At 66.9% G+C, this 229,662-nt stretch carries 202 protein-coding genes, 2 tRNA genes and 2 pseudogenes (2 of these 206 cut by a window edge); 135 read left to right on the forward strand and 71 right to left on the reverse strand.

The genetic code is table 11. The features are described 5' to 3' along the window. Positions 1-723, forward strand: partial view of a carbohydrate ABC transporter permease gene (locus tag ACTHQV_RS00525; RefSeq protein WP_440487837.1) — the 3' portion only. It extends 129 nt beyond the left edge of the window; only the last 723 of its 852 coding nucleotides appear in the window; the start codon falls outside the window, past its left edge; it ends in the stop codon at positions 721-723. Here ACTHQV_RS00525 and ACTHQV_RS00530 read toward each other — a convergent pair. Further along, entirely contained in the window at positions 684-1,793 is a 1,110-nt protein-coding gene (locus ACTHQV_RS00530) for an ABC transporter ATP-binding protein (protein WP_440487838.1), read from the reverse strand. The two genes, ACTHQV_RS00525 and ACTHQV_RS00530, sit on opposite strands and share 40 nt — an antisense overlap. 242 nt (positions 1,794-2,035) lie before the next feature. Beyond that, entirely contained in the window at positions 2,036-2,764 is a 729-nt protein-coding gene (locus tag ACTHQV_RS00535) for a hypothetical protein (protein WP_440487839.1), read from the reverse strand. Positions 2,765-3,018: 254 nt separating this feature from the next. Between ACTHQV_RS00535 and ACTHQV_RS00540 the strand changes: the two genes are divergently transcribed. From ACTHQV_RS00540 to ACTHQV_RS00560, 5 genes are all read left to right on the forward strand, one after another. After that, positions 3,019-3,453, forward strand: a complete 435-nt coding sequence (locus ACTHQV_RS00540; RefSeq protein ID WP_440487840.1) for a DUF3576 domain-containing protein — start codon at positions 3,019-3,021, stop codon at positions 3,451-3,453. A gap of 11 nt (positions 3,454-3,464) precedes the next feature. Continuing rightward, positions 3,465-5,972, forward strand: coding sequence for a leucine--tRNA ligase (gene leuS / locus ACTHQV_RS00545; RefSeq protein ID WP_440487841.1), 2,508 nt, complete (start codon positions 3,465-3,467; stop codon positions 5,970-5,972). Then, the gene (gene lptE, locus ACTHQV_RS00550) at positions 5,969-6,454 is read left to right on the forward strand and encodes an LPS assembly lipoprotein LptE (protein ID WP_440487842.1); all 486 of its coding nucleotides are present in this window, start codon (positions 5,969-5,971) and stop codon (positions 6,452-6,454) included. The genes leuS and lptE overlap by 4 nt, the downstream gene beginning before the upstream one ends. Further along, positions 6,451-7,455 carry a DNA polymerase III subunit delta gene (gene holA, locus ACTHQV_RS00555; protein ID WP_440487844.1) on the forward strand — a complete coding sequence of 335 codons (1,005 nt, stop codon included), beginning with the start codon at positions 6,451-6,453 and terminating at the stop codon, positions 7,453-7,455. Before lptE ends, holA begins: the two co-directional genes overlap by 4 nt. A gap of 85 nt (positions 7,456-7,540) precedes the next feature. Further along, positions 7,541-7,627 (forward strand) — tRNA-Leu (locus tag ACTHQV_RS00560). Between the two features lie 40 nt (positions 7,628-7,667). On the opposite strand, the gene ACTHQV_RS00565 is transcribed toward ACTHQV_RS00560, so the two are convergent. The 7 genes and pseudogenes from ACTHQV_RS00565 to ACTHQV_RS00595 form a co-directional block, all read right to left on the reverse strand. Then, positions 7,668-9,173, reverse strand: coding sequence for a hypothetical protein (locus ACTHQV_RS00565; protein ID WP_440487845.1), 1,506 nt, complete (start codon positions 9,171-9,173; stop codon positions 7,668-7,670). Next, positions 9,170-10,875 (reverse strand): annotated as a pseudogene (locus ACTHQV_RS00570) (Hsp70 family protein). Before ACTHQV_RS00570 ends, ACTHQV_RS00565 begins: the two are co-directional and overlap by 4 nt. Before the next feature lie 92 nt (positions 10,876-10,967). After that, complete coding sequence (locus ACTHQV_RS00575) at positions 10,968-12,293, reverse strand: NAD(P)/FAD-dependent oxidoreductase (protein WP_440487846.1); 1,326 nt, start codon at positions 12,291-12,293, stop codon at positions 10,968-10,970. 33 nt (positions 12,294-12,326) lie between these two features. Beyond that, complete coding sequence (locus ACTHQV_RS00580; RefSeq protein ID WP_440487847.1) at positions 12,327-13,529, reverse strand: DUF1624 domain-containing protein; 1,203 nt, start codon at positions 13,527-13,529, stop codon at positions 12,327-12,329. A gap of 23 nt (positions 13,530-13,552) precedes the next feature. After that, positions 13,553-13,951: a RidA family protein gene (locus ACTHQV_RS00585; protein ID WP_440487848.1), complete on the reverse strand. Its 399-nt coding sequence runs from the start codon at positions 13,949-13,951 to the stop codon at positions 13,553-13,555. A gap of 1 nt (position 13,952) precedes the next feature. Next, on the reverse strand, positions 13,953-15,101 hold the full coding sequence (locus tag ACTHQV_RS00590) for a DSD1 family PLP-dependent enzyme (RefSeq protein ID WP_440487849.1): 1,149 nt from the start codon (positions 15,099-15,101) through the stop codon (positions 13,953-13,955). Beyond that, a complete protein-coding gene (locus ACTHQV_RS00595) occupies positions 15,098-16,525 on the reverse strand; it encodes an aldehyde dehydrogenase family protein (protein WP_440488296.1) in 1,428 nt (475 codons plus the stop codon). The genes ACTHQV_RS00590 and ACTHQV_RS00595 overlap by 4 nt, the downstream gene beginning before the upstream one ends. Before the next feature lie 367 nt (positions 16,526-16,892). On the opposite strand from ACTHQV_RS00595, the gene ACTHQV_RS00600 reads away from it, so the two are divergent. Both ACTHQV_RS00600 and ACTHQV_RS00605 read left to right on the forward strand, forming a co-directional pair. Further along, on the forward strand, positions 16,893-17,555 hold the full coding sequence (locus ACTHQV_RS00600) for a haloacid dehalogenase type II (protein ID WP_440487850.1): 663 nt from the start codon (positions 16,893-16,895) through the stop codon (positions 17,553-17,555). Positions 17,556-17,557: 2 nt separating this feature from the next. Further along, positions 17,558-18,256, forward strand: a complete 699-nt coding sequence (locus ACTHQV_RS00605; RefSeq protein WP_440487851.1) for a cupin domain-containing protein — start codon at positions 17,558-17,560, stop codon at positions 18,254-18,256. 71 nt (positions 18,257-18,327) lie between these two features. Here the strand turns inward: ACTHQV_RS00605 and ACTHQV_RS00610 are convergent, their stop codons facing one another. From ACTHQV_RS00610 to ACTHQV_RS00630, 5 genes are read right to left on the reverse strand one after another with little or no spacing between them, the layout of a single operon-like run. Continuing rightward, complete coding sequence (locus ACTHQV_RS00610; RefSeq protein ID WP_440487852.1) at positions 18,328-20,118, reverse strand: ABC transporter ATP-binding protein; 1,791 nt, start codon at positions 20,116-20,118, stop codon at positions 18,328-18,330. After that, positions 20,115-20,903: an ABC transporter permease gene (locus ACTHQV_RS00615; RefSeq protein ID WP_440487853.1), complete on the reverse strand. Its 789-nt coding sequence runs from the start codon at positions 20,901-20,903 to the stop codon at positions 20,115-20,117. Before ACTHQV_RS00615 ends, ACTHQV_RS00610 begins: the two co-directional genes overlap by 4 nt. A gap of 5 nt (positions 20,904-20,908) precedes the next feature. After that, on the reverse strand, positions 20,909-21,868 hold the full coding sequence (locus ACTHQV_RS00620; protein ID WP_440487854.1) for an ABC transporter permease: 960 nt from the start codon (positions 21,866-21,868) through the stop codon (positions 20,909-20,911). Beyond that, positions 21,865-23,391: an ABC transporter substrate-binding protein gene (locus tag ACTHQV_RS00625; RefSeq protein ID WP_440487855.1), complete on the reverse strand. Its 1,527-nt coding sequence runs from the start codon at positions 23,389-23,391 to the stop codon at positions 21,865-21,867. The genes ACTHQV_RS00620 and ACTHQV_RS00625 overlap by 4 nt, the downstream gene beginning before the upstream one ends. After that, positions 23,388-24,668, reverse strand: a complete 1,281-nt coding sequence (locus ACTHQV_RS00630) for an NAD(P)/FAD-dependent oxidoreductase (RefSeq protein WP_440487856.1) — start codon at positions 24,666-24,668, stop codon at positions 23,388-23,390. Before ACTHQV_RS00630 ends, ACTHQV_RS00625 begins: the two co-directional genes overlap by 4 nt. Positions 24,669-24,967: 299 nt before the next feature. Here ACTHQV_RS00630 and ACTHQV_RS00635 point away from each other — a divergent pair, with 299 nt between their 5' ends. The 10 genes from ACTHQV_RS00635 (at position 24,968) to copD (ending at position 36,387) form a co-directional block, all read left to right on the forward strand. Beyond that, complete coding sequence (locus tag ACTHQV_RS00635) at positions 24,968-25,873, forward strand: GNAT family N-acetyltransferase (RefSeq protein WP_440487857.1); 906 nt, start codon at positions 24,968-24,970, stop codon at positions 25,871-25,873. Positions 25,874-25,914: 41 nt separating this feature from the next. Continuing rightward, a complete protein-coding gene (locus tag ACTHQV_RS00640; protein ID WP_440488297.1) occupies positions 25,915-27,339 on the forward strand; it encodes an NAD-dependent succinate-semialdehyde dehydrogenase in 1,425 nt (474 codons plus the stop codon). Beyond that, positions 27,336-28,403, forward strand: a complete 1,068-nt coding sequence (locus ACTHQV_RS00645; RefSeq protein ID WP_440487858.1) for a tartrate dehydrogenase — start codon at positions 27,336-27,338, stop codon at positions 28,401-28,403. The genes ACTHQV_RS00640 and ACTHQV_RS00645 overlap by 4 nt, the downstream gene beginning before the upstream one ends. A 147-nt stretch (positions 28,404-28,550) precedes the next feature. Next, complete coding sequence (locus tag ACTHQV_RS00650) at positions 28,551-29,927, forward strand: aminotransferase class III-fold pyridoxal phosphate-dependent enzyme (protein ID WP_440487860.1); 1,377 nt, start codon at positions 28,551-28,553, stop codon at positions 29,925-29,927. 38 nt (positions 29,928-29,965) lie between these two features. Further along, entirely contained in the window at positions 29,966-30,460 is a 495-nt protein-coding gene (locus ACTHQV_RS00655) for an Lrp/AsnC family transcriptional regulator (protein ID WP_242116998.1), read from the forward strand. A 17-nt stretch (positions 30,461-30,477) separates the two neighbouring features. After that, complete coding sequence (locus ACTHQV_RS00660) at positions 30,478-31,632, forward strand: M20 aminoacylase family protein (protein ID WP_440487862.1); 1,155 nt, start codon at positions 30,478-30,480, stop codon at positions 31,630-31,632. Positions 31,633-32,112: 480 nt separating this feature from the next. Further along, a complete protein-coding gene (locus ACTHQV_RS00665) occupies positions 32,113-34,305 on the forward strand; it encodes a TonB-dependent siderophore receptor (protein ID WP_440487863.1) in 2,193 nt (730 codons plus the stop codon). 40 nt (positions 34,306-34,345) lie between these two features. Beyond that, positions 34,346-35,092 (forward strand): DUF4198 domain-containing protein, encoded by a 747-nt coding sequence (locus ACTHQV_RS00670; RefSeq protein WP_440487864.1) that lies wholly within the window; start codon positions 34,346-34,348, stop codon positions 35,090-35,092. 78 nt (positions 35,093-35,170) lie between these two features. Beyond that, positions 35,171-35,536 carry a copper homeostasis periplasmic binding protein CopC gene (copC, locus tag ACTHQV_RS00675; RefSeq protein WP_440487865.1) on the forward strand — a complete coding sequence of 122 codons (366 nt, stop codon included), beginning with the start codon at positions 35,171-35,173 and terminating at the stop codon, positions 35,534-35,536. Between the two features lie 2 nt (positions 35,537-35,538). Further along, positions 35,539-36,387: a copper homeostasis membrane protein CopD gene (copD, locus tag ACTHQV_RS00680; protein ID WP_440487866.1), complete on the forward strand. Its 849-nt coding sequence runs from the start codon at positions 35,539-35,541 to the stop codon at positions 36,385-36,387. Here the strand turns inward: copD and ACTHQV_RS00685 are convergent. Continuing rightward, positions 36,384-38,726, reverse strand: a complete 2,343-nt coding sequence (locus tag ACTHQV_RS00685) for a beta-L-arabinofuranosidase domain-containing protein (protein ID WP_440487868.1) — start codon at positions 38,724-38,726, stop codon at positions 36,384-36,386. The genes copD and ACTHQV_RS00685 overlap by 4 nt on opposite strands. Before the next feature lie 394 nt (positions 38,727-39,120). On the opposite strand from ACTHQV_RS00685, the gene ACTHQV_RS00690 reads away from it, so the two are divergent. The 7 genes and pseudogenes from ACTHQV_RS00690 (at position 39,121) to ACTHQV_RS00720 (ending at position 51,001) form a co-directional block, all read left to right on the forward strand. Next, positions 39,121-41,973, forward strand: coding sequence for a TonB-dependent receptor (locus ACTHQV_RS00690; protein WP_440487869.1), 2,853 nt, complete (start codon positions 39,121-39,123; stop codon positions 41,971-41,973). A gap of 47 nt (positions 41,974-42,020) precedes the next feature. Beyond that, positions 42,021-43,109: an arabinan endo-1,5-alpha-L-arabinosidase gene (locus ACTHQV_RS00695; protein ID WP_440487870.1), complete on the forward strand. Its 1,089-nt coding sequence runs from the start codon at positions 42,021-42,023 to the stop codon at positions 43,107-43,109. Position 43,110: 1 nt separating this feature from the next. Continuing rightward, complete coding sequence (locus tag ACTHQV_RS00700; protein ID WP_440487871.1) at positions 43,111-44,118, forward strand: arabinan endo-1,5-alpha-L-arabinosidase; 1,008 nt, start codon at positions 43,111-43,113, stop codon at positions 44,116-44,118. Between the two features lie 14 nt (positions 44,119-44,132). Beyond that, a pseudogene (locus ACTHQV_RS00705) lies at positions 44,133-45,179 on the forward strand (glycoside hydrolase family 43 protein); the annotation flags it as partial. A gap of 237 nt (positions 45,180-45,416) precedes the next feature. Beyond that, the gene (locus tag ACTHQV_RS00710) at positions 45,417-48,155 is read left to right on the forward strand and encodes a TonB-dependent receptor (RefSeq protein WP_440487872.1); all 2,739 of its coding nucleotides are present in this window, start codon (positions 45,417-45,419) and stop codon (positions 48,153-48,155) included. A 37-nt stretch (positions 48,156-48,192) separates the two neighbouring features. After that, positions 48,193-49,998 carry a methyl-accepting chemotaxis protein gene (locus tag ACTHQV_RS00715; RefSeq protein WP_440487873.1) on the forward strand — a complete coding sequence of 602 codons (1,806 nt, stop codon included), beginning with the start codon at positions 48,193-48,195 and terminating at the stop codon, positions 49,996-49,998. A gap of 4 nt (positions 49,999-50,002) precedes the next feature. Next, entirely contained in the window at positions 50,003-51,001 is a 999-nt protein-coding gene (locus ACTHQV_RS00720; protein WP_440487874.1) for a DUF2332 domain-containing protein, read from the forward strand. Here ACTHQV_RS00720 and ACTHQV_RS00725 read toward each other — a convergent pair. Beyond that, the gene (locus tag ACTHQV_RS00725; RefSeq protein ID WP_440487875.1) at positions 50,998-52,719 is read right to left on the reverse strand and encodes an acyl-CoA dehydrogenase; all 1,722 of its coding nucleotides are present in this window, start codon (positions 52,717-52,719) and stop codon (positions 50,998-51,000) included. The two genes, ACTHQV_RS00720 and ACTHQV_RS00725, sit on opposite strands and share 4 nt — an antisense overlap. A gap of 46 nt (positions 52,720-52,765) precedes the next feature. On the opposite strand from ACTHQV_RS00725, the gene ACTHQV_RS00730 reads away from it, so the two are divergent. The 8 genes from ACTHQV_RS00730 to ACTHQV_RS00765 all read left to right on the forward strand — a co-directional run bounded on the left by ACTHQV_RS00730 (position 52,766) and on the right by ACTHQV_RS00765 (position 68,009). Next, the gene (locus ACTHQV_RS00730; protein ID WP_440487876.1) at positions 52,766-53,722 is read left to right on the forward strand and encodes an L-threonylcarbamoyladenylate synthase; all 957 of its coding nucleotides are present in this window, start codon (positions 52,766-52,768) and stop codon (positions 53,720-53,722) included. A gap of 113 nt (positions 53,723-53,835) precedes the next feature. Further along, positions 53,836-55,293: a methyl-accepting chemotaxis protein gene (locus ACTHQV_RS00735; protein WP_440487877.1), complete on the forward strand. Its 1,458-nt coding sequence runs from the start codon at positions 53,836-53,838 to the stop codon at positions 55,291-55,293. 156 nt (positions 55,294-55,449) lie between these two features. Continuing rightward, entirely contained in the window at positions 55,450-57,933 is a 2,484-nt protein-coding gene (locus ACTHQV_RS00740) for a circularly permuted type 2 ATP-grasp protein (RefSeq protein WP_440487879.1), read from the forward strand. Then, a complete protein-coding gene (locus ACTHQV_RS00745; protein ID WP_440488298.1) occupies positions 57,933-58,817 on the forward strand; it encodes a transglutaminase family protein in 885 nt (294 codons plus the stop codon). The genes ACTHQV_RS00740 and ACTHQV_RS00745 overlap by 1 nt, the downstream gene beginning before the upstream one ends. Positions 58,818-59,013: 196 nt before the next feature. Further along, positions 59,014-59,793, forward strand: coding sequence for an ImuA family protein (locus ACTHQV_RS00750; RefSeq protein WP_440487880.1), 780 nt, complete (start codon positions 59,014-59,016; stop codon positions 59,791-59,793). Then, on the forward strand, positions 59,690-61,234 hold the full coding sequence (locus ACTHQV_RS00755; RefSeq protein ID WP_440487881.1) for a Y-family DNA polymerase: 1,545 nt from the start codon (positions 59,690-59,692) through the stop codon (positions 61,232-61,234). The genes ACTHQV_RS00750 and ACTHQV_RS00755 overlap by 104 nt, the downstream gene beginning before the upstream one ends. Positions 61,235-61,497: 263 nt before the next feature. Further along, positions 61,498-64,716 carry an error-prone DNA polymerase gene (locus ACTHQV_RS00760; protein ID WP_440487882.1) on the forward strand — a complete coding sequence of 1,073 codons (3,219 nt, stop codon included), beginning with the start codon at positions 61,498-61,500 and terminating at the stop codon, positions 64,714-64,716. Between the two features lie 44 nt (positions 64,717-64,760). Further along, entirely contained in the window at positions 64,761-68,009 is a 3,249-nt protein-coding gene (locus ACTHQV_RS00765) for a PAS-domain containing protein (protein ID WP_440487883.1), read from the forward strand. A gap of 1,144 nt (positions 68,010-69,153) precedes the next feature. Here the strand turns inward: ACTHQV_RS00765 and ACTHQV_RS00770 are convergent. Both ACTHQV_RS00770 and acs read right to left on the reverse strand, forming a co-directional pair. Next, positions 69,154-69,771, reverse strand: coding sequence for a LuxR C-terminal-related transcriptional regulator (locus ACTHQV_RS00770; protein ID WP_440487884.1), 618 nt, complete (start codon positions 69,769-69,771; stop codon positions 69,154-69,156). Between the two features lie 263 nt (positions 69,772-70,034). Then, complete coding sequence (gene acs / locus ACTHQV_RS00775) at positions 70,035-71,969, reverse strand: acetate--CoA ligase (protein ID WP_440487885.1); 1,935 nt, start codon at positions 71,967-71,969, stop codon at positions 70,035-70,037. 162 nt (positions 71,970-72,131) lie between these two features. Here acs and ACTHQV_RS00780 point away from each other — a divergent pair, with 162 nt between their 5' ends. After that, the gene (locus tag ACTHQV_RS00780) at positions 72,132-73,793 is read left to right on the forward strand and encodes an MFS transporter (protein WP_440487886.1); all 1,662 of its coding nucleotides are present in this window, start codon (positions 72,132-72,134) and stop codon (positions 73,791-73,793) included. A gap of 243 nt (positions 73,794-74,036) precedes the next feature. On the opposite strand, the gene ACTHQV_RS00785 is transcribed toward ACTHQV_RS00780, so the two are convergent. Together ACTHQV_RS00785 and ACTHQV_RS00790 are read right to left on the reverse strand one after the other, a co-directional pair. Further along, the gene (locus tag ACTHQV_RS00785; RefSeq protein WP_440487887.1) at positions 74,037-74,225 is read right to left on the reverse strand and encodes a YbdD/YjiX family protein; all 189 of its coding nucleotides are present in this window, start codon (positions 74,223-74,225) and stop codon (positions 74,037-74,039) included. Next, the gene (locus tag ACTHQV_RS00790; protein WP_440487889.1) at positions 74,209-76,290 is read right to left on the reverse strand and encodes a carbon starvation CstA family protein; all 2,082 of its coding nucleotides are present in this window, start codon (positions 76,288-76,290) and stop codon (positions 74,209-74,211) included. The genes ACTHQV_RS00785 and ACTHQV_RS00790 overlap by 17 nt, the downstream gene beginning before the upstream one ends. A gap of 239 nt (positions 76,291-76,529) precedes the next feature. Here ACTHQV_RS00790 and ACTHQV_RS00795 point away from each other — a divergent pair, with 239 nt between their 5' ends. Then, a complete protein-coding gene (locus ACTHQV_RS00795; RefSeq protein WP_440487890.1) occupies positions 76,530-77,018 on the forward strand; it encodes a low molecular weight protein-tyrosine-phosphatase in 489 nt (162 codons plus the stop codon). A gap of 115 nt (positions 77,019-77,133) precedes the next feature. Here ACTHQV_RS00795 and ACTHQV_RS00800 read toward each other — a convergent pair whose 3' ends face one another. The 4 genes from ACTHQV_RS00800 to ACTHQV_RS00815 are packed head-to-tail and all read right to left on the reverse strand — an operon-like array spanning position 77,134 to position 79,841. Continuing rightward, on the reverse strand, positions 77,134-77,757 hold the full coding sequence (locus tag ACTHQV_RS00800) for a DUF1190 domain-containing protein (RefSeq protein ID WP_440487891.1): 624 nt from the start codon (positions 77,755-77,757) through the stop codon (positions 77,134-77,136). 13 nt (positions 77,758-77,770) lie between these two features. Continuing rightward, positions 77,771-78,184, reverse strand: coding sequence for a DUF350 domain-containing protein (locus tag ACTHQV_RS00805; RefSeq protein WP_440487892.1), 414 nt, complete (start codon positions 78,182-78,184; stop codon positions 77,771-77,773). Between the two features lie 17 nt (positions 78,185-78,201). Then, positions 78,202-78,840 carry a DUF2491 family protein gene (locus ACTHQV_RS00810; protein WP_345877708.1) on the reverse strand — a complete coding sequence of 213 codons (639 nt, stop codon included), beginning with the start codon at positions 78,838-78,840 and terminating at the stop codon, positions 78,202-78,204. Further along, entirely contained in the window at positions 78,837-79,841 is a 1,005-nt protein-coding gene (locus ACTHQV_RS00815; protein ID WP_440487893.1) for an ion channel, read from the reverse strand. Before ACTHQV_RS00815 ends, ACTHQV_RS00810 begins: the two co-directional genes overlap by 4 nt. 98 nt (positions 79,842-79,939) lie before the next feature. On the opposite strand from ACTHQV_RS00815, the gene ACTHQV_RS00820 reads away from it, so the two are divergent. The 3 genes from ACTHQV_RS00820 to ACTHQV_RS00830 are packed head-to-tail and all read left to right on the forward strand — an operon-like array spanning position 79,940 to position 82,287. Continuing rightward, complete coding sequence (locus ACTHQV_RS00820; protein ID WP_056459411.1) at positions 79,940-80,371, forward strand: YjfI family protein; 432 nt, start codon at positions 79,940-79,942, stop codon at positions 80,369-80,371. 12 nt (positions 80,372-80,383) lie between these two features. After that, a complete protein-coding gene (locus tag ACTHQV_RS00825; protein WP_440487894.1) occupies positions 80,384-81,124 on the forward strand; it encodes a PspA/IM30 family protein in 741 nt (246 codons plus the stop codon). Then, on the forward strand, positions 81,124-82,287 hold the full coding sequence (locus tag ACTHQV_RS00830) for a glutathionylspermidine synthase family protein (RefSeq protein WP_440487895.1): 1,164 nt from the start codon (positions 81,124-81,126) through the stop codon (positions 82,285-82,287). Before ACTHQV_RS00825 ends, ACTHQV_RS00830 begins: the two co-directional genes overlap by 1 nt. Before the next feature lie 174 nt (positions 82,288-82,461). Here the strand turns inward: ACTHQV_RS00830 and ACTHQV_RS00835 are convergent, their stop codons facing one another. Further along, positions 82,462-82,803: a DUF167 domain-containing protein gene (locus tag ACTHQV_RS00835; RefSeq protein WP_440487896.1), complete on the reverse strand. Its 342-nt coding sequence runs from the start codon at positions 82,801-82,803 to the stop codon at positions 82,462-82,464. 45 nt (positions 82,804-82,848) lie between these two features. On the opposite strand from ACTHQV_RS00835, the gene ACTHQV_RS00840 reads away from it, so the two are divergent. The 4 genes from ACTHQV_RS00840 (at position 82,849) to ACTHQV_RS00855 (ending at position 90,713) form a co-directional block, all read left to right on the forward strand. Next, positions 82,849-84,519 (forward strand): MFS transporter, encoded by a 1,671-nt coding sequence (locus ACTHQV_RS00840; RefSeq protein WP_440487897.1) that lies wholly within the window; start codon positions 82,849-82,851, stop codon positions 84,517-84,519. 102 nt (positions 84,520-84,621) lie between these two features. Next, positions 84,622-88,017, forward strand: a complete 3,396-nt coding sequence (locus ACTHQV_RS00845) for an acyl-[ACP]--phospholipid O-acyltransferase (protein WP_440487899.1) — start codon at positions 84,622-84,624, stop codon at positions 88,015-88,017. A gap of 192 nt (positions 88,018-88,209) precedes the next feature. Then, positions 88,210-89,703 (forward strand): permease, encoded by a 1,494-nt coding sequence (locus ACTHQV_RS00850; RefSeq protein ID WP_440487900.1) that lies wholly within the window; start codon positions 88,210-88,212, stop codon positions 89,701-89,703. Further along, complete coding sequence (locus ACTHQV_RS00855) at positions 89,700-90,713, forward strand: serine hydrolase domain-containing protein (RefSeq protein ID WP_440487901.1); 1,014 nt, start codon at positions 89,700-89,702, stop codon at positions 90,711-90,713. The genes ACTHQV_RS00850 and ACTHQV_RS00855 overlap by 4 nt, the downstream gene beginning before the upstream one ends. Before the next feature lie 330 nt (positions 90,714-91,043). Here ACTHQV_RS00855 and ACTHQV_RS00860 read toward each other — a convergent pair whose 3' ends face one another. The 6 genes from ACTHQV_RS00860 to ACTHQV_RS00885 form a co-directional block, all read right to left on the reverse strand. Then, positions 91,044-91,928 carry a LysR family transcriptional regulator gene (locus tag ACTHQV_RS00860; protein WP_440487902.1) on the reverse strand — a complete coding sequence of 295 codons (885 nt, stop codon included), beginning with the start codon at positions 91,926-91,928 and terminating at the stop codon, positions 91,044-91,046. Beyond that, positions 91,925-93,163, reverse strand: coding sequence for a dicarboxylate/amino acid:cation symporter (locus ACTHQV_RS00865; RefSeq protein WP_440487903.1), 1,239 nt, complete (start codon positions 93,161-93,163; stop codon positions 91,925-91,927). The genes ACTHQV_RS00860 and ACTHQV_RS00865 overlap by 4 nt, the downstream gene beginning before the upstream one ends. Continuing rightward, entirely contained in the window at positions 93,163-94,149 is a 987-nt protein-coding gene (gene dgcA / locus ACTHQV_RS00870; protein WP_440487904.1) for an N-acetyl-D-Glu racemase DgcA, read from the reverse strand. The genes ACTHQV_RS00865 and dgcA overlap by 1 nt, the downstream gene beginning before the upstream one ends. Beyond that, positions 94,107-95,144, reverse strand: a complete 1,038-nt coding sequence (gene dgcN, locus ACTHQV_RS00875; RefSeq protein ID WP_440487905.1) for an N-acetyltransferase DgcN — start codon at positions 95,142-95,144, stop codon at positions 94,107-94,109. The genes dgcA and dgcN overlap by 43 nt, the downstream gene beginning before the upstream one ends. 197 nt (positions 95,145-95,341) lie before the next feature. Then, positions 95,342-96,925: an N-acyl-D-amino-acid deacylase family protein gene (locus ACTHQV_RS00880; RefSeq protein ID WP_440487906.1), complete on the reverse strand. Its 1,584-nt coding sequence runs from the start codon at positions 96,923-96,925 to the stop codon at positions 95,342-95,344. Beyond that, positions 96,922-99,231 (reverse strand): penicillin acylase family protein, encoded by a 2,310-nt coding sequence (locus tag ACTHQV_RS00885; RefSeq protein WP_440487907.1) that lies wholly within the window; start codon positions 99,229-99,231, stop codon positions 96,922-96,924. Before ACTHQV_RS00885 ends, ACTHQV_RS00880 begins: the two co-directional genes overlap by 4 nt. 314 nt (positions 99,232-99,545) lie before the next feature. On the opposite strand from ACTHQV_RS00885, the gene ACTHQV_RS00890 reads away from it, so the two are divergent. Further along, positions 99,546-102,587 (forward strand): TonB-dependent receptor plug domain-containing protein, encoded by a 3,042-nt coding sequence (locus tag ACTHQV_RS00890; protein WP_440487908.1) that lies wholly within the window; start codon positions 99,546-99,548, stop codon positions 102,585-102,587. Between the two features lie 132 nt (positions 102,588-102,719). Continuing rightward, positions 102,720-105,749 (forward strand): ligand-binding sensor domain-containing diguanylate cyclase, encoded by a 3,030-nt coding sequence (locus ACTHQV_RS00895; protein ID WP_440487909.1) that lies wholly within the window; start codon positions 102,720-102,722, stop codon positions 105,747-105,749. Here the strand turns inward: ACTHQV_RS00895 and ACTHQV_RS00900 are convergent. The 3 genes from ACTHQV_RS00900 to ACTHQV_RS00910 all read right to left on the reverse strand — a co-directional run bounded on the left by ACTHQV_RS00900 (position 105,746) and on the right by ACTHQV_RS00910 (position 108,466). Continuing rightward, positions 105,746-106,174 (reverse strand): hypothetical protein, encoded by a 429-nt coding sequence (locus ACTHQV_RS00900; RefSeq protein WP_440487910.1) that lies wholly within the window; start codon positions 106,172-106,174, stop codon positions 105,746-105,748. The two genes, ACTHQV_RS00895 and ACTHQV_RS00900, sit on opposite strands and share 4 nt — an antisense overlap. Positions 106,175-106,247: 73 nt before the next feature. Then, positions 106,248-107,747 (reverse strand): flavin-containing monooxygenase, encoded by a 1,500-nt coding sequence (locus ACTHQV_RS00905; protein ID WP_440487911.1) that lies wholly within the window; start codon positions 107,745-107,747, stop codon positions 106,248-106,250. A gap of 38 nt (positions 107,748-107,785) precedes the next feature. Beyond that, complete coding sequence (locus ACTHQV_RS00910) at positions 107,786-108,466, reverse strand: DUF4197 domain-containing protein (RefSeq protein ID WP_440487912.1); 681 nt, start codon at positions 108,464-108,466, stop codon at positions 107,786-107,788. 157 nt (positions 108,467-108,623) lie between these two features. Between ACTHQV_RS00910 and ACTHQV_RS00915 the strand changes: the two genes are divergently transcribed. From ACTHQV_RS00915 to ACTHQV_RS00940, 6 genes are all read left to right on the forward strand, one after another. After that, positions 108,624-109,577, forward strand: a complete 954-nt coding sequence (locus tag ACTHQV_RS00915; protein ID WP_440487913.1) for a DnaJ C-terminal domain-containing protein — start codon at positions 108,624-108,626, stop codon at positions 109,575-109,577. Between the two features lie 31 nt (positions 109,578-109,608). After that, positions 109,609-110,550: a YihY/virulence factor BrkB family protein gene (locus tag ACTHQV_RS00920; protein ID WP_440487914.1), complete on the forward strand. Its 942-nt coding sequence runs from the start codon at positions 109,609-109,611 to the stop codon at positions 110,548-110,550. After that, complete coding sequence (fabI, locus tag ACTHQV_RS00925; RefSeq protein WP_440487915.1) at positions 110,547-111,350, forward strand: enoyl-ACP reductase FabI; 804 nt, start codon at positions 110,547-110,549, stop codon at positions 111,348-111,350. Before ACTHQV_RS00920 ends, fabI begins: the two co-directional genes overlap by 4 nt. A gap of 5 nt (positions 111,351-111,355) precedes the next feature. Further along, positions 111,356-111,871: a GNAT family N-acetyltransferase gene (locus ACTHQV_RS00930; protein ID WP_440487916.1), complete on the forward strand. Its 516-nt coding sequence runs from the start codon at positions 111,356-111,358 to the stop codon at positions 111,869-111,871. Next, positions 111,868-112,935: a chorismate synthase gene (gene aroC / locus ACTHQV_RS00935; RefSeq protein WP_440487917.1), complete on the forward strand. Its 1,068-nt coding sequence runs from the start codon at positions 111,868-111,870 to the stop codon at positions 112,933-112,935. The genes ACTHQV_RS00930 and aroC overlap by 4 nt, the downstream gene beginning before the upstream one ends. Positions 112,936-113,062: 127 nt before the next feature. Beyond that, complete coding sequence (locus tag ACTHQV_RS00940; protein ID WP_440487918.1) at positions 113,063-113,371, forward strand: hypothetical protein; 309 nt, start codon at positions 113,063-113,065, stop codon at positions 113,369-113,371. A 203-nt stretch (positions 113,372-113,574) separates the two neighbouring features. On the opposite strand, the gene ACTHQV_RS00945 is transcribed toward ACTHQV_RS00940, so the two are convergent. Together ACTHQV_RS00945 and ACTHQV_RS00950 are read right to left on the reverse strand one after the other, a co-directional pair. Next, complete coding sequence (locus tag ACTHQV_RS00945; RefSeq protein ID WP_440487919.1) at positions 113,575-114,864, reverse strand: adenylosuccinate synthase; 1,290 nt, start codon at positions 114,862-114,864, stop codon at positions 113,575-113,577. A 38-nt stretch (positions 114,865-114,902) separates the two neighbouring features. Then, on the reverse strand, positions 114,903-115,349 hold the full coding sequence (locus ACTHQV_RS00950) for a hemerythrin domain-containing protein (protein ID WP_440487920.1): 447 nt from the start codon (positions 115,347-115,349) through the stop codon (positions 114,903-114,905). 138 nt (positions 115,350-115,487) lie between these two features. On the opposite strand from ACTHQV_RS00950, the gene ACTHQV_RS00955 reads away from it, so the two are divergent. Continuing rightward, positions 115,488-116,489 carry a fumarylacetoacetate hydrolase family protein gene (locus tag ACTHQV_RS00955; protein ID WP_440487921.1) on the forward strand — a complete coding sequence of 334 codons (1,002 nt, stop codon included), beginning with the start codon at positions 115,488-115,490 and terminating at the stop codon, positions 116,487-116,489. Positions 116,490-116,562: 73 nt separating this feature from the next. Further along, the gene (treF, locus tag ACTHQV_RS00960) at positions 116,563-118,056 is read left to right on the forward strand and encodes an alpha,alpha-trehalase TreF (protein ID WP_440487922.1); all 1,494 of its coding nucleotides are present in this window, start codon (positions 116,563-116,565) and stop codon (positions 118,054-118,056) included. Positions 118,057-118,275: 219 nt separating this feature from the next. On the opposite strand, the gene ACTHQV_RS00965 is transcribed toward treF, so the two are convergent. Beyond that, the gene (locus tag ACTHQV_RS00965; RefSeq protein ID WP_440487923.1) at positions 118,276-119,547 is read right to left on the reverse strand and encodes an Hsp70 family protein; all 1,272 of its coding nucleotides are present in this window, start codon (positions 119,545-119,547) and stop codon (positions 118,276-118,278) included. A gap of 256 nt (positions 119,548-119,803) precedes the next feature. Beyond that, positions 119,804-120,424, reverse strand: a complete 621-nt coding sequence (locus ACTHQV_RS00970) for a hypothetical protein (RefSeq protein WP_440487924.1) — start codon at positions 120,422-120,424, stop codon at positions 119,804-119,806. A gap of 253 nt (positions 120,425-120,677) precedes the next feature. Here ACTHQV_RS00970 and ACTHQV_RS00975 point away from each other — a divergent pair, with 253 nt between their 5' ends. Next, the gene (locus ACTHQV_RS00975) at positions 120,678-121,343 is read left to right on the forward strand and encodes a response regulator transcription factor (protein ID WP_440487925.1); all 666 of its coding nucleotides are present in this window, start codon (positions 120,678-120,680) and stop codon (positions 121,341-121,343) included. Next, entirely contained in the window at positions 121,340-122,692 is a 1,353-nt protein-coding gene (locus tag ACTHQV_RS00980; protein WP_440487926.1) for a sensor histidine kinase, read from the forward strand. Before ACTHQV_RS00975 ends, ACTHQV_RS00980 begins: the two co-directional genes overlap by 4 nt. On the opposite strand, the gene ACTHQV_RS00985 is transcribed toward ACTHQV_RS00980, so the two are convergent. After that, complete coding sequence (locus tag ACTHQV_RS00985; protein WP_440487927.1) at positions 122,661-124,607, reverse strand: energy transducer TonB; 1,947 nt, start codon at positions 124,605-124,607, stop codon at positions 122,661-122,663. The genes ACTHQV_RS00980 and ACTHQV_RS00985 overlap by 32 nt on opposite strands. Before the next feature lie 94 nt (positions 124,608-124,701). Between ACTHQV_RS00985 and ACTHQV_RS00990 the strand changes: the two genes are divergently transcribed. Next, entirely contained in the window at positions 124,702-125,097 is a 396-nt protein-coding gene (locus ACTHQV_RS00990) for a TlpA family protein disulfide reductase (protein WP_440487929.1), read from the forward strand. Between the two features lie 21 nt (positions 125,098-125,118). On the opposite strand, the gene ACTHQV_RS00995 is transcribed toward ACTHQV_RS00990, so the two are convergent. Continuing rightward, positions 125,119-125,595, reverse strand: a complete 477-nt coding sequence (locus tag ACTHQV_RS00995; protein WP_440487930.1) for a DUF6702 family protein — start codon at positions 125,593-125,595, stop codon at positions 125,119-125,121. Then, positions 125,592-127,982, reverse strand: a complete 2,391-nt coding sequence (locus tag ACTHQV_RS01000; RefSeq protein WP_440487931.1) for a M1 family metallopeptidase — start codon at positions 127,980-127,982, stop codon at positions 125,592-125,594. Before ACTHQV_RS01000 ends, ACTHQV_RS00995 begins: the two co-directional genes overlap by 4 nt. Before the next feature lie 173 nt (positions 127,983-128,155). Here ACTHQV_RS01000 and ACTHQV_RS01005 point away from each other — a divergent pair, with 173 nt between their 5' ends. From ACTHQV_RS01005 to ACTHQV_RS01020, 4 genes are read left to right on the forward strand one after another with little or no spacing between them, the layout of a single operon-like run. After that, positions 128,156-129,115: a glycoside hydrolase family 43 protein gene (locus ACTHQV_RS01005; protein ID WP_440487932.1), complete on the forward strand. Its 960-nt coding sequence runs from the start codon at positions 128,156-128,158 to the stop codon at positions 129,113-129,115. Beyond that, positions 129,112-131,211 carry an ATP-binding protein gene (locus tag ACTHQV_RS01010; RefSeq protein ID WP_440487933.1) on the forward strand — a complete coding sequence of 700 codons (2,100 nt, stop codon included), beginning with the start codon at positions 129,112-129,114 and terminating at the stop codon, positions 131,209-131,211. The genes ACTHQV_RS01005 and ACTHQV_RS01010 overlap by 4 nt, the downstream gene beginning before the upstream one ends. Before the next feature lie 11 nt (positions 131,212-131,222). Then, a complete protein-coding gene (gene gloA, locus ACTHQV_RS01015) occupies positions 131,223-131,744 on the forward strand; it encodes a lactoylglutathione lyase (RefSeq protein ID WP_440487934.1) in 522 nt (173 codons plus the stop codon). Then, on the forward strand, positions 131,741-132,748 hold the full coding sequence (locus tag ACTHQV_RS01020; RefSeq protein ID WP_440487935.1) for a zinc-dependent alcohol dehydrogenase family protein: 1,008 nt from the start codon (positions 131,741-131,743) through the stop codon (positions 132,746-132,748). The genes gloA and ACTHQV_RS01020 overlap by 4 nt, the downstream gene beginning before the upstream one ends. A gap of 349 nt (positions 132,749-133,097) precedes the next feature. On the opposite strand, the gene ACTHQV_RS01025 is transcribed toward ACTHQV_RS01020, so the two are convergent. The 6 genes from ACTHQV_RS01025 to ACTHQV_RS01050 form a co-directional block, all read right to left on the reverse strand. Then, complete coding sequence (locus ACTHQV_RS01025; protein WP_440487936.1) at positions 133,098-133,733, reverse strand: carbonic anhydrase; 636 nt, start codon at positions 133,731-133,733, stop codon at positions 133,098-133,100. Beyond that, entirely contained in the window at positions 133,730-135,319 is a 1,590-nt protein-coding gene (locus ACTHQV_RS01030; RefSeq protein ID WP_440487937.1) for a SulP family inorganic anion transporter, read from the reverse strand. Before ACTHQV_RS01030 ends, ACTHQV_RS01025 begins: the two co-directional genes overlap by 4 nt. Before the next feature lie 126 nt (positions 135,320-135,445). Next, positions 135,446-136,141, reverse strand: a complete 696-nt coding sequence (locus tag ACTHQV_RS01035; protein ID WP_440487938.1) for a carbonic anhydrase — start codon at positions 136,139-136,141, stop codon at positions 135,446-135,448. Between the two features lie 100 nt (positions 136,142-136,241). After that, positions 136,242-137,588, reverse strand: coding sequence for an ATP-binding protein (locus ACTHQV_RS01040; RefSeq protein ID WP_440487939.1), 1,347 nt, complete (start codon positions 137,586-137,588; stop codon positions 136,242-136,244). 1 nt (position 137,589) lies between these two features. Then, positions 137,590-138,300 (reverse strand): response regulator, encoded by a 711-nt coding sequence (locus tag ACTHQV_RS01045; RefSeq protein ID WP_056456369.1) that lies wholly within the window; start codon positions 138,298-138,300, stop codon positions 137,590-137,592. Between the two features lie 203 nt (positions 138,301-138,503). Further along, positions 138,504-140,276 carry a M14 family metallopeptidase gene (locus ACTHQV_RS01050; RefSeq protein ID WP_440487940.1) on the reverse strand — a complete coding sequence of 591 codons (1,773 nt, stop codon included), beginning with the start codon at positions 140,274-140,276 and terminating at the stop codon, positions 138,504-138,506. Positions 140,277-140,495: 219 nt separating this feature from the next. Here ACTHQV_RS01050 and ACTHQV_RS01055 point away from each other — a divergent pair, with 219 nt between their 5' ends. From ACTHQV_RS01055 to ACTHQV_RS01070, 4 genes are read left to right on the forward strand one after another with little or no spacing between them, the layout of a single operon-like run. Next, entirely contained in the window at positions 140,496-142,067 is a 1,572-nt protein-coding gene (locus tag ACTHQV_RS01055) for an MFS transporter (RefSeq protein WP_440487941.1), read from the forward strand. Beyond that, positions 142,064-143,212 (forward strand): HlyD family secretion protein, encoded by a 1,149-nt coding sequence (locus ACTHQV_RS01060; protein WP_440487942.1) that lies wholly within the window; start codon positions 142,064-142,066, stop codon positions 143,210-143,212. Before ACTHQV_RS01055 ends, ACTHQV_RS01060 begins: the two co-directional genes overlap by 4 nt. After that, positions 143,209-144,576 carry an efflux transporter outer membrane subunit gene (locus ACTHQV_RS01065; RefSeq protein ID WP_440487943.1) on the forward strand — a complete coding sequence of 456 codons (1,368 nt, stop codon included), beginning with the start codon at positions 143,209-143,211 and terminating at the stop codon, positions 144,574-144,576. The genes ACTHQV_RS01060 and ACTHQV_RS01065 overlap by 4 nt, the downstream gene beginning before the upstream one ends. Beyond that, positions 144,573-145,082, forward strand: coding sequence for a GNAT family N-acetyltransferase (locus ACTHQV_RS01070; protein ID WP_440487944.1), 510 nt, complete (start codon positions 144,573-144,575; stop codon positions 145,080-145,082). Before ACTHQV_RS01065 ends, ACTHQV_RS01070 begins: the two co-directional genes overlap by 4 nt. Before the next feature lie 77 nt (positions 145,083-145,159). On the opposite strand, the gene ACTHQV_RS01075 is transcribed toward ACTHQV_RS01070, so the two are convergent. Then, positions 145,160-145,888: a TetR/AcrR family transcriptional regulator gene (locus tag ACTHQV_RS01075; RefSeq protein ID WP_440487945.1), complete on the reverse strand. Its 729-nt coding sequence runs from the start codon at positions 145,886-145,888 to the stop codon at positions 145,160-145,162. A gap of 49 nt (positions 145,889-145,937) precedes the next feature. On the opposite strand from ACTHQV_RS01075, the gene ACTHQV_RS01080 reads away from it, so the two are divergent. The 5 genes from ACTHQV_RS01080 (at position 145,938) to ACTHQV_RS01100 (ending at position 152,471) form a co-directional block, all read left to right on the forward strand. After that, positions 145,938-147,140 carry an efflux RND transporter periplasmic adaptor subunit gene (locus tag ACTHQV_RS01080; protein WP_440487946.1) on the forward strand — a complete coding sequence of 401 codons (1,203 nt, stop codon included), beginning with the start codon at positions 145,938-145,940 and terminating at the stop codon, positions 147,138-147,140. A 6-nt stretch (positions 147,141-147,146) separates the two neighbouring features. Continuing rightward, positions 147,147-150,356, forward strand: a complete 3,210-nt coding sequence (locus ACTHQV_RS01085) for an efflux RND transporter permease subunit (RefSeq protein WP_440487948.1) — start codon at positions 147,147-147,149, stop codon at positions 150,354-150,356. Positions 150,357-150,358: 2 nt separating this feature from the next. Beyond that, the gene (locus ACTHQV_RS01090) at positions 150,359-151,822 is read left to right on the forward strand and encodes an efflux transporter outer membrane subunit (protein ID WP_440487949.1); all 1,464 of its coding nucleotides are present in this window, start codon (positions 150,359-150,361) and stop codon (positions 151,820-151,822) included. Between the two features lie 63 nt (positions 151,823-151,885). After that, a complete protein-coding gene (locus ACTHQV_RS01095) occupies positions 151,886-152,149 on the forward strand; it encodes a hypothetical protein (protein ID WP_440487950.1) in 264 nt (87 codons plus the stop codon). A gap of 136 nt (positions 152,150-152,285) precedes the next feature. After that, positions 152,286-152,471, forward strand: coding sequence for a hypothetical protein (locus tag ACTHQV_RS01100; protein ID WP_440487951.1), 186 nt, complete (start codon positions 152,286-152,288; stop codon positions 152,469-152,471). 641 nt (positions 152,472-153,112) lie between these two features. On the opposite strand, the gene ACTHQV_RS01105 is transcribed toward ACTHQV_RS01100, so the two are convergent. From ACTHQV_RS01105 to cyoA, 9 genes are all read right to left on the reverse strand, one after another. After that, positions 153,113-153,481: a hypothetical protein gene (locus ACTHQV_RS01105; RefSeq protein WP_440487952.1), complete on the reverse strand. Its 369-nt coding sequence runs from the start codon at positions 153,479-153,481 to the stop codon at positions 153,113-153,115. Positions 153,482-153,492: 11 nt separating this feature from the next. After that, entirely contained in the window at positions 153,493-154,992 is a 1,500-nt protein-coding gene (locus ACTHQV_RS01110) for a L,D-transpeptidase family protein (protein WP_440487953.1), read from the reverse strand. A gap of 118 nt (positions 154,993-155,110) precedes the next feature. Next, positions 155,111-155,641: a response regulator transcription factor gene (locus ACTHQV_RS01115; protein ID WP_440487954.1), complete on the reverse strand. Its 531-nt coding sequence runs from the start codon at positions 155,639-155,641 to the stop codon at positions 155,111-155,113. Beyond that, entirely contained in the window at positions 155,638-156,933 is a 1,296-nt protein-coding gene (locus ACTHQV_RS01120) for an ATP-binding protein (RefSeq protein ID WP_440488299.1), read from the reverse strand. The genes ACTHQV_RS01115 and ACTHQV_RS01120 overlap by 4 nt, the downstream gene beginning before the upstream one ends. Positions 156,934-156,943: 10 nt before the next feature. Continuing rightward, positions 156,944-157,624, reverse strand: coding sequence for an SURF1 family protein (locus tag ACTHQV_RS01125; protein ID WP_440487955.1), 681 nt, complete (start codon positions 157,622-157,624; stop codon positions 156,944-156,946). Positions 157,625-157,638: 14 nt separating this feature from the next. Further along, positions 157,639-158,028, reverse strand: a complete 390-nt coding sequence (gene cyoD / locus ACTHQV_RS01130; RefSeq protein ID WP_440487956.1) for a cytochrome o ubiquinol oxidase subunit IV — start codon at positions 158,026-158,028, stop codon at positions 157,639-157,641. Then, the gene (cyoC, locus tag ACTHQV_RS01135) at positions 158,028-158,657 is read right to left on the reverse strand and encodes a cytochrome o ubiquinol oxidase subunit III (RefSeq protein ID WP_440487958.1); all 630 of its coding nucleotides are present in this window, start codon (positions 158,655-158,657) and stop codon (positions 158,028-158,030) included. Before cyoC ends, cyoD begins: the two co-directional genes overlap by 1 nt. A gap of 5 nt (positions 158,658-158,662) precedes the next feature. Continuing rightward, entirely contained in the window at positions 158,663-160,663 is a 2,001-nt protein-coding gene (cyoB, locus tag ACTHQV_RS01140; protein WP_440487959.1) for a cytochrome o ubiquinol oxidase subunit I, read from the reverse strand. Between the two features lie 8 nt (positions 160,664-160,671). Further along, positions 160,672-161,823, reverse strand: coding sequence for a ubiquinol oxidase subunit II (gene cyoA, locus ACTHQV_RS01145; RefSeq protein WP_440487960.1), 1,152 nt, complete (start codon positions 161,821-161,823; stop codon positions 160,672-160,674). A gap of 132 nt (positions 161,824-161,955) precedes the next feature. Here cyoA and ACTHQV_RS01150 point away from each other — a divergent pair, with 132 nt between their 5' ends. The 4 genes from ACTHQV_RS01150 to ACTHQV_RS01165 are packed head-to-tail and all read left to right on the forward strand — an operon-like array spanning position 161,956 to position 166,001. After that, positions 161,956-163,296: an MFS transporter gene (locus ACTHQV_RS01150; protein WP_440487961.1), complete on the forward strand. Its 1,341-nt coding sequence runs from the start codon at positions 161,956-161,958 to the stop codon at positions 163,294-163,296. Between the two features lie 5 nt (positions 163,297-163,301). Then, a complete protein-coding gene (locus tag ACTHQV_RS01155; protein WP_440487962.1) occupies positions 163,302-164,516 on the forward strand; it encodes a hypothetical protein in 1,215 nt (404 codons plus the stop codon). A 37-nt stretch (positions 164,517-164,553) separates the two neighbouring features. Then, positions 164,554-165,267: an NUDIX hydrolase gene (locus ACTHQV_RS01160; RefSeq protein WP_440487963.1), complete on the forward strand. Its 714-nt coding sequence runs from the start codon at positions 164,554-164,556 to the stop codon at positions 165,265-165,267. Next, positions 165,264-166,001, forward strand: a complete 738-nt coding sequence (locus ACTHQV_RS01165) for an extensin-like domain-containing protein (protein ID WP_440487964.1) — start codon at positions 165,264-165,266, stop codon at positions 165,999-166,001. The genes ACTHQV_RS01160 and ACTHQV_RS01165 overlap by 4 nt, the downstream gene beginning before the upstream one ends. A 13-nt stretch (positions 166,002-166,014) precedes the next feature. Here ACTHQV_RS01165 and ACTHQV_RS01170 read toward each other — a convergent pair whose 3' ends face one another. Then, entirely contained in the window at positions 166,015-166,566 is a 552-nt protein-coding gene (locus ACTHQV_RS01170) for a hypothetical protein (protein WP_056395575.1), read from the reverse strand. A gap of 347 nt (positions 166,567-166,913) precedes the next feature. On the opposite strand from ACTHQV_RS01170, the gene ACTHQV_RS01175 reads away from it, so the two are divergent. Next, positions 166,914-167,489 carry a CHAP domain-containing protein gene (locus tag ACTHQV_RS01175; RefSeq protein ID WP_440487965.1) on the forward strand — a complete coding sequence of 192 codons (576 nt, stop codon included), beginning with the start codon at positions 166,914-166,916 and terminating at the stop codon, positions 167,487-167,489. A 10-nt stretch (positions 167,490-167,499) separates the two neighbouring features. Here ACTHQV_RS01175 and msrB read toward each other — a convergent pair whose 3' ends face one another. After that, the gene (gene msrB / locus ACTHQV_RS01180; protein ID WP_440487966.1) at positions 167,500-167,985 is read right to left on the reverse strand and encodes a peptide-methionine (R)-S-oxide reductase MsrB; all 486 of its coding nucleotides are present in this window, start codon (positions 167,983-167,985) and stop codon (positions 167,500-167,502) included. A 178-nt stretch (positions 167,986-168,163) separates the two neighbouring features. Between msrB and ACTHQV_RS01185 the strand changes: the two genes are divergently transcribed. The 4 genes from ACTHQV_RS01185 (at position 168,164) to ACTHQV_RS01200 (ending at position 173,518) form a co-directional block, all read left to right on the forward strand. Next, a complete protein-coding gene (locus ACTHQV_RS01185; RefSeq protein ID WP_440487968.1) occupies positions 168,164-169,840 on the forward strand; it encodes a DEAD/DEAH box helicase in 1,677 nt (558 codons plus the stop codon). A 493-nt stretch (positions 169,841-170,333) separates the two neighbouring features. Continuing rightward, entirely contained in the window at positions 170,334-172,037 is a 1,704-nt protein-coding gene (rpsA, locus tag ACTHQV_RS01190) for a 30S ribosomal protein S1 (protein ID WP_440487969.1), read from the forward strand. A gap of 164 nt (positions 172,038-172,201) precedes the next feature. Next, entirely contained in the window at positions 172,202-172,480 is a 279-nt protein-coding gene (locus tag ACTHQV_RS01195) for an integration host factor subunit beta (protein ID WP_440487971.1), read from the forward strand. A gap of 99 nt (positions 172,481-172,579) precedes the next feature. Next, a complete protein-coding gene (locus tag ACTHQV_RS01200) occupies positions 172,580-173,518 on the forward strand; it encodes a right-handed parallel beta-helix repeat-containing protein (protein ID WP_440487972.1) in 939 nt (312 codons plus the stop codon). An 18-nt stretch (positions 173,519-173,536) separates the two neighbouring features. Here the strand turns inward: ACTHQV_RS01200 and ACTHQV_RS01205 are convergent, their stop codons facing one another. Both ACTHQV_RS01205 and ACTHQV_RS01210 read right to left on the reverse strand, forming a co-directional pair. Next, on the reverse strand, positions 173,537-173,983 hold the full coding sequence (locus ACTHQV_RS01205) for a hypothetical protein (RefSeq protein WP_440487973.1): 447 nt from the start codon (positions 173,981-173,983) through the stop codon (positions 173,537-173,539). Between the two features lie 20 nt (positions 173,984-174,003). Further along, entirely contained in the window at positions 174,004-175,668 is a 1,665-nt protein-coding gene (locus ACTHQV_RS01210; protein ID WP_440487974.1) for an alkaline phosphatase family protein, read from the reverse strand. Positions 175,669-175,720: 52 nt separating this feature from the next. Between ACTHQV_RS01210 and ACTHQV_RS01215 the strand changes: the two genes are divergently transcribed. The 4 genes from ACTHQV_RS01215 to ACTHQV_RS01230 all read left to right on the forward strand — a co-directional run bounded on the left by ACTHQV_RS01215 (position 175,721) and on the right by ACTHQV_RS01230 (position 181,024). After that, complete coding sequence (locus ACTHQV_RS01215; RefSeq protein WP_440487975.1) at positions 175,721-177,739, forward strand: protein-disulfide reductase DsbD family protein; 2,019 nt, start codon at positions 175,721-175,723, stop codon at positions 177,737-177,739. A gap of 78 nt (positions 177,740-177,817) precedes the next feature. Then, entirely contained in the window at positions 177,818-179,299 is a 1,482-nt protein-coding gene (locus ACTHQV_RS01220; RefSeq protein WP_440487976.1) for a circularly permuted type 2 ATP-grasp protein, read from the forward strand. A gap of 7 nt (positions 179,300-179,306) precedes the next feature. Further along, complete coding sequence (locus tag ACTHQV_RS01225; protein WP_440488300.1) at positions 179,307-180,239, forward strand: alpha-E domain-containing protein; 933 nt, start codon at positions 179,307-179,309, stop codon at positions 180,237-180,239. Further along, positions 180,239-181,024, forward strand: a complete 786-nt coding sequence (locus ACTHQV_RS01230; protein ID WP_440487977.1) for a transglutaminase family protein — start codon at positions 180,239-180,241, stop codon at positions 181,022-181,024. The genes ACTHQV_RS01225 and ACTHQV_RS01230 overlap by 1 nt, the downstream gene beginning before the upstream one ends. Before the next feature lie 135 nt (positions 181,025-181,159). Here the strand turns inward: ACTHQV_RS01230 and pyk are convergent, their stop codons facing one another. Continuing rightward, complete coding sequence (gene pyk, locus ACTHQV_RS01235) at positions 181,160-182,626, reverse strand: pyruvate kinase (protein WP_440487978.1); 1,467 nt, start codon at positions 182,624-182,626, stop codon at positions 181,160-181,162. Positions 182,627-182,698: 72 nt separating this feature from the next. On the opposite strand from pyk, the gene ACTHQV_RS01240 reads away from it, so the two are divergent. The 7 genes from ACTHQV_RS01240 to ruvB all read left to right on the forward strand — a co-directional run bounded on the left by ACTHQV_RS01240 (position 182,699) and on the right by ruvB (position 187,268). After that, positions 182,699-183,064 carry a DUF1244 domain-containing protein gene (locus ACTHQV_RS01240; RefSeq protein WP_440487980.1) on the forward strand — a complete coding sequence of 122 codons (366 nt, stop codon included), beginning with the start codon at positions 182,699-182,701 and terminating at the stop codon, positions 183,062-183,064. 68 nt (positions 183,065-183,132) lie between these two features. Then, complete coding sequence (locus tag ACTHQV_RS01245) at positions 183,133-183,369, forward strand: DUF2312 domain-containing protein (protein WP_110152188.1); 237 nt, start codon at positions 183,133-183,135, stop codon at positions 183,367-183,369. 23 nt (positions 183,370-183,392) lie between these two features. Beyond that, positions 183,393-183,926 (forward strand): DUF1003 domain-containing protein, encoded by a 534-nt coding sequence (locus tag ACTHQV_RS01250; RefSeq protein WP_440487981.1) that lies wholly within the window; start codon positions 183,393-183,395, stop codon positions 183,924-183,926. Positions 183,927-183,954: 28 nt separating this feature from the next. Next, positions 183,955-184,698, forward strand: a complete 744-nt coding sequence (locus ACTHQV_RS01255; RefSeq protein ID WP_440487982.1) for a YebC/PmpR family DNA-binding transcriptional regulator — start codon at positions 183,955-183,957, stop codon at positions 184,696-184,698. A 136-nt stretch (positions 184,699-184,834) separates the two neighbouring features. Next, a complete protein-coding gene (gene ruvC / locus ACTHQV_RS01260) occupies positions 184,835-185,350 on the forward strand; it encodes a crossover junction endodeoxyribonuclease RuvC (RefSeq protein ID WP_440487983.1) in 516 nt (171 codons plus the stop codon). Between the two features lie 117 nt (positions 185,351-185,467). After that, positions 185,468-186,070, forward strand: a complete 603-nt coding sequence (gene ruvA, locus ACTHQV_RS01265) for a Holliday junction branch migration protein RuvA (RefSeq protein ID WP_440487984.1) — start codon at positions 185,468-185,470, stop codon at positions 186,068-186,070. 178 nt (positions 186,071-186,248) lie between these two features. Beyond that, the gene (ruvB, locus tag ACTHQV_RS01270) at positions 186,249-187,268 is read left to right on the forward strand and encodes a Holliday junction branch migration DNA helicase RuvB (protein ID WP_440487985.1); all 1,020 of its coding nucleotides are present in this window, start codon (positions 186,249-186,251) and stop codon (positions 187,266-187,268) included. A 4-nt stretch (positions 187,269-187,272) separates the two neighbouring features. Here ruvB and ACTHQV_RS01275 read toward each other — a convergent pair whose 3' ends face one another. Beyond that, the gene (locus ACTHQV_RS01275; protein ID WP_440487986.1) at positions 187,273-187,677 is read right to left on the reverse strand and encodes a hypothetical protein; all 405 of its coding nucleotides are present in this window, start codon (positions 187,675-187,677) and stop codon (positions 187,273-187,275) included. 120 nt (positions 187,678-187,797) lie between these two features. On the opposite strand from ACTHQV_RS01275, the gene ybgC reads away from it, so the two are divergent. The 6 genes from ybgC (at position 187,798) to pal (ending at position 192,301) form a co-directional block, all read left to right on the forward strand. Continuing rightward, on the forward strand, positions 187,798-188,256 hold the full coding sequence (gene ybgC, locus ACTHQV_RS01280; RefSeq protein WP_440487987.1) for a tol-pal system-associated acyl-CoA thioesterase: 459 nt from the start codon (positions 187,798-187,800) through the stop codon (positions 188,254-188,256). Then, positions 188,256-188,945, forward strand: a complete 690-nt coding sequence (gene tolQ / locus ACTHQV_RS01285; RefSeq protein WP_440488301.1) for a protein TolQ — start codon at positions 188,256-188,258, stop codon at positions 188,943-188,945. The genes ybgC and tolQ overlap by 1 nt, the downstream gene beginning before the upstream one ends. 3 nt (positions 188,946-188,948) lie before the next feature. After that, positions 188,949-189,380 (forward strand): protein TolR, encoded by a 432-nt coding sequence (gene tolR / locus ACTHQV_RS01290; protein ID WP_242116003.1) that lies wholly within the window; start codon positions 188,949-188,951, stop codon positions 189,378-189,380. A gap of 4 nt (positions 189,381-189,384) precedes the next feature. After that, complete coding sequence (locus ACTHQV_RS01295; RefSeq protein WP_440487988.1) at positions 189,385-190,365, forward strand: cell envelope biogenesis protein TolA; 981 nt, start codon at positions 189,385-189,387, stop codon at positions 190,363-190,365. A 13-nt stretch (positions 190,366-190,378) separates the two neighbouring features. Further along, positions 190,379-191,701 carry a Tol-Pal system beta propeller repeat protein TolB gene (gene tolB / locus ACTHQV_RS01300; RefSeq protein WP_440487990.1) on the forward strand — a complete coding sequence of 441 codons (1,323 nt, stop codon included), beginning with the start codon at positions 190,379-190,381 and terminating at the stop codon, positions 191,699-191,701. Between the two features lie 72 nt (positions 191,702-191,773). Then, positions 191,774-192,301: a peptidoglycan-associated lipoprotein Pal gene (pal, locus tag ACTHQV_RS01305; RefSeq protein ID WP_440487992.1), complete on the forward strand. Its 528-nt coding sequence runs from the start codon at positions 191,774-191,776 to the stop codon at positions 192,299-192,301. 43 nt (positions 192,302-192,344) lie between these two features. On the opposite strand, the gene ACTHQV_RS01310 is transcribed toward pal, so the two are convergent. The 3 genes from ACTHQV_RS01310 to ACTHQV_RS01320 all read right to left on the reverse strand — a co-directional run bounded on the left by ACTHQV_RS01310 (position 192,345) and on the right by ACTHQV_RS01320 (position 196,013). Next, positions 192,345-193,226, reverse strand: coding sequence for a diguanylate cyclase (locus ACTHQV_RS01310; RefSeq protein WP_440487994.1), 882 nt, complete (start codon positions 193,224-193,226; stop codon positions 192,345-192,347). 158 nt (positions 193,227-193,384) lie between these two features. Further along, positions 193,385-195,703 carry an ATP-dependent Clp protease ATP-binding subunit ClpA gene (clpA, locus tag ACTHQV_RS01315; protein ID WP_440487995.1) on the reverse strand — a complete coding sequence of 773 codons (2,319 nt, stop codon included), beginning with the start codon at positions 195,701-195,703 and terminating at the stop codon, positions 193,385-193,387. A gap of 112 nt (positions 195,704-195,815) precedes the next feature. Further along, entirely contained in the window at positions 195,816-196,013 is a 198-nt protein-coding gene (locus ACTHQV_RS01320) for a DUF1192 domain-containing protein (protein WP_345876527.1), read from the reverse strand. Positions 196,014-196,078: 65 nt separating this feature from the next. Between ACTHQV_RS01320 and ACTHQV_RS01325 the strand changes: the two genes are divergently transcribed. From ACTHQV_RS01325 to ACTHQV_RS01340, 4 genes are all read left to right on the forward strand, one after another. After that, positions 196,079-197,086: an NAD(P)H-quinone oxidoreductase gene (locus ACTHQV_RS01325; protein WP_440487996.1), complete on the forward strand. Its 1,008-nt coding sequence runs from the start codon at positions 196,079-196,081 to the stop codon at positions 197,084-197,086. 132 nt (positions 197,087-197,218) lie between these two features. Then, positions 197,219-197,881, forward strand: coding sequence for a DUF1013 domain-containing protein (locus ACTHQV_RS01330; RefSeq protein ID WP_440488302.1), 663 nt, complete (start codon positions 197,219-197,221; stop codon positions 197,879-197,881). A 111-nt stretch (positions 197,882-197,992) separates the two neighbouring features. Then, positions 197,993-198,871: a dienelactone hydrolase family protein gene (locus ACTHQV_RS01335; protein ID WP_440487997.1), complete on the forward strand. Its 879-nt coding sequence runs from the start codon at positions 197,993-197,995 to the stop codon at positions 198,869-198,871. A gap of 41 nt (positions 198,872-198,912) precedes the next feature. Next, positions 198,913-199,536 (forward strand): glutathione S-transferase family protein, encoded by a 624-nt coding sequence (locus tag ACTHQV_RS01340; protein WP_440487998.1) that lies wholly within the window; start codon positions 198,913-198,915, stop codon positions 199,534-199,536. A 25-nt stretch (positions 199,537-199,561) separates the two neighbouring features. On the opposite strand, the gene ACTHQV_RS01345 is transcribed toward ACTHQV_RS01340, so the two are convergent. Next, positions 199,562-200,209 carry a peptidylprolyl isomerase gene (locus ACTHQV_RS01345; RefSeq protein WP_440487999.1) on the reverse strand — a complete coding sequence of 216 codons (648 nt, stop codon included), beginning with the start codon at positions 200,207-200,209 and terminating at the stop codon, positions 199,562-199,564. 103 nt (positions 200,210-200,312) lie between these two features. On the opposite strand from ACTHQV_RS01345, the gene ACTHQV_RS01350 reads away from it, so the two are divergent. The 35 genes from ACTHQV_RS01350 to guaA all read left to right on the forward strand — a co-directional run bounded on the left by ACTHQV_RS01350 (position 200,313) and on the right by guaA (position 225,427). Then, positions 200,313-200,744 carry an MAPEG family protein gene (locus ACTHQV_RS01350; RefSeq protein ID WP_440488000.1) on the forward strand — a complete coding sequence of 144 codons (432 nt, stop codon included), beginning with the start codon at positions 200,313-200,315 and terminating at the stop codon, positions 200,742-200,744. A gap of 64 nt (positions 200,745-200,808) precedes the next feature. Next, on the forward strand, positions 200,809-201,081 hold the full coding sequence (locus ACTHQV_RS01355) for a hypothetical protein (RefSeq protein ID WP_440488001.1): 273 nt from the start codon (positions 200,809-200,811) through the stop codon (positions 201,079-201,081). Positions 201,082-201,356: 275 nt separating this feature from the next. Further along, a complete protein-coding gene (rpsL, locus tag ACTHQV_RS01360) occupies positions 201,357-201,728 on the forward strand; it encodes a 30S ribosomal protein S12 (RefSeq protein WP_066689749.1) in 372 nt (123 codons plus the stop codon). A 97-nt stretch (positions 201,729-201,825) separates the two neighbouring features. After that, the gene (gene rpsG / locus ACTHQV_RS01365; protein WP_055763657.1) at positions 201,826-202,296 is read left to right on the forward strand and encodes a 30S ribosomal protein S7; all 471 of its coding nucleotides are present in this window, start codon (positions 201,826-201,828) and stop codon (positions 202,294-202,296) included. A gap of 95 nt (positions 202,297-202,391) precedes the next feature. Next, positions 202,392-204,485, forward strand: coding sequence for an elongation factor G (gene fusA / locus ACTHQV_RS01370; protein WP_440488002.1), 2,094 nt, complete (start codon positions 202,392-202,394; stop codon positions 204,483-204,485). Positions 204,486-204,687: 202 nt separating this feature from the next. After that, entirely contained in the window at positions 204,688-205,881 is a 1,194-nt protein-coding gene (gene tuf, locus ACTHQV_RS01375) for an elongation factor Tu (RefSeq protein ID WP_345876535.1), read from the forward strand. Positions 205,882-206,034: 153 nt separating this feature from the next. Then, positions 206,035-206,343, forward strand: a complete 309-nt coding sequence (gene rpsJ / locus ACTHQV_RS01380; RefSeq protein ID WP_033921125.1) for a 30S ribosomal protein S10 — start codon at positions 206,035-206,037, stop codon at positions 206,341-206,343. Between the two features lie 324 nt (positions 206,344-206,667). Then, a complete protein-coding gene (gene rplC / locus ACTHQV_RS01385) occupies positions 206,668-207,393 on the forward strand; it encodes a 50S ribosomal protein L3 (protein WP_440488003.1) in 726 nt (241 codons plus the stop codon). 2 nt (positions 207,394-207,395) lie between these two features. Beyond that, positions 207,396-208,022 (forward strand): 50S ribosomal protein L4, encoded by a 627-nt coding sequence (gene rplD, locus ACTHQV_RS01390; protein ID WP_440488004.1) that lies wholly within the window; start codon positions 207,396-207,398, stop codon positions 208,020-208,022. Further along, the gene (locus ACTHQV_RS01395; RefSeq protein ID WP_056456264.1) at positions 208,015-208,332 is read left to right on the forward strand and encodes a 50S ribosomal protein L23; all 318 of its coding nucleotides are present in this window, start codon (positions 208,015-208,017) and stop codon (positions 208,330-208,332) included. The genes rplD and ACTHQV_RS01395 overlap by 8 nt, the downstream gene beginning before the upstream one ends. Position 208,333: 1 nt before the next feature. Then, positions 208,334-209,182 (forward strand): 50S ribosomal protein L2, encoded by an 849-nt coding sequence (gene rplB, locus ACTHQV_RS01400; protein WP_440488005.1) that lies wholly within the window; start codon positions 208,334-208,336, stop codon positions 209,180-209,182. A gap of 3 nt (positions 209,183-209,185) precedes the next feature. Then, positions 209,186-209,464, forward strand: a complete 279-nt coding sequence (gene rpsS / locus ACTHQV_RS01405; protein WP_440488006.1) for a 30S ribosomal protein S19 — start codon at positions 209,186-209,188, stop codon at positions 209,462-209,464. Then, positions 209,464-209,841 carry a 50S ribosomal protein L22 gene (rplV, locus tag ACTHQV_RS01410; protein ID WP_056456260.1) on the forward strand — a complete coding sequence of 126 codons (378 nt, stop codon included), beginning with the start codon at positions 209,464-209,466 and terminating at the stop codon, positions 209,839-209,841. The genes rpsS and rplV overlap by 1 nt, the downstream gene beginning before the upstream one ends. Further along, complete coding sequence (rpsC, locus tag ACTHQV_RS01415; protein ID WP_242192907.1) at positions 209,841-210,551, forward strand: 30S ribosomal protein S3; 711 nt, start codon at positions 209,841-209,843, stop codon at positions 210,549-210,551. Before rplV ends, rpsC begins: the two co-directional genes overlap by 1 nt. A 12-nt stretch (positions 210,552-210,563) precedes the next feature. After that, positions 210,564-210,995, forward strand: coding sequence for a 50S ribosomal protein L16 (gene rplP / locus ACTHQV_RS01420; RefSeq protein WP_055790394.1), 432 nt, complete (start codon positions 210,564-210,566; stop codon positions 210,993-210,995). Between the two features lie 2 nt (positions 210,996-210,997). Next, entirely contained in the window at positions 210,998-211,201 is a 204-nt protein-coding gene (rpmC, locus tag ACTHQV_RS01425) for a 50S ribosomal protein L29 (protein ID WP_056456258.1), read from the forward strand. An 11-nt stretch (positions 211,202-211,212) separates the two neighbouring features. Continuing rightward, a complete protein-coding gene (gene rpsQ, locus ACTHQV_RS01430) occupies positions 211,213-211,485 on the forward strand; it encodes a 30S ribosomal protein S17 (RefSeq protein WP_055763313.1) in 273 nt (90 codons plus the stop codon). A gap of 212 nt (positions 211,486-211,697) precedes the next feature. Continuing rightward, the gene (gene rplN, locus ACTHQV_RS01435; RefSeq protein ID WP_055996097.1) at positions 211,698-212,066 is read left to right on the forward strand and encodes a 50S ribosomal protein L14; all 369 of its coding nucleotides are present in this window, start codon (positions 211,698-211,700) and stop codon (positions 212,064-212,066) included. Beyond that, positions 212,066-212,380 (forward strand): 50S ribosomal protein L24, encoded by a 315-nt coding sequence (gene rplX / locus ACTHQV_RS01440; protein ID WP_440488007.1) that lies wholly within the window; start codon positions 212,066-212,068, stop codon positions 212,378-212,380. The genes rplN and rplX overlap by 1 nt, the downstream gene beginning before the upstream one ends. Further along, complete coding sequence (gene rplE, locus ACTHQV_RS01445; RefSeq protein ID WP_345876540.1) at positions 212,373-212,957, forward strand: 50S ribosomal protein L5; 585 nt, start codon at positions 212,373-212,375, stop codon at positions 212,955-212,957. Before rplX ends, rplE begins: the two co-directional genes overlap by 8 nt. A gap of 59 nt (positions 212,958-213,016) precedes the next feature. Beyond that, positions 213,017-213,322 carry a 30S ribosomal protein S14 gene (gene rpsN / locus ACTHQV_RS01450; protein ID WP_055756896.1) on the forward strand — a complete coding sequence of 102 codons (306 nt, stop codon included), beginning with the start codon at positions 213,017-213,019 and terminating at the stop codon, positions 213,320-213,322. 11 nt (positions 213,323-213,333) lie between these two features. Next, on the forward strand, positions 213,334-213,729 hold the full coding sequence (rpsH, locus tag ACTHQV_RS01455; protein ID WP_033921102.1) for a 30S ribosomal protein S8: 396 nt from the start codon (positions 213,334-213,336) through the stop codon (positions 213,727-213,729). Further along, the gene (rplF, locus tag ACTHQV_RS01460) at positions 213,729-214,262 is read left to right on the forward strand and encodes a 50S ribosomal protein L6 (RefSeq protein WP_440488008.1); all 534 of its coding nucleotides are present in this window, start codon (positions 213,729-213,731) and stop codon (positions 214,260-214,262) included. The genes rpsH and rplF overlap by 1 nt, the downstream gene beginning before the upstream one ends. Next, the gene (rplR, locus tag ACTHQV_RS01465) at positions 214,262-214,618 is read left to right on the forward strand and encodes a 50S ribosomal protein L18 (RefSeq protein ID WP_440488009.1); all 357 of its coding nucleotides are present in this window, start codon (positions 214,262-214,264) and stop codon (positions 214,616-214,618) included. Before rplF ends, rplR begins: the two co-directional genes overlap by 1 nt. Before the next feature lie 3 nt (positions 214,619-214,621). Next, positions 214,622-215,344 carry a 30S ribosomal protein S5 gene (gene rpsE, locus ACTHQV_RS01470; RefSeq protein WP_440488010.1) on the forward strand — a complete coding sequence of 241 codons (723 nt, stop codon included), beginning with the start codon at positions 214,622-214,624 and terminating at the stop codon, positions 215,342-215,344. A 6-nt stretch (positions 215,345-215,350) separates the two neighbouring features. Next, complete coding sequence (rpmD, locus tag ACTHQV_RS01475; protein ID WP_440488011.1) at positions 215,351-215,527, forward strand: 50S ribosomal protein L30; 177 nt, start codon at positions 215,351-215,353, stop codon at positions 215,525-215,527. A 97-nt stretch (positions 215,528-215,624) separates the two neighbouring features. Beyond that, positions 215,625-216,155: a 50S ribosomal protein L15 gene (gene rplO / locus ACTHQV_RS01480; protein ID WP_242116027.1), complete on the forward strand. Its 531-nt coding sequence runs from the start codon at positions 215,625-215,627 to the stop codon at positions 216,153-216,155. A gap of 239 nt (positions 216,156-216,394) precedes the next feature. After that, positions 216,395-217,762, forward strand: a complete 1,368-nt coding sequence (gene secY / locus ACTHQV_RS01485; RefSeq protein WP_242116028.1) for a preprotein translocase subunit SecY — start codon at positions 216,395-216,397, stop codon at positions 217,760-217,762. A gap of 25 nt (positions 217,763-217,787) precedes the next feature. Further along, a complete protein-coding gene (locus ACTHQV_RS01490) occupies positions 217,788-218,432 on the forward strand; it encodes an adenylate kinase (protein ID WP_440488012.1) in 645 nt (214 codons plus the stop codon). A gap of 347 nt (positions 218,433-218,779) precedes the next feature. After that, positions 218,780-219,148, forward strand: a complete 369-nt coding sequence (gene rpsM / locus ACTHQV_RS01495; RefSeq protein ID WP_440488013.1) for a 30S ribosomal protein S13 — start codon at positions 218,780-218,782, stop codon at positions 219,146-219,148. A gap of 107 nt (positions 219,149-219,255) precedes the next feature. Beyond that, positions 219,256-219,645 carry a 30S ribosomal protein S11 gene (gene rpsK / locus ACTHQV_RS01500; protein WP_055763349.1) on the forward strand — a complete coding sequence of 130 codons (390 nt, stop codon included), beginning with the start codon at positions 219,256-219,258 and terminating at the stop codon, positions 219,643-219,645. Between the two features lie 93 nt (positions 219,646-219,738). Beyond that, positions 219,739-220,803, forward strand: a complete 1,065-nt coding sequence (locus tag ACTHQV_RS01505) for a DNA-directed RNA polymerase subunit alpha (RefSeq protein ID WP_056456241.1) — start codon at positions 219,739-219,741, stop codon at positions 220,801-220,803. A 272-nt stretch (positions 220,804-221,075) separates the two neighbouring features. After that, positions 221,076-221,498, forward strand: a complete 423-nt coding sequence (gene rplQ / locus ACTHQV_RS01510; RefSeq protein ID WP_440488014.1) for a 50S ribosomal protein L17 — start codon at positions 221,076-221,078, stop codon at positions 221,496-221,498. A gap of 201 nt (positions 221,499-221,699) precedes the next feature. After that, positions 221,700-223,787, forward strand: a complete 2,088-nt coding sequence (locus ACTHQV_RS01515) for a prolyl oligopeptidase family serine peptidase (RefSeq protein ID WP_440488015.1) — start codon at positions 221,700-221,702, stop codon at positions 223,785-223,787. Positions 223,788-223,870: 83 nt separating this feature from the next. Continuing rightward, complete coding sequence (guaA, locus tag ACTHQV_RS01520; protein ID WP_440488016.1) at positions 223,871-225,427, forward strand: glutamine-hydrolyzing GMP synthase; 1,557 nt, start codon at positions 223,871-223,873, stop codon at positions 225,425-225,427. A gap of 88 nt (positions 225,428-225,515) precedes the next feature. Here the strand turns inward: guaA and ACTHQV_RS01525 are convergent, their stop codons facing one another. The 4 genes from ACTHQV_RS01525 to ACTHQV_RS01540 all read right to left on the reverse strand — a co-directional run bounded on the left by ACTHQV_RS01525 (position 225,516) and on the right by ACTHQV_RS01540 (position 227,048). Then, positions 225,516-225,809 (reverse strand): serine O-acetyltransferase, encoded by a 294-nt coding sequence (locus ACTHQV_RS01525; RefSeq protein ID WP_440488017.1) that lies wholly within the window; start codon positions 225,807-225,809, stop codon positions 225,516-225,518. After that, positions 225,803-226,432, reverse strand: coding sequence for a serine O-acetyltransferase (locus ACTHQV_RS01530; RefSeq protein WP_440488018.1), 630 nt, complete (start codon positions 226,430-226,432; stop codon positions 225,803-225,805). The genes ACTHQV_RS01525 and ACTHQV_RS01530 overlap by 7 nt, the downstream gene beginning before the upstream one ends. A gap of 113 nt (positions 226,433-226,545) precedes the next feature. Continuing rightward, complete coding sequence (locus ACTHQV_RS01535) at positions 226,546-226,776, reverse strand: hypothetical protein (protein ID WP_440488019.1); 231 nt, start codon at positions 226,774-226,776, stop codon at positions 226,546-226,548. A gap of 196 nt (positions 226,777-226,972) precedes the next feature. Continuing rightward, positions 226,973-227,048, reverse strand: a tRNA-Ala gene (locus ACTHQV_RS01540). A 214-nt stretch (positions 227,049-227,262) separates the two neighbouring features. Here ACTHQV_RS01540 and ACTHQV_RS01545 point away from each other — a divergent pair. Both ACTHQV_RS01545 and ACTHQV_RS01550 read left to right on the forward strand, forming a co-directional pair. Beyond that, positions 227,263-228,576, forward strand: coding sequence for a DUF2171 domain-containing protein (locus tag ACTHQV_RS01545; protein ID WP_440488020.1), 1,314 nt, complete (start codon positions 227,263-227,265; stop codon positions 228,574-228,576). Positions 228,577-228,681: 105 nt separating this feature from the next. Further along, a protein-coding gene (locus ACTHQV_RS01550; protein WP_440488021.1) for an NADP-dependent oxidoreductase crosses the window boundary here: on the forward strand, positions 228,682-229,662 show its 5' portion. It continues 9 nt past the right edge of the window; the window shows 981 of its 990 coding nt (coding positions 1-981); the start codon lies at positions 228,682-228,684; its stop codon lies off the right edge, out of view.

The raw sequence follows: 229,662 nt of genomic DNA on the forward strand, positions 1-229,662 counted from the left end.
CCGATCCCGCTATGGCCATCGCGCTGGTCGCTCGAGAATTATCACGAACTGTTGGTCCGGCGGCAGATCGATGGGGCGTGGTTCGATTATCGCATCCTCCCGGCGCTGAAGAACAGCATCGGCATCGCCATGCTCGCGACGCTGTTCGGGCTGCTGCTGACCGTGCCGGCGGGCTATGCCTTTGCCAAGCTGCGCTTTCGCGGTCGCGAACGGCTGCTGAAACTGTTGATCGCCGCGCTTGTCGTGCCGGGGCAGGTGGCGATGTTGCCGTTGTTCCTGATCTTCCGCCACCTGGGGCTGGTCAACAGCTATGCCGGGGTGATCCTGCCGGGGCTGGCCGGGATTTTCGGCGTGCTGTTCGTGCGACAGGCGACGCTGGCCATCCCCGACGAACTGATCGATGCGGCGCGGATGGACGGGGCCAGCGAAATGCGCATCTTCCGCACGATCGTCCTGCCGCTGCTGACGCCGGTGGTGGTGACGCTGGCGCTGTTCACCTTCCTCGCCAGCTGGAACGACTTCATGTGGCCGCTGGTGATCCTTGCCGACCAGCAGCGCTACACCCTGCCGGTAGCGGTCGCGGCGATCGCCCGCGAACATGCTGCCGACGGCGAATTGATGATGGCGGCATCGGTGGTGACGACGATGCCGGTGCTGCTGATCTTCCTGCTGTTGCAGCGCTATTATCTGACCGGGCTGCTCGGCGGCGGGGTCAAGGGATAGGCGCGGCCATCGGCGGCGAAGACATGCGCGTCGTGTGGCGCGATCGAGAAATGCAGTACCTCGCCCAGCGTCACCGACCGGTCGCCGGGCAGCTGGGCGACGATCGTGTCGACATCGCCGCGCGCACCCAGATGCGCGAACGACAGCGGCCCCAGCCGTTCGAACAGCTCGACTGCGCCGGCGAACGGACCGTCTTCGTCGGGGACCAGATGTTCGGGCCGGACGCCCAGCGTCACGGCGGTACCGACATCGTCGACGCTCGCCTGTGCCGCGGTCGTGACCAACGCGCCGTCGGACAGGCGCAGCGTCGTGCCGGTCGGCGTCACCGCCGCCAGCATTGCCGGCAACAGGTTCATGCCCGGCGATCCGATCGCGGCGGCGACGGCGATGCTGGCCGGGCGGCGATAGACGTCGATCGGGGCGCCGACCTGTTCGATCCGCCCCGCACTCATCACGACGATGCGGTTGGCGAGCGTCATCGCCTCGAGCTGGTCGTGCGTCACATAGATCATTGTCGCGCCAAGTTGTTGATGCAGGCGTGCGAATTCGTGCCGCATCCGCGCGCGCAGCGACGTGTCGAGATTGGAGAGCGGTTCGTCGAGCAACAGCACCTGCGGCCGGCGGACGATCGCGCGGGCGATCGACACGCGCTGCCGCTGACCTCCCGACAGCGCGCGCGGGCGACGGTCGAGCAGGTCGGTCAGATCGAGCATCGCCGCCGCTTCGGCCACGCGCTCGGCAATCTCGCGCTTGAGCAGGCCGGCGACCTTCAGCGGAAAGGCGATGTTCCCCGCGACGGTCAGATGCGGGTAGAGGGCATAGGACTGGAACACCATCGCTACGCCGCGTTCGGCAGGCGGCACGTCGGTGACGTCGCGCCCGCCGATCAGGATGCGACCTTCGCTGGCACTCTCAAGCCCGGCGATCATCCGCAGCAGCGTCGATTTGCCGCAGCCCGATGGGCCCACCAGCACGACGAATTCGCCATCGGCGATTTGCAGATCGCTGGGGGACAGAGCGATCGTTTCGCCGAAGCGCTTGCCAAGTCCTGCAATGTCGACCGCCGCCATGTCGTCTCCCATGTATCGCAATGGCTTACGCGCATCGGCGGGCGGTGCAACGATTGGTGCGGTAGCGGCGGTTGGAAAGTCCCGGCATGGGGCGGGCAGAATCCTCCCCGGCACGGGGAGGGGGACCAGCGAAGCTGGTGGAGGGGGCGTGCCCCTGTCGCCACGGCATCGTTTGCCGACGCCCCCCTCCACCATGCTGCGCATGGTCCCCTCCCCGCAGGCGGGGAGGAGCTTAAATTAGCTTAGAAGCGGAACGCCGTTCCCACATAGATCGCTTGGCTGTCGCGGCGGTCGGGGGCGATGCGTAGCATGCGTTCGCGCTCCGAGCGGTAGCGGACACCGGCGGTGACATCGAGGTTGCGGGTCAGCTTGTACGATCCGCCCATGTCGAGCGAATAGCCCGACGGATCGGCGATCAGCGCAGGCTGATCGGCGAGCGGACGATCGCTGCTCGCGCCGACGCGGCCGGTGAACTTGCGGCCCGAATAGCTGACGCCGACGCCCATCTGTTCGCGGCTGCCCGGCTGCCCGGCAAGGTCGAGACGGGTCATGTCGCCCGACACCGCCAGCCGCTTCCAGCCGACCGACATGCCAAGATTATAGGCGACCGGATTGAGCGTCTGTACCGGCGCCGCCGCGGCGACGCGATCGGGCAGGCGGTTCGGCTGGATCGTGCGGCTGCGCACCGCGACCTTGACCGAACGGTTGCCGATCACCGCCCCTTCGGACGGCGTGAACTGAAAACCTGGCGCGTTGAGCGCGGTGCGCGACAGCGCGGCGGCGAGCCGCGGATCGGCCGAGGCCGGGGTGAACGAACCGAAAGCGACCAGCGGCATCGATTCGGGATTGAGCCGCTTCAGGACGCGCGGTGCGCGTTGTTCCTGCGCGAACAGCGCAGGGGACGCACCGAGACCGGCGGCGATGATCGCCCCCAATCCTATGCCAGTCCAGATCCTGCTGCCCGTCATCATGTCACTCACTCCCCGCCAATGGCGCTACCACGATTCGGTTGCGCGGCACCACCGGCTCCGGTCGCTTTCCGGCGACCTGTTGCATCGAACCCACATATTTGTCCGACCAGACTCGAACCTGCATCAATTCGGGGCCGCAATCGATCGCGTTCGCCCGGTTCCGCGCCCGATCACCAACCCGCTTGCCGCGTCCGCGCCACCTCCTATAGAAGCGGCGCGAACTGCCTTAATGGCCTGTAGTCAAGGAACCGCTCATGAACCGCCCGCTGCTGATCGCGTTGCTGGCAACTTTTGCCCTGCCGATGGCCGCGTGCAGCGGCGGCAAGGGGCGCGTCGCCGGCGACCTCGCCGCGTCGAAGGTCACGACGATCGGCGTCAACAGCTATCTGTGGCGCGCCAGCCTCGACACGCTGTCGTTCATGCCGCTGACCCAGACCGATTCGAACGGCGGCGTCATCGTCACCGACTGGTACGTCAATCCGGCGACGCCGACCGAGCGGACCAAGGTGACGGTCACGATCCTCGACCAGGACTTGCGCGCCGATGCACTGCGCGTCGCGGCGCTGCGCCAGATCAATCGCGGCGGCCAGTGGGTCGAGGCGCCGGTCGAGGCGGCAACGGTGCAGAAGCTGGAAGACATCATCCTGACGCGGGCGCGCGACCTGCGCCGCGGGGCGGTTGCGGGCTGAGCGACGCGTCGATGACCCCCCGTTTCTCGCCCGCCGAGGCCGATGCACGCTGGCAGGCGGCATGGGACGATGCCCGCACCTTCGTCGCCGACGATGCGTCGACCAAGCCGAAGCGCTATGTCCTCGAGATGTTCCCCTATCCATCGGGGCGCATCCATATGGGCCATGTCCGCAACTATACGATGGGCGACGTGCTCGCCCGGTTCCTGCGGATGACCGGTCATGAAGTGCTCCACCCAATGGGGTGGGACGCGTTCGGCATGCCCGCCGAAAATGCGGCGATGGAGAAGAAGGTCCATCCGGGCCAGTGGACCTATGCCAATATCGCGGCGATGAAGGCGCAGTTGAAGCGGCTCGGCCTCGCCTTCGATTGGAGCCGCGAGTTCGCGACCTGCGATCCCGAATATTATGGCCATGAGCAGGCGCTGTTCCTCGAACTGCTGAAGGGCGGGCTGGTCTATCGCAAGGAGTCGGCGGTCAACTGGGACCCGGTCGACATGACCGTGCTGGCCAACGAACAGGTGATCGACGGGCGCGGCTGGCGGTCGGGCGCGCTGGTCGAGAAGCGCAAGTTGAGCCAGTGGTTCCTCAAGATCACCGACTTCGCCGACGATCTGCTCGCCGGGTTGGGAACGCTCGACCAGTGGCCTGACAAGGTCCGACTGATGCAGGAAAACTGGATCGGCAAGTCGGAAGGGCTGCAATTCGCCTTCGCACCGGTCGCACCGTTCGACCAGTCGATCGAAGTCTATTCGACCCGGCCCGACACGATCTTCGGTGCGAGCTTCGTGGCGATCGCCGCCGATCATCCGATCGCGCGGGCGCTTGCCGAGGGCAACGCCGAAGCCGCTGCGTTCATCGAGCTGTGCAAGCAGGGCGGGACCACCGCCGCCGAGCTGGAAACCGCCGAAAAGCTGGGGTTCGACACCGGTTATCGGATGCAGCATCCGTTCGATGTCTCGATCGAACTGCCGGTCTATATCGCCAATTTCGTGCTGATGGATTACGGCACCGGCGCGGTGATGGGCGTGCCGGCGCATGACCAGCGCGACCTTGATTTCGCGCGGAAATACGGATTGCAGGTCCGCCGCGTCGTTGCCGATGGCGAGAATACCGATCCGGTATTCGAAGGGACCGAAGCCTATACCGGTCCGGGCCGTTTGGTGAATTCCGACTTCCTGAACGACCTCGATGTTGCCGCTGCCAAGCGCGCGGTGATCGACCGTGCGGAGGCGGGTGGCTGGGGCAAGGGCACGACCGTCTGGCGTCTGCGCGACTGGGGGGTGAGCCGCCAGCGTTACTGGGGCACGCCGATCCCGATCGTCCATTGCGACGCGTGCGGCGTGGTGCCCGTGCCGACCTCGGACTTGCCGGTCAAGCTGCCCGAGGACGTGTCGTTCGACATTCCCGGCAATCCGCTCGACCGCCATCCGACGTGGAAGCATGTCGATTGCCCCTCGTGCGGCGCTCCGGCGCGGCGCGAGACCGACACGCTCGACACCTTCGTCGATTCGTCGTGGTACTTCATCCGCTTCGCCAGCCAGCCCGACGACAAACCGTTCGACCGCGCCGTCGCGGAAAGCTGGCTGCCGGTCGGGCAATATATCGGCGGGGTCGAGCACGCGATCCTGCATCTGCTCTACGCCCGCTTCTGGACGCGGGCGCTCAACCATGTCGGGTTGATCGACCTGAAGGAGCCGTTCGCGGGGCTGTTCACGCAAGGCATGGTCACCCACGAGACGTACAAGTCGGCGGACGGCCGCTGGCTGGCGCCTGACGAAACCGAGATCGGTGAAGGCACCCGCTTCGTGAAGGGGACGAATGAACTCGTCACCGTCGGCCGCATCGAGAAAATGTCGAAGTCGAAGAAGAATACGGTCGATCCCGAACCGATTCTCGATCGCTACGGCGCCGATGCTGCGCGCTGGTTCATGCTGTCCGACAGCCCGCCCGAACGCGACCTGCCGTGGAGCGAGGCCGGGATCGAGGGCGCCGAACGCTTCGTCAAGCGGGTGTGGAAACTGGTTGCGGGCCATCAGGCGGGGGGCACCAGCCCGGAAGCACTGACTCGCGCCGTCCACCGCACCATCGCCGGCGTCGCCGACGACATCACCGCGCTTCAGTTCAACAAGGCGGTGGCCAAGCTCTACACGCTGCTGGGCGAAGCGGAGAAGGCGAAGGGCATGTCGGATGCCGATATGGACGCGCTGCTGCTGCTGGTTAGCCCGATGATCCCTCATCTGGCGGAAGAAGCCTGGTCGCAGCTTGGCCGCAGCGGGTTGATCGCCGATGCGCCATGGCCGGTGGTCGATCCGGCGATGCTGGTCGAGGCTGAGGCGACGATCGCGGTGCAGGTCAACGGCAAGCTGCGCGACACGATCGTCCTGCCCAAGGGCATTGCCAAGGAAGACGCCGAAGCGGCGGCGTTGGCGAGCGAGAAGATCGTCCGCGCGCTGGAGGGCAAGGCTCCGCGCAAGGTCATCGTCGTGCCCGACCGGCTCGTGAACATCGTCGCATGATCCGCGCCGCCGTCCTCGCCGCCGCGTTGCTGCTGGGCGGGTGCGGCCTGCGCCCGCTCTATGTCGGCGGCGAAGGCGGCGTGGTGCGTCAGACGCTGTCGGGGGTCGAAGTCGCACCGATCGCCGGGCAGAATGGCTGGCTGGTCGCCAATGCGCTCCGCGACCGTCTGCGCGCCGAGGGGCCGGCGCGTTACCGGCTCGAGATCAAGCTCGACGACGACATTACCGGTCTGGGCGTGCGGCGCGACGATTCGATCACGCGCGAGCGGCGGACGTTGCGCGCGCGCTATCAACTGATCGACCTTGCCAATGGTGCGGTGACGCTCGACGCGACCGCCGGATCGGATGCCGGGATCGACGTGGTCCGTTCCGAATATGCGACGATCGCCGCCGAGCGCACCGCGCTCGAACGGCTGTCGCTGATCGTCGCCGACCAGATCGTGACGCGGATCGCCATTACCCTGCCCAAGTCAGGTTCGTGAAGCTCCGCCCCGAGCAGGTCGCGGCCAAGCTCGACCGGCCCGGCCCCGATATCCGGCTCTACCTGTTCCATGGACCGGACACGGCAGGCGCGCTGGCATTGGCCGCGCGACTGGCGAAAGGGGTGGGCGAGGGGGCCGAGCGTGTCGACATGGACGGCGCCATGCTGAAGGCGCGTCCCGGCCTGCTCGCGGACGAAGCCGCATCGATGTCGCTGTTCGGCGACGCCCGCTGCATCCGTGTCACGGGCATGGGCGAGGAATCGGTCGAGGCAGTGACGCTGCTGCTCGCCGCCGAACGTGCCGGCAATCCGGTCGCCGCGATCGCCCCGACGGTCAAGGGCACTTCGAAGCTGGTGAAGCTGGTCACCGCGTCGCTCAACGCCGTGGCGGTCGCCTGCTACGTGCCCGATGCGGCGCAGGCGGCGAAGCTGGCCGTGACGATGGCGCGCGATCAGGGGCTGCGGCTGCTGGGCGACGTACCCGACCGGCTGGCGGCGGTGACGGCGGGCGACCGGGCGGTGCTGGCCAGCGAGATCGAGAAGCTGGCGCTATACCTCGACGCCGCACCCGACCGGCTGCGCGATGCCGATGGCGAGGCGTTCGACGCGATCGGTGCCTCGATCGCCGATGCCGAACTGGGTGGGATCGTCAGCGCGATGATCGCCGGCGACGCAGCGGCAGCGGCCTTGCCCGAAATGCCCGGCGGCGCGATTCCGGTGCTGCGCGCGGTCGCCCGGCGGCTGTTGTCGCTCGCCGAAATGCGTGCGGAGATCGACGACGGCGAGAGCGTCGACCGGGTGATGGAGCGCCACCGCGTGTTCTTCAAGGAACAGGCAGCGACCGCGACCGCGCTGCGCCGCTGGGACGCGGCCCGGCTCGCCCGCGCGCTCGAACGCGTCCGCGATGCCGAGCGCGCGGCGCTGTCGGGCAGCGGTCTGGGCGAGGTGATGACCGCCGCCGAGGCGATCGCCATCGCCCGCGCGGCGGCGCGCGGCCAATAATCCATAAAAGCATTTGCACGACCGGGATGGCGCTGCTAGGGGCACGCTCCTGCCAGCCAAGGGGCCAGCCCCAAGGTGTTCACGTGCGGTCGTGGCGGAACTGGTAGACGCGCAACGTTGAGGTCGTTGTGGCCGAAAGGCCGTGGAAGTTCGAGTCTTCTCGACCGCACCATTCTCCCCCGGCAGTGGCCGGGGGGAGAGTTACCTTCCAATCAGTTCGATGGGTTCGGCGTTGCCGGACTGACCTTCGGTTGCATCGCGCGTAGCAACTTCATACCGGCCTTCCCTTCGGTCAGCGCCGCTTCCCGCAATGCAATTTCCATGCGGCATATGTCGGCATGTTCGCCCTTGTTCGACAGCGCCTCGACCAGGCGGTTTTCGGACAGGCCGCTACGACGCAACATGTCCTCGACGATCGCACCCGGAATTTCGAACCGGCCGCTGAATGTCGTCGGTCGTTCATCCGATGCCAGAATGACCCGGTGGATCAGCGCGGTCTGTCGTTCGCTGGTTGCGGCGGTCAGCAACTTGTCCCCCGCCGGAAACTGGAAGTCGTTGCATTGGATCGGATCGGTGGCGGCGAAGGCCGTTTTGGCGTCGATCTCGAATTGGGCGATTTCGCGCAGCAGCGCTTCGGGTGCGTTGGCAAGGCCCGACCGGAGGCGCCGCTGTGACAGATCGATCAAGGCTTCTTCTGCACGGCGCTTGTCGGACCCGATGTTCATCGCGTCGCTGGTCGAGCGAATGGCGTCGGCGAGACCCGGATTGACCGCCCTGACCTGCATAAGGCCCATACCGGTCAGGTCGCGAGCGATCTGGTTGGGTTCGGCGACGTAGTTGATCCGGGGTGGCTGGTCGGGAAGAATATTGGGCTGAGGGCTATAAGAAAAGGCGATGCGTAGCCCGGCCACGATCACGAAGATGACGAGCCACACCGACCAGCCGGTAAAGGTGCTGGTGGCGCTGTCGACATCCGCCACTCGCCGCGGCTCCAGCCAGCTTTCGACCATTGGAAAACGATCGCGGATCAGCGACAGGATTTCCTTGCGCGGTCCGTTCGGGTTCCACAGCGGCGCTCGGCGATCGTCGCTGCGATTGAGTTCGACCCAGGCGCGGTGCAGCCGGTGCGCGGGATCGGCGACCAGTTTCGTGAAACGGATCGCCCCGATGCGTTCGACGATCGCCCGCGCTTCCGCCGACAGCGCGTAATCGTCGCGGCGGTCGATCCATCCGAACGTCGCCGCCGCCGGCTCGAGCAACGGGTCGGAGCGAGGGATGCCGGCCGACAACGTCTCGGCGAACCAGCGTTCGGCACTCGCGGCGAAATCGACCTGTTCGAGCCGGGGATCGGCAAGCAGCGCCAGCCCGTGATGCTCGATCGCCGCCAGTTCCTCCGGCGTCGGCGGCGCGGCGTGGCCGGGGAACAGCAAGGCTTCGAACGCGTGGAAATGTCCGTTGATCGCATCGTGAAAGGCGGCGATCTCCGGGTCGGGCTCCAACTTTACCGGTTCGGGCGGCGCGGGCGCCGGATCGAACGCCGGCTCCACGTCGGCCTCCACGCCCGCCAACGCCGCATCCCGCGCCGCCCGCAGTGCCGCGAAGCCGACCGGATCGGCGTCGACATCCATCGCCTTCAGCCGGGCGGCATAGGCCTTGCGGATGGCGCTGCGGTCGGTCGTCGGGTCGATGTCGAGCGTCGCCCAGATGCCATGCCTCACAGGAAGCGCTCGCCTTCGATCTGGTCGAGCGCCGCGCCGAACGCCTCGCGGGCCTGGGCGATGATGCGGTCGTCCTGCGTCGCCAGCGCGGTTTCGAACTGGCCGAGCATATGGCCGATCGCGGCGCGGGTATCGCCGAGGAAGGATTCATACGCCCGCCGCGCCCGTGCCAGCATCGCCGCGTTGACTGCATCGTCGCGCGGATGGACCTTCAGCGCCGCCAGCGCGGCGCGACGCTTCGCCAGTTCGGCGGGGTCGGGTGCGTCCTCGTCGTCGACGATCACCAGGTTGCGGGTCAGCCCGGTCTCCGGCACGCTGACGTCGATTTCGAGCAGCCCCGACGTGTCGTAGCTGAACCGGCATTCAACCGTGACCTCACCCGCGCGGCGCGGGGGGACGGGCACGGTGATCTCGCCCAGCTTGACGTTGCCCGATACGTCGCGCGCCTCGCCCTGATACACGCCGAACTGCACCTTGCTCTGCTGGTTCGACAGCGTCGAGAAGGTCGAGACGCGGCTGATCGGCACCGCCGAATTGCGTTCGATGATCGGCGAGAACAGCCCGGTGCGAAACCCGCCGCGCCCGTCGGGTTCGCTGGTATCGACGCCCAGTGTGAACGGGCAGACATCGGTCAGCCGGATTTCGTCCAACCCGGCATCGCGCGCTAGCAGCCCGGCCTGTACCGCCGCGCCCATCGCCACTGCATGATCGGGATGGACGGTGGTCGCTGGAAACCGCCCGAACATCCGCGTGACCGCGCGGCGCACGATCGGCATCCGCGTGGCCCCCCGACCAGCACGACTTCGGACAGGGTGGCAGCGGCGATGTTGCTGTCGCGCAACGAGCGCAGTACGGGTTCGCGGATGCGCTGAAGCAGGCCGCCGGCGGCTTCCTCGAACGCACTGGCGCTCACCGGCACGGTCAGCGCGGTATCGCCGATAGTGACGCTGAAGTCGGCGCCGTCCTGCTCGCTCAGCGCCCGGCGGCAGCGTTCGGCGGCTTGCGTCAACAGGCCGGTGGCGCGGTCGGGCGGCAGCTTCGCCAGCAACCCCTGCGGATCGAGCGTCGTGCGGGCCAGCGCGATCAGGCAGTCGTTGAAATCGTCGCCACCCAGCCGGTTGTCGCCGGCCGAAGCGCGCACCTCGATCACCCCGTCGAACATCTCGACGATCGACACGTCGAACGTTCCGCCCCCCAGGTCGAAGACGAGGAACGGTTCGTGATCGGCCCGGTCGGCGATGCCGAACGCGAGCGCGGCGGCGGTCGGTTCGTTGATGAGCCGCCGGATCGGCAGCCCGGCCAGTTCGCCCGCTCGCCGCGTCGCCTTGCGCTGACGATCGTTGAAATAGGCAGGGACGGTCACGACCGCTTCGGTGACCGTTTCGCCGGTAAACGCCTCGGCATCGCGCTTCAGGCTGGCGAGGACCAGTGCCGACAGCGCCTCGGCATCAAAGTCGCGCCGGGCCAGCTTCACCGTTTCGCGCGTGCCGATGCGCCGCTTGAAACTGGTGACGGTGCGGTCGGGATGGGTCGCCATCCGGTCGCGCGCCGCCTGCCCGACCAGCACCGCATCGTCGTCGCCGATGCTGACGGCGGACGGGGTCAGGTAATCGCCCAGCGCATTGGGGACCATCACCGGCGCATCGCCCCGCCAGATCGCGCACGCGCTGTTGGTCGTCCCCAGATCGATGCCGACGATCATGCCTGTCCCCCTTGGTATACGCCGACAGGGTGTAGCGCGTCGGCTTCGTCAGGCAACGGGGGGGCGATCCTCCCTTGGGACGATCGGTGCGATCAGAATTCGGCGACCTTGCCCCATGCCGACTGTTCGAACCGGTCGGGATGATAGGGTTTGGGGTCGACGATCGGTTCGGCGCCGCTGACGATATCGGCGATCAGATGCCCCGCGCCCGGCCCGATGCCGAAGCCATGGCCGCTGAACCCCGAAGCAAGGACGAGACCCGGCAGGCTCGCCATCTCGCCGATGCCGGGGACGCCATCGGGGGTGCTGTCGACATAGCCGGCCCAGGCGCCGGTCACCGCCCGCTCGGCCATTTTGGGCATCAGGGCGAGTGCGCGGGCATGGGTGCGCTTGACCGCCGCCGCGTCGGGGGTCGGGTCGAGGATGCGCATCCGTTCCATCGGCGTTGGCCGGTCGAGCTTCCAACGCTTCACCGTCTCATGGCCCGACTGCACGCCTTCCAGCCCGCCGGGCGACAGCTTGCGCCAGCGCCGTAGGAACATCGGCAGGAACTGGGTCGAAAAGCGCAGGAATTGCGGCGTCGGATCAACCTTGCCGCTGCCGCTGATCGACAGGGTATAGCCGCCGTCGCCGCGCTTGGTCATCGAGATGAATTCGCTGTGCATCGCCGGCGGGAAGATTTCCTCGCCCGGCCCGACCGACATCACGGTCTGGCGGATCGTCGCTTGCGGGAAGCGGATGCCATATTGGTAGCAGAAGGAAGACGCCCAGGCGCCGGCTGAGAGCACCGCAATTTTCGTGCGGATCACGCCTTTCTCGGTAACGACGCCCGACAGCCTACCGCCCTCGGTCTCCAGCCCGCGTACCGCGCAATCCTGATGCACCGTACCGCCCAGCGCCAGGATCGCGCGGGCGACGGCGGGTGCGGCCTTTGACGGGTCGGCGGTGCCGTCAGTGGGGGAGAAGACGCCGCCCTTCCAGCCCTTGTTGCTGAACCGGCCGCGTTCGGTCGCTTCGGCGGCGGACAGCATGTTGGTGGTGACCCCGGCGGTCTTCGCGAAGTCGCGCCAGCGCGCCCAGCCGGCGATCTCGGCCTCGTTATCGCTCAGATACAACAGGCCGCAGCGGCTGAACCCGGTATCCTCGCCGGTATCGGCGGCGAACTGTTCCCACAGGTCGAGCGCCTTGGTCGCCATCGGCAGTTCGCGTGCGTCGCGGTTCTGTTGGCGGCACCAGCCCCAGTTGCGGCTCGATTGTTCGGCGCCGATCCGCCCCTTTTCGACGAGCGCGACCTTCAGCCCGCGTTTGGCGAGATAATAAGCGGTGAAGCTGCCGATGATGCCCCCGCCGATGACCACGACATCGGCGGTTTCGGGCAGATCGGGGGTCGAATCGACCAACGTCAGCGGTGCGGGCATGCGGAAAGGCTCCAATCGATCGGGGCAGGGCGCTCAGAGATATTTGAGCCAGCGAATGTCCTTGCGGCGCTTCTTCAGGTTCGAGAACCAGCGCGTGGGGATATAGAGCGGCACGATCAGCGCCAGCCACATCAGCCAGATCCAGCCGAGTGAGGGCAGGCCGAACACCTCGCCATGGTTCGCGCCCCAGATCGACAGCGCGATCAGGTACAGGGTGCGCAGCACATAAAGGTGAAGCAGATAGAAGAACATCGGCGCACCGCCCAGCACCGCCAGCCAGCCGGTGACCCGCGCATCGGCGATCCGATCGAACAGCGCGAGCAGCAGCAGGCCGAAGCCGAGCGTCGCCAGCACATAGAGCAGCGACGGCGGATATTTGGTGAGCGCGAGGAAGCTCATCACCGTGCGTAGCGGCGATCCCGGCACCACGAACCACGGCGTGTCGCCATAGACATTGGCAAGGCGCAGCACGACGAAGCCGGCGAGCATGGCGAGGCCGGTCAGCACCAGCCGCCGCTGCCGCGTGGCGACGTCCACCCGCGCGAACCATGGTCCGATCGTCCAGCCGAGACAGATGACCCCGATCCACGGCAGCAAAGGATAGCTGAACCGGATCGGCAGGCCGCCGAGCGTGATCGTGCCGCGTTCGTGCAGCAGCGACCAAAGAGCGTAGAAGGGATGTTCGGGCGGCAGCACGATCGGATCGAACAGATTGTGCCCGGCGACGATCGCCACGCCGATCGCGGCGATAGCGGCATGCGGAAGGCGGATCAGCCCGGCGAGCACGATCATGCTGAGCCCGATCGCCCAGATGACCTGCAGATAGACGATCGTCGGCGGGAATTCCGCGCGCCACTGGAAATTGACGACGGTCAGTTCGAGCAGGACGAGGAACAGGCCGCGCTTGAGCAGGAAGGCGGTCGTCTCCGCCTTGCTGTGCTTCTGCGCATAGAGATAGGCGCCGAGACCGGTCAGCGCGACGAAGACGGGTGCGCAGATCTGGCTGGTCAGGCGGCTGAAGAAACTGTCGGGCGAAACCGTCAGCGCATCGACCGGATCGCCGATCGGCACCCACAGGAAAAAGCCCTCGCGCACATGGTCGAGCAGCATCAGCACCATCACGAAGCCGCGCAGCGCATCGATGCTGATGAGCCGCGCCGCGGCCACGGGCTTCGCCGCCGCCGGGAGCGGGGCGGTTCGCCCGGAAAAGGCGCGGTCGGTCGGGATGCTCGCCATGGGAAACTCCACCGATGAAAGGGTCAGTCGCGCGGTAGCAGCGCGACCGCGTCGATTTCGACCAGAAAGCCGTAATGCAGTTCGGGCACCGGCACGACGGTACGCGCCGGACGTGCCTGCCCCAATTTTTCGGCATAGATGCCGTTAAAGCGCGGCCAGTTGTCGACGCCGACGATATAGGCGGTGACGCGCGCGAGGTTGGCGGGGCTGCCCCCGGCGGCGGTCAGGATCGCCAACATATTGTCGATCGCCTGCGCCGCCTGTGCCTCGAACGGCAGGTCGTCGAGCTTCGACCCGTCCGCGCGGATCGGCAGCTGGCCGGAGATGTACAGGTGATCGCCCGCACGCACTGCCTGCGCATAATGGCCGGCGGGGGCGGGGGCGTCGGCAGTCAGCACCGGACGGATCGTCACATCCGTCATTTCACCACCCCCCGAAGCGCGACCAGGTCGCCGCAATCGCCGGATCGGCGCCATGAACGACATGATAGGCGGGATGCTGCGCGCCGGTCGAACAGGCATGGTTGGGCAGCACCCGCACCCGGTCGCCGATGGCGAGCGGCGGCAGCGTGCCGTCCGATCCCGGGCGCACGGTGATGATGCCATGTTCCTGATTGGCATCGGCGAGGATCAGGTCGGGGTAGGGCGTGCCGTCCGGGGCGCAGACCATGCCATAGCCCTGATCGACCGGCTGCCTAGCGGTGCCGCGGTCGCGCGACATCGCCATCCAGCCGGCATCGATCAGGATCCAGCCCTTTTCCTTCTGGAAACCGATCACCGTGCCCAGCACCGACAGCGCGATATCGTCAATCGCGCATACGCCGATGCCGTGCATGACCAGATCGAAGAACACGAACACGCCCGCGCGCACCTCGGTCACGCCGGTCAGATCGGTGGCGAAATGTGCGGTGGGGGTCGATCCGACGCTGACCACCGGACACGGCAGACCGGCATCCTTGAGCGTCGTCGCCGCATCGACCACGCTCTTGCGCTCGACCTCGGCATAGCGGCGCAGTTCGTCCGGGGTGCGTGCGGCATAGCTGCCGCCGGCATGGGTCATCACCCCGCGCAGCTCGCCACCTTCGACCAGCGCCCGACCGATCGCCAGCAGCGCGTCGCGGTCGCCTGGCAGCACGCCCGAACGGTGGCCGTCGCAGTCGATCTCGATCAGCGCCGGGATGGCGGTGCCCGCCGCGCGCGACGCCGCCGCCACCGCCTGTGCCTGTTCGACGGTGTCGAGCACCACCGCGATATCGACGCCGCGCGCCCGCAGCGCCAGCACGCGGGGCAGCTTGTCAGGCGGGATCCCGACCGCATAGATCAGGTCGCGCACGCCCGCATCGGCGAACTGCTCGGCCTCCTTCAGCGTCGATACCGTCGCCGGTCCCTCTGGGCCGTCCATCAGCCGCTGGGCGACCTCGACCGACTTGCCGGTCTTCAGATGTGGGCGCAGCGTCACCCCCAGCGGCGCCAGATGCGCGCGCAACCGGGCGATGTTGCGGTCCATCCGGTCGGCATCGAGGATGAGGCACGGCGTTTCTACCGATGCCAGCGTTGCCGGTTCGCTGCTCATGCCAGGATCGCCTTCGTTTCCAGATATTCCTCGAAGCCATGGACGCCATATTCGCGGCCATTGCCCGATTGCTTGTAGCCGCCGAACGGCGCGTGCGCGGTCCATTTCGGCGAATTGATATGGACCTGTCCCGCGCGGATGCGCCGCGCGACCGCCTGTGCCCGCGCCGGATCGCCCGACTGGACATGCGCGCCCAGGCCATAGACGGTGTCGTTGGCCAGCGCGACGGCGTCCGCTTCGTCGGCATAGGGCAGGATGCACAGCACCGGCCCGAAAATCTCCTCACGCGCGATCCGCATGGTCCGGGTCACCCCCGAAAAGATCGTCGGACGGACATAATAGCCGCGATTGAGATCGGCGGGGCGGCCGGGACCGCCGCAGACCAGCGTCGCCCCCTCGGCCATGCCCGCCTCGATCATCGCCTGCACGCGCGCGTACTGCGCGGCGTTGGCGATCGGGCCCATCGTCGTCGCTTCGTCGGTCGGCGGGCCGACGCGCCACTCGCTGGCCGCCTGCGCGGCCAATGCCTCGACCTCGGCCAGCCGGGCGGCGGGGATCAGTATCCGTGTCGGCGCGCTGCACGACTGGCCGACGTTGCGCATGCCGGCCATGACGGCACGCGGCACGGCGGCGGCGAAATCGGCATCGTCGAGGAACAGGTTGGGCGACTTGCCGCCCAGTTCCTGCACCACACGCTTGACGGTCACCGCCGCCGCCTGCGCCACCAGCACGCCCGCACGGGTCGATCCGGTGATCGAGATCATCGCGACATCGGGATGTGCCGACAGCGCCGCCCCGACCGCTTCGCCGGTGCCGTTGACCAGATTGAACACGCCCGCCGGCAGCCCGGCATCGTGCACCACCTCGGCGAACAGCAGCGCGCTGTAGGGTGACAACTCGCTAGGTTTCAGCACCACCGGGCAACCGGCGGCGATGGCCGGCGCGACCTTTGCCATGATCTGGTACAGCGGCCAGTTCCATGGCGTGATGAGCGCGCACACGCCGATCGCTTCCTTGACGACCGTAAAGCCGTCATCCGGGCGTTCGAACCGATAGGTGCGCAGCACGTCGATCTGCGCGCGGACATGGCCGATGGCAAAGGGCACCTGCGACGCGCGGGCAAAGCCGATCGCCGCGCCCATTTCCAGCGCGATCGCCTGCACGAAAGCCTCGGCGCGTTCCTCCATCAGCGTCGCGATCCGCTCCAGCAGTGCGATCCGCTCCGCGACGGGCAATACTGCAAAGGCATCGAACGCCCGCAGTGCCGCCGCCACCGCCCGGTCGACATCGGCGGCCGAGCCGGCGGCGATCGTGCCGATCTGCGTCTCGGTCGCCGGATCGATCACGGCGATGCGCGGCGCGTCGCCGACCGGATAGCACCAGCCGCCATCGATGTAGAATTGTCCCGACCTGTCGCCCGTCATGTCCATCCCGTCCAGTTGTCCGTCGCCCGGTGCGGGCGGCAGGACCAGAGGCCGTCTCATATCCGCGACTCTAGGAGCAAGTCCGCGGCAGACGCTTTCGAAAACGGTGCGCAAAACGGCATTCCGACAGCGGGCAGGCGGCATCGCCAGCCATATCCGCTCGTGTCACGCGATTTTCTGCCGCAGCGATGCCCATGGATTGCGCTCCTGCCCGACGCCGGCAGCGTACAGGCTCGGCATTTTATGCCGGACGATCGGCAACGTCGTTCGCTTCGCGGCATCCGGTCGGGCAAAACAAGCAATTCTGCCGCACTGTCGCCGCCAATATCGCGACCGTTCTTCACTGGCTTTGCAAAAGGGGGCCGACGTGCTTCGTCCTAAATATATCACGTTCGATTGCTATGGCACGCTGATCTATTTCGAGATGGCGCCGGTCGCCCGCCGCATCTACGCCGATCGCGTCGCCGAAGCCGATCTGCAGCGCTTCACCGACGACTTCTCCGCCTATCGCCTCGACGAAGTGCTCGGCGCATGGAAGCCGTATCGCGACGTAGTGGAGGGCGCGCTGCGCCGGACCTGCAAGCGCTGGAACATCGAATATCGCGACAGCGATACGGCCGACGTCTATGCCGCCGTGCCGACCTGGGGCCCGCACCCCGACGTCGTCGAACCGCTCAAGCGCGTCGCAGCCGAATATCCGCTGGTCATCCTGTCGAATTCGATGGTCGACCTGATCCCGCCCAATGTCGAAAAGCTGGAGGCGCCGTTCCACGCCGTCTACACCGCCGAGGAGGCGCAGGCGTACAAGCCGCGGATGCAGGCGTTCGAATATATGTTCGACCAGCTCGGCTGCGGACCCGAGGACGTGCTCCACGTCTCGTCCAGCTTCCGCTACGACCTGATGACCGCCTATGACATGGGCATCAAGGACAAGGCGTTCGTCAATCGCGGCCACGAACCGCTCAACGCCTATTATCAGGTCAACGAAATCCCGAGCATCGCCGGCTTGCCGGGGCTGGTCGGGCTGTGAGCGTGGCGAGCAGGGTCCGTTCGTTCGTCGACCTGCGCGCCTTTGCCGATATGGCACAGGCGCCCGCCACAGGCGACTATAGCACGGCGCGGGCGGCATTGCCGCTCGCGGACGGGCCGTGCAGCGTCGACTTGGTGGTGCTTGATGGCGGGGCGGGCTCGGTCGCCGGGCTGCCGGGCGACGAATTCGTGATCGTGGTCGAAGGATCGCTGCGCATCGGCACGACGACGCTGGTCGCCGGGCGCAGCGCGGTCATCCCGTCCGGCGTCGCGTTCGACTGGCAGGCGGCACCGGCCACCCGCGCGCTGGCGATGCGCTATGCGATCGAAACGCCCGCCACCGATACGATAGTGCCGATCGACGAGGATGCGGCGCTGACCCCGTCCAACCCGCCGCTCGCCGAGCTGCTGGTCGGGCCGACGCCGTCGTGTCGCAACTATACCGACTATTTGTCGAACGACGGCGTGTTCATCTGCGGGACGTGGGATTCGACACCCTATCACCGCGTCGCGATGCGCTATCGCCATCATGAGCTGATGCATCTGCTCGAAGGCAGCGTCACCTTCGTCGACGAGGCCGGTGCCAGCGCCACCTTCGCGACCGGCGACATCTTTCTGGTCGAACATGGCGCAACGTGTTCGTGGGACAGCCGCGAACAGGTGAAGAAGGTCTATGCGATCTGGCGGCCGGCGGTGGCTTGATCCGACGTTGACGTCACCGTGCCCCCGCCTGTGCGGGGGCACGCTCGTTCACCGGGAAGGGAAGGCGCGGCCTATTCCCCCGCCAGCTTCTCGATCGAGCGGTGGCAGAAGACGCGGCGGTCGTCCTCGATTAGCATCGGCGGCATCATGGTCGCGCAGGCATCGATCGCCAGCGGACAGCGCGGCAGGAAGCTGCATCCGACCGCGCGCATCCGCGCACCGCCGGTCGTGTTCGCATCGCGTGCGGGCGTTTCTTCCAGCCAGCCGGGCCGCAATTCGGGCACCGATGCGGTCAGCAGCCGGGTATAGGGATGGTGCGCGCCGTGGCGCAGGCCGCGCTGTGCCACGTTTTCGGCAACCCGGCCCGCATACAGCACCAGCACATCGTCGCTGATCGCGCGCACGATCTCGAGGTCGTGGGTGATGAACATATAGGCGAGGCCGAGTTCGCGCCGGAGGTCGATCAGCAGGTCGAGCACCGCTTCGGCGACCACCGGGTCGAGCGCCGAGGTCACTTCGTCGCACAGCAGCAGCTCGGGCCGGGCGGCAAGGGCTCGCGCCAGGTTCACGCGCTGTTTCTGCCCGCCCGACAATTCGCCCGGCAACCGGTCGGCCAATGCCGCAGGCAGGCGAACGAGGTCGAGCAGCCGCGCGACCTCCGCCTTTGCCGATCGGCGATCCATGCCGTGATAGAAGGCGAGGGGCCGCGCGATCGCCGCGCCGACGCTGACCGCCGGGTTGAGCGCGGTGTCGGCGCTCTGGAACACCATCTGCACCCGCCGCAGTTCGTCGCGCGAGCGGCGACGGACGACCGGCGCCAACGGCTGGCCGTCGAGCAGGATGCGGCCGGCGGTCGGCGCGTGCAGCCCGGCGACGACGCGCGCCAGCGTACTCTTTCCGCAGCCTGATTCACCGATCACGCCCAGCACCTGTCCGCGCCGGATCGACACGTCGATGCCGTCGAGGATCTTCACGCGCGGACTGCCGTCATGGTTGACGCCGCCATAGCCGGCGACGACGCCCCACAGGTCGAGCAGCGGCTTCTCCTCGATCACCGGTGCTGTGGCCGGCGCGCGCGGGGCGGCGGCGGCGACCAGCGCGCGGCTATAGTCATGCGTCGGTGCGAACAATATCTGGTCGGTGGTGCCGAGTTCCTGCACCTCGCCACCGCGCAACACTGCGATCCGGTCGGCGATCTGCGCGACCACCGACAAATCGTGGGTGACATAGACGGCGGTGGTGCCGAGATCGCGAACCGCGTCCTTGAATGCCTTCAATACCTCGATCTGCGTCGTCACGTCCAATGCGGTCGTCGGTTCGTCGAAGATCACCAGCTTCGGATCGGTGATGAGCGCCATCGCCGCCATCAGCCGCTGCAACTGCCCGCCCGACACCTGGTGCGGATAGCGTTCGCCGACTCCTTCCGGGTCGGGCAGGGCGAGGCGGCGGAACAGGTCCTTCGCCTTTGCCTCGGCCGCGGCGCGGTCGAGCGTGCCGTGGATCAGCGCCGGTTCGATCACCTGCGCCATGATCGTCAGCGACGGGTTGAACGCGGCGGCGGCGCTCTGCGCGACATAGGCGACGGTGCGCCCGCGCACCGCCCGCAGTTCCTCGGCACTCGCCCCGTCGAGCCGTTGGCCGGCGACCTCGATCGTGCCGCCGGCGATGCGACAGCCGGGGCGGGCATAGCCGAGCAGCGACAGCGCGATCGTCGTCTTGCCCGACCCCGATTCGCCGATCAGCGCCAACACCTCGCCCGGCGCCACCCACAGGGTGCAGTCGGGGACGATCACGATCTCGCGCCCGTCCTCGCCAGTGGCGGTGATGCGCAGATGCTCGATACGCGCCAGCGGAGCGGTCATCGCCGCCGCCGTCCGGGAAGGGAGTCGATCAACAAATTCATCCCGATGGTGAGGGAGGCGATCGCCACCGCCGGAAACAGCACGGCGGGCGCGCCGAAGCCCAATCCGGCGATATTCTCGCGGACCAGCGCGCCGAGGTCGGCTTCGGGCGGCTGGACGCCGAGGCCGAGGAACGACAGGCCGCTAAGCAGCAGCACGACGAACACGAAGCGCAGTCCGAAATCGGCGGCGAGCGGCCCGGTGACGTTGGGCAGCACCTCACGCACGACGATATAGGGCAGGCGTTCGCCACGCGCCCGCGCGGCCGACACGAAATCGAGCGCCATGACCCCCAGCGCCAGCGAGCGCGCGGTGCGGAATGCGCCGGGGGTGTAGATCACCGCCAGCGTCCCGATCAGCACCGGGATCGACGCGCCGGTCGCGGCGATCACGACGAGGGCGAACATCAGGCTGGGGATGGCGATGACGATGTCGAACAGCCGCGACAACAGCATGTCGACCCATCCGCCCGCCGCCGCCGCCAAACCCAGCAGCACGCCGGTCACGACGGCGATCGCGGTCGCGACAAAGGCGATGAAAACCGTATAGCGCGCGCCGTAGAGCACCCGGCTGAGCATGTCGCGGCCGAGGTAGTCAGTGCCGAGCGGCGCCATACGGCTGATAGGACCGAATACGTCGAGGTCGATGATCTCGCCCACGCCATGTGGGGCGAACGCCGGGCCGGTCAGTGCCACCACCACCCATAGCAGCACGAGCGCGAGGCCGATCCGGCCGCTGGTCGCCATACCCCTCACCGGTGGCGCAGCCGCGGATTGGCGAGGATCGCGACGACGTCGGCGGTCGTCACCAGCACCAGATAGGCGATGCAGAAGATGATCGCGACGGTCTGCACTAGCGGCAGGTCGCGGGTCGCCACCGCATCGACCATCAGCCGCGCGACACCCGGATAGTTGAAGATGATTTCGACCACGATGACGCCCCCCAGCAGCGTCGACAGGCTAAGCGCGATCGCATTGGCGATCGGCCCGATGGCGTTGGGCAGCGCATGGCGCAGCACCACGCGGGCGGGCGAACAGCCTTTCAGCCGCGCCGCCTCCGCATAGGACGTGTCGAGCGCGTCGATCACCGCCGCGCGCGTCATCCGCACCATCTGCGCCATCACGAAACAGGCGAGGCTGAACACCGGCAGTGCGAAGACGCGGAGCAAATCCCAGGTCGAATGAATGTCGCGCGTCGACGACAGCGCCGGCAGCCAGCGCAGCGTCACCGCGAACAGCATTACTGCCAACGTCGCGATCAGGAATTCGGGCACCGAGACGATGCCGATCGTCGCAATGCTGATCGTACGGTCGAACGCCGTGCCGCGCTTCACCGCCGCGACGATGCCGAGCAGCAGCGCGAACGGCACCGACACCAACGCCGTCAGCCCGGCCAGCGTCAGCGAATTGCGCAGCCGCGCGGCGATCATCTCCCACACCGGCAGCCCGGTGATGAGCGAACGCCCCGGATTGCCGGTCAGCACGCCCGTAGCCCAGTCGAGATAGCGCTCCCACGCCGGCTGATCGAGATTCATCGCGGCGCGCAGCCCCGCCAGCGCCTCGGGCGTGGCGCTCTGGCCGAGGATCGCCTCGGCCACGTCACCCTCCATCAGCTGCGCGATGCCGAACACCGCCAGCGACACGAACAGCAGCGTGACGAGCGACGCACCGATCCGGCGCAGGATCAGCGAGGCGAGCGGCGAGAGCGTCACTTGCCCTCCAGCCAGACATGGGCGGCGAAGTCATAGCCCATCAATCCCCCCTGCGGCATCGGCCGCAGCCCCTTTACGCGCGGGCTGAACGCATCGAGCGAACTGATGAACAGCGGGATGCCGATACCGGCCTGGTCGTGGACCAGATGCTGCATCTCACCATAGAGCGACTTGCGGCGTGCCTCGTCGGTTTCGCCGCGCGCGGCGTCGAGCAACCGGTCGAACCGCGCATTCTTCCACGCGCTTTCGTTCCACAGCGCGTTCGAGGCGAAGAACTGCGTGAAGATGATGTCGGCGGTCGGGCGCGGGTTGGTGTTGCCGAAGCCCAGCGGCACCTTCATCCAGCTGTTGGTCCAGTATCCGTCCGACGGTACGCGACGAATGTCGAAGCCGATCCCGGCGCGCTGCCCGGCATCCTGGATCAGCACCGCCATGTCGTCCGATTTGTCGGCGGCGGTCGAGGTGACGATCGGCATCCGCGCGCCGATCATACCCGCGCGTTTGAAATGGAACCGCGCGCGTTCGGGATCGAACGGGCGCTGCGGAACGCTCGGATCGTAATAGGGGTTACTCGGCGCGATCGGCTGGTCGTTGGCGATCGTTGCATAGCCGCGAAAGATCGCGCTGCGCATCGTCTCGCGATCGAGCAGCAGCTTCATGCCGGCCACGAAATCGGGATTATCGCCCGGCGGCCGGTCCATCCGCATGATGAGATCGGTATAGCCGCTCGACTTGGTTTCGAGCAGGCCGAAGCCCGCGTCGCGCATATGGCGGGCGATGCGCGGATTGATCGCGTTGATGAGGTCGACATCGCCCGACAGCAGCGCGTTGATCCGGGCGCTGTCGTCGGAGATCGCGAACAGCTCGCATTCGCCCAGCCGGATCGGACCACGCCAATATTCGTCATAGCGGGCGGTCAGCGATCGGATGCCGGGCTGGAACTCGATCATCCGCATCGGCCCGGTGCCGACCGGCTTGCTGAAGTCGCGCGTCCCGTCGCGGACGATCTGGAACTGCGCGATGCCCAGGATCGTCGGCAGGTCAGCATTGGCGCTGTTCAGCACGATCCGCACCCGGTCGGGCCCGTCGGCGCGGACCGATGCGAACTGATCGGCGAACACCTTCGCCTTCGATCCGACGGCGGGATCGAGATGGCGGCGCAGCGAATAGAGCACGTCGGCGACGGTCAGCGGCGATCCGTCATGGAAGCGCACGCCCTTGCGCAGGCGGATCGACCAGTCGCGCGCATCGCCGGTCTCGATCGCCTCGGCCAGCGCCGGTTGCGGCTTGAAATACTGGTCGAGCTTGGTCAGCCCGTCATAGACCATCGCGCAGCGACAGAAATCGGTGATGACCGTCTGCCGCGCCGGGTCCATCGTGTCGGCGGTCGACGACACCGCGACCGCGACACGCAGCCGCCCGCCGACCGGCTCGGGCCGCGCCGGTTCGAACCCGCATGCGCCGAGCCCGAGCGACAGCCCGCCGCCGCCTATCAGGCGGATCGCACCCCGCCGGCCGATCAATGCCGCCAGTCCTGATAACGGTAATAGGCACCGACCGCCGGCAGGAACCATGGCGGCCCGAAATGGCCCGGCACCGCCGGCCATGCGATCTCGTGAAACGGATTTTCGTCCGCCGCGCTCGCGCCGCCCAGGATGCGGGCCATCGCCTCGCCCATCACCACCGAAATCTGCGTGCCATGGCCGCTATAGCCCATCGCGTAATGGATGCCGTCGCGGACACCGGCCCGCGGCAGGCGATCGGCGGTCAGGTCGACGATCCCGCCCCAGGTATGGGAGATCTTCGTATCGGCCAGCTGCGGAAAGATGCGGCGCATGCCTGCTTCGAGGATCGCGCCGCTACGCGCGTCGCTGCGCGGGCTCGACAGGGCGAAGCGCGCGCGACCGCCGAAGATCAACCGGTCGTCGGCGGTCAGGCGGAAATAATTGCCGACATTGCGCGTGGTCGTGCCGTTGCGCCGCCGCGGCATGATTGCGCGCGCCAGGTCGCCCAATGGTTCGGTCGCGACGATGAAGCTGCCGATCGGCACGATCCGCCGCCGCAGCCAGCGGAAGGGGCCTGCCATCGACGCGCCGGTCGCCAGCAACACCGCATCGGCCTCGATCGTGCCGCGCTTCGTCGTCAGCCGGTGACGGCCACCCGGAATGCGATCGATACCCGTCAGCGCCGCGTCTGCGTACAGCTTCGCGCCATGGCGGGCGGCGGCATCGGCCAGCCCGGTGGCGAAGCGGCCCATGTGCAGCGATCCGCTGCGCGGGAACAGCAGGCCGCCATGAAAGGCATCGGACCCGATCTCTTGGGCCAGGTCGGCCTTTGCGATCAGGCGAATATCGGGTTCGACCGTCTGCGACAGCAGTTCCGCTTGGGCGGCGAGCTTCGCGACATGTTCGGGCTTGTCGGCCAGCTTCAGCTTGCCGTTGCGGGTAAAGTCGCAGGCGATGGCTTCCTCGGCCACGATTGCTTCGACCCGGTCGACGCCCTTGTCGAACGCGCGGTAGATCGCCGTCGCGCGCTCGATACCGAACCGTGCGATCAGGGCGGCGAAGTCGCCGGCGATACCGTTGTTGCACTGGCCGCCATTGCGCCCCGATGCCTCGCCCGCGATCCGCCCCGCCTCGACCACGACCACGTCGGTACCTGCCATCGCCAGCGCGCGTGCGGCGGCGAGGCCGGTGAAGCCGCCCCCCACGACCACCACCGACGCGCGCGCCGGCACCGGGCCATGTTCGGCCCGTGCGAAGCGTTCGCCGCTGTCCAGCCAATAGGATTCCAGCTTCATCGCGTGTCCCGCGTCCCCCACGGAGCGAGGCTGCTCCGACACGGCATAATCTGCTCCAACCGAGTCGGCATCGTTACACCTTAGTTGCGCCAACGACAGGTCATATGTGCCGATCACCGGCCCGACGACCGCACGGCGTACCGCCTGCGCCGCATTTCCCTGCGGTAGGGCGGCGCTACCCCCAAGGCGGCAGGATATTCCGGTGATCGGTCGATTTATGCGCGATAAGATGCCGGTCGCGTCGCGGCGCGGCACCTCCTGCGCCCTGCACCCGGCTACACCATGGCAAGAGGATAGCGATGGAACGCGAAACGATGCAGACAAGTGCCGATCCCCAGCCCGCCGAAAGCCGGACGATGCGCCTACGTGCGATGACGCAGGACGATATCGCGGGGCTGCATGCCTTGTCGAAGGCCGAACAATGGCCGCACCGTGCCGAGGATCTGGCCGACATGCTGGCGGTCGGCACCGGCACCGTTGCCGAACTGGGCGGCGAAATCGTCGGCACGACCATGTGGTGGCGCGCCGGTCCGAAGGTGGCGACGCTCGGCATGGTCATCGTGTCGCGGCGGCATCGCGGGGCGGGCATCGGCCGGATCGTGATGGAATCGGTGCTCGACCAGATTGCGGAGGCGCTGGGCGGCGACGCGACGGTCCAGTTGAACGCGACCGAGGACGGACTGCCGCTCTATCGCAAGCTGGGCTTTACCGGCATCGGCGAGATATTGCAGCATCAAGGCGCGGCATTCCAGGCGCCGTTGGTTCCGCTCGGCCCCGGCGAACGCATCCGCCCGATGGGCGAGCGCGACGGGGCGGTGGTCGATGCGCTGGTCCGCGCCGGCAGCGGGCTCGACCGGCCGAGCGTGATGACGCTGCTGCGTGAAAAGGCGCACGGCGTGGTGCTGACGCAGGGTGACGAGGTCACCGGCGCCGCGCTGTTCCGCCGGTTCGGGCGCGGCTATGTCGTCGGCCCGGTCATCGCCCCCGACATGGTGCGCGCCCAGGCGCTGATCGCGCAGTGGATCGGGTCGCGCAGCGGCGAGTTCATCCGGCTCGACATTCACGGCAATAGCGGGTTGGGACCATGGCTGGAGGAACTGGGACTGGTACGGGTCGGGCGGGTAGTGACGATGGTGAAGGGCGCCGAGCCGCCGGCGACCGCCCCCGCGACGGCGTTCGCGATCGTGAGCCAGGCGCTGTGCTGAGCGACGCCGACCTGCGCGGCACCGGGCTGCTGCTCGAAACGATGCTGATCGGCGGCGAATGGGTCGCGGCGAAGGATGGCGCGACGCTCGACGTGACCGATCCCGCGACCGGCGAGGTTATCGGCACCATCCCGGCAGCGGGGGCGGAGGACACGGAGGCGGCGATCGCTGCCGCAGCCGCCGCGCTGCCGGCATGGAAGCGGCGCACCGCCGACGACCGCGCGACGCTGCTCGAGCGCTGGCACGCGCTGATCCTCGACAATGCCGACACGCTGGCGGCGATCATGACCGCCGAACAGGGCAAGCCGCTGGCCGAGGCGAAGGGCGAGATCGGCTATGCCGCGTCGTTCGTGAAATGGTTCGCGGGCGAGGGGCGGCGGATCGCCGGCCACACCATCCCGGCGCCGACCAGCGACCGCCGCATCCTCGCGACGCGCGAACCGGTCGGGGTGTGCGCGGCGATCACCCCGTGGAATTTCCCGGCGGCGATGATCACGCGCAAGGTCGCCCCGGCGCTGGCGGCAGGCTGCACCGTCGTCATCAAGCCGTCCGAACTGACCCCGTACACCGCACTGGCGCTGTGCAAGTTGGCCGAACAGGCCGGGATTCCGGCGGGGGTCGTCAACATCGTCACCGGCCTGCCGCAGGCGATCGGCGCGGCGCTGACCGCATCGCCGGTAGTGCGCAAACTGTCCTTTACCGGATCGACCCGCGTCGGGTCGCTGCTGATGCAGCAATCGGCCGACACGCTGAAGCGCCTCAGCCTCGAACTGGGCGGCAACGCGCCGTTCATTGTGTTCGACGATGCCGATATCGATGCGGCGGTGGCGGGCGCGATGGCGTCCAAATTCCGCAACGCCGGCCAGACCTGCGTCTGCGCCAACCGCATCCTCGTGCAGGACGGCATCCACGGCCGGTTCGTCGAGAAGCTGGGCGAGGCGGTTCGCGCACTCCGCGTCGGCAATGGCCGCAGCGACGGCGTGACGATCGGCCCGCTCATCAATGCCGCGGCGACGCAGAAGGTCGCCGACCACCTGTCCGACGCGCTGGCCAAGGGCGCGCAGGTCGCCGCCGCACCCGATGGCGTCGAGGTGAATGAACGCTTCGCCCGTCCGGTGGTGCTGACCGGCGCGACCCCCGACATGCGGCTGGCATCGGAGGAAACGTTCGGACCCGTCGCGCCGATCTTCCGCTTTTCGGCCGAGCAGGAGGCGATCGACCTCGCCAACGCCACCCCGTTCGGCCTCGCCAGCTATTTCTACACCGAGGACCTGCACCGTGCGTGGCGCGTCGGCGAGGCGCTGGAGTTCGGCATGGTCGGGCTGAACACCGGCGGCCTCGCGATGGAAATGTCGCCGTTCGGCGGGATCAAGGCATCGGGCCTCGGCCGCGAGGGCGGGCGCGAAGGCATCGACGAATATCTGGAAACCAAGGCGTTCCATTGGGGGGGATTGAAGGGCCTGTGACCAATTATCGGATTGCGGTGATTCCCGGCGACGGGATCGGCAAGGAAGTCGTGCCCGAAGGTATCCGCGCGCTCGAAGCGGCGGCGGCGGCGCATGGCTTCACCGTCGAACAGCAATGGCATGATTTCGCGAGCTGCGATTATTATGTCCGCCACGGCCGGATGATGCCTGAGGATTGGAAGGCGCGGATCGGCGACGTCGACGCGATCTTCTTCGGTGCGGTCGGCTGGCCCGATACCGTGCCCGACCATATCTCGCTGTGGGATTCGCTGATCCAGTTCCGGCGCGAATATGACCAGTATGTCAATCTGCGCCCGGCGCGGCTGATGCCGGGCGTCCCGTGCCCGTTGGCCGGTCGTCAGCCGGGCGACATCGACATGATGATCGTGCGCGAGAATACCGAGGGCGAATATTCGGCGATCGGCGGGACCGCCTTTCCTGGCACCGACCGGGAAGTCGTGCTGCAGGAAACGGTGATGACCCGCATCGGCACCGACCGCATCCTGCGCTACGCCTTCGACCTCGCGCAGCAGCGTCCGGCTAGGCATCTGACCTCGGCGACCAAGTCGAACGGCATCGCCATCACCATGCCGTGGTGGGACAGCCGCGTCGCGGCGATGGCGGAGCACTATCCCGACATCCGCACTGACAAGTATCATATCGACATCCTCGCCGCGCAGTTCGTAATGAACCCCGACCGCTTCGACGTGGTCGTCGCCTCCAACCTGTTCGGCGACATCCTGTCCGATCTGGGCCCGGCCTGCACCGGCACGATCGGCATCGCGCCGTGCGGTAATATCAACCCCGACCGCAGCGTGCCGTCGCTGTTCGAACCGGTCCATGGTTCGGCCCCGGATATCGCCGGGCAGGGGATTGCCAATCCAGTCGGCCAGATCTGGTGCGCGGCGATGATGCTCGACCATTTCGGCGAACACGCTGCGGCGAAGTCGATCGTCACGGCGATCGAGACGGTATTAGCCAGCGACAAAGGTCGCACCCGCGACCTCAAGGGCATGGCAAATACCGAAGAATGCGGGAAGGCGGTCGCGGCGGCGATCGGCTGACCTGCGGCGGCGGCGCGGCAGGTTCGGCATAATCTGCCGCACATTCGCGAAGTTCGGCAGCCGGACCCCGTCCGGCAGCCCGCAGTATCACCCCGCCGCCGCAGTCCCCCCCTACACTGGACCCATCATCAGACAACAGGGCCAGGCATGTTCTCCAATTCGCTGATCGAGGCCGACCGCCGCCACCTCATTCACCCTGTCACCGCATGGCGCGGGCACGAGGCACGCGGCGCGACCGTGCTGACCGGCGGGCAGGGCATGTACCTGACCGATGGCGACGGCAACCGGCTGCTCGACGCCTTTGCCGGGCTGTGGTGCGTCAATATTGGCTATGGCCATGAAAGTGTGGTCGAGGCGGCGGCCGAACAGATGCGGCGGCTGCCCTATGCCACCGGCTATTTCTCGTTCGCCAGCGAACCCGCGATCCGGCTGGCCGAGCGGCTGGCCGGACTGTCGCCGCCGGGCCTCGACCGCGTCTATTTCTCGCTGGGCGGATCGGACGCGGTCGACTCCGCGCTGCGCTTCATCGTCAACTACTGGAATGCCAAGGGGCGCCCGACCAAGAAACAGGTGATCGCGCTCGACAAGGGCTATCATGGGTCGTCGTCCAACGGCGCGGGGATCACCGGCCTGCCCGCCTTTCACCGGCTGTTCGATCTGCCGCACGACTGGCAGCATCATATTCCGGCCGCCTATCCCTATCGCCATGCCGTCGGCAGCGATCCGCAGGCGGTGATCGACGCCAGCGTCGCCGCACTTCGAGACAAGGTCGCCGAACTGGGCGCGGACAATGTCGCCGCCTTCTTCGCCGAACCGGTCCAGGGATCGGCCGGTGTCATCGTGCCGCCGAAAGGCTGGCTGGCGGCGATGCGCGCGACCTGCACCGACCTGGGCATCCTGCTGGTAGCGGACGAGGTCATTACCGGCTTCGGCCGTACTGGTCCGCTGTTTGCTTGCGAAACCGAAGGGGTGACACCCGACCTCATGACGCTCGCCAAGGGGCTGACCGCCGGTTACGTGCCGATGGGTGCGGTGCTGATGACCGACGAAATCTATGCCGGTATCGCCGACGGACCCGACAACCACCTGCCGGTCGGGCATGGCGCGACCTATTCGGGGCATCCGGTGTCGGCGGCGGTCGCAATGGCGGTGCTCGATCTGTACGAAGGCGGCATCCTCGCCAACGGCATCGCCCGCGCGCCGCAACTGGCCGCCGGGCTGGCGACGATCGCCGATCATCCGCTGGTAGGCGATGTGCGACACGCCGGGATGCTAGCCGGCATCGAACTGGTCGCGGACAAGGCGAACAAGACGCGGTTCGACGCATCGGTCGGCCTGCCAGACAAGCTCGCACGGACCGGATACGCCAACGGCATCATCTTTCGCGCCTTTGCCGACGGCACGATCGGTCTGGCGCCGGCGATCAGTTGCGATGAAACCGATATGGCTGCATTGCTCGAACGCCTGACGCGCACGCTCGATCAGGTGGCCGACATGGCCGAGGTTCGCGTCAGCCTGCGATAGACGTTGCGGTTACGGAATGACGGGATAGAGTCGCTGCCATGACCCCTTCGCCCAAACTCGATCGGCTGGACTTTCGCATCCTTGCGCAGTTGCAGCGCAACGGGCGGATCACCAACGTCGATCTGGCCGATGCGGTCGGCCTGTCGCCGAGCCCCTGCCTGTCGCGGGTCAAGCGGCTTGAGAAGGCCGGCTATATCACCGGCTATGGCGCACATGTCGCGCTCGCCAAGCTGGGTGAGACGCTGACCGTCTTTACCGAAATTACGCTCAAGGACCATCGCACCGGCGACTTTTCGCGCTTCGAACAACGCGCGCGCAACGTTCCCGAAGTCGTCGAATGCCATCTCGTCAGCGGCGGCTACGACTATCTGGTGAAGTTCATCACCCGCAACGTGTCGCAATATCAGGAGCTGATCGAATCGATCCTCGAAAGCGATTTCGGGATCGAGAAATATTTCAGCTATATCGTACTCAAATCTCCGATCGTGAAACGCTACGACCCGATCGAGGCGCTGTTCGACGAGCGGAGCTGACCAAGGGGCGCCCGACGATGCGTATCGACGACCAGGATCTTGCCGACCTCGCAGCGCTGCGCCGCGACCTGCACGCCCATCCCGAACTGGGCTTTGCCGAACACCGCACCGCCGCGATCATTGCAGAGGCATTGCGCGCCGCCGGGCTGGAGGTGACGGCCGGGATCGGCGGTACCGGCGTGGTCGGGACGTTGCGCAACGGTCCGGGCAACGGCGCGATCGGCTTTCGCGCCGACATGGACGCGCTGCCCTTCGCCGAACAGACCGGGCTGCCCTATGCCAGCACGACGCCGGGCGTGTTCCATGGTTGCGGCCATGACGGGCATAGCGCGACGCTGATCGGCGCGGCGCGGCATCTGGCGAAGACGCGCGACTTTTCGGGTACGATCCACTTCATCTTCCAACCGGCCGAGGAAGGGCAAGGCGGGGCCGATGCGATGGTCCGCGACGGGCTGTTCGATCGTTTCCCGTGCGACCGGGTGTTCGCGCTCCACAACTGGCCCGACCTGCCGCTTGGCGCCGCCCGTACCCGGCCGGGGCCGATCATGGCCGCCGCCGACCGGTTCGAGATCGCGATTTCGGGCAAGGGCGGCCACGCCGCGATGCCGCACCAGACGCCCGACGCGATCCTTGCCGCCGCGACGCTGGTCCAGCAGCTCAACACGATCGTCGCCCGCCGTATTCCGCCGACCGAAAGCGCGGTGCTGTCGGTGACCAAGGTGCATGGCGGCGATTCGCACAATGTCATCCCGGCGACGGTGACGCTGACCGGCACGGTGCGGACCTTCTCCCCGCACGTGCAGGACCGGATCGAGGAATCGCTGCGTGCGATCTGCGACGGGGTCGCGCGGTCGAGCGAGACCGAGATCGCGGTCGACTATGTCCGCTATTATCCTGCGACCGTGAACGATGCCGAAAGCGCCGCGATCGCGCTGGCGGCGGCGCAGGCAGTGTGTGACGATGCGCAGGAGGCGCCGGCTCCGGCTTTCACCTCCGAAGACTTCGCCTTCATGCTGCGCGCCCGGCCCGGCGCCTATCTGTGGATGGGGCAGCGCGACGACACCCATGTCGCCGCGCTCCATCACCCGGCCTATGACTTCAACGACGCGGTGACGCCGATCGGCATCGCGTGGTTCGCCGAACTGGCGCGGACACAGCTTCCCGCCGGCTAAAGCGCGATGACATGATTTTGACCCATCGTGACGGAGCGAGAATGGCTGCGTGGCGAGGAGCGAGGAGGGAGCGGGGCTTTGCCCCCGTGACCGACGAGCGACGCTGCCACGCAGCCATTTTCGCCCGCCCCATGCGGTTGCGTTGGGGCGCTCGCCGGACGTCGTCAGGAAGCTTGCCCGGGCCGATAGCCCGCGCTGCGCGTCCTTCCTCGCCGGCAAACGCCCCAACGCAATCCCGATGGGTCAAAACCATGCCATCACGCTTAACGGCATGAATGGATGGGCGCGCCACGCCCAAAGCCGCATTTCGTTCCAAAGCTGTCATAGCTTCGCAACAAAATGCTTGAGACCCACCCTCATGATGCCGGTGCCGCAGAGGTGGCGACACATCGACCCGCCGGTCCTTCGGAGCCGGGACGAAGGTCGGGACGCCACCAGGTCGAGGACGACGCGATAGCCGTTTCACGCTTGGGGGTTCAAATGCGCAACCGACATCTGCTTTTCTTCAGTGCCGCCCATCTGGCGCTGCTGGCACCGGCCATGGCATCGGCCCAGGAACTCGCCGCCGCCGCCACGGCCGCCGCGACCGCACCCGAAGGGGAGGGGCAGACCGGCGAAGGCGAGATCGTCGTCGAGGGCGTCCGCCAGCAATATGTCGCCAACGTGCCGACGATCGAGGTGCCGCAGAGCATCCAGGTGCTGTCGGCGGAAACGCTGAAGGATGCCGGGATCACCCGGCTCGACAACGCGCTCGACTTCGCGACCGGCATTGCGCGGCAGAATAATTTCGGCGGCCTGTTCGACGTGTTCGCCTGCCGGGGCTTCACCGGCGACGAAAGCAGCGGCAGCAACTATCTGGTCAACGGTTTCAACGCCGCACGCGGGTACGGCGGCGGTCGCGACACGTCGAACGTGCAGCAGATTCAGGTGCTCAAGGGCCCCAATTCATCGCTGTTCGGCCGTGGTGAGCCGGGCTGTACCGTCAACATCATCACCAAGAAGCCGGGCTTCGACCTGCATGGCAGCGCGATCCTGTCGGTGGGCAGCTTCAACAATTTCCGCAGCGAAGGCGATTTCAACGTGCCGCTGTCGGACCGGGTCGCGGTGCGCGTGACCGGTGCCGCCGAATCCGCCGACAGCTTCCGCGACTTCGTGTCGAGCGAGAAGGTGACGGTCACCCCGTCGATCCTCGCCAAACTCGGGCAGGACAGCTCGATCAGCTACGAATTCGAATTCATTGATCAGAAGGTGACGTTCGACCGCGGCATCGTCGCGCCAACCGGCAATCTGAAGCTGGTGCCGCGCGAGCGTTTCTTCGGCGAACCCGACGACGGCCCGGTCCATGTCCGCGCCATGGGGCATCAGGCGCAGTTGCAGCACGACTTCAGCCCCGACTGGTCGCTGGTCCTGGGCGTCGGCTATCGCGACACCTTCTTCCGCGGCAGCTCGACCGAGGCCGAATTGGCCGCCGGTCGCCAGCGCATCTATACCGACGGCACGACGCTGTCACGCCAGCGCCGCGTGCGCGACTATTCGACCACCGACCTGACCTTCCGCGGCGAACTGAGCGGCGAATTCGCCACCGGCCCGGTTGGCCATCACATGATCATCGGCGCCGACTGGGACGATTACGAACTCGACATCGTCCAGAACCGCTATCGCCCGCCGGTCGTCGCGTCGCAACTGGCCGGCAACCTCGCGCTTGGCAACCGCATCAACATCTTCGATCCGGTCTATGGCCGCCTGCCGGTCGCGGGCGCGTTCCAAAGCTATCGCGAACGGCAATATAGCTGGGGCGGGTATCTGCAGGATCAGGTCGATGTGACCGATGCGTTCAAGGTCCGGTTCGGCGGGCGCTATGACGAGTTCGAACAGATCGTCGACGACCGCATCTCCCGCCGCCGGACCATGCAGTCGAAGACCGCGTTCAGCCCCTCGGTCGGCGCGACCTATCTCCTAAGCGACGATTTCTCGGTCTACGCGAATTACGGCCGCGGCTTCCGCCCGAACAACGGCACCGACGCGAACAACAATGCCTTCGAACCCGAACGCACCATCTCCTACGAAGCGGGCGCGAAAATGTCGCTGCTGCGCAATCGGCTGACCGGCACGCTCGCCGTCTTCAAGACGACCAAGAGCAACGTGCTAACCGCCGACCCGGTCAACGCCAATTTCTCGCTGGCGGTGGGCAAAGCGCGCTCGAAGGGCGTCGAGGCCGAACTGTCGGGCAACCTGCCTGCCGGGTTCCGCGTCCAGCTGAACTACGCCTATGTCGATGCCGAGGTTGCCGCCAACGCGCTCGACCCCAATTTTGGCTTCGGCCTGCGCGAGGGCGATCCGCTCATCAACATTCCCAAGAACAGCGGCAGCGCGCTGCTGTTCAAGGACTTCGATATCGGCAGCAGCCGTCTGACGTTGGGCGCGGGCATCAACTATGTCGGCAAGCGGCTGGGCGAGACCGGCTTCCGCTTCACCAATGGCGATTTCTACTATCTGCCCGCCTATACGCTGACCCGCGTCATGGCGTCGTACGAACCGAACGAGCGGCTGCGCGTGTCGGGCGAGGTGACGAACCTGTTCGACGAACAATATTTCCCCAGCTCCTATTCGCGACTGTGGACGCTGCCGGGCGCCCCGCGCCAGTTCATGGTCCGGGTCGGCTACTCCTACTGATCGGCTGTCTACATTTTCCTCTCATTACCAAGGAGTTGTCATGTCCGACCAACGCCTGTTTCGCGCATCGCGCTGGATCGCCGCCGGGGTGATCGCCGCGCTTGCCGCCCCGTCCTTCGCCCACGGCATCTGGTTCGCACAGCGCGCCAAACAGATCGCGCTGGTCTACGGCATCGGCGCCGACGATCTCGACATGGTCCGCCGCCTGCCGCAGGTTGAACATATCGTCGCCTACGACGCGCAGTTCCGCCCGATCGCCGCGAGTGCGCGCGTATCGGGGCCGGTGGTGCTGATCGATACCCCCGCCAAGCCGGTACTGGTCAGCGCGGTGCTGCAGAATGGCACCTGGTCGCGGCGCGGCACGGGCGAGTTCGAGAAGAAGGGCCGCGACGAGATGCCCGATGCGACCCTGTCCGAACGGACCGTCAAATATGCGGTCACGATCGAAGGTCCGCTGACCGGTCGCATCCCGGCCCTGCCGCATCAGATGCTGCAACTGGTCCCCGCCGGTCCGCTGCCTGAAGAACGTGGCGCGCCGCTCAAATATATCGCACTGTTCAACGGCAAGCCGCAGGCGGGCGTGGGGGTGATCGCCGACATGGTCAACGATCCCGACGCGAAGGAGGTCGAAACCGCCGCCGATGGCAGCGTCACCCTGCCGGTCCGCAACCAGGGGCTGAACGTGCTGCGCGCGGTGTATGCCGGGCCGAGCGACGATCCGAAGAAATACGACCGGATCGAACACACCGCCACGCTCGCCTTCACTTTGCCACACGCGCCCGAATGATCGGGTGAGGGGCGATCGCCGCGCCTGCGTACAGATCGGCGACGGCGGTGCGCCGTCCCCCTTTCGGAGCTTCCCACGATGCGTCACGTCCTGACCGGTTTCGCCGTTGCCGCCCTGCTCGCCAGCCCGGCGTTCGCCCATCCCAAGCTGGTGTCGGCGACTCCCGCCGCCGATGCCAAGGTCACGGTGGCGCCAAAGACGCTGACGCTGACCTTTTCCGAAAAGCTGGTCGCGCCGCTCTCGGGCGCGGAACTCACCATGTTGCCGATGCCCGGCATGGGCCCGCACCGCATCCCCGCAACCGCCAAGGTCGGCGATGACGGCAACTCGCTGATGCTGACGCTCGCCCGGCCGCTGCCGCGCGGCAGCTACCGTGTCGACTGGCACGTCGTGTCGACCGACACGCACCGCGTAACCGGCAGCTACACGATCACGGTCGGCTGACCTTGGGCGACGGGCCGCTGATCGTCGTGCGCGGCCTGTTGCTGGCGGTGTTGCCGGCGACGTTCGGGCTGGCATGGTTCGCGCGGCAGCGGATGGTCGCGCGCCGGGTGCTGATCGCCGCCACCATCGCCGCGCTACTGCTGTCGGCGGTCGCCTTCGTCCTGCTGGCGGCGGCAATGACCGGGGCGGGGGTCGCCGCGCTCGATCGCGACCTGCTGGTGATGCTGGTGCGCGATACGACGCCCGGTACCGCCTTCCTGATCCGCACCGCCGCCTTGCTGGCGATGCTGGTCGCGCTGATCGTACCGCAGCCGCGCTTCGCGCTCGTCACGCTGCTGGCGGCGGTGGCCGGCGCGACGCTGGCATGGAACGGTCATGGCGCGATGCATGACGGCGCGACCGGGTGGCTGCACCTCGTGCCCGACATCGTTCATCTGCTGGCGGCCGGTGCATGGCTCGGCGCGCTGGCGGTGTTCGTTACCCTTGCACTCCGCCGCGCGCCGGAGACCGCCGATACACTGGCCGGTTTCGCCGGGTTCGGCACCGTGATCGTCGCCGCGATCATGCTGACCGGCCTCGTCAACGCCTGGATGATGGTCGGCATCGACGGCATCGCCCGGCTGGGCGACAGCCTGTACGGGCAGCTGCTGCTCGCCAAGCTCGCGCTCTTCGCGCTGATGCTGGCGCTCGCCGCCGCCAACCGCTTCGTCCTGACCCCCCGCCTGACCGCCGACGGCGACCTGCGCGTGCTACGCATCAGCCTGTCGACCGAATTCGCTGCCGGCGTGCTGATCGTGCTGCTGATCGGCTGGGCCGGCACGCTCGAACCGCCGGTCTCGGCAATCTCCTAAACCGCCGTCACCGGCGCGGCATCCTCGGCGGTCAGCATCCGCACTTCGTAGATCACCGCATCGCCGGTCTTCGCGGTCAGATCGACCTTGGCATCAGGCCGTCCCTGCGCCCCGGCCGACGGGATCGGATAGTCGAGCGCCACGAACCGGTCGCTCGCCGGCCCCTTGTGCGTCGCGGTCGCCAACGGTGCGCCATCGATCGCGATGTCGACCGTGCGATCGACGTCGCGGCCCCAGATCAGCAGCCGCAGCACTGCCGGTCCGGGTCGCCGCGCCAGCGTCAGCGACAGCGTCTGTCCCGGCTTGATCCGCCGCGCCGATCGCCCGGCCCAGTTGACGACCTCGCTGCCGCCCGGCGCCACCCGGTGGTCGCGCTCGGGCTGCATCTCGCCCATATACAACGTGTCGACCGTCCGCCGGCCGAGCGCGCGCGCCTCCGCCTGTGCCCTGACGTAATCGCCACGCGCCGCCGCCCAGCGATCGGTGGTGAAGGTCGGCAGATACACCGCCGTCCGCCGATCCCATTGCGAATAGAAGGGGCGGAAGGTCAGCGCCTCGCCCAGCGCACCGGTCGCGGCGAAGCGATTGTCGCCGGCGGGCGTCAGGCTGGCGGTGATCGCGCCGTCGCTGACCAATGCCGGGCCGGTGCCGTCGAACGGCTGCGCCTCGCTGCCCATGTCGGCGGCGAGCACCAGCGGGCCATAGGTAAAGGCGATAATCGTCGGATCGTCGGGCGTCGCTTCGGCGGCCAGCGTCATCGGCAGCGTCAGTGCGACCTTGTCGCCCGTACGCCACCGCCGGTCGAGCACCGCATAGCCGTTCCGGAGCGTCGGCGTCACCGCCTGCCCGTTCAGCGCCACCACCGGGTCCTTCGCCCAACCGGGCAGGCGGATCGCAATCGCCTGCCGCCCGCGTGGTGCGCGGCGCACGGTCAGCGTCGCCGCCCCCTGCAACGGCATTGCCGTATCCAGATCGACCGCCAGCCCGCGCTCGCGCCAGTCGAGCGCAGAGGGCACGAACAGGTTCAGGTACAGCGTGTCGGCGTCTTGCCACCAGATTGAATCGGCGTGCTTGGCGTGGCTTTCCATGCCCGACCCGACACAGCACCAGAAACTGTCGTCGGGGCTGGAATAGGTCCGCCGCGCACCCGCCGCCAGCGGCATGAAATAGACGAACCGTCCGTCACGCGGCCGTTGATGCGCGAGCATGTGGTTGATCTGCACCCGCTCGTAATAATCGAACCAGCGCGCCTCGGGCTGCCAGCCATACAGATGGCGGGTGAGCTTCAGCATATTGTAGCTGTTGCACGCCTCGCACGTCGCCTCGCCCAGCCGCCTCGACAGTTGGTCGGGCTGGCCGAAATGCTCACGCTCCGAATTGCCGCCGATCACATAGCTGTGATGGCCGGTCACTCGCTGGTGAAAGAAGCGCGCTGCGGTCGCATGTGCCGGCGCGCCGGTCAGTTCGTGCAGGCGCGCAAGGCCGATCACCTTCGGAATCTGGGTATTGGCGTGCAGTCCGGCGAGCCTGTCCTGCTGCGCGGTCAGCGGGTCGAGCACCGCCTTGTGCCGAATCTTCTCCGCCATGCGCAGCCAGCGGGAATCGCCGGTCAGCGCATAGGTATCGGCATAGCTTTCGTTCAGCCCGCCATGTTCGGCCGCCAGGATGCGCTGCATCTGGTCGTCGGACAGCGGTTCGAGCACGTCCGCCAGATAGCCGGCCATGCCGAGCAGCACCGGCATCGCCCGCTTGTTGCCGGCCAGTACATGCGCGTCGATCAGCCCGGCATGCACCTTGTGCCATGTATAGAGCGGCACCCAGCCGCCGTTCAGGTCGAACCCGTTGCTGCGGATGTCGCCGCGGCGCAGTTCCTCGAACACGATCTTGCCATCGACGGTCTTGCCGCCGCGCTCGACGGTGGTGCCACCGACATAGCCGTCGCCATGTGCGACTTGGATCCGCGCCATTTCGCTAAGCGCATGGTCGAGCCGCGCGGCGATCGCCGCGTCGCCGCTATTGGCGATGGTCAGCGCGCACGCCGACAGCCAGTGGCCAAGGCTGTGGCCGGCGATCCCCTGCGCCTCCCAGCCGCCATAGACCGGCTTGGGCGCGGGCAGGCCGGCCGAGACGTAGAAATTGTGCAGCAGCCGTTCGGGATCGAGTTCGAGAAGATAGCGGCGATTGGCGGCAAAGGCGTCGGCGAAGGGGGAGGGTTGCAACGTTATAAATCGGGCCGGCACCGGTTCGACGCGACGCACGGCCGGAGTCGCGGCCAACGCCGATACGCCGAACGGCAACAGGCTGGCGCCGATCAACAGGCTCCGTCGACCAACCGACATCGTCCGATCCTGTCCGTTGCAGCACGGGGGCGGGGGCGTAACGGGGTTCGACATCGGCGGTCCTGACTGACGTTTTGGTATCGCTACCTAAATCATGGACAAATTGTCTGACTTTTCAAGATGCGTCAACCGGGGATGGCGTAATCCTGCCAATGGTATCGCTATCATTGTAACCGGACGGCTGTGCATAGCGTCGTACAGTCCGTGCGAACGCGACCGGTAGAATAGTCCGAAAAGCGGTCGAAAACTGGTCACGAGGGGTTGGCATATCGACTGCAACCGAATTGCAACAGCTCCGAGATTTTTCGCTGCTCCCCCATTGCATTCCGTGATCTTGACGATAATTGTCCGAGTATAGATAGGCTCAATCAAGGGCCGGATCGGGGAGGGTCTCATGGTCGTCAGGGCCGGGATGCTGGCGTCGGCATCCGCAATCGCTTTGTTCCTGGGTGCGCCCGCTTTTGCGCAGGCCGTGGAGCCGACCCCCGGCGTGCCCGCCGATAGCCCCGAACAGGCCGGCGACGGCACCGTTTCGCGCGATGCCACGGCGGATGAGGGCGACGAGATCGTCGTCACCGGCGTCCGTGCCTCGATCGTCGGCGCGCTCAACGTGAAGCGCAACGCGACGCAGGTCGTCGACTCGATCGTGGCCGAGGACGTCGGCAAACTGCCCGACAATAACGCGATAGAAGCGTTGCAGCGCGTCAGCGGCATTCAGGTCACCAACCGCGCCGGTGGCGAGGCGGCGGCGATCTCGATCCGCGGTCTGCCCGATGCGCTGACCACGATGAACGGCCGCAACATCTTCACCGCGTCGGGACAGGCGTTCGCGCTGGCGGACATTCCCGCCAACCTCGTCAAGCGGATCGACGTGTACAAGACGCGCGCCGCCGACCAGATCGAAACCGGCATCGCCGGACAGATCGATGTGTTCACCAGGCGGCCGTTCGACTTCAACGGCTTCGCTTTGTCGGGCGTCGCGCGCGGCATCTACAACGAACAGGCGGACAGCTTTAACCCCAACCTGTCGGGCCTCATCAGCAATCGCTGGGAAACCGGCATCGGCGATATCGGCGTGCTGGTCAGCGGCAGCTATGCCCGCACCAAATATCGCGACATGAGCGTGACGGCGGGCGCGATGGTGCCGTTCGTCACCGAAAATCCGCCGCCGGGCTTCACGCCGCTGCAGCGCGTTTTCCCCGAAACCGGTGCGTGGCAGCCGGGCACCGAGCGCGGCCTGCCGACCGCCGCCGGATCGACCTTCCTGCTCGGCGGGCGGCAGGTGCCCTATTATCTCTCGCGCGACGCGGTGTTCAGCCCCGATGTGGCGGGCACGCGCGATCGTCCGGCGGTGAACGCGGCGGTGCAATGGTCGCCGAACAGCAGCTCCACTTACACCGCCGAATTCTTCTGGAACCAGTTCCGCGCGACGACGCAGAACAGCCTGTTCTTCAGCTTCGTCGACTGGTGGGGATCGCTCGGCGCCAATCCGGCCTCGACCATCGAGCTCTATCCCGACACCAACATCATCAAGGCGCGCTCGGTCGGTGATGTGTTCGGCTTCAACAGCGGCGACTATACCCGGTCGAAGACCGACAGCTTCGTCTACGCCTTCAACGCCGATTGGAAGGTGGGCGAGACCGGCCGGATCACCGCCGACCTGTCGTACCAGAACAGCCGGTTCGACACGCAATTCCTCGCGATGCGGCTCAATCGCGTCGCGCGGCGGATCGACGTCGATTTCAACACCCGCAACGGCATTCCGGCGTATAACTTCGATAACAACGACTTGCTGGTCGATCCGACCCAATGGGATGTCGGCGAGTTCTACGACAACGCCAATCGCTCGAAAGGCGACGCCAAAACCCTGCACCTCGATGGCGAGAATAAGTGGGACGACGGCTTCCTGCGCCGAGTGAAGGCTGGCATCCGCATCGACGATCGCAACGCGGTGGATTCGGTGCGGTCGCAGGATGCGCGGGCGCTGGGGCGGAAATTCTCCGAACTCGATCCCGGTCTGCAACTGGTCAACAAGGACTTTTTCGACGGGCGCGCCAGCGTGCCGACATCGTGGCTGGTCCCGAACGGCACCTATATCTACGAGAATGTCGACGCGATCCGCCAGCTGTACAAGAGCAGTGTCGCGCCCAACTTCCTGCTGTCGGACCAGCTTCGCCTGACCGACGTGTTCGACATTAACGAAATCACGATGAGCGCTTACGCGCTGGCCGATGGGCAGTTCGACCTGTTCGGGCGGCCGTTCCATGTCCAGGCCGGCGTCCGCTATACCGATGTCGACACCAATTTCGTGTTCACCGACCGCTATAACGGCAATGTCACCCGCGCATCGAACGGCACCGCGCGGTTCCTGCCCAGCGCCACGCTGCGCTACGAGTTGACCGACAATTTCCGCATTCGCTTCAACTATGGCGAGACGTTGCGGCGTCCGGCGTTCGGCGATCTCAACCCCAATCCCAATCTGGTCGGCGACCTGACCAATATCGGGCGTGGCAGCGGCACGTCGGGCAATCCCAATTTGCGCCCGACCGTCGCCAAGAATTACGACCTGTCGGCCGAATGGTATTTCGAACGCAACAGCGCGATATATGGCACGCTGTTCCGGCGTGAGATCGACGGACTGGTCGTGCCGCTGACGTCGGTGCTGACCATTCCCAATACCGGCCTGAACACCAATGTCTTCGCCGTCACTCGTCCCGAAAATGCCTCGAACGGCGTGTTGAAGGGGATCGAGCTGGGGCTGACCTATTTCCCGACCTATCTACCCTCGCTGCTCGACGGGTTCGGTTTCCAGGGCAGTTTGACGCTGCTTGATTCGAACCAGAACATTCCGCTGACCGACAGTGCCGGCAATGTGACCGGTGAAACGCAGTCGGCCTTCTTCGGCGTGTCGGATTTGTCGTACAATGCGACGCTGGCCTATGAGAAGGGTGGCCTTGGCGCGCGCCTGTCCTATGTCTGGCGCAAGGCGTTCCTGTCGGGCAACGAGGCGCGGCTGTTCGCCAACCCGATCGGGGTGTGGCGGCGTCCCGAAAGCAGCCTCGATTTCCAGCTGACCTATGCGGTCACCGACCGGCTGGGGCTGACGCTCGATGCGGTCAACCTGACCAGCCAGACGCAGCAGAATTATTACCGGTTCGAGGATGCCGGCAATGCCGACCAGTTCAACCTCGGCACCACGCTGCTGTCGCGGACCTTCGCGGTCGGGCTGCGTTACTCGTTCGACTGACGCGCGCCGCTCGCCCGACCCAACCCAATCTGACGGAGTGACCTTTTATGATCCGGTCCACGCTTCCGCTCGCCGCCCTCGTCCTGCTCGCCGGTTGCAACGGCATTTCGGGCACCGATGCCAGCGGCAATATCTCGGCCCCCGCCGCCCCTGCGCCGACCCCGACGCCCACGCCAACCCCCACGCCGACTCCGACCCCGACGTCGGGCATGCTGGCGCTGACCGGTGACACCATGCCGGTGCATGACCCGGCGATCATCAAGGACGGCAACACCTATTTCCTGTTCGCGACCGGATCGGTGACCGATCGCGAAGGATTGCTGGCGACGCGCACCTCGACCGATCTGAAGGCGTGGACGTGGCGCGGACCTGCTTATACCGCGCTGCCGGTATGGACCGCGACGGCGGTGCCCGGCACGTCGGGCATCTGGGCACCCGATATCGTCAAGCGCGGTGGTGAATATCGCCTCTATTATTCGGTCTCGACTTTCGGCAGCAATCGATCAGCGATCGGCCTGACCGTCAACAACGCGCTGAACGTCAATGCGCCGGCGACCGGATGGGTCGACAAGGGCGCGGTGATCCAGTCGAACACCAGCGACAATTTCAACGCGATCGACCCGGCCGTCTTCACCGACGCCGATGGTCGCGAATGGATGGCGTTCGGCAGCTTCTGGACTGGGATCAAGATGGTGCGGCTCGACCCCGCCACCGGCCTGCGCCTCGCCAGCGACCAGACCATCTACCCGCTCGCCACCCGCGCCTTCCCCGGTGCGGTCGAGGCGCCGTTCGTCGTTCGCCACGGCGATTTCTACTATCTGTTCGTGTCGTTCGACAATTGCTGCCAGGGGGCCAACAGCACCTACAACACCGTCGTCGGCCGCTCGCGGACCCCGACGGGGCCGTATCTCGACAAGACCGGCAAATCGATGCTCGACGGCGGCGGATCGCTGGTGCTGGCATCGGGGCAGGGGACCGACGCGCGCTATGTCGGGCGCGGCCATGTCGCGGTGTTGCAGGAGGCGAGCGGCGATCACATCGTCTATCACGCCTATGACCGCGAACGGAACGGCGCACCCACGCTCCAGATCCAGCGGCTGACCTGGGATGCCGATGGCTGGCCGGTGGCGCAGTAGCATGGGGATCGCGCGCCCGCTGCTGTCGATTGCCGCGCTGTTGCTCGCCGGGGCGGGGGTCGCACAGACCGCCGCCCCCGAAGGCGATATCCGTCCGGTCCATGATCCGGTACTGATCCGGCAAGGCGCGACATGGCACGTTTTTTCGACCGGCATCGGTCGCGACGGGCAGGGGCTGATCGCCGAGCGCACCTCCAACGATCTGGTCCATTGGCAGGCGGGCACGCCGCCCTTCGCCAAGTTGCCCGACTGGGCGGTGCAGGCGATCCCGGGTGCGCGCAATCTGTGGGCGCCCGACATTTCGTTCGTGAACGGTCGCTATCGCCTCTATTATTCGGTCTCGACCTTCGGATCGAACCGGTCGGCGATCGGCCTCGCTACCAATGCGACGCTCGACCCGACAGTGCCCGGCTATGGCTGGCGCGACGAAGGCATGGTGCTGGGATCGGTGCCGAGCGATGCGTACAATGCGATCGACCCGTCATTCATCGTCGACAGGGGCGGCCGCCACTGGCTGTCCTTCGGCAGCTTCTGGAGCGGATTGAAGCTGGTCGAGCTGAACCCGCAGACCGGGAAGCCGCTGAACCCCGACGCCAAGCCAATGGCGCTCGCCAGCCGTCCGGTCCCGGCCGGCGCGCCCTCGATCATCGAAGCGCCCTTTATCTTCGAACGCGGCGGATATTACTGGCTGATCGCCAGCTACGACTATTGCTGCAAGGGCGTGAACAGCACCTATTACACCGTGATCGGCCGGTCGAAGACGATCACCGGCCCCTATCTGGGGAAGGATGGCAGTTCGATGCTGTCCGGCGGCGGCACCGTGCTGCTGCGCGCCGATCTGGAGGAAAAGGGCCGGTATCGCGGACCCGGCCACGCCGGCCATTACCGGGGGGACGACGGGATCGACCGCATCGTCTATCACGCCTACGACAAGGAAAATGCCGGTGCGCCGACCCTGCGGATCGCGACCCTGACATGGGGCAGCGATGGCTGGCCGAGCGCACAATGAAGGAGAGAATGCCGATGACCGACGCCCTGTCCCGCCGCTTGTTCCTAGGTGGGGCCGCCGCCGCCGGGGCCGCCAGCACGGTGCCCGGCTGGGCGCAGCGGCGCCGTGGGGGCACGACCGGCATCGTCAACCCGCTGGTCAAGAACCGCGCCGATGCGCAGGTGTTTCGCCACACCGATGGCTGGTATTATCTGACCGGGTCGGTGCCCGAATATGACCGGCTGGTGCTGCGTCGGTCGAAGACGATCGGCGGGCTGACGAACGCGCAAGAAAAGGTCCTGTGGCGGCACGAGGCGTCGGGGCCGCGATCCGGCTTCCTGTGGGCGCCCGAGCTGCACCAGATCGACGGCAAGTGGATCATGTATTTCGCCGCCGGCCCCAGCGGCGGCGGCGAGGACGTGTTCCGCATCCGCACCTACGCCGTGGTGTGCGACGGTCCCGATCCGATGATCGGCAACTGGACGGTGCTGGGTCAGCTCGAAACGCCATGGGACAGCTTCAACCTCGATTCGACCAGCTTCGTCCATCGCGGCACCCGCTATTTGGCATGGGCGCAGCGGGAGCCGGGAATCGAGACCAATTCGAACCTGTACCTCGCCCCGCTGGCCACGCCGCTGACGCTGGCCGCCAAGCCCGCGCGGCTGACCGTGCCGACGCTGCCTTGGGAGATTCGCGGCTACAAGGTCGCCGAGGCGCCGGCGCTGCTCGCGCGCAACGGGCGGCTGTTCATGACCTATTCGGCGAGCGCCACCGATGCGCGCTATTGCCTGGGCATGCTGACCGCACGCGACGATGCCGACATCATGGACCCGGCGGCATGGACCAAGTCGCCGCAGCCGGTGATGAAGACCGATCCTGCGCGCAAAATCTTCGGCCCCGGCCATAACAGCTTCACCGTCGACGAACGCGGCCGCGACATGCTGGTCTTCCATGCGCGCGATTATGAAAAGATCACCGGCGATCCGCTGTTCGATCCCAATCGGCACACCCGCGTTCAACCGGTCCGCTACAATGCGGACGGCGTGCCGCAGTTCGAACCGCCCGCCGCCAATGGTCCGCTGCGGGTCTGAACGCCCCGGCATTGAACGACCAACCGCCCGGCAACCCCGCATTGCCGGGCGGTTTTGCATGGACGAAGAATCGATCCAGAACAGCGCCCTGCCGATACACCATCTGCTCGTTCCCGGCAGGTATCGTTGCAGGAACAGCCATTTGGCGTCTGCCGCGTTAACTATCTGGTATCCGCTCCCGATCTATTGATCCCCCTGCGGCCAAGGTTGCCAGGCGGGGGAGCGTTGATGCGTAAGTTGGGAGTTTTGCTGGCGGCGACTGCTGCTGTGGTGGTGGCGGGACCGGCGGCAGCGCAGGGATTGCGCGGAGTCGTGACCACCAACGGCCAGAAACCCGATGCGAAACCGGGCGAGGAAGAGTCGGCCAACACCTCCGACATCGTCGTCACCGCGACTCGCCGTTCGCAGCGCCTGTCGAACGTGCCGATCGCGGTCAGCGCCTATAGCACCGCCGCGCTCCAGAATTCTGGCGCGACCGATATTCGCCAGATGGCGCAACTGTCGCCCTCGCTGATCGTGTCCTCGACCGGGTCCGAAGCCAATGCGGCGGCGCGCCTGCGCGGCATCGGCACCGTCGGCGACAATCCCGGCCTCGAAAGCTCGGTCGCGGTGTTCATCGACGGCGTCTATCGCAGCCGCACCGGATCGGGCCTGAACGATCTGGGCGAGGTCGAGCGGATCGAGGTGCTGCGCGGGCCGCAGGGCACGCTGTCGGGTCGCAATTCGTCGGCCGGCGCGATCAGCATCTACACCAAATATCCCTCGTTCACCTTTGGCGGCTATGGCGAGGCGAGCTACGGCAATTTCAATGCGGTGCGCCTGGCGGGCGCGCTGACCGGTCCGATCGTTGCCGACAAGCTGGCGTTCCGTGTCGACGGCGTGGTCGGCAAGCGCGACGGCTTTTACCGCGACGTCGTCAACAATACCGATTACAACGACCGCAATCGCTATTTCGTGCGCGGGCAGCTATTCTTCAAACCGGTCGACAATTTCTCGATCCGGCTGATCGGCGACTATACCCATCGCGACGAAAAATGCTGCGGCGCGGTCTATATCAACACGCAGGAAAAGGTTGATCCGACCCCGGGCGTCGCGGGCGACTATGCCTTGTCGCCGCAGAACCGGATCGTGTCGATCCTGCAAAGCCTGGGCGGGGTGCTGCCGAGCGACGGCGATCCCTATAACCGCCGCATCGCCAACACCCGCGGTCGGGCGTACGGCAACATCACCACTGATTACGGCGCGTCGGCGCGTATCGGCTGGACCTTCTCCAACCTCCAGCTCATTTCGATCAGCGCGTATCGCGAATACAAGGCGGGCGGGGCGGCCGATGTCGATTACGGCAATGTCGACATCGCCTATCGCCCCGACGACGGGAACGCGTACCGCGAATTCCACACCTTTACGCAGGAAACGCGGTTGAGCGGCGGCCTCTTCAACAACCGCCTCGACTGGATGGTCGGCGGCTATTACGCACACGAAAATCTGGCGGTGGTCGATAATATCCGCTTCGGCACCCAATATGGCGCGTTCGCGGCCTGTCGGGTGGTCGCGACGATCAACCCGCTTGCGGCATTGCGCAATCCGGCGGCGAGCGGGTGCCTGAGCACCGCCGGCCGCGCCGCACTGACCCCGGCGGTCGGCCCGCAGATCATCGGTGCGATCGACCGGCTGAGCACGCTCAACGACCTTGGTAGCGTGCGTGACGTCTATGACCAGACCAGCAGCAACTATGCGTTCTTCACGCACAATATCCTGAAGGTGACCGATACGCTCAGCCTGACCGGCGGGCTTCGCTATACCAATGAACAAAAGTCGCTGAACGCCAGCTTCGTCAACAACAACACCGTCTGCCCGACGCAGCAGGCGGCGATGGCGCCACTGCTCGGCAGCAGCAACGCGACGCTCAGGTCGCTGGCCGCCGGCATCGTGACGCTGACCTGCACCGGCAATTCCACGTCCGCACTGACCGGCGTGCCGATCCGCGACAAGCTGCGCGAAGGACAGGTGACCGGCACGACCGTGATGTCGTGGAAGCCGGTGCCGAGCACGCTACTCTATGCGTCCTACGCGCGCGGGTACAAGGCGGGCGGCTACAACCTCGACCGGTCCGACCTGTCGGCGACGGTGTTCACGACCCCGACCGCGGCGTCGGCGCGCAACCTGCGCTTCGATCCGGAAACGGTGCAGGCGCTGGAAATCGGCGTCAAATATAGCTCGGCAAAGTTCACCGCGAACCTCGCCGCGTTCCGCTCCGCTTTCCGCAATTTCCAGCTGAACACGTTCAACGGCACTAACTTCATCGTCCAGAACATCAGTTCGTGCGACCAGTCGCTGGCCGGTGCCGATCGCGACAACAACTCGGCGACCGGCCAGTGTTCGGGCAAGGTCGGCGCGGGCGTGGTGACGCAGGGGTTCGAATTCGAAGCCGGCGCCTATCCGGCGCGCGATGTCGCGTTCAACATCGGTTACACCTATGCCCACACCCAGTATCGCGATAATCTGGTCGGCAGCGAGGCGGGGGAGCCGCTGAACGCCGCACTGTTCCTGCTGCCCGGCAACCAGATGTCGAACGCGCCGCGCCATACCGTCACCAACTCGGCGGTGTGGACCCCGCCCGTCGGCCGCAACCTGAGCGCGCTCTTCTATGTCGATAGCCGCCTGACCAGCGACTATAACACCGGATCGGACCTGTTCGCCGAAAAGCGGCTTGACGGCTTTTTCCTGATGAACGCCCGCATAGGCCTGCGCGGACCCGAACAGCGCTGGGCGATCGAGTTCTGGGGACAGAATATCCTCGACACCGATTATCAGCAGGTCGCTTTTGCCGCCCCGTTCCAGGGGGCGGGCAGCGTGTCGCAGGTGACGCGCTTCGGCGCACCCGCCTTTGGCGTCGGCAATGCGGTAATCTCTTCCTACCTCGCCGAACCGCGCACCTACGGCATCACGCTGCGGTCGCGGTTCTGACGATGCCCTTCACGCCTGTTACGGACGAACTGAACCCATGAAGATTCCTCGTAAGCTGGGGCTTTCGTTCCTTGCCGTTATCGCGTCGGCAGCGGTGGTCATGCTGGTGTTCTTCACCAGCATCATGATGATCGCGCGGTCGACCGAACGGAACAATCACAGCCGCGACGTCTTTGCGAAGGCGCTGACCCTCGAAACGTCGATCCTGCGGCAGAACAGCCAGTTTCGCGGGTTCCTGGTCACTGGCGATCCGACCTATTTGAAATCCTATGACGAAGGGCGGCAGGAGTTCGACGAGACCGCAGCCGTGCTGGCGGGGATGCTGACCGTCCAGTCCGAGAAGGAACAGCTGGGGGAGGCGCGCCGTGAGACGCTGGCATGGCGGCGGAACTGGGGCGACCGGCTGATCGCGAAGGTGAAGGCGGGCGACCGCGACGGCGCGCAGGAGGAAGTGCGCGGCGCCGGGCAGAAGGTACTGGTCAGCAAGGTCGCGCTGCCGCTGCGCGCGCTGCGCGCGACCGAGACCGAGGAGATGGAGGCGAATTCGGCGGCGCAGGCGAGCGCGATCACCACTGCGCTGATCGCACTGGCGATCGGTGGCGTCGCGCTGATCGGAATCGCCATCGCGCTGTCGGTCATGCTCAGCCGCCAGATCGCCCGGCCGATCACCGCGCTGACGCAGGCGATGGCCGATTTGGCGGCCGGGCGGCACGATATCGCGGTCGACGCGGCGGGACGCGGCGACGAACTGGGCGACATGGCGCGCGCGGTGCTGGTGTTCCGCGACACGGCGGCGGCGAAGGTGGCCGACGATCGCGACCGGCTGGCGGCGATGACCGCGATCGGCGGGGGCTTGCGGAGCCTGTCGCAGGCCGATCTGACCGCACGGGTCGCCGATGTGCCCGAGGCGTTCCGCACGCTGTCGGACGACTTCAACAACGCCACCTCCAGCCTCAGCCGGGTGCTGGGCGAGGTGCGCGGCAGCGTCGATTCGATCAAGCTGAACTCGGACGAGATTTCGCAAGCGGCGATGGATCTGGCCGAACGGACCGAGCGCGAGGCGGCGGCGTTGCAGCAATCGTCGTCGGCGCTGGACGAGGTGACTCGATCGATCCGCGACGGGGCGGGGGCGGCGACCGGCGCCAGCAGCGCGATGGCCGATACCCGGACCGAGGCGGAACGCGGCGACGCGATCGTGCGGCAGGCGATCGAGGCGATGCACGGCATCGAACGCGCCAGCAACGAGATCGCCGAGATCATCAGCCTGATCGACGGCATCGCCTTCCAGACCAATTTGCTGGCGCTGAACGCCGGGGTCGAGGCGGCGCGCGCGGGCGAGGCGGGCAAGGGCTTTGCGGTGGTCGCATCCGAAGTCCGCGCACTGGCGCAGCGTTCGGCCGATGCCGCGACCGAGGTGAAGAACAAGGTCCAGTCGGCATCGACCCATGTCCAGGCCGGCGTGGAACTGGTCGGACAGACCGGGCAGGCGCTAGCCCGAATTATCGAACGGGTGGCATCGGTCGGCGGTTCGATCGACGCGATCGCGCGCCAGTCGGATCATCAGGCGACCAGCCTTGGCCAGATCAACGTCGCCATCGCCGAGATGGACGCAATGACGCAGCAGAATGCGGCGATGGTCGAACAGACCTCCGCCGCCGCGCGCCAGCTGGTATCGGAGGCGGAGGTGCTGGCCGGATCGGTCGCAACCTTTGCGATCGACGGCGGCGCGGCATCGAACGTCGCCAAGTTCACGCCGCGCAAGCAGCAGCGCCGCTGGGTCGCGCCGCCCGAACCCGCCGCGCGCCGCGCCGTCAATGCGAGTGACGACTGGGACGCGTTCTAAGAACATGCCGGGTCCATTGGGGCAGTATGCGCTGGTCGTTCGCGACCTGGGCTCGGCGTTCGTCGCGGCGGTATTGGGGGCGGGGGAGCGTCAGCTTGCCCGCGCGCCGCGTACCGCCACGCTGATCGCCGATTGGCCGGGCGATGCCGCGGCCGATGCGCTGGCGATGCGGTTCAACGGCGCGCTGCACGCACTGGCGCGGCGCGGTGACGATCCGGCGCTTGCCGCACTGTATGCGACGCGGACCGGCGATTTCGACGCGGTGATCGGCAATGCCATGGCGGCGGCGGACGGCTTCATCGCCGACTGGATGCAATTGCCGCCCCAGACCAACGAGGTCGGGCGCGCGGGCGCGATCATGGCGGCACTGATGACGCTGCGCGGGGTCCACGACCTGCCGGTCGAACTGCTCGAACTGGGGGCCAGTGCCGGGCTCAACCTGAACCTTGCGCACTATGCCTATGATCTGGGCGGGGTGCGTGCCGGACGCAGCGATTCACCGGTGCGGATCGCACCCGAATGGCGCGGGTCCGCCCCGATCGCGCGCCCGGTCGAGATCGTCGCGACGCGCGGCGTCGACCTGCGTCCGCTGGCCGCTGCCGACCCGAAGGCGCGCGAACGGCTGATGGCCTATGTCTGGGCCGACGAACCCGAACGCGCTGAGCGGCTGCGCCACGCGCTGGCGATCGCCGGCGACCTGCCGCCGCAGATCGCGTGCGACGACATCGCCCGCTGGCTACCCGCCGAACTGGCGCAGTCACCCGCGAAGGGTATCTGCCGGGTGGTGATCCACACCATGGCTCTGCAATACTGCAGCCCGGCGACGCGTGCAGCGGTGAGCGAAGCGATGGCGGCGGTCGACTATCCGCTGGCACGCATCGGCTTCGAATGGACCGAGGCGCGCGATGCGGTGCACCTGACGCTCACCACCTATCCCGATGGCGCGGTCCGGCATCTGGCGACGTGCCACGCCTATGGCCACTGGATCGACTGGCACGGTTAGCCGGCGGCGAACTGCTCCGCGCTGAGGCCGTACAGCCCGGCCGCCCCCGCCATCGCCGCCATGCCGAGACCCCGCGCCTCGGGTACGATCCGGTCGAGGTAAAAGGCAACCGCCGCCCGCTTGCGCGCCACGAAGTCGGCATCGTCGACTCCGGCCAGCGCGCGCCCCTGCCGTTCCAGCAGCCAGCCGCATACGCAGGTCGAGAGCATCGTCAGGAACGGATAGCTGCCCGCCAGCCGGTCGTCGACGCTCGCCTCCAGCATCCAGCGCGCTACCGCCTGCGTGTCGCCCAGCAGATCGCCGAGCGCGGCATGTTCGATTTCGCCGCGCATCTCAGCGAACAGCGCGTCGATCGCCGCCCCGCCATCGCCCGACAGCTTGCGCCCGACCAGATCGGCGGCCTGGATGCCGTTGGTGCCTTCGTAGATCGGCGTGATTCGCACGTCGCGATAATGCTGCGCCGCGCCGGTTTCCTCGACATAACCCATGCCGCCATGGACCTGCACGCCGATGCTCGCGACCTCGCAGCCGATATCGGTGCCATGCGCCTTGGCGAGCGGCGTCACCAGATCGAGCCGCGCCTTCGCGCCCTCGATCCCCAACGTCGCACGATCGACCTGCCCCGCCGCGTAATAGACCAATGCCCGCCCGGCCATGGTCTGCGCGGTCATGCGCAGCAGCATCCGGCGCACATCGGGATGTTCGATGATCGCGACCGGCGCACCGCCCGCCGAGGCGCGCGGCGACTGCACGCGTTCGCGGGCATAGGCGACGGCACGCTGCGTCGCCGCTTCTGCCACCTGCACCCCCTGCAAGCCGACATTGAGGCGCGCATTGTTCATCATCGTGAACATCGCGCGCATCCCCGCGCCCTCCGCGCCGATCAGTTCACCGATGCAGTCGCCATGATCGCCGAACGACAGCACGCAGGTGGGCGAGGCGTGCAGCCCCATCTTGTGTTCGATCGACACCACGCGGATGTCGTTCGGCTCGCCCGGATTGCCATCGGCGTCGAGCCGGTATTTGGGCACGAGGAACAGCGAAATCCCCTTGGTCCCCGCCGGCGCGCCGGGGGTGCGGGCTAGGACGAGGTGGACGATATTGTCGGCCATGTCGTGGTCGCCGAACGAGATGTAGATTTTCGTGCCGCGAATCCGCCAGTTGCCGTCGCCGACCGGTTCGGCCCGCGTCGTCAGCGCGCCGACGTCCGACCCGGCCTGCGGCTCGGTCAGGTTCATCGTGCCGGTCCATTCGCCGGTCGCCAGCTTCGGCAAATAACGTGCCTGCTGTTCGGCGCTGCCATGATGGGTCAGCGCCTCGATCGCGCCGACCGTCAGCGTGGGTGCAAGCGCAAAGCCCAGATTGGCGGTGCCCAGCGTTTCCAGCACCGCGGTCGCGACCGCGAACGGCATCGCCTGTCCCCCGAACTCGGCGGGCGACCCCATCGTCCCCCATCCGCCCGCGACATAGGCCTGATAGGCGGCGCGATAGCCATCGGGCATCACCACGCCGCCGGGGGTCCAGCGCGCGCCGACCGTGTCGCCGATCCGGTCGAGCGGCCGCCATTCCCCGGCGGCGAATTCGCCGATCCCGGTCAGGATCGCGTCGAGCATGTCGGGCGTCGCATCGGTGAAGCGCGGATCGGCCGCCAGCGCCTCGATCCCAGCGGCATGGGTCAGTGCGAAACGCTGTTCGGCGGTGGCGGGGGTCAGCTCCATTTGCCCTCTCTCGATCTCGTGTTTTTGCCGGTATAGCGCCCAAATCATGACCGCTCCAAACCCCCGCATCGCCACCGTCACCTTACCGTACGGCATGGCGGCGATCGACGCGGCGGCAGCGGTGATCGCGGACGGCGGCTGCGTCGCGGTGCCGACGGAGACGGTCTATGGCCTCGCCGCCGACGCCGGTGATTCGCAAGCGGTCGCCGGCATCTATGCGGCGAAGGGGCGGCCGGGGTTCAACCCGCTGATCGTCCACGTCCCGACCCTTGCGGCGGCACAGGCGCTGGCAATGTTCGACGATCATGCGTTGCGGCTGGCCGACGCATTCTGGCCGGGGCCGCTGACGCTCGTACTGCCGATGCGGGAAGGGGTGGGGATCGCCGCGCTGGTGACCGCGGGGTTGCCGACGGTCGCGATCCGGGTGCCGGCGCATGCGGCGATGCAGGCGTTGCTGGAAAGGACCGGACGGCCGCTCGCCGCGCCCTCGGCCAATGCCAGCGGATCGATCAGCCCGACCCGCGCCGGGCATGTCTTGCGCAGCCTCGATGGCCGCATCCCGTTGGTCATCGATGCCGGGCCGACGACGCGCGGCATCGAATCGACGATCATCGCCTGTATCGACGGGCAGGTCCGCGAATTGCGTCCCGGCCCGGTGACGCGATCGGCGGTCGCCGATCTGCTGGACATCGCGGTCGGCGGAGCGGGCGCGGGGATCGAGGCACCGGGGCAACTCGCCAGCCATTATGCCCCGTCGAAGCCGGTCCGGCTGGACGCGATCGACCGCCGCGACGACGAATGGTGGATCGGGTTCGGACCGGTCGCAGGTGACGATACGCTGTCGATGAGCGGCGATCCGGTCGAGGCGGCGGCGCGGCTGTTCGATGCGCTGCACGTCGCCGATGCGTCGGCTGCGGGACGCATCGCCGTCGCGCCGATCCCCGATGCCGGACTGGGCGCCGCGATCAACGACCGGCTGCGCCGGGCGGCGACGCCGGCGTGACGGAGGCCAAGAAGCCGCCAAGTTACGCGGACTTACCCGACTTGCGTGGATTTCAAGCTACGCAACATTAACCTTCGCGCGGTAGCTTCGCTTGGTACGGGAGGGTACCGATAGTGAGCGCAACCGACGAAATCGACTTCGACAAGAGACTGGCCGCCTTCGCCTATGACGAACGGAGCTACAGCGCCTTTCCGCGCGTCAAGCGCGCGATCGAGCGCCATGCGCCCGCCGCGCTGACCGCGCTCTACCGGCATATCGCGGCGACGCCATCGATCAGCGCGATGTTCCAGTCGCAGGCGCGGATGGACCATGCCCGCGACAAGCAGCTCGAACATTGGCGCAAGCTGTTTTCGGGGCCGATCAATCGCGACTATGCTGCCGCGGCATCGAATATCGGACAGGTCCATGCCCGTATCGGGCTGGCCCCGACCTGGTATATCAGCGGCTATGCGCGGATGCTGGAGCATGTCCTGCCGCGGCTGGTGCTGGGGCGGATCGGCTGGCCGTTCGGGGCGCGGGCCCGTGCGCGGGCGGTGACCGCGCTGGTCAAGGCGTCGCTGATCGACATGGACATTGCGCTTGCCGCTTACTTCGAGGCCGAACAGGCCGGGCGGCGCGCGGTCATCGAACGCTGCGGGGTGGCGTTCGAACGAATGGCGCAGGGCGACCTGACCGTGTCGTTGCAGGGCCTGCCGCGCGAATATCAGGCGTTGGCCGACAGTTTCGAAGCGATGCGCCAGCAGATGTGCGAGACGCTGGGCGCGGTCACCCGCTCGGGCGAGCAGATCCGCATCGGATCGGGCAATATCCGCCATGCGTCGGACGACTTGTCGCAGCGCACCGAGCAACAAGCGGCGAGCCTCGAAGAAACCGCGGCGGCGATGGACCAGATCGTCGGCACCGTCCGCCAGACCGCCGAAGGGGCGTCGCGCGCCGACCGCATCGTCGGTGAGGCGCGCAGCGAAGCGGAGGAATCGGGTAAGATCGTCCGCCGCGCGGTCGACGCGATGGGTGGCATCCAGCGATCGTCGGCGGAGATCAGCGAGATCATCAGTGTCATCGACGGCATCTCGTTCCAGACGAACCTTCTGGCACTGAACGCGGGTGTCGAGGCGGCGCGTGCCGGTGAGGCGGGCAAGGGCTTTGCCGTCGTCGCTTCCGAAGTTCGCGCGCTGGCGCAGCGTTCGGCCGATGCCGCCAAGGACGTGAAGACCCGCATCCTCGCCTCGTCCGAACAGGTCGATGTCGGCGTCGATCTGGTCAATGCGACGGGGCAGGCGCTGCAACGGATCATCGGCCGGATCGGCGAGATCAGCGACCTCGTCTCGGGCATCGCCACCTCGGCGGCGCAGCAATCGACGGGGTTGCAGCAGGTCAACACCGCCGTCGCCGAAATGGACAATGTGACGCAACGCAACGCCGCGATGGTCGAGGAAGCCACCGCCGCCGCCCGCGTGCTGGCGCAGGAGGCCGAGGTGCTGGCGACCGAGGTGGCGCGCTTCAAGCTCGCCGGGGCGGGGGAGAGCGGTAACGAGGTCCATCGGATGCAGCAGCGGCTGGCTGCCGCCTGATCCTCATCCGGTCAAGGTTCGAGCCCCGGCGCAAGGGTATGAACCATGACCGGGAGAGAGGGCGGGCAACGTCTCCCGATCCGTACCCACTCTCGCAAAGCGGTTGCGCCCGCGCGGTGCGCGTGCTTGGGAACGCTCGGGGATTTGGGAAGCACTATGGCCAGCCGCGCGATCAACGGACGGTATGATGCTGGCGCAGCGGGCGCGCGCTGGCTGGCGGAGTATCGGACCCGCGCTCCACAGGGCGACATGCTGTCCGCCGCCACCGATCGCGACCGCGCGGCATGGGAGGTCGCGTTCGAGGAACTGGCCGGGCTGCCCGGCAACACGCTGGCCGCCGCGCGCGAACGGGCACAGCGTCATGCCGACGATATCGGCACCGCCTACCGCGCGGCGGGCGAGAGCGAGGAACGCCGCTGGCCCTTGTCGCCGGTCCCGCTGCTGATCGGTGCCGACGAATGGCGCGCAATCGCCGAGGGGATGGCGGAGCGCGCCGATCTGTTCGAAGCGATCATCGCCGACATCCATGGCGACCAGCAACTGGTGGCGGACGGCACGTTGCCGGCGATGATGGTTACCGGGTCGCCACTGTTCCTGCGGCCAATGGTCGGCGTCGTGCCGCCGGGCGGACATCAACTCCACTTCATCGCTGCCGATCTTTGCCGGGGACCCGACGGGCGCTGGCGGGTGCTGGCCGATCATGTCCGCGTGCCGGTGGGGGCGGGCTATGCGCTCGAAAACCGGCTGGCGATGGGGCGGACGCTCGGTGGATTGCCCTCCCGGCTTAACATCGAACGCCACGCGCCCTTCTTCGCCGCAATGCGCGCCGGGATCGCCGCCGCCTGTCGCCGGGCGGAGCCGCGCATCGGGTTGCTGACGTCGGGCAAGCTGAACCCCAGCTATGCCGAACAGGCGCATCTGGCGCGGTATCTCGGCTTCCTGCTGGTCGAGGGTGCCGATCTCGCGGTGCGCGACGACCATCTCTATGTCCGCACCATCGCCGGGTTGAAGCGGATCGACGCGCTGTGGCGGCGGATCGATCCGCGGCTGATTGATCCGCTCGCGTTCGATGCCAATTCGACAATCGGTGTGCCGGGGCTGGTCGATGCGATGGCGGCGGGCAATGTCGTGATCGCCAATGCGCCGGGGGTGGGTGTGCTCGAATCGCCGGCCTTTGCCGCGTTCCTGCCGGCGCTGGGCGAAAAGCTGCTGGGACGGGCGCCGGCGCTGTCGTCGATCGGGACGTGGTGGTGCGGTCGGGGGCAGGACCGCGACCATGTGCTGGCATCGCTCGACCAGCTGGTTGTCGGCCCCGCCTTTGCCGGCACGACGCCCGAACTGGCCGGACCGGTGCTCGGCGCGACGCTCGATGCGCACGCGCGCGCGCGGCTGGCGGCGGCGATGGCATTGCGCCCGCAGGATTATGTCGGGCAGGAGGTCGCCGAATTGTCGACCATGCCGACCGTCTGCGGTGAAGGATTGCAGCCGCGCCCCTTCTCGCTGCGGGTCTTTACGGCGCGCGGGGCCGATGGGCGCTGGGTGGTGCTGCCCGGCGGGTTCGTCCGCATCGGCGACCAGCCCGATGCGCGCGCGGCGGTGATGGGCGAGGGGTCGTGGTCGGCCGACGTCATCGTCCATGGCCCCGATCCGGTCGCGCCGATATCGCTGCTCCAGCCCACCGACAGCGTCGAACTGCGCCGCAATCCGGGGACGTTGCCCAGCCGGGTCGCCGACAACATGTTCTGGCTCGGCCGCTATCTCGAACGGGGAGAGGCGCTGCTGGGCGTCATCCGTGTGCTGTTCGGCCATTCGATCTCGGCCGATACCGGCGCGGCGCTGGCCCCCGAAACCGTCGAGCGGCTGGTGACGATCATCGCCGACACCGGTGCCGCCGCTCCCCCGCCCAGCCACCGCCGCCGCGATCTGGTCGATTTCGGGCGCGAGGCGATGGAGGCGGTCGAGGGGTGGGGCAGCGTCCGTGCGATCAACCGCATGGCGACCGGCATCGGCGGCGTGTCGCGCGACCGGTTGTCGGCGGATATGGTGCGGCTGCTCGACGCGCCGCATCCGACCGGCGGCACGCTGCTCGACCGGGCGGGGACATTGCAGCGCCGCTACGCGGCACTTGCCGGGCTGTCGGCCGAACATATGGGGCGGACCGATGCGTGGCGGTTCCACGATCTCGGCCGGCGGATCGAACGGGCGATGGCGGCGACGCGCACGTTGCTGGCGGTCGATCTGCGCCGGGCGAGTGCCGAGGACCTGTCGACATTGCTCGACCTTGCCGACAGCCAGATCAGCTATCGCCAGCGCTACCTGATCGGCTTTGCCCGCGTACCGGTGATCGACCTGATCGCGCTCGACCCCGGCAATCCGCGCGGCATCGCGTTCCAGGTGGAAACGATCGTTCAACATCTGTGCAAGTTGCCGGTGTTGAACGACGCCGGGATCGCCGAACCGCAGCAACGCATCGCCGCGCGGCTGACGGCGGGGATCGCGATGGGGTCAGCCGAGCGGCTGGACCGCGGCTGGCTGCTCGAGATCAATCAGCAGTTGCAGAAGCTGTCCGATGCCATCGCCACTCGCTATTTCCTGCAAGGGGCGCAGGCGCTCCGCGAAGCCGGGTTGACCCTCGCATGATGCGCTATGCCATCCGCCACATCACCCGCTTCGATTATGAGGAAGCGGCGGGGTTCGCGCGCTGCAATTTGCGGCTGTGCCCGATCCTGTGGTCGGGACAGGAACTGGAGGACTATGCACTGCTGGTTGAACCGGGCGGGCGAACCGCGCCGGCGCGGGCGCAGGCGGGGTTGGCCAATGTCACGCGGTTGGTAGTTGATCGGCCTGAAAAGACGCTGACGATCGAGAGTCGCGCGACGGTGCGCGTCGAGCGGCCGATCCCGTTCGCATCGCCAAACGACCCGACGCTGGCCGATATCCGGGCGATGGTAGCGCAGGTGCAGGATGCCGGACCTGCCAGTCCGGTCAGCTACCTCTTCCCGTCCGCCCATGTGCCCATCGTGCCCGAGATCGCCGCATGGTGTGCCGAGGATCTGGCGGACGATCGCGGTATCCTCGACGCGGCGATCGCGCTTGCCCGACGGATCCAGCGCGACTTCGCCTTCGATCCGACCGCGACGCTGGTCGACACGCCGCCCGCCGAAGCTTTCGCCAAGCGTGGCGGGGTGTGTCAGGATTTCGCGCAGATCATGCTGTCGGGCCTGCGCGGGGCGGGGCTGCCCGCCGCCTATTGCTCGGGCTATCTGCGCACGCTGCCGCCGCCGGGGCAGGAGCGGCTGGTCGGCGCCGATGCGACCCATGCCTGGGTGCTGGTCTGGGCCGGGCCGGTGCTCGGCTGGGTCGGGGTCGATCCGACCAACGGCATCTGGATGGCGGAGGATCATGTCGTGATGGCGATCGGCCGCGACTATGCCGACATCGCGCCGATCGACGGCGTGGTGCTGGGGTCGGGCGCGCAGACGATGCAGGTGTCGGTCGACGTGGAGCCGTTGCCGGTCGGGTAGTCCGTTCACGCCAGGAAGAAGGTGGTTTCACGCGAAGGCGCGAAGGCGCGAAGGCGCGGGAAACGTTGCGCCAAGCAGAACCCCTTCGCGTCTCCGCGCCTTCGCGTGAAAACAAGCTTACTTCTTCGTCCCCATGGCGAACCCCTCCCAACCCGGATTGACGAATCCACAACGGTTGGAGGATAAAGAACAAATCATGAACGTAGAGTCGTCCACCCTGTCCGCGTTGAAGCGGCAAGTCGCCGCCATGGAGCGGCGTGTGCCGATAGGCAAGGTGGTGCGGGTCGCGACCGGGCATGGCGATATCGATGCTGCGCTGGGCGGCGGCATTGCGCGCGGGCGGCTGCACGAGATTTTCGCGGCTGAAGCGGGCGACGCCGGCAGCGCGACCGGTTTTGCGGGGATGCTGTCGATTCGACTGGGCGGCGGCATCGTGTGGCTGCGCGAGGAGGCGGCGGTGCGCGGCGGTGGGCACCTGCATGCGCCGGGACTGGTCGAGATCGGACTCGATCCGGCGCGGCTGCTGCTGGGGTTGCTGCCCGATGCGCTGTCGGTGCTGCGTGCCGCCGCCGATGTGGTGCGCTGTGCCGGAGTCGGGGTGGCGGTGATCGAACTGCACCGCGATCCGAAGGTGCTCGACCTGACCGCCAGCCGCCGCCTGGCACTTGCGGCGGAGGAAAGTGGGGTGGCGGCATTGTTGCTGCGCATCGCCGCGACCCCGGTGGCGAGCGCTGCCGACACGCGCTGGGCGGTGCGGTCCTGCGCGTCGCAACCCTTGCCCGCCAATGCGCCGGGCCATCCGACCTTCGACCTCGAATTATTGCGTCAGCGCGGCCGGGGTGCCGATGGCCGCTGGCAAGTGGAGTGGAACCGTGAGCAAGCCGTCTTCACCAGCCCGACGCCATCTGGCGCTGTGGTGGCCGTTCCTGCCCACCGACCGGCTGCTGCGCCAATCCCCCTGCGCCGTGCCGGATGACGCGCCGTTCGTATGTGTCGAGACGGTGCGCGGCGCATTGCGCATCGCATCGGTCGATCCCCAGGCACTGGACAAGGGGCTGTCCCCCGGCATGGCGCTGGCCGATGCGCGCGCGCAGCTGCCCGAACTGGCGGTGGTCGATGCCGATCCGTTCGCCGATCATGGCTGGCTGGAACGGATCGCCGATGCGTGCGACCGGTTCACGCCGCTGGTGGCGCTGGACGGCGGCGACGGCGTGACGCTCGACATTACCGGCTGTGCGCACCTGTTCGGCGGGGAGGGGGCGCTGGTCGCCGAAGTCGAGGCGCGGCTCGCCCGGTTCGGGACGATGCGCCATGCACTGGCCGACACCCCCGATGCGGCACAGGCGCTGGCCCGGTTCCAGAGTGCGCCGGCGGCGAGCGAGGCGGCGGCGATTCGGCGGCTGGGGGTCGCGGCGCTGCGGCTCGACGACGAGATTGCGGTGGCGTTGCGCCGGGCGGGCCTGCGCACCATCGGCGACTTGGCAAGCCGTCCGACCGCGCCGATCGCGGCGCGTTTCGGCGAGGAGACGGTGGCGGCATTGGCGCGGTTGCTGGGCGATGCCGATCAGCGGTTGCGGCCACGGCGAGCCTTGCCGGCCCTGTTCTTCGAACGGCGTTTCGCCGAACCGATCGTGCGCGAGGCCGATGTGCTGGCGACGATCGGCGAACTGGCGGCGGAGGCGGAGGCCGAACTGACCGCGCGCGATCGCGGCGGGCGACGCTTCGCGGTGCGGCTGTACCGCGCCGATGGTGCGCTCCGCGATCTGGCGGTCGAAAGCGGACTGCCGCTGCGCGATCCGCCGTCGATCCTGCGGCTGTTCCGCGAACGGATCGATGCGCTGGCCGATCCGATCGATCCGGGCTTCGGCTTCGACATGATACGGATGAGCGTGCCCGCGCTCGAACCCTTGGCGCCGACGCAATTGCAGCTGGAAGGCGGCGCGGTCAGCGAGGAGGCGATGGCGGCTTTGGTCGACCGGCTGACGACCCGGCTTGGTCGTGGACGCATCTGTCGCGCGGCCCCGGGGGACAGTCATCTGCCCGAACAGGGCGTGCTGACCATGCCCGCGATCGATACGCCGACCCCGACGACGTGGGACGCGCCCGAGACCGGCGAACCGCCGCTGCGCCCGATCCACCTGTTCGACCCGCCGCAGCGGATCGAGGTGATGGCCGAGGTGCCCGACGGCCCGCCGCACCGCTTTCGCTGGCGGCGGGTGCTGCACGACGTGATCCGGTTCGAGGGGCCGGAGCGGATCGCGGCCGAGTGGTGGCGGCGCGGGCAGCCCAAGGTGCGGACGCGTGATTACTATCGGGTCGAGGATGTGCGCGGGCGGCGCTACTGGATTTTCCGGCATGGGCTGTACGATCGCGAGACGCCCGACCCGCTCTGGTATGTGCATGGGGTGTTTGCGTGAGGGGCAGGGTCGTCGTGTTGGCGGAGGTGGTATCTCCGCGAACGCCGTGGCGTACCCCCGCGCAGGCGGGGGCCAGAGCCTGGCAGAGCAGCGGTCTGCGTGTGTCGCCCTGGACCCCCGCCTGCGCGGGGGTACGGCAGGTTTTGGGGGGCAGCGCAGGCACCGCGAAGGCGGGGGTTTCGCCGTGGCTGGCGTAGCGCCCTTGTCGCGCGAGATTCCAGCCTTCGCCGGAATGACGTTCGTGGCTGCGTTGGCCCCGTGAGATGGCTTTTGCCGAACTGATCGCCGCGACGCATTTTTCGTTCCTGCGTGGGGCGTCGGCGCCGTCCGACATGGTCGCGCGCGCCAACGAACTGGAGATGACCGGGATCGGCATCGCCGACCGCAATACCGTGGCAGGGGTGGTGCAGGCGTTTCTGGCGTTGAAAAAGGCGGATGCGGGACTGGTCGAGGAGGGACTGCCACCGAACGATTTCACCCTCGTCGTCGGTGCGCGGCTGGTGTTTGTCGACGGGACGCCGGACATCGTCGCCTATCCGGTCGACCGGGCGGCATGGGGGCGGCTGACGCGGTTGTTGAGCGGCGGCAATCTCAAGGCGAAGAAGGGCGACTGTCATCTCGATCTAACCGATCTGCTAAGATGGCAGGAGGGGTTGCTGCTGATCGTCACCGCCCCCGATGCGGCGCTGCTGGCGCGACTTCGCGATGCCTGTCCGGGACGAGTATGGCTGGCGGCGACGATGCCGCGCGGCGGGCGCGACCGGCGGCGGCTTGCCGGCCGGATCGCGTTGGCGCGGAGCGTCGGCGTGCCTTTGCTGGCGACCAACGATGCGCTGTATGCGACGCACGAGCAGCGGCCGTTGCACGATGTGCTGACCTGTATCCGCGAAGGCACGACGATTGCCGCCGCCGGCAAGCGGTTGGCCGCCAATGCCGAACGGCACCTCAAGGCCCCGGAAGAGATGGCGCGGCTGTTCCGCGATTGTCCCGAGGCGGTCGAGGAAAGCGTCACAATCCTCCAGCGGATCAGCTTTCGCCTGACCGATTTGAAGTACGAATATCCGCATGAGCCGGTGCCGCCGGGCTGGGAGGCGCAGGATTGGCTCGAACATCTGGCGATGACCGCCGCGCATGAACGTTATGGTCCCGATCTGCCGGTCGAGGTGCAGCGGCGGCTGGACGAAGAGTTCGCGCTGATCCGCAGCCAGGAATATGCGCACTACTTCCTGACCGTCCACGACCTGGTCCGGTTCGCGCGGTCGTGCGATCCGCCGATATTGTGCCAGGGGCGCGGGTCGGCGGCCAATTCGATCGTGTGCTTTCTGCTGGGCGTAACCTCGGTCGATCCGAGCGAGCACGACCTGCTCTTCTCGCGCTTCGTGTCCGAACAGCGGGGAGAACCGCCCGATATCGACGTCGATTTCGAACATGAACGCCGCGAGGAGGTGATCCAGTATATCTACGCCCGCTATGGCCGCGAGCGGGCGGGCATTGCCGCGACCGTGATCCACTATCGGCCACGCAGCGCGGTGGGTGAGGTCGGCAAGGTGCTGGGCCTGACCCGCGACGTGACGCAGCGGTTGGGCAGCACGGTGTGGGGCAGTTTCGCGGGGGAGATGGAGGCGCGGCGCTATACCAGCGCAGGGTTCGACATCGACAATCCGGAGATCGCGCAGCTGCGCGATCTGGTCGACCAGATCTTGAAATTTCCCCGGCATTTGTCGCAGCATGTCGGCGGGTTCGTGCTGACGCAGGGGCGGTTGGACGAGATGGTCCCGATCCATAACGGCGCGATGGAAGGCAGGACCTTCATCGAATGGGACAAGGACGATATCGACGCGCTGGGGCTGATGAAGGTCGATGTGCTGGCGCTGGGCATGCTGACCTGCATCCGCAAGGCGTTCGACCTGCTGCGGTTGCACGACCTGGGCGATCACGACCTGACCGTCGATCTCGAAGCGAACGACAAGCGCGTGTACGACATGCTGCACAAGGGCGACAGCATTGGCGTGTTCCAGGTCGAGAGCCGGGCGCAAATGAACATGCTACCGCGGCTGAAACCCACCTCGCTCTACGACCTGTCGGTACAGGTGGCGATCGTGCGGCCGGGGCCGATCGAGGGGGACATGGTGCATCCCTATCTGCGGCGGCGGGCCAGCAAGGAGGTGGTGACCTATCCCTCGCCCAAACCGCCGCACGATCCCAACGAACTCAAGACGCTGCTTGACAAGACCTATGGCGTGCCCCTGTTCCAGGAACAGGTGATGAAGCTGGCGATCGTCGCCGCCGATTTTAGTCCGGGCGAGGCGAACGAACTGCGCCGGGCGATGGCGACGTTCCGCAATCCCGGTACGATCCAGAAGCTGCGCGAAAAGCTGATCGAGGGCATGACCCGGCGTGGCTATGAGCCGGACTTTGCCGAGCGTTGTTTCCGTCAGATCGAGGGGTTTGGCAGCTATGGCTTTCCCGAAAGCCATGCGCTGTCGTTCGCGCGGCTGGTCTATGTATCGTCATGGATCAAATGCCACCACCCGGCGGTGTTCGCCTGCGCGCTGCTCAATTCGCAGCCGATGGGTTTCTACGCGCCGGCGCAGATCGTCCGTGACGCGCGCGACCATGCGGTCGAGGTGCGCGGCATCGATGTGAATGTCAGCGACTGGGATAACAAGCTGGAGGGGGAGCAACTCGCGCTGCGGCTGGGGTTTCGGCAGATGGACGGGTTTCGCGAGGGCTGGGCGGAGACGATCGCCGCGGCGCGCCCCTTTGCCAGCGTCGAGGAACTGGCGCGGCGGGCGCGACTGCCGCAACGGGCGCTGCGGTTGCTGGCCGATGCCGATGCGTTCCGGTCGATCGGCTTCGACCGGCGCGAGGCGTTGTGGGATGTGCGACGCACGCCCGATGCCGAACTGCCGCTGTTCGCCCATGCCCGCGCCGCCGAACTGGGCGCGGAGCCCGACATGGCGCTGCCCGCAATGCCCGCGGTCGAGCATGTCGTGACCGATTACCAGACGCTGCGCCTGTCGCTGCAAGGCCATCCGATGCAGTTCCTGCGCGACAGGCTCGACCGGATGGGCGTGACCAGTTGCGCCGGGATAATGAGGGCGAAGGCGGGGGCACGGGTCACCGTGGCGGGTCTGGTCCTCGTGCGGCAGCGGCCGGGCAAGGGCAATGCGATCTTCGTCACGCTGGAGGACGAGGGCGGCATCACCAATGTCGTGCTGTGGGCGCGGCTGTTCGAGGCGTATCGGCGCGAGGTGATGGGCGCGCGGTTGATGATGGTCGAGGGCGAGGTGCAGTGCAGCCGCGAAGGCATCGTCCACCTGATGGGTGCGCGGGTATGGGATCGCAGCGACCTGCTCGACATGCTGGGCGAAGCACCGCCGCCGGTGCCGTCGTCACGCGGCGACGAAGCGGTCCGCCCGGTCGCCTCGCGCCACCCGCGCGACGTGCGACTGGTGCCGAAGTCGCGCGATTTCCACTGACAGCGGGTGCCCCGCACGCCTAGTACGTCGGGCGGGAGGGTCGCATGAACGGATTGCTGCTGTTCGCGGTCGCGATCGGCTATGCCGCCTTGCTGTTCGCGGTGGCATGGGGCGCGCGTCGGCGCGGGCTGACGCCGCGCGACCGGCGGATCGTCTATACGCTGGGGCTGGCGGTCTATTGCAGCAGCTGGACGTTCAACGGCGCGGTCGGCAGCGCGGTCGCCGATGGCTGGGCATATCTGCCGATCTATCTGGGGCCGATCCTGATCTTCGTGCTGGGCGGGCGGTTGCTGGTGCGGCTGGTCGGCGCGGTGCAGGCCGATGGCGCGACGTCGATCGCCGACTTCATCGGATCGCGCTTCTCGCGTAGCCGGGGGGTGGCGGCGCTGGTCACGCTGATCGCGCTGATCGGCACCGTCCCCTATGTCGCGCTGCAATTGCGGTCGGTCGCGACCAGCTATGCTGCGCTGGCGGGCATGGCCGATGTCACCCGGCCGGTCGTCGTCACTGCGCTGGTGCTGGCGGGGTTCGCCATCGCCTTCGGACCGCGCGGCGATGCCGAGCCGCGCGCCGAATCCGGGCTGCTGGCGGCGGTCGCGATCGAATCGGTGGTCAAGCTGGCGGCGTTTGCCGGGGTGGCGTTGTTCGCGGCGCTGCTGGTGGCGCAGGCGGCCCCGGGTGCGCGCAGTGCGGGGCTGGCGCGGCTGTCGGCAGGGTTCGCGCGCGCACCGGACCTGGGCGATTTCGTCGTCACGACGCTGCTGGCCGCCGCGGCGATGCTGTGCCTGCCGCGCCAGTTTCAGGTGACAGTGGTCGCCGCGACCGAGCCGGGCGATCCGTGGCGGGCGCGATGGCCGTTCGTCGCCTATCTGACGCTGACCGCGTTGCTGGTGCTGCCGATCACCTGGGCCGCGCTGGTGCAGGGCGGGATGGCGCGGCCCGACCTGCTGGTCATCGCCATGCCGATCGCGGCGGGTGCGCCGGCGGTGGCGCTGCTCGGCTTTCTTGGCGGCTTTTCAGCGGCGACGGCGATGGTCGTGGTCGAGACGGTGGCGTTGGCGACGATGGTGTCGAACGACCTGATCGCGCCGCTGCTGCTACGCAGTCAGCGCCTCGCCGCCGCCGAACATGTCGGGCGCACGCTGCTCTGGGTCCGGCGCGGGGTGATCGCCGGGATCATCGGCGTGGCGACGGCGTGTGCGCTGCTGATCCCGACGACCCGGGGGCTGGCGGCGATCGGGCTGGTCGCGTTCGCGGCAATGGCGCAGTTCGCGCCGGCGCTGTTGCTGGCGATCGGACGCGGCGGGCGCGATCCGCTGGCGGCGAAGGCGGGGCTGACCACCGGGCTGATCGGGTGGACGGTCCTGCTGTTCGTGCCGACGCTGACCGGCGCGCCGTTGCCGGTGTCGGGGGTGCCGGGACTGGGCGCGCTGTCGGCGGCGGCGGTGGCGACGCTGGCCGCGAACCTGATCGTCCATGCGATCGTCGCCGCATCGCGCGCGCCGCGCCTGCCCTTCGCGCGCGACGAGCGGGTGCCGCCGGTGCGCGATCTGGGCGAGCTGACCCGACTGGTCGCGCGCTTCGTCGGCGAGGAGCGGGCGGTCGCGGGACTTGGCGAGGGGACGCATGTCGATGCCCGTGCGGCGCGGCGGGCCGAACGGCTGGTGGCGCAGGTGGTGGGCGTATCGTCGGCACGGCGGCTGGTCGCCTCCGCCCTGTCGGGTGAGGCGCTGGGCGCCGAAGACGTCGCGCGCATGCTGGATGCGAGCGGGCAGAGCCTGCAATTCTCGAAAGGGCTGCTCGCCGCGACGCTCGAACATATCGATCCGGGGGTCAGCGTGGTCGATGCCGAGCTGAACCTGGTCGCGTGGAATCAGCGCTATCTCGACCTGTTCGGCTTTCCGGCCGGCATGATCCGGGTCGGCGCGCCTGTTGCCGATGCGATCGCGTTCAATGCCCTGCGCGGCGATTGCGGACCCGGCGAGGTCGACGACCATGTCGCGCGGCGGCTGGCACATATGCGGCGCGGCACGCGGCACAGTTTCGAGCGGGTCCGGAACGACGGGCGGGTGCTCAAGACCGTTGGCGGGCCGATGCCGGGTGGCGGCTATGTCATGTGTTTTTCGGACATTACCGCCGAGGCGCAGGCGCTACGCGCGGTCGAGACGGCGCGGGCCGAACTGGAGGTACGGGTCGAGGCGCGAACGCGGGCGCTGTCGGATGCCAATGCCGCGCTGGCGCGGGCGACCGCTGACAAGACCCGGTTTCTCGCTGCCGCAAGCCACGACCTGTTGCAGCCGCTGCATGCCGCGCGGCTGTTCACCGCCGCGCTGGCGCGGGGGGCGGACGATCGCGCGAAGCCGCTGGTCGAGCGGATCGACCAGTCGATCGCGGCGGCGGACCAGTTGCTGCGCGCGCTGCTCGACATATCCAAGCTCGATGCCGGGGGGATCGTACCGATGTCGACGCGCTTTGCGGTGCGCGGGTTGCTGGCCGAGCTGGTCGACAGCTTTGCCGATCAGGCGCGGGCCAAGGGGCTGACGATGCAGCTGGGCACCGGCGATGCGGTAGTCGAGACCGACCGGGTGCTGCTGCGATCGATCGTGCAGAATCTGCTGGGCAATGCGGTGCGCTATACGGCGCGGGGCGGGGTGGTGATCGGGGTGCGGCGGCGGGGCGGCATGGTGCGGATCGAGGTGGTCGATAGCGGGCCGGGCATCGCCGAGACCGACCGCGCGCGGGTGTTCCGCGAGTTCGAGCGGCTGGCCAATGCCGAGGATGCTGGGCTGGGGCTGGGCCTGGCGATCGTCGCGCGGACGGCGGCGCTGCTGGGGGCGGAGGTGACGCTCGACGGCCGGGTCGGGCGGGGCAGCCGGTTCGCGGTGATGTTGCCGATCGCGGAGGGGGCGGTGGCCGCCCTGCCGGTGCGGGCGGTGGCGCGGGCGGTGCGGCCGGTCGACTGCCTGATCGTTGATGACGATGCCGGGGTGCGGCGCGGCATGGCGGCGCTGGCGGCGAGCCGGGAGCATGGCGTGCGGGTCGCAGCGACGGTCGAAGAGGCGCTGGCGCAGGTCGAGGGGGTGGCGGTGGCGTTCGTCGACCATGATCTGGGCGGAGCGGTCGATGGGTTTGCGTTGATCGGGATGTTGCGGGCGAAGGCGCCGGGGCTGCGGGCGGCGCTGGTGACGGCGGATGCCGGGTGGGCGCTGGCGGAAGCGGCGCAAACTTCGGGGGTGACGGTGTTGTTGAAGCCGTTGTCGGGGGAGGTTTTCGATGCCTGGCTGGCGGGTTAGCAGGGTGCGGAATTTGACAAAGGTGACAGTATGTAAAGGTTTCGCGAGCAGTAAGGTTGTTTTTTTGCAATGGGTTGAGCGTGAGCGATCACGCGGAAGTTGACACTTTTGCTTCGAGCGGTGCCGGTTCGGTCGCGGGTTGGGCGTCGACGATGGGAAAGAACGTCCGCAAAGATTGGCAGGCGATCCGGCTGTAGGAAAGCGTTGCGCGGGTTCGGGGTTGGACGAGCCGTCGGCGTCCATCGTCATCGGGCAATCTATTGTCGGCGGACGAAATCATAGTCGCTCTGACCCCGAGCCGATCGACATTCGGTCCGCCGCACGAGGCTTTGATCGACGGACGCCCTATCGTCACTCCCGCGCAGGCGGTAGGCCGTATGCGGAGGTCGCTGATCCGTCGGAAACGGTAGCGGCTATGGATACTCGCCTGCGCGGGAATGCTTAAGATGTTAGAGTCGCTGAATGTCCGGTCGATCCTAGCCTTTGCCGTTTGGCGATGGTTGCCTGTCGATGTCGGTCAACGCATCCCGGATCGGGTCTTAGGGAACAAGACGCATCATGATCGGCGAACTGCCGGCGCCTGTCGCAAGACGTTCTCAATCAACAGTGCACGCATGACTGCTTCCGCCCCTAGCGGACATTTACCGGCCAATTGCAAGCGAATGCAGAGAGGCAACAGGAGCGTTCCAACAGGACACGCGATCTCGTTTGCGGAGTATTACGCGGGCTGCACCTTCGCGGGTCACTGGTTGGTACGCATCTTGAAATATCTGCTCGAAAACAAGCAAGCCGGTCGCGGTCGGTACGACGTGATACGCCAATGACGCTCTGACCCCTACGTCCGTGTAGAATAGTACCGGAACCCGTGTAGCTAGGCACCGTCTCGCGGCAGCCATCCAGTGACGTTCATATTCTTCTGGAAGCCAGACGGTAGTCCCAGACCAGAACGGCTCCTTGAGTTCGCCCAGCGATACCTCGCCATATACATACCGGCGACCGGGCGCAGTTTGCCCAACGGGCACTTTCAGAAAGGATAGAGCCCGCTGATTCATCAAGTCGACTTACAGCGGCGAGCGAATATCAGCCATCCCCAATACCCTATCTTCTCCTAGCGCAACCGGTTTTCATAACCGAGTCCTCGCCGCTACCCCGACACCTCCAGTCCCAGCGCGCGGGCCGCCACTGCCGCCTGCGTGCGGTTGCCGACGTCGAGCTTGCGCAGGACGGCGGTCATGTGGACCTTTACCGTGGCTTCGGCGATGCCGAGGTCGTGGGCGATCTGTTTGTTGAGACGGCCGGCGAGGACGCCGAGCAGGACGCGCAGTTGCGTGGGGGTGAGGGTGGCGACGCGGGCGGCGATGTCGTCCTCGGGCGCGGTGTCAGGGGTCATGCGGTCGCCGGCGAGGGCGGCGGCGATGGCGGATTCGATATGGTCGAGCGGGGCGTCCTTGCCGACGAAGCCGACCGCGCCGAAACGGGCGACCTGAGCATAGGCAGCGGCACGGTCTGCGCCGGAGATGACGAGGATGGGGACGTCGGGCGCCTCGGCATGGAGTAGCGCCACGCCGCTATAGCCGATGGCGCCGGGCATGTTCAGGTCGAGCAGGATCAGCGTCAGGCTGTCCGCGTCGCGGACGGCCTGGACGGCGCGGTCGAGCGAGCCGGCTTCGATGATGTGGGCGTCGGGGCGGACCTGGGTGACGGCGAGGGTCAGCGCCTGGCGGAACAGGGGGTGGTCGTCGGCGACGAGGATGGTGGTCATGGGCGGGGGGCCTTTTCGACGTCGCGCCGGACTTGGTCGAGGTTTCTGCGAACGCCGCGCGTTCAGTTACACCCTTACCGTACCCCCGCGCAGGCGGGGGGCCAGAGCCGAGCAGAACGGCCGCTTGCGCCCGGGAGCCTGGACCCCCGCCTGCGCGGGGGTACGGTAAAGGGTTGGCGATTGAGCCCGTTCGAGCAAGTCTCGCATAGAAGGCGGGACCCCGGGTCAAGCCCGGAGTGACGGCAGGGAAGGGTGGGCGCCCCTCACGCCGGCCGGATACGCTCGGCGACCAGCGTGTCGACGACGCCCGGATCGGCGAGCGTCGAGGTGTCGCCGAGGTTCGAGGTGTCGTTCTCGGCGATCTTGCGCAGGATGCGGCGCATGATCTTGCCCGAGCGGGTTTTCGGCAGGCCGGGGGCGAATTGCAATGCGTCGGGGGTGGCGACCGGGCCGATCTCCTGCCGGACCCAGTTCCGCAGTTCGGCGCGGAGGTCATCGGACGGTTCCTCACCGGCGTTGAGCGTCACATAGGCGTAGATGCCTTGCCCCTTGATGTCGTGGGGCATGCCGACGACCGCGGCTTCGGCAACTTTTTGATGCGCGACGAGGGCGCTTTCGACCTCGGCGGTGCCCATGCGGTGGCCGCTGACGTTGATGACGTCGTCGACGCGGCCGGTGATCCAGTAATAGCCGTCGCCGTCGCGGCGCACGCCGTCGCCGGTGAAGTATCTGCCGGGATAGGTGGTGAAATAGGTCTGGAAGAAACGGTCGTGATCGCCCCACACTGTCCGCATCTGCCCCGGCCAGCTATCGGCGATGCACAGATTGCCCTCGGTCGCGCCGGACAGTTCCTTGCCCTCGGCATCGACGATCAGCGGCTGCACGCCGGGCAGGGGCTCGGTCGCACTGCCGGGTTTCAGGTCGGTGGCATAGGGGAGGGGCGAGATGAGGATGCCGCCGGTCTCGGTCTGCCACCAGGTATCGACGATCGGGCAGCGGCGGTCGCCGACGACGCGGTGATACCAGTCCCACGCCTCCGGATTGATCGGTTCGCCGACTGAGCCGAGGATGCGCAGCGACTTTCGGCTCGATTTCGTCACCCACTGGTCGCCCTCGCGCATCAGCGCGCGGATCGCAGTAGGGGCGGTGTAGAAGATGTTGACGCCCAGCCGGTCGATCGTTTCCCAGAAACGGCCATGATCGGGATAGTTGGGCACGCCGTCGAACATGACGGTGGTCGCGCCGTTCGATAACGGGCCATAGACGACATAGCTGTGCCCGGTGACCCACCCGATATCGGCGGTGCACCAGAAGATTTCGCCATCACGGTAATCGAACACGTCGCGGAAGGTGGTGTGCGCCCAGACCAGATAGCCGCCCGTCGTATGCAGCACGCCCTTGGGCTTGCCGGTCGAACCGCTGGTATAGAGGATGAACAGCGGGTCTTCGGCGTCCATCGGCTCGGCCGGGCAGTCGGGCGAGGCGTCGGGCAGCAGGTCGTGCAGCCAATGGTCGCGGCCCGCGGTCATCGGCACGTCGGCGCCGCTGCGGCGGATGACGATGACGGTGTCGACACCGGGAGCATGGGCCAGCGCCTTGTCGACATTGGCCTTGAGCGGAATGCGCTTGCCGCCGCGACAGCCTTCGTCGGCGGTGATGACCAGACGGCTGTCGCAATCGACGATGCGGTTGGCGAGGCTGTCGGGCGAAAAGCCGCCGAACACGATCGAATGGATCGCGCCGATGCGGGTGCAGGCCAGCATCGCCGCCGCTGCCTCCGCCATCATCGGCAGATAGAGGGTGACACGGTCGCCCTTCTTCACGCCCTTTGCCTTCAGCACGTTGGCGAAGCAGCAGACCTGTTGGTGGAGTTCGCGGTAGGTGACGCGGCGGGTCTCGCCCGGTTCGTCGCCTTCCCAGATGATGGCGGTCTGATCGCCGCGTTCGGCCAGATGGCGGTCGAGACAGTTGACCGAGACGTTGGTCTGCCCGTCGGCGAACCAGCGGATGCGGAAATCGGCTTCGTCGAACAAGGTGTCCTTGACCGTTTGATAGGGGCGCGACCAGTCGATGCAGCGGCCGCCCTCGCGCCAATAGGCTTCCGGGTCGGCGACCGAAGCGGCATAGCGCGCGTCATATTCGGCCTGGTCCACCCGCGCGGCATCATCGTGCGGAGCCGCGTGAATCGTCTGGGTCATATATCTCTCCTATGCCCTTGATCTGTGTTGAGGGGTACGCGCGTCAAGTCGCTTGCCCCTACGACCAAGGTCGTACTTCCCGCCATGGCCCGCGCAGATGACACTGGCGCGGCAGGGAGGTGCGGCGAACGATCGCGCCCCGCTTTACGAGAGGATGCCGCCATGGCGGGAGCAACGATGGCCGGGGCGAGCCCCAAGGGCCAGAACGAGAAACTGGTGATCGCCGCGTCGTCGCTGGGCACGGTGTTCGAATGGTATGATTTCTATCTGTACGGGCTGCTGGCGACGTACATCTCGAAACAGTTTTTTTCGGGCGTGAACGAGACGACGGGGTTCATCCTCGCATTGGGCGCGTTCGCGGCTGGTTTCGCGGTGCGGCCGTTCGGGGCGCTGGTGTTCGGGCGGATCGGCGATCTGGTCGGGCGCAAGAACACGTTCCTGGTGACGATGGGCATCATGGGCCTGTCGACCTTCGCGGTCGGGTTGCTGCCCTCCTATGCCAGTATCGGTGTCGCGGCGCCGGTGATCCTCGTCGCGCTGCGCATCCTGCAGGGGCTGGCGCTGGGCGGCGAATATGGCGGGGCGGCGACCTATGTCGCCGAACATGCGCCCGACGGGAAGCGGGGGCTGTATACCAGCTTCATCCAGACGACGGCGACGATGGGGCTGTTCGCGGCGCTGCTGGTCGTGATCGGGTTCCGCACGTTGCTGGGCGAGGAGACGTTCGGCGGGTTCGGGTGGCGGTTGCCGTTCCTCGTGTCGATCCTGCTGCTGGGCGTATCGATGTGGATCCGGCTGCAATTGTCGGAAAGCCCGGTGTTCCTGAAGATGAAGGAAGAGGGCAAGACGTCGAAGGCGCCGCTGACCGAGGCGTTCCTGCGCTGGCCGAATTTGAAGGTCGTGCTGATCGCGCTGTTCGGCGCGGCGATGGGCCAGGCGGTGGTGTGGTATACGGGGCAGTTCTACGTCCTGTTCTTCCTCGAAAAGATGATGAAGGTCGATGGCGCGACGGTGAACGTGCTGCTGGCGATTTCGCTGGCGCTCGGCACGCCGTTCTTCGTGTTCTTCGGCTGGCTGTCGGACAAGATCGGGCGGAAATGGATCATCATGGCGGGCTGCGCGCTGGCAGCACTGACCTATTTTCCGCTGTTCGGGGCGCTGACCGATGCCGCCAACCCGGCGCTTGCCGCGGCGCAGATGGCGTCGCCGGTGCGAGTCAGCGCGCATGACGCGGATTGCTCGGTGCAGTTCGATCCGATCGGGCGCAACAAGTTCGATGCGAAAAGCTGCGACATCGCCAAATCCTATCTGGCGAAGAACGGCATCAGCTATACCAATGTCGAGGCGCCGGCGGGGACCATCGCCAGCGTGAGCGTCGGCAACCGGATGCTGGTCGCGCCCGATCCTGCGCAGGTGACCGGGCCGGCGCGGGCGGCGGCGATCACCGCCTATCAGGGCGAACTGGCGGCGGCGCTGGCGGAAGCTGGCTATCCGGCCAAGGCTGATCCGGCGGCGATCAACAAGCCGCTGGTGGTGCTGATCCTGTGGTTCATGGTGATCCTGGTGACCATGGTCTATGGCCCGATCGCGGCGCTGCTGGTCGAACTATTCCCCAGCCGCATCCGCTATACGTCGATGTCGCTGCCCTATCATATCGGCAATGGCTGGTTCGGCGGGTTCCTACCGACGACGGCGTTCGCGATGGTCGCGGCGACGGGGGATATCTATTACGGGCTGTGGTATCCGGTGGTGCTGGCGGTGGTGACGCTGGTGCTGGGCGCGCTGTTCCTGCCGGAGACGTTCCGGCGGAATATCCGGGATTAGCAGACGACCGTTCAGGACAGCGTACCCCCGCGCAGGCGGGGGTCCAGGACGGCACACGCTATCGTAGCTTGGCCTGGCTCTGGACCCCCGCCTGCGCGGGGGTACGGTTGCGTTTGGGGCAGGCCCTACCCGCCCACCATGTACGTCATCCCAGCGCAGGCTGGGATCTCCCGATTGTCGGGCGGGACAGGAGCCGCGGGAGACCCCAGCCTGCGCTGGGGTGACGATTTTGGTGTAGGCCCCTCAGCAACACCTTGGCGGTGCGCCGGGGCCGGTGCCGTAGCGACGTGCGATGCGGTCGCGGTGGAATTCCTTGAGGGTCATCACCGGTTCGCCGGGATGGTGTGCCGCGCGGTGGGCGACGTAGCGGTCGTAATCGGGGACGCCGACCATCAACCGCGCGCCCTCGGCCAGCTTATGCAGGAATCGCATCGCCGACCTCCTGCGCGGTGGGGGTCGGGACCGCCTTCGCCTTGCGGATCGCGGCGATGCCGTAGGTCAGGATCGACAGCACGACGACGATGAACAGCACGCATAGCGCGGCGTCGATGCGGTCGTTGAGGATGATCCGCTGCATCTCCGCCGCCGTTTTGGCGGGGGCGAGGATCTCGCCGCGCGCCAGGGCTTCGGAAAAGACATTGGCATGGGCGAGGAAGCCGATCTTCGGATTGGCGTCGAACAGCTTCTGCCAGCCCGCGGTCAGCGTGCAGATCAGCAGCCACGCGGTCGGGACCATCGTCACCCAGGCATAGCGGTCGCGCTTCATCTTGAAGAGGAGCACGGTCGACAGGATCAGCGCGATGGCGGCCAGCATCTGGTTCGAGATGCCGAACAGCGGCCACAGCGTGTTGATGCCGCCGAGCGGATCGGTGACGCCGCTGTAGAGGAAATAGCCCCAGGCGGCGACGGCGAGCGCGGTGCCGATCAGGTTCGGGCCGAGCTTCTGCGTTTCCTTCATCGCGGGCACGAAGCTGCCTAGCAGGTCCTGGATCATGAAGCGGGCGACGCGGGTGCCGGCATCGACCGTCGTCAGGATGAACAGCGCCTCGAACAAAATCGCGAAATGGTACCAGAAGGCCATCATCGCCGGTCCGCCGATCACCTGGGACAGGATATGCGCCATGCCGACCGCCAGCGTGGGAGCTCCGCCGGCGCGCGACAGGATCGAGGATTCGCCGACGTCGCGCGCCAGCTGGTCGAGCATGTCGGGGGTGACGACGAAGCCCCAATTGGCGATCGCGCTGGCGGCCGACTGCGCGGTGGTGCCGATCAGGGCGGGCGGCGCGTTCATCGCGAAATAGACGGCGGGGTCGAGCACGCAGGCGGCGATCAGCGCCATGATCGCGACGAAGCTTTCGGTCAGCATCGCGCCATAGCCGATGACGCGCAGATCGGCCTCGCTCGCCACCATTTTCGGCGTCGTGCCGCTTGCGATCAGCGCGTGGAAGCCCGATACCGCGCCACAGGCGATGGTGATGAACAGGAACGGGAACAGCTTGCCCGAAAAGGCCGGGCCAGTGCCGTCGATGAAGCCGGTGACCGCCGGCATCTGCAGGTCGGGACGGACATAGAGGATGCCGAGCGCGAGGCCGGCGATCACCCCGATCTTGAGGAAGGTCGACAGATAGTCGCGCGGGGCGAGCAGCAGCCAGACCGGCGCGACCGAGGCGACGAAGCCATAGGCCATCAGGATCAGCGCGAGGGCGGGGCCGGAATAGGTGAACATCGGCGCGAAGACCGGCGAATGCGCCACCGGCTCGCCCCCCACGATCGCCGCCATCAGCAGGACGAAGCCGATCACCGACATTTCGGCGATCTTGCCGGGGCGCAGGAAGCGGCCGTACAGCCCCATCAGCACCGCGATCGGGATGGTGGCGAAGACGGTGAAGGTGCCCCACGGACTGCCGGTCAGCGCCTTGACCACCACCAGCGCCAGCACGGCGAGCAGGATGATCATGATCATCAGCACGCCGATCAGCGCGATCGTGCCGGGGATCAGCCCCATTTCGCTGCGGATCATGTCGCCCAGCGACCGGGCGTCGCGGCGGGTCGAGAAATAGAGGATCAGGAAATCCTGCACCGCGCCGGCGAACACGACCCCGGCGAGCAGCCAGAGCGTGCCGGGGAGATAGCCCATCTGTGCGGCGAGGACCGGACCGACCAGCGGGCCGGCACCGGCAATGGCGGCGAAATGGTGGCCGAACAACACGCCCTTATGGGTGGGGACATAGTCGAGCCCGTCGTCGCGGCGCACCGCCGGGGTCGGGCGCGAGGGATCGACGCGGAGCACGCGCGACGCGATGAACAGGCCGTAGAAGCGATAGGCGATGGCGTAGACGCACAGCGCCGCGACGACGATCCACAATGCGTTGACCGGTTCGCCCCGCATCAGCGCGATCCAGCCGAGCGCGACCGCGCCGACGATCGCCACCGCCGCCCAGCCGATCCATTCGCGTGCGGTGGTCGGTGCGATCGGTGTGGATGCTGCTGTCGCCATGCGCCTCTCCCGTGTTTGGGATACTATTGGCGCAAGGGGGCGGGGGATGCCATGGGTTTCGTCACCCCCGGCATATCCATCATTCCCCCGTTTGCTTCGAGCGCAGGTTCGAGCTTGTCGAAAACCGAAGTCGAGAAGGGGTTGCCCCAAACGACCAAGTTCTCGACGGACGCTTCTCGACAGGCTCGAAGCTGCTCGAACCGAACGGTTGAGGCAAAGAAGGACCAATGGAGATTGTGATGAAGTCCGACCGATCGTTTCTGCTCGTCTGCCTCGGCAACATCTGTCGTTCGCCGCTGGCGGAAGCGGCGTTGCGCGAGGCGGCGGCGCGGGCGGGGGTGGCGATCACCGTCGATTCGGCGGGGACCGGGGCGTGGCATGTCGGCCATCCGCCCGACCCGCGCGCGCAGGCGGTGGCGCTGGCGCATGGCATCGACATTGCCGGCTACCGGGCGCGGCAGGTCGCGGCGGCGGATTATCGGCGCTTCACCGAGATTCTCGCGCTTGATCGCGACAATCTGGCCGAGTTGCGGCGGCGGGCGCCGAAGGATGCGACCGCACGGATCGGGTTGTTGCTGGACGCGGTGCCGGGGCGGAAGGGGCAGGCGGTCGCCGATCCCTATTATGGCGATTCGGCGGGGTTCGAGGTGACGTGGGCGGATGTGTCGGCGGCGGCGGAGGCGATCGTCGCGGGTATCCAGAAAGGTGGATATGTTCGTCCTGAGTAGCCATTGAGCTGTCGAAATGGCGTATCGAAGGACTGCTGGGGTCAGATGCTTCGATACGGGTCTTCGACTGCGCTCAGCCCCTACTCAGCACGAACGGTATTGCTTCAAAATCTACTCACCCCCCGAACGAGCGCCCGCCACCCCAGCCGCCGCTGGAGCGGGCGCTCACCCGGCCGCCGAAGCCGCCGCGCGAGACGACCGAGCTGCGCGTCTGGATGCGCTGGGTCGTGACCGGCGTGGTGATCGCGTCACGGCCGACCGAATAGCGATAGCCGTTGCCGCGGCCGAGATACGCGCCCGACCCGGTGTACCAGCCGCCGTCGCGGTCGCGGCGGTCGCGGTAAAGACCGCCATAGGTGTAGCGCGACGAATTATTGTTGAGCAGCTGGCCGATCAGGAAACCGGTCAGCAGCGGGGTGAAGAAGCTCTGCCCGCCTTCGTTGCGCTGGAAGCATTGGGCCGAGCCGAACTGTTCCTCGCACAGTGCCTGGCTGTCGAAACGGGGGGCGGCCTTCGCATCCTCGTTAAATGCCTTTTGCTGGGCGGCGACGCAGGTGTCGCGGTCATATTGGCCGCTGTCGACGCATTGCTGGATCGTCTGAAAGGCGGCGACCTCGGTCGGCGGGCCGAAGCGCGCCTGTTCGTTATTGTCGTCGCAGCCGGACAGCATCGCGACCGCGCCGACGGCGGTCAGGCCGGCAGCGACCGAGCGTTTGCGGCGGGGGGGCTGGGTGGTCATCGGCAGGAGCCTCTCAATAGGTCATCGACGCGGCGTTGAGCAGGCCGAGTCCGATCGAGGTCGCCGCGCTGTAGATCGCGCTGGCGATGTTCCCCTCTTCGATCCGGGTGACCATGTCGCGCACGATCAGGCGGCGGACGATGAAGGCGGCGGCGATCTGGATCACGCCCGCCAGCAGCGCCCAGGCGGTGAATTCGACGACGCTGACCGTGACGCTCAGCGCCGAGGCGAGCGGTAGCGCGAAACCGATGATCGCACCGCCCAGCGCGATCCCCGCCGCCGGATTGTTCGCGGCGATCAGCGTGCGCTCGTCATAGGGCGTCGATATCTGGTACAGCCATTTGAAGACGGTCAGGAACACACAGGCCAGACCGAAGGCGATGACGAAATGCAGCGCCCCGTCCAGAAAATAAGCGACATCGAACATCCCGGTCCCCCTAAAGCTCAGGCGTTGAATTCGGCGGGCAGCAGCGGCAGCCCGACCATGATCTCGTGCGTCAGGTCGCCGCCCTCGGGCTGCATGGCGATGGCGAGCAGCAGTTCCTGCCCCTCGGGCGCGATGTCGCGGGCATAGAGCATGCAGGCCTGCTTGATCTGGCGGACCGGGCGGCCGGTGCGTTCGTAATAGACCGCCTCCCACAGCTCGACCGGCGGCTGGCTGCGATCGTCATCGGCATACCAGAAACGCTGGAACCGGGCGAGGCCGGGTTCGTCCCAGACGGGTTGCGACAGGCGCTGGCGGAACGCGCCGGTATCGGCCCAGTCGGTCGGGTAGGTCGACGACCATGGCCGGAACAGCGTAAAGTCGTCGGCATCGGACCCGTCCGCCGACTGGCTGACCGCCTGCAACATCAGTTCGTCGTCGGTGTAGAAGCGGTGGACATGGCTGCCATCGTCGAGCCGGATCACCCCCTGCGCAGTGATTTCCAGCGTATCGCGATCGAGGGTGAAGGCGGCGCCGGTCAGCCGCCGCCATGCCAGCGCATCGAGCCGGACCTGCCGCCCGATAGTGATGTTGCGGACCACGGCGATTGCCGCGGGTTCGTCCTTGGGAGCGCCGCCGAACAGGCTGCCGAAAATCATGCCGCGATCCTTGTCCGGGCGATGTAGAACAGCCGGTCGCCGACCGCGATCCGACCGTCGGGGTCGAATACCGGCGAATTGGCCCCGGCGCCACAGGTCGCGACCAATATTCCGCCGCGCGCCCGCAGATCGCGAGCGGCGTCGTCGAAGCTGCCGCCGGTCTGCGCGGTCGTGGCGTAGAGCGTGCCGCCATCGTCGGTATGGCTGGCAAGCTGCGCGATCAGGCGGCTGGAGCCGGGGTCGCTCAATGCCTTGACCACCAGCTCGACGGTCGGGGTCAGCACCACCTCGACCTGCGGGCAGTGTGCCGCCAGCAGCCCGGCGGTGTCGGGGTCGCGCAGGAAACAGACGACGTGACCGGTTTCGTTGAGCGCGGTGACGGCTAGCGTCGCCGCGAGCGTATCGGGATCGGACGGGCCATAGACGATGACCCGTTCGGCACTCGCTACACCGGCACGCCGCAGATCGGCGGGTGCGGTCAGCGAGGCGACGCGGACGAAGCGGTGCGTCGCGGCGTCCACGGTCAGTTCCTGCGTCGCGACCAGCACCAGTTCGTGCCCCTGCCCATCGGCGACGATCTCCGCGATCATGCGCGGCGTACGATCGGGATCGTAGCCGACAAGGACGATATGGCCGCGCATCGCCCTATAGTCTCCCAACCCCATGCGCCGCCGTCGCCAGCGCGCCGACACCCCGGCAAAGGCGCGGGCGATCGACACGGTGAACAGCGCGATCGCGCCGGGCATGACGAACAAGGCGGTAACGACCCGGCCCATGTCCGATTTGGGCGACAGATCGCCATAACCGACCGTCGAGGCGGTCGTCGCATACCAATAGAGATAGGCCGAGGGGTGCAGCAGGTCGCTCTCCCCGGCAAAGGCCAGCAATTCCCACGAGATGGTCATGTGCAGGACCAGCAGCGCGAGCAGCACGCCACGGTGCAGCTCGCTGGCCGCGAGATAGAGCCGCCGCAGATAATTGCCGAGACTGAATGACTTCATCCCCTGCCCATGCCCCCGCACCTTGCTTTTTGGTCGCGCCTTATGCTTGGGGTGTCAAGCGCGGCCAACACACCGGGCCAAGCTTTTCGGAGGGATGGATGGACGAAGCACCCCGTAGCTGGACGACCGCCGGACTGGCGCAGGCGCTGGGCGGTCCCGATTATGCCGACGAACTGAGCGTCGAGCGGATCGAACAGGCCGAACCGGTCCTGAAACTGACCATGCATCATTTCGGCGACCTCGCCATCTTCGCATCGGTCGCGGGCGAGCAGATCGTCGTGTCGAGCCTGTTGTGGCCGGTCGACGAACAGAGCGAACCGGACGCGTTCAACCGCTTCCTCCTCAAGACGCAGAAGCTGGTGCCGCTGTCCAATTTCGCCATCGCCGATGTCGGCGGACGCGAATATTATGAGCTGGTGGGTGAGTTGTCGGTCGAATCGTCGCTGCGCACCGTGTTGATCGAACTGCGCGTGCTGGCGCAGAATGCGATCGAGGCGGCGTCCGAACTGCGCACCGAATTCGCCGCGTAACGGAGATACACGATGTCGATGTGGAAGAACCTCGTGGCGCTGGTGCGCGGCACGGCGCATGAAACCGGGCAGTCGATCGTCGATGCGAAGGCGTTGACGATCCTCGACCAGCAGATTCGCGATGCCGGCACGCTGCAGTCGAAGGCGCGCGACGATCTGGCGACGCTGACCGCCAAGCGGCGGATGATGGAAAAGGAGCTGGAGGGGCTGACCTCGCAGCGGGAGAAATATGAATCGTCGGCACGGGCGGCGATGGCGCGCGGCGACATGGACCTTGCGCGCGAAGTCGCCCAGCGCCTCGCGACGATCGAGCAGGAACAGTCCAGCAAGACCCCGCAGATCGCCGACATGCGCGCCGCCGAGGACAAGATCCGCGGCATCATCAAGACCGGCGACGGCAAGATCGACGCGCTGCGCCGCGAGGTCGATGTCGTCCGCGCGAACGAAAGCGTGCAGAAGGCGCAGGCCTCGGTCGCCAGCAGCTATGGCGGCGCGGCATCGTCGCTGGGCTCGGCCGCCGACAGCCTCGCGCGGCTGAAGGAGCGGCAGGCGATCCGCGAGGAGAAGTTCAAGGCGCAGGCCGAGCTGGAGGATATGCGCACCGGCGCCGATCTCGACGCGAAATTGCAGGCGGCGGGGCTGCTTCCGGGCACTTCGAGCGCCGACGACATCCTCGCCCGGCTGGCGCAGCCCAAGGACGCGCCGCGCCTGTCCGACGGCACGCGCGACGGCGGGACGATCGGGCGCGATTGATGGAACGCCGCGCGGTCGCCCCCCGTCCCGACTGGCGGGCGACCGCCGAGCGGATGGGCTTCACCTTCCACCATCAGGACGGCCAGAAATATTGGGAGGAGGGGGCGTATTACGCCTTCTCGCTCGACGAGGTGGAGCAGGGTATCGAGGGGCCGAGCGCCGAACTCCACGCCCTGTGCCGCGATCTGGTGGACGAGGTGGTCGGCAGCGAGGCGATGATGCACCGCCTCGCCATTCCTGACGATATGCGCGACGTGGTGGCGGCGTCGTGGCGCGCACATGCGCCGACACTGTATGGACGGTTCGATTTCGCCTTTGACGGCTCCGGCCCGGCGAAGCTGCTCGAATATAACGCCGATACCCCGACCAGCATCTTCGAGACCGCGCTGTTCCAGTGGCAGTGGCTGGAGGACCGCATCGCTGACGGCACGCTGCCCGCAGGCGCCGACCAGTATAACCGGCTGCACGATGCGCTGGTCGAACGCTTCGGGGCGTTGTTCACGCGAGGCAGCACGGTGCATTTCGCCTCGGTCGACGACCATGTCGAGGATCGCCAGACGGTCCGCTATCTGGAGGATGTCGCCCGGCAGGCGGGGCTGGACCCGGCGTTCGTCGCGATCGACCGGATCGGGGTCGATGGCGACGGCGCGTTCGTCGATGGCGACGATGTGCTGATCGCCGCGCTGTTCAAGCTGTATCCGTGGGAGGATATGCTGCGCGAACCATACGCCAAGCAGCTGGCGGCGACGAAGACGCTGTTCCTCGAACCGGCGTGGAAGGCGTTGCTGTCGAACAAGGGCATCTTGCCGCTATTGTGGCAGCGGCATCGCGGGCACCCGAACCTGTTGCCGGCGGCCTTTGCCGACGACGCGGCGGCGCTGGCCGAGATTGGCGACGCCTATGTCCGCAAGCCGATCTTTTCGCGCGAAGGCTGGGACATCGAACTAGTCGACGGCGATGCCACCGCGCGCGGGCCGGAGGGCGGCTATGGCGAGGAGGGGCATATCGTGCAGGCACTGGCGCCACTGCCGGTCTACGATGGCAATCATGCGGTGGTCGGGTCGTGGATCGTCGGCGACGATGCGGTCGCACTGTCGGTGCGCGAGGATGACGGGCCGATCACCCGCGATCTGGCGCGGTTCGTGCCGCACGCGATTGTTTGAGGGTTAGGGACGGATGATTTCAGACAGGCCCGTTCGTCCTGAGTAGCCGCTGAGCCTGTCGAAGCGGCGTATCGAAGGACCCGTCCGGGGCAGGTGCTTCGATACGGGTCTTCGACAAGCTCAGCCCCTACTCAGCACGAACGGGTAGGCTTCATGTCATATCGCTCTGGGGGGTTAGGGCAGCAGGCCCTGCAACGCCGCTTCCAGTACCGCCGGATCGCCCTCGACCGGCAACCGCTTGATCCGGCTGCTCTGCCCTGCAACCAGCGTCACCGCGCTCCGTCCGACCCGCAATTGCTTCGCCACGAAGCGCACGACTTCTTCGTTCGCCGCGCCGTCGACCGGCGGGGCGGCGATGCGCAGGCCGAGGGCGGTGGAATCGCCGTCCAGTGCTACTACGCCGGTCACCGCCGTCTTCGACGCTTTCGGCGTGGCGCGGATGGTTAGGGTGGCGCCGGTCGCGTCGAGGGTGAAGGGGTCGCGCATCGCGGCTCCCTTGCCATCGCGTGCCGCCATGGCAAGCCGCTTGGCACAAAGTCGCGCGCGACGCATTCATCGGCCATGGTATCTGCTCCCGTAACGACCACGGCGGCGACGCATAGCTCGCCGCTGTCGATCCCGATCTTTCGCGCCATCTGGATCGCGTCGATGGCGTCCAATTTCGGCGGGCTGATCCAGTCGGTCGGGGCGTCGTGGATGATGACGTCGCTGGCGGCGTCGCCGCAAATGATCGCGCTGGTGCAGGCGTCGACGACGCTACCGATCATGCTGCTGTCGCTATGGGCCGGGGCGGTCGCCGACAATCTCGACCGGCGGCGGGTGATGCTGGCGGCGCAGGGGTTCATGCTGAGCGTGTCGGTCGCGCTGGCGGTGTGCGCCTGGATGGGGTTGCTGAGCCCATGGCTGCTGCTGTGCTTCACCTTCCTGATCGGATGCGGGACGGCGATCAACGGCCCGGCATGGCAGGCGTCGGTCGGCGACATGGTGCCGCGCAGCGTCCTGCCCAGCGCGGTCGCGCTCAATTCGATGGGGTTCAACATCGCGCGCAGCGTGGGGCCGGCGATCGGCGGCGCGATCGTCGCCGCGGCGGGGGCGGCGGCGGCGTTCCTGACCAATGCGGTCAGCTATATCGGGCTGATCGCGGTGCTGGCGCGGTGGCAGCCGGATTATCCGCCGCGCACGTTGCCGCGCGAGACGCTGGGCCTCGCGATGGCGGCGGGGGTGCGCTATGTCCGGATGTCGCCGAGCCTGCGGACGGTGTTGATCCGCGCGGCGCTGTTCGGGCTGGCGGCGAGTGCGGTGCCGGCGATGATGCCGCTGGTCGCGCGCGACCTGGTGACCGGCGGGCCGCTGACCTATGGCGCGCTGCTCGGCGCATTCGGTGGCGGCGCGGTGATCGGCGCGTTGTCGAGCGTGCGGTTGCGGCGGCGGTGGAGCCCCGAACGGCTGGTGCGCGTCGCCGCGACGGCGTTGGCGGCAGGCGCGGCGATCGCGGCGGTCAGCCCGGTATTGCCGCTGACGCTGGCGGCGTTGGTGCTGGCGGGGGCAGGCTGGGTATCGGCGCTCAGCACGTTCAACGTATCGGTGCAGATGGCCGCGCCGCGCTGGGTCGTGGCGCGGGCGGTGGCGCTGTACCAGATGGCGGCGTTCGGCGGGATGGCGGCGGGCAGCTGGTTGTTCGGTTCGATCGCCGAAAGCCATGGCGTCGCTGGAGCGCTGCTGGCGGCGGCGGGGGTGCAGATGCTGAGCGTCGTCGCCGGGTTGCGGCTGCCCTTACGCGATATCGAGACCGCGAACCTCGCTCCGCGTGGCTGGGAGACGCCCGATACCGAAGTCCCGGTCGAGGCGCGGTCGGGGCCGGTGGTGGTGACGATCGATTATCGCATCGCCCCGCAGGACGTCGTCGCGTTCCTGAACGTCATGAATGAACGCCGCCGCATCCGGCGGCGCGACGGCGCGCATCACTGGGCGCTGCTGCGCGACCTGAACGATCCGGAACTGTGGATCGAGCGCTATCACGTGTCGACCTGGCTCGATTACATCCGCCACAATCAGCGCCGGACCGAGGCCGACCGTGCTAACAGCGAGGCGCTGCTGGCGCTGCATCGGGGCAGCGAACCGCCGCGAGTCCATCGCATGATCGAGCGCCAGACCGGGTCGCTGCCGGTCATACGTCTGCCGACCCCGCGCGAAATGGCCGATCCGCTGACCGATCCGACGCGGTCGAACTGATTTATTGAACACTGTTATTTTTCTGCTAGTCTGACCCCGTCGCCGTGATTCGGGGGCGGGCCTGTGCCTGTTTCGCTGTCCGGCATCCCGATGGGGGAATGGATGTCCGCGCCCGATTTCTCGCTGCTGACCAAGCGCAGCTATGCACCGTTGTTCGTCGTCCAGTTTCTGGGCGCGATGAATGACAATCTGCTGAAATTCGCGTTGCTGTTCCTTGCGAATTTCACGCTGTACCGCGCCGATCCGGCACAGGCGGCGACGCTGGCGACGGTGTCGACCGGGCTGTTCATTCTGCCGTACTTCCTGTTTTCGGGCCTTGCCGGGCAGATGGCGGATGCGTGGAACAAGGCGTGGCTGATCCGTGCGGTGAAGGCGGCCGAGATCGCGATCATGGCGCTGGCGGTGGCCGGGTTCTGGTTCCAGTCGGTGCCGGTGCTGCTGACCTGCCTGTTCCTGATGGGGGTGCATTCGACGATCTTCGGACCGGTCAAATATTCGATCCTGCCGCAGCATCTGCGCCGTGAGGAATTGATGGGTGGAACCGGGCTGGTCGAGGCGGGGACGTTCGTCGCGATCCTGACCGGTCAGTTGCTGGGCGGGATCATTCCGCCATGGGAAGCGGGGCTGGTCGCGTTCGGTGTGGCGGTGCTGGGGTTTCTGGCGGCGCTGGCGGTGCCGTCCGCCCCATCGGCCGCGCCCGACATGCTGATCGGCCTGAACCCGTTTCGCAGCACCGCCGCGATCCTGCGCGCGGCGCATGGCGGACGCGGCGTGTGGCTGGCGATCCTCGGCATCAGCTGGTTCTTTTCGGTCGGTGCGGTCTTGCTGTCGGAATTCGCACCGCTGGTCGCCGGCACGCTGAACGCCGCGCCGGAGGTGGTAACGCTGTTCCTGGCGGTGTTCAGCCTGTTCGTCGCGGTTGGGTCGCTGCTGGTCAATCGCCTGCTGAAGGGCGAAGTGTCGGCGCGCTATGTGCCGATCGCGGCGATCGGGCTGGCGGTGTTCCTGATCGATGCATGGATCACGTCGCGCCGGTTCGTGGTCGTGACGCCGGGCGCGGATATCGCCGCGTTCATGGCGACGCCGGGCAGCTGGCACCTGCTGATCGACCTTGCCGGCATCGCGCTTAGTGGCGGGGTGTTCGTGGTGCCGCTCTACGCCATTCTCCAGACGTGGAGCGCGCCGGAAAAACGGTCGCAGATCATCGCCGCGAACAACATCATCAATGCCATCGTCACGGTCGTGATGGTCGCGGTGGTGACGGCGATGCTGGCGGGTGGGAGCAGCGTGCCCGGCATCTTCGGCGCGCTGGGCTTCGCGACGCTGTCGATTGCGCTGATATCGTGCTGGCTGCTGCCCGAGACGGTGTTCAAGTCGGTGGTGCGTGGCGCGCTGCGGCTGGCATATCGGGTAAAGGTACATGGTGCCGGGAACATGCCACTGCCGGGCGAGCGCGCAGTGGTGGTGGTCAATCACGTCTCGTTCCTCGACGGGCTGTTGCTGGCGGCATTCCTGCCGGGCAAGCCGACCTTTGCGATTCACAGCCGGTTCGCGCGGGCGTGGTGGATGCAGCCGCTGCTGAAGCTGTTCGATGCGTTTCCGGTCGATCCGACCAACCCGATGTCGGCCAAGGCGATGGTGAAGGCCGTGCGCGAAGGGCGGACGCTGGTAATCTTCCCCGAAGGCCGGATCACCGTCACCGGCGCGCTGATGAAGGTGTTCGACGGCCCCGGCATGGTCGCCGACCGCGGCGATGCGCCGATCGTGCCGGTGCGGATCGATGGGGCGCAATATACCCGTTTCAGCCGGTTGAAGGGCAAGGCACGGTTGCACTGGTTCCCGACAATCGAACTGACCGTGCTGCCGCCGCGTCGCTTCGACCTGCCGGAAGGGTTGAGCGCGCGCGAGCGGCGGGCGATCGCGGGGCGGCGGCTGTACGACGTGATGAGCGAGATGATCTTCGCGACGTCGGACACCGACCGAACGCTGTACGACGCACTGATCGATGCGCGGCACCTGCACGGTGCCAACATGGACGTGGTCGAGGATGTGCAGCGGGTGCCGCTGACCTATGACCGGCTGGTGACGGGGACGCAGGCGCTTGCCCGTCCCTTGGCGAAGGGGACGGCGCAGGGCGAGGCGGTCGGCGTGCTGCTGCCCAACGTCAATGGCGTGGTCGCGACCTTCTTTGCGTTGCAGGCGATGGGGCGGGTGCCGGCGATGCTGAACTATACCGCCGGCCTAGCCAACATGCGCGTGGCGTGCACGGCGGCGAAGGTGCGCACGATCGTCACCGCCCGGGCGTTCATCGAGCAAGCGAAGTTGGGCGAGGTCGTCGCGGGACTGGCGGGCAAGGGGATTAAGGTCCGCTATCTGGAGGATATTCGGGAAGGCATCGGCGCGTGGGCCAAGCTGGTCGCGCTGGTCCGGTCGCGGATGGCGGGACGGCTGCACCGGCGGCTACGGGTATCGGCGGATGCGCCCGCCGTCATCCTGTTTACCAGCGGATCGGAGGGCGTGCCGAAGGGGGTGGTGCTGACCCATCGCAATCTGCTCAGCAACTGCCTGCAACTCTCCTCGCGGATCGATTTCAACCGCGCGGACACGGTGCTGAACGCGCTGCCGGTGTTCCACAGCTTCGGGCTTACCGGCGGCACGCTGCTGCCGATCCTGTCGGGGGTGAAGACGGTGCTGTACCCGAGCCCGCTGCACTACCGGATCGTGCCGGCGCTCGCCTATGACGCCAATGCGACGATCCTGTTCGGGACCGACACCTTCCTGTCGGGCTATGCCCGGATGGCGCATGGCTATGATTTCTATGCGCTGCGCTACATCTTCGCCGGTGCCGAGCGCGTGCGGCCGGAGACGCGGGCGACCTATGCCGAGAAGTTCGGGCTGCGCATCATGGAAGGCTATGGCGCGACCGAGGCGGCGCCGGTGATCGCGGTCAACACGCCGATGCATTTCCGCGCCGGCAGCGTCGGGCGGCTGCTGCCGGGGATCGAGGCGCGGCTGGAGCCGGTACCGGGCATTGCCGACGGCGCGCGGCTGGCGATCCGGGGGCCGAACGTGATGGCCGGATATCTGAAGGTCGAGGCGCCCGGCATGGTGCAGCCGCCGGCCGATGGCTGGCACGATACCGGCGATATCGTCACGATCGATGATGCCGGGTTCGTGACGATCCGCGGGCGGGCGAAGCGCTTTGCCAAGATCGGCGGCGAGATGGTCTCGTTGCCGGCGGTCGAAGGCTATGCCGCGAAACTGTGGCCCGGCGCCGAACATGCGGTGGTGACGCGGCCCGATGCGAAGAAGGGCGAGCAACTGGTGCTGTTTACGACGCAGCCCGGCGCGACGGCCGGGGAATTGTCGACATGGGGGCGGGCGAACGGTGTCGCCGAACTGGCCCTGCCGCGCGACGTGCGGGTGGTCGCGGCGCTGCCGGTGCTGGGCACGGGGAAGCTGGATTATGTAACGATGGCGGCGATGGCCGGGGCGTAACCGACGCGCGAGGTGTCTGACGGACCAGCGGTGGGAAAGCCCATTTCGTTGCCGCGGTGGCAACGGACCCCGCCCGCTCCGGCACGACCGATGGGGACTGGAATGCAGCCATGGTCGCGCCGCTAGCCATCGCCCGGTTGACGCGCCCGTTCGATCGGCGGAGGTTCGACCTTTGTCACGACCGGAGCCGCCATGACCGCATCCGCCACTGCCGCGGTCCCATCGCATTCGCCGCTGCCGCCGCGGCGGGCGATGCTGGTCTATGGGTTGCTCGGCTTTGCCGCCGGGCTGCCCTTCTACATGTTCTCGACGGTGCTGGTGCTGCGGTTGCAGGCGCATGGCGTGGCGCTGACCGTGCTCGGCTTCTTTGCGTGGGTGCAGCTGCTGCCGACGCTGAAGTTCGTGTGGGCGCCGCTGCTCGACCGCTATGACGTGCCGGGGTTCGCGCGCTTCTGGGGCAAAAGGCGCGGGTGGATCATGCTGGCGCAGCTGGGCATCGGCACCGCGATGGCGGCGATGGCGTGGACGTCGGACGATGCGTCGCTGCCGCTGACCGCGCTGTTCGCGGTGCTGCTCGCCTTCTGGACCACCACGCTGGAGGTGGCGGCCGATGCGTGGCGGATCGAGCTGTTCCCGACGCAGGATCAGCAGGGGCCGATCGTCGCCGCGAACCTGTGGGGCTATCGCAGCGCGATGGTCGCGGCGGGCAGCGGGGCGCTGTTGCTGGCCGACAGCGGCGGCTGGGCGCTCGCCTATCTGGCGATCGCGGTGGCGGCGTTCCTGCCGTTCCCGATCCTGGTCGCGATGCGGCCGGAGGAAGGGCGCGGCGGCGGGCGGATGGTGGCGCTGACGACCGGGGTGCTGGGCGGGGCGGCGATCCTCGGCATCGCGGCGGCGGTGACGGCGGCGATCGGCTATCTACTGTTGCAGGCGGCGGCGTCGATCGGCATCGATGCGAAAAGCAACGTCACCCCCTGGGTGCTGGGGCTGTGCATGGTCCCGTTCCTCGCCATGGCCGCCGCGCTGCCGTGGATCCGCAAGGCTCCGCCGAGCGCGCCGATCCGCACCTCGACCGCGATCGGGCCCTATGTCGATTTCTTCTGGCGGTACCAGTATGCCGCGATCCTGCTGATGGCGTTCGTGTCGCTGTACCGGATGGGCGACGTGCTGGCGCTGAACCTGTCGAAGCCGATGATCAAGGAGCTGGGTTATTCGCTCAGCCAGATCGGGCGGGCGGACGGCGTGGTCGCGCTGGTGGCGAGCATGGTCGGGGTGGGCTTGGGCGGCTGGATGGTGACGCGGCGGCCGATGGGCTGGGCGCTGGCGGTCGGCGCAGTGGTCGCGGCGATCGGCAATTTCGGCTTCGTCTGGCTGGCGCACCAGCAAGTGAGCGAGGGCGTGCTGTATGTCGCGACCGGGCTCGACCAGTTCGGCAACGGGTTCGCGGGCGCGGTGTTCGTCGTCTATCTCTCGCTGCTGGTGAACCCGCGCTATCCCGGCGCGCAATATGCGTTCCTGACCGGCTTTGCGTTCCTGTTGCCGCGGATGCTGGCAGGCGCAGGGGGATCGATGGTCGGGGTAATCGGCTATGACGGCTTCTTCCTGCTGTCGGGGGCGGTCAGCCTGGCGGCGATCCCGTTCCTGCCGCTGCTGGCGAAGATCCGCGCGCGGGAGGATGACGCATGATCGACCGGGCCTTTGCCGAAGCCGAGCGGTATGTCGCAGATGGACGGATCGCGGGCGCGACGCTCGGCATCGTCACCGCTGACGGAACGCGATCGGTGCGCGTCGCCGGCCTCGCGCAGCGGGTGCCGGCGCCTGAGCCGCTGACCCGCGACCACTGGTTCGACCTGGCGTCGGTCAGCAAGGTGATCGCGACCACCCGCTTCGTCCTGCAACTGGCGGACGAAGGACGGATCGACCTCGACCGGCCGCTGACCGATGCGATCCCCGACCTGCGGCAATATGATGTCGCGGGGGCGGCGGAGCGGCGGCTGACGTTCCGCGACTGCCTGGTCCATCGCACCTTCCTGCCCGCGGTCGAGCCGATCTATACCTATGGCGACGATCCGGCGCGGCTGCGGGCGTTCGTGTTGCAGCGGGAATGGCGGCACGGACCGCCGGTCTATTCGGACATCAATTTCATCCTGCTCGGCATCGCGGTCGAGCGGATCATCGGTGCGGGGCTGGACGCGCTGCCCTTGGGTCCGGGACTGAGCTGGGGGCCGCCGCCGGGACCGGCGGTCGCGACCGAGCATTGCCAGTGGCGGGGGCGGGTGCTCAAGGGCGAAGTGCATGACGAGAATTGCTTCGCGATGGGCGGGCGGACCGGCCATGCCGGACTGTTCGGGACGGTCGACGGGGTGCTCGACTTCGCCGCCGGGCTGCTCGACGGGACGGGGGCATCGGCGGCGATGCTGGCGGCGATCCGGACGTCGGTGCAGGGGCACCGGACGGCGGGGTGGGAGTACCGCTTTCCCGGCTGGTCGGGCGGGCAGGCGTGCTCGGCCGGGACGATCGGCCATACCGGCTTTACTGGGACCGGGCTGTGGGTCGATTTCGAGCGCGGGCTGGCATGGACGCTGCTGACCAACCGGGTGCATCCGACGCGGCATTTCGACAGTGGGATCTTCGAATTGCGGCCGGCGGTGGGGGATGCGGTGGTGGCGGGGTTCGACGTTGGATCAATGGGTTAGGTAGCGGGCTGGCGCCAAAGGTCACAAACGTCACACTTGCGACGGTTTCGTACCGGCGTTGCGTTTGGGTGCGTTATGACGGTTGGAAAGAACCTGCATAGGGTAGCGAGGCGGCGGGTTGTAGGAAAGCAGACCGATCGGTGCTCCTTCTCATCTAACCATGCTGTTCCGCACACCCGTTCGTCCTGAGTAGCCGCTGAGCCTGTCGAAGCGGCGTATCGAAGGACGGTGGCCGGTGCTTCGATACGGGTCTTCGACTTCGCTCAGCCCCTACTCAGCACGAACGGCTTGGCAGAAATTGCTACACTGTCGAGCAAGGCCACTCACTTCTCACGGCCCCTCGATCACCGCGCTTAGCACGCCCAGAAACTCGCTGGCGAGCGCACTGGGCGGGCGGTCCAGCAGGTGCATGGCGTGCACGTCGAAGGTCAGCGAGGGTTTGAGCGGGCGCATCGCGAGGCCGTCGGCGAGCGAGGCTTCGGCGGTGAAATTGTCGACGACGCTGAACCCCATGCCCGTGCGGACCAGCGCGGCGGCGATGTAGAAGGTGCGGGCCGAGGCGATGTCGTTGAGTTCGAGCCCCAGCCGGTCGAGCTCCTGCGCGAACAACTGGCCGATCGGGCCGCTGGCGGCGAGCGTGATGAACGGTCGCCCGACCAGCATCGGCAGTTCGATGCGCGGCGGGGCGTCGGGCAGGTCGGTTTCGCGGTAGAGCACGACCAGTTCGCCCTCGCCGAGCCAGACTTTGCCGAGCGGCGCGCCGCGCGGGACTTCGGCGGCGATGGCGATATCGGTCTCGCGCTCGTACAGCTTGCGCAACAGGTCGTCGTGATGGACGGTCTGCAGGTCGAAGCGAACCTCCGGCCGGCGCGCCATGAAGCGCGCGGCGGCGGTCGGCAGCGCGCCGAGCGCGAGACTGGGCAGTGCCGAGATGCGCAGCGTCGCGCCGCCGCCGGTGCGCAGGTTGCGGCCCGCCTCGCGCAGCGCCCGCACCCGTTCCTGAATGTCCGCCACGTCGCCGAACAGGGCGTGGGCGTCTTCGGTGGGGACTAGGCGGCTGTTGGTGCGCTGGAACAGTTCGAAGCCGAGCAGCGTCTCGGCATGGCGCAGCGTCTTCGAGACCGAAGGCTGCGAGATGTTGAGCGCGCGGGCGGCGGCACTGACCGATCCGTTGACATAGACCGCGTGGAAGATTTCAATATGGCGCAAATTCATGAGCGTGTGTGGCCGCGATAGCGCGCCTCGTCCAGCCCATGTTCGGCCCGCGCGACCAGCGTCGCGACGGTCAGGTTGGCGCTGGCCGAGGGGACGGTGCGCGTCATGTCGAGCAGCCGGTCGAACGGCAGCACCAGCCCGACGACCAGCGCCGTCTGTTCGGCACCGACCCCGACCGCGCCCAGCATCGCCGCCAGCATGAACAGCGAGGCGGAGGGGACCGGCGCGGTGCCGAACGCGGCGAGCGCACCGGTCAGCAGCATGACGCAGAGCATCCATGCGTCGGGAACGATGCCCAGCGCCTGCAACGCGAACTGGCCGAGCAGCCCGACATACATCGCCGTCCCGTCCTTGCCGATGCTGGCACCCAGCGGCAGCACGGTCGAGGCGATCGGGCGGGCGATGCCCAAATTGTCCTGCGCCACGCGCAGCGCGACCGGCAGCGTCGCGGAGGAGGAGGCGGTCGAGAAGGCGACGATCAGTGCATCGACGATCCCGCGAAAGAAGCGCACCACCGGCAACCGCGCGACGAAGCGCAGCAGCCCGGCATGAAACGCCATCTGCGTGAGCGAGGCGAGGATGACGCACAGCGCCAGCCAGCCGACATGGACGAAGACCGCCATGCCGCTGCCCGCAACCGCATTGGCGATCAGTGCCAGTACGCCGAACGGCGTGACCTCCATCACGATGCGGACGAGGTGGAGCAGGACGGCCGCCAGCCCCTGCAACAGCGCGACGACCGGCTTGCCCGCTTCGCCCGACACGACGCTGGCGATGCCGAGCAACACCGCGACGAAGATGATGGCGAGCATGTCGCCCTTCGCCAGCGCATCGATGATGTTGACCGGCACGATGCCGAGCAGTTGGTCGGCGGGCGTCACCGCCGGTCCCAGAACATGCGGCGCGACCCCGGCCAGCACGATGCCGCTGCCCGGTTGCAGCAACAGGCCGAAGCCCATGCCGATCGACACTGCGATCAGCGTGGTGAAAGCGAACAGCGCCACGGTCCGCCCGCCGATCCCGCCCAGCCGGCGCGGATCGCCCAAGGAGGCGATGCCCGCGGCGATGGTGATGAGCACCACCGGCACGACCAGCATCTTGATGAGCCGGACGAACAGGTCGCCGACGATCTTGATCGCCGCCGCGCCCTGTGGCCACAACAGCCCGATCGCGATGCCGAGCAGGAGGGCGCCGACGACGCGCTGCCACAGCGGGATCGCGAACCAGCCGCGCATCAGCTGCCCCAGAAACCGGGGGCGGGCGGCGACAACATGCCGTTCCGGTCGGTCACGCCGCCCGGGCGGTCGTCGCTGAGCCACAATGGTCCGTCGAGATCGACGAACGCGGCCTGTCCCCCCAGCAGCATCGCCGGAGCGATCCCCAGCGACGAACACACCATGCACCCGATCATCAACCCAAACCCCTTCGCCCGCGCCGTGTTCGCGAGGGTCAGGGCTTCGGTCAAGCCGCCGGTCTTGTCGAGCTTGATGTTGACCACGTCGTAGCGGCCCTTCAGTCCATTGAGATCGGCGGCGGTGTGGAGCGCTTCGTCGGCGCACACCGGCACCGGACTGTCGAAGCCAGCCAGCGCGCCGTCCTCGCCCGCCGGCAGCGGCTGTTCGAGCAGGTTGACGCGCCATTCGGCCAGATGCGGCTTGAGCGCTTCGAGCGTGTCGATCGTCCAGCTTTCATTGGGATCGACGATCAGCCGGGGGGCGGGCGCGGCGGCGCGGACGGCGGCGATCTGCGCGTGGGGGTCGCTGCGATCGACCTTGACCTTGAGCAGCGGGACGTGCGCGTGCCTCGCCGCCGCGCGGGCCATCGCGTCGGGATGATCGAGGCCGATAGTGATGGCGGAGGGCAGGGCGGCTGGTTCGGGGAGACCGGCCAGCGCGGCGACGCTGGTCCCCGCGAGCCGCGCTTCCAAATCCCATAGCGCACAGTCGACCGCGTTGCGCGCCGCCCCCGCCGGCAACAGGCCGGCAAGCTCGGCGCGGGTCATCCCCGCAGCGATCGCCGGGGCGATCGCGCGGATCGCGGTAAGGGTGCCGTCGATCGTCTCACCATAGCGGCCATAGGGCACCGCCTCGCCGCGCCCCGTCACCTCGCCCTGCGCGATCGTTACCGTGACGACATCGGCCGCCGTCTTGACCCCGCGCGAGATGCGGAACGGGGTACTCAGGCCGAAACGGTCATGGGCGACGTCGAGATGTCGAAGCATGTCTGCATCCAGTCGATGATCGGGTCCGCACCGAAGCGATAGGGATCGGTGCACGGCAGGCCGAGTGCCGCGCCGGTTTCGGCGCACAGCGCGCGGGCTTCGTCCTCGCCCAGCTTGGCGGTGTTGAGCGCGACGCCGACTGCCTGCACCTCGCGGCTGGTCAGCCGCGCGACCGAGAGGTTGGCGGCAAGGCAGGTGGCGAGGTCGGGCAGACCGTAATGCGGCAGGCCGCGCATATGTTCGCGCGACGGATCGTGGCACAGCACGATCGCGCGGGGCTGGGCGCCGTGGAGCAGCCCGGTCGACACCCCGGCGAAGGACGGGTGGAACAGCGAACCCTGCCCCTCGATCAGGTCCCAGCCGTCATCGCTCCGCGCCGGGGTGATCGTCTCGATCGCGCCCGAGATGAAGTCGGCGACCACCGCGTCGACCGGCACGCCCGACCCGGCGATCAGGATGCCGGTCTGTCCGGTCGCGCGGAAATCTGCCCGGATCCCGCGCGCGACCATCGCTGTGTGGAGCGCGAGCGTGGTGTACATCTTGCCGACCGAGCAATCGGTGCCGACGGTCAGCAGTCGGTTGCCCGCGCGGCGCTTGCCATTGCCGACGGGCAGGTTGGCGGGCGGATCGCGCACGTCGAACAGCTGCACATTGGCCTGTCGCGCCGCCTCGACGATCTGCGGCACGTCGCGCAGTCGCTGGTGCAGGCCCGAGGCGACGTGCATGCCCTGCGCGATCGCCGCCAGCGCGTCCTGCACCAGCGCCTCGCCCATCGTTCCACCGGCATTGGCGATACCGAGGATCAGCGTCTTTGCCCCCGCCGCGCCCCCCTCGGCCGCATCCATCCGCGGCAGGCCGAGCGTCAGCGGACAGTCGTCGTGCCGCCATTCGCCGACGCACTCGTCCGGGCGAAAGGCGGCGACCCCGCGCGACGTCTTGATACCGACCGCGTCGTCGGAATGGCCGAGATAGAGGAGGAAGGGTCCGGGGATCATCGCGCACCTGCTGGCTGTCGGGACGATGGGATAGGGCGGGGGCGGGCGGGTGACCGTATCGTGGCGAAAGGCCGACCTATAGATCGGGGCTATGGTCCGTCATTCGCCAACAGCGTCGTCCCAGCGCAGGCTGGAATCTCCCGGTAATGAAGCGCGCGCCTCGCCGCTGGAGACCCCAGCCTGCGCTGGGGTGACGGTTAGTTGACCGGACACTGCTTCGGCACCGGTCGCAACAACACCCGCCCCGGCGCGGCGCCAGTGGTCGCCCCGTCCCGCAGCACCAGCTTGCCGTTCACGAACAGTGCCTTGACCCCGGCACTCGGCACCCGCGGATGCACATAATCGGCTTTCGGCGCATAGCCTACGGGATCGAACACGACGACATCGGCATAGCGACCCGGTTTCAGATAACCGCGCCCGTCCATCCGGTACATGTCGGCGGTCGCCCCGGTCGACTGGTGGATGAACTGGCCGAGCGTCAGCACCTTCCGCTCGCGGACATAGACCTGATATTTGCGGGAAAAGGTCGCATATTGGCGGGGGTGGCCGTTCGATCCGTCCGAACTGGTCACGACCCAGGGCTGGCGCATGATCCGGTCGACATCGGCATCGATCATGTTGAAGCTGGCGACCGAGACGCCCGCCGGCTCGTTGCCGGTAGCATCGGCGACCTTCAGGATGCGGATCGCGGCGTCTACCGGATCGACGCCCCATTGGTCGGCCATCTGCCCCAAAGTCTTGCCGGTCCACGGCATGTTCGCGCTGGTCAGCAGCAGCGATTCCTTGCCGCCGCGACGGCGGAGGTTCTCGGCCATCTCGACCTTGATCCGCGCCAGCGTCGCAGGATCGTCGAACCGTGCGATCAGTTTCGGGTAGCCGCCGTCATTGGCCCAGCGCGGCACGAGCGCGGCGTCGACACTCGATCCGGATGCCAGCCATGGATATTGGTCGGCGGTGACGTTCTGTCCCGCCTTCCGTGCCGCCTCGATCACCGCGATCAGCTCGGGCGCCTTGCCCTGCACATCGACGCCCAGCGCCTTCAGGTGCGCGAAATGGACCGGCATGCCGGCCTGTCGCCCGATCTCGATCGCTTCCTTCGTCGAGTTGATAAGGCCGATCGTATAGTTGGATTCGTCGCGCTGGTGCGTGTCGTACATGCCGCCGCGGATCGCCGCCTCGCGCGCGACCGCGACGACTTCGTCGGTCTTGGCGAAGCTTTGGGGCGCGTAGAACAGCCCGGTCGACAGGCCATAGGCACCCGCGCACATGCCCTTGGCCACCAAGGCTTTCTCCTTGGCGAGTTCGGCGGGCGAGGGGGCGCGGTCGTCCTGTCCCAGCACGCGCCCGCGCACCGCACCGAAGCCGATGAACGGCGCGACATTGGTGCCGATACCCGCCTTGGTCAGCGCGGCGGCGTCCTCGGCGACGTCGGGCGTGCCGTATCCGTCGACGCCGATGACGATCGTCGACACCCCCTGCGCCAGCCACGGCAGGTTGAGCCGCGCGGTCGCATCGGGCGATCGGATATAGCTGTCGGCATGGGTATGCGCGTCGATGAAGCCCGGTGCCACGATCTGCCCCCGCGCATCGACGATCTGCGCCGCCTGCGTGCCCCGCGACTGCCCGACATAGACGATGCGGTCGCCCTTGATCTCGACATCGCCGGTGATCGGCTGTCCCGTGCTGCCGTCGTAGATGGTACCGCCCCGGATCACGATATCGGCAGCGGGCGCGGCTCCGATCAGCAGCGCGCACAGGGCGATCAGCGGCAGGCGAGTCATCGGTTCTTCCCCTTCAACATCGTCCGGCGCGCGACCTTGCCATCGATCGCCGCGCGGCTGAACAGCATCGGCAGCATCCGCCCTTCGATCCATGGCGCATATTGGTCGCGATAATAGGGCGATCGCGGATCGTTCGACTGGCCGGGCAGGTTCAGGAACAGCGAATTGTCCCACGCGCCGACATCGATGACCTGCATATAGCTCGCCCCGCCGCCGACGCGCCAGCCGGGGCCGTCGCCCAGCCAGCGGGCCATGACCGTGAAGCTGTCGCCGCCCGACCCACCACCCTCGATCGGGGGAAAGGCGGCGGCGATGGCGGGAATGCGGGAAAGGGGATGCGCGATCCGAACCTGATGCAGCCTTCCCCAGCGCCATGTCGCCGGATCGCGTCCGAGCAGGGTCTGCGCCGTTTCCCATGAGGCGGATAGGGCATCGCGCAGGATCGAGGGGTGTTGCGGCAGCCGCCCCAGCAGGACCGACGGATCGATCTCGGTCACCAGCGCCTTGGCCTTTGCCGGCACGATCGCCGCCAGCATCCGCTGCGACAGGTCGCGCCACAGGATTTCGAACAGCGCCGCCGGGCCGCTGTCCGCCGCCAGCCGCCCGTCCCAGCCGCGCAGCATGTCGCCGGCGGGGGAGGGGGCGGCAGGCAGCATCGCCAGCAACTGCCGTGCCGGGGTCGACACCACGTCATATTGCAACGCCACGCTGTCGGCGATGCTGTGCCGGGGCTGGTTCGACAGCACCTCGGCGATCCGTTCGTAGCGATAGGGCGCGCGGAACGAGAAGGCGGGGATTCGGTCGCGTGGCCAGTCGGCGGGCAGGTTGTTCTGGTTGGCCGATGCGAACCAGCCTTTTTTGGGGTTGTATTCATTATGCAGCGCGGTGAAATCGCGCATCCCCGTCCAGTCGAAGCGACCGTCGCCCGGCACCGGCAGCAACCCGTCGCCCTGTTTGCGCACCGGCGCGAAGCCGATCACCTGCCACCCGGTATTACCGTCGATATCGGCATAGTGGAAATTGGTCGGCGAGGGGTGCAGGCGGAACGCCTTGCGAAGCGATGCCCAGTCGCGCGCGAGGTTGATGGCGATCATCGCGAACGATCCGCCGCCGCCCGGCTGCATCGCGATCGACGCCAGCACGCTCGCGCGCCGCTTCGCCGGGTCATGCATCACCACCGGCCCTTGCACCGCATAGCGCAGCGTCGCGACGTAGGGCGCGCTGCCCTTGACCGGGATCGCCACCTCGACCCGCTTGAACCGTTTCCAGCCGCCGTCATGGCGGTATCGTTCGGGATCGGCAGGATCGAGTTCGAGGATGAACAGGTCCTGCTGGTCGATATGGAAATTGGTCCGCCCGAACGCGAAGCGATCGGTATGGCCCTGCATGATGCCCGGCAGCCCCGGCGCGCCGCCGCCGATCACGTCCAGCCCCGGCGCGGTCAGATGCACGACATGGCGCGGTCCGAAGCCGCCAATGCCCAGATGCGGATCGTTGGCGAGGATCGGTCGCCCGGTCGTGGTGCGGTTCCCGGCGACGGTCCAGGCATTGCTGCCGGCATTGGCGCGCTCGGCCGGCCCCTCGGCGGGATCGCGCACCGGCGTGTCGGGACCGAAGGGCAGGCCGCCATGCCGCAGCACGCCCAGATCAGCGGGCGACACCGCGCCCGCGTCCAGTCCGGCCGGCACCGTCATCTGCCAGTTCGGGCGCAACGGCGCGACGATTGCGTCCAGTTCCAGCATCCCGATCGCCGCCAGTTGCGCGCGGCGGATCTCGTCATCGGCATTGCCGATCGAGCTGCCGCGCGCCAGCACCATGTCCTCGATCGCCCATTTGATCGGCTGGACGCCCAGGATCGCATATTCCTGCGGCAACAGCGTGGGATCGGCCAGCACCTCGTCGATCCGCGCGTTGATCCCGGCGATATAGGCGCGGGCGCAGGCCAGTACGTCGGCGGGGATGCGGCGCAGTTCGGCGTTCAGGTCGCCGCGATAATGGAACAGCCGCGCGGTCGCGTCGTGCTTCGCGAACTCCTCGCCATAGGCCTCGGCCAGCCGGCCCAGCTCGCGGCGGTGGGCGAGGTCGATCTGGAACAGCCGGTCGCGCGCGACGACATAGCCTTGTCCGTAATAGGCATCGGGGATCGACGCCGCGCGGACATGCGGCACGCCGTGGACGTCGTCGACAATCTCGACCGGCGCGCTCAGCGTATCGCCGCGCGGGGCGAGGACGCGTGCCTCCAGCGCGAACGGCGTCAGCGCCAGCGCGGCGGCCGATCCGGTCAGAAAGGCTCGGCGGTGCATCATCGGCGTCCCTCGCTTACAATCTCCACATCCTTGTCGGGGAGGGGAGGTACCAGGCGATCCTAAGTCAGTCCTCCGGCCGCTGGCTATGACAACCACGCCCCGGCCCATAGGGCATGGCTATGGTGCCCGCGGTATAACACCGGGCTATGGCTTGCCGAAGCGATAGAAACGAACTTCGCTTGACGCGCATCCCCGCCGACGCGCAGCTTCCTCTCCATCCGACACGACCGGCGCAGCAACGACCGGATCGGCGGGTGCCGCAGGACATCGCAACGTCAAGTTATCGGCCCGAACCGGGGCCATAGGGGGCCTTTATGACGACATCCTTGCACTTCCGGCGGTATCTGCCTGCCCTTGCCCGCGCGACGAGCCTTGCCGCGCTGTGCATCGCTGCCCCTGCCTTTGCGCAAAGCACCGATCCGGTCGCGGTCGAACAGGCGGCCGAGGCGCAGCCGACGACCGATATCGGCGAAATCCTCGTCACCGGATCGCGCATCGTCCGCGACGGATTCCAGTCGCCGACGCCGCTGACCGTGCTGACGACCGAGGATATCCAGAATTCGTCGCCGTCGAACAACATCGCCGATTTCGTCAACCAGCTGCCCGCACTGGCCGGCGGCTTCACCCCCGCCAATTCGCGCCTCAACCTGTCGAGCGGGCAGGCGGGCATCAACACGATGAACCTGCGCAACCTGGGGTCGGAGCGCACGCTGGTCCTGCTCGACGGGCGCCGCTCGGTCGCCTCGACCGTGACCGGCTTGGTCGACGTCAACACTATTCCGCAGGCGCTGGTGAAGAGCGTCGAGGTCGTGACCGGCGGCGCATCGTCGGCCTATGGGTCGGACGCGGTCGCGGGCGTCGTCAACTATGTCCTCGACAAGCAATATACCGGGCTGAAGGTCGCGATCGACAGCGGCGTGACCGACAAGGGCGATGGCGGCAACTATTCGATGAGCGTCGCGGGCGGGCTGTCCTTTGCCGGCGGGCGCGGGCATTTGCTGCTCAGCGGCGAGGTCGCGCACCGCGACGGCATCTTCCAGGTCGATCGCGACTGGAACGCGACTGGCTATGTCCGCATCCAGGATCCGAACTGGACCACCAGCAGCACGACGCCGCGCTACCTGATCCGGCGGCAGGTGGGGGCGGCCAACTCGACGCCGGGCGGCCTCATCACCGCCTCGGCCGGCGGCACCGCCAACCGGCTGCGCGGTACCTATTTCGGCAATGGCGGGCAGGTGCTGCAATATCAATATGGCGCGCTGACCTTCCCGTCGCCGACCGGCAGCGCCCCGCCGACGCTGACCCAAGGTGGATCGTGGCAGGTCAATGATTCCGGCCGGCGCATCGGCCTCGACCCGCGCGACGACCGCCACGGCGTGTTCGGGCGGCTGAGCTACGAGGTCGCCGACGGCGTCGAGCTGTTCGCCGAAGGGGCGTATAACAAGCAGAAGATCTTCTTCAACGCCGGCCCCAACCTCGCGACCGGCATCGCGCTGAACGCCACCAATTGCGGGACGGCAGCGACGGCGGCGGCCGCGCCGCTGACCTGCAACGCCTTCCTCTACAATACGCTCGGCCGCGCCGCGCTGACCGGCATTACCGGCGTCACGCTGGCGACGACCGCCGCCGACCTGCCCTTTCGCGGCGTCGACAACGAACGCGAGGTGCAGCGTTACGCGGTCGGAGCAGAGGGTTCGACCGAGCTGTTCGGCAAACGCGCGACCTGGAACATCTATGGCCAGTATGGCCGCACCGACCAGCATTCGCAGCTGCGCAACATCATGAACAACGCGGCGATGAACAATGCGACTGCCGCCGTCTTCGCACCTGCGGGCAATGCCGCCGGCTATGCCGCGGGATCGATCCAGTGCCTCATCAACGTCGACAGCAATCCGAATAACAACGATCCGGCCTGCGTGCCGCTGAACCGGCTGGGCGTCGGCGTGGCGAACCCGGCGGCCTTTGGCTATGTGCTCGGCGACCCGTATCGCGACGAGCTGATCGAGCAATATAACGCCGCCTTCAACGTCTCAGTCACGCCGTTCGCGACCTGGGCGGGCGACGTCAGCGTCGCGCTGGGCGCGGAATATCGCAAGGAGAAGATCCGCGGCTTCGTCCCGACCGAGTTTCAGCCGGTTTCCTCGACCGACGCGAATGGCCGCCCGATCACGTCGAACCGCTGGTCGGTGGGCAATTACCTGCCGACCAACGGCGAATATGACGTGAAGGAAGCCTATGTCGAAACGGTGGTCCCGCTCGGCTTCGGCCTCGAATTCAACGGTGCGGCGCGTGCGACCCGCTATTCGACCGCGGGCTATGTCACGACGTGGAAGGCCGGCGCGACGTGGCAGCCGATCGACGACATCCGCCTGCGCGCCACCCGGTCGCGCGACATCCGCGCGCCCAATCTGAACGACCTGTTCCAGGGCGGTTCGGCCAATAGCGACGCGATCCGCAACCCGATCTACACCGCCGATGGCGCCAATGGCCCGGCGACCTTCAGCTATTCGGGCTTCGTCACCGGCAATCGCGCGCTGGGCCCGGAAAAGGCCGATTCGTGGAACGCCGGCATCGTCGTGTCGCCGCGCTTCCTGCCCGGCTTCAACCTGTCGGTCGATTATTTCCGCATCGACGTGAAGCAGGCGATCACGACCTTCAGCGCGCAGCAGATCGCCGACCTGTGCTATCTCCAGGACCAGCAATCCTTCTGCGACGCGATCTCGGTCGATCCGGTCCGCACCCAGAACCCAGCCCAACCCTATCTGCTGATCCGCAGCCAGCCGTTCAACGCCGCGAACCAGCTGGTGAAGGGGGTCGATATCGACGCCTCCTATCGCCTGCCGCTGAACGACGTATTCGCCAATGCGCAGGGGAATTTCACCGTCCGCGGGCTTGCCACGCGCTATATCGACAATCTGCTCGACAATGGCGTGCCGGGCACCGTGGTGCTGAACTCGGTCGGGGTGAATGGCGGGCAGTTCAGCACGCCGACCTGGATCTACCGCGTCAGTGCCGCCTATGACACGCCCGACTTCTCGATCACCGCGGTCGGGCGCGGGGTCAGTGCGGGGCGCTATGCCGCCAACGGCATCGAATGTTCGACCGCCTGCCCGCCGAACGACGCCAACTTCTTCACCTACGACAATAATCGCGTCTCGGGTACCTTCTATGCCGATCTCAACCTGACGCAGAAGGTCCGCTTCAACGGCGCGGAGGCGCAGTTCTTCGTCAACGTCACCAACCTGTTCGATCGCTGGCCGCTGCTGCTGCCGGAAACCGGGCTGGCGGCCAATTCGACCTATTCGGACCTGCTCGGCCGCCGCTTCCGCATCGGCATCCGCATGCAGCTGCGCTGACCCGACGCGCCCCGCCCGGCGATGCGGTGCCGGGCGGGGCGAACCCAACGACCCGTCGCAAATCGCAAAAATGTCGAGCGGCGTTAATTACGTCGCAAGCAACACCGCATAGAACGCCGCACAGGAAATCGGATGCGGCACTTTCTCCTCTGTCTTCTGCTTCTTGCAGTCCTGTCGGTCGCCGGGCCGGCGGTGGCGGCTGCCCCGCACGACGACTGGGACGGCTGGCGCATGACCCGGTTCCTGACGCTCGACGCGACGTCGGGTCTGCCGCACGCCACCACCACCTCGATCGTGCAGGGCAGCGACGGGCTGATGTGGATCGGCACGCGCGGCGGCCTTGCCCGCTATGATGGGCAACGGCTGAAGGTCTTTCGACAGGCATCGCTCGACCGCACCAGCCTGCCCGACAATTATATCCGCGCGCTCCACGCCCTGCCGCATGGCGGCATGCTGGTCGGCACCAATGTCGGCGGCGCGGTGCGCTTCGACCCGGTGTCGAACACGTTCGTCGCGTTGCAGGGGGCGGCAGGGGTCGGCATGGGCACCCGCATCCTCGCCATCAGCTCGGACGGGCAGGGCGGCGCGCTGATCGCGTCCGATCACGGCGTGTTCCGCTACGACGCGCGGCGCAACCGCGTCGTATCGCTGGTCGCGCCCGGCGGCGAATTGTCGGAGGGCGCCTTCACCGTCCACCGCGATGCCGACGGCACCATCTATGCCGGTGGCGATCAGGGGCTGTTCGTCCGCGGCCCGCACGATCGCGGCTTTTCGCACGTCGCCACGCCGCCGTTCGGCGACGTCTGGGCGATCCAGCGCGGCGCGCAGGGGCGGCTGTGGATCGGCACCGGATCGCATGGCATCTTCGTCCAGCTGCGCGACGGCCGTTTCGTCCAGCCGCGCGTGTTGGCGGGCGATGCGCCGTTGATCGGCCATCGCACCATCCGCGCCTTTGCGCGCGAGGGCGACGGCACGCTCTGGGCCGCGACCGACGGCATGGGGGTGCTGCGCATCCGCATCGACCGGGGGCTGAGCGTCGATGCGATGCGCAACATCCCCGCCAACCATGCGTCGCTGGCCGGCGACACGGTGCGCGACGTGACGATCGACCGGACCGGCCGGCTATGGGCGGCGACCGATGTCGGCGCGTCGCAGACCGATCCGACGCTCGACTCGATCTTCACCGTCACCAATGCGATGCCCGATCCGCGCCGGTCGCTGGGTGATCGCAACGTGCGCGGGCTGATGGTCGACAGCCGCGACCGTATCTGGGTGGGGCTCAGCAACGGCATGATCGACCGGATCGACCGGGCGGCCGGCACGGTGCGCCATTTCCGCCTGACCGGCCGCCATGCCGGACAGGATGTGAAGGCGTTTCTCGAACTGCCCGGCGGCACGGTGCTGGTGGGGGCCCGCGGCATCGTCGCGATCGACCCGACGACGCTGGCCGAACGCAGCATCGCCGTGCCGCTGCCCGACGACCTGCCGGTGATCGCGCTGGCGCGGTCGGGCGACCTGCTGCTGATCGGCACCTATAAGGGGCTGTTCACTTGGGACGCGCGTACGCGGCAACTGCGCCATTATCGCCATGTCGATGGTGACGCGACAACCATCGCCAACAACGAAGTCATCAACATCGTCGACATGGGCGACGGCCATCCCTGGATCGCGACGCCCGGCGGGCTCAGCCGGTTCGATCCGGCGACCGGACGCTTCGCCGTCTATCGCAACGATCCGGCCGATCCGACCAGCCTGCCGCAAAACTATACCGGGTCGATCGTGCAGTCGGCGGGGGCGCTGTGGGTCGGCACCTATGGCGGGGTCGCGCGCGGCACCGCATCGCCCCACGGCCTGCGCTTCCGCGCGATTACCGAGGCGGAGGGGCTGTCCAACGACAATGTCGCCGCGGTGCTCGCCGATCGGCACGGCCGGGTGTGGACGACCGGGGCCAGCGGCATCTCGGTCGTCGATCCGCAGGGACGCCGGGTGCGCGTGGTCAGCCAGCGCGACGGCCTGCCCTCCGACGCCTATAACCAACGGGTGGCGGCGATGACCCGTGACGGCGACCTGCTGTTCGGCGGGACCGGCGGGCTGCTGGTGCTGCGCCCCGACCGGATGCTGGCCGCCCGGCCGACCGGATCGCTGACGCTGGCGCCGACCGATATCGAACAGGATGGCCGCGACCTGCCGTTCAGCCCCATGGCCGGGCAGCGGGCGATCCGCGTCGACGGCCATGCGCTGCGCGTCGCCTTCGCGCTGACCGATTATGCCGCGCCGCAGGAAATCCGCTATCGCTACCGCCTGGTCGGGTTCGATACCGACTGGGTCGGCCTGCCCGAATCGGTGCCGGCGACCGCGATCTACACCAACCTGCCCGGCGGCGATTATGTGCTGGAATTGCAGGCGCATATCCCCGGCGTGCACCCGCGTGTCGTCACCACCGCGATCGATATGGTTGTGGCGCGAGCATGGCATGAACGCTGGTATGTGCGGCTCGCCATGGTGCTGATAGCCCTGGGGGCGGTATTCGGCATCGTCCAGCTGCGTACGATGATGCTGCGCCAGCGGACCCGCGCGCTCGAACGCACGATCGAACAGCGCACCGGCGAATTGCGCGCCGCCAACGTCACCCTGTCGCAACTCGCCAGCACCGATCCGCTGACCGGCCTTGCCAACCGCCGCACGCTGCTCGCCCGGCTGGAGGCGGCGCGCGAGGCGGCGATGCGCAGCGGGCGCGGCTATGCCGTGGCGATGCTCGACATCGATCATTTCAAACGCGTCAACGACACCTATGGCCACCACACCGGCGACCTGGTGGTACAGGCGGTCGCCGCGCGTATCGCCGGCGGGGTTCGCGCGGTCGATTGCGTCGCGCGCTATGGTGGCGAGGAACTGGCGATCCTGTTCGTCGACAGCGGCTTGAGCGAAGCGGGCGCGACCACCGAACGGTTGCGGCAGGCGGTGGCGCGCGCCGTGACCGAAGTTGACGGCGCGCACATCCAGGTCACGCTCAGCGCCGGTGTGGCCGCTGCGACCGGCGACGAACCGCCCGCCGCCGTCCTCCACCGCGCCGACCTCGCCATGTACCGGGCGAAACGTGCCGGGCGGAACCGGATCGAACTGGCCGACGATCGCGACGTCACCGAACGGATCGGGGCCTAACCGATCGCCATTCTTCGCTGGTCGTCGACGGCCAGTGTCAACATGATCCGCGTCGAACAGATCGCACAGTCGAGCGCGGATGCCTTTCCGGCGTCGCATGTCAGGCAATCGCGGCGCGGCCGGCTGCCGTCGAGCATGCCCAGCACCAGCCGTTCATCGGCCGAAGCCGGGCCGCGCAGCCCGGTCGCGATCGGTCGGCCGAGCGCGCTCTCGCACAGGCTGAACAGGCTGTCGAACACCGGTGCCAGCACGCCCAGCCCGACCGGCCGCAGCAGGGCGTACAGGCATTTCTGTGCATTTTCGCCCTCGTCCCGCGCCACCCGCCAGCAGCGCGCGACGGTGGTGATGAGTGTGGAGCGCACGGGCGACCGATCGGGCTGGCCGGGGGTGATGCCGCGATCGGCAGGGGGTGGGGCAGGGGGCATGATCCGTCTCCAATCGGTCAACCGGACGGACCATGCCTAAAATGCAAATGACTCGCAATAGTAAATAATGCGGTCAGCATGGTGCGATACGTGGCACCTTCGTCACCTTCCGGAACTGCAACACCCCGTCGGCCAGCCGTCCGAACCGGAATGCCATGTAATCGAGGAAGTAATTCTGCCGCAGCCGCCACGGCGCCCGCGATCCCTGTCCCGGCAGCTGCGCCTCCGCCCGCTGGACATAGCCCGAACTGAAGTCGAGCAGCGGCCGCCGCTCGACGTCCGCTGCCGGCGCGGCGGGTACGCAATAGTCATAGCCATGCCGCCGCATATGCTCGAGCATCCGGCACATCCGCCGCGACACCAGGTCGATCTTCAGCGTCCACGACGCGTTGGTATAGCCCATCGCGAACGCCAGATTAGGCACGCCCGACACCATCATCCCACGATAGACCAAATGCTTGGCTGCAGCGAACGGCACCCCGTCGACCGCGATCGCCGCCCCGCCCATCATGCGCAGCGTCAGCCCGGTCGCGGTGACGATCACGTCCGCCGCCACTCGCTCGCCCGATCCCAGCTCCAGCCCCTCGGGCGTAAAGCGCCGGATCGTATCGGTGACGATCGTCGCCGATCCGTCGTCCAGCACCCGGAACAGGTCCGCATCGGGTACCAGGCACAGCCGCTGGTCCCACGGGTCGTAACTGGGGGTGAAATGCCGGTCGACATCGCCCAGTCGCGGCAGCGCGGCGCGCGTGCCCTTCAGGATGAAAGCCCGCATCTGTCGGGGCCAGCGCCGCGCGAACTGGAACGCCGCCAGCCCCAGCGCGACATTCTTCCACCGCGCCAGCCGCCCCGCCGCCGCGAGGGGCAGCCAGCGATACAGGCGGTCGGCCAGCGCATCCTCGGACGGATGGGCGACGATGTAGCTCGGCGAACGCTGGACCATCGTCACCTGCGCGCCTTGTTCGACGAGCGCCGGGACCAAAGTCACCGCCGTCGCTCCGCTGCCGATCACCGCCACGCGCTTGCCGGCGACGTTCAGGTCCTCGGGCCAGTGCTGCGGGTGGACGATGCAACCAGCGAACGTCTCCTGCCCGGCAAAGTGCGGGGCATGGCCCGCGGCATAGTCGTAATAGCCCGACCCCATGAACAGGAAGCGGCAGGTGACGATGTGCTCGCCGTCCTCGCTTCGGCAGCGCAGCATCCAGCGCGCCTCCGCCGACGACCAGTCCGCGGCGACGATGCGGTGGTGGAAGCGGATCTGCCGGTCGATGCCGTACATCCGCGCCGTCTCCGCGATATAGTCGCGGATGTCGCCGCCCGCGGCGATCGTCTTGCGCTCGCGCCACGGCCGGAACGGAAAGCCGAGCGTATGCATGTCCGAATCCGACCGGATGCCGGGATAGCGGAACAGGTCCCAGGTCCCGCCGATAGCGCCCCGCGCCTCGAAGATCGCGTAACGGAGGTCCGGGCAGCGGGTTTGCAGATGATAGGCAGCGTCGATGCCCGACAGCCCCGCACCGACGATCACGACGTCGAGATCGGGTGCGGGCGGGGCGGGGGCAGGCGGGGTCATCGCGCGCTTATCCGCCCGCCCGCCGCCCTTGCCAAGCGTCAGCGTGTGCCGAGCAACAGCGCGGTCAGGACCGGATCGCCGGTGCGGCGCGGATCGGCACGGATCGCCGCTTCCTCGCGACCGATCGCGCGGAAGATCGCGTTGCCCGCCTGATCGGCGGCGCTGCGCGCCAGCGCGCCGTAATCGATGCCGGTCTGTGCCGCGACGATCGCCGACAGGATTTCGGCGGTGTCGGATCGCAATCCGTTCGAGAAGGTCGGGAACAGCGCGTCGATTACCGCGCCGCGCGCCGATTGCGCCAGCAGATCGGTGGCCGCGGTCGGCCCGCCGCGCAGCACCGCGACGGCATCGGCGAGCGTCAGCCCGCGGATCGAATCGAGTACCACCGGCGTCGCCCGGTCGGCGGCATCGACCGCGATATCGTTCAGCGCCAGCGCGATCCGCGACCGCACCGCATTGGTCCGCAGTACCGCCGCGAGCACCCGGTTCTCTCCGGCGGTCTCGGGCAGCGTCAACCGCGTCAGCTGGTCGTCATAGAAGCCGCCGGGACGCACCAGCCGCTCCAGGGCACGCTGGCTCGACAGGGTCAGCAGCCGCCGCACCCCTTCCTCGACGCTGTAGCTGCCGAGCGGGGTGGCGCAGCCGCCGAGGACCGCGACCGGCAGCAGCAGGGCGGTAGCGCCGAGGATGCGGCGACGGGACATCGGGGCATGGATCATGGACCGGTTCTCCTGGGGAAGATCGCGCTGCCAACGCAGCCAGGCGCTCCCGGTGCCGCGATGCGCGTGAACCGACGTTGAACCGGGGATCGTTTTGCTTCCGTTTCGTGGGTTTGTCCCATTGCCGAGCGCCGCGTCCCGCCCTAGCTACCGGACCATGGCTGATCCCTATGCAACCCTGGGTGTGGCGCGAGACGCTACCGAAGCAGATATCAAGAAGGCGTATCGCAAGCTCGCCAAAGAGCTGCACCCGGACCGGAACAAGGACAACAAGGCCGCGTCGGACCGGTTTACTAAGGTCACCCAGGCCTATGACCTGCTGACTGACAAGGACAAGCGTGCCCGGTTCGACAGGGGCGAGATCGACGGCGACGGCAACCCCGCCGCGCCGTTCGGCTATGGCGGGGGCGGCGCTGGTGCCGGAGGCTTTGGCGGCGGCTTCCGGGCCGGGCCGGGCGGGCGCGGCGGCTTCGACATGGGGGGCGACGCGCAGGGCGGAGACTTTTCCGATATCTTCGAGGGGCTGTTCGGCGGGCGCAGCAATGCCGGCGGCGGCTTTGCCAGCGGCTTCGGCCGGCGTCCGCAGCCCAAGGGCGGCAATGTCGCCTACAAGCTGAAGGTCCCGTTCGAGGACGCGGCGACGCTCAGCCCGCAGCGGATCACGCTGGCCGATGGCAAGACGATCGACCTGAAACTGCCCGCCGGCGTCGATACCGGCACGCAGATGCGGCTGGGCGGGAAGGGCGATCCAGGGCCAGGCGGGGCGGGCGACGCGATCGTCACGATCGAGGTCGAGCCGCACCGTTTCTATACGCGCGACGGCGACGATATCCGCATCGACCTGCCGGTCAATCTGGCCGAGGCGGTGCTGGGCGCGAAGGTGCGGGTGCCGACCGTCGAGGGCGCGGTGATGCTTAGCGTGCCCAAGGGCGCGACCTCGGGCAAGACGCTGCGGCTGAAGGGGCGCGGCTTCCACCGCAAGGACGGGACGCGCGGCGACCAGCTGGTCACGCTGATGGTCGACCTGCCCGCCGATGACGCGGCGCTGGCGGCGTTCGTCGAGGACTGGGCGGGGCGGACCGCGGACCCGCGCGCGCGCTTCGGCGTTTGACGCGGGCCCCGACCCGTCCGGAGACCGTTTCATGAACCAGCCGTCCCCGGAAAGCCCCGAGGTTCGCGGCCATCGGGGCCGGCCCGCCTTGTCGCGGCTGCGGCCGTCGGCGCGGGCGATCGAGGTCATCAAGCGCGTCGCGATCGGGACGTTCAACGACGGCTTCACCCATGCCGGCAACCTCGCCTATCTCTCGCTGCTGACGTTGTTTCCGTTCTTCATCGTCGCCGCCGCGATCGCGCGCGCGGTCGGTCGCAGCGGCGACAGCATCCATGCGGTCACCGCCTTCCTTGAAACCGTGCCGCGTGACGTGGCGGTGGTGCTGGAACAGCCAATCCTCGACGTGCTGCAGGCGCGATCGGGGTCGCTGCTGTGGCTGGGCGCGCTGGTCGGGTTGTGGACTACGACCGGCTTTATCGAAACGGTGCGATCGATCCTGCGGCAAGCGTACGGCATCCCGTTCTCACGGCCTTTCTGGGAATATCGGCTGGGGTCGATAGGGCTGATCGTCGGATCGGTGGTGATGCTGATGATCGCGTTCAGTCTTCAGGTCGTGCTGGTCGGGGTCGAGCAGTTCATCTACCGCGTGCTGCCGTTCCTGCAGGACTATTCGGCGTATCTGTCGATCGCGAAGCTGTTTCCGGCGCTGGCGCTGTTCATCGCGCTCTACACGCTGTTCTATTCGCTCGCGCCCAAGAAATACCGCATGTCGAAATGCCCGAAATGGCCCGGCGCATTGGCGACGGCGACGGTGTGGATCGGGACGACGCAGCTGCTGCCGCTGGCGATCGATGCGCTGGGCGGATATGACCGGACCTATGGCAGCCTTGCCGGGGTGATGATCGCGCTGTTCTTCTTCTATATCGTCGGCCTTGGCGTGGTGATCGGCGGCGAATTGAACGCGGCGCTGGCGGAAACGCCCGACCCTGCGCTAGAGGGTGCGGCAACAGACGAAAAAGGGAAAGTCGCGTGAACGGTTTGATGCAGGGCAAGCGCGGGGTCATCATGGGACTCGCCAATGATCGGTCGCTGGCCTGGGGCATTGCCAAGCAGCTTGCGGCGCAGGGTGCGGAACTGGCGTTCACCTATCAGGGCGAGGCGCTGGAGCGCCGCGTCCGTCCGCTGGCGGGCGAACTGGGGTCCGACTTCCTGATCGAATGCGACGTCGCCGACATGGGGGCGCTCGACACGGCGTTCGACACGATCGCCGCGCGGTGGCCGACGATCGATTTCGTCGTCCACGCCATCGGCTTTTCGGACAAGAACGAACTGCGCGGTCGCTATTACGACACCAGTCTCGACAATTTCCTGATGACGATGAACATCAGCGTCTATTCGTTCACCGCGGTCGCCAAGCGCGCACGGGCGCTGATGCCCAATGGCGGATCGCTGCTGACGCTGACCTATTACGGGTCGGAAAAGGTCGTGCCGCATTACAACGTCATGGGCGTGGCGAAGGCCGCGCTCGACATGTCGGTCAAGTATCTGGCGATGGACATGGGACCGGAAAACATCCGGGTAAACGCGATCTCGGCCGGGCCGATCAAGACGCTGGCGGCCAGCGGCATCGGTGATTTCCGCTACATCCTGAAGTGGAACGAACTGAACTCGCCGCTGCGCCGCAACGTCACGATCGACGATGTCGGCGGGGCGGGTCTGTATCTGCTCAGCGATCTGGCGAGCGGCGTGACCGGCGAGATCCACCATGTTGATGCCGGGTACAATGTCATCGGCATGAAGGCCGAGGACGCGCCCGACATCGCGCTGGCCTAACGCGCATGAGCGTCATCCGCGCGGCGACCGGTGCCGACGCACCGGCGGTCGATGCCCTGTTGCGCAGCTGTTTCCTGCGCGATGCAGAGGTGCGGCTGGTCCAGCAATTGGCGATCGACGGCGATCTGGTGCTGGTGCTCATCGCCGAGGAGGATGGCGCGATTGCGGGCATGATCGCTGCCAGCCGGATGCAGGTCACCGCCGATACGCGCGAAGTCGCAGCGGTCGCGCTCGCGCCGCTGGCGGTGGCGAGGGCAGCGCGAGGGCAGGGCGTGGGCGAGGCGCTGGTGGCCGCCGCCATCGCCCATCTGCGCAGCGCCGGGGTCGAGCTGGCGTTTGTGCTCGGCGATCCGGGCTATTATGGCCGCTTCGGGTTCGAGGCGGCGACAGCGCGGGGCTTCGACAGCCCCTATGCCGGGGACAATTTCATGGGCATCCGCCTGAACGACGGGCCGTGCATCCACGCGCCCGGTACGGCCGCCCATGCGCGCGCCTTTGCGGCGCTGGGGGAAGACGCATGAGCCACAACAGTTTCGGTCACCTGTTCCGCTTCACGACGTGGGGCGAGAGTCATGGGCCGGCGCTGGGCGCGGTGGTCGACGGCTGCCCGCCGGGGCTGACGCTCAGCGAGGCGGATATTCAGCCGTTCCTCGACGCCAGGCGGCCGGGCACCAGCCGCTTCACCACGCAGCGGCGCGAGCCCGATGCGGTGCGCATCCTGTCGGGGGTGTTCGACGGGCGCACGACCGGCACGCCGATCAGCCTGATGATCGAGAATGTCGACCAGCGATCGAAGGATTATTCGGACGTCGCCAAGGCGTATCGCCCCGGCCATGCCGATTACGCCTATGACGCCAAATACGGTTTTCGCGACTATCGCGGCGGCGGGCGCTCGTCGGCGCGCGAGACGGCCGCACGGGTCGCGGCAGGCGCAGTGGCGCGGCTGGTGATTCCGGAAGTGACGATCACCGCCTGGGTCGAATCGATCGGCGGCGATGCGATCGATCCGGCGGCGTTCGACGCGGCGGAGATCGGCCGCAATCCGTTCTTCTGCCCCGATGCGGCGGCGGCGGCGCGCTGGGAAGCGTTGGTCGACGGCGCGCGCAAGGCGGGATCGTCGCTGGGCGCGGTCGTCGCGTGTCGCGCCGAAGGGGTGCCGGCGGGCTGGGGCGCGCCGCTCTATGCCAAGCTCGACGCCGAACTGGCCAGTGCCGCCATGTCGATCAACGCGGTCAAGGGCGTCGAGATCGGTGACGGTTTCGCGGCGGCGGCGCTGTCAGGCGAGCAGAATGCCGATCCGATGCGGCCGGGTGCGGGGGCGCCAGAGTTCCTCGCCAACCATGCCGGCGGCATTGCCGGCGGTATTTCGACCGGCCAGCCGGTGACGCTGCGGGTCGCGTTCAAGCCGACCAGTTCGATCCTGACGCCGGTCGAGACGATCGGTCCCGATGGGCAGGCGACGACGATCGCGACCAAGGGTCGGCATGATCCGTGCGTCGGCATCCGTGGAGTACCGGTGGTCGAGGCGATGGTCGCGCTGGTGCTGGCCGACCAGAAATTGCGCCATCGCGGGCAGGTCGGCTGAACGCCGGTCGTCGACTGGAAACGCTTTGCCTTAAAAATGACCATATTCTACGATGGGTTGAGCATTCTCGACGGACCCTTCCGTCCGTTCGCGACTTGAGTCCCTGCTTGATGCAAGGAGACTTTCGATGCGCAAGACCATTTTCGCGAGCCTGCTGATCCTGGGCGGTGCGACCGCCGCCGTCGCGCAGGTGCCGACCACCCAGACGCAACCGACTTCGCCGAACAGCGTGCCGGGCACGGTCGATCCGGCCCGTCCGACCCAGCCGTTGCCGCAGACGACCGGTCCGACCAACCCGGTTCCGACCGACCCGACGCGCCCGGGCGAGTCGACGACGGGCGACACGACCACGACCGACGACACAACCCCGCCCACCACGACGGGTGACACGCCGACCACGACGCCGCCGAGCGGGACGACTGGTACGCCGCGCTAACCGCCGGTACCGAAAAGGCCCGCCCGGAGCGATCCGGGCAGGCCTTTTGCTTTCCCGCTCGATTCCGTTCGGTTCGAGCAGCTTCGAGCTTGTCGAGAAGCGTCCGTCGAGAACGCGGTTGCTCACGCCAACCCCTTCTCGACTTCGGTTCTCGACAAGATCGAACCTTCGCTCGAAGCGAACGGGAGAGGGGGAAGAAGCGTTCAGTCCGCGAACGGATCGCGCACGAGGATGGTGTCGTCGCGCTCGGGGCTGGTCGAGACCAGCGTCACGGGGCACTGGATCAACTCCTCGATGCGGCGGATATACTTGATCGCCTGTGCCGGGAGCTCGGCCCAGCTACGCGCGCCTGCGGTCGATTCCGACCAGCCGGGCATGGTTTCGTAGATCGGCTCGACCTTCGCCTGTTCTGCGGCATGGGCGGGATAGTAATCGAGCACCTGGTCGCCGAGGCGATAGCCGGTGCAGATCGCGACTTCCTTGAACCCGTCGAGTACGTCGATCTTGGTCAGCGCGATGCCGGTGATGCCGCCGACCGCCGCCGCCTGCCGCACGAGCACGCTGTCGAACCAGCCGCAGCGGCGCTTGCGGCCGGTCACCGTTCCGAATTCATGGCCGCGCACGCCCAGACGCTCGCCGGTCTCGTTCTCCAGCTCGGTCGGGAAGGGGCCGGAGCCGACGCGGGTCGTGTACGCCTTGGCGATGCCGAGCACGAAGCCGACCGCGCCCGGACCCATGCCCGATCCGCCCGCCGCCGTGCCGGCGATGGTGTTGGACGAAGTCACGAACGGATAGGTGCCGTGGTCGATGTCGAGCAGCACGCCCTGTGCGCCTTCGAACAGTATGCGCTGACCCTTCGCCTTGGCCTGCGCCAGCACGCGCCAGACCGGCTGGGCATAGGGCAGCACGAAATCGGCGATCTCGCGCAGTTCGGCGATCAGCGCCGCGCGGTCGATAGCGGGTTCGTTGAAGCCGGCGCGCAGCGCGTCGTGATGCGCGGTCAGGCGGTCGAGCTGCGGTTCGAGCTGGTCAAGATGGGCGAGGTCGCAGACGCGGATCGCGCGGCGGCCGACCTTGTCCTCATAGGCCGGGCCGATACCGCGGCGGGTGGTGCCGATCTTGCCCGCGCCGCTGGCGTCCTCGCGTAGCCCGTCGAGGTCGCGGTGGAACGGCAGGATCAGCGCGCAGGTCTCGGCGATCATGAGCGTGTCGGGGGTGACCGAGACGCCCTGTTCGCGCAGCCGCTCGACCTCGGCCTTCAGCGCCCAGGGATCGAGCACGACGCCGTTGCCGACGATCGAGGGGGTGCCGCGGACGATGCCAGAGGGGAGCAGCGACAGCTTGTAGGTGGTGCCGCCGACGACCAGCGTGTGGCCGGCATTATGGCCGCCCTGGAACCGCACGACCATGTCGGCGCGCTCCGCCAGCCAGTCGACGATCTTCCCCTTGCCCTCGTCACCCCATTGGGCGCCGATCACCGCTACGTTCGCCACGTCCTGTAACCCTCATGCCTGTCGGTATCGGCGCAGCCCTAGGCCCGTCGCGCGGCTACGTCCACCTTGGCGGCAGGGTGCGTGTCAGGAATGTGACGATAGAGTTCGGCTTCCTCGCGGCGGATGCGCTCGTCGAGTTGCGCCGACAAGGCACGGGTGTCGCGTTCGAAGCCGTCGGGGTCGCGCGCCATCCGCTCGGGCGTCCAGTGGCGAATATAGTCCTTGAACGCATCGGCAAGGCCGCCGAGCTCGGCAGCGAACCGGGCGGCCAGCGCCGCCGTCGCCGCGTCGGGGCTGCGGCGGAGCATCGGGTAGAGCAGCCGGTCCTCGGTCGCGAGATGGGCGAGCAGGTGCCGGCTGAGCGACCAGCGCGTCGTCGCGATCGCCGCGGCCTCGATCGGTCGCGCTTCGGCATGGCGCACGAGATCGGCGGCGATCGCGGCCAGTTCGAGATGTTCGAGGATCAGGCGATCGGCACGGAGCATGGCGGCGGTCCTGCGGATGGGCAATCGATTTGCTATGGATGGGAACGGGTTAACAAAGGGTGCGCCCCGGCCCCTCGACATCGCCGGTTCGGGCGCGCAGAACCGGGGACCAACGACAACGATCAGGAGAGCGCATCCATGAAACTCGCCAGCCTCAAGCACGGCCGTGACGGTCGGCTGGTCGTCGTGTCGAGCGACCTTGCCTGGTATGCCGATGCGAGCGCGATCGTGCCGACGTTGCAGGCGGCGCTGGACGATTGGGACCGGTATGAAGGCGATCTGCGCAACCTTGCCACCGATCTCGACCATGACGTGATCCCGAAGGACCGGTTTCACGAGCGCGACGCCGCGTCGCCGTTGCCGCGCGCGTATCAGTGGGCGGACGGGTCGGCCTATGTGAACCATGTCGCGCTGGTGCGACAGGCGCGCGGGGCGGAGATGCCCGACAGCTTCTGGCACGATCCGCTGATGTATCAGGGTGGGTCGGACGGGTTTCTGGGCCCGCGCGACATGATCCCGGCGGGCGACGATGGCTGGGGTCTGGATTTCGAGGGCGAGGTGGTGGTCGTCACCGGCGACGTCGCCATGGGTGCTTCGCGCGAAGAGGCGCTGGCGGCGGTGCGGCTGGTTGGCCTCACCAACGACGTGTCGCTGCGCGGGCTGATCCCGGGGGAACTGGCCAAGGGGTTCGGCTTCTTTCAGTCGAAGCCGGCGTCGGCCTTTTCGCCGGTGTTCGTGACGCCCGATGCGCTGGGCGACTGGTGGCGGGACGGCAAGCTGCACCGCAAGCTGCACGTCGACCTGAACGGCAAGCCGTTCGGCCGGGCGGAAGCGGGCGAGGACATGACGTTCGATTTCGGCACGTTGATCGCCCACGCCGCCAAGACGCGGGCGCTGGGCGCGGGGACGATCATCGGGTCTGGCACGGTGTCGAACCGCGACGCCGATGGCGGGCCGGGCAAGCCGGTCGCCGACGGCGGGGTCGGTTATTCGTGCCTGGCCGAGTTGCGCACGGTCGAGACGATCCGGGGCGGCAAGGCGGAGACGCCGTTCCTGGAGGCGGGCGACACGGTCCGCATCTGGGCCGAGGACGATCGGCATCATCCGATCTTCGGTGTGATCGAGCAGACGGTGGCCTGACGTGCTGTACCGCTATCGGCTTTTGCTGCCGTTGGTGCTGGCCGGATGCGCTGCGTCCGGCCAGGCGCCGCCGATGGCCGTCACGGCCCCGGCGGCAGGGGTGCCGACCCCGGCCGACCGGTTCGGGCCGCTGTTCGAAGCGGTGCAGATGCGGCGCATCTTTCCCGACGGCAAGACCTTCGTCGATGCGGTGCCCAAGCGGGCGGACGCGGCGATCCTCGCGGATTTCCGAGCCGGGGACTTCAGGGACGACCGCGCGCTGCGGGCGTTCGTGCTGGCCAATTTCGACGTGCCGGGGTTGCTGCCGGTGCCCGAGTCCGACCATGGCCCGCGCCTGCCGATCGAACGGCATATCGCCAGGCTGTGGCCGCATCTGACCCGCGATCCGGTCGCACCGCCGTTGGGGTCGAGCGCGCTGGCGGTAGCGGACCGCTTCGTGGTGCCGGGCGGGCGGTTCCGGGAAATGTATTACTGGGACAGTTACTTCACGATGCTGGGGCTGGCGGCGGACAACCGGCAGGACCTGATCGAATCGATGGTCGCGGCGTTCACCGATCTGGTCGAGCGCTATGGCCATGTGCCCAATGGTACGCGGAGCTATTATCTCAGCCGGTCGCAACCGCCCTTCCTGTATCTGATGATGGGATTGTCGAAGGAGACCGACCGGGCGGTGCTGGCGCGGCGGGTAGCGGCGCTGAAGCGCGAGCACGCGTTCTTTACCTCGGCAGAGCGGTCGGTGACGCTGCCCGACGGGGCGGTGCTGCAGCATTATTGGGATGCGCGGACGACGCCGAGGGATGAATCGTGGCGCGAGGATGTCGAGACCGCGAAGGCCAGCGGGCGTCCGGCGGCGGAGGTCTATCGCGACCTGCGTGCCGGGGCGGAGAGCGGCTGGGACTTCTCGTCGCGCTGGTTGGCCGATGGGCGGACCCTCACGACGATCGACACGACCAACGTATTACCGGCCGATCTGAACAGCTTGCTGTGGGGCATGGAGCGAGCGATTGCGGACGGCGCGGCCAAGGCCGGCGATGCCGCGACCGCCCGCGCGTTCAACGACCGGGCGGCGAAGCGGGGCGCGGCGATCGAGCGCTGGCTGTGGAGCGAGGCCGAGGGGCGTTACGGGGATTACGACGTCAAGCGGCGGCAACTTCGGAGCGGCGTGACCGCGGCGACGGCCTATCCGTTGTTCGTCGGGCTGACGACGGGCAAGCGGGCGGACCGGGTGGCGGCGACGATCGAGCGGCAGTTGCTGGCACCGGGCGGGTTGCGGTCGACGCTGGTCGATACTGGGCAGCAATGGGACAAGCCCAATGGCTGGGCACCGCTGCAATGGATCGCGGTCAGCGGACTCGATCGGACCGGGCATAAGTCGTTGGCGGACAAGATTTCGCAGCGATTTCTGGCGAGCGTCGGGCGCGAATATGCGGCGTCGGGCAAGCTGGTCGAGAAATACGATGTCGAAGAGGTCCGGCCGGGCGGGGGCGGGGAATATCCGCTGCAGGACGGGTTCGGGTGGACGAACGGGGTGACGCGGGCGCTGATGGTACGGGGACGCGGAAGTTGACGAAGTTGACAGTGCGTCAGCGTTTGTAGCGGGTTTCGGTCGGGCGTAAGTCTTTGATATATCCGCTTTCCTAATGTTGACGATGGGGCGTTTCGGGCCTGGAAGTTGACACATTCGCGCAGCGAGCCGGATCAAGGCCGGGTGACGTGGCAGTGAAGTAGGGGCGGACCTGTCAAAGAGCGGACGGAGGATGCCGACGCGCCCGGATGTAGGAAAGCGTCACGCCGTCCACGCCGCGACATCGTCCTGCTGGCCGATCAGCGCGAGGCCGTGGGCGACCGAGGTCAGTTCGTTGCCCGAGGCCAGCCGATCCTGCCCGAAACGGTCGGCGAAGGCGCGGCGGATGGCGGGGGTGAGCGAGGTGCCGCCGGTCAGGAATACGCGGTCGATCGCGTCGGCCGCGAGGCCCGCGGCGTCGACCGCGCGGTCGACGGTCGCCATGATCCGGGCGAGGTCGTCGGCGATCCATGCCTCGAACTGGTCGCGGGTGACCTCCGCTTCGATCGCGATGCCGCCGCCTGCGAAGGTGAAGGTTGCGCTATCGCCTTGGGACAAGGCGCGCTTTACCTGTCCGACCGCGTCGTAGAGCGGATAGCCTTGTTCGCCCTCGATGATCGCGATCATGCGTTCGATGGCATCCGGGTCGGTGGCGGCGCGGCGGAGCTTGTCGAGTTCGGCCAAAGTCTTGCGGTTGCGCATGAGGGCCAAGCGCGACCAGTCGGTGAAGTCGGTGAAATGGCCCGCCGGAATCTCCAGCACCTTGTCGAACGAACGATAGGTGCCGCCCTTGCCGAGCAGCGGCAGGACGAGTTTGTCGAGGATGCGGCGGTCGAACTGGTCGCCGGCGATGCCGATGCCGGCATGGCCGAGCGGGCGGGCGCGGCGGTCGGCGCCGGGGGCTTCCAGTCGCACGACCGAAAAGTCGCTGGTACCGCCGCCGAAATCGGCGACGAGGATGGTGGCGGCTTGCGCGAGGGTCGCGGCATGACTGAATGCCGCGCCAAGTGGTTCGTAGACATAGAGGATTTCGGCACCCAGCGCGGCGAACATCGCGTCGTAGCGTTGGCGGGCGAGCGCTTCGTCGGGACGGTGGCCGGCATAGGTGATCGGGCGGCCGACGACGATCCGCTTTGCGCCCTTGAGCGCCCCCTGTGCGCGAGCGGCCAGCCGGTCGAGAAAGGCGCGGCCGAGATCCTCGAAGCGGTAGCGTTTGGCGAAGATCGGCGCGGTATCGAAACTGGGGCTGGCCGCGACCGATTTGAACGATTGCAGGAAGCGGCACCCTTCGGGGAAATGAAGATATTCGTCGATCGCCCAGGGGCCGGCCTCGACCGCGATGCCGCCGGGGACGTCGTCCTGCCAGAAGCACAGCGCCGAGCGGAACACGGGGTCGGCACCATCGGGGCCATCGAGCGGCACCAACTGCGCAGCGTCGCCGCTGGCGCGGGCGAGGACGGAATTGGTCGTGCCGAAATCTAGGCCGAGGGACATGGGCGGGGCTCCGGACGGCGGGCTGCCCTACACCGGTTGTGGCGGTTTGTCTCGGGGGGTGATGGGGGAGGGGTAGTTGCGCCGGGTTCGCGCCGGATACGACCGAGCCTTTGCGAAGGTCGCCAGCCTGTCCGCGAAGGTGCCGTATCCCCGCGCATGCGGGGGTCCAGAGCCAAGCAAAACAACGGTTTGCGCTTGGGGCCCTGGACCCCCGCCTGTGCGGGGGTACGCGCGAGGCGGGGGTACGGCCCTGCGTCTAGCGCACCGTGCCGGTCCGGGCCGGGGCAGGTGCCGCGGCGAGTGGGGTGCCGGCCGGTGCCGCGCCCGCCGGCGGGGGCGGGGGGACCTGTCCGTTGGCCGGGGGCGGCGGGGCAGCGCCGTCGGCAGGCGGCGGCGGGGGCATCGCGCCGGGCGCGCAACCCGGACCGCCTGGACCGCCGGGGCCACCGGGACCGCGTGCGTCCGGGCCGGGCTTCGGGCCATGGCCGGGGCGCGGCGGCGGCGGGCCGACCGGGGTCACCTTGCCATTGGCGTCGACCAGATAGCTCGCCTTGAGCTGGCCATCGTCGTAGCGGCCCTGCACCTGCACCGCTGCGCCCTTGCTGACCGATGCATCGCGGCCGGCATCGACCATCGCCCGGCCGGTCGCGTCCTGCACCACGAAGCGGTCGCCAAAGACTTCGGCGACGCGACCCTTGACGGTGACGACGCCGTTGTTGCCGGCCAGTTTCGCGACCGGGGTGGCGACGGTCGGGGCCATTTCGACCGACGGGCGGGTCATCGACACCGCACTCGCCCCGCCCGCTGCGCCGATGGCGAGGCCGATCGCGACGCCGAGGCCGAGCTTGCCCGGACCGTTCAGAGAAAATTTCGCCATGTGCTTTCGCTCCTTCGTTGTTCGATGGAGCCGTTCTAGCGATTCGTCCCCTCACCACGCTGAACCCCGCGGTTCAGTTTCGGTTTAAGCGGGATTGGCATTGGCTCCCCCGTTCGTCCTGAGTAGCCATTGAGCCTGTCGAAATGGCGTATCGAAGGATCCGTGCCACAGGGTGCTTCGATACGGGTCTTCGACTTCGCTCAGCCCCTACGCAGCACGAACGGGGCGGGGTCGGGGGAAGAGGGCAAAGACTATGCGTATCCTGCTTGTCGAGGACGATCCCGATCTGGGGCCCGCCATCGCGCGGGCGCTCAGGGCCGAACATTGCGCGGTCGATCTGGTGGCGAGCGGCATCGATGCGCAGCATCTGGGCGATACCGAACGCTATGACGTCGCGGTGCTCGACCTGGGGCTGCCCGATCGCGAGGGGACGGCGGTGCTGAAGGGGTGGCGCGAGGGTGGGCGCGACCTGCCGGTGCTGATCCTGACCGCGCGCGACGGATGGTCGGACAAGGTCGCCGGGTTCAAGGCGGGGGCCGACGACTTCCTGACCAAGCCGTTCCGGGTCGAGGAATTGATGATGCGGCTGCGCGCGCTGGTGCGGCGGGCGGCCGGGCATGGCGCGACGCGGCTGACGTGTGGGCCGCTGGCGTACGAGACGCAGACCGGGGTGTTCGAATTGGACGGGTTGCCGGTGAAGCTGACCGCGCTGGAATATCGGGTGCTGGCGGCGCTGATGCTGGCGAAGGAAGCGGTGATCGAGCGGCTCGACCTGATGGAGCGGGTCTATGAGGGCGATGCCGATGTCGATTCGAACAGTCTGGAAGTCATTATCGGGCGGCTGCGCAAGAAGATCGGCGCGTCGCTGATCGAGACGGTGCGCGGGCGCGGATACCGGCTGACGGCGGGGGCGGCGTGAGGCTGCCCCGTTCGATCCCCCGTTCGATCCATGGGCGGATGCTGGCGCTGTCGGTGGCGACGACGCTGGTCGCGCTGCCGGTGGCGGGGTTTGCGATCGGGGGCGTGCTCGACCATTTTGTGACGCGCAACATCGATGCGCGATTGGGCGACCGGTTGCGGCTGCTGCGCGCGGTGGTGCGGCCGGACGGGACGATCGATCAGGGGCTGCTCGACCGGTCGGACCTGGCGACCGCGATCGGGGCGGATGCGGTGTGGCGGATCGATACGCCGGGCGGGACGGTCGGCGCGGGGCTGCCGCCGCTGGCGACGCTGCGCATGCCGGGTCCGCCGGTCGGCGCCGAACGCGGACCGCCGCGGGGGCGGGGGCCGGGTGTGGGCGCGCCGTTCGACCTGACCCTGCCCGATGCGACAAGGGTGCACGGCCTGGTGCTGGACCTGCCCGAGGGGCGGGTGGCGGTGGCGGTGCCGCGGCGAGAGATCGAACAGCCGTTGCGCGGGGCGATGCTGCCGCTGCTGCTGACGCTGGCGATCGTGGCGCTGGTGCTGGCGGTGGCGACATTGGTGCAGTTGCGGCTGGGGCTGCGGCCGCTCCGTGTCCTGCGCGACCGGGTGGCGGCGGTGCGCGAGGGCGCGGCGGCGGAGGTGCCCGAGGACCAGCCGGAGGAGCTGCGGCCGCTGGCGGTCGAGTTGAACGCACTGGTGCGTGATACTGCGGCAGCGCTGGCGACGGCGCGCGGATCGGCGGCGAACCTCGCCCATGCGCTGAAGACGCCGGTGGCGACGCTGGCGATCGAGCTGGGCGACGATCCCCGCGCTACGCAGGTCGCGCGGATTGATGCGACGATCCGGCACCATCTGGCGCGCGCGCGCGGGGGGGCGGTCGATCGGCGCGCGGCGACGGCGCTGCAGCCGGCGGTCGAGGGGCTGGTGGCGGTGGTGGCGGCGCTGCACCGCGAGGCCGGGCTGGTGGTGACGGCAGATATGCCCGACCTGACGGTGGCGGTCGACGCCGCCGATCTGGACGAACTGGCCGGCAATCTGATCGACAATGCCGCGCGCCATGCCCGGTCGGCGGTGACGGTGACGGCGGTGCGCGAGGGCGGGTTCGTGGTGTTGCGGGTCGGCGACGACGGGCCGGGCATTGCCGAGGCCGACCGGATGCGGGCGACCGATCCCGGCGTGCGGCTGGACGAGCGCGGCGACGGGCACGGCTTCGGCCTCGCCATCGTCCGCGATCTGGCGGCGCTCTATGGCGGGCGGCTGACGCTGGGGGAGGCGGACGGCGGCGGCCTGGTCGCCACCGTCTCGCTGCCGGTTACAGCTGGAAACGGAACCGCTGGACGTTAGCCGAGCAGGCGGTGTTCCCTTCGGGACGGAAGCTGCTGCGATAACGGGTCGCGCCGACCATCTTCTGCGCCGCTTCGCCGAAGACGAACGGCGGATAGGCGGCGATGGTCCGCTGGGTCATGGTGCGGCCATCGGCGGCGATGTCGAATTCGACCTGTGCCCAGCCCTGGAACCCCATTTGCACGGCTTCGGTCGGGTAGAGGTTGCTGGTTGCGCCGCTGCGCTGCACGACCGGGCTGGGCGCGATCAGCGCGCACTGATCGCTGGTCAGGCCGGTGCGGTCGAAGGCGGCGCGCGCCTGCGCCACCTCGCCCCGTTGTGCCAGCAGATCGGCCTGTCGCAGCAGCGCCGCGACCTTCAGCGGATGGTTTTCGGGCAGCGGCGAGGCGACGACGGCGGCGATCAGCTGTTCCGCCTCCGCCTTGGGCGCGGCCGGGTAGGAACGGTTGGCGAGCATCATGCGCAGCGTCGCGGCGGATAGCGGGTCGCCGTTGATCTCCGGCCGGGTCAGCAGCGCGGTGCGGCGGCGCACGTCCTGATCGTAATGGCTGCGATCGGCGTCGATCTCGGCCAGCGCGAGATAGGTGGTGACGGGAGCCGGGGCCTGCATCGTCCGGGCGAGCGCGACCGCTTCGGCGGCGGCGGCGATGCGCTCGGCCTCGGTCGGGAGCGAGGAATAGGCGAGCCACGCATCGGCGGCGAGCAGCGCGCCCTTGTCCCCGGCGGCGCGCGCACGGGTCGCCTCGGCACGGACCAGCGGATAGGCGCGCGCCGGAGTCACGTCCGACCAGTCCTGTTGATGGCCCCGGGTCCGCACCCAGCCGTCGAACGCTTCGCTGAGCGGCTGGCCGAGCCACGGGCGGTCGGCGGCGGTCGAGCATTTCAGCTCGATCCGAGTGGCGTTGCGGAAGAAGGCGGGAATCTTGACCGATTCGGTCGGCGACCACGACCAGTCGGACACCGCGCGGGCAAAGGCCAAAGCCACGTCGCGCCCGCCGGTGGTGTAGATCGGCGTGACCGCACCGACCGTGCCGTTGTCGGCGACCGAGAATTCGACGACCGCGAAATCGTCGGGCTTCAGGCCGGTCGCCGATCCGCACGGCGCGGCCTTCATGCTGATCGCGGCGGCGAAGGCATCGTCCTTCATCCGGCCGGCGCCGGTATAGGCCATATAGGTTTGCGCTTGTTGCCGGTCGCCGTTGAGCAGTGCCGCCAGCGCGAGGTCGGCGCGGGTCGCGACTTCGGAGGTGCTGACGCGCTGGTCGAGGCCACCCTGCTTGCGCAGCGAATCCTTGAGGACGCTGTACGCCTCCTCCTTCTTGCCTTCGTTCAGCAGGACGCGGGCATAGCGGGTCTGGATCAGCGCCAGCACGTCCTTGCCGATGCCGGGCTGCTTGACGGCGAGGTCGCGCGCCTCCTGCGCATAGGCCAGCGCCTTGCCGTCGCGGTCGAAGGCGAGGGTGCGCGACAGGGCGAGCAGCGGGGCGATGCGGTCGATCCCGGTCGCGATGGCCAGCGCGTCGCGATAGGACGAAGCCGCCGCATCATAGTCGAACGTGTCGAACGCGGCGGTGCCGAGCACCATATGCGCGTCGCGCAGATCGGCGGCGAATTCGGTGGCCTGTCTGGTCAGCGCGGGCAGACCCTGCCGGATCAGCGCCGCGCCGGTGGCATTGTCGCCGCTGCGCGCGACGCAGATGCCCTTGCGCACCTTCACCGCGCCGAGCAGCAGCGCGTTCTTCGTGCCGACGGTGCGCGCCTCCAGCGCGTCGTACAGCTTGATCGCGTCGGCACATTTGTGGGTTTCGTAGGCGGTGTTGGCGGCATCGAACTGGGCTTGCAGCGTCGCCGCCACCGGGGCGGGCGTCGCCGCCTGCGCTGCCGCGAGCAGTCCGTGCAGAATAACGTCGATCATCGGTCGGTCCCCTCTGTTACCTGCCAACAAAGCACGCCAAGGTGACAGCGTCGATGGGCGGGATGGGCGAATGCGACGAGTTTGGACCTTGATCGTGGGGGCGCTGCTGCTGGCGGGTGCCGCACCGGCCGATCCGGTGCGCTATCCGGCGCGCGCGATCCTGCTGTTCGTCGCGTCATGGTGTGCGCCGTGCCATGGCGAATTGCGGCAGTTGCCGGCGATTACGGGCGGGGCGGGGACGTACCGGGTGCTGGTGGTGCCGATCGATCGCGGACGCGCGACCGACGCGATGCTGCGCGGCGTGGCCGCAGAGCAGGTTTGGCGCCCCGATACGGCGCGGATGGCGGAGGTGCGGGCTGAACTGCTGGCGAAGACGGCGGGGTTGCCGTTCAGCGTGGCGATCGGTGGCGACGGGCGGCCCTGTGCGCTGCATCGCGGCGGCATGACGGCGGCGAGTGCGCGGCAGATGGTGGAGGCGTGTCGGGGGTAGTGGGCACGGCCAGACGGAAGGTTACAGGGTGATGCTGCCCGTGCCCGCGCCGCGCAGGGTCAGCGACTTCACCACATTGCCGTGGCGGACGTTCACCTGGTTGACCTGTCCGCGATAGACGTCAGTCAGCACGGTCGAGCGGATCGCGACCGATTTGGGTTTGCGGGGTGCCCGGCCGGTATAGTCGATGCGGACTTCGGCGTGCGACAAGTCGGTGGTGGCGTAGGTCAGCGGAACCGGCTTGCCATCGACCGTCAGGACGAAGCGGCGCTGGATATAGCTTCGCAGCGCTGCCATCGCGGCGGGATCGTCGAGGCTGGTCTGTGCCTGCGGTGCGATCTTCGCCAGTGCCGGTTCGATATCGTGTGCTTCGAACCGGTGTGACACGGTGACTCGGCCATCGGCGAGGGTCACGACGGCGAGCGAGTCATGGCCGCGATGCGCCTGTGCCGGGACGATGACCGCGAGCCCGGCGAGGAGGGCGAGTGTCCCCCTCATTTCGACACCGGTGCGGGATAGGTGCGCAGCGAGCCGGGTTTCACCTGCACATCGAAGTCCTTCATGCGGTTTTCCAGATCCTCGATATCCTCGATCTCCAGCACGACCGGACGGATGGCGCCGCGATAGACATTGTTCGAGCGATCGGCGTCGGCGATTTCGAGCAGCGGGTCGACCTCCGCGCCGGTGACCGTCTTGTTGGTCACATATTGCCACGTCACCGCCTTCGGATCGTAGCGCCAAACCTCGGCGGGGATGCGGACAATTTCGTTGCTGCCGTCGCTGAAGGTCAGTTTGAGCGGGACCGGCATGACCAGCCCGCCGACATTGCGCAGCGAGAAGCGGTAGAATTTGTCCTTCACGTCGAACGCGGCGCGTTCCTCGGGCGTCAGCTTGTCGAGCTTTTCGGCAAGGTCGCGGCGGTCCTGCGGGCTGACGGCGAAACGGTCCTGCTGGTCGTAGAAATCGCGCGTCGCAGGATCGCGTTCGGTGACGGTGCGCTGCCCGGCATTGTTGCGGACCGTCAGCGACGTGTTCTCGCTATCGCGGATCGCGCGGCGTTCGCGGGCATTGGCCTCCAGATCGCGGCCGGCGATGCGGCCCTCGACCACCTTGTCCAAGGCGATGTCGACATGGTCGGTCGAATAGAACCAGCCGCGCCAGAACCAGTCGAGATCGACCCCCGAACTTTCCTCCATCGTGCGGAAGAAGTCGTAGGGCGTCGGCCGCTTGAAGCGCCAGCGCGTCGCATATTCACGGAAGGCGCGGTCGAACAGGTCGCGGCCCAGCACGGTCTCGCGCAGGATGGTGAGTGCGGTGGCGGGCTTGCCATAGCCGTTGGCGCCGAATTGCAGCACCGAATCCGACTGGGTCATCAGGGGGACCTGATTGTCGGACAGCATATATTCGGCAATGTCCTTCGGCTCGCCACGGCGCGACGGGAAGTCCTTGTCCCACAGCTTTTCGGCCTGGAACTGGAGGAAGGTGTTCAGCCCCTCGTCCATCCATGTCCATTGGCGTTCGTCGCTGTTGACGATCATCGGGAACCAGTCATGGCCGACCTCGTGGATCACCACGCCGATCAGGCCGGTCTTGGCGCGTTCGGTATAGGTCAGCAGGCCGGTCTTGGGGTCCTTCACCGGGCGCGGGCCGTTGAAGGTAATCATCGGATATTCCATGCCGCCGACCGGTCCGTTGACCGACTGTGCGACCGGATAGGGATAGGGGAAGGCGAACCTGCCATAGACGTCGATGGTGTGGGCGATCGCCTTGGTCGAGTACGCATCCCAGAGCGGGCGCGCTTCCTTCGGATAGAAGGACATCGCCATGACGTTCGGGTTGGCGGCATAGTCCTGCCGCACGTTCATCGCGTCCCACGCGAATTTGCGCGACGATGCCCAGCCGAAGTCGCGGACATTCTGTGCGGCGAAGGTCCAGGTCTTCGTCCCCGACGCGCGACCGCGTTCGGCAGCGACCGCCTCGTCGGGGGTGACGATGTACATCGGTGCGGCGGCGGTCTTGGCCGCTTCGAGCCGCTGGCGCTGGGTCGCGGTCAGTACCTGATCGGGATTTTGCAGTACGCCGGTCGCCGAGACGACATGGTCCGACGGCACCGTCAGCGCGACCTTGTAATCGCCGAATTCAAGGGTGAATTCGCCGGCGTCGAGAAACGCCTTGTTGTGCCAGCCCTCATAGTCCGAATAGACGGCGAGGCGCGGGAACCACTGCGCCCCTTCGAAGATGCAGTTGCCGTCTTCGCCCTGTCCGGTGAAGCATTCATAGCCCGATCGGCCGTCGACCACCTTCTGCTCGGCCATCGGGAACGACCAGTCGATCGACAGCGTGACCTCGCCGCCATTGCCGGCGACCGGCGCGGGCAGTTCGATGCGCAGCAGCGTGTCGGTAACGCGGAACGGGAGCGGCTGTCCGTCGGGACCGCGCACCGCGGCGATGGTGAAGCCGCCCTCCCATTTCTGCATCGCCTCGGCGCGGCGGATGTCGCCGATGCTGATCGTCGTCGCATCGGGCACCGTCTGCGACAGCTGCGCGATCGAGCTGCGTTTATACTGGTTCTGGTCGAGCAGCAGCCAGAGATAGGGCAGCGCGTCGGGCGAGTTGTTGCGATAGCGGATCGTCTCGGTGCCCGTGACGACCTTGGTCGCTTCGTTGAGCGCAACCTTGACGTCGTAATCGACCTTTTGCTGCCAGTAGCGATAGCCCGGCGCGCCCGATGCGTTGCGGTAGTCGGTCGGGGTCGGCCAGTCCTCTCCCTCCAGCTGGCGGAACTTGTCCTGCCAATCGCCCTTGGTCTGACGGATCGGGTCGGCGAGCGCGGGGGTGGTGGCGAGCAGCAGGGCGACCAGCGCGAAACGGGATGCGGCGGGCAAAAGCGTGGCCTTTCGAACGGACGGATGGATGATCGTTGCCGCGGTTACGACCCGCGTCAACCATTGGCGACGGGAATATCAGATATAATGTGACATGGCTGGACCGATGGTTGCGATGGACCCCGGAGTACGGCAATCGGTGAATCGAGAGTATTTGGGCGAGGACGGGGGCGATGTTGTTGAACCGGCGCACGATGATCGGCGCGCTCGCCGCACTGCCGGTCGCGTCGCGAGGGTTGGCGGCGCGCGCCGACGATCCGTTGCTCTTCGCTTATTTCGGGACGGGCAAGGGCGAGGCGACGGGCCTGAAGCTGGCGATCAGCGACGATGGCTTCACGTTCCGCGAACTGGGCGGCGGGCGCAGCTATCTGCCGCCGATGGTCGGCGAGGCGAAGCTGATGCGCGATCCGTTCGTCTTTCGCGGCGTCGGGCGCGACGCGCCATGGCATATGGTGTGGACGACGGCGTGGGAGGGGGTGACGATCGGGCACGCCACCAGCCGCGACCTGCGCCACTGGTCGCCGCAACGCGCACTGCCGGTGATGGCGGGCGTGGAGGGCACGCGCAATTGCTGGGCGCCCGAGGCGATCTGGGACGCGAAGGCGAAGGCGTTCGTGGTCTTCTGGTCGAGCACGGTCGCCGGGCGTTTCGAGGAGACGGCGGGGACGTCCGAATCCGGCTACAACCATCGGCTATGGTATGTGACGACGCGCGATTTCGTGACGTTCAGCAAGGCGGCGGTGCTGTACGATCCGGGGTTCAGCGTGATCGACGGGACGTTTGCGCATGGGGTGCGCGGGCTGCACCTGATCGTCAAGGACGAGACGCTGACCCCGCCGCGCAAATGGTTGCAGGTGGCGTCGGCCGGGTCGCCGACCGGGCCGTTCGGAAAGCTCGGCGCGCCGTTCACGCCGCCCTGGGTCGAAGGGCCGATGACAACCGCGATCGGTGGTGAGACGGTGTGTTACTGGGACGTCTATCGCGACGGCAAATGGGGGGCGGCGGCGACGCGGGATTTCGTGGCGTGGCGCGACGTCAGTGCGAAGCTGTCGATGCCGGCGGGGGCGCGGCATGGCTCGCTGGTGCGGATTCCCCGCGCGCTAGCCGATGGCCTCGCGATCGGGCCGGCGTGACGATCGCCCCCTTTCTGAACGGCGGCGGCCGTGCAGCGGAGATGATCCGCGCGCGCGACTGGTCCAATCATCCGCTGGGGCCGCCCGATCGGTGGCCGGACGCGCTGTGCAGCGCACTCAGCCTGGTCGTCAACTCGCCCGAATCGATGATCCTGTGCTGGGGCCCCGAGCTCTGGTTCTTCTTCAACGAAGCCTATTTCCCGCTGCTCGGCCCGCGGCTCGACTGGGCGATGGGCGAGCGGTTCGACCGGGTATGGGCAGACGGCCTCGAACAGGCGATGCCGATCATCGAGGCGGCCTATGCCGGCAACAGCCCGCGCTATGTCGATGTGCCTTGGAAGCTGGATACCGATCGCGGCGCGGCGGATACGTGGTGGAGTTTTTCCTATTCGCGCATCCTCGACCGGCAGGGCGACATCGCCGGGCTGTTCATCTTCACCAACGAGACGACGGCGCGGGTGCTGTCCGACGCGGCGCTGAAACGCAGTCAGGCCGAGCTGACCACCGCGCTCGACGATCTGCGCCAGTTGAACCGGACGCTCGAGCTGCGCGTCGACCAGCGGACGGCGGAGCGCAATCTGCTCGCCTCGATCGTCGAGACGACCGATTCGGTCGTCAACGTCATCGACATCGATTACAACTGGATGGCGATCAACCGCGCCGGGATCGACGCGTTCGAGGCGGTGTTCGGGGTGCAACCGAAGGTCGGCGACAATCTGCTCGACCTGATCGCCGATCAGCCCGAACAACAGGCGGCGGTGCGCGCGGCATGGGACCCGGCGCTGGCGGGCGAGGAATATACGACCGCGGCCGAATTCGGCGATCCGTCGCGCGGCAACGAACGCCGCGCCTATGAAATGAAGTTCAATGCGGTCCGCGACGGGCAGGGGCGACAGGTCGGCGCGTTCCAGTTCGTGACCGACGTGACCGAGCGACGCCGGGGTGAGGCGGCACTGCTGGAGGCGCAGGACGCGCTGCGGCAGGCGCAGAAGATGGAGGCGATGGGGCAGCTGACCGGCGGAGTCGCGCATGATTTCAACAATCTGCTGACTCCGATCCTCGGCAGTCTCGACCTGTTGCAGCGGCGCGGCAATCTGTCGGCGCGCGAGGCGCGGCTGGTCGATGGCGCGCTGCAATCGGCGGAGCGGGCGCGGACCTTGGTCCACCGGTTGCTGGCGTTCGCGCGGCGGCAACCGCTCCAGTCGGGGCCGGTCGATCTGGTGGCGCTGGTCGGCGGCATGAGCGACCTGATCGCCAGCACCGCCGGGTCGCCGGTCGCGGTGCGCGTGGCGATCGCCGCCGACCTGCCGCCGGCACTCGCCGACGCCAACCAGTTGGAAATGGCGATCCTGAACCTGTGCGTGAATGCGCGCGACGCGATGCCCGATGGCGGCACGCTGACCATCGCCGCCGATTGCCCCGATGCAGGCGCGACGGCGGCGGCGGGGGTGGCGCCCGGGCGGTATGTCCGCCTGTCGGTGATCGACACCGGGACCGGCATGGATGCCGAGACGGCGGCGCGCGCGATCGAGCCGTTCTTTTCGACCAAGGGCATTGGGCGCGGTACCGGGCTGGGGCTGTCGATGGTCCATGGGCTGGCACTGCAGCTGGGCGGCACGATGGCGATCGTCAGCGCGCCGGGCCGCGGCACGCGCATCGACCTGTGGTTGCCGGTCAGCGGCGACGTGGTGCGAGCCGCCGATGCCGGCGAGGACGATCCGGCGGAGGACCCGGCGTTCCGCGGCCGGGCGCTGGTGGTCGATGACGAGGCGCTGGTGCGGATGACGACCGCCGACATGCTCCAGAGCCTGGGATATGAGGTGGTCGAGGCCGATGGCGCGACCGAGGCGGAACAAATACTGGCGCAGCGGCGCTTCGACCTGGTGGTGACCGATCATCTGATGCCCGGCCGGACCGGCGTGTGGCTGGCGCGGGCGATCCATGACCGATACCCCGGGCTACCGGTGCTGATCGTATCGGGTTACGCCGATATCGACGGTCTGGCACCCGACCTGCCGCGCCTGACCAAGCCGTTCCGCGAGGCCGAACTGGCCCGCGCGATCGCCGCTCTGGCGGGGACCCCCACCGATCGTTGAAGGAAGTTGCGATGACCCGACCCGAAGGGACCGAGGGCTTCACCCTCAACCAGACGATGCTGCGCGTCCGCGATCCCAGCGCCAGCCTCGCTTTCTATCAGGACGTGCTGGGCATGAGTTTGCTCCAGAAGCTGGATTTCGAGGAGGCGGCGTTCTCGCTCTATTTCCTCGGCTTCCTGCGCGATGGCGAGACGGTGCCGAGCGATCCGAAGGAGCGCGCGCGGTTCGTCTTCACGCGCGAGACGACGCTGGAGCTGACGCATAATTGGGGGACCGAGGACGATCCCGATTTCGCCGGCTATCACAGCGGCAACGACGATCCGCGCGGCTTCGGGCATCTGGGGATCAGCGTGCCCGACGTCGCCGCTGCCTGCGCACGGTTCGAGCAACTGGGCGTGACCTTCCGCAAGCGGCCCGACGAGGGGCGGATGAAGGATATCGCCTTCATCACCGATCCCGATGGCTATTGGATCGAAATCCTGTCGCCGAACGGCATGACGCAGGCGGTGGTCGATGCGGGAGACGACGCATGAAGGCGGTCGAACTGCGCGCGCCGGGCGGGCTGGACCGGCTGGAACTGGTCGAGCGCGCCGATCCCGGACAGCCGGGGGCGGGCGAGATCCGGGTGAAGCTGCATGGCAGCTCGCTCAATTTCCATGACTATATCGTCGCCAGCGGCAAGTCGCCGGCCGAGGACGGGCGCGTGCCGATGGCCGATGGTGCCGGCATCGTCAAGGCGGTGGGCGAGGGCGTGACCGGCTTCGCGGTCGGTGATCTGGTCGTGTCGTGCTTCTTTCCCGACTGGCAGGACGGAGCGCCGACCATCGGCGACTTCGCGCGGACGCCGGGGGACGGCATCGACGGGTTCGCGCAGGAAGCGGTCGTGCTGCCCGCCACCGCCTTCACGCTCGCGCCCAAGGGCTGGGACGCGGTCGAGGCGGCGACGATCACCACCGCCGGGCTGACGGCGTGGCGGGCGCTGGTCGTCGATGGCGGGTTGAAGGCGGGCGACCGGGTGTTGCTGCTCGGCACCGGCGGCGTATCGATCTGGGCGTTGCAAATCGCCAAGGCGATGGGCGCGAAGGTCGCGATCACCTCGTCGAGCGACGACAAGCTGGCGCGCGCGGCGGCGATGGGGGCGGACTTTACCGTCAATTATCGCAGCGACACCGATTGGGGCAGCACCGTCGCCGAATGGGCGGACGGGCGCGGCGTCGATCATGTCGTCGAGGTCGGCGGACCGGCGACGCTGGCGCAGTCGATCGCCGCGGTGCGTGTTGGTGGGCATATCTCGCTGATCGGCGTGCTGACCGGACGCGGTGGCGAGGTTCCGACGGCGGCGCTGATGGCAAAACAGGCGCGGTTGCAGGGGCTGATCGTCGGCAGCCGGCGCGAACAGCAGGATTTCGTCCGCGCGCTGGAGGTGACCGGGATACGGCCGGTGGTCGATCGGCGGTTCGCGCTCGGCGAACTGGCCGAGGCGTTCCGGTTTCAGGAGGGCGGCGACCATTTCGGGAAGATCGGGGTGGAGTGGTAGGGGCGCCCAACGCGCTACCCGCCCCCGAACACCGTTCGTACTGAGTAGGGACTGGGCGCTGTCGAAGGCCCGCGAAGTACGCTCCGCGGTCCTTCGATACGCCATTTCGACTTCGCTCAATGGCTACTCGGGACGAACGTTCTTGGTTGTCCGAGCCGCTTACGTCCCATTTTCACCGGTAACCCCAACCCAACCCAAAACCGTTCGCTTCGAGCGGAGGTTCGAGCCTGTCGAGAACCGTAGTCGAGAAGGGGGTGCCTCAAGCGACCAAGTTCTCGACGGACGCTTCTCGACAGGCTCGAAGCTGCTCGAACCGAACGGGTGGAGCCGGGCGAGATGGGGCGGGGGGCTACACCAGCACCTTTTCCGGGGTCGGGACCGTGCCGAGCGGGGTGGTGGCATCGATTTCCATCAACGGTTTCAGCAACCCGTCGCGCAGGTCATAGACCCAGCCGTGCAGTTCGAGCGGCTGACCCGCGGCGAAGGCGCGCTGGACGATGTCGGTCTTGGCCAGCGCCAGCAGCTGGTCGCGGACGTTGAGTTCGACCAGGCGGTTGGCGCGCTGGTCGGCGGGCAGGGCGTCGAGTTCGCCGCGGTGGCTGTCGATCACGTCGCGGGCGATCGCCAGCCAGTCATGGACATGACCCTGCACGCCGCCGTCTAGCGCCGCCTGGATTCCGCCGCAGCCATAATGGCCGCAGACGATGATGTGGCCGACCTTTAGCACCTCGACCGCGAACTGCACCACCGACATCAGATTCTGGTCGTCCGGATGGATCAGGTTGGCGATGTTGCGGTGCATGAACATGCCGCCCGGCTCGGTATTGGTCAGCTGGTCGGGGGCGACGCGGCTGTCCGAACAGCCGATCCACAGGAATTCCGGCTGCTGTCCGGCCATCTGCCGCGCGAAATAGTCGGGATTCTCCTCCAGCCGTTCGGCGGCCCATGCCTTGTTGGCGAGGAGCAGGTGCTTGTATTCCCTCATGCGTAGGCGACCTCCTTGCGCGGCGCCTTGATCTGGGGCGCGGTCTTTTCGCCGATGTCACCGCGCACCAGCACGTTGATCCCGCGATACTGCGCGTTCTTGATGAAGCCGTTGATGATGTCGATATTGTCGAGATCGACATAGCTGGTCGCCGACAGGTCGATCACCACCGTGCAGTTGTCGGGCACCTTTTCCAGTTCCCGGGTCAGTTCGACCTTGTGGATGAAGTAGAGGTTGCGCTTGGCGCGGACCATGCAGCTGGCGCCGGGACCTTCGCCGTCCTGCACGAACGTCACCGCCGGGCGGAAATTGCGGGCGATGACGAACACGAAGCCGACCACCAGCCCGACGACGATGCCCTTCAGCAGATCGGTGAACAGGATGGCGAGGATGGTGACGACGAACGGCACGAACTGGGTCATGCCCTGTTTCCAGCGCTTGGCGAACAGCTCCGGCTTGGTCAGTTTGTAGCCGGTCTGAATCAGTACCGCGGCGAGCGCCGACAGCGGAATCAGGTTGAGCAGCGCGGGCACCAGCAGGACGCTCAGCAACAACCACGTGCCGTGCAGGATCGTCGACATTTTCGACGCGGCGTTCGAATCGACGTTCGCCGACGACCGCACAATGACCGACGTGACCGGCAGACCGCCGATCAGCCCCGAGATGATGTTGCCGCCGCCTTGCGCGAGCAGTTCATGGTTCTTGTCGGTCACGCGGCGCTTGGGGTCGAGCTCGTCGACCGCCTTTACCGACAGCAGCGATTCGAGGCTGGCGACGATCGCCAGCGTGATCGCCACCGTCCACACCGTCGTATTGCCGATCTGGCCGAAGTCGGGGAGGCTGAACAGCTTCACGAAGCCGCCCAGGCCATCGGCGATCGGCACGCTGACCAGATGGGTCGGCTTCACCTGGATCGCCGGGGCGATGATCCCGAGCAGTGCGTTGATAGCGACCGATCCGACCACGACGACCAACGGGCCGGGAACGAAGCGCAGCGGGCCTTCCTTGGGCTTGTTCTTGTCCCACCAGAACAGAAACACGATGCTGATCGCGGCGATGATCGTCGCGCCCCAGATCACCTGTTCGCGCAGCACGAAAAGGATGGTGTTGAAGGTGTTCAGTCCGTCGCCCTGGCGGAAGGCGAAGTCACCGCCCGGATCGCCGTCATAGCCGATCGCGTGCGGCACCTGCTTCAGGATCAGGATCAGGCCGATCGCCGCCAGCATGCCGGTGATGACCGACGACGGCACGAATTCGCCGAGCACACCCGATCGAGAGAAGGACAGCAGGATCTGCATGCAGCCGGCGAGGAACACGGCGAGCAGAAACGCCTCGAAACTCGGCAGCTTCGTGATCGCGTCGAGTACGATCACGGTCAGGCCGGCGGCGGGGCCGCTGACCGACAGCGGCGATTTGCTGAGCGAGCCGACGACGATGCCGCCGACGATCCCGGCGATCAGCCCGGAGAAGAGCGGCGCACCCGATGCGAGTGCCACGCCGAGGCATAGCGGCAGAGCCACGAGCGCAACGACGATCGAGGACGGAATATCCTGCCGCAGATTGGCCAGGAGAGAGGGTTGCGACATGGCTACGATGGCCTTGTTCTGAAACGAGGTGCGCCGGGCGTGCTTGGGGGAAGCACGCCCGGCGCGGTGCCCGGGATCGACGGAACGGGGGAGGGAAGGTTCGCCCCGCCGATCTTGCGGGAACGGCTATTCGGCGGCTTCGGCCGTCACGAAATCTGCGGCAAGGCGCTTGGCGGCAGGTAGCGCCACCGGCAGCGGCTTGTTCGGCTTGATCGGGGCGAAGCGGCCGGTCGTGCCGTCGAGCGCGAGGATCGAGCCTTCATGGATGTCGACGAACCAGCCGTGCAGGGTCAGATCACCCTTGGCGATCCGCGAGGCGACCGCCGGATGGGTGCGCAGGTGCGAAATCTGCACCACGACGTTTTCGAGGCTGGCGGCGCGGACCGCGGCGGCATCGTCGAGATCGGGATAGCTGTGCTGGATCACCGAATGGGCGGCATGGCTGTGGCGCAGCCAGGCGGCGACGCTCGGCAGCCCCTCGAGCGTTTCGGGCTTCATCAGCGCGCCCATCGCGCCGCAGCCCGAATGGCCCGACACGATGATGTCGGTGACGCCGAGCACGGCGACGGCATATTCGACGGTCGAGGTCGTGCCGCCATTCTGCTGGGTGAAGGGGGGAACGATGTTGCCGGCGTTGCGGATGACGAACACGTCGCCCGGCTTCGCCTGCAGGATATGTTCGGGGACGACGCGCGAGTCCGAGCAGGAGATCATCAGGACCTTCGGGCTTTGCCCATCGGTTGCGAGCTTCGAATAGAGGTCGGCGTCACTGCCGAACACCTCCTTTTCAAACCCGAACACCCGGCCGATCACGTCGTTCACGCTGCGTCTCCCTCAAACTTTCCGGCGGGTGTCAGCCTGCCGCTTTGGAGTCAGGGTATAGCCGCGCCAATCTTGCTGCGTTCGACGGCAGTGTAACAAATTATTGCTTGGGGCCGAACGGCGCCGGCAGGACGATCGCGGCGCACAGTCCGCCGGCGGCGCGGTTGTGTAGTTCAAGCCGCCCGCCTTCGGCATCGACCGCACGTTGGACGATCGACAGGCCGAGGCCGAAGCCGACCGTATCGCGTTTGCGCGCGGTATCGAGCCGGACGAACGGTTCAAGCACGTCGCCGAGCGATTCGTCGGGAATGCCGGGGCCGTCATCCTCGACGCGGATCACGGTTTCGCCTTCCTCCACGGCCAGTGTCAGGGTGACGCTGCCGCCATAATGGATTGCGTTTTCGACCAGGTTGATGACCGCGCGGCGGAAGCCTGATCGGCGGACGGCGCGCTCGAAATGGTCGGGGCCGACATAGGTCGCGTCATGGCCGTGGTCGGCGGCGTCGTCGACGATGCTGGCGCACAGGACGGCGAGGTCAACCAGCACCGCGCGTTCGGGCTCGCTCTCTCCGCCCAGGAACGCGAGCAGCGAGGTGACCATCGCCTCCATTTCGGCAAGGTCGTTCTGCACCGTTTCGCGCACGTCGCGATCGGGAATGGCATCGGTGCGCAGCCGCAGCCGGGCGAGCGGGGTGCGAAGGTCGTGGCCGACCGCCGCCAGCGCACGGGTGCGTTCGTCGATCAACCGGTGGATGCGCGCCTGCAACCCGTTGAATGCGACGACGAGGCGGCGGACCTCGCTCGGCCCCGCTTCCTCGACGATCGGCAGCGACGATCCGCCGCCGGGGCCGAACCGGTCGACGGCATCGGCCAGCTGCCGCATCGGGCGCAGCGTGCGTCGGATCAGCAGCCCGCCGACCACCATCAACGCGATCGCCGGGATCAGCGCCAGCAGGATGCGCCCGATGGCGAGGTCGAAGGCACGCAGCGGTTCGAGCGTGCGGAAATAGAGCCAGCTGCCATCGTCGAGCCGCAGCGCGCCGCTCACCACCGATCGCCGGCCCTGGCCGATCAGGGTCAGGTGCAGGCCGGTCGGGGCGAGGCTCGGCTCCCATGCCAGCACCTGCTGCTCCATCTCGCGCAGTTCGGTGCCGCTGGCGGGCAGTTCGGGCGCGGTCGCGCGCCATTGGACCGCATAGCGTTCGGTGGTCAGTTCGGTCGCCATGCCCGCGCGTTCGGTGACCGGGCGTTCCTCGACGATGCGCCGGGCGATGACCAGATGTTCGGCCAGCCGGCGCGCTTCGTCGTCGCGGACCGAAAACTGGCTGGCGCGTTCGTAGAGAAGGACCGACACGCCGAATTCGATGACGATCGTCAGCAGCAGGATCGCGACGATCCGCCCGATCAGGCCGACGGGCAGCGCCGGTATCCGCCGCGCCTCCGCCACCTCAGCGCCGCTCGACCGGCACGTTCAGCATGTAGCCGACGCCGCGCACGGTGACGATCGGCGGCGTGCCGCCCGCGGTCGAAAGCTTGCGGCGCAGGCGGCTGATGAGCACGTCGATGCTGCGATCGGACGAATCTCCCAGCCGGGTGCGCGAGAGTTCGATCAGCCGTTCGCGCGCGATCACCCGCTGCGCATGGTCGAGCAGCACGACCAGCAGGTCGAATTCGGCACCGGTCAGGTCGACCGCCGCGCCGGTCGGCGAGGTCAGTTCGCGGCGCGGCAGGTTCGCGGTCCAGCCCTCGAAGCTGTACACGCCTTCCTCGCGCTGCGCCGCCTGTGCGTTCAGTTCGCCCCGGCGCAGAACGGCGCGGACGCGGGCGATCAGTTCGCGGGTGCCGAACGGTTTGGGAAGGTAATCATCGGCACCGAGTTCGAGGCCGATGACGCGATCGACCTCGCTGCCCTTGGCCGAGACGAAGATGATCGGGACCGCGCTGTTCTGGCGAATCTGGCGGCACAGGTCGATGCCGCTGGTGCCCGGCAGCATGATGTCGAGCAGGATCAGGTCGACCGGGCCCTGTTCCAGCGCCAGCCACATCTCGGGCGCGGCGGAGCAGGTGCGGACATGATAGCCGTTTTCCTGCAGCGCGCGGGCGGTCAGCGTGCGCAGCGCGGGGTCGTCCTCGACAACGATGATCGACGGGGCGGTCATTGAACGAAACTCTGCTTGGTCATGATGGTCCGATTTCGCCAACGAAAGCGCCGTTCGTCCGGAGTAGCCGCTGAGCTTGTCGAAGCAGCGCATCGAAGGACCGTTGTGCCAGGTGCTTCGATACGGGCCTTCGGCTGCGCTCAGTCTCTACTCAGCACAAACGGTTGGGTTGCCGCAGGTGTAGGGGAAGGCCGCAACGCCGGTCAATTCACCTCGCGCCCGATCGGATACAGCAGAAACCGTTCGTCATAATAGGGCGTCCGGGCATAGAACCATTGCAGCCGGGCGGTTGCGTCCTTGGCGAACGTCGGATCGGCGGCGAGTTTCGCGTCGAATTCAGCTTTCAGCTTCGGATCGCTCGCCAGCATTCGGTCGGCGAGCGGGGCGATGGCATAGCCTTCGATATATTCGGTGCGGGCAAGCATCGCCGGCGCCATGTTCCATGCCAGCACCCCGTCCTCGCTTTCGGGTTCGAGCAGGAAGGCAGCGAGCAGCCCCAGCGGCTGGTCGGCAGGAACGCGGACCGATCCCGTCGGCATCGTCTCACGGCGGCGTTCGTGAACGATCGTGGCCTCGAGCGGGACATGGCCTTCGCTTGCCGATTGCAGTTTCGGTTCGGTCGCGCGCGCCATGTCGAGGTCGAGCGTGCGGGGGGCGTCGATCGGCTCGTAACGGATGCCGTGCAACTTCAGCAGGTCGATGACGTGCGGCAGGGTGGCGGATACCCACCATGCGCGGGGCAGCGAGACGGTCTTGTCGGGCAGGCTGCCGAACACCGGCATCTTGAACGTCACTGGCTTGGGCAACCAGCGCAGTTCGTCGCGGCCGGAGGCGGGCGAGCGATAGCTGACGTGCGCCAGTCCGAGAAAGTCGACGCTGTAGAGGGGGGTCGGATTGGGCTTCCATGTCATCGTCGCGGTCGCCGGGCGGTCGGCGCGGTCGGCATCGATCGCTGCGCGCAATTCGGCGGCACGATCAGCGGCAATGCGCAGCGATTCCTCGACAAAGACATAGGTGCCGAGCACGCGCTGGCGATAGGGCTTGAGCGAATGCGTCTCGACCAGCACCGTCGGGATGTGCGCGATATCGCCATAGCCGGTCGAGAAACGCGGCGTGTCGACGTCCTGGCTCATGCCCTTTTCCGGCTCCCGGTTATCAATCGTGCTGACATAATAGCCGGGGGTGTGGCCGCTCCGCTTCAATGCGGCATCCATCGCCGGGCGCAGCCGCTGGTCGAGGAACCGGCCGATCGCCGCAGAGCGGGCGTAAAGCCCTCGCCAGCCCGAAAAGGCGTAGGTGACGTCATAGCGATGATCGATGCCGTCGGTGACGTGCAGGTCGAGATATAGCACCGGGTCGAGCCGGCGGATCAGGCCGATCATCGCCTGCGTCTCGGGCGCGTCGGCCTTCAGATAATCACGGTTGAGGTTCAGATTCTGCGCGGTCGTGCGCCAGCCCATGTCCTTCGGCCCGCGCTGGTTCGGGCGGTTGTAGGGGCCGGAGCGTTCGTGGCCGTCGACATTGTAGATGGGGACGAACACCAGATCGACCTTGTCGAGCAGCTTGTCCTTGCTGCGCAAGGCGATGTCGCGCAGCAGCATCAGCCCGGCGTCCTTGCCCTCGATCTCGCCGGCATGGATGCCGGCTTGCACTAGAACCACCGGCTTGGGCGCGGTCCCCTTGTGCGCACGGACGGCGTAGAGGTCGCGGTCTTGCGGGCTTTTGCCGAACGTCTCGATGGTCAGCAGCGGCGAGGCGGCGACCAGCTTGTCGATCCAGGCGCGGGTCGCGGCATAATTGGGGGTGGTGACGAAGCCGCTGGCTTCGGCGGGGGTGATCCACGGATCGCCGGCTTTGGCGACCAGCTTCTCGCTGGCGCCGTGCCAAGGGCGGACCGGGGGGAGTGGTGCCTCAAGCGGGGTCTGGGCGGTGGCGGCGGAGGCCAAGAGGGCGGCGGCAAGGATCAGGAAACGCATGGCTTCATGGTAGCGGATGTGCGGTGCGATGCCAGCCTGGCAGGCACCGACGGCTGAATCCATTGCTGGTCCGGAACGATCCGTTCCGTAACAAGTTGTTGCTCCGCAATATCCCTGTATGGAGCCACGGCGATCGCCACGGCCTATGAATTCAAGCCGCACGAACGGCCGTTCCTGCCCGGTTCGCCCGCCACGCCCGAGCACCCGTTCGCGCGTCGCATGGGCTATTTCGCGATCGGCATGTTGCTGGGCATCACCGGCGGGTTCAATAACGGGCTGCTGATCGCCAACCTGCCGCAGATCCAGGGGTCGCTGGGGCTCACCCCGGTCGAGGGCGGGTGGCTGACCGCGATCTATTCGATGACCAGCGTGTGCATGTCGATGCTGCTCATCAAGTTCCGTCAGCAATTCGGATTGCAGCGCTTCACGCGTATCTTCCTGTTGGCCTTCCTGATCCTGAACGTGTTGCAGGTGTTCGTGCACAGCTATGGCGTGCAGTTGATCGTGCGCGGAGCGGCGGGGGTCGCGGGCAGCGCACTGACGACGTTGTGTTTCCTCTATATCATGCAGGCACTGCCCGCCGCGGCGCGGCTGTCGGGGATGATTATCGGCTTCGGCGCGTCGCAGGTGGCGTTGCCGCTGGCGCGGACGCTGTCGCCGTTGCTGCTGGCCGATGGGCGGATCGAGGCGCTGTTCCTGTTCGAACTTGGGCTGACGCTGATGTGCCTCGGTTCGGTCGCCTTGCTGCGGTTGCCGCCGTCGGAGCGGACGCCGGCGTTCGAGCGGATCGATTTCCTCACCTTTGCGCTGTTCGCGCCGGGCATCGCGCTATTATGCGCGGTGCTGGTGCAGGGGCGGATCCAGTGGTGGTCGACGCCGTGGCTGGGATACGCCACCGCCGCCGCGATCCCGCTGATCGGGGGCGCGCTGCTGATCGAGCATAACCGTGCCAATCCGTTGCTCAATACGCGTTGGATGCTGGGGCGCAACATCGTCCGCTTCGCTGTCGTGGCCGCTTCGTTGCGCATCCTGCTGTCCGAACAGACGTTCGGCACGGTCGGGCTGCTGACCGTGGTCGGCATGGGCAACGATCAGCTGGTGACGCTGAGCCTCGTCATGACGATCGCGTCGATCGCGGGGCTGGTCGTCTGCCTGAAGACGCTGAACATGCAGGATCTGTACAAGCCGGTGGTGATCGCGGTGGCGCTGATCGGCATCGGCGCGTGGATGGATTCGGATTCGACCAACCTCACGCGCCCGTCGAGCCTGTATGTCAGCCAGTCGATCATCGCCTTTGCCGCGCTCTATTTCCTGGGGCCGATGGTGATGATCGGCATCTTTCGCGCGCTGGCGCGGGGGCCGAGCCATATCATCAGCTTTTCGGCGATCTTCAGCATTTCGCAGACGATGGGTGGCCTCGCCGGCACCGCGCTGCTGGGATCGTTCCAGATCGTGCGTGAGAAATATCATGCATTCGAACTGACCCAGAGCCTGACGGTCACCGACCCGCTGGTCGTGCAGCGTATCCAGCAGCTTGGAGGCGCCTATGCCCGCGTGCTCGGCGATCCGGCGCTGCGCCAGGCATCGGGCGCGGGGCTGCTCGGGCAACAGGTGACGCGCGAGGCCAATATCCTCGCCTATAACGATGTGTTTCTAGGCGTCGCGATCCTCGCGGCGGCGATGGTGGTGTGGCTGGGCGCGCTGTGGCTGCGCTTCCGCCTGAAGGGCGTGAACCCGCTCGCCGCCGATCTTGCCGCCGTGCAGCGCATGCGACAGCAGCAAATGTCATGACCGATACCCAATTGACCGAAGACGAAAAACAGCGGCTGACCGATCCGGTCGAGGTGCCGCGCGAACCGGCGCGGGCGCGCGGCTGGGCACCGCCGCGCGGGTCGCTGAAATCGACGATCGGCTTCGTCGCGCTGCTGCTCGGCGGCATCGCGCTGGCGCTGTACGCATGGGGGCTGTGGCCGTTCGGCAGCGCGATCCAGGCGACCGACAATGCCTATGTCCGCGGACAGACGACGATCATCGCGCCGCAGGTCAACGGCTATGTCACGCAGGTGCTGGTCCGCGATTTCCAGGATGTGAAGGCGGGACAGGTGCTCGCGCGGATCGACGACCGCATTTATCGCCAGCGTGTCGATCAGGCGCGTGCCGGTCTGGCGGCGCAGCAGGCGAACCTCGCCAATTCGCAGCAGAGCGAGCGGTCGAGCGAGGCGAGCCTGGGCGGACAGGCGGCGGCGGTCGCCAATGCGCAGGCGCAGCTGGCCCGCGCACAGGCCGACATGGCACGCGTCAACGATCTGGTGCGCGAAGGTTCGGTGTCGCTGCGCGAACGCGACCAGACGCTGGCGGCGCTGCGGGCGGCGCAGGCGGGGGTGTTGCAGGCACAGGCACAGCGCAGCGTCGCGCAGGAACAGGTGCGCACGGTGACGGTCGGACGCGGCGGGCTGAACGCGGCGGTCGAGAATGCTCGCGCCGCGGTGCGACTGGCCGAGATCGACCTGGCCAACACCATCATCCGCGCGCCGCAGGACGGGCGGCTGGGCGAGGTCGGGGTGCGGCTGGGGCAATATGTGACGGCGGGGACGCAGATGATGTTCCTGGTGCCGCCGACCGTGTGGGTCTCTGCCAATTTCAAGGAAGCCCAGACCGCGCGCATGGCACCGGGCCAGCCGGCGACGATCCGCGTCGATGCGTTGGATCGTGCGGAGTTGCGCGGCCGGGTCGAACGCATTGCGCCCGCCGCCGCCAACGAGTTCGCTGTCATCCGCGCAGACAATGCCACCGGCAATTTCGTGAAGGTCGCGCAGCGTATTCCGGTGCGGATCGCCATCGATGCGAAGGACCCGCTGTTCGCACGATTGCGGCCGGGCATGTCGGTCGAGGCGCGGGTCGATACCCGCAGCGGCGTGTCACCGGCAGCGCGGTGAGAGGCGCGATCGCCCTGACGGCGCTGGCGATGCTCGTCGGCTGTGCCCCGGCGCAGCGCCCGCGTCCGGAGGCGGCGGCGGTGGTGCCCCCGGCGGCGTGGCGCACGCCACTGCCGGGCAGCGCACCGATCACCGCGAACTGGTGGCAGGCGTTCGGCGATCCCGAACTGACCCGGCTGGTCGAGGCGGCGCTGGCCAACAATCCCGACATCGCCATCGCCGCCGCGCGGGTGGCGGAGGCGCGCGGACAGGAACGGGTGGCGCGCGCGGCACGCTTTCCGACGCTCGACGCCGGGGTGGGGCTGATCGAGCAACGCGCGCTCAACGCGTTCGGATCGGCGACGACCGGCACCTCGCTGCAACCGGTGTTCCAGTCGGCCTATGAGATCGATCTGTTCGGACGGGTCGGGCAGACGATCGCGGCGGCGCGGCTGACCGGCGATGCCGCCGCTGCCGCCGCCGACAGCGCGCGGCTGGCGGTCGCCGCCGCCACCGCCAGCGGCTACGTAACGCTCCGCGGCCTCGATGCGCGAATCGAGACCGTACGGGCGACGATCGCGTCGCGGGGCGAGGCGTTGCGCATCGCCCGTTCGCGCGCGGAGGCGGGCTATACTTCGCAACTCGAACTGCGACAGGCCGAGGCGGAATATGCCGGGGTGACGCAGACGCTGCCACAGCTCGAATTGCTGGCACGTCGGCAGGAAAATGCGTTGGCGTTGCTGACCGGCACGCCGCCGCGGACGATCGATCGCGGGCGGGCATTGGAGGCGCTGGTGCCGCCACCGATCCCGGCGGGGCTGCCGTCCGACTTGTTGCGGCGGCGCCCCGATATCGCGCAGGCCGAGGCGACGCTGGCGGCGAGCGATGCGTCGTTGGCCGGCGCACGCGCGCAGTTTCTGCCGTCGCTGCGGCTGACCGGATCGACCGGCGAGGTGTTGTCGAGCGCGCTGCCCAGTCCGGTCGGCATCTGGTCGATCGGGGCGAGCGTGCTCGCGCCGCTGTTCCGGGGCGGGCAGTTGCGTGGGAATTACGATGCGGCGACCGCCCGAAGGGATCAGGCCGCCTTCGCCTATCAGCGCAGCGTGCTGACCGCGTTTCGCGAGGTAGAGGATGCGCTGGCGGCGGTCGACCGGCTGGCGGTGCAGCGGCGCGCGCTGGAGACGCAACGCACCGCCACGGCCGAGGCACTGCGCCATGCGACCAACCGCTACCGTGCCGGCTACAGCCCGTATCTGGAGCAGCTCGATGCGCAGCGGGCGCTGTTCAGCGCCGAATTGTCGTTGGAACAGGTGCGCGCCGATCAGCTGACCGCGCTGGTTGCGCTGTATCAAGCGATGGGCGGCGGCTGGGGGGCGGGGACATGATCCGCGTGGCGACGGAGGACGACATTCCCGCGTTGCATGCACTGGTCGAGTCGGCGTTTCGCGGCGACTCGGCGCGGGGCGGATGGACGCACGAGGCCGATCTGCTGGACGGGCAGCGGACCGATCCGGCGGCGCTGGCCGAGGCGATCGCCGATCCCGATCGCGCGATCTTGATGACCCAAGACGCCAGCGGATGCGTACAGGTGTCGCGAGTGGCGGCGGACCGTGCGGCGCTGGGCCTGCTGGCGGTACGGCCGGACGTGCAGGCGGGCGGGCTGGGACGGCGGCTGGTGGCGGCGGCGGAGGCGCATGCCGTGCGGACATTGGGCGCCCGGCGGATGGAAATGACGGTCATCGCCGCGCGCGGCGAACTAATCGCCTGGTATGAACGGCAGGGCTATGTCCGCACCGGCGAGACGCGGCCGTTCCCAATGGACGATCCGCGATTCGGCCTGCCGCGTCAGCCACTGTCGTTCGTCGTGCTGGAACGCGACCTGCTGCGATGACGCCTCAAACGACAAGCCCCGCCCGGGGGACCGGACGGGGCCTGCAACGGCAGCGCAAGGGAGTGCGCAACTTCGATTTAGTCCACTGCAACAAATCCGCAATGGTTCTTTTGGAGACCCGGGTACGCCGGGCTGTCCAACAATTGGTCAACCCAGCGCTCGACAAGGGTCATCAGCCGCGAATAGGCGCTCGCCTCGTCGAAATCCGGGTCCGCGACACGGCGGTGCATGATGCCCGCACCGACCGTCAGGATCATTTCGGCAAGCTCGGCGCGCGACTCGGCTTGGTCGGGGCGGGGGGCAAGGCCGGTCAGCGACAGGATCAACGCCTGCTTTACCCGGCGATTGATGCCGTGCGCGATCGCCTTGATCCGGTCGTTGCGCGCCGCCTCGGCGATGATCTCCGGCATCAATTGCCGCGACTCGATATCCCTGCCGCACTGCAAAAACATGCGCAGCCACGCGCGGATTGCGTCGACATTGCCGGTTTCGACCGCCTGCTCGATCTCGGCCTCGTGCAGGAAGGTCGCGAGGTCGGTTTCGACGATCGCGGCGACGATCGCCTCCTTGTCGGCGAAGTCGCGGTAGATTTGCCCGACCTTGATCCCCGAAACCGCCGCGATCTGCGCGACTCCGGTGCCGTGAAAGCCGTGTTCGGCGAACAACGTCCGCGCCACCGACACCAGCTTTTTGCGGCGCTCCGTTGCTTTACTCGCCCGGCATGCTGCCCCGCACTGCAACAAATTCACGTCCGATTCACCTGTAACCTCTTGCCACTTTCCGCCGGCCGGCGTACGCGCCGCCAATGTGTGAGTGATCGATCACTCACGTTTAGCACATCCGTCGAGGACGTTCATGAAAAATCGCATGGCCCCATTGGCACTGGCGCTCATCCTTTCGGCCTGTGGCGGGGGCGGTGGCGAACAGCAACCGCAACAGGGCGCGCCGCAGGGGCCGCCACAGGTCGGCTTCGTGACCGTACAGGCGCAGCCGGTGACGCTGACGACCCAGTTGCCGGGCCGTACCGCACCCTATGAGACGTCCGACGTCCGGCCGCAGGTCAACGGCCTGATCCTCGCCCGGCTGTTCCAGGAGGGCGATTATGTCCGCCAGGGTCAGCCGCTGTATCGCATCGATCCGTCGCCCTATCAGGCGGCGGTGGCGAGCGCGCGTGCCGCTTTGTCGCGGGCGCAGGCGTCGATCGCGTCCACCCGCAACCTCGCCCGCCGCTATGGCGAGCTGGTCAAGATCAATGCGATCAGCCGGCAGGAATATGAGAACGCGGTGACGGGCGCGCAGCAGGCCGAGGCCGACATCGCCGCGCAACAGGCCGCGCTGCGCCAGGCGCAGATCGACCTGTCGCGCACGACCATCAAGGCGCCGATCTCGGGCCGGATCGGTCGGTCGGTCTATACCACCGGCGCGCTGGTATCGGCGGCGCAGACCGAGGCGCTGACCACCATCCAGCGGCTCGACCCGATCTATGTCGATATCCAGCAGTCGAGCGCCGACCTGTTGAAGCTGCGCCAGCAGATCATCGACGGCGACCTGTCGCGTGGGAGCGGTGCGGCGCGCGTCCGGCTGAGGCTGGAGGATGGCAGCACCTATCCGATCGAGGGGACGTTGAAGTTCACCGACGTGACCGTCGATCCGGCGACAGGGACGCAGGCGATCCGGGCGGTCTTCGCCAACCCGCGCGGGCTGTTGCTGCCGGGCATGTATGTCCGCGCCGAACTGGTCGAGGGGACTAGGGCGAATGGCATCCTCGTGCCGCAGCGCGCGGTGACCCGCGATCCCAAGGGCGTGGCGACGGTGCTGGTGATCGGCGGCGACGGCAAGCTCGCGCCGCGCACGCTGACCACCGAGCGCACCGTCGGCGACGCATGGCTGGTGACCGGCGGGTTGCAGGCCGGCGACCGAGTGGTCGTCGAAGGCGCGCAGATGCTCCAGCCGGGCACCCCGGTGCAGGGCTACCAATGGAACCCGCAGACCGCCGGCGCGGCACCCAAGGGCGCTGCCCCCGGTGCCGCCGGCGGTCCGCAGGCACAGGCGAAGTAACCGCTGATGTCCCGCTATTTCATCGACAGGCCCATCTTCGCATGGGTCATCGCCATCGTCATGATGCTGGCCGGCGCGATCGCGATCCGTAGCCTGCCCATCGCGCAGTTCCCCGAAATCGCACCGCCCGCGGTCGCGATCACCGCCACCTATCCGGGTGCCGATGCGGAGACGCTGGAGCGCACGACGACCCAGATCATCGAACAGCAGCTGCGCGGTATCGATAATCTGCGCTATTTCTCGTCCTCGTCCTCCTCGGCAGGGACGGTGACGATCACGCTGACGTTCGAACAGGGCACCGATCCCGACATCGCGCAGGTGCAGGTCCAGAACAAGCTGCAGGCGGCGACCCCGCTCTTGCCGCAGGAGGTTCAGCGGCAGGGGATTCAGGTCACCAAGTCCGCCGCCAGCTTCCTGCTGGTCGTCGGTCTCGTGTCGACCGACGGATCGCACAATAACAACGACCTGTCCGACATGGTCGTGTCGCAGTTCCAGGACCCGATCAGCCGCGTCACCGGCGTCGGCGAATTGCAGGTATTCGGTGCGCAATATGCGATGCGCATCTGGGTCGATCCGCTGAAGCTCAACAGCTATCAGCTGACTGTCGGCGATGTGACCGCGGCGGTACAGGCACAGAACGCGCAGGTTTCCGCCGGGCAGATCGGCGCGCTGCCGGCGCCCAAGGAGCAGATGCTGAACGCCACGGTCAGCGTCCAGTCGCGGCTGCAAACCCCCGAACAATTCGCCAATATCCGGCTGAAGACCAATGCCGACGGCGCGGTGGTCCGGCTGGGCGATGTCGCGCGAGTCGAGATCGGCGCGGAGAATTACGGCTTCGACGTGCAGTATAACGGCCGTCCGGCATCGGGCTTCGGCGTCCGGCTGGCAGCGGGCGCCAACGCGCTCGATACGGTCGAACTGGTCAAGGAGCGCGCGCAGGAAATCGGCCGCACGCTGCCGAGCGATGTCAAGGTCATCTATCCGTACGACACGACGCCGTTCGTCCGCCTGTCGGTCGAACAGGTCATTCACACGCTGATCGAGGCGGTTGTCCTCGTCTTCCTCGTCATGTTCCTGTTCCTGCAGAACTGGCGGGCGACGATCATCCCGACCATCGCCGTGCCGGTGGTGCTGCTCGGCACCTTCGCGGTCATGGCGGTCGCGGGGTTCACCATCAACACGCTGACGCTGTTCGGCATGGTGCTGGCGATCGGCCTGCTGGTCGACGACGCGATCGTCGTCGTCGAAAACGTCGAACGTCTGATCCAGACCGAGGGGCTGTCGCCGAAGGAAGCCGCGCGCAAGTCGATGGACGAGATCACCGGCGCGCTGGTCGGCATCGGCCTCGTCCTGTCGGCGGTGTTCCTGCCGATGGCGTTCTTCGGCGGGTCGACGGGCGTCATCTATCGCCAGTTCTCGATCACGATCGTGTCGGCAATGGTGCTGTCGGTGATGGTCGCGCTGATCCTCACGCCGGCACTGTGCGCGACGATCCTGAAACCGCATGATCCGCACAAGCTGGAACATGGCAAGGGTCCGCTCGCGCGCTTCTTCCGCTGGTTCAACGACCGGTTCGAACGCGGCCAGCACAAATATGAAGGCGGCGTCCGGCGCACCACGCGCAACTGGAAACGCTCGATGCTGGTCTATCTGCTGATCGTCGGCGGCATGGTGTTCGTGTTCACGCGCCTGCCCTCGGGCTTCCTGCCCGACGAGGATCAGGGGACGGTACTGGCATTGGTGCAGGGCCCGGCAGGGTCGACCAGCAGCCGTACCGAAAAGGGCCTGAACCTGGTGCGCGACCATTTCCTGAAGCAGGAAAGCGGCAACGTCGCGGGCGTGTTCACGATCAACGGGTTCAGCTTTGCGGGACAGGGGCAGAATGCCGGTCTGGTTTTCGTCAACCTGAAGCCGTGGGAAGAACGCAGCGGCGCCGAGAACAAGGCGCAGGCGATCGTCGGTCGCGCGATGGGCACGTTCGCAGGGTATAAGGACGGGCTCATCTTTGCCCTTGTCCCGCCTGCGGTGCAGGAACTGGGCAACGCCACCGGCTTCGATGCGCAGCTGGTCGATACCGGCGGCATCGGGCACGACCGGCTGCTCCAGGTGCGCAACATGATGCTCGGCATGGCGGCACAGGACGGTCGCGTGGCGCAGGTGCGGCCGCTCAGCCTCGACGATGCGCCGCAGCTGAAAGTCAATATCGACGAGGACAAGGCACGTGCGCTGGGGCTCGACCTCGCCGACGTCAACTCGACGATTTCGACCGCATGGGGCGGCGGCTATATCAACGACTTCATCGACCGGGGACGCGTCAAGCGGGTCTATATCCAGGCCGATACCCCGTACCGCCTCAGCCCAGAGGATGTCGGCGACCTGTATGTCCGGAATGCAACCGGACAGATGGTGCCGTTCACTGCCTTCTCGACGCTCGACTGGGTCAATGCACCGGTGCAGCTGACCCGCTATAACGGACAGTCGGCGATGCAGCTGCAAGGGTCGCCCGGACCGGGGCTGAGCACCGGTGCGGCGATGGAGGCGATGCAGGAAATCCATGCCAAGCTGCCGCCGGGCACCGCGCTCGAATGGACCGGGCTGTCGTATGAAGAACGCCTGTCGGGTGGGCAGGCGCCGGCGCTGTACGGGCTGTCGCTGCTGATCGTGTTCCTGTGCCTTGCCGCCCTGTACGAAAGCTGGTCGGTTCCGATCTCGGTCATGCTGGTGGTGCCGCTCGGCATTCTCGGTGCGCTGCTGGCGGCGTGGCTGACGGGGTTGAACAACGACATCTATCTGCAGGTCGGCCTCATCACCACGATCGGCGTGTCGGCGAAGAACGCGATCCTGATCGTCGAATTCGCCGAGGAGCGGATGGGCGACGGCATGGGTCCGGTCGAGGCGGCGGTGGAGGCGGCGCGGCTGCGCCTGCGCCCCATCCTGATGACCTCGCTCGCCTTCGTCTTCGGTGTGCTGCCGCTGGCGCTGTCGACCGGGGCGGGGGCCGGCGGGCAGAATGCGATCGGTCGCGCGGTGGTCGGCGGCATGTTGTCGGCGACGATCCTCGCCATCTTCTTCGTGCCGATGTTCTTCGTCGTCGTCCTGCGCCTGTTCGGCCATGGCGGCAGCGACAAGGACACCCCGTCCGCCAACCGGGACATGGAACCCGAAGGCGGCAACCGGTCCTCCGACGGCGGTGAACCTGCGCCGCAGGGGGCATGACCATGAGCAACATGATGACGCTGCGTAGCCTGATCCTCCTTGCCGCCACGACCGCGCTGGCGGGGTGCAACCTTGCGCCCAAGAACGTGCGGCCCGAGGGGGCGATCCCGCTGACGTTGCCGCAGGGCGGGGCCTATCCGCCGCTGGGTGCCGAACAGGCGGACGTGACCGCGATCGCCTATCGCGAATTCTTTACTGACCCGCGGTTGCAGGCGGTGATCGCGACCGCGCTGGAGAATAATCGCGACTACCGGGTGACGGCCGCCAATGTGCTGGTCGCGCGCGCGCAATATCGCGTAACTCGCGCGAGCCAGGTGCCGACGACCTCCGCCAATGGTGGTGTCACCTATACCAACAACCCGTTCGGTGCGCTGGGCGGGGCAGGGGGTGCCGGCGGACAGGCGGGTGGCGCGGGCGGGGTGCCGGCGCAAACCGGCAACCTCGAAATCTATCAGGCATCGGTCGGCTTCTCCGCGTTCGAACTCGACCTGTTCGGTCGGGTCCGCAACCAGAGCCAGGCCGCGCTCCAGGAATATTTCGCGACCGAGGAAGCACAGCGGGCAGCGCGGATATCGCTGGTCGGCGAAGTCGCGACGGCATGGCTGACCATGGCCGCCGATCAGGACCAGTTGCGGCTGTCGCGCGAGACGCTGACCAGTTTCGGGCGGACGCTCGAGCTGACGCGTGCACAGTTCCGTGTCGGCGTCATTTCCGAACTGGAGGTGCAGCAGGCCGAGACCAGCTATCAGCAGGCACGCAACGACATCGCTGCGCTGACTGCACAGATCGCGCAGGACCAGAATGCGATCAACCTGCTGGCCGGCACGACCATTCCCGTCGAGCAACTTCCGTCCGAACTGGGCGAGCGCGATCCGGTGATCGGCAATCTGCCGACCGGCGTGTCGTCGGCGGTACTGTTGCGCCGCCCGGACGTGTTGCAGGCCGAACGCCGCCTTTATGCCGCCAACGCCAATATCGGCGCGGCGCGGGCGGCACTGTTCCCGACCATCTCGCTGACCGCGACGCTCGGCACGATCAGCACGGCGCTCGGCGGGCTGTTCGGGGCGGGGACCCAGAACTTCTCGATCTCGCCCGCCGCCACCCTGCCGCTGTTCGACGGCGGCCAGCGGCGCGGCAATGTCGAGGTCGCCCGCGCGCAGCAGCTGGCTGCGGTCGCGACCTATGAAGGTACGCTCCAGACTGCGTTCCGTGAGGTCGCCGACGCGCTGGCGACGCGCGGCACGATCGACGAACAGCTGTCGGCACAGATCGCCCGGGCGCAGGCGGCGACGACGGCGGTCCGCCTCTCCGACGCCCGCTATCGCGCCGGGATCGACTCGTTCCTCAACACGCTCGATGCGCAGCGCACCAGCTATGCCGCGCGACAGACGCTGGTCCAGACGCGCCTCGCCCGCGCGACCAACCTGGTGACGCTGTACCGAACGCTCGGGGGCGGACTGAACTGACCCCCCCTTGCATCGCCCGCCGATCGGCATATGCTCTCCGGTATAACATAAAGGAGAGGAACGATGAATCCGATCGAACCGGGCGATGCCGCGGGCGAAAAGAGCATGGTGATCCTGCAGAGCCTGCTGTGCCTGCTGCGCGAAAAGAACCTGTTGTCGCGCGCCGATATCGAGGAACTGGCCGCCAAGGTCGCCCGCCGCGCCGCCGAACATGATCGCGATCCGCTGCCGTGCCAGTCGGATGCGGTGGTCGCCGCTGCCAGCGAGATGAACCGGCTGGGCGCCTATATCGGTGGCCGCTATGGCGGGAAGCACCGTCGCATCTGACGCTGCGCCCGGCGGTGTAATCACCACGTCAGAATTCGAAGCAACAGGCATCTCTCGCAGCCGTCATGCGTTAAGGGCAGGTCCGGTTGCACCGGGCGAGTTAGAATGGGCGGCAAACGCCCCATGAGAGGTTGTCGTGTCGTTGATCGGACCGGACGAAATGTCCTATTTTGTGCGCCGTGCGGAACAACAGTTGGAACTGGCCCAGCAGGCCGACCATGAACAGGTTGTGCATGCGCATTATGAACTGGCAAACCTGTATCTCGACAAAGCTTATGCAGATCGCGGGGCGGTTGTCGAGGTCGGCGCCGCTGCTGCCTGATCGTTCGTTGGCGGTGTGGTCGGCGGGTCGTTAGTTGTTGCCTTCGGGTTAGGAGGCGCGGCGACCACGGCGCTGTCCTCTCAGTATGGCGCCGCCTTCGACGGTTGTGCGCCGCCCTAAACTTTGCCGTTCCGGCAAAGACGAGAACGCTGCCAGAACCATTCTACCGTGTCCCCGCGAAGGCGACTGTCGGATGCGTAAGCCGTTGTTGCTCTGGGTTCTCGACCCCCGCCTTCGCAGCGGTGCGGACAGGTCCGGATGGTTTGCGGCGAATTTCTACAACGGTCTCGTTTTCGCAAAACTTTCGCGACAGTTAGATCTTCAATCGCAACTTCGTTGTAGCCCGGCGGAGACCGGGGGCCAGTTGGCAAGGCTTTCCGTAAGCTACGGACGTCCCGCAACTGGGGCCCGGCCTTCGCCGGGGTACCGGGAATGCGGTTGGTAAGGTCCCGCCAAGGCTCGAATATCCCTGTGATAGAGTGCCGCAGGCGTTGCCATCCGGCTCAGCCTTCGCTGGGGTGGCGGTTCTGACCAGACAGACCAGACTTAAGCCGACGATCTGACCGGGTCCTACCCTTCAACCAGCATCAATCGACGTAGTCAATTCAACTGTGCAGGTTGGGTCAGCGTTGGCCGGTCGCCTATTCCCCCTGCTGGTTCGCCATCGCGCCGTCGTCGACCTCCGCATCGTCCGCCGCCTTTTCCTCGCCGCGCGTCGAGCGCGAGGTCATGCCGGTCGCGGAGGCGTCGTCGAGGACCTGCTGGTCGGGCTCGATCGGCGGGGGCGGGGGGAGTTCCTCGGCGGGAGCGACTGCGCTCAGATTTTTGGTTACCGGCGGTGCGGCTTCGTAATTCTCCTCGGGCAGCGGCGTCGGCGGCGGCGATTCCTCGTCGAACGCGCTGTTTTCGATCGGGGCCTCGTCGACATTCTCGTTCGAACAGGCCGCAAGGCCGGTCGCCAGCAACAGGCCGCTGCCGGCCAGCAGCGCTACGCGCCATCCGCTCTTCATCGTCATCCCCCTTATCGTGCCGCCAACTGGCTGGCCTCGGCGCGCGCGGCGATCTTGTTCGCCAGCACGCCGTCCCATTTATACGGATCCTCGCGGAAGCTCATCGTGCCGTTGGGCGTCGCGAAGGCCGTCCAGTAAAGCAGATAGACCTTCACCGGATCGGCGACCTTGGCACGCACCGTCTTGCCCAACGCCAGCGTCGTGTCGATCTGTTCCGCCGGCCATTCTGGCGTCGTGCGCAGCAGCAGCCGCGCGAGGTCCTCGGGCTTTTCGAGGCGGACGCAGCCATGGCTGGCCAGCCGGTCGAAATTGGCGAAGCCCGACTGGACCGGCGTATCGTGCAGATAGACCGCGAACGGATTGTCGAAATCGAACTTGAACCGGCCGAGCGCGCTGCGTTCCGACGCCTGTTGCAGACGACGGCCACCGCCCTCGGTCTCGATCACGCGGAAGCCGTTGCGTTTCAGATAACCGGGATTGGCGCGTTCCTTCGGCCACAATTCCTTGTCAGCAATCGACGACGGCACGTTCCATGGCGGATTGAGCACGATCGAATGGATCGTCGAAGTCAGCATCGGCGTCTCGTCGCCCGGCCGCCCGGTCACCGCCTTCATTGAGGTCACCGGCTGGTCGCCGTCGAACACGGTCAGCACGGCGGCGGCGATGTTCACCTGGATGCGGTTCTTTTCCAGCTCGGTCGGCAGCCAGCGCCACCGTTCCATGTTCGCCTTGATCTGCTTGATCCGCTCTCCGACCGGGACGTTCAGCGAGGCAATGGTCTGCGCGCCGACCTGTCCGGCGGGGTTCAGGCCGTAGCGGCGCTGCGCACGACGGACCGCATCGAGTAGCGACTGGTCGAACGTGTCGCCGCTCGCGGACAATTCGGGATCCTCGAGCGCCAGCCGCTTGCGTAGTGCCGCGACCTGCGGCCCGCGGCCGCCCATGCGCAGTTCGGAGCCGGCGGCGACGGTCGGCCAGCCGCCATTGGCGGCGATCTTGCGATAGCGGGCGAGGCCGGTAACGAGGGTGTCGTACCCGGCATAGGGCGGCGGCAGCGAGGCGACCCATGCCGCAAGACGATCTTTCGCCACGGCGTCCCGGAAGGCGGGCAGCGGGTCGTAGGATTGCGGCCGCATCGCCCAATCCTTCTGGAAATCGGCACTGTCGAGCCGCCCGGCGCGCACCGCATGGGCATGGTCGAGCGCGGCCTGGACCAGCGCCGGTCCGGAGAGGGCACCGAGCAACGGTTCGCGGTCCTTCAGCCCCTGCGCCACGGCATCGCGCGCGAGCAGCCGTGCGAGTTCGCTTTCCTGAGCTGCGGTCAGCGTCGGCAGCGGCAGCGGCGCCGGGATCGGCTGCACCATCGGCGTGGTCGTCGGGACAGTCGGCACGACCGGCGGCGGCAGCACCTGTGCCGATACGCTGCCGGCAAGGGTCAGGCCAGCGCCGGCGAGCAGAGCACGCCGCAGCGTGGCGGCGAAACGGAGGCGGTGTTCGGTAATCGCTTTCATCCCAGACTCTTTTGGTACGGCGGGCGTCCTATACGGATTCCAACCTGCCGCACGATGAACCGTTCCCCTTTGTTGCCTTGTTACCACAAGGCGGGACCGGTTTCGAACCCCTAAGCGATCAGGAAAGATGCCGCTTGTCCAGTTTGCGGGCGAGGGTGCGGCGATGCATGCCCAGCCGCCGTGCCGCTTCGGAAATGTTGAAGCCGGTATCGGCCAGCGTCTGATGGATATGTTCCCATTCCAGCGTCTTGATCGATGTCGGCGCGGCGGTCAGGTCGGCCTCGATATTGCCCTCCACCTTGGCGAAGGCGGCCTCGATTTCATCGGTGTTGGCCGGCTTGGTCAGATAGTTGGTCGCACCCAGCTTGATCGCCTCTACCGCCGTGGCGATGCTGGCGAAGCCGGTCAGGACGACGATACGCAACGTCGGGTCGATCGCCGACAGTGCGGAGACGCAGGCGAGGCCCGACGCGCCGCCCAACCGCAGGTCGACGACGGCATATTCGGGTTCGAACCGGCGCGCGACATCGTCCAGCCGATCGGGGCCGTCGATCACCTCGACCGCATAGCCGCGGCGTTCGAACGAGCGGCACAGCGTCCGGGCAAAGGTCGCGTCATCCTCGACGATCAGCAGGCGACGGTCGGTCATTTCGTCTTCTCCAGCGCCAGCGACTCGATCGGCAGGAGCAGCGTCGTCTCCGCGCCGCCGCCGTCGCGGTTCACCGCCTCGATCGTGCCCCCCAGCGGCCGGAGCACGTTGGTGGCGAGATAGAGGCCCAAGCCGGCACCCTGCCGGTCCTTGCTGGTATTATAGGGTTTGCCGAGGCTGGAGAGAATGCGGTCGGCAAAGCCGTTGCCGTCGTCGCGCACCGTCAGCCGCAGCATCGCCCCGTCGCGGAGCGCTATCAGCGCGATGTCGCGCCCGCCCGCCTCGACCGCATTGTCGAGCAGGTTGGTCAGCGCCTGCGCCAGCGCACGGTCGGCGACGATCGGCACGTCGGGACCCAGGCGGTCCTCGAACGCCGCGCGCATGGGATCGCTGCCACGCCAACGGTCGAGCGTGTCGGTCAGGAAGGTGCGCAGCGTGGTCCGGGTCGGCGCCTCGCCCTTCACCTCGCCGGCGGCGAACAGGATGCCCGACACGATCTCCTTGCAGCGCGCAACCTCGGCGCGCATGTCGTCGACCTCGGCGGCGAAGCGCGGGTTGCGGCGGATCGCGGGCTCGTTCTTCCAGTCGCCAAGCAGCACCGAGATCGAGGAGAGCGGCGTGCCCAGTTCATGCGCCGCCCCGCTGGCGAGCAGGCCCATCCGCACGATATGCTCCTCCTCGACCGCGCGCTGATGCAGTTGCGCCACCTTGGTATCGCGGTCGCGCAGATTGGCGGCGATCCGCGTGACGAATGCGACCAGCAGCGTCGCCGCCAGCACGAAATTGATCCAGTTGCCGAGCAGGAAGGCTTCCGACAGGCTGCTGGCATAGGCGGGCGGTAGTTGCAGCGGGCGATGGAACGGCCCGAGCAGCGCGAAGGCGGCGCTGGTTATCGCGACCAGCGCCCAGCTCGACCAGACCTTCAGCAGGATCGCGCCGATCACGACCTGCAACAGATAAAGCGAGACGAACGGGTTGCGCGCCCCGCCCGACAGATAGAGTTGCGCGGTGAGCGCCGCGACGTCGAGGACCAGCGCCGCGAACAGCGGCAGGTTGGTGTCGCTCCACCGCGAGCGGCGGGCGAGGGTGGCGAGGTTGAGCAGCACCAGTGCCGCCAGCACGCTGGCCATCGGCACGAGGGGCAGGCGGATGCCGAGCAGCCCGTCGACGACGAGGATCGTCGCCAGCTGACCACCGACCGCCAGCCAGCGCAGCTGGACCAGCAGCAGCATGTTGCGGCCGACCCCCTCGGCCGGCGGCGCATACTGGACGGGCGAGGCGGCGGGCTGCATCGGGCGCATGTTACGCCCGTTTGTTCGGCCGCGCGACAAACCATGTCATGCCCGCAAGCAGCGCGGCGAGCCCGAACCACGTCAGTGCATAGACCAGATGGTTGTTGCGGAAGGTGACCACCGTCAGCCCGCCGCGTGGCCACACCGTGCCGGGCGTCGCGGCGGCATCGATGAAATAGGGCGCGACATTCGTCAGGCCGCGTTTGGCGGCGATCGCCGCGACGTCACGCGAATACCAGCGATCGACCGCGGGATCGTTGCTGCGCAGGAAGCCGCCGCCCGGTTCGGACAGGCGCAGCAGACCGCGGACGGTGACGGTACCCGATGGCGCCGGCACCTTGCCGCGCTGTTCAGGCGGCACGAAGCCGCGATTGACGAGGACGGTGAAGCGCCCGGCATCGAGCGGGGTCAGCACCCAGAAACCGCCGCCAAGCGCGGTGGCTGCCTGGGTATAGCTATCGGAGTTGATTCGGTAGCGGCCGGTGACGATGACCGGTCGATAGACGTCATTGGTCGAAATCGCGTCCCATGCCGCGGGCGGCGGGGCGGGGACGGGGGGCGAGCGCAGCATCGTTTCGGTCCGCTGGATCAGGTCCAGCTTCCACGTCCGACGCTGCAACTGCCATACCCCCAGCGCGAGGAGGCCGGCGATGACGCATCCGATCAGCGTGAGCGTCAGGATGCGTCGCATGGCCCCCGGCCGGCTCACATCGTGCTCATTTCCCCGGACATCTGCGGCATCATGTTCAGGTTCATGTGGTACATGACCCATAGCGAGCCCGACAGCACGATGACCACGAGGATGGCGGTGAAGATCAACGCCATCAGCGTCCAGCCATTCTCCGACTTCGTATTCATGTGCAGGAAGTAGATCATGTGGACGACGATCTGCACGATCGCGCAGATCATCACGATGCCGGCGGTGATCCGGGTATCGGCAAAGGCGTTGGTCATGACCAGCGCGAAGGGGATCGCGGTCAGGACGACCGACAGCAGGAAGCCGATGACATATTCGCGGCGCGAGCCGTGCGCGGGCGCATCGCCGTGGCCGCCATGGCCATGTCCGTGCGCATCATGATGTGCGTGGCCGGCCATTACAGCACTCCCAGCAGATAGACGAAGGTGAAGACGCCGATCCAGACGACGTCGAGGAAGTGCCAAAACAGCGACAGGCACATCAGGCGGCGCATGTTGGCGGCGCCCAGCCCGAAATTGGCGACCTGTACCATCAGCGTCACCAGCCAGACGATGCCGAAGGTGACGTGCAGGCCGTGGGTACCGACCAGCGTGAAGAAGCTGGACAGGAACGCGCTACGCTGCGGCCCGGCACCTTCGTGGATCAGGTGGCTGAACTCGTAGAGTTCAATGCCGAGGAAGCACAGGCCGAACAGGCCGGTGATGGCGAGCCAGCGCAGCGTCGCTGCCTTCTTGCCCTCTTCGGCGGCAATCATGGCGAAGCCGTAGGTGATCGACGAGAACAGCAGCATCGCGGTATTGAGCGCGACGAGCGGCAGATCGAACAGCTCCTTGGCGTCCGGGCCACCCGCGGTGCTGCCCGAATAGACGCCATAGGAAGCGAAGAGCATGGCGAAGATGAGACAGTCGCTCATCAGGTAGAGCCAGAAGCCGAGCATCGTGCTCGACCCGGCTTCATGCTCATGCTCCTCCGCGAGATGGAAGGCGCGCTCGGACGCGCCTGCGGGGACTTGAACCGACGAACCCATAATCCTTACGCCCCCGCGGCTTGGAGGTCGGCGGTCCGCCGACGCTCCGTCTCGATGACTTCCTCGACCGGAATGTGGAAGTCGCGCTTGTAGTTGAAGGTGTGGAAGATCGCGACGCCGATCACCGCGACGAACGACAGCGCCGCCAGCCACCAGATGTACCAGACCATCGCCAGACCGAAGACGGTGGACACGCCCGCGATCACGATGCCGGCCCAGGTGTTGCTCGGCATATGAATCGGCTGGAAGCCTTCCGTCGGCCGCGCGTACTTATGGCTCTTCATGTCGTACCAAGCGTCCATGTCGTGGACGACGGGCGTGAACGCGAAGTTATAGTCCGGCGGCGGCGACGAGGTCGCCCATTCGAGGCTGCGGCCGTCCCACGGATCGCCGGTGACGTCGCGCAGCTTGTCGCGGTTCAGGATGCTGACGGCGATCTGGATGAGGAAGGCGGCGATGCCGACCGCGATGATCGCGGCACCCACGGCGGCGATGACGAACCAGATCTGCAGGCTCGGATCGTCGAAGTGGCGCAGGCGCCGGGTAATGCCCATCAGGCCCAGCACGTAGAGCGGGGTGAAGGCGACCCAGAAGCCGACGAACCAGCACCAGAAGCTGACCAGGCCCCAGGTGCGGTCGAGCTTGAACCCAAACGCCTTGGGGAACCAGTAGTTGATGCCGGCAAAGGTACCGAACACCACCGCGCCGATGATGACGTTGTGGAAGTGCGCTACGAGGAACAACGAGTTGTGCAGCACGAAGTCGGCGGGAGGCACCGCGAGCAGCACGCCGGTCATGCCACCGATGGTGAAGGTCAGCATGAAGGCGATCGCCCACATCATCGGCAGTTCGTAGCGGATCCGGCCGCGATACATGGTGAACAGCCAGTTGAAGATCTTCGCACCCGTCGGGATCGAGATGATCATCGTCGTGATGCCGAAGAACGAGTTGACGCTCGCCCCCGACCCCATGGTGAAGAAGTGGTGCAGCCACACCAGGTACGACAGGATGGTGATGACCAGCAGCGCGTAGACCATCGACGTATAGCCGAACAGCCGCTTGCTCGAGAAGGTCGACACGACTTCGGAGAACACGCCGAACACCGGCAGCACCAGGATGTAGACCTCCGGGTGGCCCCAGATCCAGATCATGTTCACATACATCATCGGGTTGCCGCCCAATGTGTTCGTGAAGAAGTTGGTACCGACATAGCGGTCGAGCGACAGCATGGCGAGCACGGCGGTCAGGACCGGGAAGGCGGCGACGATCAGGATGTTGGTGACCAGCGCCGACCAGGTGAAGATCGGCATCTTCATCAGGCCCATGCCGGGCGCGCGCATCTTGACGATGGTCGCGATCAGGTTGACGCCCGACAACAAGGTACCGACGCCCGCCAGCTGGAGCGCCCAGATATAATAGTCGACGCCGACGTCGGGTGAATAATCCAGCCCCGACAGCGGCGCGAACGCCAGCCAGCCGGTGCGGGCGAATTCGCCGACGAACAGGCTGGCCATCACGATCACGACGCCCGACGCGGTCATCCAGAAGCTGAAATTGTTCAGGAACGGGAAGGACACGTCGCGCGCGCCGATCTGCAGCGGAACGATATAGTTCATCAGACCGGTGACGAACGGCATCGCCACGAAGAAGATCATGATTACGCCGTGCGCGGTGAACACCTGATCATAGTGATGGGCGTTCAGGAACCCTTCGTTCTGGCCGAAGGCGATCGCCTGCTGGCTACGCATCATGATCGCGTCGGCGAAGCCGCGCAGCAGCATGACGATGCCGAGGATCATGTACATGATCCCGATCTTCTTGTGATCGACCGTGGTGAACCACTCTTTCCAGAGATAGCCCCACAGTTTGAAATAGGTCAGCGCCGCCAACACCGCCGCGCCGCCGATGGCGACCGCAATGAAGGTCATGACGATGATCGGTTCGTGGATCGGGAAGCTTTCGATCGTCAGGCGACCGAAGATCAGCTTGGTAAGGGTATCGGACATGATGTGTCTCAGCCTTGCGCCGAAGCGGGGCGGCCCGGGATCGCGCGCGGCGCGAGGCGGGTCATGTTACGGTTGGCATCGCTGCCGGGATCGGCGGCGCCGGGAGCGGCCTTCGGACCCTGCGGCGCGTCGCCGCTGCTGTGCGGGCTGACGCCATATTCGGACGGCGCCTTTTCCAGTGCGCCCTTGGTGCGTTCGCCTTGCTGGGGCAGGCGGCTGTTCACCGCCGAGCCATGGCCGCCACCATGCTGCATGCTTTCGGTCATGCACGGCGTGCCGGGTTTTACGCACATCTGGACGATGCGGGTGAACAGGCCCTGTTCGACGCCGGCAAAGCCCATCGGTGGCACCTTTTCACTGGGCTTTTCCAGTTCGAGATAGCGCGCGGTGTCGAGCCGGTTCGGCATCGCCTTCACCCCCGCCACGAACCGGTCGAAGCCGGCGGTGTCGGTGCTGGTGGTCTTGAAGTTCATATAGGAGAAGCCGGCGCCGCTGTAATGTGCCGACATGCCCTCATAGGTGCCCGGCTTGTTCATCACGGCGTGGAGCTTCGTCTCCATGCCCGGCATCGTGTAGATCATGCCGGCCATCGCAGGCACGTAGAAGGTGTTCATCACCGACGACGACGACAGGCGGAAACTGACCTGGCGATCGACCGGCAGGACCAGCCGGTTGACGGTCGCAATGCCCTGTTCCGGATAGATGAACAGCCATTTCCAGTCGAGCGAAACGACCTGGATTTCCAGCGGCTTCTGGTTTGCCGGCACCGGCTTGCCCGACGAAATCTGCCCGATCGGGCGATAGGGATCGAGCAGGTGGGTGCTGATCCAGGTCAGCGCGCCGAGCGCGATGACGATCAGCAGCGGACCCGACCAGATGACCAGTTCGAGCGCGGTCGAATGGTCCCAGTTCGGCTTGTACGTCGCCTTTTCGTTGGTCGCGCGGTATTTCCACGCGAACCAGACGGTCAGCGCCATCACCGGGATGATGATGAGCAGCATCAGGCCGACCGAGATCATCAGGACGTCGGCTTGCTGGCGCGCGACGTCGCCGGCGGGATTGAGCACGACCATGTCGCACCCACCGACCAGCGGCAGGGCCGCAAGAGGCAGGAGCGAACGCAGTGGCCGTTGCCACGGAAGCGAGCGGGGCAGGATCATGCGCGCGACCTATGCCGAGCGATGCTGCACTGCGATAGGACATTTTGTCCTATCCCCGCGTTTGGTGCATTGCGATAACGGGCGCACATTCAGTCTACCCGCGCGTCCATCCGCGCAACGTTTGGAGTCCCTATGGCCGAGGCCTTCGTCCATTCTAAAGAGATCGAGGCCGATGCCCGGGCCGTCAACACGTCGCCCAATGGCGAGGCGCAGATCAGCGTCCAGTCCGAAGAGATCGCGATCGGCGTTATCATCGGGCGTACGTCGGAATTCTTCGACTTCTTCGTCTATGCGATCGCTTCGGTCATCGTGTTCCCGCAGCTGGTCTTCCCCTATGTCGACCGGCTGACCGGCACGCTCTATTCGTTCGCACTGTTCCCGCTGGCGTTCTTCGCACGTCCGCTCGGTACGCTGTTGTTCATGTGGATCGACCGCCGCCACGGGCGCGGGACGAAGCTGACCATCGCGTTGTTCCTGCTCGGCACCGCGACGGTGGCCATGGGCTTCCTGCCCAGCTACGCGCAGGCCGGGGCATGGTCGGCGATCCTGTTGTCGGCACTGCGCATCCTGCAGGGGATTGCGCTTGGCGGCGCGTGGGACGGGCTCGCCTCGCTGCTGGCGCTGAACGTGCCGCAGGACCGGCGTGGCTGGTATGCGATGATCCCGCAGCTGGGCGCGCCGCTCGGCCTGATGGTCGCTAGCGCGCTGTTCGCCTTCTTCACTGCCTATATGAGTGCCGAGGATTTCATCAGCTGGGGCTGGCGATATCCGTTCTTCGTCGCCTTTGCACTGAACGTCGTCGCGCTGTTCGCGCGGCTGCGCATCGTCGTGACGCCCGAATATACGGCGCTGTTCGAGAATCGCGAGCTGAAGGCATCGCCGGTGCTGCCGACTGTCGGCCGCGAATGGAAGACGATCGCGATCGGCGCGCTGGTGCCGCTGGCCAGCTTCGCGCTGTTCCACATGGTCACGGTGTTCCCGTTGTCGTGGATCCTGCTGTTCACCGAACAGGAGATTGCCCGCTTCCTGTGGATCGAGACCGCCTGCGCGATCTTCTTCATCTTCGCGATCATCATTTCGGGCGTACTCGCCGACCATGTCGGTCGCCGGACGCTGCTTGGCATCGGGGCGGTCGCGATCGCGCTGTTCTCGGGCCTTGCGCCGCTGCTGCTGAACGGCGGTGACGCGGGCGAGATCGCGTTCATGATTACCGGCTTTATCCTGCTCGGCCTGTCGTTCGGCCAGTCGTCGGGGACAGTCGCGTCGAACTTCGCCAAGGATTCGCGCTATACCGGTGCTGCGCTGACCTCGGACCTCGCCTGGTTGTTCGGGGCGGGCTTCGCGCCGCTGGTCGCGCTGGCGCTGGCCGACAAGCTGGGGCTGATCGCGTCGGGCCTGTACCTGCTTTCGGGTGCGGTCGGCACGCTGGCGGCGCTGGCGCTCAATAAGGAACTGGCGCGGCGACTCGACTGAGCGACATGCTGCGTTGGCTGGTGGCGGCGCTTGCGCTGGTGGCGGGATTGCCCGCCGCGGCGCAGGACGCCGCCACTGTCGTTTCTGCTGAGGCGGCATTGGCGCAGGATGCCGCCGAGGTTGCGCGCGTCCGCGGCATCGATCCGGCCGCAGCACTGGTCGTGCTGCGCAAACAGCTTGCCAGCATCGCCGCGACCGACTGGATCGAGGGACGCTATCGCGACCGGATCGCCGGCATCGCGATCGAGCCCGACGGCGCGGTATCGGTGCTGCTGACAGGCAATCGCCCAGTCGCCGATGCCGAGATTCGCGCCGGTGACCTGACCATCCCGGTCCGCTTCCGCATCGGCGCGAAGTCGACGCGGGTCGAACTGCTCGACGCACTGAACCGGCATCAGGCGCAGATTCGCGCGATGCTGACTCGACCGCCGGCGATCGGCATCGACGCGCGGCAGGGGGCGTTGCTGGTCCAGATCGGCGCGGCCGATGCCGGTGGCGACGTCCCGGCGTTGCGGCGACGATTGGCCGAGATGACCGGCGTTCCGATCCGCCTTGCCACCACCGGTCGCCCTGACCTCGATCTGGCGGGCGAGGTGATCGGCGGATCGCGGCTGATCGGACCCGATCCGGCCAATGGTCGCCGCTATTATTGTACGACCGGCTTCGTCGTGACCGATGGCGCGCAGACCGGTATCCTCACCGCCGCGCACTGTCCCGATCAACTCGACCATATCGCGCCCGACCGGTCGGTGACGCCGACGACCTTTGTCGGGCAATGGGGCTGGGGCTTTCACGACGTACAGGTCAATGCGACGCCGGAAGCGGTCCGGCCGCTGTTCTTCGCCGACGCGGCGCGAACGCAGATCCGCACCGTCACGGGGCAGCGCAGCCGCGCGAGTACCCGCGTTGGCGACATCGTCTGCCATCGCGGCGAGAGCAGCGGCTATAGCTGTGCCGAGGTAATGATGGTCGACTTCGCGCCGTCAGGGGATCTGTGCGGTGGGCCGTGCCTGCCGACCTGGGTCGCGGTGGCGGGGCCGGGATGTCGCGGGGGCGACAGCGGCGGACCGGTGTTCCTGGGCGATACCGCGATCGGGTTGTTGAAGGGCGGCAGCTATCGGCCCGACAGGTCGTGTGTCTTCTATTATTATATGTCGCTCGACTATCTGCCCGATAACTGGCGATTGCTGGTCGCGCCGCCGCCCGTGCCGGCGAACTGACTTCACATCGCGCGGGCCGCTCCCCAAGTCGGCGGCGATGACCGATGCCATTCCCGCCGCCACGCTGATCGTCCTGCGCGACCGGCCCGACGGTCCGCCCGATATCCTGATGGTCGAACGGGCGGCGACGATGGCCTTTGCCGGCGGGGCGCTGGTGTTTCCGGGCGGGCGGATCGACCCCGGCGACCGTGCGTTGGCGCTGACGATGGGCGATGGTGATCTGGCACCGCGACTGGCGGCGATTCGCGAGACGATCGAGGAGGCCGGGATCGCGATCGGCATCGATGGCGACGTCGAGTCGATGCGGCGCGCGCTGGCCGGCGGTGTGCCGCTCGCCGAACTGGCGCCGGTCGATCCGACGCCGCTGGTTCCCTATGCCCGCTGGCGGCCCGATCATGTGCCGGTGCGGGTGTTCGACACCCATTTTTTCCTTGCCCGCCTTCCCGACGCGGCACGCGAAGCGCGGGTCGATGCGACCGAGAACCGCCGGGTGTTGTGGACACGTGCCGCGGACGCGTTGGCGGCGGCGGATCGTGGCGAGGCGACATTGCTGTTCCCGACCCGGCGGGTGCTGGAGCGGCTGGCCGAACATGGTGACAGCGATGCTGCCTTCGCATCGGCAGCGCGCTGGCCGGTGCGGACGATCACGCCCTGGGTCGAGGCGCGTGCCGATGGCGACTGGATCTGCATTCCCGACGACCTCGGCTATCCGGTCACGGCCGAACCGGCGTCGCGCGCGGTGCGCGGGTGAGGACGCTATCGGCGGGGATACGCCTGATCGTCTGGCTCGCCATCCTCGCCGCGATCGCCTTTGCCCTGTATGCCTTTGCGCGCAGCCGGCCGCAGGATGTGCCATGGACCCCGCTCGACCTGTCGCAGCCGATCGGCATGTTCACGCGCGGCAAGATCGGCGACCTGCGCGGCGATTTCGCGGGGTGCGGGGCGCTGCTGGATGCCGCAGGGGTCCGCTATACCGCGCTGCCGGCGCGCGAGGGGGCGGCGCAATGCGGCTATGACGATGCAGTGCGGATGCGCGGCGGCGGATCGCGTACCATCGCCATTACTCCCGATGTCGGCGTGTCATGCCGGGTCGCGACCGGCATGGCGCTATGGGAATGGCAGGTGGTGCAGCCGGCGGCGCAGAAGCATTTCGGGACGCAGGTCGCCCGCATCCAGAATTTCGGCAGCTATAACTGCCGCCGCCTGTACGGGCGCGACAGCGGTGCGTTCAGCGAACATGCGACGGCCAACGCGCTGGATATCGCCGCCTTCGTCCTCGACGATGGCCGCCGGATCAGCGTCGTCGGCGATTGGACGGCGGGGCAGGGGCGGGACGATGCGGCGAAGGCGGCGTTCCTGCGCGAGGTGCGCGATGGCGCGTGCGGCGTGTTCTCCACGGTATTGTCGCCTGATTACAACGCCGCGCACCGCGACCATTTTCATTTCGATCAGGCGGCGCGCGGGTTCGGCGGGGCGTGTCGCTGACCCCGCCGACCGGTCAGTGCATCGGGGCGCCGGCCTCGACCTTTTCGACCCATGCCGGATAGAAGGCCGGTTGGCGCAGCGACCAGCCCGAGGCGGTAGCGGCCGCTTCGCTTAGCGACTGCAACAGCTTGCGGCGCAGTTCGGGGTGCAGATGCGGCAGCGCCGCCGATGCGCAGAAAGCGGCGGGCAACCACGGCCGCGCCTCGGCCCCGACCAGCCGTTCGTAGAGGAAGCGATACGCGCCGAAGGTGGTCAGTCGGCCCTGGCCGAGATCGAAGGCGGTGACCATCAGCAGCGGCGTCATGAAAGGCTCGGTCGCGTCGAGGCCGCTGTCTTCGGGAATGCAGGCGCGGATATCGGGCAGGCGATCGTAGATGCGGGCCTGGGCACGGATGCTGGCGGCTTCCACCACGTCGCGCGACCAGCGGCGCATCGCGTCGTCGCGGTCGAGCCCAATGTCGAGCGAGCGGCGGATATAGCGCTGCGTCGCAGACGAGAATGTCGCGAATTCCTTCATTTCGGCCAGCGTCATCGCACCTTCGGCTGGTCTGCGTGCAATCGCCATCATCAACTCCCCGCCCAAATAGCCAACGACCGGATGTTACGCGGAAACGGTTAACAGCTTGCTGAACGAACGTGGCGAAACCCGGTCGACGACACATCCGATCATGTCAGGTGCTGCATTGCAACATCATTGTCATGCGGTTGGTCGCATCGTGCGGCAGCGGACGAAGCGTCGGAATACAGCGGACGGGAGGGTGAACGACGGGCGCGGATCGGTTCATCCGCCAGTCATCGCCGCGCAAACACGCTTCGTCGGAATTGGTTCCCGTTCGGCCGGAGGTGGGGTTTTCGCGGGCCTCAAACCCTGCTTGAAGCCGCTCACGACATTCGTGGGGCCGTGGGGGTCAGATGAATTTTGGTGCTTTGGCAGCGCGTTTTGCGCTGGTGGTTTCGTGCGCTCTGACGATGGTGGCTCCGGCTCAGGCCCGGTTCTGGCAATGCGCCCCCTATGCCCGCGAAATCTCGGGCGTCGAGATTTTCGGCAACGCCCATACCTGGTGGAGCCAAGCCGCCGGCAAGTATGAACGCGGCCATGCGCCGAAGGAAGGCGCGGTCCTGTCGTTCGCCGCTACCTCGAAGATGCGCTTCGGCCATGTCGCGATGGTGTCGAAGGTCGTCAGCGACCGCGAAGTGCTGCTGACCCATGCCAACTGGTCACAGCGCGGCGGCATCGAGCGCGACGTGCGCGCGATCGATGTGTCGGCGGCAGGCGACTGGAGCGAGGTGAAGGTGTGGTTCGGTCCGCTCGGTGGGCTCGGCACCTCGGCCTATCCGACCAACGGCTTCATCTATGCGGGCCATGCGCCGGCCCCGGCCGAATTCGCCGCGCCGATGGAGATCGCCAAGGTCGATCCGCCGGCCCCGACCGGTGGTGCCAGCATCCAGCCGGCGCACGCCCGGCAGGTCGTCGCGCTCAACGATTGATCGCGGTGCGTCAGGCGGGGCGGAAGGTCATCGCCACGCCGTTCATGCAATAGCGTTTGCCAGTCGGGCGTGGCCCGTCGTCGAAAACATGGCCGAGATGTCCACCGCAGCGTGCGCAGAGCACCTCGGTCCGCGTCATCATCAGCGAACGGTCGGTCTTCGTGACGACCGCGCCGTTCAGCGGGGCGTAGAAGCTTGGCCAGCCGGTGCCGCTTTCGAATTTCGTGGTAGACGAAAAGAGCGGGTGACCGCAGCCGGCACAGGCAAACTGCCCCTTGCGCTTCTCACCGTTGAGCGGGCTGCTATAGGGCCGCTCGGTCCCTTCCTGCCGCAGGACGTTGTATTGCGTCGGGGTGAGCCGCGCCTTCCACTGCGCATCGGTCAGCCTGAACGGAAAATTGGGGGCCGCCTCGCTGGCCTCGGGAGCGCAGCCGATCAGGGCGGCTAGGCCGGATAGTCCGGTCAGTTCGAGCAGGCGGCGGCGGTCGATCGACATTGGATATCCTTTCGCACTGCCGATGTGGGTTCGGGAACGGCGGGCGACAACGTCCGGGTACGCAACCCGACCTAGACGGATGAATCCGCTTCGAATCGGTGCGATCCCGATGCGCGGCGCCAAGATTGGGCGATGCTTGGCCTTGCCGTAGCCGCATTTTGGGGCCATTTGGCGCATTATGCCTTTTTCGACGTTGCCCGAACCGCTATCCGCGGCGCTATCCGCGCGCGGCTATGAAGCCCCGACCGCCGTGCAGGCGGCCGTCCTGACCCCCGAAGCCGAGGGGCGCGACCTGCTCGTGTCCGCACAGACCGGATCGGGCAAGACCGTTGCCTTCGGTCTCGCCATGGCGCGCGACCTGCTCGACGCCGATGACAAGATGCCGCGCGCTGGTACGCCGCTGGCGCTGGCCATTGCGCCTACCCGCGAACTGGCCCTGCAGGTCGCGCGCGAGCTGCTGTGGCTGTACGGCCCGACCGGCGCGCGCATCGTGTCGTGCGTCGGCGGCATGGATGCCGCGCGCGAACGCCGCAACCTGAGCCACGGCGCGCATATCGTCGTCGGCACGCCCGGCCGTCTGCGCGATCACCTCGAACGTGGCGCGCTCGACCTGTCGGGACTGAAGGTCGCGATTCTCGACGAAGCCGACGAGATGCTCGACATGGGCTTTCGCGAGGACCTCGAGGGGATTCTCGACGGGACGCCGGCCGAGCGCCGCACGCTGCTGTTCTCAGCGACGCTCGCCAAGCCGATCGTGGCGCTCGCCAAGCGGTACCAGAAGGATGCGTTCCGCATCGATACGCGCGAGGCCGAGCGCGGCCATGGCGACATCAGCTACCAGGCGATGACCGTCGCGCCGAACGATATCGAGAATGCGGTCGTCAACCTGTTGCGCCTGCACGAACCGGATACGGCCTTTCTGTTCTGCGCGACGCGTGAAGCCGTCCGCCATCTGCACGCCAATCTGGTCGAGCGCGGCTTCGATGCGGTCGCATTGTCGGGCGAGCATTCGCAGTCGGAGCGCAACCATGCGCTGCAGGCGCTGCGCGATCGCCGTGCCCGCGTCTGCGTCGCGACCGACGTCGCCGCGCGCGGGATCGATCTCCCGTCGCTAAGCCTCGTCGTGCATGTCGAACTGCCGCGTGATGCCGAGGCGCTTCAGCACCGCTCGGGGCGTACCGGCCGGGCGGGCAAGAAGGGCATCGCCGCGCTGATCGTGCCGTTCCAGCGCCGTCGCCGCGTCGAGGGGCTGCTGCGCGATGCCAAGATCAACGCGGAGTGGATCGGGGTGCCGACCCCCGAGCAGATACATGCCGCCGATCGCGAACGCCTGCTCGCCAAGCTCGCAGAGCCGGTCGAATTCGACGAGGCCGATGTCGAACTCGGCGCGCGCCTGCTCGCTGAGAAGACGCCAGAGGATATCGCCGCGTTGCTGGTCCGTGCCTATCGGGCCAAGCTGCCTGCGCCCGAGGAATTGTCGGCCGGCGGCGTGCCCGAACGGCGCGAACGGCAGGAAGGCCCGCGTCCGGGGTTCGAGGACACGGTGTGGTTCCGGATGAATGTCGGCCGGCGGCACAATGCCGATCCGCGCTGGCTGCTGCCGCTGCTGTGCCGCCGCGGTCATATCACCAAGGGTGAGATCGGCGCGATCCGTATCGCCAATGACGAATCGGCGTTCGAAATCCCCAAGGCCATCGCGGGCAAGTTCATCGCATCGGTCAAGCGCACGGCGACGCCCGACGACGACCTAATGTTCGAACAGATGTCGGGTCCGCCGGCGGCGCCGCAGCGCCGGACGAACAGCGCGCCGCCGCGGCATGCTGCGAAGCCGTATCGTGGCGGGCGTCGGGGGTGATCTGGTTTTCACGCGAAGGCGCGGAGAGCTGAAGGAAGTGAGCGGGTAGAGTTCGCGCAGAGGCGCAGTGGGGTTGCGTGTCAGGCGGCTGACGCTGATCCGGCGAAGCCTTTCGATTAACCTGCACCGACGGAGGACAGCCGTTGGCGCGACGAAGGTGCGCCCCGCACGCGACCTCTCTGCGCCTCCGCGCGAAAACCCAACCTTCTTCTCCGCGCCTTCGCGTGAACCAACCCTTCTTCCGCCGCCGAAACCGCACCGCCAACCGTTGCACGCCACCGCCAAAAGGCGTATGGCGCGCCGGTTCGACGAGCACAGACTCGCGAAGGCCGGGTGCTCACGCGCCCTTTCCGCACAGCCGGGTCATGCCTTTCGTGATGATATGATCGCCGGATGCCGCGTGTCGCATTCGGTGCACGGGGCAATCCCGGTCAAAGACCGCCGGAGACAACCGGCCGGCCGGAAAATAGTACGTTTAGGAACCAAGATTTATATGGCCAGCATGGCAAATCCCACCCGTGACGATTTCGCGTCGATGCTCGACGACATGTTCGGTGCTTCGGAAAGCTTCGAAGGCCGCGTCGTCATCGGTACCGTGACCGGCATCGAGAACGACCTTGCGGTCATCGACGTCGGTCTGAAGTCGGAAGGCCGCGTGCCGCTGCGCGAATTCGCGGCGCCGGGCCAGAAGGCCGATCTGAAGGTCGGTGACGAAGTCGAAGTCTATGTCGATCGCGTCGAGAATGCGAACGGCGAAGCGATGCTGAGCCGCGACCGCGCCCGTCGCGAAGCCGCGTGGGACAAGCTGGAAACCGAATTCGCCAAGACCGCGCGCGTCGAAGGCGTCATCTTCGGCCGGGTCAAGGGCGGCTTCACCGTCGACCTGTCGGGCGCCGTGGCGTTCCTGCCGGGTTCGCAGGTCGATATCCGTCCGGTGCGTGACGTCACCCCGCTGATGGACATCCCGCAGCCGTTCCAGATCCTGAAGATGGACCGCAAGCGCGGCAACATCGTCGTGTCGCGTCGCGCGGTGCTGGAAGAAACCCGCGCCGAACAGCGTTCGGGCCTGATCCAGAGCCTCGCCGAAGGTCAGGTGATCGACGGCGTCGTCAAGAACATCACCGATTACGGTGCGTTCGTCGATCTGGGCGGCATCGACGGCCTGCTGCACGTCACCGACCTGTCGTACAAGCGCGTCGGTCATCCGTCGGAAGTGCTGAACATCGGCGACACCGTCCGTGTCCAGATCATCCGCATCAACCGCGACACGCAGCGCATCTCGCTCGGCATGAAGCAGCTGGAAAGCGATCCGTGGGATGGCGCCGGTGCCAAGTATCCGGTCGGCGCGAAGCTGTCGGGCCGCGTCACGAACATCACCGAATATGGTGCGTTCGTCGAACTGGAGCCGGGCATCGAAGGTCTGGTCCACGTGTCGGAAATGAGCTGGACCAAGAAGAACGTCCATCCGGGCAAGATCGTGTCGACCAGCCAGGAAGTCGACGTGATCGTCCTCGAAGTCGATCAGGACAAGCGCCGCATCTCGCTGGGCCTCAAGCAGGCGCAGGCCAATCCGTGGGAGAAGTTCGCGGAAGATCACCCCGTCGGTTCGACCGTCGAGGGCGAAGTCAAGAACGCGACCGAATTCGGCCTGTTCATCGGTCTGGACGGCGACGTCGACGGCATGGTCCACATGTCGGACATCGCGTGGGGCATTTCGGGCGAAGACGCGCTCAACCTGCACCGCAAGGGCGAGACGGTTCAGGCCGTCGTGCTGGCCGTCGAGCCGGACAAGGAGCGTATCTCGCTCGGCATGAAGCAGCTCGAGCGTGGTGGCCCGGTCGCCGCGCAGGCGGGTGATCGCCTGAACAAGAATGCGGTCGTCACCGTGACCGTGCTCGAAGTCCGCGATGCGGGCCTCGAAGTGCAGCAGGGCGACGATGGCGCGATCGGCTTCATCAAGCGCACCGATCTCGGCCGCGACCGCGACGAACAGCGTCCGGAGCGTTTCCAGGTCGGCCAGAAGTTCGATGCGATGGTCACCGGCTTCGATCGTTCGAAGAAGCCGACCTTCTCGATCAAGGCAATGCAGATCGCCGAAGAGAAGCAGGCCGTTGCGCAGTACGGTTCGTCGGACTCGGGTGCGTCGCTCGGCGACATCCTCGGCGAAGCGCTGAAGGCTCGCGGCGAGCAGAAGTAAAATTCTCCTTCCTTTGCGGGACGACAGACGGGGTGCTCCAAATCGGAGCGCCCCGTTTTTCGTTCATTCGAAAGGCGGATTGTCGTTTCAAATAAATTCAGGTTAGGCGTAGCGCGCCAAACCGGGCCGGTTTGGACCTAGATGTCTGGAATGCCGAGGGAAAGATGATCCGATCCGAGCTGGTTCAAAAGATTGCGCAGGACAATCCCTCGCTGCCGCTGCGCGATGTGGAACGGATCGTATCGACCTTCTTCGACACCATCACCGAACGGCTGCGCAATGGCGGCCGGGTGGAACTGCGCGGTTTCGGCGCCTTCTCGACCCGCGGCCGCGATGCGCGCACCGGCCGCAACCCGCGTACCGGTGAAGCGGTCGAGGTCGATGCCAAGCGCGTGCCCTATTTCAAGCCCGGCAAGGAAATGCGCGCGCGGCTGAACGTCTGATCGGGCGTATCGCGGCGGGACGGAGACAGTGCGTTTCCGACGCTTCCGTCGGCGGTGCGGACGGCGCATAGCGGGCCGATCCCTGTCGAGGCCCGCTGCATGACCCTCCGCCGCTTCCTGCCGCTTGTCCTGCTGTTCGGCGCAGCGCCGTTGCCCGCGCAGCAGCGCGCCGCGCCGTTCGTGATCGAACAGACCGGCGACAGCTATCCGACGATCGATGCGGCGGTGAGCGCGGTGCGCGACGGGACGGCGACGATTCTGATCGCACCCGGCACCTATCGCGACTGCACCGTCCAGAGCGGTGGCGACATCACCTTCCGCGCGCGGGTGCCGGGCACCGTAATCTTCGACGGCGGCGCGTGCGAGGGCAAGGCGACCTTCGTCCTGCGCGGGCGGCGCTCGACGGTCGACGGCATCGTCTTTCGCGGCATCCGCGTACCCGACGGCAACGGCGCGGGCATCCGTACCGAGATTGGCGACCTGACCGTCACCAATTCGACCTTCCTCGACAGTCAGGAAGGGATATTGGGCGGCAATCCCGACGGGCAGCAGCGCATCACCATCGACCGGTCGACCTTTGCCGGGCTCGGCCAGTGCGAGACGACCGATTGTTCGCACGCGGTGTATCTGAGCAACAACGGTGCGATCGTCATCCGGCGCTCACGCTTCGAACGCGGCACGGGTGGCCATTACGTCAAGATCCGCGCGCCGCGGATCGAGATCACCGATTCGAGCTTCGACGACAGCCGCGGCAGCAAGACCAACTATATGATCGACCTGCCCGAAGGCGCCACCGGGCTGATCGCACGTAATACCTTCGTTCAGGGCAAGGCGAAGGAGAATTGGACCGGGTTCATCGTCGTTGGGGCGGAGAAGCGGACCTTCCCGGCGAACGGCCTGCGCGTCGAGGACAATGACGCGCGCCTTGCCCCGAGCGTGACGAAGAGCCCGGCATTCGTGGCGGACTATACCGGCGACGGCGTCGCGGTCGGCACGAACCGGTTGGGGCCGGGGGTGCGCAAGTTCGAGACGCGGTGATGCCCCCTCGGGTGGCGGTTACTGGGCAGGCCGAACCAATAGGGCTCGGGCACGCACTTCGGCTGCCGCGACCGATCGGAGATGGACGTCGGAATCGGCAGCCAAATCACGCAAGGCGTTATTGAGCGCTGTCAGTTCGGCTCGTTTTGCCGTGGGGCTGTCGGCAATACGGTCCATGACCGTCGATTGCTGGGTCAAGGTTTCGGCAACGCCGCTGGCCTCCCGTTCTAGCACGACAGAGACCCAGCCATAAGCACGGTCGAGCAGGACACCGTTCATGCTGGTGACGACGACCCGCAGCCTCTCGCGGCGAAGGATCGGGCACAGTCGATCGAAGCCGTCGAAGCGAAAGCCGTCGCGTCGCACCGACTGGGTCAGATCCTCACTCGCAGAGTAGCGGATTGAGCAGTCTGGCTCGGGCGGATGGCCGATCGCTGCACCGGACAGGGTCAGTGCCGCCAGCATGAGCACCCTCCGGACGACCTTCATCGGCACGTCGTCCCGTCGCCAGGATCGAGGTCGAGGCAGCGGCCGTCGATCTCGTTCTTTGGCACCGGCAGGCGGATCGTGGCCGCCAGCGTCGGGAGGATGTCAACCGTCTCGACGCCGAACGGCTCCTCGAACCCGCCCTGACCCTTGCGCCAGAACAGGATCGGGACCCGCCGGTCATAGTCCCAGAAGCTGCCATGCGTAGCGACGGCGGTACCGGCGACCGGGTGTGGCACGGTCAGCACGCGCGGCTTCATCGCCACCAACAGGTCGCCCGAGCGCGGCGGGTAGAAGGACGCGCGCGCGCGTTCGATCAGCGACCAGGTTTCGGGCGGGCTGTTCGGCACGGTCGTGGCGAGGATCTGCGCGCGGGTGAACACTGCCTGTGTCTGCGGATGGGCGGTGAACATCGCGATCGCTTCGCGCTCGACTGCCGCCCGCTGCGCCGGGGTCAGCTTGATGTCGTACCACACATCGCCATTCACCCCGCCGAACAGCACCGGGCCGGCGATCTTCAGTTTTTCGCCGATCGCCTTGCCGATGCGGTCGACGGTGAATTCGCCGTCGAGGCGGACCGCGTCGGGCACGGCATGGGCGGCCAGCCGCTCGCTCGCGTCGCTCCCACCGTGATCGGCGGTCAGGACGACCTGGTAATCGACGCCGGTCGCATCGAGCACGCGGAAGAATTCACCGAGGCTCTGGTCGAGCGAGGTGAGCTGCAGGCACATCTCGCTACCCTCGGTGCCATAGCCATGGCCGACATAGTCGGTGGCCGACGCGCCGATCGAGATGATGTCGGTCTGCGGTCCCTGTCCCAGCTTCATGTCCTGGATCAGCCCGGCGGCGAGCGCGAGCACGGCGGCGTCATATTCGGGCGAGCGGCGGAAATTGGCAACGTCGCCCGCGGCGCGTTCGAACCGGCCGGTGCCGACCGTCTTGTCGCCGACCCGCACCGCGCGGGCGAGCGGCTGGCAGAAGGTCGGCAGCGTCATTGCCGGCTGTGCGGTGGCGATGCGCTTGGCGACGGCGGCGTTGGCGCGGGCGACGACCGGCGGCATCGCGCGGCCGGCATAGCTGACGAAGCCGTTCTTGCCGAACCACCACAGTTCGTCGACCTTGTGCCCGCCCATCATCACCGCCGCGCGGTCCTTGCCCGCGACCGAAACGACGCGAGTGCGCGGATCGGCGGCCTTCATCCGCTCGCCCAGCGTAGGCACCATCAGATGGACGTCGGACACGGTATAGTCGTCGAAGGTCGAACCGGGCACGCGCTCGTCCTCGGCGCAATAGACCTTGAAGCCGGGGCGGGTGTTGCTGCGCTGATCAACCCAGTCATTGGCGATGATGCCGGTGCGCGACGGGCGCGATCCGGTCAGGATCGTCGAGTGGCCGGGGCAGGTTTCGGTCGCGGCATGGCTCTGATAGCCCGCCGGGAATACCGCCCCCTGCATCAGTCGCGCGAAGCCGTCGGTGAAGCGGCCGCGATATTCGGCGAACAGGTCGGCCGAGAATTGATCGACCGAGATCGCGACGATCAGCTTGGGCGGGGTCGCCGGATAGGTCGGCGGCACGGGATCGGCGACCGGCGCGGGCGCCGCGGTCTGGGCGAAGGCGGGGGTGACGGTCGCCAGCAACAGCGCGGCAAGGGAAACGAGGCGCATCGGGTACTCCGCGGACGGTGCATCCGTCCCGAATCTCCGCTACCCCGCGTCCATGACAGCGGCAAGAATAGTATCGTTGCGAATCGTCCTGTTGCTCGCGCTGCTGTTCAGCGCGTTTCCGGCGGCGGCGCAGATGCCGGGGCAACGGCATGTCCAGATGCGGATGGTCGCGGAAAGCGACACGCCGGCGGCCGGGTCGAGCGTCGCCATCGCGCTGGTGTCGGTGCCCGATGCCGGCTGGCACGGCTATTGGCGCAATCCCGGTGCGGTGGGGACGCAGCCCCGGCTCGACTGGACGCTGCCGGCAGGCGCCCGCGTCGGCGAACTACGCTATCCGGTGCCCGAACGGCTGACCGTCGCCGGCATCATGAACTATGTCTATGAACGGCCATGGACGCTGCTGACCGAGTTGCGCGTGCCGGCGGGGCTGGCGCCGGGTACGAAGCTGCCGGTGCGGCTGGCGATCGACTATCTGGTGTGTACCCGCGAGATCTGCGTGCCGGAAAAGGCTACGCTCAACACCGACCTGACGATCGGTGACGGGGCGATCGATCCGGCGCGGCGTGCGGAGTTCGATCGCTGGCGTCGCGCGCTTCCCAAACCGATCGGATCGCCGGCTGTGTTCCAGCCGGGCGAGCAGTTGCGGCTGCGGGTGCCGTTTCCGGCCGATGTCGCGATCGGCAACGCCTATTTCTTTCCGCTGACCGAGAATGCGCTTGATTACGACGCGCCGCAGCGGATCGAGCGCGACGGCGACGCGATCGTGGTGGCGACGAAGGGCAGCGGCAGCCCGGCGGCGCTGGAAGGGGTGTTGGCGACCGGACCGGGCGAAGGGTTCCTGATCCGGGCGACACCCGGCAGCGTCGCCGCACCCGCCGAACCGGCCCCGCTGCGCGCCGCGCTGATCGCCTTTGCCGGGGCATTGCTGGGCGGGTTGCTGCTCAATATCATGCCGTGCGTCTTTCCGATCTTGAGCTTGAAGGCGCTCAGCCTTGCGCGATCAAGCGAGTCGGCGGCGCACGCCCGCGCGGAGGGCGTAGCCTATACCGCGGGGGCGGTGGCGATGTGCCTGGTGCTGGGCGGCGCGCTGCTCGCCATCCGCGCGGCGGGGGTAGCGGCGGGCTGGGCGTTCCAGCTGACCGATCCGCGCGTCGTGCTGCTGCTGCTGGTCCTGACCGGCGCGATCGCGCTGAACCTTGCCGGCCTGTTCGAACTGCCGACGCCGCAGGTCGGTACGCGGAGCGGAAGGGGCGGGGCGTTCGCCACCGGTGCGCTGGCGGCGTTCGTCGCGACGCCGTGCACCGGCCCGTTCATGGGGGCGGCGCTGGGATCGGCGCTGGTCCTGCCGCCGGTCGCGGCGATGGCGGTGTTCGCCGGGCTCGGCTTCGGACTGGCGTTGCCATTCCTGCTGCTCGGCTTTGTGCCCGCGCTGCGCCGCCGTCTGCCGCGGCCGGGCGCGTGGATGGATATGCTTCGCAAGATCCTGTCGGTGCCGATGTTCCTGACCGCGCTGGCGCTGGCATGGATATTGGGACGGCAGGCGGGCGTCGACGGCATGGCGCTGGGGCTTGCCGCGCTGCTGTTGGCGGCGCTCGGCCTGTGGTGGACCGGGCGGCGGCAGCTGCGCGGGCGCGACCGGCCGTGGTGGCCGGGGCTGGCGGCGCTGGTGCTGGCGATCGGCACGACCGCGCTGGTCGAGCGTGCCGCCCCGGCCGGCGCCGCACCGACTGGAATCGCCGGGGCCGAACCGTTCACCGAGGCGCGGCTGGCGGCGTTACGGGCGGAGGGCAAGCCGGTCTTCGCCTATTTCACCGCCGACTGGTGCCTGACCTGCAAGGTCAACGAACGCGCCGCGATCGAGACTCGGGCGGTCGCCGATGCGTTCGGCAAGGGCGGAGTAAAGGTCCTGGTCGGCGACTGGACCGATGGCGACCCGGTGCTGGGCCGGTTCATCGAGGCGCACAACCGTGCCGGGGTGCCGCTCTATCTTTATTATGCGCCGGGCAGTCGAGATGCACGGGTGCTGCCACAGGTACTTACGCCCGCCACGCTGACCGATTTAGTTTCCTGACCTGCGAACCCGCTTGCCAGCGCCATTTTCGCATCGCAGCATGGGGATAAATTACCGGCTGGCGGCGTTGGAGGACGGATGGGGCAGGCGTTCGACGAAATCTGGGGACAGGGTGGGCCGGACAATCCGCGCGACGACCTTGCGGCATTGGCACGCTGGATGCGCGAGGTGCCGCCCCATGAGTTGAAACGGCGCCTGCAATCGGCTGAGGCGACCTTTCGCCAGCTCGGCATCACCTTCGCCGTCTATGGCGAGAGCGAGGCCGCGGAACGGATCATCCCGTTCGATATCGTGCCGCGCGTGTTCAAGGCGGATGAATGGGCGCGCCTGTCGCAGGGGCTGGTGCAGCGCACGCAAGCGATCAACGCGTTCCTCGACGACATCTATGGCGAACGCCGTATTCTAAAGGCGGGGGTGCTGCCGCCCGACCTGATCTTCGGCAACAGCCAGTTCCGCCCGGAAATCGCCGGCATCCGCCCGCCGCACGGCGTGTGGGCGCATATCTGCGGAATCGATCTGGTGCGCACCGGGCCGGACCAATTCTTCGTGCTGGAGGATAATGCCCGCACCCCGTCGGGCGTGTCGTACATGCTGGAAAACCGCGAGGCGATGATCCGGCTGTGCCCCGAACTGTTCCGCAATTTTCGCGTGGCGGCAGTCGACAGCTATCCCGACCTGTTACTGGAGACGATGCGATCGGTCGCGCCGCCGGGCGCGGGCGCGCATCCGACCTGCGTCGTGCTGACGCCGGGCCATTTCAATTCGGCCTATTACGAGCACAGCTTCCTCGCCGATTCGATGGGGATCGAACTGGTCGAGCCGGCCGATCTGGTCGTCGATGGCGACGTCGTGTGGATGCAGACGATTGCCGGGCGGGTCCGGGTCGACGTCATCTATCGCCGGATCGACGACGATTTCATCGATCCCGTCGTATTTCGCCCCGATTCGCTGCTGGGCGTCCCCGGACTGATCGCCGCCTATCGCGCGGGCAATGTCGCGTTGGTCAATGCGCCGGGCAACGGCATCGCCGACGACAAGGCGATCTACAGCTACATGCCCGAAATCGTCCGCTTCTATTCGGAAAGCGAGCCACTGCTGCCGAATGTCGAGACGTGGCGCTGTCGCGAGCCCGAGGCGCTGAAATATGTCCTCGACCATCTGGACGAAGTGGTGGTGAAGCTGGTCGACGGGTCGGGCGGCTACGGCATGCTGGTCGGGCCGACTGCATCGAAGGCGGAGATCGAGGAGTTTCGCCGCGCGCTGATCGCCGAGCCGCAGCGCTATATCGCACAGCCGACGCTGGCGCTGTCGACCGTCCCGACGCTGACCGATGCGGGGTTGAGTCCCCGTCACGTCGATTTCCGCCCGTTCGTGCTGACCGGCGCGAACAAGGTGCAGGTGGTGCCGGGCGGCCTGACCCGCGTCGCGCTGAAGGAAGGGTCGCTGGTCGTTAATTCCAGCCAAGGTGGCGGGACTAAAGACAGTTTCGTGCTGATGGACGACCCGCCCATGCAGTCGCAGACGATGGGCGGCATGACCCAATCGCAGGGGGGGCGCTGACATGGCGATGCTGTCGCGCACCGCCGCCTCGCTCTACTGGCTGGGCCGCTATGTCGAACGCGCCGATTTTTTGGCGCGGCTGGTCGAGGCGACGGTGCGGCTCGACGCGCTGTCGTCGCGCCCGGCGGGCGATGCCGCCTGGGCCAGCGCGCTCGCGGTCAGCTATACCGAGGACAGTTTCGCCGCGACCGGACAGGCGGTGGGGCAGGGGTCGGTCGCCCGCTTCCTGACCTGCGACCGCAGCCATCCGGGTTCGATCCTGTGGTGTCTCGACGCCGCGCGCAACAATGCGAAGGCGGTGCGCACCGCGCTCACCCGCGACGCCTGGACGGCGATCAACCGGGCGTGGATCGTCTTCAATTCGCCGCGCGGCGAGGAGGGCGAGGACATCCTGAACCTGGTGGAGGCGATCAAGGCCGAGGCACGCGGCTTCGAAGGCGCGGTGCAGCGGATGATGAAGAACGAGGCGACGTGGTTCGTGCAGCTGGGTGCGGCCATCGAGCGCGCCGACAACACCGCGCGACTGATCGACGTCAAATATCACCTGTTGCTGCCCGAAGGGGAGCGGATCGGCGGTGCGATCGACCGCGATCAATGGACGACGATCCTGCAGACCGTGTCGGCCGTCACCGCTTATCGCTGGCTGTACAGCGACGGGTTGAAGCCGGCGAGCGTCATCGAACTGCTGCTGTCGCGTGGCGAAGTGCCGCGCAGTCTGGCGGCGTGCGTCGATGAAACGGTCGAAATGCTGAACATGCTCGGCAAGCGTACCGGTTTCCAGGGAGAGGCCGACCGTATGGCCCGCGCACGCCTCGCCCGGATGCAGAAGACCCGCGCGCACGAGGTGATCGTCAGCGGGCTGCATGAATATCTGACCGCCTTCATCCGGGAGAATGCGATGCTCGACGCCGCGATCGCCCGTCAGTTCCGCTTCATCTGATGCGGCTGTCGGTTCAGCACGAGACGCGGTATCTCTTCACCGAACCGCAGGCGCGCATCGTCCAGCTGCTGCGCCTCTTTCCCGGCGACACCAGCCATCAGACGGTGGTCAACTGGCGGATCGACGTCGATTGCGACGCGCGGCTGCGCGAGAGCATTGACGGTTACGGCAATCTGACGCGGATGCTCTATGCCGAGGGCCCGGTCGAGACGCTGTGCCTGACTGTCACCGGCGAGGCGTTGTTGAGCGAGAGCGACGGCCCGATCGACGCCGGCGACGAGCCGTTTCCGCCCGAATTGTTCCGGCGGGTGACGCCGCTGACCCGCGCCGACGATGCGATTGCGGCGTTGGCGACGGGCAGCGACCTGACGGCGATGACGGCGCTGGCGTCGGCGATCCATGGACGCTGGCAACTTGACCGGCGGCCGACGCCGGCGATCCGCAGCGCGGTCGAGGCGGCAGGGGACGACCGGCTGTCGCCGCGCGACATGGCGCAGATCTTCGTCTCCGCCGCGCGGGCGCGGGGTGTGCCGGCGCGGTACGTGTCGGGATACAGCCTGTCGGGCGACGACGAACGCCGCACCGCCGCCCCGCATGCCTGGGCGGAAGCGTTCGTTTCGGGCGGCTGGTATGCGTTCGATCCGGCGGTTGGCGGCCGATCGGGGCTAGACCATATCCGGGTCGCGGTGGCGCTCGACGCCGCCGGTGCGGCACCGATCGCCGGCGTGCGCATGGGCGCTGGCGAAGAAGTGCTCGACGTCGATGTCCGGGTAGAAGAAGCCTAATTCCTCCCCGGTACGGGGAGGGGGACCAGCGAAGCTGGTGGAGGGGGATCGCCGCAAGCACAGCGTCGGTGGCCAGCCCCCTCCACCACTCGCTTTCGCGAGCGGTCCCCCTCCCCGTGCCGGGGAGCTTGGAGGTTACGCTTCGAAGCCTTTGTAATTCTTCAATTCGTCGCCGACGATCTGCACCACATGCAGCACGTTGGTCGATCCCGGCGTCCCGAACGGCACGCCCGCGCAGACCACGACCCGGTCGCCGGCCTTTGCGATGTTGTGGCGCAGCACCATGCGCTTGGCCTTCGCCACCATTTCCTCGAACGAGGCGACGTCGCGGGTGTGGACGGCGTGGACGCCCCACAGCAGCCCCAGCCGCCGGGCGGTGTCGATCTGCGGGGTCAGTACCATAATCGGCACCGCGGGACGTTCGCGCGCGATGCGGCGCGCGGTCGAGCCCGATTTGGTGAAGCACAGGATCGCCTTCGCATCGACGGTCGCCGCGATGTTCTTGGCCGCCTCGGCCAGTGCGTCGGCGGTGGTGGGATCAGGACGCAGCACGGTGAAGTGGACGCGGTCGCCATGCGCCGGATCGCGTTCGACGGCGTGCGCGATGTCGTTCATCATCGTGACCGATTCGACCGGCCAGCTGCCCGCGGCGCTCTCCGCCGACAGCATGATCGCATCGGCCCCGTCATAGACGGCGGTGGCGACGTCCGACACCTCGGCACGGGTCGGCGAGGGTGAGGTGATCATCGATTCGAGCATCTGCGTCGCGACCACGACCGGGCGGCCCAGGCGGCGGGCAGTCTCGACGATGCGCTTCTGCAGCGGCGGCACCGATTGCGGCGGCAGTTCGACGCCCAGATCGCCGCGCGCGACCATCACGCCGTCGCACTGCTCGACGATCTCCTCCAGCCGCGCGACGGCCGATGGCTTCTCGATCTTGGCGAGCAGCGCGGCCTTGCCCTGAATGAGCTTGCGCGCCTCGGCCAGATCTTCCGGGCGCTGCACGAACGACAGCGCGATCCAGTCGACGCGCTGTTCGACTGCGAAATGCAGGTCGGAAATATCCTTGGGCGTCAGTGCCGCCATCGGCAGCACCACGTCGGGCACGTTCAGCCCCTTCGAGTTGGACAGCGCGCCGCCGACCACCACTTCGGTCACGATCTTTTCGTCGTCATGGTCGAGCACGCGCAGCACCAGCTTGCCGTCGTCGAGCAGCAGACGGGCGTCGCGGGCGATCGCGGCAAAGATTTCCTGATGCGGCAGTTCGACCCGCGTCGCATCGCCTGGCTCGCTCGACCGGTCGAGCGTGAAGCGCTGACCGGTTTCCAGCATCACCCGACCTTCGGCGAAGCGACCGACGCGCAGCTTCGGCCCCTGCAGATCGGCGAGGATCGTGGTCGGACGGCCATATTGGCGCTCGAGCCCGCGAATCGCTTCGATCACCGCGACCTTCGACTGCTGGTCGCCATGGCTCATATTGACCCGGAACGCATCGGCACCGGCCTCGAACAGCTTCGCGATCATCTCCGGCGTGTTGCTGGCGGGGCCGAGCGTGGCGAGAACGCGAACCTTGCGCGAACGGGGGCTGATGGCCTTGGTCATAATCACTCTCCGGGCGTTGCGCGCCTGCCTCTAATGCCTATTCGTAAAGGTTCAACCTTGGAGGCCGAAGTCATGGCAACAATCGATTCAATCAGCGAGCAGGCACAGGCCGCCGCGTTCCGCCGGCTGGTGCGCCATCTGCAACATCGCACCGACGCCCAGAATGTCGATCTGATGGGGCTGGCCGGCTTCTGCCGCAACTGCTTAGGCGACTGGCTGGGCGAAGCGGCGGGCATCTCAAAGGACGAAGGGCGCGAGGCGGTGTACGGCATGCCCTATGCGCAGTGGAAGGCGGACCATCAGCAGCCCGCGACCCCCGAACAGATCGCCAAGATGGAGGCAAGCATCGCCAGGAACCCGACCGATGACGCGCTCGACGAAGCGCTCGATGACAGTTTCCCGGCCAGCGACCCGCCGGCGATGACCGAACCGCGCTGATCGGTTGAGGCGGGCGCGCGGATCGGCTAGGCGCGCCCGTTCACCAATTCGTGACATCCGAGGACTGCATGACCGACAATGTTTCGGCGGAACAACTCCGCCTGCTGATCGAGCGTATCGAGCGGCTGGAAGAAGAGAAGAAGGGCATCAGCGACGACATCAAGGACGTCTATGCCGAAGCCAAGTCGACCGGGTTCGACGTGAAGACCATGCGGACGATCATCCGCTTGCGCCGCATGGAAAAGCATCATCGCGACGAGGCGGACATGCTGCTCGAAACCTACAAGCAGGCACTCGGCATCTGACACCGGTCGAAGGGGGCAGGGACATGGCCAGCGTCTTCCACATCGCGACCCGACTGCTGAAGGGGCATGGCGATCCGCATGGCGAGGAGGAAGCCCATGTCCTGTCCGCGATCGAACGTGGCGCGCCGATCTCACGCGACGCCGCCGACGAATCGGACCTGCGCTCGACCTTCGGCGACCGGCTGGCCGACCGGGTCGCGGCGATCGGCGGGTCGTGGGGGTTCATCATCGCCTTTACCGGCGTGCTGCTCGGCTGGATGCTGCTGAACTCGGACGTGCTGGCGCATTTCGGGCTGGCGTTCGATCCCTATCCCTACATCTTCCTGAACCTGATGCTGTCGACCCTCGCCGCGATCCAGGCGCCGGTCATCATGATGAGCCAGAACCGGCAATCGGAAAAGGACCGGCTGGCGGCGCGGCTGGACTATGAAACCAATTTGCGCGCAGAGATCGACATCCTCGCGCTGCATGCCAAGCTCGACACCGACGTGATCGAGCGGCTGGCGGCGCTGGAGGCGAAGATCGACGCGCTGGCGCGAACCGCGCCGTCCGCCTAAGAGCGGACCAGAACCTAAAGAGGCACCGATGGCAGGCCATAGCAAATTTAAGAACATCATGCATCGCAAGGGTGCACAGGATAAGAAGCGGTCGGGCATGTTTTCCAAGCTCAGCCGCGAAATCACCGTCGCGGCAAAGATGGGCATGCCTGATCCCGACATGAATCCGCGCCTGCGTGCAGCGGTCAACGCCGCCAAGGCGCAGTCGATGCCCAAGGACAATATCCAGCGCGCGATCGACAAGGCGTCGAAGGGCGACATGGAGAATTACGAGGAAATCCGCTACGAAGGCTTTGGCCCGGCGGGGGTCTCGCTCATCATCGAGGCGCTGTCCGACAACCGCAACCGCACCGCGACCAATGTGCGCACCGCCGTGTCGAAGAACGGCGGCAATCTCGGCACCGCCGGATCGGTCAGCCACGGGTTCGATCGGGTCGGCCTGATCAACTATCCCGCCAAGGCCGGCGATGCCGAAAAGGTGTTCGAGGCGGCGTTGGAAGCCGGTGCCGAGGACGTGACGTCGAGCGAGGACGGCCACGAAATCTGGACCGCGCAGGGCGATCTGCACGAAGTCGCCAAGGCGCTGGAGCCGGTGCTGGGCGAGGCGGAAGGCGCCAAGCTGGCATGGCGTCCGCAGACGATGGTGTCGGTCGGTGAGGAGGATGCGACGACGTTGTTTAAGCTGCTCGACGCGCTCGACGACGATGACGACGTCCAGACCGTGTGGGGCAATTACGAAGTGTCCGACGAGGTCATGGAGAAGCTGGGTTGATCGACCAGATCCTCCCCGGGACGGGGAGGGGGACCGCCGCGAAGCGGTGGTGGAGGGGGATGTCGACGCAGCGCATCGCTTGTGGAGGCCCCCCTCCACCAGCCTGCGGCTGGTCCCCCTCCCCGTGCCGGGGAGGATGGCTTTGCTGATCCTCGGTCTCGATCCCGGTCTCGGTACCACCGGCTGGGGGATCATCCGGGCCGATGGCAACCGCCTGTCGCACATCGCCAACGGCCAAATCCGCACCGATCCTTCGATGCAACTGCCCCGCCGCCTCGCGCTGCTGTTCGGCGCGCTGGGCGAGGTGATCCGCACCGAACGGCCCGATGGCGCGGCGGTCGAGGAGGTGCTGGGCAACAGCAACGCGCAATCGACGCTGAAGCTGGGGCAGGCACGCGGCGTCGTCCTGCTCTCCGCCTCGACCGCAGGGCTCGCGATCGGCGAATATCATCCGAGCATCGTCAAGAAGGCGGTGGTGGGCACCGGCGGCGCGGACAAGAAGCAGATTCAGGCGATGGTCGGCCATTTGCTGCCGGGCGTGAGGCTGTCCGGCCCCGACGCGGCGGACGCGCTGGCGGTGGCCATCACCCATGCCCATCACCTCGCCAGCGCGCAGGCGCGGGCACGGCGTTCGACGGGGATCGGGGCGTGATCCTTGTCGCGCCGTATCCCCGCGCAGGCGGGGATCCAGCGTCACACAGAACCGGCATCGTTTGTCGCCCTGGATCCCCGCCTGCGCGGGGACACGCCGTATCGAAAGAAGTCCCGCATGATCGCCCATCTTAAAGGCACGCTGTCCGTCTCCGGGATCGACCATGCGGTCATCGACGTGAACGGCGTCGGCTATCTGGTCGGCGCGTCGTCGCGCACCTTGCAGGCGCTGGGGCCGGTCGGCGGCAGCGTCACCATCCATACCGAGATGCTGGTCGCCGAGGATTTCATCCGGCTGGTCGGTTTTGCCACCGCGGACGAACGCGACTGGTTCCGCCTGCTGACCGGCGTGCAGGGGGTGGGGGCGCGGGTCGCGCTCGGTATCCTGTCGACGCTGTCGCCCGAGGAGGTCCGCACCGCGATCGCGCGCGGCGACAAGGCCAGCATCGCCCGCGCCAACGGCGTCGGCCCGAAACTGGCGCAGCGTATCGCGATGGAGTTGAAGGACAAGGTCGGCGGCATCGCGATCGGTCCGGGCGTGGGGGCTCCGGCGGCAGGCGGCGACGGGATCGAGGGCGATGCGGTGTCGGCACTGCTGAACCTCGGCTTTCGGCCGGCCGAGGCGGCGACGGCAGTCGGCAAGGCGGCGGAGGAACTGGGCGTCGGCGCCAGCCTCGACGCGCTGGTGCGCCTGGCGCTGCGCAAAGCGTCCCGCACCTAAATCCTCCCCGCTGCGCGGGGAGGGGGACCGCCGCGTAGCGGTGGTGGAGGGGGATGTCCGCGCAACGCAACAGCGCCGTATGCGGATACCCCCCTCCACCAGCTTCGCTGGTCCCCCGCCCCGTGGGAGGATTTGGAACGCGCTTTTCACCGTCGATGCGAACAGCTAGGGAACGCGGGTGACCGACGACCGTATCACCACCCCCATTCGCCGCCCCGACGATGTCGACGCCGCGCTGCGACCGAAAGCGCTCGACGAATTCGTCGGTCAGCAGGCGGCGCGCGAGAATCTGCGCGTGTTCATCGATGCCGCGCGTGGGCGGGGCGACGTGCTCGACCATGTCCTGTTCTTCGGGCCGCCGGGGCTCGGCAAGACCACGCTGGCGCAGATCGTCGCACGCGAAATGGGCGTCGGCTTCCGCGCCACCTCCGGGCCGGTCATCGCCAAGTCGGGCGACTTGGCGGCGCTGCTGACCAATCTCGAGGACGGCGACGTGCTGTTCATCGACGAAATCCACCGCCTCAATCCGGCGGTCGAGGAAGTGCTCTACCCGGCGATGGAGGACCGTGCGCTCGACCTGATGATTGGGGAGGGGCCGTCGGCGCGCAGCGTCCGCATCGACCTGCCGCGCTTCACGTTGGTCGGAGCGACTACGCGGCAGGGGTTGCTGACCACCCCGCTTCGCGACCGGTTCGGCATTCCGGTCCGCCTGCAATTCTACACCGTCGACGAACTGACCCGCGTTGTCACCCGCGCCGCCGGGCTGCTCGGGCTCGGTATCGCGAAGGACGGCGCCACCGAAGTCGCCCGCCGGGCGCGCGGCACGCCGCGGATTGCCGGGCGGCTGCTGCGTCGGGTGCGCGACTTCGCGAATGTCGCAGGGGTCGAGATCGTCGACGCGCGCACCGCCGATGCCGCGCTCAACCGGCTGGAGGTCGATGCCAAGGGGCTCGACGCGATGGACCGGCGCTATCTGACAATGATTGCCGACGTCTATCGCGGCGGGCCGGTCGGCGTCGAGACGTTGGCGGCGGGCCTGTCGGAGCCGCGCGATACGATCGAGGAAGTGATCGAACCCTATCTGATCCAGATCGGCATGATCGCCCGCACCGCGCGTGGGCGGTGTCTTAACGCCGGCGGCTGGAAGCATCTCGGGTTCGAGCCGCCCGCGGGCGTGCAGGACGGGTTGTTCGACTGATCGTTCAGGCGGCCATCGCTTGGGTCAGCCACGCCATCGCCGCCGACCGATTGTCGAACAGGCCATAGCCCGGCGCGGTTCGGCGCGCCTGTTGCTTCAGCAGCGCGCTGCCGAGCAGCACCGCGATCCGGCGCGACCCGATGGTCGGATCGGCGGCCATGCCGGCCAGCGCCGCGAGCGTATCCTGGTTCTGCACCGGGAAATCGAGCAGGTCGAACAGCGTGTGCTGTTGGCCGATGGCGCAGCCGCGCAGCACCAGCCACGGCAACGCCTTGCGCAACGTCGCATCGAACCGCCGCATGGTTGCCAGGTCCCAGAAGCCGCGCATCTGGATTTCGACGAATTTGTCGGGCGCCGACAGCAGGATGGAGAATGCCGGATGTTCGATTCGATGCTGGTTCGGTGACATGGGTACCCCATCCGCCCGCGGCCGTTAACGATCGTCTAAATCGGGTCGTGCCGCCGCCATCGGGTACGCCGGGGACCAACACCCCTTTCCCCGTCCGGTCGCACTGGTTAAAGCGGACAAATGACCGACCCCGACCAGCCGGCCGGCGGCCGCTTCACGGGCGGCACGCATCGCTTTCCCGTTCGCATCTATTTCGAGGACACCGACCTATCGGGCGTCGTCTATCATGCGAATTATCTGCGTTATTTTGAACGGGCGCGCAGCGACATGCTACGGCTCGCCGGTATCGACCAGCGTGCCGCGCACGAAGCGGGCGAGGGCGCCTATGCCGTCCGGTCGATGCAGCTCGATTGGCGGGGGCCGGCGCGGCTGAACGATGCGCTAGTCGTGGTCAGCACCGTCGAGCGCGTGCGGGCGGCAGCGGTCGATATTCATCAGACAGTCATCCGCGACACGCTCTTACTGGCGTCGGCTCGGGTCGAGGTCGCGTTCGTGGCCCCGAACGGCCGTCCGCGTCGTCAGCCGGCCGCATGGGTCGACACCTTCCACAGTTTGGTCGCAACCGAAAAAGGGGCATGATGGACGTACTCGTGAACACCGACGCCGCGACCATGTCGCCGGTCGCGCTCTTCCTCGCCGCCGACTGGGTGGTGAAGGCGGTGATGCTGGGCCTGCTGGCGGCCAGCATCTGGACCTGGGCGATCATTATCGGCTTCCTCGTCCGCGCGCGGAAAGTGCGTCGCGACATCGACCGGTTCGAAACCGACTTCGAACAGGCCGAGGATATCGATGCCTTCCACCGGTTGCAGGGTTCGCGCGACACCGCCATCGCCCGCGTCTTTTCGTCGGGTGTGCGCGAATGGCGGCGCTCGACCGCGTCGAAGCAGATCGACCGCGACGGCACCCGCGAACGCCTTGCCACCGCGATGGCGTCGAGCGTCGCCGATGAAAGCGAGACGCTGGCCGACCGGCTGAACGTGCTGGCGACGGTGGGATCGGTCGCGCCGTTCGTCGGGCTGTTTGGCACCGTCTGGGGGATCATGCGGTCATTCACCGCGATCGCGTCCGAACAGAATACGTCGTTGGCCGTGGTGGCACCGGGCATTGCCGAGGCGCTGTTCGCGACCGCGATTGGCCTGTTCGCGGCGATCCCTGCCGTCATCGCGTACAATCGCTTCAGCCACAGCGTGAACCGGATCGAGGCGCGGCTGAACCGCTTTGCCGATGCGTTCCACGCGACCTTGTCGCGTCAGCTCGAAGGCGTCTGAGCGATGGGCATCAATCTGCCGTCCGCAAAGGGGAAAGGGCGTCGCGCGCCGATGGCGGAGATCAACGTCACGCCATTGGTCGACGTGATGCTAGTGTTGCTCATCATCTTCATGGTTACCGCGCCGCTGATGACCGCCGGCGTGCCGGTCAACCTGCCCGACAGCCGCGCCAAGGCCGTCGAACAGACGCAACAGCCGGTGACGCTGTCGATCGATGCGGATGGGCGGACCTATATCGACGATGCCGAGGTGTCGGCGGACAATCTGCCCGGCGAACTGGAAAAGATCGCGGCGGCGGGTGCCGGGGCGACCGAGCCGCGCCAGGTGATGCTGCGCGCCGATCGCACGCTCGATTACGGCCGCGTCAATGGCGTGCTGGGCGAATTGAACCGCGCGGGGCTGAACCGGGTGTCGCTCATCAGCGTGGCGCAATAACGCGATGCAGAAGGCGGAGAAGATCGGGCTTGGCGTTGCGGTTGCGGGACATGCCGTCCTGTTCGGCCTGCTGTCGGTCGGTTTTCTCGCCACACCGAACCCGGTGAAGTTGAAGAACGCGCCGATGGACGTGAGCTTCGCCGAAGACGTCGCCGCCGAACAGTCGTCGCCGCAGCAGACCGAAGCGCCGGCAGTGAGCCAGGCGCCCGACACCGGCGCGCCGGAGGATGCCGCGCCGCCCGAGGCGGTCGAGGAGCCGACTCCGGAACCCGCACCCGCGCCTCCCGCACCGGCGCCACGTCCGCAACCGGCTCCCCGGCCGGAACCGAAGCCAGCGCCAAAGCCGGCCCCGGCACCCAAACCCGTGCCGAAGCCGGTTCCCAAGCCTGTGCCGAAGCCCGCCCCTGCGCCGAAGCCCGAACCGAAGCCTGCCCCGGCCAAGCAACCTGCGCGCCCTGCGCCAGCACCGGCGCGGCCCGCGCCTGCTGCTAAAGCCCCTGCAAAACCGGCACCGGCCAAGCCTGCGGCGACCAAGGGGCAGGGGACCAACGCGCAGGCGACCGCACCCCGCCCCCGCGGCGGACGGCTTGGCGACAATTTCCTGAAGGGCATCGCCGACACCCCCAAGCCGGGCAAGGCGGAAACGCCACGCGGCACGGCGGTCAGCGCGCAGTCGGTGGCCGGACTCGCCAGCGCGATCCAGCGGCAGGTCCAGCCCTGCGCCAACAAGATTCCCAACCCGGGCCCCGGCGCGAACCAGATCCGGTCGAAAATTCGCCTGCAGATGCGCGCCGACGGTACGCTCGCCGCGCGGCCGCAATTGCGCGGCCAGACCGGGGTCGATGGCGAAAATGAACGCTATGCGCAGCGCGTGTCCGAACTGGCCATCGCCGCACTGATCCAGTGCGCGCCCTATGAACTTCCGGCGGAACTGTACGAAGGCGGCTGGAAGGATATCATCATCAACTACAAACTGCCCGGCTGACCGGAGAGGATTTATGCGGAAACTGACCCTGGCTCTTGGTGCGGCGCTCGCCAGCGTGCTGGTCGCGCCCGCCGCATTCGCGCAGGTCGAGGTGGATATCGAGGGCGGCATTTCCGAACCGCTGCCGATCGCGGTGCCGGTGATGCCGACGCCGCAGGTCGCATCGACCCCGGCGGGATCGACCGACGCGCTCGGGCGGCAACTTGCGGAGATCGTTGCGGGCGATCTGCGCAATTCGGGTCTGTTCAAGCCGGCCGGTCCCGCCGGGCTGCCCGCGGTCGCGATGGCACAGGTTCAGTCGCCCGACTATGCGGTGTGGAGTGGTGCGCAGGCGCTGGTGCAGGGCTATGTGCGGGCCGAGGCGAACGGCACGCTGACCATCGGCTGCTACCTCTACGACACGTTCGGCCGCACCGAACTGACGCGGCAGGGCTTCAACGTGCCGCCGGCCGAATGGCGTCGCGCCGCGCACAAATGCGCCGATGCAGTTTACACGCGTCTGTCGGGCGAGGGACCGTATTTCGACAGCCGCATCGTCTATGTCAGCGAGACCGGGCCGAAGGGCAAGCGGATCAAGCGGCTGGCGATCATGGATCAGGACGGGGCCAATCATCGCTTCCTGACCAACGGCCAGTCGATCGTGCTGACGCCGCGCTTCGCGCCGAACCAGCAGTCGATCGTCTATATGAGCTATGTCAACGAACGGCCGGCGATCTACATTCTCGACCTCGGCACCGGGCGGCAGCGGTTGCTGGTGCAGAATGCGTCGCTGACCTTCGCGCCGCGCTTCTCGCCCGATGGCCGCTATGTCCTGTTCTCAATGGCGCAGGCGGGCAATACCGATATCTATCGCGTGCCGGCCGGCGGCGGCAGTCCGCAGCGATTGACCAACGCACCCGGCATCGACACCGGCGGCAGCTATTCGCCCGATGGGTCGAAGATCGTGTTCGAAAGCGACCGGTCGGGCACGCAGCAGCTCTATGTCATGAACGCCGACGGATCGAACCAGCAGCGGATCAGCTTTGGCGGCGGTCGCTATGCCACGCCGGTGTGGAGCCCGCGCGGCGACCTAGTCGCGTTCACCCGGCAGGGCGGTGGATCGTTCCGCATCGGCATCATGTCGCCCTCGGGCGGCGGCGAGAAGCTGTTGAGCGATGCCTGGGGCGACGAGGGGCCGAGCTGGTCGCCCAATGGCCGCGTGCTCACCTTCTTCCGCAGTGCGCAGGGGTCGGGCAAGACGCAGGTCTGGTCGGTCGACCTGACCGGATCGAACATCCGCCGCATTCCGACTGCGCTCGACGGGTCGGACCCGAGCTGGGGGCCGATCCGGCCCTGACGGTTTCACCAACGGGGGCAAATCCGTTACAGGGGCATTGTAGCGGGTGCGACACGACCAAGGGAGGTTTTGATGAGCAAGATTTCGACCACGCTGATCGTCGGCGCGGCATTGCTGGCAACCGCCGGCTGCGCCAAGAAGCGCCCCGAGGTGCTGCCGCCGGCACCGGGCCAGACGGTCGATCCGAACGCCGGCACCGGCGGGACCGGGACGGGCACCGGCACCACCGGCGTCGTGCCGGGATCGCGCGCCGATTTCCAGCAGTCGGTAGCTAGCGACACGATCAATTTCGGCCTCGACCAATATGATATCGACGCATCGGCCCGCGCGGTGCTCGACAGCCAGGCACAATGGCTGGCGCGCTATCCCAATGTCCGCGTGACGATCGAGGGGCATTGCGACGAGCGCGGCACCCGCGAATACAACCTCGCGCTGGGCGACCGCCGCGCCAACGCGGCGGCCAGCTATTTGGCGACGCGTGGCATCTCGCCGTCGCGGATCACCACGATCAGCTATGGCAAGGAACGCCCGCTGGCGCTCGGTTCTGACGAGGGCGCGTGGGCGCAGAACCGCCGTGCCGTAACGGTGGTGTTGCAGTAATCCGTAGACGCCTGTCCGGCCATGACAGCGGCCGGACAGGCAGTCAGCTGGCGAGTTTCAGCCGCCCGCGCCCGGCCGCCTTGGCGGCATAGAGCGCCTGGTCTGCCCGGGTGTAGACGGTGGAAATTGTGTCCTTGGCAGCGACCTCGGTCAGGCCGGCCGAAAAATCGACGCGGTAGCTGGGCTGGGCGGCGACCATCGACCGTGCCGCGATCCGCTGGCGCAGCAGTGCCACGACGCGCTCCGCCTCCGCGACCGACTGGTCGGGAAAGATAATTAGAAATTCCTCCCCGCCGATCCGACCGAACGCGTCGCAGGTCCGCAGTTCGGCGCGGATCGTCCGAGCAACTTCGCGCAACACCGCGTCGCCCGCGACATGGCCGAACCGGTCGTTGATCCGTTTGAAATAGTCGAGATCGATCAGCACCGTGGTCGCCTCGCCCGCAAGCCCGGCGGCGATCGCGTCGATCCGTTCACCCAGCAGTTGCATGATATGCGCCCGGTTCGACACGCCGGTCAGCGGATCGGTCGCCGCGCTTCTCAGCGCGACATCGCGTTCCTGCCGCAAGGTGCGTTCGCTCTGGCCCAGCCGCGTGATATCGAGCGCGGTGAACAAGATATGTCCATCGGCCGTGGTCTGCTCGACGATGTGCAGCCACGTCCCGTCATGCATGTCGGTTTCGATCGACGTCATGGCAGACTTGCCCCGCCGCGATAGGGCCGAGCACAGCCAGTTTTCGAAGTCGTCGTGCGCGACCACCGGCCCGCGCCGAAGACGATGGTTGCGGCGCATCAGCGTGACCCAGTCGATCTTTTCGTCGGGTTCGAGGAAGAAGGTGCGGCGATAGGATGGGTTGGCGAACAGGATCGTGCCGTTGGGATCGTAGAGCGCGATCATGGCTTCGGCTTGGCCGACACCTTCCATAAGCTTTGCGATAGTGAGCGGCACGATTCCGTTCCAGCGGACGATGGCGGCTACCCCCCGGCGGCCCCTTCATCTGCTGTATAGTGACGATGTATTATATATTGATTAAGGTTAAGAAATGCTCCGTCGGGTGGGTCCCGACGGAGCGTTTTATTGGGTCAGGCTTCGGCGGACGCCTTTGCTTTGCCGCCCTTGCGCGGCTTCTTCGGTGCGGCCGGCGTGATTTCGAACGCCAGAGCATTGTCCTTCAGCGTGACGCTCACCTCGCCGCCATGGACCAGCTTGCCGAACAGCAGTTCTTCGGCCAGCGGCTGCTTAATCTTGTCCTGGATCAGGCGACCCATCGGACGTGCACCGTACAGCTTGTCATAGCCCTTTTCGGTCAGCCACGTTTTGGCGGCTTCGTCGAGGCGGATATGGACGCTGCGATCAGCCAGTTGCAGTTCGAGCTGGAGGATGAACTTGTCAACCACCCGCGCGACGACCTCGGGCGGGAGGTAGCCGAACGGCACGATCGCATCCAACCGGTTGCGGAATTCCGGCGTGAACAGCTTGCGCACCGCCTCTTCCTGCACGTCCTCGCGATCGATCTGGCCGAAGCCGATCGATTCCTTGGCCATGTCCGACGCGCCCGCATTGGTCGTCATGATGAGGATGACGTTGCGGAAATCGACGGTCTTGCCGTGGTGGTCGGTCAGCTTCCCGTTGTCCATCACCTGCAACAGGATGTTGAACAGGTCGGGATGCGCCTTCTCGATCTCGTCGAGCAGCAGGACGCAATGCGGCTGCTGGTCGATCGCGTCGGTCAACAGACCGCCCTGGTCATAGCCGACATAGCCCGGCGGGGCACCGATCAGACGGCTGACCGAATGGCGCTCCATATATTCCGACATGTCGAAACGCTGGAGCGGAATGCCCATGATCTCCGACAGTTGCCGCGCGACCTCGGTTTTGCCCACCCCGGTAGGACCGGTGAACAGGTAATTGCCGATCGGCTTGTCCGGATCGCGCAGGCCCGCGCGCGACAACTTGATCGCCGAGGACAGCGCCTTGATCGCATCGTCCTGCCCGAACACCACCCGCTTCAGGTCCAGTTCGAGATTGGCGAGCACGCGCGTATCGTCGGTCGACACCGTCTTCGGCGGGATGCGCGCCATCGTCGCGATGACCGCCTCGATCTCCTTCGACGTGATCGTCTTCTTCCGCTTGGGTGCTGGCACCAGCATCTGCATCGCGCCGACTTCGTCGATCACGTCGATCGCCTTGTCGGGCAGCTTGCGGTCGTTGATGTAGCGTGCCGACAATTCCACCGCCGACTTGATTGAATCGGGGGTGTATTTGACCTTGTGATGTTCCTCGAACGCAGTGCGCAGCCCGGTCAGGATCTTGATCGTGTCCTCGACCGTCGGTTCGTTCACGTCGATCTTCTGGAACCGGCGCAGCAGTGCGCGATCCTTTTCGAAGTGGTTGCGGAACTCCTTGTAGGTCGTCGAGCCGATGCAGCGGATCTGCCCGCCCGACAAAGCAGGCTTGAGCAGGTTCGACGCGTCCATCGCCCCGCCGCTAGTCGCGCCAGCGCCGATGACGGTGTGGATTTCGTCGATGAACAGCACCGCGTGGGGCAGTTTTTCGAGCTCGGTCACGACCTGCTTCAACCGCTCCTCGAAGTCGCCGCGATAGCGGGTGCCGGCGAGCAGCGCGCCCATGTCGAGCGAATAGATCACTGCAGGCAACAGCACTTCGGGCACGTCGCCCTCGACGATCTTGCGCGCCAGCCCTTCGGCGATCGCGGTCTTGCCGACGCCCGGATCACCGACATAGAGCGGGTTGTTCTTCGAGCGGCGGCACAGGATCTGAACCGTGCGATCGACCTCGGCCGACCGTCCGATCAGCGGATCGACCTTGCCGGTCTTCGCCTTCTCGTTGAGGTCGACGCAGAACTGCTTGAGCGCGCTCTCGCCCTTGCCCTTTTCGGCAGCCTTGGGCGCTTCCTTTTCCTCGGCACCCTTGGGCGTCGGGGTTTCGGTGGCGGTCGATCCGCCTTTGCCGACACCGTGGCTGATGAAGCTGACCGCGTCGAGCCGGCTCATATCCTGCTGCTGCAGGAAATAGACGGCATAGGTCTCACGCTCGCTGAACATCGCGACCAGGACATTGGCGCCGGTCACCTCGTCGCGGCCCGACGACTGGACGTGCAGGATCGCGCGCTGCACCACGCGCTGGAAGCTGCTGGTCGGCGACGGATCGGTCGTAGCGTCCAGTTTGAACGTGTCGAGTTCGGTGTCGAGATAATGGGCGACGGTGGTCCGCAGCTCGTCGAGTTCGACGCCGCAGCCGGTCATCACCTTCGCCGCGTCCGGATCGTCGGTCAGCGCGAAGAGCAGATGTTCGAGCGTCGCATATTCGTGCCGGCGCGAGGATGCGGCCTCGAGCGCCTTGTGCAGCGTGGATTCCAATGCGGATGCGAAGGATGGCATTCAATTCACTCCGGTCGGCCGGCGAGAACGCGCCGGCCCTGCGTCCCGGTGTCCCGGGTCTTCCACCATGTCGGTATGCCGCCGCCCGGCATCAAGCGGGGGGCGGAACATCTCATGACCGGAACAGCGCATCGGCGCTGGCCCGGTGGCTGCGCGCCGCGTCGATTCGCGCACGGCATCGCGCGATTTCGCCTTCCAGCGCGGCGATTCGCGCGGTCAGCTCGTCTTGTGACAACGGGTCGAGATCCTCGCGCAACAGCATGGCGAGCAGGTTGCCACGAACATGGTTAACATTTTCGTCGGGTTCCATCGCGATGCAGCGTTGACCCTGTGGCCGACGATGTCAATAACGCCGCCGTGCAGGGGAAATACTATATGGATGTACCAGCGGCGATGCGTGCGATCGATCCGGCCGAACCGGGCGGACCGGAAGTGCTGACGGTCGTCGAACGCCCGACGCCGCGCCCGGCACCGGGCGAGGTGCTGATCCGTATCGCCGCCGCCGGGGTCAACAGGCCCGACGTCCTGCAACGCACCGGCGGCTATCCGCCACCGCCCGGCGCCTCGTCCATCCCCGGTCTGGAGATTGCGGGCGAGGTCATAGGCTTGGGCGAGGGGGTCGAGCCGCACTGGCTGGGCCAGCCGGTCTGCGCGCTGCTGGCGGGCGGGGGCTATGCCGAATATGCGACGGTCCCGGCCGGCCAGTGCCTGCCCGTGCCCCGGGCGCTGTCGATGGTCGAGGCGGCGGCGCTGCCCGAAACGCTGTTCACCGTGTGGACCAATTTGTTCGAGCGCGGCTATGCGGCGGAGGGCGACACGGTCCTGGTCCATGGCGGCACCAGCGGCATCGGCACGATGGCGATCCTGCTCGGGCGCGTGTTCGGCCTCGACGTGATTGTCACCGTCGGCAGCGATTTGAAGGCCCGCGCCGCGCTCGACCTCGGCGCTGCGCACGCCATCAACTACCGCAGCGAGGATTTCGTCGCGCGCGTCGCCGAGATCACCGGCGGCAAGGGCGTCAGCGTCGTGCTCGACATGGTCGGCGGCGACTATGTGCCGCGCAACATCAAATGTCTGGCCGAGGATGGCCGCCACGTCTCGATCGCGGTGCAGGGCGGGGCCAGCGCCACCGTGCCGCTCTGGGATATCATGCGCCGCCGCCTGACGCTGACCGGATCGACACTGCGGGCGCGCGATGCGGCGTTCAAGGAAATGGTCGCCGACGAACTGTCGCGCACCGTATGGCCGCATGTCGAGGCGGGGCGGTTGCGCCCGGTGATCGACAAGACCTTTCCGCTCGACCGCGCGGACGAGGCGCATCGGCGGATGGAGGCGGGCGACCATGTCGGCAAGATCGTACTGACGGTCGCCGACGCCGGTTGAAGCGCGCCGCAAACGCCCAAATCCCGCGACCGCTTGCCCTTTGCGGCCAGCGGTACTAAGTCCGTATCCAACGTGGCCGCCCGGTTTGGGCGGCCCTTTCTATTTCGGAGACCCGTCGTGGCCCAGCCGCTGATGCCGCACGCGACCGCTTCCTGGCTGGTCGACAACACCGCCTTGTCCTTTCCGCAGATCGCCGACTTTTGCGGTCTGCACGTCCTCGAGGTGCAGGCGATCGCCGACGATACCGCCGCGACCAAGCTGACCGGTCGCGATCCGGTGCGCGCGCACGAACTGACGATGGAAGAGATCGAGAAGGGGCAGAAGAACCCCGACTACCGCTTGGTCATGCAGAAGGGCCCCGAACAGGTCCGCCGGACCAAGGGCCCGCGCTATACCCCGGTCAGCAAGCGGCAGGACAAGCCGGACGGTATCGCGTGGATCATCCGCAACCATCCGGAAATCAGCGACGGCGCGATCGGCAAGCTGATCGGCACCACCCGCACGACCATCGCCGCGATCCGCGACCGTACCCATTGGAACATCGGCAACATCGTGCCGAAGGACCCGGTCACGCTGGGTCTCTGCTCGCAGCGCGAACTCGATGCGCTGGTCGGCAAGGCGGCGAAGGCCGCCGGGATCGAGGCCCCGACCGACACCCGTCTGGAGGGGGACCGCGAGGCACTGATCGAACAGCTGCGCAACGAACGGACCCAGGCCGCGCGCGACGCCGAATTGGCCGAGCGCGGCGAACAGCCGGAATCGGCAAGCGCGTTCTTCGATCCGTTCAAGCGCTGATCCGCACCCGAACGTACCCTGCGGCCCGGTCGCTCGTGTCGAGCGGCCGGGCCGTTTGCGTATCGGGGTCAATCGGTTAGGCTGGCACCGTCCCACCGGGAGTGAGCAGCCATGTCCGACCTTCGTGCCCGCGCGATCGCGCTTTACGACGCCTTTACCCACGAGCATCGCGACCGGCGTGCCTTCATGGCGGAAATGGTGGCGCTGGCCGGATCGGCCGCCGCTGCCGAGGCGCTGATCGCGGGCATCGCCGCCTCGCCGGCTGCCGCGCAACAGATCGCACCGGCCGACCCCCGGCTCGACACTGCGAAGCGCAGCGGCACCGAAGCGGGCAAACCGGCTACCGCCTATTTCGCTGCGCCCAAGGGCATGCAGCAGCCATTGCCGGTCGTGCTGGTCATCCACGAAAATCGCGGGCTGAACGCGCATATCGAGGATGTCGCGCGCCGCGTCGCGCTGGCCGGCTTCCGTGCGATCGCCCCGGATTTCCTCGCGCCGCAGGGGGGCACGCCTGCCGACGAGGATCGCGCCCGCGAACTGATCGGGACGATCGACTATGACCTTGCTTTGGCGCAGGCGAAGTCGTTCCTTGCCAAGGCGTGCGGCGAGCGCGGGGGAGCGCGGACCGGCGCGGTCGGCTTCTGCTGGGGCGGGGCGTTCGTCAATCGGCTGGCGGTCGCCGATCCGGCATTGACCGCGGGCGTGAGCTATTACGGCCCGGCCCCCGATCCGGCGGAGGCAAGCAAGGTCCGCGCCGCGCTGCTCCTGCAACTCGCTGAGAAGGATGCGCGCGTGAACGCGACGGCCCTTCCCTGGGGCGAGGCGCTGCGCAAGGCGGGCAAGGATGCGACGACCCATGTCTATCCGGGGGTGGACCATGCCTTCAACAACGATACCTCGGCGATGCGCTACGACGCGGCGGCGGCGAAGCTGGCATGGGAGCGGACGACCGCGTTCCTGCACCGCGAACTTGACGCGAAACGTGCCTAGGTTCTATCTTTGTTCCTGACGAATCGCAGGGGAGATGCACGATGGCCGGACTGACGCTCTACACCAACCCGATGTCGCGTGGGCGGATCGCGCGGTGGATGCTGGAGGAGGTCGGTGCCGATTACGACGTCGAAATGCTCGGCTATGGCGGGACGATGAAGGCCGATGCCTATCTGGCGATCAATCCGATGGGCAAGGTGCCGGCGATCGTCCATGACGGGCGCGTCGTCACCGAATGCGCCGCGATCTGCGCCTATCTCGCTGATGCTTTTCCCGCCGCTGGCCTTGCGCCGACGGCGGAGGAGCGCGCCGATTATTATCGCTGGGTGTTCTTCGCCGCCGGGCCGCTCGAACAGGCGGTCACCAACCGGTCGCTGGGGGTGATGCCGACGGCAGACCAGCAGCAGATGGTTGGTTATGGCGACTATGACCGGGTGGTGTCGGTACTCGCAGCCGCGGTGTCGGCGCACCCCTATATCGCGGGCGAGCGCTTCACCGCCGCCGACGTCTATGTCGGGTCGCATGTGATGTGGGGTGCGCAGTTCGGTACGCTGCCGAAGCTGGACGCCTTCATGGCCTATGTCGGGCGCCTCGCCGATCGACCGGCGCATGTGCGGGCGAGCGAACTGGACGATGCGGCAATGGCGGAGATGCAGGCGGCTTGAGCCGTCCTGCCGGGTCGGACCACCCCTACCGCTTGATGTCGATCAGCCACGGCTTCGGTCCGCCGGTCGGTTTCGGCGTCCCGTCCAGCCGCCTTGCGCGCACGATGCGGACCGGGTCGAGAATCATCTGCCCCTTCATCGCGTCCGACCCGCCGCCGGTCGGTTTGGCGAGGATGCGCTTGACCGTCGCCATGCCGCCGACGACCCGGCCGAACGCGGCATAGCCGGGGAAGTCGCCCTTGGCGTCCATGCTCGGCATCGCGCCGACCAGCAGCACGAAATTGCCGCCCGCGGAATTGGGTTCGGGCCGCCGCGCCATCGAGATCGCGCCGTCGACATGGCGGACGCCGGTCCGGTCGGTCCGTTCGTGCGGGAAGGGTGGCAGGATGCGCCGTGCATCGGTGCGGATACCGCCCTGCACGAAGCCGAGCGACGGTTCGGCCTTGCGCCGTGCCGAGCGGTAGAAGACCGTGCCGTCGAACCGCCCGTCATCGACATAGGCGAGGAAGTTCCTGGAGGTCGCGGGCGCGCGCTTCACGTCGAGCGCGACGACGATCGGTCCGGCCGAGGTGTCGAACCGGACCCGGACATAGCCGGGCGTCGCACGAATGGCGGACTGGGCGGAAGCCGGCGCGGCAAAGGCCAGCAGCAACAGGGCAAGCAGGATACGCATCGCCGCTTCCTATCGCCCGACGCCGCGCGGCGAAAGCGCGCGGATCCGCTATACGCCACCGGTCCGCTGCGATAGACCCTCCGCCGCGACAACGGGGGTGGCGATGATGATGACGCGGGCGATCCTGTGGCCCACCTTTGCACTGGTCGCGCTGATCTTCGCGATCAGCATCACGCTGCTGCTCGGGCGGATCGGCCATATGCGCCGCCAACCACCGACCGCGCGCGACGTTGCCGATGTGGAGGCGAGTCGTGCCTATTTTCGCTCGGTCGAACGGCCCGCGGCGAATCTGGCCAATCTGTTCGAACTGCCGGTACTGTATTTCGCACTGGTGCCCCTGCTGCTGCTGACCGGGCTTGCCGGGCTAGCGCAGGTGACGCTCGCCTGGATCTATGTCGCGCTGCGTGCCGGGCACAGCATCGCGCATATCGTCGGGCGGGTGCGGCTGCGATTCGCGCTGTTCCTCGCCTCGACCGGCATTCTCGCCGCGATGTGGATCGGCTTCGCGATCGATATCGGCTTCTCGGCGCGGTGACGGACGCAGGCGGAACGGGGCGGGGGTTGTGACGTTGACCGGCGAACCCTTCTCGGAGACTGCCATGACCCGCTTCGCCGCTGCCGCCGCTCTGCCCGTCTTCGCGCTGCTCGGTGCGTGTGGCGGGCAGGAGATCACGACGACCAACGACGCGAACGTCGTGTCGAACGACGTCTATGCCAATGCCGCCTTCCGCAACGACGGCGAAGTCGGCAACGAGATGATTGCGATCAACCCGATGGAAACCGAGGCCAATTCGGTGACGACCGCCGGGGACGCGATGATGGGCAACACCCCCGATGCGATGAACGCGACGATGGGCAACACCGCCAACTGACGCATCGGCACGGGGCCGGACCGACGGGCGGCGCGGGGCATCCCCTCGCGTCGCCCGTTTGCGTAGTGGTCCCATTGACCGGGGCAGGGCGCGTCTGTATAGGCCGCGCGTCCCGCTGGGTCGGCGTCGTAGCCGTCACTGGCCTGCATGTGGGTTCAAAGAGCTGAACATTGCTGGAGACATCGGCCCCGAGGGTTCATTACCCACGTGGCCTTTGCGCATTTCTGACAGGAACGGCTCCGGCAAAGTAACCGCAAGATAAGGTGAAGGGCTTCATGCCGACGATCAACCAGCTGGTCCGCAAGGGCCGCGAACCGCAGAAGGCCAAGTCGAAGGTCCCTGCGATGGACCAGAACCCGCAGAAGCGCGGTGTCTGCACCCGCGTCTACACGACGACCCCGAAGAAGCCGAACTCGGCGCTGCGCAAGGTGGCCAAGGTCCGCCTGACCAACAGCCGCGAAGTCATCAGCTACATTCCGGGTGAAGGCCACAACCTCCAGGAGCACTCGGTCGTGCTGATCCGCGGCGGTCGTGTGCGCGATCTTCCCGGCGTTCGCTACCACGTCCTGCGCGGCGTGCTCGATACGCAGGGTGTCAAGGATCGCCGCCAGTCGCGTTCGAAGTACGGCGCCAAGCGTCCGAAGTGATCCCGTGCCGCGCGTGACCCGCGCGGCCTGAGGTCCACCTACCCCCAGTAAGCCCCGGACGGGTTCCGGAACCGGCTGAAGATTGAAGGAATATCTGATGGCTCGTCGTCGTCGTCCCGAAAAGCGGGAAATCCTGCCTGATCCCGTATACGGGGATGAGGTTCTGACCAAGTTCATGAATTCGGTGATGCTGGACGGCAAGAAGTCCGTCGCCGAAGGCATCGTCTATTCGGCATTCGAAACCGTCGAGAGCCGCGCGAAGCGCGATCCGCTGGGCGTGTTCCACGATGCGCTGAACAACGTGAAGCCGAACATCGAAGTTCGCAGCCGCCGGGTCGGCGGTGCGACCTACCAGGTGCCGGTCGAAGTCCGCTTCGAACGTGCCCAGGCGCTGGCGATCCGCTGGTTGATCGCTTCGGCCCGCAACCGCAGCGAGAACACCATGTCGGCACGCCTGTCGGGCGAGCTGATGGACGCTGCCAACAACCGCGGCAACGCGGTGAAGAAGCGCGAAGACACGCACCGCATGGCGGAAGCGAACCGCGCCTTCTCGCACTACCGCTGGTAAGCCGAGGCGGTGGCTTTTCACCGCTGACGCAACCGACTATATCGTGGGGAGCGGGCGTCATGCCTCGCTCCCCACATTGCTAAGGAAGCACGATCATGGCCCGCAGCCATCCGCTCGAACGGTATCGCAACATCGGCATCATGGCGCACATCGACGCCGGCAAGACGACGACCACCGAGCGTATTCTTTACTACACCGGCAAGTCCTACAAGATCGGCGAAGTGCATGAAGGCACCGCCACCATGGACTGGATGGAGCAGGAGCAGGAACGCGGCATCACCATCACCTCGGCGGCAACCACCTGCAAGTGGCGTGCGGAAGAGGGCAAGGGTGAAGAGCACCTGATCAACATCATCGACACGCCGGGCCACGTCGACTTCACCATTGAAGTCGAGCGTTCGCTGCGCGTGCTCGACGGCGCGGTCGCCTGTTTCGACGGCGTCGCCGGCGTGGAGCCGCAGTCGGAAACCGTGTGGCGTCAGGCCGACAAGTACGGCGTGCCGCGCATGTGCTTCGTCAACAAGCTCGACCGCACCGGTGCCGACTTCTATTTCTGCGTCGACTCGATCATCGAGCGTCTGGGCGCGCGCCCGGCGGTCCTGTATCTCCCGATCGGTATCGAAGGCGGCTTCAAGGGCCTTGTCGACCTGGTCGAGAACCGCGCGATCATCTGGCTCGAAGAGTCGCTGGGCGCGAAGTTCGAATATCAGGACATTCCGGACGATCTGAAGGAAAAGGCTGCGAAGTATCGCAGCGAGCTGATCGAAATGGCCGTCGAACAGGACGACGACGCCATGGAAGCGTATCTGGAAGGCACCGAGCCGACCGTCGCCGAACTCAAGAAGCTGATCCGCAAGGGTACGCTCGCCATGACGTTCGTGCCGATCGTCTGCGGTTCGGCGTTCAAGAACAAGGGCGTGCAGCCGCTGCTCGACGCCGTCGTCGACTATCTGCCGTCGCCGCTCGACATTCCGGACGTGCAGGGCGTGAAGCTCGATGGCGAGACCCCGGATTCGCGTCCGGCGTCGGACACCGCGCCGCTGTCGCTCCTGGCGTTCAAGATCATGAACGATCCGTTCGTCGGCTCGCTGACCTTTGCCCGCATCTATTCGGGGACGCTGACCAAGGGCAGCTACTTGAACTCGGTGAAGGACAAGAAGGAAAAGATCGGCCGTATGCTCCTCATGCACGCGAACTCGCGTGAGGACATCGACGAGGCACGTGCAGGCGACATCGTCGCCATCGCGGGTCTGAAGGAAACGACGACCGGCGACACGCTGTGCGATCCGGCGAACCCGATCATCCTGGAACGCATGGAGTTCCCGGAACCTGTCATCGAGCTGTCGGTGGAACCGAAGACCAAGGCCGACCAGGAAAAGATGGGCATCGCGCTCAACCGCCTGGCCGCCGAAGATCCCTCGTTCCGCGTGTCGACCGATCACGAATCAGGCCAGACGATCATCAAGGGCATGGGTGAACTTCACCTCGAAATCCTCGTCGATCGCATGAAGCGCGAGTTCAAGGTCGAGGCGAATGTCGGTGCGCCGCAGGTGGCGTATCGCGAATATCTCGCCAAGCCGGTCGAACTGACCTACACCCACAAGAAGCAGTCGGGTGGTTCGGGCCAGTTCGGTGAAGTGAAGGTCAAGGTCGTTCCCGGCGAGCGTGGCTCGGGCTACCAGTTCTTCGACGAGATTAAGGGCGGCAACATCCCGCGCGAATATATCCCGTCGGTGGAAAAGGGCATGCGCGAGACGGCGCAGACCGGTTCGCTGATCGGCTTCCCGATCATCGACTTCGAAGTGCACCTGATCGACGGCAAGTATCACGACGTCGACTCGTCGGCGCTGGCGTTCGAAATCTGCGCCCGTGGCGCGATGCGCGAAGCCGCTCAGAAGGCCGGCATCAAGCTGCTCGAGCCGATCATGAAGGTCGAGGTCGTGACCCCGGAAGACTATCTCGGCGACGTCATCGGCGACATGAACAGTCGTCGTGGCCAGATCCAGGGCACCGACAGCCGCGGCAACGCGCAGACCGTCGAAGCGATGGTCCCGCTCGCCAACATGTTCGGCTATGTGAACCAACTGCGCTCGTTCACCCAGGGCCGCGCGCAATACTCGATGCAGTTCTCGCACTATGATGAAGTGCCGCAGAACGTCGCGGACGAGGTGAAGGCGAAGATGGCCTGAGGCGCACGGAGCTAAGCTAGCTTAGCTCCGAGACGCCGAAAGGCCGGCCGGCGGGACGGTCCCCGTGACTGTCCCGACCGACGGCGAATTTACTTCGTCGTCCGCGCCCCGGTTCAGGGGCTGGCATTACGAAACAACACCCGCTAAAGGGCCGCGTTCGCGTGGCCCCGGCGGCACCGAATTCGAATCAGAAGGTAGGAAAATGGCTAAGGCAAAATTCGAGCGGAACAAGCCGCACCTCAACATCGGCACCATCGGTCACGTCGACCACGGCAAGACCTCGCTGACCGCCGCGATCACGAAGGTGCTGGCGGACACGATGGGCGGCGTCGCCGTCGATTTCGCCAACATCGACAAGGCCCCGGAAGAGCGCGAGCGCGGCATCACCATCTCGACCGCCCACGTCGAGTATGAGACCGCCAACCGCCACTATGCGCACGTCGACTGCCCCGGCCACGCCGACTATGTGAAGAACATGATCACTGGCGCGGCGCAGATGGACGGCGCGATCCTGGTCGTGTCGGCCACCGACGGCCCGATGCCGCAGACCAAGGAGCACATCCTGCTCGCCAAGCAGGTCGGCGTTCCCACCATGGTCGTCTTCCTGAACAAGGTCGACCTGGTCGACGACGAGGAAATCCTCGAACTCGTCGAAATGGAAATTCGCGAAGAGCTGTCGAAGCGTGAATTCGACGGCGACAACATTCCGATCATCCGCGGTTCGGCCACCTGCGCCCTGTCGGGTTCGGACCAGAAGCTGGGCCAGGAAGCCATCCTGGAACTGATGAAGGCGGTCGACGAATCGATCCCGCAGCCGGAACGTCCGCTGGACAAGCCGTTCATGATGCCGATCGAAGACGTGTTCTCGATCTCGGGTCGCGGCACCGTGGTCACCGGCCGCGTCGAAACCGGCGTTGTGAAGGTCGGCGAAGAAGTCGAAATCGTCGGCATTCACGAATCGGTCCGCAAGACCGTCGTCACCGGCGTCGAAATGTTCCGCAAGCTGCTCGACCAGGGCCAGGCCGGCGACAACATCGGCGCGCTGATCCGCGGCGTCGCCCGTGACGAAGTGGAGCGTGGTCAGGTTCTGGCGAAGCCGGGCTCGATCACCCCGCACACCGACTTCCAGTCGTCGGTGTACGTGCTGTCGAAGGACGAAGGTGGCCGTCACACGCCGTTCTTCGCCAACTATCGTCCGCAGTTCTACTTCCGCACCACGGACGTCACCGGCACGATCGAACTGCCGGAAGGCACCGAAATGGTCATGCCGGGCGACGAAGTCGCGCTGGGCGTGAAGCTGATCGCACCGATCGCCATGGACGTCGGCCAGCGCTTCACCATCCGTGAAGGCGGTCGCACCGTCGGCGCAGGGGTTGTCAGCGGCATCGACAAGTAATATAGCGACTCGAACAGGCGGCCGCCCCCGGCAACGGGGGCGGCCGTTTGCTATTTAATGAGGGCACCTCGCTTGTAGCTGGGGTATCCACTAAGCCATTCGTTGTTAATCAAGAGCCGTCCCAACGGCCCGCTCTTTCGCATCGGTAGGACCATGGACAACAATATCCGTATTCGCCTGAAGGCGTTCGACCATCGCGTGCTCGACCAGGCGGCCGGCGACATCGCCGACACCGCGCGTCGCACCGGCGCCCTGATCCGTGGACCCATTCCGCTGCCCACGCACATCGACAAGTTCACGGTCAACCGCGGCCCGCACATCGACAAGAAGTCGCGCGAGCAGTTCGAGACCCGTACCTACAAGCGTCTGCTCGACATCGTGCAGCCGACCCCCCAGACCGTCGACGCGCTCATGAAGCTCGACCTCGCGGCAGGGGTGGACGTAGAGATCAAGCTGGCGTAATAGCCGGCTTCCGCGACGTAGGGTGATTCCGCCCTGCGTCGCGCTTTCGCTTCCCGTCGGTTCGTTCTGAACAGCGGCGGTAGAGGCCGGGAAAGCAACCACAGGGATACCGAACGGCACCACGCTCTTGGGCAAGGTGCCGTTGTCCGCGTCCCCGCTATCGTCGATGCAGCCCTTCGGTGGGGGAATATCGGCGATGTCTGGCCCTGGCGGGGGCGTGCAGATCGCAAGGGCTGGGGCTTCGGAGGCGGGTGACCGCGCACCGGGGCCTTTTTCGTTAGGCAAGCTCGTCGTCAAGACGAGCCTCTGTTGGAGGAGTGGGTCATGCGCACTGGCGTGATCGCGAAGAAAATGGGAATGACCCGGTTGTTCCAGGACGATGGGCGCCACGTGCCCGTCACGGTCCTGCAACTGGAAGACGTGCAGGTCGTCGCCCGTCGTGAAATGGATCGTGACGGTTACGTCGCGGTGCAGCTCGGCGCCGGCACCGCCAAGGCGAAGAACGTCGCCAAGCCGCAGCGCGGCCATTTCGGCAAGGCCGAAGTGACCCCGAAGGCGCGCGTGGTCGAGTTCCGCGTGGCGGAAGACGCGCTGCTCGATGTCGGTGCCACCATTGGTGCCGATCACTATGTCGCCGGCCAGCTGGTCGACGTTTCGGGCCGTACGCAGGGCAAGGGCTTTGCGGGCGCCATGAAGCGTTGGGGCTTCGGTGGTCTGCGCGCTACGCACGGCGTGTCGGTGTCGCACCGTTCGCACGGTTCGACCGGTCAGCGTCAGGATCCGGGCAAGGTCTTCAAGAACAAGAAGATGGCCGGCCACATGGGCGACCGTAACCGCACGCAGCAGAATCTGCAGGTCGTGTCGACCGACGTCGAGCGCGGGCTGATCTTCATCAAGGGTTCGGTTCCCGGTCACAAGGGCACCTGGCTGACGGTCAAGGACGCGGTGAAGGTCGCGCGCCATGCCGATGCGCCGTATCCCGCTGGTCTGAAGAGCGCCAACAGCAACGACGCGGCCGCACCGGCAGCGACCGACGGCCAGGAGGGCTGATCATGAAGGTCAAGGTACAGACCCTCGACGCCGTCGAAAGCGGCGATATCGAGCTGAACGACGAGGTGTTCGGCCTCGATCCGCGTGCGGACATCCTGCACCGGGTCGTGACCTGGCAGCTCGAAAAGCGTCGCGGCACCGCCCGCGGCACCCGCGAGCGCGCCGATGTTGCGCGTTCGGGCAAGAAGCTGGGTCGCCAGAAGGGCGGCGGTGTCGCCCGTCACGGCGATCGCCGCGCTCCGGTGTTCGTCGGCGGTGGTAAGGCGCACGGCGCCCGCGTCCGCGACTTCAACCCGGGCCTGAACAAGAAGGTTCGCGCTTTGGGCCTGAAGATGGCGCTGTCGAGCCACGCCAAGGCAGGTTCGCTGGTGGTTCTGGACGGTCTGACCGTCGAGGACGGCAAGACCAAGGCGCTGACGGGCAACCTGTCGAAGCTGGGCTTCGGCAAGACCGCGCTGGTGATCGATGGCGATGCCGTTGAGAACAGCTTCGCGCTGGCCGCCCGCAACCTGCGTCAGGTCAATGTCCTGCCCGCCGGTGGCGCGAACGTCTATGACATCCTGAAGCACGACACGCTGGTGCTGACCCGCGCGGCGATCGAAAAGCTGGAGGCCCGCTTCAATGGCTAAGCAGCAGCAGTCGGCTATCGACATCCGTCATTATGACGTGGTGCTTAGCCCTCACATCACCGAAAAGTCGACGATGCTCTCCGAGCATAACGCCGTCGTCTTCAAGGTCGCGAACAAGGCGTCGAAGCCGGAGATCAAGGCAGCGGTCGAAGCGCTGTTCAACGTCACCGTCACCGGCGTGAACACGATCGTGACCAAGGGCAAGACCAAGAAGTGGAAGGGCGCGCCCTACACCCGGTCGGACTTCAAGAAGGCGATCGTGACCCTGGCCGAAGGCCAGTCGATCGACATTACTGAGGGGGCCAAGTAACATGGCACTCAAGCAATATAATCCGACGACGCCGTCGACCCGCGGGCTCGTCCTGATCGATCGTTCGGCCCTGTATAAGGGTCGTCCGGTCAAGGCGCTGACCGAAGGCAAGACCAAGACCGGCGGTCGCAACAACAAGGGCCATGTGACGTCGCGCGGTATCGCGGGCGGTCACAAGCAGCGCTATCGCATCATCGACTTCAAGCGTCGTCTGTGGGATGTCGAAGGCACCGTGGAGCGGATCGAATATGATCCCAACCGCACCGCGTTCATCGCGCTCGTCAACTATGGCGAGACCGAGGGCAAGGCCAACGTCGCCTACATCATCGCGCCGCAGCGTCTGAACGTCGGCGACAAGGTGATCGCCGGCAAGAAGACCGACGTGAAGCCAGGCAATGCGATGGAACTGGGCCAGGTGCCGGTCGGCACGATCGTCCACAACGTCGAGATGAAGCCGGGCAAGGGCGGTCAGATCGCGCGTTCGGCCGGTACCTATGTGCAGGTCGTTGGTCGTGACAAGGGCATGGTCATCGTCCGTCTGAACTCGGGCGAGCAGCGCTACATCCATGCCGCCTGCATGGCGACCGTCGGTGCGGTGTCGAACCCCGACAACCAGAACCAGAATCTGGGCAAGGCCGGCCGTAACCGCTGGCTCGGTAAGCGTCCGCTGACCCGCGGCGTCGCCAAGAACCCGGTCGACCACCCGCACGGCGGTGGTGAAGGCCGGACCTCGGGCGGCCGTCACCCGGTCACCCCGTGGGGCAAGCCGACCAAGGGCGCGCGCACGCGGCACAACAAGGCGACGGACAAGATGATCATCCGTAGCCGTCACGCGAAGAAGAAGGGCTAAGCGATGGCTCGTTCCGTATGGAAGGGTCCGTTCGTGGACCTCAATCTGCTGAAGAAGGCGGAAGCGGCGCAGGACGCCGGCACCCGTGCCGGCCCGATCAAGACCTGGTCGCGCCGTTCTACCATCCTTCCGCAGTTCGTCGGCCTGACGTTCAACGTCTATAACGGCCGCAAGTTCGTGCCGGTTTCGGTCAACGAGGAAATGGTCGGCATGAAGCTCGGCGAATTCGCGCCGACGCGCTTCTTCCCCGGCCACGCCGCCGACAAGAAGGGCAAGCGCTGATGAGCAAGCAGGCAGCACCGCGCCGCGTCGGTGACAAGGAAGCTCTGGCGGTCGCGACCCAGGTCCGCGGCTCGGCCCAGAAGCTGAACCTCGTCGCCGCACTGATCCGCAACCGTCCGGTCGGCGATGCGATGAACATCCTCGCCTTCTCGAAGAAGGCGATGGCGGTCGATGTCCGCAAGTGCCTCGCTTCGGCGATCGCGAATGCGGAAAACAACCACAACCTCGACGTCGACGCACTCGTCGTCAAGGAAGCCTCGGTCGGCAAGTCGATCACGATGAAGCGTTTTGCGACCCGCGGTCGCGGTAAGTCGACGCGCATCCTGAAGCCGTTCAGCCGCGTGCGCATCGTCGTGTCCGAGGTGGAGGAAGCGTAATGGGTCACAAGTCCAATCCCATCGGTCTGCGTCTGCAGATCAACCGCACCTGGGACAGCCGTTGGTATGCCGAAGGCGCCGACTATGGCCGTCTGCTGCTGGAGGATCTCAAGATCCGCCAGTACATCATGAAGACGCTGCCCCAGGCGGCGATCTCGAAAGTGGTCATCGAGCGTCCGGCCAAGTTGTGCCGCATCTCGATCTTCGCGGCGCGTCCCGGCGTCATTATCGGCAAGAAGGGCACCGACATCGAAAAGCTTCGCAAGAAGCTGGGTTCGATGACGTCGTCGGACGTGTCGCTGAACATCGTCGAGATCCGCAAGCCGGAAATCGACGCGAAGCTCGTCGCGCAGGGCATTGCCGACCAGCTCGAGCGTCGTATCGCCTTCCGCCGCGCTATGAAGCGTGCGGTGCAGTCGGCGATGCGTCTGGGCGCCGACGGCATCCGCGTCGCTTGCGGCGGTCGTCTGGGCGGTGCGGAAATCGCCCGTTCGGAAGGCTATCGCGAAGGTCGCGTGCCGCTGCACACGCTGCGTGCGAACCTCGACTATGCCGAGGCCGAAGCGCACACCGCGTACGGCGTCTGCGGTGTCAAGGTCTGGATCTTCAAGGGTGAGATCCTCGGCCATGACCCGATGGCGCAGGACCGGCTGATGATGGAGGCCCAGACCTCCGGCGTGCGCCCCGCGCGCGACGATCACCGCCGCTAAGGATAATTTGAGATGCTGCAACCAAAGCGCACCAAGTTCCGCAAGGCCTTCAAGGGCCGCATCCATGGCGATGCCAAGGGCGGTACGTCGCTGAACTTCGGGTCGTACGGCCTGAAGGCGATGGAGCCGGAGCGGATCACCGCCCGCCAGATCGAGGCGGCTCGCCGCGCGATCACGCGTCACATCAAGCGCCAGGGCCGCTTGTGGATCCGGATTTTCCCGGATCTGCCGGTGTCGTCGAAGCCGGCCGAAGTCCGCATGGGCTCGGGCAAGGGTTCGCCCGAATTCTGGGTCGCCCGCGTCAAGCCGGGTCGCATCCTGTTCGAACTGGACGGCGTGCCCGGTCCGCTCGCCGCGGAGGCGTTCTCGCGCGCCGCGATGAAGCTGCCGATCGCGGTCAAGGTCGTTGCCCGTCTGGGCGACACCTCGCACCTGGAGGGTTGAAAATGACGAAGGCAACCGATCTTCGCGCCAAAAGCGACGACCAGCTGGTCGAGGAACTGTCGAGCCTGAAGCGTGAGGCGTTCAACCTCCGTTTCCAGGCGGCGACCAGCCAGCTGGAAAAGCCGACCCGCGTGAAGGAAGTCCGTCGCGACATCGCGCGGATCAAGACGCTGCAGGGCGAGCGTTCGCGCTCGGCCGACAAGTAAGGACGAGAGACATGCCGAAGCGCGTGCTGACCGGGATGATCGTCTCGGACAAGACCGACAAGACGGTGGTGGTCAAGGTGGAGCGGAAGGTCAAGCACCCGCTCTATGGCAAGATCATCCGCCGTTCGAAGAAGTATCATGCCCATGACGAGGGCAATGAGTATCGCGAAGGCGAGACCGTGCGCATCGAAGAGACCGCGCCGATCTCGAAGCTGAAGACCTGGAAGGTGATCGAGCGGGTCAACACCCACGCGACGCCGGCTGAAGTCGCAGCCGAGGCGTAAGCCTCTGCAGGGGCGGGGGTACGACCTCTGCCCCACATGCCATTCCGGGGTCGGACCCGGATGTGACGAACATTCGCGGACAGGCGCTTGCCTTTTCGCCGTGGGGCGGTTAATGGGCCGCTCCCCCCGGCGCGGTACGCCCGCAGCCGGGGGTTCATTTTTAGCAGGCGGGGTCCGGTCGGAATCGGCCCCATGGACAAGGAATCGCATCCATGATTCAGATGCAATCCAACCTCGACGTCGCTGACAACAGCGGCGCGAAGCGGGTGCAGTGCATCAAGGTGCTGGGCGGCTCGAAGCGCCGCACGGCCGGTGTCGGCGACGTCATCGTCGTCAGCATCAAGGAAGCCGCTCCGCGCGGCCGCGTGAAGAAGGGTGACGTGCACCGCGCCGTCATCGTTCGCACCGCCAAGGACATCCGTCGTACCGACGGTTCGGTGATCCGTTTCGACGGCAACGCCGCGGTGCTGGTCAACAAGAACGAGGAGCCGATCGGCACCCGTATCTTTGGCCCGGTGGTCCGCGAGCTGCGCTCGAAGGGCTTCATGAAGATCATCTCGCTCGCCCCTGAGGTGCTGTAATGGCTGCTGCGAAGATCAAGAAGGGCGACACCGTGATCGTCCTGTCGGGCAAGGACAAGGGCAAGACCGGCCAGGTCACCCAGTCGATGCCGAAGGATGGCAAGGTCGTCGTGTCGGGCGTCAACATCGCCGTTCGCCACAAGAAGCCGAACCAGGCCGACCCGCAGGGCGGTCTGGTGCGCTCGGAAGCGCCGCTGCACGTCAGCAAGGTCGCGCATGTCGTCGACGGCAAGCCGAGCCGCGTGCGCTTCGAAGTGCGCGACGGCAAGAAGGTCCGGGTCGCCGTGAAGGGCGGGGAGGTCATCAATGGCTGATAAGTACACGCCGCGCATGAAGTCGATCTATGACGATCGCATCGTGAAGGCGATGACCGAGAAGTTCGGTTACAAGAACGCGCTCGAAGTGCCCCGGATCGAAAAGATCGTCCTGAACATGGGCGTGGGCGAAGCGACGCAGGACAAGAAGAAGGTCGAGCAGGCCAGCTCCGAAATGGAGCTGATCGCGGGCCAGAAGCCTGTCGTGACCAAGGCGAAGAAGTCGATCGCGCAGTTCAAGCTGCGTGAAGGCATGGCGATCGGCTGCAAGGTCACGCTGCGCCGCGAGCGGATGTACGAATTCCTCGATCGCTTCATCACCATCGCGCTCCCCCGTGTCCGCGACTTTCGTGGCCTGAACCCGAAGTCGTTCGATGGCCGCGGCAACTATGCCTGCGGCATCAAGGAACAGATCGTGTTCCCCGAAATCAACTATGACCGCATCGACAAAGTGCGCGGCATGGATGTGATCGTGACCACCACCGCCAAGACCGACGACGAAGCTCGCGAGCTTCTGCGTCTGTTCGGTTTCCCCTTCCCGCAGGAAGCGGACGCCGAAGAAAAGAAGGCGGCCTAATCCGGTCCGCTCCCGGCCACGGGGGCGGCCGTTCGCTTTAACGAAGAGAGCTTAAGTCCATGGCGAAACTGAGTTCCGTGAACAAGAACGAGCGCCGTCGTGCGCTCGTCAAGAAGTTCGCACCCAAATATGCGAAGCTGAAGGCGATCGCAGCCGACCAGTCGCTCGACGAAACCGAGCGTCTGATCGCGCGGCTGAAGATGGCCGAGATTCCCCGCAACGGGAATCCGACCCGCATCCGCAACCGTTGCGAGCTGACGGGTCGTCCCCGCGGCTATTATCGCAAGTTCCGTCTCGCCCGCGTCATGCTGCGTGAACTGGCCAACAAGGGCCTGATCCCCGGCGTCACGAAGTCGAGCTGGTAAGGAACACGGCAATGGCATTGACCGATCCCCTGGGTGACATGCTCACCCGCATCCGCAACGGCCAGCGCGCGCGCAAGGACAGTGTCCTGACGCCTGCCAGCAAGTTGCGGGCCCGTGTCCTCGACGTGCTGCAGCGCGAAGGCTATATCCGTGGCTACAGCGAAGAGCAGATGGGCCCCGCGGCCGGCATCCGCATCGAGCTGAAGTATTTCGAAGGCCAGCCGGCGATCAAGCACGTCGCGCGCGTCTCGAAGCCCGGCCGCCGCGTCTATTCGGGTTCGCAGGAACTGCCGAAGGTCCGCAACGGCCTCGGCATCACCATCGTATCGACGCCGCGTGGCGTTCTGTCCGACGCCGAAGCGCGCGAGCAGAATGTCGGTGGCGAAGTGCTCGCGGAGGTCTTCTGATGAGCCGCATCGGTAAGAAGGCAGTCCCGGTTCCGGCCGGCGTGACCGCCAACATCGCAGGGCGCGAGCTGAGCGTTAAGGGTCCGAAGGGCACGCTGACGCTGCCGCTGGCCGACGACATCGCCTATGAAGTCACCGACGGTGGCATCTCGGTGCAGCCGGCCAATGACACCAAGCGCGCGCGCGCGTTCTGGGGCATGCAGCGTACGCTCGTGCAGAACTTGGTCACCGGCGTGACGACCGGCTTCACCAAGAAGCTGCTCATCACCGGCGTCGGCTATCGTGCCGCGGCGCAGGGCAAGAACCTGAAGCTGCAGCTCGGCTACAGCCACGACGTCAACATCGACGTGCCGGAAGGCATCGAGATCAAGACGCCCGATCAGACCACGATCGAAATCAGCGGGATCGACAAGCAGAAGGTCGGTCAGATCGCTGCCGAGATCCGTCGTTGGCGTAAGCCCGAGCCGTACAAGGGCAAGGGCATCAAGTACGACGGCGAGTTCATCTTCCGCAAGGAAGGGAAGAAGAAGTAATGACCAAGGGTCTCTCCCTCTTCGAGAAGCGCCGTCGGCGCAATCGCACCGCGCTGAAGGCGCGTTCGGGCGGCCGTGCGCGGCTGTCGATCCATCGTTCGGGCAAGCACATCTACGCCCAGGTCATCGACGATGCGGCGGGTCACACCGTGGCGTCGGCATCGACCCTGGAAAAGGACGTGCGCGGCACCTCGGGCGCGAACATCGATGCCGCCAAGGGCGTCGGTACCCGCGTTGCGGAAGCGGCCAAGGCCGCCGGCGTGACGCAGGTCGTGTTCGACCGTGGCGGCTTCCTGTTCCACGGCCGCGTCAAGGCGCTGGCCGAGGCCGCCCGCGAAGCCGGATTGGAGTTCTAAGACATGGCTGACGAAAACAATCAGGCCGAAACGCCCGCCGTCGAGCAGTCGGCGCAGGGTGGCGAGCAGCCGCAGGGCCGTGGGCCCCGTGGTGGCCGTGGTCGCGGCGGTCCGGGTGGCCCGGGCGGCGGTCGCGGTGGTCGTGACGGCAATCGTGGCGGTCGCCGCGACGATCGTCGCGGCGCCGAGGATGGTGGCGAGGAGCTCATCGAAAAGCTCGTCCACATCAACCGCGTGTCGAAGACCGTGAAGGGCGGCAAGCGCTTCGGTTTCGCAGCGCTGGTCGTCGTCGGCGACGGCAAGGGCCGCGTTGGTTTCGGGCATGGCAAGGCGCGCGAAGTGCCGGAAGCCATCTCGAAGGCGACCGCCGCTGCCAAGAAGGCGATGGTCCGCGTTCCGCTCAAGGACGGTCGCACGCTGCACCATGACGGCAACGGTCACTTCGGTGCCGGTCGCGTGACGCTGCGTTCGGCTCCGGCCGGTACCGGCATCATCGCCGGTGGTCCGATGCGCGCCATCTTCGAGTCGCTCGGCGTCGCTGATGTCGTGACGAAGTCGGTCGGCACGTCGAACCCGTACAACATGATTCGTGCGACCTTCGAGGCGCTGAACGACCAGTCGTCGCCGAAGGCGGTGGCGCAGCGTCGCGGCAAGAAGATCGCCGACCTGCTGGGTCGTGGTGGATCGCAGACCGCCGAGGCTGATGCCGCGGCGATCGTGGAGTAAGCTGTGATGGCAACCGTCAAGATCACCCAGACCGGGTCGCCGATCCGCCGGACCAAGGATCAGCGCGCGACGCTGATCGGTCTCGGCCTCAACAAGATGCACCGTACGGTCGAGCTGAACGACACCCCCGAGGTGCGCGGCATGATCCGTAAGGTACAGCACATGGTGTCGGTCGAGGGCTGAGGCCTTCCACCTTTACCGGTGACAAATGCGGGGAAGGGGGCTAAGCGGCCCCCTTCCTCATTTCTTTAGCGCGAACATAGCGAAAGCGAGTGCACACATGAAACTCAACGAAATCCGCGACAACGAAGGCGCCCGCAAGAGCAAGATGCGCGTCGGACGCGGCATCGGCTCGGGCAAGGGCAAGACTGCCGGTCGCGGCCAGAAGGGTCAGAAGAGCCGCGAAGGCGTGTCGATCGCCGGGTTCGAGGGCGGTCAGATGCCGCTCCACATGCGGATCCCGAAGCGCGGCTTCAACAACATCTTCGCCAAGGACTATGCCGAAGTGAACCTCGGCGCGATCCAGAAGGCGGTCGATGCCGGCAAGATCGAAGCCGGTGCAGCGCTCGACCATGCCGCGCTCAAGGCCGCGAACCTGGCCCGTGGTGGCAAGGACGGCGTCCGTCTGCTCGGCAAGGGCGAACTGACCGCCAAGCTGACCTTCACCGTCGCCGGTGCGTCGAAGTCGGCGATCGAAGCGGTCGAAAAGGCCGGTGGTTCGGTGTCGGTGATCGAAGTCGTGCCCGCGCACGAAAAGGCCGCTGCCAAGAAGGGCAAGACCCTCGCCGCCAAGAAGGCCGCGCACGCGTAAGGTTCCCACCCGTCTGGTTCGAGCAGCTTCGAGCCTGTCGAGAAGCGATCGTCGAGAACTCCCGCCCAGCGGACCACGTTTTCGATACGCGCTCTCGACTTCGCTCGATCGCTACTCGAACCGAACGGGATGAACGGACGGGGGTGAGCGTGCTCCCCCTTAGACATCCCGGCCGCAACCCCTATATGGTCGCCCGGGGGGTGGGCTGATGGCCCGCCAGCATCATTCGGGACATTTCCATGGCAGCCGCCTCAGACGGTCTTGCGACCAATCTCAATCTGTCGAAATTCGGTCAGGCGACCGAACTGAAGAAGCGCCTGTGGTTTACGCTCGGTGCACTGATCGTGTTCCGCATGCTGAGCTATGTGCCGCTGCCGGGCATCGACCCGACGCAGCTTGGCTTGCTCGCCAATCAGACGCAGGGCGGCGTTCTCGACTTCTTCAACACCTTTTCGGGCGGTGCGCTGACGCGCATGTCGGTCGTCGCGCTGGGCGTCATGCCCTATATCACCGCGTCGATCGTCGTGCAGCTCGCCACCTCGCTCAGCCCACAGCTCGCCGCCATCAAGAAGGAAGGCGAATCGGGCCGCAAGAAGCTCAATCAATATACCCGCTACGGCACGGTCGCGCTGACCGCGATCCAGGGCTATACCATCGCCGTCGGGCTGGAGGCGTTCGGCGCTTCGGCCGGCGCGCAGGCGGTGATCGAACCGGGCATGACCTTCCGCATCGCAGCGGTTATCTCGCTGATCGGCGGCACCATGTTCCTGATGTGGCTGGGCGAGCAGATCACCAGCCGCGGTATCGGCAACGGCATCTCGCTCATCATCATGGCGGGCATCGTCGCGCATCTGCCGACGACGTTGCTGCAGCTGTTCGAAGGCAGCCGGTCGGGTACGATGAACCCGCTGACGCTGATCGGCATCATCGCCGCCGTCGCCGGACTCGTTCTGTTCATCTGTTTCATGGAACGCGCGCAGCGTCGTATCCTGATCCAGTATCCCAAGCGTCAGACGGCGCGCGGGGTGCAGGCCGATCGCAGCCATTTGCCGCTGAAGATCAACACCGCAGGCGTCATCCCGCCGATCTTCGCGTCGTCGCTGCTGCTGATGCCGGTGACGATCACCCAGTTCGCAGGGCAGGCGACGGCAGGCGAAAGCCGTTGGGGCGACTTCATCATCACCCTCAACCAGTATCTGGCACACGGACAGCCGCTCTACATGCTGCTGTACGGCGCGGGCATCGTGTTCTTCTCGTTCTTCTACACCGCGATCGTCTTCAATCCCGAAGAGACCGCCGACAATCTGAAGCGCTATGGCGGGTTCATCCCCGGCATCCGCCCGGGCAAGAATACCGAGAATTATTTCGACTATGTCCTGACCCGGATCACGGTGATCGGCGCGGCCTATCTGGTCATCATCTGCCTGTTGCCCGAATATCTGGTTTCGGCGCTGTCGATTCCCTTCTATCTCGGCGGGACCAGCTTGCTCATCGTGGTCAACGTCACGATGGACACGGTAACGCAGATCCAGTCGCACTTGCTGGCCCACCAGTATGGCGATCTCATCAAGAAGGCGAAGCTCAAGGGCGGTCGCCTGCGCGGCTGAGCGCAACAGGACTAAAGGGGCAGCAATGGACATCATCCTTCTCGGACCGCCGGGGGCAGGCAAGGGCACGCAGGCTGCGAGGCTCGAATCGACCCGTGGCATGGTCCAGCTGTCGACCGGCGACATGCTGCGCGCGGCGGTGAAGGCCGGCAGCCCGGTCGGGTTGCAGGCGAAGGCGGTGATGGATGCCGGCGAACTGGTGTCCGACGCGATCGTATCGGCGCTGATCGGTGAACGGCTCGACCAGCTGGGCGATCAGGGTGCGATCTTCGACGGCTATCCGCGCACTGCCGCCCAGGCCGACGCGCTCGACCTGCTGCTCGAACATCGTGGTCGCAAGCTGACCCATGTCATCGAACTGGTCGTCGACGAAGACGCGCTGGTCGAGCGCATCGTCGGCCGCTTCACCTGTGGCAATTGCGGTGCGGGCTATCACGACCGGTTCAAGCAGCCGGCCGTCGCCGGTGTCTGTGACGTCTGCGGCTCGACCGAGTTCAAGCGGCGCCCCGACGACAACGAAGCGACCGTGCGGACCCGTATGGTCGAATATCGCGCCAAGACCGCGCCGATCCTGCCGCTCTACGAGTCGCGCGGTATCGTCCACCGTGTCGACGGCATGGCGGACATGGACGACGTGACTGCGCAGATCGGTTCGATCCTCGGCGCGTAAGGGCAGGGAAGCTTCGCGCTTCCCCGTCACGCAAACGTCACCCCAGCGCAGGCTGAGGTCTCCCGGCTCAAGGGCGCAACGCCCGCCCCATGGAGACCCCGGCCTGCGCTGGGGTGACGCATGTCGGAGCAGGTTCGAGGCGAGTATCGCTCACGCCCGACCCGGAATTTGGTTCCCCCCTCCGGTTGACACTGCCCGAATCGGTCCGTATCAGCGCAACACCCCGACATACCGGTTTACGGCGGCGCTTCCGCGCGTTCGCCGCGATCGTGCGTTATGGGGCGCAACGCTACGAGATGAGGGGCCGCTGCCATGCGGTGCCTCGTGGAGCTGGGAGAATTTAGTTCATGGCACGTATCGCGGGTGTTAATATCCCGACCAACAAGCGCGTCGTCATCGCGCTGCAGTATATCCACGGCATCGGTCCGGCCAAGGCCAAGGAACTGACCGATCAGCTGGGTATCGCCGCGGAACGCCGCGTGCAGGACCTGAGCGACCAGGAAGTGCTCCAGATCCGTGAAGCGATCGACGCGAACCACACCGTGGAAGGTGACCTGCGTCGCCAGACCGCGATGAACATCAAGCGTCTGATGGACCTCGCCTGCTATCGCGGCCTGCGTCACCGCAAGGGCCTGCCGGTCCGCGGCCAGCGCACGCACACCAACGCGCGCACCCGCAAGGGCAAGGCGAAGCCGATCGCGGGTAAGAAGAAGTAAAAATCGGTCCGGGGGACCGATTTTAACTTCTCCTCCGCCGGAGGCGGGTGTGAGGCAGACCGCCTCCCGGCCTCCGTACCACGCTATACAGGTCAGGATTACCAACAATGGCACGTGAACCGCAGCGCCTTCGCCGTCGCGAGCGCAAGAACATCACCGCCGGCGTCGCGCATGTGAACGCCAGCTTCAACAACACCATGATCACGATCACCGACGCGCAGGGCAACGCGATCTCGTGGTCGTCGGCCGGCATGATGGGCTTCAAGGGCTCGCGTAAGTCGACCCCGTATGCCGCGCAGGTCGCTGCCGAGGACGCCGGCCGCAAGGCTGCCGATCACGGCGTGCGCACGCTCGAAGTCGAAGTGAAGGGCCCGGGTTCGGGTCGTGAATCGGCGCTTCGCGCGCTGCAGGCCGTCGGTTTCCAGATCACGTCGATCCGCGACGTGACCTCGATCCCGCACAACGGCGTGCGTCCGTCGAAGCGTCGCCGCGTCTGATCCGTGCCTGCCGCCTCGCCGGGTTCGTCCGGCGGGGCCGTTCTTTCATGGCGCGGACCCGTCCTTTCCGCGCCGCCAAGCTAGGGGAAGCCCGTGTCCGTCAACGCTAAGAACTGGCAGGAACTCAAGAAGCCGAGCGGCCTCGAGAAGAAGCCGGGCGGCGATCCCAAGCGCCGTTCGACCTTCGTCGCGGAGCCGCTCGAGCGTGGGTTCGGCCTGACGCTCGGCAACGCGCTGCGTCGCGTGCTGCTGTCGTCGCTGCAGGGCGCCGCCGTTACCTCGATCAAGATCGAGAATGTCCTTCACGAATTCTCCAGCCTTGCCGGCGTCCGCGAGGACGTGACCGACATGGTGCTGAACGTGAAGCAGATCGCGCTGAAGATGCAGGGCGAAGGCCCGAAGCGTCTGCAGCTGTCCGTCACCGGTCCGGCCGAAGTGAAGGCCGGCGACATCGCCGTCACCGGCGATATCGAGGTGATGAACCCCGATCTGGTCCTGTGCCACCTCGACGATGGCGCGACGCTCAACATGGAACTGACCGCCGATGTCGGTAAGGGCTATGTGCCCGCCGCCGGCAACCGTCCGGCCGATGCGCCGATCGGTCTGATCCCGGTTGACGCGCTGTATTCGCCGGTCCGTCAGGTCAGCTATAAGGTTGAGAACACCCGCGTCGGGCAGGAACTCGATTACGACAAGCTGACGCTGACCGTCGAAACCGACGGCACCGTGACGCCGGAAGACGCGCTGGCCTATGCCGGTCGCATTCTTCAGGACCAGCTGGCGCTGTTCGTCCACTTCGACGATTCGGCCCTGCCGCGTGCGGCCGCGGTCGGCACGCAGGTGGCAGCACCGCAGGCCGAAGGTCAGGGCGACACCGCGCAGATCAACCGCTACCTGCTCAAGAAGGTCGACGAGCTCGAACTGTCGGTTCGTTCGGCCAACTGCCTGAAGAACGACAACATCATCTATATTGGCGACCTGGTCCAGAAGACCGAAGCCGAGATGCTGCGCACCCCCAATTTCGGCCGCAAGTCGCTGAACGAAATCAAGGAAGTGCTGTCGTCGATGGGCCTTCGCCTCGGCATGGACATCCCCGGATGGCCGCCTGAGAACATCGAAGAGATGGCGAAGAAGCTCGAGCAGGAAATAATGGGGTGAGGCCGAGCCGCACCGGGATAGCGTAAGCTATTTCGGAGGCGGCGACAGCCCGGCTGGCGGCCTTTCAGGCCGTTCGACGGCACAGGCTCTGCCTGTGTCGGGCCACCCGAAAGAACCGCAGCAAGCGTGAACTTAGTGAACTTTGCCGCGAACAGGCGAACCGGTGGCGGCCTCTAACAGCCACCTGCTCTGGGGTACCGGTACCCGGCCCCATCAAAGTAACACTTTGATGGGAACCCGCCACGGCCCCTTAACGAACGAAGGAAATACCCATGCGTCATCGCGTCGGCGGCCGTAAGCTGCAGCGTACCTCGGCCCATCGTATTGCGCTGTTCCGCAACATGTCGGCTGCGCTCATCAAGCATGAGCAGATCACCACCACCGTCGCCAAGGCGAAGGAACTGCGCCCCTATATCGAAAAGCTCATCACGCTGGCGAAGAAGGGCGGCCTGTCGAACCGTCGCCTGGCCCATGCGCGTCTGCTCGACGATGCGCAGCTGACCAAGTTGTTTGACGTGCTGGCGACCCGCTATGCCGATCGCAACGGCGGCTATACCCGCATCATCAAGGCCGGCATCCGGGCGTCGGACGCCTCGCCGATGGCGATCATCGAATTCGTCGACCGCGACGTGTCGGCCAAGGGCCAGGATTCGGGCCCGGTCCTGAGCGAAGAGGATTTCGACGAATCCGCCTGATCGCCGTTTCGGTCGAGCGACAGGGAAGGGCGGTCGTACTTCGGTACGGCCGCCCTTCTTCGTTGAATTGGGTGACATTGTCTCGCGGGGTTGCGCGGGGCGGTACAGCGCCTATCGTGCACGGTAACACCGGATACCTCTCCGGCCGCCTGCCATGGAGCAACGATGTACCGCCATGCCCTTGTCGCGATTGCCTGCCTGATGACCAGCACGACCGCCCTTGCCCAGAGCATCACCTATCCGCAGACCCGCACCGTCGATCAGGTCGACGAACAATTCGGGGTTAAGGTCGCCGATCCCTATCGCTGGCTCGAAAACGACGTTCGCAACGACCCCGAAGTCGCCGCATGGGTTGCGGCGGAGAACAAGGTGACCGACGCCTATCTGGCGACGCTGTCCGGCCGCGACATCTTCAAGCAGCGCCTGACGAAGCTGTTCGACTATGAACGCTTCGGCGTGCCGCACCGCGAGGGTGGCCGCTATTTCTACAGCCGCAATTCGGGACTGCAGAACCAATCGGTGCTCTATGTCCGCGACAGCGTGAACGGGCAGGGGCGGGTGCTGATCGATCCCAATGGCTGGTCGAAGGATGGTGCGACGGCGCTTGCCGAATGGTCCCCGTCGAAGGACGGCAAGCGATTGCTCTATTCGATCCAGGACGGCGGCAGCGATTGGCGCAAGCTGCGTGTGCTCGATGTCGATACCGGCAAACTGCTCGACGACCAGATCGACTGGGTCAAATACGGGCTGATGGCGTCGTGGGTTAAGGACGGATCGGGCTTTTATTATGCCCGCTTCCCGACCCCGGAAAAGGGTCAGGAGTTCCAGAGCCAGAACCTCAATGCGCAGGTCTATTTCCACAAGCTCGGTACGCCGCAGAGCGCCGACCGGCTGATCTACGAACGCCCCGATCAGCCGCGCTATACCTTCTATCCCGGCATCACCGATGACGGTCGCTGGCTCATGATCTCGACCAGCGGCCCCGGTGATCATACCGAGATCGCGGTGCTCGATCTGACCAAGCCGAACGACAAGCCGCGGACCATCGTCAACACCGACAATGTCGACTGGTCGACGATCGGATCGAAAGATAGCACGCTGTACCTGACGACCACGCAGGGCGCACCGCGCCTGCGCGTCGTGACGATCGACATGGCAGCGGCCAACCCAAGCCCGAAGGAAGTGGTGGCCGAGGACAAGGCGGTGCTGAACGGCGCGTCGCTGGTCGGCGGGCGGATCATGGCCGCCTATCTGGTCGATGCGAAGACCGAGGTGAAGCGCTTCACCCTCGACGGCAAGCCCGACGGCAGCATCGAACTGCCCGGCATCGGCACGGTCGGCGGCGTCGGCGGTGAACTCGACAACAACGAAGGCTTCTTCGCCTTTTCGAGCTTCGCCACCCCGACCACCATCTATCGCTACGACGTCGCGACCCGCGCGGTGACGCCATGGGCCAGCCCGAAGGTCGCTTTCGACCCGGCGCAATATGATGTCCGCCAGCGCTTCTATGCGTCGAAGGACGGGACGAAGGTTCCGATGTTCATCGTCAAGCGCAAGGACGTGAAGGGGCCGGCGCCGACGCTGCTCTATGCCTATGGCGGGTTCAACGTGCCGATCTTGCCGGGCTTCTCGGCCGGCCGCATCGCGTGGCTGGAACAGGGCGGGGTGCTCGCCGTCGCCAACATCCGTGGCGGCAGCGAATATGGCAAGGAATGGCATGACGGCGGCAAGCTGCTCAACAAGCAGAATGTGTTCGACGACTTCATCGGCGCGGGCGAAGACCTGATCGCACAGGGCGTGACGTCGAAGGGGCAACTGGCGATCCAGGGCGGGTCGAATGGCGGTCTGCTGGTGGGGGCCGTGGTCAATCAGCGTCCCGACCTGTTCGCCGCCGCCCTACCGGCCGTGGGCGTGATGGACATGCTGCGCTTCGACCGCTTCACCGCCGGACGCTACTGGGTCGACGACTACGGCGTGCCCGCGAAGGAGGCGGATTTCCGTAATCTGCTCAGCTACTCGCCCTATCACAACGTCAAGACGGGGGTGACCTATCCGGCGATCCTCGCCACCACTGCCGATACCGACGACCGCGTGGTGCCAGGGCACACGTTCAAATACACGGCCATGATCCAATCGAAGGACATCGGGCCCAAGCCGCATCTGGTCCGGATCGAAACCCGCGCCGGCCATGGATCGGGCAAGCCGACCGACAAGGTGATCGAGGAAACCGCCGACCTCTGGGCGTTCATCGCCAAATGGACCGGAATGCAGGTCAAGCCGATTAACTGACTTTTCAGGGTTCACGCGGGCGGGGCGGTCCCTTCCGCGTGAACCGCTTTCCTCTTCCCCGCGTCCCCGCTATCGGAACGCGCATGAACGAGACCCCCGATTCCATCCTGATCGTCGACTTCGGCAGCCAGGTGACGCAGCTCATCGCGCGTCGCGTGCGCGAGGCCGGCGTCTATTCCGAAATCGCCCCGTTCCAGAAGGCCGAGGAAGCGTTCGCACGGATGCAGCCCAGGGGCGTGATCCTGTCGGGTGGTCCCGCATCGGTCTGTGACGAAGGCAGCCCCCGCGCGCCGCAGGTCATCTTCGACTCCGGCATACCCGTGTTCGGCATCTGCTACGGCCAGCAGGTCATGACCCAGCAATTGGGCGGCAATGTCGAGAAGGGCCATTCGGGCGAGTTCGGCGAAGCCTATATCGAGGTGGGCGACGACTGCGCGATGTTCGACGGCCTGTGGGAAAAGGCCGAGCGGCATCAGGTGTGGATGAGCCATGGCGATAAGGTTACCGCGCTCGCCCCCGGCTTCCACACCGTCGCCACCAGCCCCGGCGCACCCTATGCGGTCGTCGCCGATGACGAGCGCCGCTATTACGGCGTGCAGTTCCACCCGGAGGTCGTCCACACCCCCGATGGCGGCAAGCTGATCGCCAATTTCGCCCGCCATGTCTGCGGATTGTCAGGCGACTGGACGATGGCCGAATTCCGCCAGGCAAAGATCGCCGAGATTCGCGAACAGGTCGGCGATGGCAAGGTCATTTGCGGCCTGTCGGGCGGAGTCGATTCGTCGGTCGCGGCGCTGCTGATCCACGAGGCGATCGGCGAGCAGCTGACCTGCGTGTTCGTCGATGGCGGCATCCTGCGCGCGGGCGAGGCCGAACAGGTCGTCAGCCTGTTCCGCGGCCACTACAATATTCCGCTGGTCCACGTGGATGCGCAGGACCTGTTCATGGACGGTCTGGCCGGCGTCACCGATCCGGAGGCCAAGCGCAAGTTCATCGGCAAGACCTTCATCGACGTATTCGAAGCGGAGGCGAACAAGCTGGGCGGGGCGCAGTTCCTGGCCCAAGGCACGCTGTATCCCGACGTCATCGAAAGCGTCAGCTTCACTGGCGGTCCCTCGGTCACGATCAAGAGCCACCACAATGTCGGCGGCCTGCCCGAGCGGATGAACATGGCGCTGGTCGAACCCTTGCGCGAACTGTTCAAGGACGAGGTCCGTGCGCTGGGGCGCGAACTGGGCCTTCCCGACGTGTTCGTCGGCCGTCATCCGTTCCCCGGACCGGGCCTCGCCATCCGTATCCCCGGCGAAGTCACCTCTGAACGCTGCGACATCCTGCGCAAGGCCGACGCGATCTACCTCGAGGAGATCCGCAATGCCGGTCTGTACGACACGATCTGGCAGGCGTTCGCGGTGCTGCTGCCGGTGCGTAGCGTTGGGGTGATGGGCGACGGCCGCACCTATGACAATGTCCTCGCCCTCCGCGCGGTGACCTCGACCGACGGCATGACCGCGCAGGCGTTCCAGTTCCCCGGCGACTTCCTGCCGCGCGTCGCGACCCGGATCATCAACGAGGTGAAGGGCATCAACCGCGTCACCTACGACTATACCAGCAAACCCCCCGGCACGATCGAATGGGAATGATCCGGAGAGACGATCGTCCGGGGGACGATCGACTCCGGATCATTCGCCTCGCGCAAGCGGGGTGCCGACGCAGCGCTGGTGGTAAGTTTCAGCTGACCGCCACCGCCTCCGGCTGCATGAGCACGCTGTTCGCCGCCACGTCCTGCAACAGCCAGACATTGCCGCCGATGACCGCCCGGTCGCCGATCGTCACGCGGCCGAGAATCGTCGCACCGGCATAGATGACCACATCGTCGCCGACGATCGGATGCCGGGCGATCCGCTCGGCGAACGGGCCGCTTGTGGAACGGGGTTGCGACCGATGCGGGGTGCGCGCACCCAGCGTGACATGCTGGTACAGCCGCACCCGCGCGCCGATGACGGCGGTTTCGCCGATCACCACGCCGGTACCATGGTCGATGAAGAAGCCCGGCCCGATCGTCGCCCCGGGATGAAGTCGATGCCGGTGCGCTCGTTGGCGATCTCCGACACGATCCGCGCGACGATCGGAACGCCCAGCGAATCAAGTTCGTGCGCCAACCGGTGGTGAAGGATCGCGACCGCGCCGGGGTAGCAGATCAGGATCTCGTCGACGCTGCGCGCAGCGGGATCGCCGCGGAAGATCGCTGCGACATCGGTATCGATCAGCGCCCGCACCCGCGACAGCGTGCCGGCGAACAAGCGCAATATCTCCGCCGGCTTGTCGGCAGCGAAGGCGATGCCCGCCACGTCCTGCCAATAGGCGAATTCTGCCCGGATCGCTTCATCCAGCAAGGCGAAGGCGGCGTCGAGCCGTTCGGCGACGAAACGATCCTCGCTCGCCGAGTCGCCCGCAAAGCCGCCGATCCGCCCCGGGAACAGCGCATGCGACAGCAACTCGACAGCCCGGTTCAGTGTCGTCCGCGCCGGAAAGACCGCCGGTTGCTGTCGGCTCGGCTGCGCCTGCCGCCATGCCATGCGCGCGCTCGACAGGGCGCGGGTGGTGTGATCGATGAGGCGGCGGCGGTCGTCGTCTGCTTGGGCCATGCGGAATCGCTTCGGGACAAAAAGGGCCGGGCGACATGACGACGCCCGGCCGGAGGTTACGCTTAGGGAGCTACCAAAGCGTCACGGACACCGCGCCGAAGCGCGGCAAAACTTCAGAAGCTGTTGCCGGTCGCGTTCAGCGTCGGATCGGTTGCGAGCGAAGCGTCGTTCGACAGGAAGGCATCGTTGCCGAGCGCGACGTCGTTCGCCAATGGCTCATCGACCGACGTCAGGTTCGTCTCGATCGATGCGTTGGCGTCGACCGTGTTGGCCGGTTCGCTGCCCGAACAGCCGGCCAGCCCGACCAGCGCGAGTGCCGCCAGCGGTGCGATGAATTTCGTCAAACCCGATCTCCCTGTTTGTCGCCGCCGGGGCGACCGTTGCGGCACCCGTTGTACGCAAGGGAAGAGACGAGGCTATAATCCCATTACTTTAGTGGGGTAATGTTCGACTTTCATCGCTGCCGCGCGAACGCACGGCGACGCTATCGGAAGAATGTCGAAGGGATGTGCTGGAAAGGCCGTTATCGGCAGGTCGGGGTGGTGGAGCTGAGGGGAATCGAACCCCTGACCTCTGCAGTGCGATTGCAGCGCTCTCCCATCTGAGCTACAGCCCCGCCCCTCATCCGGCGAAGCCGGGGTCGCTCCTGTAGCGGGCCGTTTGCGCCGATGCAACGGGTCTCTCGCATCCCAGCCGACAAAATCGACGGCCGCAACCGATCGCGCCGAAACCGCTCTTCGTCGCGGCGTATAACTTGGGTTGGAACCAACCGCGGAGTCGGTGCTTGTTCGCGTACGACATGGCAGCCCGCGCTGCTGCGCCGCGATAACATGAACCATCTGCAGGAGATTTTCATGGGCTATGATCGCTACACGGGACGCGACGATTCGTCGTGGAACGACCGGTCGGGAGACGAAGGCCGTTGGCGGGATCGCGACGATCGGTCGCGCGGCAGCTATGGCGGGTCGCAGGGTTATGGCGCACGCGGCTATGGCTCGGGCCGGTCGCAGGGCTATGGCGAGCAGAACTACGGCGGATCGTCGTGGCAGCGCGACGATCGTGACGACAACCGCGGTCGCGACTATTATGGCGGCTCGTCGGGCGGCAACCGCTCCTATGGATCGACCTATGGCGCCGACCGCAATCGTGGTTATGGCAGCCGCGACTTTGACCAGAATGATCGGGGCTCGAGCAGCTATGGGTCGCAGGGCGGTCGTTATCAGGGCAGCTACGCAAGCGACGGGCATCGCTTCACTGACTATCGCGACAATGACGACAACCGCTTCGGCGGCAACGACCGGTATCGCGAGCGCAACCGCGGCGACGATCGCTATCGCGCCGACCGCAACCAGAACCGCGACAATCTTGAGTACGACGCCGAGGATCGCGGCTTCCTGGCCCGGGCGGGCGACGAGGTCCGGTCGTGGTTCGGCGACGAGGACGCCGAACGCCGCCGTGAGCGCGACCAGCGCTATGACGAGCGCATGGCCCGCTATGACGACCGGCACAGCGACCATGCCTATCGCTCGTGGCGCGATACGCAGGTGAGTGCGTTCGACCGCGACTATGACGAGTATCGGCAGGAAAATGCGACCCGTTTCCAAAACGAGTTCACCGCATTCCGCACCGAGCGCCAGACGCAGCGCGACAGCCTGAGCAAGGTAACCGAGCATATGGAAGTGCTTGGCTCCGATGGCGAGCATGTCGGCACGGTCGACAAGGTGCGCGGCGATCGCATCATCCTGACCAAGAACGACGTCGATGCCGGTGGCCATCACCATTCGATCCCGTCGCGCTGGGTCGACTCGATCGATGACAAGGTGAAGCTGCGCAAGACCGCCAGCGAAGCCAAGAAGGCATGGCGTGACGAAGAAGAGCAGCAGGCGATGTTCGGCAACCAGTCGTCGCCGCAGCGCAGCTATGGCAATGACCGGTTCGGCAGCGACCGCAATAGCGACAGCGATCGTACCACCGGCCAGACCGGCAGTGGGTCGACCGCGACGACCGGGCAGGCACTGGGATCGGGAACGTCGACCACGGCAGGCACCGGCATAAGCGGTACGACCGGCACCGGAACGTCGGCAACCACTGCGTCGAGCGACAGCGAGACCAACCTCAATCGCAGCTTCCCCGGAACCTATTGATCGGTTCGCAGCGGCGACAGGCGGAGGGGGTCGGGAAACCGGCCCCCTTTGCTTTGCCTGCCGTTCGCGTTAGTTGCGCAACGAAACTGATTTGGAGATACGAGCATGGCAAAGGCGTGGCATCTGGTTCGGCGGCCGAACGGAATGCCGGTGGCGGAGGATTTCGCGCTCCGTGACCTGCCGGCGCGCGACCTGGCCGAGGGCGAAGTGCGCATCGCCAATCGCTGGTTGTCGGTCGATCCGTATATGCGCGGGCGGATGAACGACGTGAAAAGCTATGTGCCGCCCTTCGCGCTCGATGCGCCGATGGACGGCGGCGCGGTGGGTGAGGTGATCGAGAGCCGCGCCGCCGACCTGCCGGTCGGCACCCGTGTCCAGCACATGGCGGGATGGCGTGACGAGGCGATCGTTCCCGCGAAGGGCGTGCAGAAGCTGCCCGAGGGCGACATTCCCGACCAGGCCTATTTGGGCGCGTTGGGGCTGACGGGCATGACGGCTTGGTTCGGGCTGCTGGCGGTCGCCGATGCCAAGCCGGGTGAGACGGTGTTCGTCTCTGCCGCGGCCGGGGCGGTCGGCTCCTCGGTCGTCCAGATCGCCAAGGCCAGGGGTATGACCGTCATCGGCTCGGCTGGCGGTGCCGAGAAGACCGAATGGGTCCGCTCGATCGGCGCCGACCACGTCATCGATTACAAGGGCAACGTGCCGCTCGTGAAGGCGCTGGGCGCGGCTGCGCCGGACGGCATCGACGTTTATTTCGATAATGTCGGTGGCGACCATCTCGATGCCGCACTCGCCCATGCCCGCCAGGGCGCGCGCTTCGCGATCTGCGGAATGATCGACGGCTACAACGCCTCCGAGCCGACCAAGCTGCGCTACCTGATGCGGGTGATCGCGGCCCGGATTCGGATGCAGGGCTTCATCGTCAGCGATTTCATGGGCCGGATCGGCGAGTTCCATCAGGGCATGGGCGAGATCGTCGCCGGCGGCAATTTCCAGCGCGAGGAAACGGTGGTCGAGGGGCTGGAGCACACGCTTGATGCGTTCCTCGGCCTGTTCAGCGGCCGGAACAAGGGCAAGATGCTGGTG

Origin of the sequence: Sphingomonas sp. SAFR-052 (genome assembly GCF_051965015.1) — a bacterium.
Taxonomy (GTDB): domain Bacteria; phylum Pseudomonadota; class Alphaproteobacteria; order Sphingomonadales; family Sphingomonadaceae; genus Sphingomonas.

Coding starts and splice junctions, on each gene's coding strand:
- dgcA (WP_440487904.1), bottom strand. CDS start 94,149: ATGCTTCGACATCTCGACGTCGCCCATGACCGTTTCGGCCTGAGTACC.
- copC (WP_440487865.1), top strand. CDS start 35,171: ATGCGTCACGTCCTGACCGGTTTCGCCGTTGCCGCCCTGCTCGCCAGC.
- rplX (WP_440488007.1), top strand. CDS start 212,066: ATGGCTGCTGCGAAGATCAAGAAGGGCGACACCGTGATCGTCCTGTCG.
- ACTHQV_RS01050 (WP_440487940.1), bottom strand. CDS start 140,276: ATGCGTTTCCTGATCCTTGCCGCCGCCCTCTTGGCCTCCGCCGCCACC.
- ACTHQV_RS01490 (WP_440488012.1), top strand. CDS start 217,788: ATGGACATCATCCTTCTCGGACCGCCGGGGGCAGGCAAGGGCACGCAG.
- ACTHQV_RS00720 (WP_440487874.1), top strand. CDS start 50,003: ATGCCGGGTCCATTGGGGCAGTATGCGCTGGTCGTTCGCGACCTGGGC.
- cyoC (WP_440487958.1), bottom strand. CDS start 158,657: ATGGGTTCGTCGGTTCAAGTCCCCGCAGGCGCGTCCGAGCGCGCCTTC.
- pyk (WP_440487978.1), bottom strand. CDS start 182,626: ATGACCAAGGCCATCAGCCCCCGTTCGCGCAAGGTTCGCGTTCTCGCC.
- ACTHQV_RS01005 (WP_440487932.1), top strand. CDS start 128,156: ATGTTGTTGAACCGGCGCACGATGATCGGCGCGCTCGCCGCACTGCCG.
- ACTHQV_RS01030 (WP_440487937.1), bottom strand. CDS start 135,319: ATGTCGCAACCCTCTCTCCTGGCCAATCTGCGGCAGGATATTCCGTCC.
- ACTHQV_RS01240 (WP_440487980.1), top strand. CDS start 182,699: ATGGCAACAATCGATTCAATCAGCGAGCAGGCACAGGCCGCCGCGTTC.
- ACTHQV_RS00955 (WP_440487921.1), top strand. CDS start 115,488: ATGAAACTCGCCAGCCTCAAGCACGGCCGTGACGGTCGGCTGGTCGTC.
- rpsJ (WP_033921125.1), top strand. CDS start 206,035: ATGGACAACAATATCCGTATTCGCCTGAAGGCGTTCGACCATCGCGTG.
- ACTHQV_RS01275 (WP_440487986.1), bottom strand. CDS start 187,677: ATGTCACCGAACCAGCATCGAATCGAACATCCGGCATTCTCCATCCTG.
- tolR (WP_242116003.1), top strand. CDS start 188,949: ATGGGCATCAATCTGCCGTCCGCAAAGGGGAAAGGGCGTCGCGCGCCG.
- tolB (WP_440487990.1), top strand. CDS start 190,379: ATGCGGAAACTGACCCTGGCTCTTGGTGCGGCGCTCGCCAGCGTGCTG.
- rplV (WP_056456260.1), top strand. CDS start 209,464: ATGAGCAAGCAGGCAGCACCGCGCCGCGTCGGTGACAAGGAAGCTCTG.
- ACTHQV_RS01215 (WP_440487975.1), top strand. CDS start 175,721: ATGACAGCGGCAAGAATAGTATCGTTGCGAATCGTCCTGTTGCTCGCG.
- ACTHQV_RS01395 (WP_056456264.1), top strand. CDS start 208,015: ATGGCTAAGCAGCAGCAGTCGGCTATCGACATCCGTCATTATGACGTG.
- ACTHQV_RS00880 (WP_440487906.1), bottom strand. CDS start 96,925: ATGACTCGCCTGCCGCTGATCGCCCTGTGCGCGCTGCTGATCGGAGCC.
- ACTHQV_RS00810 (WP_345877708.1), bottom strand. CDS start 78,840: ATGATTTTCGGCAGCCTGTTCGGCGGCGCTCCCAAGGACGAACCCGCG.
- clpA (WP_440487995.1), bottom strand. CDS start 195,703: ATGCCATCCTTCGCATCCGCATTGGAATCCACGCTGCACAAGGCGCTC.
- pal (WP_440487992.1), top strand. CDS start 191,774: ATGAGCAAGATTTCGACCACGCTGATCGTCGGCGCGGCATTGCTGGCA.
- ACTHQV_RS00860 (WP_440487902.1), bottom strand. CDS start 91,928: ATGAATTTGCGCCATATTGAAATCTTCCACGCGGTCTATGTCAACGGA.
- ACTHQV_RS00815 (WP_440487893.1), bottom strand. CDS start 79,841: ATGAAGTCATTCAGTCTCGGCAATTATCTGCGGCGGCTCTATCTCGCG.
- ACTHQV_RS00940 (WP_440487918.1), top strand. CDS start 113,063: ATGCGCAAGACCATTTTCGCGAGCCTGCTGATCCTGGGCGGTGCGACC.
- ACTHQV_RS00685 (WP_440487868.1), bottom strand. CDS start 38,726: ATGTCGGTTGGTCGACGGAGCCTGTTGATCGGCGCCAGCCTGTTGCCG.
- ACTHQV_RS00660 (WP_440487862.1), top strand. CDS start 30,478: ATGCGTATCGACGACCAGGATCTTGCCGACCTCGCAGCGCTGCGCCGC.
- cyoA (WP_440487960.1), bottom strand. CDS start 161,823: ATGATCCTGCCCCGCTCGCTTCCGTGGCAACGGCCACTGCGTTCGCTC.
- ACTHQV_RS00765 (WP_440487883.1), top strand. CDS start 64,761: ATGAACGGATTGCTGCTGTTCGCGGTCGCGATCGGCTATGCCGCCTTG.
- ACTHQV_RS00895 (WP_440487909.1), top strand. CDS start 102,720: ATGCGGCACTTTCTCCTCTGTCTTCTGCTTCTTGCAGTCCTGTCGGTC.
- rpsN (WP_055756896.1), top strand. CDS start 213,017: ATGGCGAAACTGAGTTCCGTGAACAAGAACGAGCGCCGTCGTGCGCTC.
- ACTHQV_RS00745 (WP_440488298.1), top strand. CDS start 57,933: ATGCGCTATGCCATCCGCCACATCACCCGCTTCGATTATGAGGAAGCG.
- rpsM (WP_440488013.1), top strand. CDS start 218,780: ATGGCACGTATCGCGGGTGTTAATATCCCGACCAACAAGCGCGTCGTC.
- rpsL (WP_066689749.1), top strand. CDS start 201,357: ATGCCGACGATCAACCAGCTGGTCCGCAAGGGCCGCGAACCGCAGAAG.
- ACTHQV_RS01155 (WP_440487962.1), top strand. CDS start 163,302: ATGCTGCGTTGGCTGGTGGCGGCGCTTGCGCTGGTGGCGGGATTGCCC.
- ACTHQV_RS00690 (WP_440487869.1), top strand. CDS start 39,121: ATGGTCGTCAGGGCCGGGATGCTGGCGTCGGCATCCGCAATCGCTTTG.
- leuS (WP_440487841.1), top strand. CDS start 3,465: ATGACCCCCCGTTTCTCGCCCGCCGAGGCCGATGCACGCTGGCAGGCG.
- secY (WP_242116028.1), top strand. CDS start 216,395: ATGGCAGCCGCCTCAGACGGTCTTGCGACCAATCTCAATCTGTCGAAA.
- ACTHQV_RS00650 (WP_440487860.1), top strand. CDS start 28,551: ATGTTCTCCAATTCGCTGATCGAGGCCGACCGCCGCCACCTCATTCAC.
- ACTHQV_RS01545 (WP_440488020.1), top strand. CDS start 227,263: ATGAACCATCTGCAGGAGATTTTCATGGGCTATGATCGCTACACGGGA.
- ACTHQV_RS01245 (WP_110152188.1), top strand. CDS start 183,133: ATGACCGACAATGTTTCGGCGGAACAACTCCGCCTGCTGATCGAGCGT.
- ACTHQV_RS00780 (WP_440487886.1), top strand. CDS start 72,132: ATGGCGGGAGCAACGATGGCCGGGGCGAGCCCCAAGGGCCAGAACGAG.
- ACTHQV_RS00995 (WP_440487930.1), bottom strand. CDS start 125,595: ATGAGGGGGACACTCGCCCTCCTCGCCGGGCTCGCGGTCATCGTCCCG.
- rplE (WP_345876540.1), top strand. CDS start 212,373: ATGGCTGATAAGTACACGCCGCGCATGAAGTCGATCTATGACGATCGC.
- gloA (WP_440487934.1), top strand. CDS start 131,223: ATGACCCGACCCGAAGGGACCGAGGGCTTCACCCTCAACCAGACGATG.
- ACTHQV_RS01095 (WP_440487950.1), top strand. CDS start 151,886: ATGAATCCGATCGAACCGGGCGATGCCGCGGGCGAAAAGAGCATGGTG.
- ACTHQV_RS01320 (WP_345876527.1), bottom strand. CDS start 196,013: ATGGAACCCGACGAAAATGTTAACCATGTTCGTGGCAACCTGCTCGCC.
- ACTHQV_RS00825 (WP_440487894.1), top strand. CDS start 80,384: ATGTCGATGTGGAAGAACCTCGTGGCGCTGGTGCGCGGCACGGCGCAT.
- ACTHQV_RS01090 (WP_440487949.1), top strand. CDS start 150,359: ATGAGCAACATGATGACGCTGCGTAGCCTGATCCTCCTTGCCGCCACG.
- dgcN (WP_440487905.1), bottom strand. CDS start 95,144: ATGATCCCCGGACCCTTCCTCCTCTATCTCGGCCATTCCGACGACGCG.
- ACTHQV_RS00890 (WP_440487908.1), top strand. CDS start 99,546: ATGACGACATCCTTGCACTTCCGGCGGTATCTGCCTGCCCTTGCCCGC.
- ACTHQV_RS01330 (WP_440488302.1), top strand. CDS start 197,219: ATGCCGCACGCGACCGCTTCCTGGCTGGTCGACAACACCGCCTTGTCC.
- ACTHQV_RS00665 (WP_440487863.1), top strand. CDS start 32,113: ATGCGCAACCGACATCTGCTTTTCTTCAGTGCCGCCCATCTGGCGCTG.
- ACTHQV_RS01115 (WP_440487954.1), bottom strand. CDS start 155,641: ATGACCGACCGTCGCCTGCTGATCGTCGAGGATGACGCGACCTTTGCC.
- ACTHQV_RS00865 (WP_440487903.1), bottom strand. CDS start 93,163: ATGCGCGGCTGGTTCGCGATCCCGCTGTGGCAGCGCGTCGTCGGCGCC.
- ACTHQV_RS00915 (WP_440487913.1), top strand. CDS start 108,624: ATGGCTGATCCCTATGCAACCCTGGGTGTGGCGCGAGACGCTACCGAA.
- rplD (WP_440488004.1), top strand. CDS start 207,396: ATGAAGGTCAAGGTACAGACCCTCGACGCCGTCGAAAGCGGCGATATC.
- cyoB (WP_440487959.1), bottom strand. CDS start 160,663: ATGTCCGATACCCTTACCAAGCTGATCTTCGGTCGCCTGACGATCGAA.
- ACTHQV_RS00715 (WP_440487873.1), top strand. CDS start 48,193: ATGAAGATTCCTCGTAAGCTGGGGCTTTCGTTCCTTGCCGTTATCGCG.
- ybgC (WP_440487987.1), top strand. CDS start 187,798: ATGACCGACCCCGACCAGCCGGCCGGCGGCCGCTTCACGGGCGGCACG.
- ACTHQV_RS00700 (WP_440487871.1), top strand. CDS start 43,111: ATGGGGATCGCGCGCCCGCTGCTGTCGATTGCCGCGCTGTTGCTCGCC.
- ACTHQV_RS00800 (WP_440487891.1), bottom strand. CDS start 77,757: ATGACCACCCAGCCCCCCCGCCGCAAACGCTCGGTCGCTGCCGGCCTG.
- rpsK (WP_055763349.1), top strand. CDS start 219,256: ATGGCACGTGAACCGCAGCGCCTTCGCCGTCGCGAGCGCAAGAACATC.
- tuf (WP_345876535.1), top strand. CDS start 204,688: ATGGCTAAGGCAAAATTCGAGCGGAACAAGCCGCACCTCAACATCGGC.
- ACTHQV_RS00615 (WP_440487853.1), bottom strand. CDS start 20,903: ATGGCGACCAGCGGCCGGATCGGCCTCGCGCTCGTGCTGCTATGGGTG.
- ACTHQV_RS00770 (WP_440487884.1), bottom strand. CDS start 69,771: ATGACCACCATCCTCGTCGCCGACGACCACCCCCTGTTCCGCCAGGCG.
- ACTHQV_RS01085 (WP_440487948.1), top strand. CDS start 147,147: ATGTCCCGCTATTTCATCGACAGGCCCATCTTCGCATGGGTCATCGCC.
- ACTHQV_RS01355 (WP_440488001.1), top strand. CDS start 200,809: ATGACCCGCTTCGCCGCTGCCGCCGCTCTGCCCGTCTTCGCGCTGCTC.
- ACTHQV_RS01025 (WP_440487936.1), bottom strand. CDS start 133,733: ATGAGGGAATACAAGCACCTGCTCCTCGCCAACAAGGCATGGGCCGCC.
- ACTHQV_RS00530 (WP_440487838.1), bottom strand. CDS start 1,793: ATGGCGGCGGTCGACATTGCAGGACTTGGCAAGCGCTTCGGCGAAACG.
- ACTHQV_RS00590 (WP_440487849.1), bottom strand. CDS start 15,101: ATGAGCAGCGAACCGGCAACGCTGGCATCGGTAGAAACGCCGTGCCTC.
- ACTHQV_RS01230 (WP_440487977.1), top strand. CDS start 180,239: ATGCGGCTGTCGGTTCAGCACGAGACGCGGTATCTCTTCACCGAACCG.
- ACTHQV_RS01175 (WP_440487965.1), top strand. CDS start 166,914: ATGAATTTTGGTGCTTTGGCAGCGCGTTTTGCGCTGGTGGTTTCGTGC.
- ACTHQV_RS01080 (WP_440487946.1), top strand. CDS start 145,938: ATGAAAAATCGCATGGCCCCATTGGCACTGGCGCTCATCCTTTCGGCC.
- ACTHQV_RS00585 (WP_440487848.1), bottom strand. CDS start 13,951: ATGACGGATGTGACGATCCGTCCGGTGCTGACTGCCGACGCCCCCGCC.
- ACTHQV_RS01120 (WP_440488299.1), bottom strand. CDS start 156,933: ATGCAGCCCGCCGCCTCGCCCGTCCAGTATGCGCCGCCGGCCGAGGGG.
- ACTHQV_RS01325 (WP_440487996.1), top strand. CDS start 196,079: ATGGATGTACCAGCGGCGATGCGTGCGATCGATCCGGCCGAACCGGGC.
- ACTHQV_RS01020 (WP_440487935.1), top strand. CDS start 131,741: ATGAAGGCGGTCGAACTGCGCGCGCCGGGCGGGCTGGACCGGCTGGAA.
- ACTHQV_RS00640 (WP_440488297.1), top strand. CDS start 25,915: ATGCTGATCGGCGGCGAATGGGTCGCGGCGAAGGATGGCGCGACGCTC.
- ACTHQV_RS01170 (WP_056395575.1), bottom strand. CDS start 166,566: ATGGCGATTGCACGCAGACCAGCCGAAGGTGCGATGACGCTGGCCGAA.
- ACTHQV_RS01195 (WP_440487971.1), top strand. CDS start 172,202: ATGATCCGATCCGAGCTGGTTCAAAAGATTGCGCAGGACAATCCCTCG.
- ACTHQV_RS01105 (WP_440487952.1), bottom strand. CDS start 153,481: ATGAAGAGCGGATGGCGCGTAGCGCTGCTGGCCGGCAGCGGCCTGTTG.
- ACTHQV_RS01060 (WP_440487942.1), top strand. CDS start 142,064: ATGACCGATACCCAATTGACCGAAGACGAAAAACAGCGGCTGACCGAT.
- rpsS (WP_440488006.1), top strand. CDS start 209,186: ATGGCTCGTTCCGTATGGAAGGGTCCGTTCGTGGACCTCAATCTGCTG.
- ACTHQV_RS00855 (WP_440487901.1), top strand. CDS start 89,700: ATGATCGACCGGGCCTTTGCCGAAGCCGAGCGGTATGTCGCAGATGGA.
- ACTHQV_RS00725 (WP_440487875.1), bottom strand. CDS start 52,719: ATGGAGCTGACCCCCGCCACCGCCGAACAGCGTTTCGCACTGACCCAT.
- ACTHQV_RS00750 (WP_440487880.1), top strand. CDS start 59,014: ATGAACGTAGAGTCGTCCACCCTGTCCGCGTTGAAGCGGCAAGTCGCC.
- ACTHQV_RS00850 (WP_440487900.1), top strand. CDS start 88,210: ATGACCGCATCCGCCACTGCCGCGGTCCCATCGCATTCGCCGCTGCCG.
- rpsC (WP_242192907.1), top strand. CDS start 209,841: ATGGGTCACAAGTCCAATCCCATCGGTCTGCGTCTGCAGATCAACCGC.
- rpsQ (WP_055763313.1), top strand. CDS start 211,213: ATGCCGAAGCGCGTGCTGACCGGGATGATCGTCTCGGACAAGACCGAC.
- rplP (WP_055790394.1), top strand. CDS start 210,564: ATGCTGCAACCAAAGCGCACCAAGTTCCGCAAGGCCTTCAAGGGCCGC.
- rplF (WP_440488008.1), top strand. CDS start 213,729: ATGAGCCGCATCGGTAAGAAGGCAGTCCCGGTTCCGGCCGGCGTGACC.
- rplC (WP_440488003.1), top strand. CDS start 206,668: ATGCGCACTGGCGTGATCGCGAAGAAAATGGGAATGACCCGGTTGTTC.
- ACTHQV_RS01205 (WP_440487973.1), bottom strand. CDS start 173,983: ATGCTGGCGGCACTGACCCTGTCCGGTGCAGCGATCGGCCATCCGCCC.
- ACTHQV_RS00740 (WP_440487879.1), top strand. CDS start 55,450: ATGGCCAGCCGCGCGATCAACGGACGGTATGATGCTGGCGCAGCGGGC.
- ACTHQV_RS00970 (WP_440487924.1), bottom strand. CDS start 120,424: ATGGCGAAATTTTCTCTGAACGGTCCGGGCAAGCTCGGCCTCGGCGTC.
- rplB (WP_440488005.1), top strand. CDS start 208,334: ATGGCACTCAAGCAATATAATCCGACGACGCCGTCGACCCGCGGGCTC.
- rplN (WP_055996097.1), top strand. CDS start 211,698: ATGATTCAGATGCAATCCAACCTCGACGTCGCTGACAACAGCGGCGCG.
- ACTHQV_RS00985 (WP_440487927.1), bottom strand. CDS start 124,607: ATGATCGACGTTATTCTGCACGGACTGCTCGCGGCAGCGCAGGCGGCG.
- ACTHQV_RS00905 (WP_440487911.1), bottom strand. CDS start 107,747: ATGACCCCGCCTGCCCCCGCCCCGCCCGCACCCGATCTCGACGTCGTG.
- ACTHQV_RS01515 (WP_440488015.1), top strand. CDS start 221,700: ATGACCAGCACGACCGCCCTTGCCCAGAGCATCACCTATCCGCAGACC.
- ACTHQV_RS01530 (WP_440488018.1), bottom strand. CDS start 226,432: ATGGCCCAAGCAGACGACGACCGCCGCCGCCTCATCGATCACACCACC.
- fusA (WP_440488002.1), top strand. CDS start 202,392: ATGGCCCGCAGCCATCCGCTCGAACGGTATCGCAACATCGGCATCATG.
- ACTHQV_RS01045 (WP_056456369.1), bottom strand. CDS start 138,300: ATGACCGCCCCGTCGATCATCGTTGTCGAGGACGACCCCGCGCTGCGC.
- rpsA (WP_440487969.1), top strand. CDS start 170,334: ATGGCCAGCATGGCAAATCCCACCCGTGACGATTTCGCGTCGATGCTC.
- ACTHQV_RS00540 (WP_440487840.1), top strand. CDS start 3,019: ATGAACCGCCCGCTGCTGATCGCGTTGCTGGCAACTTTTGCCCTGCCG.
- ACTHQV_RS00535 (WP_440487839.1), bottom strand. CDS start 2,764: ATGATGACGGGCAGCAGGATCTGGACTGGCATAGGATTGGGGGCGATC.
- ACTHQV_RS01125 (WP_440487955.1), bottom strand. CDS start 157,624: ATGCGACGCATCCTGACGCTCACGCTGATCGGATGCGTCATCGCCGGC.
- ACTHQV_RS01110 (WP_440487953.1), bottom strand. CDS start 154,992: ATGAAAGCGATTACCGAACACCGCCTCCGTTTCGCCGCCACGCTGCGG.
- ACTHQV_RS00835 (WP_440487896.1), bottom strand. CDS start 82,803: ATGGCGGCACGCGATGGCAAGGGAGCCGCGATGCGCGACCCCTTCACC.
- ACTHQV_RS00830 (WP_440487895.1), top strand. CDS start 81,124: ATGGAACGCCGCGCGGTCGCCCCCCGTCCCGACTGGCGGGCGACCGCC.
- ACTHQV_RS01310 (WP_440487994.1), bottom strand. CDS start 193,226: ATGGAAGGTGTCGGCCAAGCCGAAGCCATGATCGCGCTCTACGATCCC.
- ACTHQV_RS00785 (WP_440487887.1), bottom strand. CDS start 74,225: ATGCGATTCCTGCATAAGCTGGCCGAGGGCGCGCGGTTGATGGTCGGC.
- ruvA (WP_440487984.1), top strand. CDS start 185,468: ATGATCGCCCATCTTAAAGGCACGCTGTCCGTCTCCGGGATCGACCAT.
- tolQ (WP_440488301.1), top strand. CDS start 188,256: ATGGACGTACTCGTGAACACCGACGCCGCGACCATGTCGCCGGTCGCG.
- ACTHQV_RS00630 (WP_440487856.1), bottom strand. CDS start 24,668: ATGAAGCTGGAATCCTATTGGCTGGACAGCGGCGAACGCTTCGCACGG.
- rpmD (WP_440488011.1), top strand. CDS start 215,351: ATGGCAACCGTCAAGATCACCCAGACCGGGTCGCCGATCCGCCGGACC.
- ACTHQV_RS00805 (WP_440487892.1), bottom strand. CDS start 78,184: ATGTTCGATGTCGCTTATTTTCTGGACGGGGCGCTGCATTTCGTCATC.
- ACTHQV_RS01185 (WP_440487968.1), top strand. CDS start 168,164: ATGCCTTTTTCGACGTTGCCCGAACCGCTATCCGCGGCGCTATCCGCG.
- rplO (WP_242116027.1), top strand. CDS start 215,625: ATGAAACTCAACGAAATCCGCGACAACGAAGGCGCCCGCAAGAGCAAG.
- ACTHQV_RS00710 (WP_440487872.1), top strand. CDS start 45,417: ATGCGTAAGTTGGGAGTTTTGCTGGCGGCGACTGCTGCTGTGGTGGTG.
- ACTHQV_RS01295 (WP_440487988.1), top strand. CDS start 189,385: ATGCAGAAGGCGGAGAAGATCGGGCTTGGCGTTGCGGTTGCGGGACAT.
- ACTHQV_RS01250 (WP_440487981.1), top strand. CDS start 183,393: ATGGCCAGCGTCTTCCACATCGCGACCCGACTGCTGAAGGGGCATGGC.
- cyoD (WP_440487956.1), bottom strand. CDS start 158,028: ATGGCCGGCCACGCACATCATGATGCGCACGGACATGGCCATGGCGGC.
- ACTHQV_RS01345 (WP_440487999.1), bottom strand. CDS start 200,209: ATGCGTATCCTGCTTGCCCTGTTGCTGCTGGCCTTTGCCGCGCCGGCT.
- ACTHQV_RS01335 (WP_440487997.1), top strand. CDS start 197,993: ATGTCCGACCTTCGTGCCCGCGCGATCGCGCTTTACGACGCCTTTACC.
- ACTHQV_RS00790 (WP_440487889.1), bottom strand. CDS start 76,290: ATGGCGACAGCAGCATCCACACCGATCGCACCGACCACCGCACGCGAA.
- ACTHQV_RS01340 (WP_440487998.1), top strand. CDS start 198,913: ATGGCCGGACTGACGCTCTACACCAACCCGATGTCGCGTGGGCGGATC.
- rpsE (WP_440488010.1), top strand. CDS start 214,622: ATGGCTGACGAAAACAATCAGGCCGAAACGCCCGCCGTCGAGCAGTCG.
- rpsH (WP_033921102.1), top strand. CDS start 213,334: ATGGCATTGACCGATCCCCTGGGTGACATGCTCACCCGCATCCGCAAC.
- ACTHQV_RS00930 (WP_440487916.1), top strand. CDS start 111,356: ATGAGCGTCATCCGCGCGGCGACCGGTGCCGACGCACCGGCGGTCGAT.
- ACTHQV_RS00950 (WP_440487920.1), bottom strand. CDS start 115,349: ATGCTCCGTGCCGATCGCCTGATCCTCGAACATCTCGAACTGGCCGCG.
- ACTHQV_RS00975 (WP_440487925.1), top strand. CDS start 120,678: ATGCGTATCCTGCTTGTCGAGGACGATCCCGATCTGGGGCCCGCCATC.
- ACTHQV_RS00655 (WP_242116998.1), top strand. CDS start 29,966: ATGACCCCTTCGCCCAAACTCGATCGGCTGGACTTTCGCATCCTTGCG.
- rpsG (WP_055763657.1), top strand. CDS start 201,826: ATGGCTCGTCGTCGTCGTCCCGAAAAGCGGGAAATCCTGCCTGATCCC.
- ACTHQV_RS00910 (WP_440487912.1), bottom strand. CDS start 108,466: ATGATCCATGCCCCGATGTCCCGTCGCCGCATCCTCGGCGCTACCGCC.
- rpmC (WP_056456258.1), top strand. CDS start 210,998: ATGACGAAGGCAACCGATCTTCGCGCCAAAAGCGACGACCAGCTGGTC.
- ACTHQV_RS01150 (WP_440487961.1), top strand. CDS start 161,956: ATGGCCGAGGCCTTCGTCCATTCTAAAGAGATCGAGGCCGATGCCCGG.
- ACTHQV_RS00845 (WP_440487899.1), top strand. CDS start 84,622: ATGTCCGCGCCCGATTTCTCGCTGCTGACCAAGCGCAGCTATGCACCG.
- ACTHQV_RS00920 (WP_440487914.1), top strand. CDS start 109,609: ATGAACCAGCCGTCCCCGGAAAGCCCCGAGGTTCGCGGCCATCGGGGC.
- ACTHQV_RS00580 (WP_440487847.1), bottom strand. CDS start 13,529: ATGGCGAGCATCCCGACCGACCGCGCCTTTTCCGGGCGAACCGCCCCG.
- ACTHQV_RS00595 (WP_440488296.1), bottom strand. CDS start 16,525: ATGACGGGCGACAGGTCGGGACAATTCTACATCGATGGCGGCTGGTGC.
- ACTHQV_RS01225 (WP_440488300.1), top strand. CDS start 179,307: ATGCTGTCGCGCACCGCCGCCTCGCTCTACTGGCTGGGCCGCTATGTC.
- ACTHQV_RS00885 (WP_440487907.1), bottom strand. CDS start 99,231: ATGATGCACCGCCGAGCCTTTCTGACCGGATCGGCCGCCGCGCTGGCG.
- ACTHQV_RS01200 (WP_440487972.1), top strand. CDS start 172,580: ATGACCCTCCGCCGCTTCCTGCCGCTTGTCCTGCTGTTCGGCGCAGCG.
- acs (WP_440487885.1), bottom strand. CDS start 71,969: ATGACCCAGACGATTCACGCGGCTCCGCACGATGATGCCGCGCGGGTG.
- ACTHQV_RS00965 (WP_440487923.1), bottom strand. CDS start 119,547: ATGTCCCTCGGCCTAGATTTCGGCACGACCAATTCCGTCCTCGCCCGC.
- rplQ (WP_440488014.1), top strand. CDS start 221,076: ATGCGTCATCGCGTCGGCGGCCGTAAGCTGCAGCGTACCTCGGCCCAT.
- ACTHQV_RS00900 (WP_440487910.1), bottom strand. CDS start 106,174: ATGCCCCCTGCCCCACCCCCTGCCGATCGCGGCATCACCCCCGGCCAG.
- ACTHQV_RS00695 (WP_440487870.1), top strand. CDS start 42,021: ATGATCCGGTCCACGCTTCCGCTCGCCGCCCTCGTCCTGCTCGCCGGT.
- ACTHQV_RS00840 (WP_440487897.1), top strand. CDS start 82,849: ATGGTATCTGCTCCCGTAACGACCACGGCGGCGACGCATAGCTCGCCG.
- guaA (WP_440488016.1), top strand. CDS start 223,871: ATGAACGAGACCCCCGATTCCATCCTGATCGTCGACTTCGGCAGCCAG.
- ACTHQV_RS01160 (WP_440487963.1), top strand. CDS start 164,554: ATGACCGATGCCATTCCCGCCGCCACGCTGATCGTCCTGCGCGACCGG.
- lptE (WP_440487842.1), top strand. CDS start 5,969: ATGATCCGCGCCGCCGTCCTCGCCGCCGCGTTGCTGCTGGGCGGGTGC.
- ACTHQV_RS01070 (WP_440487944.1), top strand. CDS start 144,573: ATGATCCGCGTGGCGACGGAGGACGACATTCCCGCGTTGCATGCACTG.
- aroC (WP_440487917.1), top strand. CDS start 111,868: ATGAGCCACAACAGTTTCGGTCACCTGTTCCGCTTCACGACGTGGGGC.
- ACTHQV_RS00610 (WP_440487852.1), bottom strand. CDS start 20,118: ATGACCGCTCCGCTGGCGCGTATCGAGCATCTGCGCATCACCGCCACT.
- ACTHQV_RS00670 (WP_440487864.1), top strand. CDS start 34,346: ATGTCCGACCAACGCCTGTTTCGCGCATCGCGCTGGATCGCCGCCGGG.
- msrB (WP_440487966.1), bottom strand. CDS start 167,985: ATGTCGATCGACCGCCGCCGCCTGCTCGAACTGACCGGACTATCCGGC.
- rplR (WP_440488009.1), top strand. CDS start 214,262: ATGACCAAGGGTCTCTCCCTCTTCGAGAAGCGCCGTCGGCGCAATCGC.
- ACTHQV_RS00820 (WP_056459411.1), top strand. CDS start 79,940: ATGGACGAAGCACCCCGTAGCTGGACGACCGCCGGACTGGCGCAGGCG.
- ACTHQV_RS01350 (WP_440488000.1), top strand. CDS start 200,313: ATGATGATGACGCGGGCGATCCTGTGGCCCACCTTTGCACTGGTCGCG.
- ACTHQV_RS00730 (WP_440487876.1), top strand. CDS start 52,766: ATGACCGCTCCAAACCCCCGCATCGCCACCGTCACCTTACCGTACGGC.
- ACTHQV_RS00760 (WP_440487882.1), top strand. CDS start 61,498: ATGGCTTTTGCCGAACTGATCGCCGCGACGCATTTTTCGTTCCTGCGT.
- ACTHQV_RS01210 (WP_440487974.1), bottom strand. CDS start 175,668: ATGCGCCTCGTTTCCCTTGCCGCGCTGTTGCTGGCGACCGTCACCCCC.
- ACTHQV_RS01055 (WP_440487941.1), top strand. CDS start 140,496: ATGGGCTATTTCGCGATCGGCATGTTGCTGGGCATCACCGGCGGGTTC.
- ACTHQV_RS00635 (WP_440487857.1), top strand. CDS start 24,968: ATGGAACGCGAAACGATGCAGACAAGTGCCGATCCCCAGCCCGCCGAA.
- treF (WP_440487922.1), top strand. CDS start 116,563: ATGGCCGTCACGGCCCCGGCGGCAGGGGTGCCGACCCCGGCCGACCGG.
- ACTHQV_RS01220 (WP_440487976.1), top strand. CDS start 177,818: ATGGGGCAGGCGTTCGACGAAATCTGGGGACAGGGTGGGCCGGACAAT.
- ACTHQV_RS01255 (WP_440487982.1), top strand. CDS start 183,955: ATGGCAGGCCATAGCAAATTTAAGAACATCATGCATCGCAAGGGTGCA.
- ruvC (WP_440487983.1), top strand. CDS start 184,835: ATGGCTTTGCTGATCCTCGGTCTCGATCCCGGTCTCGGTACCACCGGC.
- ACTHQV_RS00795 (WP_440487890.1), top strand. CDS start 76,530: ATGAAGTCCGACCGATCGTTTCTGCTCGTCTGCCTCGGCAACATCTGT.
- ACTHQV_RS00575 (WP_440487846.1), bottom strand. CDS start 12,293: ATGCCCGCACCGCTGACGTTGGTCGATTCGACCCCCGATCTGCCCGAA.